At 59.9% G+C, this 228,835-nt stretch carries 213 protein-coding genes, 1 tRNA gene, 1 other RNA gene and 3 pseudogenes (2 of these 218 only partly in view); 120 read left to right on the forward strand and 98 right to left on the reverse strand.

What is annotated here, in order from left to right; genetic code table 11:
- Positions 1 to 1,292, reverse strand: partial view of an ATP-binding cassette domain-containing protein gene (locus tag MGMAQ_RS06145; protein ID WP_046020847.1) — the 5' portion only. The gene continues 394 nt to the left of window position 1, outside the view; the window shows 1,292 of its 1,686 coding nt (coding positions 1–1,292); it begins with the start codon at positions 1,290 to 1,292; the stop codon falls past the left edge of the window.
- The gene (locus MGMAQ_RS06150; protein WP_148560870.1) at positions 1,289 to 2,755 is read right to left on the reverse strand and encodes a TolC family protein; all 1,467 of its coding nucleotides are present in this window, start codon (positions 2,753 to 2,755) and stop codon (positions 1,289 to 1,291) included. The genes MGMAQ_RS06145 and MGMAQ_RS06150 overlap by 4 nt, the downstream gene beginning before the upstream one ends.
- Positions 2,756 to 2,988: 233 nt before the next feature.
- Here MGMAQ_RS06150 and MGMAQ_RS06155 point away from each other — a divergent pair, with 233 nt between their 5' ends.
- The 3 genes from MGMAQ_RS06155 (at position 2,989) to MGMAQ_RS06165 (ending at position 12,656) form a co-directional block, all read left to right on the forward strand.
- Positions 2,989 to 9,150, forward strand: a complete 6,162-nt coding sequence (locus MGMAQ_RS06155) for a LamG-like jellyroll fold domain-containing protein (RefSeq protein ID WP_158498798.1) — start codon at positions 2,989 to 2,991, stop codon at positions 9,148 to 9,150.
- 118 nt (positions 9,151 to 9,268) lie between these two features.
- On the forward strand, positions 9,269 to 12,214 hold the full coding sequence (locus MGMAQ_RS06160) for an ABC transporter substrate-binding protein (protein ID WP_046020850.1): 2,946 nt from the start codon (positions 9,269 to 9,271) through the stop codon (positions 12,212 to 12,214).
- 10 nt (positions 12,215 to 12,224) lie between these two features.
- A complete protein-coding gene (locus tag MGMAQ_RS06165) occupies positions 12,225 to 12,656 on the forward strand; it encodes a response regulator (protein ID WP_046020851.1) in 432 nt (143 codons plus the stop codon).
- A 9-nt stretch (positions 12,657 to 12,665) separates the two neighbouring features.
- Here MGMAQ_RS06165 and MGMAQ_RS06170 read toward each other — a convergent pair whose 3' ends face one another.
- Positions 12,666 to 12,854 carry a hypothetical protein gene (locus tag MGMAQ_RS06170; RefSeq protein WP_046020852.1) on the reverse strand — a complete coding sequence of 63 codons (189 nt, stop codon included), beginning with the start codon at positions 12,852 to 12,854 and terminating at the stop codon, positions 12,666 to 12,668.
- Between the two features lie 10 nt (positions 12,855 to 12,864).
- A complete protein-coding gene (locus MGMAQ_RS06175; RefSeq protein WP_046020853.1) occupies positions 12,865 to 13,212 on the reverse strand; it encodes a phenylpyruvate tautomerase MIF-related protein in 348 nt (115 codons plus the stop codon).
- A 123-nt stretch (positions 13,213 to 13,335) separates the two neighbouring features.
- On the opposite strand from MGMAQ_RS06175, the gene MGMAQ_RS06180 reads away from it, so the two are divergent.
- From MGMAQ_RS06180 to MGMAQ_RS06190, 3 genes are all read left to right on the forward strand, one after another.
- Complete coding sequence (locus tag MGMAQ_RS06180; RefSeq protein ID WP_046020854.1) at positions 13,336 to 13,632, forward strand: hypothetical protein; 297 nt, start codon at positions 13,336 to 13,338, stop codon at positions 13,630 to 13,632.
- 185 nt (positions 13,633 to 13,817) lie between these two features.
- Complete coding sequence (locus MGMAQ_RS06185) at positions 13,818 to 17,945, forward strand: hypothetical protein (RefSeq protein WP_046020855.1); 4,128 nt, start codon at positions 13,818 to 13,820, stop codon at positions 17,943 to 17,945.
- A gap of 71 nt (positions 17,946 to 18,016) precedes the next feature.
- Entirely contained in the window at positions 18,017 to 18,559 is a 543-nt protein-coding gene (locus tag MGMAQ_RS06190; RefSeq protein WP_198409163.1) for an acyloxyacyl hydrolase, read from the forward strand.
- Here MGMAQ_RS06190 and MGMAQ_RS06195 read toward each other — a convergent pair.
- Positions 18,556 to 19,488, reverse strand: a complete 933-nt coding sequence (locus tag MGMAQ_RS06195) for a DMT family transporter (protein ID WP_046020857.1) — start codon at positions 19,486 to 19,488, stop codon at positions 18,556 to 18,558. The genes MGMAQ_RS06190 and MGMAQ_RS06195 overlap by 4 nt on opposite strands.
- A gap of 116 nt (positions 19,489 to 19,604) precedes the next feature.
- Between MGMAQ_RS06195 and MGMAQ_RS06200 the strand changes: the two genes are divergently transcribed.
- Complete coding sequence (locus tag MGMAQ_RS06200; RefSeq protein WP_046020858.1) at positions 19,605 to 20,489, forward strand: LysR family transcriptional regulator; 885 nt, start codon at positions 19,605 to 19,607, stop codon at positions 20,487 to 20,489.
- Here the strand turns inward: MGMAQ_RS06200 and accC are convergent.
- The 4 genes from accC to MGMAQ_RS06220 all read right to left on the reverse strand — a co-directional run bounded on the left by accC (position 20,486) and on the right by MGMAQ_RS06220 (position 23,397).
- Positions 20,486 to 21,835, reverse strand: a complete 1,350-nt coding sequence (gene accC / locus MGMAQ_RS06205) for an acetyl-CoA carboxylase biotin carboxylase subunit (RefSeq protein WP_046020859.1) — start codon at positions 21,833 to 21,835, stop codon at positions 20,486 to 20,488. The genes MGMAQ_RS06200 and accC overlap by 4 nt on opposite strands.
- Positions 21,836 to 21,853: 18 nt before the next feature.
- Entirely contained in the window at positions 21,854 to 22,312 is a 459-nt protein-coding gene (locus MGMAQ_RS06210; RefSeq protein WP_046020860.1) for an acetyl-CoA carboxylase biotin carboxyl carrier protein subunit, read from the reverse strand.
- A gap of 7 nt (positions 22,313 to 22,319) precedes the next feature.
- Entirely contained in the window at positions 22,320 to 22,772 is a 453-nt protein-coding gene (aroQ, locus tag MGMAQ_RS06215; protein WP_046020861.1) for a type II 3-dehydroquinate dehydratase, read from the reverse strand.
- 85 nt (positions 22,773 to 22,857) lie between these two features.
- Complete coding sequence (locus tag MGMAQ_RS06220) at positions 22,858 to 23,397, reverse strand: transcriptional regulator (protein ID WP_046020862.1); 540 nt, start codon at positions 23,395 to 23,397, stop codon at positions 22,858 to 22,860.
- Positions 23,398 to 23,596: 199 nt separating this feature from the next.
- On the opposite strand from MGMAQ_RS06220, the gene MGMAQ_RS06225 reads away from it, so the two are divergent.
- Positions 23,597 to 25,231 carry an EAL domain-containing protein gene (locus tag MGMAQ_RS06225; RefSeq protein WP_082085310.1) on the forward strand — a complete coding sequence of 545 codons (1,635 nt, stop codon included), beginning with the start codon at positions 23,597 to 23,599 and terminating at the stop codon, positions 25,229 to 25,231.
- Between the two features lie 67 nt (positions 25,232 to 25,298).
- On the opposite strand, the gene hemA is transcribed toward MGMAQ_RS06225, so the two are convergent.
- Positions 25,299 to 26,516 carry a 5-aminolevulinate synthase gene (hemA, locus tag MGMAQ_RS06230; protein ID WP_046020864.1) on the reverse strand — a complete coding sequence of 406 codons (1,218 nt, stop codon included), beginning with the start codon at positions 26,514 to 26,516 and terminating at the stop codon, positions 25,299 to 25,301.
- A 401-nt stretch (positions 26,517 to 26,917) separates the two neighbouring features.
- Here hemA and MGMAQ_RS06235 point away from each other — a divergent pair, with 401 nt between their 5' ends.
- The 3 genes from MGMAQ_RS06235 to MGMAQ_RS06245 all read left to right on the forward strand — a co-directional run bounded on the left by MGMAQ_RS06235 (position 26,918) and on the right by MGMAQ_RS06245 (position 28,505).
- On the forward strand, positions 26,918 to 27,559 hold the full coding sequence (locus MGMAQ_RS06235; RefSeq protein ID WP_082085311.1) for a DsrE/DsrF/DrsH-like family protein: 642 nt from the start codon (positions 26,918 to 26,920) through the stop codon (positions 27,557 to 27,559).
- A gap of 23 nt (positions 27,560 to 27,582) precedes the next feature.
- A complete protein-coding gene (locus tag MGMAQ_RS06240; RefSeq protein ID WP_046020865.1) occupies positions 27,583 to 27,816 on the forward strand; it encodes a sulfurtransferase TusA family protein in 234 nt (77 codons plus the stop codon).
- Between the two features lie 113 nt (positions 27,817 to 27,929).
- Positions 27,930 to 28,505: a TetR/AcrR family transcriptional regulator gene (locus MGMAQ_RS06245; protein ID WP_052716179.1), complete on the forward strand. Its 576-nt coding sequence runs from the start codon at positions 27,930 to 27,932 to the stop codon at positions 28,503 to 28,505.
- On the opposite strand, the gene MGMAQ_RS06250 is transcribed toward MGMAQ_RS06245, so the two are convergent.
- Complete coding sequence (locus MGMAQ_RS06250; protein WP_046020867.1) at positions 28,487 to 29,872, reverse strand: aspartate aminotransferase family protein; 1,386 nt, start codon at positions 29,870 to 29,872, stop codon at positions 28,487 to 28,489. The two genes, MGMAQ_RS06245 and MGMAQ_RS06250, sit on opposite strands and share 19 nt — an antisense overlap.
- Before the next feature lie 180 nt (positions 29,873 to 30,052).
- Here MGMAQ_RS06250 and MGMAQ_RS06255 point away from each other — a divergent pair, with 180 nt between their 5' ends.
- The gene (locus MGMAQ_RS06255; RefSeq protein WP_046020868.1) at positions 30,053 to 30,889 is read left to right on the forward strand and encodes a universal stress protein; all 837 of its coding nucleotides are present in this window, start codon (positions 30,053 to 30,055) and stop codon (positions 30,887 to 30,889) included.
- On the opposite strand, the gene MGMAQ_RS06260 is transcribed toward MGMAQ_RS06255, so the two are convergent.
- The 8 genes from MGMAQ_RS06260 to MGMAQ_RS20075 all read right to left on the reverse strand — a co-directional run bounded on the left by MGMAQ_RS06260 (position 30,876) and on the right by MGMAQ_RS20075 (position 38,534).
- Positions 30,876 to 32,393, reverse strand: coding sequence for a GAF domain-containing protein (locus MGMAQ_RS06260; RefSeq protein WP_046020869.1), 1,518 nt, complete (start codon positions 32,391 to 32,393; stop codon positions 30,876 to 30,878). The two genes, MGMAQ_RS06255 and MGMAQ_RS06260, sit on opposite strands and share 14 nt — an antisense overlap.
- 36 nt (positions 32,394 to 32,429) lie before the next feature.
- The gene (locus tag MGMAQ_RS06265; protein ID WP_046020870.1) at positions 32,430 to 34,541 is read right to left on the reverse strand and encodes a glycosyl hydrolase family 57; all 2,112 of its coding nucleotides are present in this window, start codon (positions 34,539 to 34,541) and stop codon (positions 32,430 to 32,432) included.
- Entirely contained in the window at positions 34,541 to 34,777 is a 237-nt protein-coding gene (locus MGMAQ_RS06270) for a hypothetical protein (RefSeq protein WP_046020871.1), read from the reverse strand. Before MGMAQ_RS06270 ends, MGMAQ_RS06265 begins: the two co-directional genes overlap by 1 nt.
- Before the next feature lie 50 nt (positions 34,778 to 34,827).
- On the reverse strand, positions 34,828 to 35,556 hold the full coding sequence (locus tag MGMAQ_RS19405; RefSeq protein WP_158498799.1) for a response regulator: 729 nt from the start codon (positions 35,554 to 35,556) through the stop codon (positions 34,828 to 34,830).
- 68 nt (positions 35,557 to 35,624) lie between these two features.
- Positions 35,625 to 37,121, reverse strand: coding sequence for a response regulator (locus MGMAQ_RS06280; protein ID WP_046020872.1), 1,497 nt, complete (start codon positions 37,119 to 37,121; stop codon positions 35,625 to 35,627).
- A gap of 306 nt (positions 37,122 to 37,427) precedes the next feature.
- Positions 37,428 to 37,856: a cereblon family protein gene (locus MGMAQ_RS06285; RefSeq protein WP_052716181.1), complete on the reverse strand. Its 429-nt coding sequence runs from the start codon at positions 37,854 to 37,856 to the stop codon at positions 37,428 to 37,430.
- A gap of 213 nt (positions 37,857 to 38,069) precedes the next feature.
- Positions 38,070 to 38,291, reverse strand: coding sequence for a hypothetical protein (locus MGMAQ_RS06290; protein WP_046020873.1), 222 nt, complete (start codon positions 38,289 to 38,291; stop codon positions 38,070 to 38,072).
- 84 nt (positions 38,292 to 38,375) lie between these two features.
- The gene (locus MGMAQ_RS20075) at positions 38,376 to 38,534 is read right to left on the reverse strand and encodes a YqaE/Pmp3 family membrane protein (protein ID WP_046020874.1); all 159 of its coding nucleotides are present in this window, start codon (positions 38,532 to 38,534) and stop codon (positions 38,376 to 38,378) included.
- Positions 38,535 to 38,701: 167 nt separating this feature from the next.
- Here MGMAQ_RS20075 and MGMAQ_RS06300 point away from each other — a divergent pair, with 167 nt between their 5' ends.
- The 8 genes from MGMAQ_RS06300 to MGMAQ_RS06335 all read left to right on the forward strand — a co-directional run bounded on the left by MGMAQ_RS06300 (position 38,702) and on the right by MGMAQ_RS06335 (position 49,476).
- Positions 38,702 to 39,022: a peptidylprolyl isomerase gene (locus MGMAQ_RS06300; RefSeq protein ID WP_046020875.1), complete on the forward strand. Its 321-nt coding sequence runs from the start codon at positions 38,702 to 38,704 to the stop codon at positions 39,020 to 39,022.
- A gap of 13 nt (positions 39,023 to 39,035) precedes the next feature.
- On the forward strand, positions 39,036 to 39,374 hold the full coding sequence (locus tag MGMAQ_RS06305; RefSeq protein WP_046020876.1) for a DUF1491 family protein: 339 nt from the start codon (positions 39,036 to 39,038) through the stop codon (positions 39,372 to 39,374).
- Between the two features lie 123 nt (positions 39,375 to 39,497).
- On the forward strand, positions 39,498 to 41,765 hold the full coding sequence (locus MGMAQ_RS06310) for an alpha/beta fold hydrolase (protein WP_046020877.1): 2,268 nt from the start codon (positions 39,498 to 39,500) through the stop codon (positions 41,763 to 41,765).
- The gene (locus tag MGMAQ_RS06315) at positions 41,762 to 43,480 is read left to right on the forward strand and encodes a long-chain fatty acid--CoA ligase (RefSeq protein ID WP_252508688.1); all 1,719 of its coding nucleotides are present in this window, start codon (positions 41,762 to 41,764) and stop codon (positions 43,478 to 43,480) included. Before MGMAQ_RS06310 ends, MGMAQ_RS06315 begins: the two co-directional genes overlap by 4 nt.
- Positions 43,473 to 43,817, forward strand: coding sequence for a MerR family transcriptional regulator (locus MGMAQ_RS19410; RefSeq protein WP_052716182.1), 345 nt, complete (start codon positions 43,473 to 43,475; stop codon positions 43,815 to 43,817). Before MGMAQ_RS06315 ends, MGMAQ_RS19410 begins: the two co-directional genes overlap by 8 nt.
- Positions 43,814 to 44,956 (forward strand): thiolase family protein, encoded by a 1,143-nt coding sequence (locus MGMAQ_RS06325; protein WP_046020879.1) that lies wholly within the window; start codon positions 43,814 to 43,816, stop codon positions 44,954 to 44,956. The genes MGMAQ_RS19410 and MGMAQ_RS06325 overlap by 4 nt, the downstream gene beginning before the upstream one ends.
- Positions 44,953 to 47,133: a 3-hydroxyacyl-CoA dehydrogenase/enoyl-CoA hydratase family protein gene (locus tag MGMAQ_RS06330; RefSeq protein WP_046020880.1), complete on the forward strand. Its 2,181-nt coding sequence runs from the start codon at positions 44,953 to 44,955 to the stop codon at positions 47,131 to 47,133. The genes MGMAQ_RS06325 and MGMAQ_RS06330 overlap by 4 nt, the downstream gene beginning before the upstream one ends.
- Positions 47,134 to 47,157: 24 nt before the next feature.
- The gene (locus tag MGMAQ_RS06335) at positions 47,158 to 49,476 is read left to right on the forward strand and encodes an acyl-CoA dehydrogenase (RefSeq protein WP_082085563.1); all 2,319 of its coding nucleotides are present in this window, start codon (positions 47,158 to 47,160) and stop codon (positions 49,474 to 49,476) included.
- Here MGMAQ_RS06335 and glgC read toward each other — a convergent pair.
- The 5 genes from glgC to MGMAQ_RS06360 all read right to left on the reverse strand — a co-directional run bounded on the left by glgC (position 49,467) and on the right by MGMAQ_RS06360 (position 53,858).
- Complete coding sequence (gene glgC / locus MGMAQ_RS06340; protein ID WP_046020881.1) at positions 49,467 to 50,735, reverse strand: glucose-1-phosphate adenylyltransferase; 1,269 nt, start codon at positions 50,733 to 50,735, stop codon at positions 49,467 to 49,469. The two genes, MGMAQ_RS06335 and glgC, sit on opposite strands and share 10 nt — an antisense overlap.
- Positions 50,736 to 50,908: 173 nt before the next feature.
- Positions 50,909 to 51,454 carry a NapC/NirT family cytochrome c gene (locus tag MGMAQ_RS06345; protein ID WP_046023034.1) on the reverse strand — a complete coding sequence of 182 codons (546 nt, stop codon included), beginning with the start codon at positions 51,452 to 51,454 and terminating at the stop codon, positions 50,909 to 50,911.
- Positions 51,455 to 51,516: 62 nt separating this feature from the next.
- Positions 51,517 to 52,245, reverse strand: a complete 729-nt coding sequence (locus tag MGMAQ_RS06350; RefSeq protein WP_046020882.1) for a cytochrome c — start codon at positions 52,243 to 52,245, stop codon at positions 51,517 to 51,519.
- A gap of 252 nt (positions 52,246 to 52,497) precedes the next feature.
- Entirely contained in the window at positions 52,498 to 53,133 is a 636-nt protein-coding gene (gene msrA / locus MGMAQ_RS06355; protein WP_046020883.1) for a peptide-methionine (S)-S-oxide reductase MsrA, read from the reverse strand.
- 50 nt (positions 53,134 to 53,183) lie between these two features.
- Complete coding sequence (locus MGMAQ_RS06360) at positions 53,184 to 53,858, reverse strand: DUF4126 domain-containing protein (RefSeq protein WP_046020884.1); 675 nt, start codon at positions 53,856 to 53,858, stop codon at positions 53,184 to 53,186.
- Positions 53,859 to 54,010: 152 nt separating this feature from the next.
- On the opposite strand from MGMAQ_RS06360, the gene hspQ reads away from it, so the two are divergent.
- From hspQ to MGMAQ_RS06375, 3 genes are all read left to right on the forward strand, one after another.
- A complete protein-coding gene (gene hspQ, locus MGMAQ_RS06365; protein WP_046020885.1) occupies positions 54,011 to 54,328 on the forward strand; it encodes a heat shock protein HspQ in 318 nt (105 codons plus the stop codon).
- 60 nt (positions 54,329 to 54,388) lie between these two features.
- Positions 54,389 to 55,090: an orotate phosphoribosyltransferase gene (locus MGMAQ_RS06370; RefSeq protein WP_046020886.1), complete on the forward strand. Its 702-nt coding sequence runs from the start codon at positions 54,389 to 54,391 to the stop codon at positions 55,088 to 55,090.
- Positions 55,091 to 55,178: 88 nt separating this feature from the next.
- Positions 55,179 to 56,828, forward strand: coding sequence for a peptide ABC transporter substrate-binding protein (locus tag MGMAQ_RS06375; protein WP_046020887.1), 1,650 nt, complete (start codon positions 55,179 to 55,181; stop codon positions 56,826 to 56,828).
- 234 nt (positions 56,829 to 57,062) lie between these two features.
- On the opposite strand, the gene MGMAQ_RS06380 is transcribed toward MGMAQ_RS06375, so the two are convergent.
- The gene (locus MGMAQ_RS06380) at positions 57,063 to 57,863 is read right to left on the reverse strand and encodes a TMEM165/GDT1 family protein (RefSeq protein ID WP_371258392.1); all 801 of its coding nucleotides are present in this window, start codon (positions 57,861 to 57,863) and stop codon (positions 57,063 to 57,065) included.
- On the opposite strand from MGMAQ_RS06380, the pseudogene MGMAQ_RS20665 reads away from it, so the two are divergent.
- Positions 57,807 to 57,929 (forward strand): annotated as a pseudogene (locus MGMAQ_RS20665) (IS110 family transposase); the annotation flags it as partial. The gene MGMAQ_RS06380 and the pseudogene MGMAQ_RS20665 sit on opposite strands and share 57 nt — an antisense overlap.
- Before the next feature lie 88 nt (positions 57,930 to 58,017).
- Here MGMAQ_RS20665 and MGMAQ_RS06385 read toward each other — a convergent pair.
- From MGMAQ_RS06385 to MGMAQ_RS06410, 6 genes are all read right to left on the reverse strand, one after another.
- The gene (locus MGMAQ_RS06385; protein ID WP_046020889.1) at positions 58,018 to 58,590 is read right to left on the reverse strand and encodes a DUF1134 domain-containing protein; all 573 of its coding nucleotides are present in this window, start codon (positions 58,588 to 58,590) and stop codon (positions 58,018 to 58,020) included.
- Positions 58,591 to 58,665: 75 nt separating this feature from the next.
- Positions 58,666 to 60,024: a TRAP transporter large permease gene (locus MGMAQ_RS06390; protein ID WP_046020890.1), complete on the reverse strand. Its 1,359-nt coding sequence runs from the start codon at positions 60,022 to 60,024 to the stop codon at positions 58,666 to 58,668.
- A complete protein-coding gene (locus MGMAQ_RS06395) occupies positions 60,021 to 60,575 on the reverse strand; it encodes a TRAP transporter small permease (protein ID WP_046020891.1) in 555 nt (184 codons plus the stop codon). The genes MGMAQ_RS06390 and MGMAQ_RS06395 overlap by 4 nt, the downstream gene beginning before the upstream one ends.
- 55 nt (positions 60,576 to 60,630) lie before the next feature.
- Positions 60,631 to 61,632, reverse strand: coding sequence for a DctP family TRAP transporter solute-binding subunit (locus MGMAQ_RS06400; protein ID WP_046020892.1), 1,002 nt, complete (start codon positions 61,630 to 61,632; stop codon positions 60,631 to 60,633).
- Between the two features lie 278 nt (positions 61,633 to 61,910).
- A complete protein-coding gene (locus tag MGMAQ_RS06405) occupies positions 61,911 to 63,272 on the reverse strand; it encodes a sigma-54 dependent transcriptional regulator (RefSeq protein WP_046020893.1) in 1,362 nt (453 codons plus the stop codon).
- On the reverse strand, positions 63,269 to 65,215 hold the full coding sequence (locus MGMAQ_RS06410; protein ID WP_052716183.1) for an ATP-binding protein: 1,947 nt from the start codon (positions 65,213 to 65,215) through the stop codon (positions 63,269 to 63,271). The genes MGMAQ_RS06405 and MGMAQ_RS06410 overlap by 4 nt, the downstream gene beginning before the upstream one ends.
- Before the next feature lie 100 nt (positions 65,216 to 65,315).
- On the opposite strand from MGMAQ_RS06410, the gene MGMAQ_RS06415 reads away from it, so the two are divergent.
- From MGMAQ_RS06415 to MGMAQ_RS06430, 4 genes are all read left to right on the forward strand, one after another.
- Positions 65,316 to 66,287 (forward strand): mitochondrial fission ELM1 family protein, encoded by a 972-nt coding sequence (locus MGMAQ_RS06415; RefSeq protein ID WP_046020894.1) that lies wholly within the window; start codon positions 65,316 to 65,318, stop codon positions 66,285 to 66,287.
- A gap of 4 nt (positions 66,288 to 66,291) precedes the next feature.
- A complete protein-coding gene (locus MGMAQ_RS06420) occupies positions 66,292 to 67,074 on the forward strand; it encodes an FkbM family methyltransferase (protein ID WP_046020895.1) in 783 nt (260 codons plus the stop codon).
- Between the two features lie 305 nt (positions 67,075 to 67,379).
- The gene (locus tag MGMAQ_RS20315; protein WP_148560871.1) at positions 67,380 to 67,937 is read left to right on the forward strand and encodes a hypothetical protein; all 558 of its coding nucleotides are present in this window, start codon (positions 67,380 to 67,382) and stop codon (positions 67,935 to 67,937) included.
- Positions 67,938 to 67,991: 54 nt separating this feature from the next.
- Positions 67,992 to 69,779, forward strand: a complete 1,788-nt coding sequence (locus MGMAQ_RS06430; RefSeq protein ID WP_198409166.1) for a SulP family inorganic anion transporter — start codon at positions 67,992 to 67,994, stop codon at positions 69,777 to 69,779.
- A gap of 17 nt (positions 69,780 to 69,796) precedes the next feature.
- Here the strand turns inward: MGMAQ_RS06430 and MGMAQ_RS19420 are convergent, their stop codons facing one another.
- Positions 69,797 to 70,231, reverse strand: coding sequence for a hypothetical protein (locus MGMAQ_RS19420; protein WP_052716185.1), 435 nt, complete (start codon positions 70,229 to 70,231; stop codon positions 69,797 to 69,799).
- Positions 70,232 to 70,321: 90 nt separating this feature from the next.
- On the opposite strand from MGMAQ_RS19420, the gene MGMAQ_RS06440 reads away from it, so the two are divergent.
- The gene (locus tag MGMAQ_RS06440) at positions 70,322 to 70,531 is read left to right on the forward strand and encodes a hypothetical protein (protein ID WP_046020897.1); all 210 of its coding nucleotides are present in this window, start codon (positions 70,322 to 70,324) and stop codon (positions 70,529 to 70,531) included.
- Between the two features lie 166 nt (positions 70,532 to 70,697).
- On the opposite strand, the gene hemN is transcribed toward MGMAQ_RS06440, so the two are convergent.
- The 7 genes and pseudogenes from hemN to MGMAQ_RS06475 all read right to left on the reverse strand — a co-directional run bounded on the left by hemN (position 70,698) and on the right by MGMAQ_RS06475 (position 79,590).
- Positions 70,698 to 72,047, reverse strand: a complete 1,350-nt coding sequence (gene hemN / locus MGMAQ_RS06445; protein WP_046020898.1) for an oxygen-independent coproporphyrinogen III oxidase — start codon at positions 72,045 to 72,047, stop codon at positions 70,698 to 70,700.
- 101 nt (positions 72,048 to 72,148) lie between these two features.
- Positions 72,149 to 73,138: a glucosaminidase domain-containing protein gene (locus MGMAQ_RS19425; RefSeq protein ID WP_052716186.1), complete on the reverse strand. Its 990-nt coding sequence runs from the start codon at positions 73,136 to 73,138 to the stop codon at positions 72,149 to 72,151.
- A 149-nt stretch (positions 73,139 to 73,287) separates the two neighbouring features.
- The gene (locus MGMAQ_RS06455) at positions 73,288 to 73,677 is read right to left on the reverse strand and encodes a hypothetical protein (protein ID WP_046020899.1); all 390 of its coding nucleotides are present in this window, start codon (positions 73,675 to 73,677) and stop codon (positions 73,288 to 73,290) included.
- A 228-nt stretch (positions 73,678 to 73,905) separates the two neighbouring features.
- Positions 73,906 to 75,243 (reverse strand): annotated as a pseudogene (locus tag MGMAQ_RS06460) (IS1380 family transposase).
- A 223-nt stretch (positions 75,244 to 75,466) separates the two neighbouring features.
- The gene (locus MGMAQ_RS06465; RefSeq protein WP_198409167.1) at positions 75,467 to 76,315 is read right to left on the reverse strand and encodes a mechanosensitive ion channel family protein; all 849 of its coding nucleotides are present in this window, start codon (positions 76,313 to 76,315) and stop codon (positions 75,467 to 75,469) included.
- 87 nt (positions 76,316 to 76,402) lie between these two features.
- Positions 76,403 to 78,646, reverse strand: a complete 2,244-nt coding sequence (locus MGMAQ_RS06470; RefSeq protein ID WP_046020900.1) for a GAF domain-containing protein — start codon at positions 78,644 to 78,646, stop codon at positions 76,403 to 76,405.
- A 29-nt stretch (positions 78,647 to 78,675) separates the two neighbouring features.
- Positions 78,676 to 79,590, reverse strand: a complete 915-nt coding sequence (locus MGMAQ_RS06475; RefSeq protein ID WP_046020901.1) for a hypothetical protein — start codon at positions 79,588 to 79,590, stop codon at positions 78,676 to 78,678.
- 170 nt (positions 79,591 to 79,760) lie between these two features.
- Here MGMAQ_RS06475 and clpS point away from each other — a divergent pair, with 170 nt between their 5' ends.
- Both clpS and clpA read left to right on the forward strand, forming a co-directional pair.
- A complete protein-coding gene (gene clpS / locus MGMAQ_RS06480; RefSeq protein WP_046020902.1) occupies positions 79,761 to 80,096 on the forward strand; it encodes an ATP-dependent Clp protease adapter ClpS in 336 nt (111 codons plus the stop codon).
- Positions 80,097 to 80,103: 7 nt separating this feature from the next.
- A complete protein-coding gene (clpA, locus tag MGMAQ_RS06485; RefSeq protein WP_046020903.1) occupies positions 80,104 to 82,413 on the forward strand; it encodes an ATP-dependent Clp protease ATP-binding subunit ClpA in 2,310 nt (769 codons plus the stop codon).
- 85 nt (positions 82,414 to 82,498) lie between these two features.
- Here the strand turns inward: clpA and MGMAQ_RS06490 are convergent, their stop codons facing one another.
- The 7 genes from MGMAQ_RS06490 to MGMAQ_RS19430 all read right to left on the reverse strand — a co-directional run bounded on the left by MGMAQ_RS06490 (position 82,499) and on the right by MGMAQ_RS19430 (position 89,899).
- Positions 82,499 to 83,770, reverse strand: a complete 1,272-nt coding sequence (locus MGMAQ_RS06490; RefSeq protein ID WP_046020904.1) for an OmpP1/FadL family transporter — start codon at positions 83,768 to 83,770, stop codon at positions 82,499 to 82,501.
- A 264-nt stretch (positions 83,771 to 84,034) separates the two neighbouring features.
- Positions 84,035 to 85,243, reverse strand: a complete 1,209-nt coding sequence (locus tag MGMAQ_RS06495) for a glycine betaine/L-proline ABC transporter ATP-binding protein (RefSeq protein ID WP_046020905.1) — start codon at positions 85,241 to 85,243, stop codon at positions 84,035 to 84,037.
- Positions 85,236 to 86,099 carry a proline/glycine betaine ABC transporter permease gene (locus MGMAQ_RS06500; RefSeq protein WP_252508690.1) on the reverse strand — a complete coding sequence of 288 codons (864 nt, stop codon included), beginning with the start codon at positions 86,097 to 86,099 and terminating at the stop codon, positions 85,236 to 85,238. The genes MGMAQ_RS06495 and MGMAQ_RS06500 overlap by 8 nt, the downstream gene beginning before the upstream one ends.
- A 109-nt stretch (positions 86,100 to 86,208) precedes the next feature.
- Entirely contained in the window at positions 86,209 to 87,210 is a 1,002-nt protein-coding gene (locus MGMAQ_RS06505) for an ABC transporter substrate-binding protein (RefSeq protein WP_046020907.1), read from the reverse strand.
- 349 nt (positions 87,211 to 87,559) lie between these two features.
- Positions 87,560 to 88,033: a CopD family protein gene (locus MGMAQ_RS06510; RefSeq protein ID WP_046020908.1), complete on the reverse strand. Its 474-nt coding sequence runs from the start codon at positions 88,031 to 88,033 to the stop codon at positions 87,560 to 87,562.
- Between the two features lie 13 nt (positions 88,034 to 88,046).
- A complete protein-coding gene (gene parA, locus MGMAQ_RS06515) occupies positions 88,047 to 88,700 on the reverse strand; it encodes a ParA family partition ATPase (RefSeq protein WP_046020909.1) in 654 nt (217 codons plus the stop codon).
- Positions 88,700 to 89,899 (reverse strand): tetratricopeptide repeat protein, encoded by a 1,200-nt coding sequence (locus MGMAQ_RS19430; RefSeq protein WP_052716187.1) that lies wholly within the window; start codon positions 89,897 to 89,899, stop codon positions 88,700 to 88,702. The genes parA and MGMAQ_RS19430 overlap by 1 nt, the downstream gene beginning before the upstream one ends.
- A 136-nt stretch (positions 89,900 to 90,035) precedes the next feature.
- Between MGMAQ_RS19430 and MGMAQ_RS06525 the strand changes: the two genes are divergently transcribed.
- From MGMAQ_RS06525 to MGMAQ_RS06535, 4 genes are all read left to right on the forward strand, one after another.
- On the forward strand, positions 90,036 to 91,202 hold the full coding sequence (locus MGMAQ_RS06525) for a phosphoserine transaminase (protein WP_046020910.1): 1,167 nt from the start codon (positions 90,036 to 90,038) through the stop codon (positions 91,200 to 91,202).
- A 121-nt stretch (positions 91,203 to 91,323) separates the two neighbouring features.
- Positions 91,324 to 92,895, forward strand: a complete 1,572-nt coding sequence (gene serA, locus MGMAQ_RS06530) for a phosphoglycerate dehydrogenase (RefSeq protein WP_046020911.1) — start codon at positions 91,324 to 91,326, stop codon at positions 92,893 to 92,895.
- 162 nt (positions 92,896 to 93,057) lie between these two features.
- The gene (locus MGMAQ_RS21505; protein ID WP_256379964.1) at positions 93,058 to 93,189 is read left to right on the forward strand and encodes a hypothetical protein; all 132 of its coding nucleotides are present in this window, start codon (positions 93,058 to 93,060) and stop codon (positions 93,187 to 93,189) included.
- A gap of 73 nt (positions 93,190 to 93,262) precedes the next feature.
- Positions 93,263 to 93,664 (forward strand): hypothetical protein, encoded by a 402-nt coding sequence (locus MGMAQ_RS06535; protein WP_046020912.1) that lies wholly within the window; start codon positions 93,263 to 93,265, stop codon positions 93,662 to 93,664.
- A 45-nt stretch (positions 93,665 to 93,709) separates the two neighbouring features.
- Here MGMAQ_RS06535 and MGMAQ_RS06540 read toward each other — a convergent pair whose 3' ends face one another.
- The 5 genes from MGMAQ_RS06540 to efp all read right to left on the reverse strand — a co-directional run bounded on the left by MGMAQ_RS06540 (position 93,710) and on the right by efp (position 98,891).
- Entirely contained in the window at positions 93,710 to 95,011 is a 1,302-nt protein-coding gene (locus MGMAQ_RS06540) for a peptidoglycan -binding protein (protein ID WP_046020913.1), read from the reverse strand.
- 9 nt (positions 95,012 to 95,020) lie between these two features.
- On the reverse strand, positions 95,021 to 96,172 hold the full coding sequence (locus MGMAQ_RS06545) for a hypothetical protein (RefSeq protein WP_046020914.1): 1,152 nt from the start codon (positions 96,170 to 96,172) through the stop codon (positions 95,021 to 95,023).
- A gap of 32 nt (positions 96,173 to 96,204) precedes the next feature.
- The gene (locus MGMAQ_RS20670) at positions 96,205 to 97,413 is read right to left on the reverse strand and encodes an OmpA family protein (RefSeq protein WP_052716188.1); all 1,209 of its coding nucleotides are present in this window, start codon (positions 97,411 to 97,413) and stop codon (positions 96,205 to 96,207) included.
- An 84-nt stretch (positions 97,414 to 97,497) separates the two neighbouring features.
- Positions 97,498 to 98,301: an inositol monophosphatase family protein gene (locus MGMAQ_RS06555; RefSeq protein ID WP_046020915.1), complete on the reverse strand. Its 804-nt coding sequence runs from the start codon at positions 98,299 to 98,301 to the stop codon at positions 97,498 to 97,500.
- Positions 98,302 to 98,321: 20 nt separating this feature from the next.
- Entirely contained in the window at positions 98,322 to 98,891 is a 570-nt protein-coding gene (gene efp, locus MGMAQ_RS06560; protein WP_046020916.1) for an elongation factor P, read from the reverse strand.
- Between the two features lie 181 nt (positions 98,892 to 99,072).
- Between efp and MGMAQ_RS06565 the strand changes: the two genes are divergently transcribed.
- Both MGMAQ_RS06565 and MGMAQ_RS06570 read left to right on the forward strand, forming a co-directional pair.
- Positions 99,073 to 99,762, forward strand: a complete 690-nt coding sequence (locus MGMAQ_RS06565) for a hypothetical protein (RefSeq protein WP_158498800.1) — start codon at positions 99,073 to 99,075, stop codon at positions 99,760 to 99,762.
- Between the two features lie 286 nt (positions 99,763 to 100,048).
- On the forward strand, positions 100,049 to 101,080 hold the full coding sequence (locus MGMAQ_RS06570) for an IS110 family transposase (protein ID WP_046020119.1): 1,032 nt from the start codon (positions 100,049 to 100,051) through the stop codon (positions 101,078 to 101,080).
- A 323-nt stretch (positions 101,081 to 101,403) separates the two neighbouring features.
- Here MGMAQ_RS06570 and thiE read toward each other — a convergent pair whose 3' ends face one another.
- Positions 101,404 to 102,027, reverse strand: coding sequence for a thiamine phosphate synthase (gene thiE / locus MGMAQ_RS06575; protein ID WP_046020918.1), 624 nt, complete (start codon positions 102,025 to 102,027; stop codon positions 101,404 to 101,406).
- A gap of 10 nt (positions 102,028 to 102,037) precedes the next feature.
- Positions 102,038 to 102,454 (reverse strand): hypothetical protein, encoded by a 417-nt coding sequence (locus MGMAQ_RS06580; RefSeq protein WP_046020919.1) that lies wholly within the window; start codon positions 102,452 to 102,454, stop codon positions 102,038 to 102,040.
- 41 nt (positions 102,455 to 102,495) lie between these two features.
- On the opposite strand from MGMAQ_RS06580, the gene MGMAQ_RS06585 reads away from it, so the two are divergent.
- A complete protein-coding gene (locus MGMAQ_RS06585) occupies positions 102,496 to 102,870 on the forward strand; it encodes a hypothetical protein (protein WP_046020920.1) in 375 nt (124 codons plus the stop codon).
- Between the two features lie 37 nt (positions 102,871 to 102,907).
- The gene (locus MGMAQ_RS06590; protein ID WP_046020921.1) at positions 102,908 to 103,765 is read left to right on the forward strand and encodes an NHL repeat-containing protein; all 858 of its coding nucleotides are present in this window, start codon (positions 102,908 to 102,910) and stop codon (positions 103,763 to 103,765) included.
- A gap of 41 nt (positions 103,766 to 103,806) precedes the next feature.
- Here MGMAQ_RS06590 and MGMAQ_RS21595 read toward each other — a convergent pair whose 3' ends face one another.
- Both MGMAQ_RS21595 and gap read right to left on the reverse strand, forming a co-directional pair.
- The gene (locus MGMAQ_RS21595; RefSeq protein WP_082085564.1) at positions 103,807 to 103,911 is read right to left on the reverse strand and encodes a PEP-CTERM sorting domain-containing protein; all 105 of its coding nucleotides are present in this window, start codon (positions 103,909 to 103,911) and stop codon (positions 103,807 to 103,809) included.
- A 63-nt stretch (positions 103,912 to 103,974) separates the two neighbouring features.
- Positions 103,975 to 104,976 carry a type I glyceraldehyde-3-phosphate dehydrogenase gene (gene gap / locus MGMAQ_RS06595; RefSeq protein ID WP_046020922.1) on the reverse strand — a complete coding sequence of 334 codons (1,002 nt, stop codon included), beginning with the start codon at positions 104,974 to 104,976 and terminating at the stop codon, positions 103,975 to 103,977.
- 333 nt (positions 104,977 to 105,309) lie between these two features.
- Between gap and MGMAQ_RS06600 the strand changes: the two genes are divergently transcribed.
- From MGMAQ_RS06600 to MGMAQ_RS06615, 5 genes are all read left to right on the forward strand, one after another.
- A complete protein-coding gene (locus MGMAQ_RS06600) occupies positions 105,310 to 105,561 on the forward strand; it encodes a hypothetical protein (protein WP_148560873.1) in 252 nt (83 codons plus the stop codon).
- A 9-nt stretch (positions 105,562 to 105,570) separates the two neighbouring features.
- Positions 105,571 to 105,906 (forward strand): cell division protein ZapA, encoded by a 336-nt coding sequence (locus tag MGMAQ_RS06605; protein ID WP_046020924.1) that lies wholly within the window; start codon positions 105,571 to 105,573, stop codon positions 105,904 to 105,906.
- Positions 105,907 to 105,919: 13 nt separating this feature from the next.
- Positions 105,920 to 106,074, forward strand: a non-coding RNA gene (ssrS, locus tag MGMAQ_RS20085) — 6S RNA.
- Between the two features lie 41 nt (positions 106,075 to 106,115).
- Positions 106,116 to 106,724: a 5-formyltetrahydrofolate cyclo-ligase gene (locus tag MGMAQ_RS06610; RefSeq protein WP_046020925.1), complete on the forward strand. Its 609-nt coding sequence runs from the start codon at positions 106,116 to 106,118 to the stop codon at positions 106,722 to 106,724.
- A complete protein-coding gene (locus tag MGMAQ_RS06615) occupies positions 106,721 to 107,539 on the forward strand; it encodes a TIGR00282 family metallophosphoesterase (RefSeq protein WP_046020926.1) in 819 nt (272 codons plus the stop codon). The genes MGMAQ_RS06610 and MGMAQ_RS06615 overlap by 4 nt, the downstream gene beginning before the upstream one ends.
- A 262-nt stretch (positions 107,540 to 107,801) precedes the next feature.
- On the opposite strand, the gene MGMAQ_RS06620 is transcribed toward MGMAQ_RS06615, so the two are convergent.
- The 3 genes from MGMAQ_RS06620 to MGMAQ_RS19440 form a co-directional block, all read right to left on the reverse strand.
- Complete coding sequence (locus MGMAQ_RS06620; RefSeq protein ID WP_046020119.1) at positions 107,802 to 108,833, reverse strand: IS110 family transposase; 1,032 nt, start codon at positions 108,831 to 108,833, stop codon at positions 107,802 to 107,804.
- 264 nt (positions 108,834 to 109,097) lie between these two features.
- A complete protein-coding gene (locus MGMAQ_RS06625) occupies positions 109,098 to 110,975 on the reverse strand; it encodes a cyclic nucleotide-binding domain-containing protein (RefSeq protein WP_046020927.1) in 1,878 nt (625 codons plus the stop codon).
- A gap of 27 nt (positions 110,976 to 111,002) precedes the next feature.
- Positions 111,003 to 113,063, reverse strand: coding sequence for a methyl-accepting chemotaxis protein (locus MGMAQ_RS19440; RefSeq protein ID WP_052716189.1), 2,061 nt, complete (start codon positions 113,061 to 113,063; stop codon positions 111,003 to 111,005).
- Positions 113,064 to 113,267: 204 nt separating this feature from the next.
- Here MGMAQ_RS19440 and MGMAQ_RS06635 point away from each other — a divergent pair, with 204 nt between their 5' ends.
- The 16 genes from MGMAQ_RS06635 to thiD all read left to right on the forward strand — a co-directional run bounded on the left by MGMAQ_RS06635 (position 113,268) and on the right by thiD (position 128,574).
- Positions 113,268 to 114,020 (forward strand): YebC/PmpR family DNA-binding transcriptional regulator, encoded by a 753-nt coding sequence (locus MGMAQ_RS06635; protein ID WP_046020928.1) that lies wholly within the window; start codon positions 113,268 to 113,270, stop codon positions 114,018 to 114,020.
- A 15-nt stretch (positions 114,021 to 114,035) separates the two neighbouring features.
- The gene (gene ruvC, locus MGMAQ_RS06640) at positions 114,036 to 114,536 is read left to right on the forward strand and encodes a crossover junction endodeoxyribonuclease RuvC (protein ID WP_046020929.1); all 501 of its coding nucleotides are present in this window, start codon (positions 114,036 to 114,038) and stop codon (positions 114,534 to 114,536) included.
- Entirely contained in the window at positions 114,533 to 115,168 is a 636-nt protein-coding gene (ruvA, locus tag MGMAQ_RS06645; protein ID WP_046020930.1) for a Holliday junction branch migration protein RuvA, read from the forward strand. Before ruvC ends, ruvA begins: the two co-directional genes overlap by 4 nt.
- A 6-nt stretch (positions 115,169 to 115,174) precedes the next feature.
- Positions 115,175 to 116,221 carry a Holliday junction branch migration DNA helicase RuvB gene (gene ruvB, locus MGMAQ_RS06650; protein ID WP_046023043.1) on the forward strand — a complete coding sequence of 349 codons (1,047 nt, stop codon included), beginning with the start codon at positions 115,175 to 115,177 and terminating at the stop codon, positions 116,219 to 116,221.
- The gene (gene ybgC / locus MGMAQ_RS06655) at positions 116,214 to 116,660 is read left to right on the forward strand and encodes a tol-pal system-associated acyl-CoA thioesterase (protein WP_046020931.1); all 447 of its coding nucleotides are present in this window, start codon (positions 116,214 to 116,216) and stop codon (positions 116,658 to 116,660) included. The genes ruvB and ybgC overlap by 8 nt, the downstream gene beginning before the upstream one ends.
- Positions 116,661 to 116,669: 9 nt before the next feature.
- Positions 116,670 to 117,398 carry a protein TolQ gene (tolQ, locus tag MGMAQ_RS06660; protein WP_046020932.1) on the forward strand — a complete coding sequence of 243 codons (729 nt, stop codon included), beginning with the start codon at positions 116,670 to 116,672 and terminating at the stop codon, positions 117,396 to 117,398.
- Positions 117,399 to 117,403: 5 nt separating this feature from the next.
- Entirely contained in the window at positions 117,404 to 117,883 is a 480-nt protein-coding gene (gene tolR, locus MGMAQ_RS06665; RefSeq protein WP_046020933.1) for a protein TolR, read from the forward strand.
- 4 nt (positions 117,884 to 117,887) lie between these two features.
- A complete protein-coding gene (locus MGMAQ_RS21000) occupies positions 117,888 to 118,823 on the forward strand; it encodes a cell envelope integrity protein TolA (protein WP_046020934.1) in 936 nt (311 codons plus the stop codon).
- A 29-nt stretch (positions 118,824 to 118,852) separates the two neighbouring features.
- On the forward strand, positions 118,853 to 120,175 hold the full coding sequence (gene tolB / locus MGMAQ_RS06675) for a Tol-Pal system beta propeller repeat protein TolB (RefSeq protein ID WP_046020935.1): 1,323 nt from the start codon (positions 118,853 to 118,855) through the stop codon (positions 120,173 to 120,175).
- Positions 120,176 to 120,361: 186 nt separating this feature from the next.
- Complete coding sequence (gene pal, locus MGMAQ_RS06680) at positions 120,362 to 120,889, forward strand: peptidoglycan-associated lipoprotein Pal (RefSeq protein WP_046020936.1); 528 nt, start codon at positions 120,362 to 120,364, stop codon at positions 120,887 to 120,889.
- Between the two features lie 150 nt (positions 120,890 to 121,039).
- On the forward strand, positions 121,040 to 122,134 hold the full coding sequence (ybgF, locus tag MGMAQ_RS06685; RefSeq protein WP_052716190.1) for a tol-pal system protein YbgF: 1,095 nt from the start codon (positions 121,040 to 121,042) through the stop codon (positions 122,132 to 122,134).
- A 38-nt stretch (positions 122,135 to 122,172) separates the two neighbouring features.
- Positions 122,173 to 123,447, forward strand: coding sequence for a tRNA lysidine(34) synthetase TilS (gene tilS, locus MGMAQ_RS06690; protein WP_052716191.1), 1,275 nt, complete (start codon positions 122,173 to 122,175; stop codon positions 123,445 to 123,447).
- A gap of 77 nt (positions 123,448 to 123,524) precedes the next feature.
- The gene (gene ftsH, locus MGMAQ_RS06695) at positions 123,525 to 125,456 is read left to right on the forward strand and encodes an ATP-dependent zinc metalloprotease FtsH (RefSeq protein ID WP_046020937.1); all 1,932 of its coding nucleotides are present in this window, start codon (positions 123,525 to 123,527) and stop codon (positions 125,454 to 125,456) included.
- A 78-nt stretch (positions 125,457 to 125,534) separates the two neighbouring features.
- Positions 125,535 to 126,356: a dihydropteroate synthase gene (folP, locus tag MGMAQ_RS06700; RefSeq protein ID WP_052716192.1), complete on the forward strand. Its 822-nt coding sequence runs from the start codon at positions 125,535 to 125,537 to the stop codon at positions 126,354 to 126,356.
- A gap of 74 nt (positions 126,357 to 126,430) precedes the next feature.
- Positions 126,431 to 127,777, forward strand: coding sequence for a phosphoglucosamine mutase (gene glmM, locus MGMAQ_RS06705; RefSeq protein WP_046020939.1), 1,347 nt, complete (start codon positions 126,431 to 126,433; stop codon positions 127,775 to 127,777).
- On the forward strand, positions 127,774 to 128,574 hold the full coding sequence (gene thiD / locus MGMAQ_RS06710) for a bifunctional hydroxymethylpyrimidine kinase/phosphomethylpyrimidine kinase (RefSeq protein ID WP_046020940.1): 801 nt from the start codon (positions 127,774 to 127,776) through the stop codon (positions 128,572 to 128,574). The genes glmM and thiD overlap by 4 nt, the downstream gene beginning before the upstream one ends.
- 152 nt (positions 128,575 to 128,726) lie before the next feature.
- On the opposite strand, the gene MGMAQ_RS06715 is transcribed toward thiD, so the two are convergent.
- A complete protein-coding gene (locus MGMAQ_RS06715; RefSeq protein WP_046020941.1) occupies positions 128,727 to 130,124 on the reverse strand; it encodes a PLP-dependent aminotransferase family protein in 1,398 nt (465 codons plus the stop codon).
- A gap of 85 nt (positions 130,125 to 130,209) precedes the next feature.
- On the opposite strand from MGMAQ_RS06715, the gene MGMAQ_RS21275 reads away from it, so the two are divergent.
- The gene (locus MGMAQ_RS21275; RefSeq protein ID WP_046020942.1) at positions 130,210 to 130,470 is read left to right on the forward strand and encodes a DUF1127 domain-containing protein; all 261 of its coding nucleotides are present in this window, start codon (positions 130,210 to 130,212) and stop codon (positions 130,468 to 130,470) included.
- A gap of 67 nt (positions 130,471 to 130,537) precedes the next feature.
- Here the strand turns inward: MGMAQ_RS21275 and ada are convergent, their stop codons facing one another.
- On the reverse strand, positions 130,538 to 131,590 hold the full coding sequence (ada, locus tag MGMAQ_RS06725; protein WP_046020943.1) for a bifunctional DNA-binding transcriptional regulator/O6-methylguanine-DNA methyltransferase Ada: 1,053 nt from the start codon (positions 131,588 to 131,590) through the stop codon (positions 130,538 to 130,540).
- A gap of 357 nt (positions 131,591 to 131,947) precedes the next feature.
- Here ada and MGMAQ_RS19445 point away from each other — a divergent pair, with 357 nt between their 5' ends.
- The 5 genes from MGMAQ_RS19445 to MGMAQ_RS06750 are packed head-to-tail and all read left to right on the forward strand — an operon-like array spanning position 131,948 to position 136,714.
- Positions 131,948 to 133,708, forward strand: coding sequence for a hybrid sensor histidine kinase/response regulator (locus MGMAQ_RS19445; RefSeq protein WP_158498801.1), 1,761 nt, complete (start codon positions 131,948 to 131,950; stop codon positions 133,706 to 133,708).
- A 55-nt stretch (positions 133,709 to 133,763) separates the two neighbouring features.
- Positions 133,764 to 134,723 carry a threonine dehydratase gene (locus MGMAQ_RS06735; RefSeq protein WP_046020944.1) on the forward strand — a complete coding sequence of 320 codons (960 nt, stop codon included), beginning with the start codon at positions 133,764 to 133,766 and terminating at the stop codon, positions 134,721 to 134,723.
- Positions 134,724 to 134,726: 3 nt separating this feature from the next.
- Positions 134,727 to 135,542: a PhzF family phenazine biosynthesis protein gene (locus MGMAQ_RS06740; protein WP_198409168.1), complete on the forward strand. Its 816-nt coding sequence runs from the start codon at positions 134,727 to 134,729 to the stop codon at positions 135,540 to 135,542.
- A 1-nt stretch (position 135,543) separates the two neighbouring features.
- Positions 135,544 to 136,251: an alanyl-tRNA editing protein gene (locus tag MGMAQ_RS06745; protein WP_046020945.1), complete on the forward strand. Its 708-nt coding sequence runs from the start codon at positions 135,544 to 135,546 to the stop codon at positions 136,249 to 136,251.
- Positions 136,244 to 136,714: a GNAT family N-acetyltransferase gene (locus MGMAQ_RS06750; protein WP_046020946.1), complete on the forward strand. Its 471-nt coding sequence runs from the start codon at positions 136,244 to 136,246 to the stop codon at positions 136,712 to 136,714. The genes MGMAQ_RS06745 and MGMAQ_RS06750 overlap by 8 nt, the downstream gene beginning before the upstream one ends.
- Positions 136,715 to 136,816: 102 nt before the next feature.
- On the opposite strand, the gene MGMAQ_RS06755 is transcribed toward MGMAQ_RS06750, so the two are convergent.
- Complete coding sequence (locus MGMAQ_RS06755; RefSeq protein WP_046020947.1) at positions 136,817 to 137,173, reverse strand: hypothetical protein; 357 nt, start codon at positions 137,171 to 137,173, stop codon at positions 136,817 to 136,819.
- Positions 137,174 to 137,253: 80 nt separating this feature from the next.
- The gene (ppk2, locus tag MGMAQ_RS06760) at positions 137,254 to 138,312 is read right to left on the reverse strand and encodes a polyphosphate kinase 2 (protein ID WP_052716194.1); all 1,059 of its coding nucleotides are present in this window, start codon (positions 138,310 to 138,312) and stop codon (positions 137,254 to 137,256) included.
- Positions 138,313 to 138,481: 169 nt separating this feature from the next.
- Between ppk2 and MGMAQ_RS06765 the strand changes: the two genes are divergently transcribed.
- Together MGMAQ_RS06765 and serA (MGMAQ_RS06770) are read left to right on the forward strand one after the other, a co-directional pair.
- Entirely contained in the window at positions 138,482 to 140,344 is a 1,863-nt protein-coding gene (locus MGMAQ_RS06765) for an SLC13 family permease (protein WP_052716195.1), read from the forward strand.
- 63 nt (positions 140,345 to 140,407) lie between these two features.
- Positions 140,408 to 141,643, forward strand: a complete 1,236-nt coding sequence (serA, locus tag MGMAQ_RS06770) for a phosphoglycerate dehydrogenase (RefSeq protein WP_046020948.1) — start codon at positions 140,408 to 140,410, stop codon at positions 141,641 to 141,643.
- Between the two features lie 65 nt (positions 141,644 to 141,708).
- Here serA (MGMAQ_RS06770) and MGMAQ_RS06775 read toward each other — a convergent pair whose 3' ends face one another.
- Both MGMAQ_RS06775 and MGMAQ_RS06780 read right to left on the reverse strand, forming a co-directional pair.
- A complete protein-coding gene (locus MGMAQ_RS06775) occupies positions 141,709 to 142,401 on the reverse strand; it encodes a PEP-CTERM sorting domain-containing protein (RefSeq protein WP_052716196.1) in 693 nt (230 codons plus the stop codon).
- Positions 142,402 to 142,592: 191 nt separating this feature from the next.
- Entirely contained in the window at positions 142,593 to 143,372 is a 780-nt protein-coding gene (locus MGMAQ_RS06780) for a 3-hydroxybutyrate dehydrogenase (protein ID WP_173427166.1), read from the reverse strand.
- Between the two features lie 133 nt (positions 143,373 to 143,505).
- Between MGMAQ_RS06780 and MGMAQ_RS06785 the strand changes: the two genes are divergently transcribed.
- Together MGMAQ_RS06785 and MGMAQ_RS06790 are read left to right on the forward strand one after the other, a co-directional pair.
- A complete protein-coding gene (locus MGMAQ_RS06785) occupies positions 143,506 to 144,339 on the forward strand; it encodes a DUF547 domain-containing protein (protein WP_046020949.1) in 834 nt (277 codons plus the stop codon).
- 569 nt (positions 144,340 to 144,908) lie between these two features.
- On the forward strand, positions 144,909 to 146,048 hold the full coding sequence (locus MGMAQ_RS06790; RefSeq protein WP_148560876.1) for a Hint domain-containing protein: 1,140 nt from the start codon (positions 144,909 to 144,911) through the stop codon (positions 146,046 to 146,048).
- A gap of 92 nt (positions 146,049 to 146,140) precedes the next feature.
- Here the strand turns inward: MGMAQ_RS06790 and MGMAQ_RS06795 are convergent, their stop codons facing one another.
- The 4 genes from MGMAQ_RS06795 to MGMAQ_RS06810 form a co-directional block, all read right to left on the reverse strand.
- A complete protein-coding gene (locus MGMAQ_RS06795; protein ID WP_046020950.1) occupies positions 146,141 to 147,037 on the reverse strand; it encodes a hypothetical protein in 897 nt (298 codons plus the stop codon).
- 83 nt (positions 147,038 to 147,120) lie between these two features.
- Entirely contained in the window at positions 147,121 to 147,801 is a 681-nt protein-coding gene (locus MGMAQ_RS19450; RefSeq protein WP_052716198.1) for an RT0821/Lpp0805 family surface protein, read from the reverse strand.
- On the reverse strand, positions 147,798 to 148,316 hold the full coding sequence (locus MGMAQ_RS06805) for a sigma-70 family RNA polymerase sigma factor (protein WP_065814680.1): 519 nt from the start codon (positions 148,314 to 148,316) through the stop codon (positions 147,798 to 147,800). Before MGMAQ_RS06805 ends, MGMAQ_RS19450 begins: the two co-directional genes overlap by 4 nt.
- 144 nt (positions 148,317 to 148,460) lie before the next feature.
- Entirely contained in the window at positions 148,461 to 148,991 is a 531-nt protein-coding gene (locus MGMAQ_RS06810) for an A24 family peptidase (protein ID WP_052716199.1), read from the reverse strand.
- A gap of 29 nt (positions 148,992 to 149,020) precedes the next feature.
- Between MGMAQ_RS06810 and MGMAQ_RS06815 the strand changes: the two genes are divergently transcribed.
- From MGMAQ_RS06815 to MGMAQ_RS20340, 4 genes are read left to right on the forward strand one after another with little or no spacing between them, the layout of a single operon-like run.
- A complete protein-coding gene (locus MGMAQ_RS06815) occupies positions 149,021 to 150,700 on the forward strand; it encodes a GspE/PulE family protein (protein WP_046020952.1) in 1,680 nt (559 codons plus the stop codon).
- A 1-nt stretch (position 150,701) separates the two neighbouring features.
- Positions 150,702 to 151,889 (forward strand): type II secretion system F family protein, encoded by a 1,188-nt coding sequence (locus MGMAQ_RS06820; RefSeq protein ID WP_046020953.1) that lies wholly within the window; start codon positions 150,702 to 150,704, stop codon positions 151,887 to 151,889.
- A 9-nt stretch (positions 151,890 to 151,898) separates the two neighbouring features.
- Entirely contained in the window at positions 151,899 to 152,336 is a 438-nt protein-coding gene (gene gspG / locus MGMAQ_RS06825; protein WP_198409169.1) for a type II secretion system major pseudopilin GspG, read from the forward strand.
- Complete coding sequence (locus MGMAQ_RS20340; protein WP_158498802.1) at positions 152,326 to 152,820, forward strand: GspH/FimT family pseudopilin; 495 nt, start codon at positions 152,326 to 152,328, stop codon at positions 152,818 to 152,820. Before gspG ends, MGMAQ_RS20340 begins: the two co-directional genes overlap by 11 nt.
- Here the strand turns inward: MGMAQ_RS20340 and MGMAQ_RS06830 are convergent.
- From MGMAQ_RS06830 to MGMAQ_RS21010, 3 genes are read right to left on the reverse strand one after another with little or no spacing between them, the layout of a single operon-like run.
- Positions 152,702 to 153,517 (reverse strand): general secretion pathway protein GspK, encoded by an 816-nt coding sequence (locus MGMAQ_RS06830; protein WP_046020955.1) that lies wholly within the window; start codon positions 153,515 to 153,517, stop codon positions 152,702 to 152,704. The two genes, MGMAQ_RS20340 and MGMAQ_RS06830, sit on opposite strands and share 119 nt — an antisense overlap.
- Positions 153,514 to 154,068: a type II secretion system protein J gene (locus MGMAQ_RS06835; protein WP_046020956.1), complete on the reverse strand. Its 555-nt coding sequence runs from the start codon at positions 154,066 to 154,068 to the stop codon at positions 153,514 to 153,516. Before MGMAQ_RS06835 ends, MGMAQ_RS06830 begins: the two co-directional genes overlap by 4 nt.
- Entirely contained in the window at positions 154,065 to 154,460 is a 396-nt protein-coding gene (locus tag MGMAQ_RS21010) for a type II secretion system protein J (protein WP_158498803.1), read from the reverse strand. Before MGMAQ_RS21010 ends, MGMAQ_RS06835 begins: the two co-directional genes overlap by 4 nt.
- Positions 154,461 to 154,642: 182 nt before the next feature.
- Between MGMAQ_RS21010 and MGMAQ_RS06845 the strand changes: the two genes are divergently transcribed.
- The 5 genes from MGMAQ_RS06845 to gspD all read left to right on the forward strand — a co-directional run bounded on the left by MGMAQ_RS06845 (position 154,643) and on the right by gspD (position 161,427).
- Positions 154,643 to 157,231 carry a hypothetical protein gene (locus MGMAQ_RS06845; protein ID WP_198409170.1) on the forward strand — a complete coding sequence of 863 codons (2,589 nt, stop codon included), beginning with the start codon at positions 154,643 to 154,645 and terminating at the stop codon, positions 157,229 to 157,231.
- Between the two features lie 68 nt (positions 157,232 to 157,299).
- The gene (locus tag MGMAQ_RS06850; RefSeq protein WP_046020957.1) at positions 157,300 to 158,193 is read left to right on the forward strand and encodes a PilN domain-containing protein; all 894 of its coding nucleotides are present in this window, start codon (positions 157,300 to 157,302) and stop codon (positions 158,191 to 158,193) included.
- Positions 158,190 to 158,726, forward strand: coding sequence for a type II secretion system protein GspM (gene gspM, locus MGMAQ_RS06855; RefSeq protein WP_046020958.1), 537 nt, complete (start codon positions 158,190 to 158,192; stop codon positions 158,724 to 158,726). Before MGMAQ_RS06850 ends, gspM begins: the two co-directional genes overlap by 4 nt.
- The gene (locus MGMAQ_RS06860; protein ID WP_046020959.1) at positions 158,723 to 159,358 is read left to right on the forward strand and encodes a hypothetical protein; all 636 of its coding nucleotides are present in this window, start codon (positions 158,723 to 158,725) and stop codon (positions 159,356 to 159,358) included. Before gspM ends, MGMAQ_RS06860 begins: the two co-directional genes overlap by 4 nt.
- Positions 159,355 to 161,427: a type II secretion system secretin GspD gene (gspD, locus tag MGMAQ_RS06865; protein ID WP_052716201.1), complete on the forward strand. Its 2,073-nt coding sequence runs from the start codon at positions 159,355 to 159,357 to the stop codon at positions 161,425 to 161,427. The genes MGMAQ_RS06860 and gspD overlap by 4 nt, the downstream gene beginning before the upstream one ends.
- Positions 161,428 to 161,848: 421 nt before the next feature.
- Here the strand turns inward: gspD and MGMAQ_RS06870 are convergent.
- A tRNA-Ala gene (locus MGMAQ_RS06870) sits at positions 161,849 to 161,924 on the reverse strand.
- A gap of 124 nt (positions 161,925 to 162,048) precedes the next feature.
- On the opposite strand from MGMAQ_RS06870, the gene MGMAQ_RS06875 reads away from it, so the two are divergent.
- Genes MGMAQ_RS06875 through MGMAQ_RS19460 form a run of 6 tightly spaced genes read left to right on the forward strand, consistent with a single transcriptional unit; the run spans position 162,049 to position 165,987 of the window.
- Entirely contained in the window at positions 162,049 to 162,345 is a 297-nt protein-coding gene (locus tag MGMAQ_RS06875; protein WP_046020960.1) for a YggT family protein, read from the forward strand.
- 11 nt (positions 162,346 to 162,356) lie between these two features.
- Positions 162,357 to 162,680, forward strand: coding sequence for a DUF167 family protein (locus MGMAQ_RS06880; protein WP_252508691.1), 324 nt, complete (start codon positions 162,357 to 162,359; stop codon positions 162,678 to 162,680).
- On the forward strand, positions 162,680 to 163,579 hold the full coding sequence (gene folD / locus MGMAQ_RS06885) for a bifunctional methylenetetrahydrofolate dehydrogenase/methenyltetrahydrofolate cyclohydrolase FolD (RefSeq protein WP_046023058.1): 900 nt from the start codon (positions 162,680 to 162,682) through the stop codon (positions 163,577 to 163,579). Before MGMAQ_RS06880 ends, folD begins: the two co-directional genes overlap by 1 nt.
- A 5-nt stretch (positions 163,580 to 163,584) precedes the next feature.
- Entirely contained in the window at positions 163,585 to 164,289 is a 705-nt protein-coding gene (locus MGMAQ_RS06890; RefSeq protein WP_046020962.1) for a glutamine amidotransferase, read from the forward strand.
- A 5-nt stretch (positions 164,290 to 164,294) separates the two neighbouring features.
- A complete protein-coding gene (locus MGMAQ_RS06895) occupies positions 164,295 to 165,110 on the forward strand; it encodes a class II glutamine amidotransferase (RefSeq protein ID WP_046020963.1) in 816 nt (271 codons plus the stop codon).
- A gap of 55 nt (positions 165,111 to 165,165) precedes the next feature.
- A complete protein-coding gene (locus MGMAQ_RS19460) occupies positions 165,166 to 165,987 on the forward strand; it encodes a cyclic nucleotide-binding domain-containing protein (RefSeq protein WP_052716202.1) in 822 nt (273 codons plus the stop codon).
- Positions 165,988 to 166,402: 415 nt separating this feature from the next.
- Here the strand turns inward: MGMAQ_RS19460 and MGMAQ_RS06905 are convergent, their stop codons facing one another.
- Entirely contained in the window at positions 166,403 to 166,693 is a 291-nt protein-coding gene (locus MGMAQ_RS06905) for a TusE/DsrC/DsvC family sulfur relay protein (protein ID WP_046020964.1), read from the reverse strand.
- Positions 166,694 to 166,782: 89 nt separating this feature from the next.
- On the opposite strand from MGMAQ_RS06905, the gene MGMAQ_RS20680 reads away from it, so the two are divergent.
- Both MGMAQ_RS20680 and MGMAQ_RS06910 read left to right on the forward strand, forming a co-directional pair.
- Entirely contained in the window at positions 166,783 to 167,100 is a 318-nt protein-coding gene (locus tag MGMAQ_RS20680; RefSeq protein ID WP_148560877.1) for a hypothetical protein, read from the forward strand.
- Positions 167,101 to 167,250: 150 nt separating this feature from the next.
- Complete coding sequence (locus MGMAQ_RS06910; protein WP_046020965.1) at positions 167,251 to 167,955, forward strand: NnrU family protein; 705 nt, start codon at positions 167,251 to 167,253, stop codon at positions 167,953 to 167,955.
- Here the strand turns inward: MGMAQ_RS06910 and MGMAQ_RS06915 are convergent.
- Positions 167,952 to 168,428 (reverse strand): GyrI-like domain-containing protein, encoded by a 477-nt coding sequence (locus MGMAQ_RS06915; RefSeq protein ID WP_046020966.1) that lies wholly within the window; start codon positions 168,426 to 168,428, stop codon positions 167,952 to 167,954. The two genes, MGMAQ_RS06910 and MGMAQ_RS06915, sit on opposite strands and share 4 nt — an antisense overlap.
- Positions 168,429 to 168,517: 89 nt before the next feature.
- Here MGMAQ_RS06915 and uvrB point away from each other — a divergent pair, with 89 nt between their 5' ends.
- The 7 genes from uvrB (at position 168,518) to meaB (ending at position 177,500) form a co-directional block, all read left to right on the forward strand.
- The gene (gene uvrB, locus MGMAQ_RS06920; RefSeq protein WP_046020967.1) at positions 168,518 to 170,647 is read left to right on the forward strand and encodes an excinuclease ABC subunit UvrB; all 2,130 of its coding nucleotides are present in this window, start codon (positions 168,518 to 168,520) and stop codon (positions 170,645 to 170,647) included.
- Positions 170,648 to 170,749: 102 nt separating this feature from the next.
- Positions 170,750 to 171,118 carry a cyclic nucleotide-binding/CBS domain-containing protein gene (locus MGMAQ_RS06925; protein WP_046020968.1) on the forward strand — a complete coding sequence of 123 codons (369 nt, stop codon included), beginning with the start codon at positions 170,750 to 170,752 and terminating at the stop codon, positions 171,116 to 171,118.
- Positions 171,119 to 171,228: 110 nt separating this feature from the next.
- The gene (gene rpmB, locus MGMAQ_RS06930; RefSeq protein WP_046020969.1) at positions 171,229 to 171,531 is read left to right on the forward strand and encodes a 50S ribosomal protein L28; all 303 of its coding nucleotides are present in this window, start codon (positions 171,229 to 171,231) and stop codon (positions 171,529 to 171,531) included.
- Between the two features lie 275 nt (positions 171,532 to 171,806).
- Positions 171,807 to 172,226, forward strand: coding sequence for a DUF2141 domain-containing protein (locus tag MGMAQ_RS06935; RefSeq protein WP_198409171.1), 420 nt, complete (start codon positions 171,807 to 171,809; stop codon positions 172,224 to 172,226).
- 116 nt (positions 172,227 to 172,342) lie between these two features.
- Entirely contained in the window at positions 172,343 to 174,334 is a 1,992-nt protein-coding gene (locus MGMAQ_RS06940) for a methylmalonyl-CoA mutase family protein (RefSeq protein ID WP_046020971.1), read from the forward strand.
- Complete coding sequence (gene scpA, locus MGMAQ_RS06945; protein WP_148560878.1) at positions 174,331 to 176,469, forward strand: methylmalonyl-CoA mutase; 2,139 nt, start codon at positions 174,331 to 174,333, stop codon at positions 176,467 to 176,469. Before MGMAQ_RS06940 ends, scpA begins: the two co-directional genes overlap by 4 nt.
- An 8-nt stretch (positions 176,470 to 176,477) precedes the next feature.
- Positions 176,478 to 177,500 carry a methylmalonyl Co-A mutase-associated GTPase MeaB gene (gene meaB, locus MGMAQ_RS06950; protein ID WP_046020973.1) on the forward strand — a complete coding sequence of 341 codons (1,023 nt, stop codon included), beginning with the start codon at positions 176,478 to 176,480 and terminating at the stop codon, positions 177,498 to 177,500.
- A 6-nt stretch (positions 177,501 to 177,506) separates the two neighbouring features.
- Here meaB and MGMAQ_RS06955 read toward each other — a convergent pair whose 3' ends face one another.
- Positions 177,507 to 177,806, reverse strand: a complete 300-nt coding sequence (locus MGMAQ_RS06955) for a hypothetical protein (protein WP_046020974.1) — start codon at positions 177,804 to 177,806, stop codon at positions 177,507 to 177,509.
- A 120-nt stretch (positions 177,807 to 177,926) separates the two neighbouring features.
- Positions 177,927 to 178,427: a magnetic particle specific iron-binding protein gene (locus MGMAQ_RS06960; protein WP_252508692.1), complete on the reverse strand. Its 501-nt coding sequence runs from the start codon at positions 178,425 to 178,427 to the stop codon at positions 177,927 to 177,929.
- A 299-nt stretch (positions 178,428 to 178,726) separates the two neighbouring features.
- On the opposite strand from MGMAQ_RS06960, the gene MGMAQ_RS06965 reads away from it, so the two are divergent.
- The 6 genes from MGMAQ_RS06965 (at position 178,727) to MGMAQ_RS20345 (ending at position 183,398) form a co-directional block, all read left to right on the forward strand.
- Positions 178,727 to 179,566 (forward strand): hypothetical protein, encoded by an 840-nt coding sequence (locus tag MGMAQ_RS06965; RefSeq protein ID WP_046020975.1) that lies wholly within the window; start codon positions 178,727 to 178,729, stop codon positions 179,564 to 179,566.
- Entirely contained in the window at positions 179,566 to 179,931 is a 366-nt protein-coding gene (locus MGMAQ_RS06970) for a flagellar biosynthesis regulator FlaF (RefSeq protein ID WP_046020976.1), read from the forward strand. The genes MGMAQ_RS06965 and MGMAQ_RS06970 overlap by 1 nt, the downstream gene beginning before the upstream one ends.
- Before the next feature lie 99 nt (positions 179,932 to 180,030).
- Positions 180,031 to 180,687: a cytochrome c gene (locus MGMAQ_RS06975; protein WP_046020977.1), complete on the forward strand. Its 657-nt coding sequence runs from the start codon at positions 180,031 to 180,033 to the stop codon at positions 180,685 to 180,687.
- Between the two features lie 276 nt (positions 180,688 to 180,963).
- Positions 180,964 to 181,401 (forward strand): toxin-activating lysine-acyltransferase, encoded by a 438-nt coding sequence (locus MGMAQ_RS06980; protein ID WP_158498804.1) that lies wholly within the window; start codon positions 180,964 to 180,966, stop codon positions 181,399 to 181,401.
- Positions 181,402 to 181,491: 90 nt separating this feature from the next.
- Entirely contained in the window at positions 181,492 to 182,265 is a 774-nt protein-coding gene (locus MGMAQ_RS06985) for a hypothetical protein (protein ID WP_158498805.1), read from the forward strand.
- 372 nt (positions 182,266 to 182,637) lie between these two features.
- Positions 182,638 to 183,398 (forward strand): IS5 family transposase gene (locus MGMAQ_RS20345; protein WP_148560766.1). Its coding sequence is split into 2 segments (ribosomal slippage): positions 182,638 to 182,958 and positions 182,961 to 183,398, totalling 759 coding nucleotides; the frame shifts between segments, so codons are not numbered across the junction.
- Positions 183,399 to 183,440: 42 nt separating this feature from the next.
- Here MGMAQ_RS20345 and MGMAQ_RS07005 read toward each other — a convergent pair.
- Positions 183,441 to 183,695 (reverse strand): annotated as a pseudogene (locus MGMAQ_RS07005) (IS110 family transposase); the annotation flags it as partial.
- A gap of 323 nt (positions 183,696 to 184,018) precedes the next feature.
- Between MGMAQ_RS07005 and MGMAQ_RS07010 the strand changes: the two are divergent.
- Positions 184,019 to 184,771, forward strand: coding sequence for a tetratricopeptide repeat protein (locus tag MGMAQ_RS07010; RefSeq protein ID WP_148560880.1), 753 nt, complete (start codon positions 184,019 to 184,021; stop codon positions 184,769 to 184,771).
- 6 nt (positions 184,772 to 184,777) lie between these two features.
- Here the strand turns inward: MGMAQ_RS07010 and MGMAQ_RS07015 are convergent, their stop codons facing one another.
- From MGMAQ_RS07015 to MGMAQ_RS07080, 13 genes are all read right to left on the reverse strand, one after another.
- Positions 184,778 to 185,347 (reverse strand): hypothetical protein, encoded by a 570-nt coding sequence (locus MGMAQ_RS07015; protein ID WP_046020981.1) that lies wholly within the window; start codon positions 185,345 to 185,347, stop codon positions 184,778 to 184,780.
- Positions 185,348 to 185,682: 335 nt separating this feature from the next.
- Complete coding sequence (locus tag MGMAQ_RS07025) at positions 185,683 to 186,660, reverse strand: hypothetical protein (RefSeq protein WP_046020983.1); 978 nt, start codon at positions 186,658 to 186,660, stop codon at positions 185,683 to 185,685.
- 496 nt (positions 186,661 to 187,156) lie between these two features.
- A complete protein-coding gene (locus MGMAQ_RS07030; RefSeq protein ID WP_046020119.1) occupies positions 187,157 to 188,188 on the reverse strand; it encodes an IS110 family transposase in 1,032 nt (343 codons plus the stop codon).
- Between the two features lie 543 nt (positions 188,189 to 188,731).
- Positions 188,732 to 189,895: a glutathionylspermidine synthase family protein gene (locus MGMAQ_RS07035; protein WP_046020984.1), complete on the reverse strand. Its 1,164-nt coding sequence runs from the start codon at positions 189,893 to 189,895 to the stop codon at positions 188,732 to 188,734.
- A complete protein-coding gene (locus tag MGMAQ_RS07040) occupies positions 189,895 to 190,467 on the reverse strand; it encodes a DUF1190 domain-containing protein (RefSeq protein ID WP_052716205.1) in 573 nt (190 codons plus the stop codon). The genes MGMAQ_RS07035 and MGMAQ_RS07040 overlap by 1 nt, the downstream gene beginning before the upstream one ends.
- Positions 190,468 to 190,537: 70 nt before the next feature.
- Positions 190,538 to 191,230, reverse strand: coding sequence for a phosphate regulon transcriptional regulator PhoB (gene phoB, locus MGMAQ_RS07045; RefSeq protein WP_046020985.1), 693 nt, complete (start codon positions 191,228 to 191,230; stop codon positions 190,538 to 190,540).
- A 33-nt stretch (positions 191,231 to 191,263) separates the two neighbouring features.
- Positions 191,264 to 191,992 carry a phosphate signaling complex protein PhoU gene (gene phoU / locus MGMAQ_RS07050; protein WP_046020986.1) on the reverse strand — a complete coding sequence of 243 codons (729 nt, stop codon included), beginning with the start codon at positions 191,990 to 191,992 and terminating at the stop codon, positions 191,264 to 191,266.
- Positions 191,993 to 192,021: 29 nt separating this feature from the next.
- On the reverse strand, positions 192,022 to 192,789 hold the full coding sequence (gene pstB, locus MGMAQ_RS07055; RefSeq protein WP_046023064.1) for a phosphate ABC transporter ATP-binding protein PstB: 768 nt from the start codon (positions 192,787 to 192,789) through the stop codon (positions 192,022 to 192,024).
- 64 nt (positions 192,790 to 192,853) lie between these two features.
- Positions 192,854 to 194,149, reverse strand: coding sequence for a phosphate ABC transporter permease PstA (pstA, locus tag MGMAQ_RS07060; protein ID WP_046020987.1), 1,296 nt, complete (start codon positions 194,147 to 194,149; stop codon positions 192,854 to 192,856).
- Positions 194,150 to 194,156: 7 nt separating this feature from the next.
- The gene (pstC, locus tag MGMAQ_RS07065; RefSeq protein ID WP_046020988.1) at positions 194,157 to 195,539 is read right to left on the reverse strand and encodes a phosphate ABC transporter permease subunit PstC; all 1,383 of its coding nucleotides are present in this window, start codon (positions 195,537 to 195,539) and stop codon (positions 194,157 to 194,159) included.
- A 118-nt stretch (positions 195,540 to 195,657) separates the two neighbouring features.
- Complete coding sequence (locus MGMAQ_RS07070; protein WP_046020989.1) at positions 195,658 to 196,716, reverse strand: substrate-binding domain-containing protein; 1,059 nt, start codon at positions 196,714 to 196,716, stop codon at positions 195,658 to 195,660.
- 122 nt (positions 196,717 to 196,838) lie between these two features.
- Positions 196,839 to 197,915 carry a cell wall metabolism sensor histidine kinase WalK gene (locus MGMAQ_RS07075; RefSeq protein WP_148560881.1) on the reverse strand — a complete coding sequence of 359 codons (1,077 nt, stop codon included), beginning with the start codon at positions 197,913 to 197,915 and terminating at the stop codon, positions 196,839 to 196,841.
- A 105-nt stretch (positions 197,916 to 198,020) separates the two neighbouring features.
- A complete protein-coding gene (locus MGMAQ_RS07080; protein WP_046020990.1) occupies positions 198,021 to 198,998 on the reverse strand; it encodes a PAS domain-containing protein in 978 nt (325 codons plus the stop codon).
- Positions 198,999 to 199,305: 307 nt separating this feature from the next.
- Here MGMAQ_RS07080 and nadA point away from each other — a divergent pair, with 307 nt between their 5' ends.
- The 10 genes from nadA (at position 199,306) to MGMAQ_RS07130 (ending at position 210,438) form a co-directional block, all read left to right on the forward strand.
- Entirely contained in the window at positions 199,306 to 200,322 is a 1,017-nt protein-coding gene (gene nadA / locus MGMAQ_RS07085) for a quinolinate synthase NadA (RefSeq protein WP_082085325.1), read from the forward strand.
- 7 nt (positions 200,323 to 200,329) lie between these two features.
- Positions 200,330 to 201,169, forward strand: a complete 840-nt coding sequence (gene nadC / locus MGMAQ_RS07090; RefSeq protein WP_046020991.1) for a carboxylating nicotinate-nucleotide diphosphorylase — start codon at positions 200,330 to 200,332, stop codon at positions 201,167 to 201,169.
- 37 nt (positions 201,170 to 201,206) lie between these two features.
- Entirely contained in the window at positions 201,207 to 202,802 is a 1,596-nt protein-coding gene (nadB, locus tag MGMAQ_RS07095; protein ID WP_046020992.1) for an L-aspartate oxidase, read from the forward strand.
- Between the two features lie 11 nt (positions 202,803 to 202,813).
- The gene (locus tag MGMAQ_RS07100; RefSeq protein WP_046020993.1) at positions 202,814 to 203,635 is read left to right on the forward strand and encodes a protein kinase; all 822 of its coding nucleotides are present in this window, start codon (positions 202,814 to 202,816) and stop codon (positions 203,633 to 203,635) included.
- Positions 203,632 to 204,486 (forward strand): squalene synthase HpnC, encoded by an 855-nt coding sequence (gene hpnC, locus MGMAQ_RS07105; RefSeq protein WP_046020994.1) that lies wholly within the window; start codon positions 203,632 to 203,634, stop codon positions 204,484 to 204,486. Before MGMAQ_RS07100 ends, hpnC begins: the two co-directional genes overlap by 4 nt.
- Positions 204,483 to 205,625, forward strand: a complete 1,143-nt coding sequence (locus MGMAQ_RS21355; protein ID WP_046020995.1) for a glycosyltransferase — start codon at positions 204,483 to 204,485, stop codon at positions 205,623 to 205,625. The genes hpnC and MGMAQ_RS21355 overlap by 4 nt, the downstream gene beginning before the upstream one ends.
- A 33-nt stretch (positions 205,626 to 205,658) precedes the next feature.
- Positions 205,659 to 206,507 (forward strand): presqualene diphosphate synthase HpnD, encoded by an 849-nt coding sequence (gene hpnD / locus MGMAQ_RS21360; RefSeq protein ID WP_046020996.1) that lies wholly within the window; start codon positions 205,659 to 205,661, stop codon positions 206,505 to 206,507.
- Positions 206,504 to 207,757, forward strand: a complete 1,254-nt coding sequence (gene hpnE, locus MGMAQ_RS07120; protein WP_252508693.1) for a hydroxysqualene dehydroxylase HpnE — start codon at positions 206,504 to 206,506, stop codon at positions 207,755 to 207,757. The genes hpnD and hpnE overlap by 4 nt, the downstream gene beginning before the upstream one ends.
- Positions 207,758 to 207,822: 65 nt before the next feature.
- Positions 207,823 to 209,748 carry a squalene--hopene cyclase gene (shc, locus tag MGMAQ_RS07125; protein WP_052716207.1) on the forward strand — a complete coding sequence of 642 codons (1,926 nt, stop codon included), beginning with the start codon at positions 207,823 to 207,825 and terminating at the stop codon, positions 209,746 to 209,748.
- 6 nt (positions 209,749 to 209,754) lie between these two features.
- Positions 209,755 to 210,438, forward strand: coding sequence for a hypothetical protein (locus MGMAQ_RS07130; protein ID WP_052716208.1), 684 nt, complete (start codon positions 209,755 to 209,757; stop codon positions 210,436 to 210,438).
- Here the strand turns inward: MGMAQ_RS07130 and hpnH are convergent.
- Complete coding sequence (gene hpnH / locus MGMAQ_RS07135; RefSeq protein ID WP_046020998.1) at positions 210,388 to 211,473, reverse strand: adenosyl-hopene transferase HpnH; 1,086 nt, start codon at positions 211,471 to 211,473, stop codon at positions 210,388 to 210,390. The genes MGMAQ_RS07130 and hpnH overlap by 51 nt on opposite strands.
- Before the next feature lie 5 nt (positions 211,474 to 211,478).
- On the reverse strand, positions 211,479 to 212,429 hold the full coding sequence (ispH, locus tag MGMAQ_RS07140; RefSeq protein WP_046020999.1) for a 4-hydroxy-3-methylbut-2-enyl diphosphate reductase: 951 nt from the start codon (positions 212,427 to 212,429) through the stop codon (positions 211,479 to 211,481).
- A gap of 126 nt (positions 212,430 to 212,555) precedes the next feature.
- On the opposite strand from ispH, the gene hpnA reads away from it, so the two are divergent.
- The 5 genes from hpnA to MGMAQ_RS07165 are packed head-to-tail and all read left to right on the forward strand — an operon-like array spanning position 212,556 to position 219,068.
- Positions 212,556 to 213,551: a hopanoid-associated sugar epimerase gene (gene hpnA, locus MGMAQ_RS07145; RefSeq protein WP_046021000.1), complete on the forward strand. Its 996-nt coding sequence runs from the start codon at positions 212,556 to 212,558 to the stop codon at positions 213,549 to 213,551.
- A complete protein-coding gene (locus MGMAQ_RS07150) occupies positions 213,541 to 214,542 on the forward strand; it encodes a lysylphosphatidylglycerol synthase domain-containing protein (protein WP_065814681.1) in 1,002 nt (333 codons plus the stop codon). The genes hpnA and MGMAQ_RS07150 overlap by 11 nt, the downstream gene beginning before the upstream one ends.
- A complete protein-coding gene (locus MGMAQ_RS07155) occupies positions 214,539 to 215,789 on the forward strand; it encodes a glycosyltransferase (RefSeq protein ID WP_046021002.1) in 1,251 nt (416 codons plus the stop codon). The genes MGMAQ_RS07150 and MGMAQ_RS07155 overlap by 4 nt, the downstream gene beginning before the upstream one ends.
- A complete protein-coding gene (locus tag MGMAQ_RS07160; RefSeq protein ID WP_046021003.1) occupies positions 215,779 to 216,555 on the forward strand; it encodes a PIG-L deacetylase family protein in 777 nt (258 codons plus the stop codon). The genes MGMAQ_RS07155 and MGMAQ_RS07160 overlap by 11 nt, the downstream gene beginning before the upstream one ends.
- Complete coding sequence (locus MGMAQ_RS07165; protein WP_052716210.1) at positions 216,552 to 219,068, forward strand: MMPL family transporter; 2,517 nt, start codon at positions 216,552 to 216,554, stop codon at positions 219,066 to 219,068. Before MGMAQ_RS07160 ends, MGMAQ_RS07165 begins: the two co-directional genes overlap by 4 nt.
- Here the strand turns inward: MGMAQ_RS07165 and MGMAQ_RS07170 are convergent.
- Complete coding sequence (locus MGMAQ_RS07170; RefSeq protein ID WP_052716211.1) at positions 219,055 to 219,657, reverse strand: ABC transporter substrate-binding protein; 603 nt, start codon at positions 219,655 to 219,657, stop codon at positions 219,055 to 219,057. The genes MGMAQ_RS07165 and MGMAQ_RS07170 overlap by 14 nt on opposite strands.
- A gap of 58 nt (positions 219,658 to 219,715) precedes the next feature.
- Positions 219,716 to 220,333: an ABC transporter substrate-binding protein gene (locus MGMAQ_RS07175; protein ID WP_052716212.1), complete on the reverse strand. Its 618-nt coding sequence runs from the start codon at positions 220,331 to 220,333 to the stop codon at positions 219,716 to 219,718.
- Between the two features lie 260 nt (positions 220,334 to 220,593).
- On the opposite strand from MGMAQ_RS07175, the gene MGMAQ_RS07180 reads away from it, so the two are divergent.
- The 4 genes from MGMAQ_RS07180 to MGMAQ_RS07195 all read left to right on the forward strand — a co-directional run bounded on the left by MGMAQ_RS07180 (position 220,594) and on the right by MGMAQ_RS07195 (position 224,368).
- Positions 220,594 to 221,460, forward strand: a complete 867-nt coding sequence (locus tag MGMAQ_RS07180) for a VacJ family lipoprotein (RefSeq protein WP_052716213.1) — start codon at positions 220,594 to 220,596, stop codon at positions 221,458 to 221,460.
- Positions 221,461 to 222,183: 723 nt separating this feature from the next.
- Positions 222,184 to 222,792: a sigma-70 family RNA polymerase sigma factor gene (locus MGMAQ_RS07185; protein ID WP_148560884.1), complete on the forward strand. Its 609-nt coding sequence runs from the start codon at positions 222,184 to 222,186 to the stop codon at positions 222,790 to 222,792.
- Positions 222,793 to 222,801: 9 nt separating this feature from the next.
- Positions 222,802 to 223,527 carry an S-adenosyl-l-methionine hydroxide adenosyltransferase family protein gene (locus MGMAQ_RS07190; protein WP_046021004.1) on the forward strand — a complete coding sequence of 242 codons (726 nt, stop codon included), beginning with the start codon at positions 222,802 to 222,804 and terminating at the stop codon, positions 223,525 to 223,527.
- 19 nt (positions 223,528 to 223,546) lie between these two features.
- Entirely contained in the window at positions 223,547 to 224,368 is an 822-nt protein-coding gene (locus MGMAQ_RS07195; protein WP_046021005.1) for an MBL fold metallo-hydrolase, read from the forward strand.
- Between the two features lie 9 nt (positions 224,369 to 224,377).
- Here the strand turns inward: MGMAQ_RS07195 and MGMAQ_RS07200 are convergent, their stop codons facing one another.
- The 4 genes from MGMAQ_RS07200 to MGMAQ_RS07215 all read right to left on the reverse strand — a co-directional run.
- Entirely contained in the window at positions 224,378 to 225,139 is a 762-nt protein-coding gene (locus MGMAQ_RS07200) for a flagellar motor protein MotB (protein ID WP_065814682.1), read from the reverse strand.
- Between the two features lies 1 nt (position 225,140).
- Positions 225,141 to 225,935, reverse strand: coding sequence for a motility protein A (locus MGMAQ_RS07205; protein ID WP_046021006.1), 795 nt, complete (start codon positions 225,933 to 225,935; stop codon positions 225,141 to 225,143).
- Between the two features lie 112 nt (positions 225,936 to 226,047).
- The gene (locus tag MGMAQ_RS07210) at positions 226,048 to 227,340 is read right to left on the reverse strand and encodes an HlyD family type I secretion periplasmic adaptor subunit (protein WP_046021007.1); all 1,293 of its coding nucleotides are present in this window, start codon (positions 227,338 to 227,340) and stop codon (positions 226,048 to 226,050) included.
- A protein-coding gene (locus MGMAQ_RS07215) for a peptidase domain-containing ABC transporter (protein WP_046021008.1) crosses the window boundary here: on the reverse strand, positions 227,337 to 228,835 show its 3' portion. It continues 361 nt past the right edge of the window; 1,499 of the gene's 1,860 nt are visible here — the last part of the coding sequence; the start codon falls outside the window, past its right edge; it ends in the stop codon at positions 227,337 to 227,339. Before MGMAQ_RS07215 ends, MGMAQ_RS07210 begins: the two co-directional genes overlap by 4 nt.

Here is a 228,835-nt window from a genome sequence, read left to right on the forward strand (position 1 = left end):
TCCAGATCCGGATTGGCGGCTTTCAGATTGTCGAGCACGGTGCCATCCAGGAACCGGGGTTCTTGCGGCACATAGGAGATCTGCCGTCGCCACCAGACCGGGTCCAACTGACGGAGATCAACGCCGTCAGCCTGAATATGACCCCGTTGCGGTTCGATGAGGCCGACCAGCAAGCGGGCCAGGGTGCTCTTGCCCGCGCCGTTGCGGCCTCTCAAGAGCAGCACCGAGCCCGGCGCCAAATCTAGGTCCAGCTTTTCAAACAGCGGCGAAGCGGCACCGGGAAAGCCAAAGGAGATGTCTTTCAGTCCGAGACGTCCCGAATAGGGCGAAAGCTGCACGCCCTTTTCCGGTTCCACCGGCAACTGGGCCAAGTCGGCGATGCGGTTCAGGGCCTGTTCGGCACGGACCAGGGACTCCCCCAGTTGGGCCAGCCGGGCCACCGGACCCAGAGCCCGCGCGGCCAGGATATTGGCACCAATCAAGGCGCCCACGTCCAGTTCGCCCCCCACCACCAAGGTGGCGCCGGTGGCGATGATGGCGGCTCCCATGACGGCTTGTGCCGATTGAGTCAGGGCCTGGGAAACACCTTGGATGCTGCCGATCTTGCGGCGCAGGTTTGAAGCGGCTTCCAGATAGCGGCGCCATCCGGCCATCACATGGGCATGGCCGTTAAAAGCGCGGATACTGTCGGCCGTCAGGTCGGCGGCGGCAACCAGGGCCTGACCGGCGGCTTCCGTATCGGCCAGGCCCCGTTGCGGTCCCCGTTGCAAGCGCAGGCCGATGATCCCCAACAGGAGAACCCCGCCAACAAAACCCAAGGCGATCTGGCCGAGGAGCGGGCTGAGCACAAACAAGGCGCCAACGAAGATGAGCGCGAAGGGGATATCCATCAAGGTTGCCGTATTGGCAGGGGTGAAGGCGCTCTCCACCGCTTCCAAGCCACGCACCGCGTCCCGTCGCCGCTCCACCGGAATTTGGTCCAGAGCATCGCGGCGGGCGCTGACCAGCAGGCCGAAAGCGCCATGGGCCCGTTCCCGGTTGGCAGTGCCCAGCATGGCCTCGGCCAGGCGGTGACGGGCATGGCGGAATCCGAACTCCAGCATGATCGCCGCCAGCACCCCGGCGGTCAGGGTGGCCAGGGTGGAATCAACCCCATAGGACACATAGCGATTGAGTACCTGGATCACGAACAGCGGCGAGGCCAAGGCCAGCAGGTTGGCGAGTAATGAGGCGAGCAATAGTTCGGTGGCGATGCCGGGACGCGAGGCCAGGCGTCGGATCAACTCCTTCATGGCAGCTCCTCGAAGGGCCGATCCTCGTCCGGGTCGACCATCGGCGGCACGAATGTGTCATCCTGTTCGACCATCGGTTGGACCGCGTTGGGTCCATCGGCGTAGGGGTCCGGTTCAGGTAGGTTCAGGGGCTTGGCGACCTGTTCGACGAAAACCTCGGGAGTCAAGCGCCCGGTGGCTCGTAGCAGGGTGATTGCGGCGGCGACGGCGCCGGCCTCGGCATTGGCGGCATCGCTACGGGCATTGATCAAGGACGTTTCGCCAGAAAGGACATCGATCAAGGATCGTTGGCCGTAACTGCGTTCCTCGCGGGCCAATTCCAAAAAGGCGGCGGAGATTTCCGCTTGGGTATGGCGGGCGGCGGCGGTTTGACGCGCCTCATCAAGGGATTGCCAGGCGTTGCGGACTTCTTCTTCCACGTTGCGCCGTGTATCGCCCATGCGTCGGGACTGCGAGGTGATATCCGACTGAGCGGCGCGCAGGGTATTGACCGCGGTGAAGCCGAGATTGAAGGGGAAACTCAATTCCACCTTTGCCAGGGTCTCGCCCTTGAAATCCAAGGTACCGCCAACATTGTTCTTCCATTTCCGCTCGGCGATGGCCTCCAGTTTGGGAAAGAAGGCGTCTTGGCGGGTTTCCCGCAGATCCTGACGGGCGATGGCTTCGCTCAAGGAGGCCAGTTGCAAGTCGGTATTGTGGGCCGTCGCCAGATCGAGAGCGTCTTCGAGACTGATTGGAAGATGGCTGTCCGCGACGGTTAACTCAAACAGGGATTCCAAGTCACCGGGCAGCTGGTCAAAAACGGCCCTGTAGCGATTTTCCGCGCGTCTCATCGCACCTTCGGCGGCGATGCGGCGGGATTCCGCCTCGGCCAGCTGGGTCTTGGCCTGCAAAACATCGGTGGAAAGACCGCCTCCGGCCTCGACCCGGGCTTCCTCCAATCCGGTGGTATCAAGGATGTTGGCTTCGGAACGCTGGGCATAGAGCAACACCGTCGCCGATCGGCGCAGATCCACATAGGCGTTGGCCGCTTCCTCGATCAGATCCTGCCGGACCGATATGAGTGACACTTCCTGTTCCGAGATTTGCAGCCGCGTGCGTTCGATCCCGGCATAAGAGGCGCCGAAATCCCACAGTAATTGGGTCAGGCTGAGGTCGGCTTCCTGGAAGCTGGTGGAGGTCTTGGCCGCTTCGTGCTTGAGTTGGGTCTCCCAGCCGTAATTGGCGGTCACGTCCAAAGTGGGATAAAGCGGCGCAAAAGCGGCCTTGGCCCGTTCCTTGGCGGCGTCCAGGTCGGACCGCACCGCTTCGATCCGGTCATGGCGTTCAAGGACATCGCTCAGCAGATCGGAAAACGGTTCGGCGGCATCAACAGGGAAAGGGAGCACGATCAGCAGGCAGGCCACCAGCGCCAGTAGACGCGGATAGCGATAACCGTCCGAATATCGGTTCCGGCCTACCATCGGTTCAAACTTCCACCCATCTTTTTCCCGTATCAAGGTTGCCTTTTGGGGCAAACTCTGGTTTCCTTATAGTCCAAGCTCTTGAGAGGAAATAAGGCTTTTTATTCCCTGCCCTTAAAATAACCGGATAAATCATAATAATAAATGATCCGGTAAAGAGGGCCGGTTTTTGGCGCCTCATAGTTGGACGCGAGCGAGCTTGGACAATGGAAAAAGAACAAAATCAGGACTTTATGTCCGAAGGTACCACGGCTAGCGAAATCGAAGGCACTCAGGGAGAGACCTTGATGCCAACCGATTCGGGTGCCGATTCTATGAGTTCCCTGGAACTCTTGCTGAGCGGACTCGCCACGCAAGGGGGAATCGAGTCGGCCGTCGCCGATGTGGTGCAAGCCGCCTTGGCCGAGGCCCTGGCGAGCGGAATCCAACCCGAAGTGGCCCAACAGGCCTCCGATGCTTTCGTTGCGGCCCTTGTGGAAGCGCTCGGTGACGGTTTGTCTCCGCAAGCAGCCCTGGACCTTGCCAAAGGCATTTTCGTCCAGGCCCAGGCCCAAGCCGACCAGAATGCTCAAAACCTTGACGAAACCTGGCTAACAGAATTGTCCGGGCGCGACGCCGACGGCCGGACCGTGGATCAATTGAGTGAAATCGAGGTCGCGGATCTCCTGGAGGCCTCTCCCGATATGCTGGGCGAGGTGGCGGAAGTGTTCGCCCAGGTGCTGCGCGAGGCCTTGGCCCAGGGGAGCACGCTACAAGAAGCCTTGAGCGAAGCCCGCGGAGCCGCCGATGGCTTCTTGTTGAATGGTTTGGCCACAGCAGGCGGCGATAGTCTCCTGGCCGCGCTGGCCTCCGGCGAAGGCTTGGACAACGAATTCATGAATTCCGAGGCCTTCCGCGAAGCCCTCGGCGAGGCTTTGGCTTCTGGTGCCGACCTGGGGGTCGCTTTGGAATTGGCCGCCGCCGCACAGGCCCAATTGGCCCGGGCTGGCGAGGAAAGCGATCTTGAGCTGGATCCCGCCGCCGCCATGATCGCCGCGCTGGCCGAAGGCGAAGACGTGGACGCCACGCTGAACGACATGGTGCTGGCCGCGGGTGGCGATGGCGGTTATCTGGACGCCTTGGGCGATGCCCTGGCAAAAGGCCTGGGGGCCGCGTCCCTGGAAGAGGCCGGACAGACCATCAAGTCCATCGCGGAAGCCCGGGGCGATACGCAGTTGACCCTGTCGCAAGTGGATCAATTGTTGCAGACCCTGGCCACCGGTGGTGATGTGGCGTCGCTCATCCGCGACATGGGCGGCGATGTGGGTGCCTTTGAACAGGCTCTGGCCGAGGCTATGTCCAATGGCCAAAGCCTGGGCACCGCTTTGCCCAACGCCATTGCCGCTTCCCAGCAGGTGGTTGAATCAGAGGCTCTGGTTGATGAAGGGGGCAGCGATATCCTCAATGCCCTGGCCACCGGCAATGCTGATGGATTGAACGGCGGCGAGGATTTCGAGCTGGCATTGTCCACCGCTCTTGAGCAAGGGCAGGATCCGGATCAGGCGGTCACGGGGGCCAACGATGCGGCCCAGCAGATTGCCGATGCCCTGGATGGGGATACCGATACCCAGGTTGCCGCCAATGACACCGATGATGAGCTGGATACCTTTTTGGATGAGGGCACGGCCGCCGGAACCGAAGAGCCGGTTGTCGAGGAATTCGTCGACGACGGAACGGGAGATGACGAAGCGCTGCCCGATGAAGGGTTTGACGAGTTTGAAACAGCGGCGGGCGGGAACGATACACCCGAATCGAATGGCAACACATGGAACGGGCCAAGTTTCGGCGGCGACGGCCAGAACGGTGGTGGGCCTGGCAGCCTGATCGGCGGCTCGGGGAACGGAATCCCGACCACGACCGAATCAAGGGGTACGAATTCCGGCGATGACGGTGGCGACTCCGACCCGGGTGACACCACGACGCCCGACACGGCAACCACCCCCAATTTGTTGCCACTGGTCGCGGGACCCCTCGTGGTCAACAGCAATGAACAGAGCGGCGATCAGGACGTGGACTTGTTGGCGGGCGCTTCGGATCCGGATGGCGGCGGCGCGCTGGTCATCAGCAATCTGACGTTGGTCAGTGGGAATGGGGTCGGTGTAACAGTCACTGGCAGCGTCTTGACCATCGATACGGACGCCTATGTCTATCTCGCCGTCGGCGAGACCGAGGACTTGGTCTATACCTATGACATCACTGATGGCGATGGTGGCTCGGTGACCCAGACCGCGACCCTGTCGGTGGCGGGGGACAATGAGCAGCCGACGGTCAGCGGTGTAGTGACGGGCCCGAGCGGAGTGACCGAAGATGGCACGTCTTTCCAGATCGATTTGCTGCGCAATGCCTCCGATGAGGATCTTTCCGACGATTTGGATACGCAATCGGTTTCGGTAAACGCCGTGGGTGGGGTCCTCCCGTTGGCCCCCGTGGCTTTCACGGTTGACGATGGAACCGGAGAACTGGATCTGGATCCAGCTCAGTTCAACTACCTGGCGGTCGGCGAGAGCGTTGATCTCGAGGTGAGCTACAATGTTGTTGACGGCAATGGCGGCTCTGTGCCGACCACGGCCACGGTGACCGTCAACGGCGCCAATGACGGCCCGGCGGTCAGTGGTGTGGTGACGGGCCCGAGCGGAGTGACCGAAGATGGCGCGTCTTTCCAAATCGATTTGCTGGGCAATGCCTCCGATGAGGATCTTTCCGACGATTTGGATACGCAATCGGTTTCGGTAAATGCCGTGGGTGGGGTCCTCCCGCTGGCCCCCGTGGCTTTCACGGTTGACGATGGAACCGGAGAACTGGATCTGGATCCGGCTCAGTTCAACTACCTGGCGGTCGGCGAGAGCGTTGATCTCGAGGTGAGCTACAATGTTATTGACGGCAATGGCGGCTCTGTGCCGACCACGGCCACGGTGACCATCAACGGCGCCAATGACGCCCCAACGGTCAGTGGGGTCGTTGTGGGGCCTTCGGGAGTGACCGATGATGGGTCGGCGATCCAGATCGATCTGCTGGGCAACGCCTCCGATGATGATCTTTCCGACGATTTGGATACGGCTTCCGTTGCCGTCGCCGTGACCGGTGGGATTGCCCCGACCGACGCGGTCGTCTTCACCATCGACAATGATAGCGGCCAAGTGAGCCTTGATTCGACCCAGTTCGATTATCTGGCGGTCGGAGACAGCGTTGATCTTGAATTTTCCTATGACGTGATTGACGGCAATGGTGGATTTGTAGCGACCACGGCCACGGTGACCATCAACGGTGCCAACGATGCGCCGGTTGTCAGTGCTCCCGTCGTCGGTCCGACCGATGCGACGGAGCAATCCGCGGCCTATGAAATCGACCTGCTGAGCAATGCTTCGGATGTGGATCGGGGGGCGGATCTTGATACAAGCACCGTATCAATCTCGGTTTCCAGCGGTCCTTCGCCAAGCAACCCAGTCACCTTTGTTGTCGACAATTTGACCGGCGTCCTCACGCTTGACCCGTCGCAGTTCGCCTATCTTTCCGGCACCGAGTCGGTGACGTTGGAAATCAGCTATGACGTCATAGACAACGAAGGTGGGATTACGCCAACCACCGCGACAACGACCATTTCAGGCATCACAGCGGCCTACTATGCCTTTGCCGTCGCCGATGTGGGGACGGGGGCCGCCGATGAGATTCATGGTGGTTCAGCCAATGGGTTGACGGATTCCAACGTCCTGCGCATTGAATTTGATCCAGACAACATGCCCACCGCCGACCTATTGACGGTCCTGCAGGCCTACAATCAATCGGACACATCCGCCTACACGACGGATAGCCCCTATGCCATTGCCGACCTCAACATCAATATTTCCGGTTGGACCAGCATTGAGACCGTGATTGTGCGCGATGGGGTGGCCTATCCCATCGATACCGATCCGGCGGCCGTGTTCATTGGGACACCGGGCAACGACGACGGTGCGGGCGGGGGGCTGGATCTTGATCTTGCCAATATCCTGTACGGAGATCGGGGGTCCGACGAGTTCTCCGGTGGGAACGAATCCGATATCCTCGACGGCGGTGCCGGTCGCGATACCCTGTCAGGCGATGATGGAAACGACTTGCTGCAAGGCGGTGAGGACAACGACATACTCATCGGCGGCAGCGGAGATGACGTCTTTGGAATCACGGGCACCGATCAGGGCTTTGACGATTTTGACGGCGGCACGGGCTCGGATACCATTCTCGGCAGTCAAGGTGACGATACCATTGGTATTTTCGAGAGTTTTGGTCCCGCGGATTCGGTCGAAACCATTGACGGTGGTGACGGCTACAACGTGGTCGAAGGTAGCTATAAGAATAACCAGCTGGATTTCAGCGCCACCGAATTGCACAACATCGACCTGATAACCGGCGGGGCCGGAGTGGATGATATTATCGGATCCGATGGTGCGGATACCATCACCGGCGGAACATCCAATGATGTCCTGTCCGGCGGCGGCGGCGACGATGTTTTTCGCATTGACGGCAGCGCCGAGGGCTTCGATCTGTACGATGGTGGACAAGGCACCGACACCATCCTTGGCGGAGATGGCGATGATTCCATTGGCATCGACCAACTGTTTGATCCGACCCAATCCGTTGAAGTGATAGATGGCGGGGCCGGATACAACGTGATTCAGGGCAGCTTCAATACCGACGTGATGGATTTCAGTGCCACGGAATTGTTGAATATCGACCTGATCGACGGCGGTAGTCGCTCCGATACCATTATCGGATCGGATGGAGACGATACGATTTCCGGCGGTGTTTCCGATGACTCTCTTTCCGGCGGTGCCGGAAACGACGTGTTCTTGGTCAGTGGTTCGTCCGAGGGGTCGGATGCGTATTCCGGTGGCGCCGGTGTTGATACCATTCTCGGTAGTTCCGGTGATGACACCATCGGCTTATCTGGGACGTTCAACGCCACCAACGGCATCAATGTGATTGATGGCGGGGCCGGAACAGATGTTATTGCCGGATCTTCGAGCGCAAATATCCTGGACTTCAGTTCCACCGTTCTGACGAACATCGAGAGCATCGATGGCGGTGGTGGCAGTGACGTGATTACCGGAACGACCGGAGCGGACGTTATCGGCGGCGGCGCTGGCTCGGATCGAATCAATGGCGGCGGTGGGGACGACCAACTGTCGGGTGGCAATGGATCAGACACCTTTGTGTTTTCCAGCGCGGGCCATATCACCATCACTGACTATGCGACCGGGAACAACAAGCTGGATTTCGATGCGGTATTCGAAACCTTGGGAATCGACTCTGGTGGCCAAGTTGTCATGCTCGATGACGCGGGAGATGGACAAACGGTCCTCAGCGTCGCCGATGGGGCGGGAAACACCGCTGAGTCCTTGTTTACGGTAACCTTGGCGGATACCGATTGGACCCAAAGCCAAGCCGCGACCAAGATAGCGTCCAGCCGGGTTGTTGAAGATGCCACGGACACTGTCGCACAGGTGGATATGGGCCTGGAAGACAACCAAGCCCTGACTTTCGATGGCGTTGATGACATGGTGACCCTCGCCGATCCGGCGGCCCTGTCGCTGACCGGTGCGCTGACCGTCGAAGCCTGGATCCGACCCGACAGCCTGAGCGGCGATGCCCAGACCATCCTCGGCAATGATGAAATGGCTCTGCAATTGGATGGTGGCCTGTTGAACTTCACCCTGAATGCCGAGGGTCTGGATTATACCATTGCCTCCAACGGTGCGCTGAGCGAAGGCGAATGGATTCACATCGCCGGTGTCTATGATGGCACCAGTGGCGACATGTCGCTCTATATCAATGGCATTGCCCAAGATCAGACAGCCACGCCCGGGACTTCGGTCGATATTGGCGGACAGGCGCTGGAAGTGGGGGGGCTGGGCGGGGCATCCCTGTTCCAAGGCGCGGTGGAAGAAGTCCGGCTATGGAACGATGTGCGGAGCGAGTCCGAGATCCAAGACACCATGGGGCGTCAGCTCAATGGCGATGAAGCGGATCTGGCGGGCTACTGGAATTTCAACGAAGGCGGCGGGACAACCGTTGCCGACGGCACCGGCAATGGCCACGACGGCACCGTGACCGGCGGGGCTAAGTTCACCAACTTGTCGCAGCCCACCGTGGGACAGGGCGAGACCTACAAGGGCCTGTTGCTGGGTACCGATGCGGCGGGAGACTCGCTGACCTACGCCATGGCCGTGGATCCCGATCATGCCTCGGCCATGACTCTGAGTGGCAATACCTATACCTATGAAAACGACGGAAACAGTGCCGCCGACGATTCCTTTGCCGTCACCGTGACCGATTCCGCTGGGAATGAAACCACTGAAATCGTCCAGGTAGATATCACCTGATCGGGAGAAAAAGGGCGCCACCCAGGGGTCATGGACACTCATCGAAGCGTTTTCGTTGATTTTTCCGCGCCATGCGGGAGAATGGGGCCGAACGTCCGGTGAATTGAAGGGGCAAACGATGAGTGCGGGGTCGGCAGGCGGCGCGGGGCAATCCAAGCGACAGCGGTTTTTCTTGATCCTGCTGGCTCTCATAATATTGAGTCTGGTGGCGTCCCTGATTATTCGCGAGACGGTTCTCGAACAAGAAGCCGAGGTCTTTTCCAAGCTGGCGGTGGTCGGGCCCATGAGCGGCCCGGACTCCCGGATTGGGCAATCCCTCAGGCAGGGTACCGAAATCTATATTGATCAGATTAACGATAAAGGCGGATTGGACGGCCGTCGATTGGCGCTTGATGTCATTGATGACAGCGGTGCGACCGATGCCGTGGCTCAGCGAATTCGGGACATGGCCAAGGGGGATACCCTGGGTGCGGTGGGGCATTGGCGGGATGATCGGGTTCGGGCCTTGGCCCCGACCTATGCGGAAAGCGGCCTGCCCTTGATCGTTCCGGCGGCTCTATCCGAGCAGGTCCTGCCCGAGGGACCCATCTTCGGCACCATGTTCGGGCGCGAGCAAGAGGCGCGGTTTTTGGCCAACTACGCCCGCAACGTGCTGGGCCACAAGCTCATGTCCATCATTCAGGACGTGGATGAATACGGGACCTCTCTGGCCGAACCGTTCGAAGCCACTTACCGCCGTTTCGGAACGGCCATCCGCTATAACTGGCTGTTTGATTCCAGCGCCACCGATCCCATGCCGCAACTCAAGAGGATCGTCGAGGAATTGAGCGAACGCAAGGATGCCGGGGCGTTGTTCCTGGCTGTTCGGGGCGAACATGGCGCGGCCCTCGTGCGGATGATCCGCGATGCAAGGCTGAAAAACGTCATTGTCGCTCATTCGGCCCTGAGCACGCAGAATTTCATGGAAGCCGTATCGGCGGGCCTTCCCAGCGGGGCGGACAAGGCCCGCTATACGGACGGAATCATGGTCTCCACGCCGCTGCTCTTGGATACAGCCAATGAGCAGGCCCAGGCCTTTGCCACCCGGTACCGCGACCGCTATGGCGCGCCGCCCGATTGGGTGGCGGCCTATGCCTACGAGGCGGCGCACCTGTTGGTCAGCGGCCTGAAATCCGGAGGAGAAGAAGTGGCCTCCAAGGCGGTGAAGGATCTGCGTAAAACGGTTCTTTCATTCCTCGAAGACATGAAGATCGAAGGCAACGAAGTCGGCGGCATCGCCGGGTCCCGCGGCTTCGGCGAGGATCGCCGCAGTCGAACACCGGTTTTGATCGGGGCCTACAATGGTCTCGACATGGTCTCTGCCCTGACTCAGTTGCAGCCAATCACCTCATATGGCCGCACCAATTACATCGGCGAATTGCGCAAGGGCAAGGTGCTCTATGTGAATGACCGGTTCATGTACCGCACCAACGTGGTTTACACCGGCATCGACCTGAAAGACGTCTCCGAGATTTCCATCGAAGAGAACGCGGCACAGATGGAATTCGTCATCTGGTTTCGCTATCGGGGCAAGTTCGAACCCAACGATGTGGAATTCACCAATGCCGTTGAGCCCATTGAGCTCAAGGAACCCATCGACGAGCAACAGATCGGCGACATGACCTACCGGGCCTATCAGGTTTCCGGCAAGTTCTTGCTTAATTTTACCGAAACAGACCGTTTTTACGGCTCCCATGTGTTGGGTGTCAGCCTGTCCCACCGCAAGCTCAATCGCAACAATCTGCTTTATGTGGTCGACGTGCTGGGCATGAATTTACAGGGCGAGGATTCGGTGCTCGACCAGATCACCCGTCGCCAGGCCATCAACCCCAACATGGGTTGGGTGTCGGAGCGGGCCTGGCTGTCGCAGGATATCTCGCGGCGGGGTACGCTGGGCGATCCGGCCTATGTGGGTTACACCACCAACGCCCCGGAATTCTCGCGCATCGATCTGGGCGTGCTGATCAAGCGTGGCGAGGTGCAGGCGCGTGATTTTGTGCCCGCCGAATACTTCGTATATGTAGGCGTTTTTGGGCTGCTGGGCAGTGTGTTCGCTGTCTGGATGGACCGCAAAAGCAAGCGCCGTTTCTGGTTCGTGCAGTCCTGGTTCCTGCGTCTGATTTCCTGGCCTTTGCTGTTGACGGCGGCGGGAAATCTGGCGTTGCAGAATGCCTTTCATCGCCTTGATGGCTATTACATCGACATCATTGTGATGGCCTATGACATGCTTTGGTGGATCGTACCGGCACGCATCGCCGCGCTGGCCTTGGAGCGATTTATCTGGCTGCCTTTGGAAGAGCATACCGGGCGCACCATTCCCAACGTGGTTCGGGTCTTCGGCTCGGTGACCCTTTATTCCCTGGCCGTCTTCGGCATTATCGCCTTCGTATTCGATCAAAAAGTAACCTCTCTACTGGCTACTTCCGGTCTGTTGGCCATGATTGTCGGCTTGGCCATTCAAGCCAATATTTCCAATATTTTCTCGGGTATTGTGTTGAATATCGAGCGGCCCTTCGCTGTGGGGGACTGGGTCCAGATCGGCGAGATGGAAGAAGGCCGGATCATCGATATCACATGGCGGACCACCCGGGTGCAGACCCGCGCCGGCTATGTGATCAGTGTACCGAATGGACAGGTGTCGGAGGCGGGTGTTCATAATTTCGATTCCGGGCCCGTGGTCCGTCTGGAAATCGAAGTGGAGGTGGATGCCCGCTATAACCACGACGTCACCGACGATATCATGACCCGCACCGCTGAGAAGTTGCCCTATGTGGTCAAGGATCCGCAGCCGGAAGTACGCTTCACCGGCATGAAATGGAATCTGGGCTGGGTGGCGACCTACGAGGTGCAGATCTGGATCGAGGATTACGGCATCCGGGAAGAAGTGGTCGAGGGAGTCCATGTGACTGTCTGGGACGAGCTGATTGCCAATGGCATCTATCCGTCGCCGGACACTCTTGAAAAAGGTTTCCTGCCGAAGTTCGAAGATTTAAAGCCGGATAACAGACCGGTTGAAGAGCATTGAGGGGCTGACGATGAATGGCAAACAAGATCTGAGCAAGGTATCGGTGCTGCTGGTGGAGGATGAAGCCTTCATGAGGCGGCTCATTCAGCGCATGCTCGAAGACCTTGGGGTGGGCGAGATCGTGCTGGCTCAGGATGGCGGCGAGGCTGTTCAGTACATCCTTAACAATTCATACGCATTCACCCTCATCCTGCTGGACCTAGAAATGCCTCGGGTCAATGGATTTGAGGTGTTGAAGTATCTTCGCTCGGCGCCGGACGTGGGCAATCACGACCTGCCCGTGGTCATCCTCACTGGCCATGCGGAAAAGGAACGGGTGGTGCAGGCGGTGCAGTACGGCATTCATGGCTATCTGGTGAAGCCCGTATCCAAGGCCGACCTGATTTCGAAGATCAACCGGGCCATGACCAAGCCGCCCATCGATGCCAGTCATCTGAAATAGGGATTGAGGCTACCCTTCGCTGAAGGTCCCGCGCTTGGGGATTTGGCCCGTGGCGCCACAAATTATGCAATCCACCATCTGATCGGGGCGGTAGCGCTCCGGTTGCTGTCGCCAGTCGCCGCTGCGCTGTGCGGTCAATCGTCCGTCTCCATCGCAATTGGGGCAGGGCTCAAAGCCGTTGCTGACAGGGCGATTCATGGGTTTTTTCTCAGGCAAAGGTTTTTCCGTTCCAGCCCCAAAAGGCACGCTCGGGGGAAGAAAATTCGATGTAGGTACGATCCGCGGGAATGCCAAGGTTTGTTTCGACAAGGGCACTGAGCAATTCCGACAGGCCGTTGGTTTGATCGGTGCCGAGGCCCAGGCTCTTGAGCTGCAACAAGACCGTCGGAGACTCGGAGCCACCGAACATCATCGCGCGCCCGGCCTCGAGCGTGACCATCACATAGCTTTCCGGCTTGCCGAGAGCCGAGGCCATTTGGTGTGACAATTCCGCCATCAGAGCAATCTGGTCTGCCTCGGCAATGGGGACGTTGGTGCGCAAAGTTAACAGCGGCATTGGATGGATTCCCTTTCGGCGGTGGGCGAGGCGGAGAGTGTACGCAATTTTCCGGATGTCGCGTAGCTTGATCCTCCCGCCGTTTTCGGCTATGCCGACGCAACACCGGAGGAGACGACGATTATGAATTTCAGCGCCAACGATCAGGGCATCTTTGAAAGCTTTGGCGAAATGGTCGGCAATGTTATTGCCTGGTTGTCATCCATTGGTGGCGGGATTGGCGAGGCCTTCGATGATTTCTTCTCCGGCGTGGCCCGCGGCAGCGGCATGGAAAATGCCGGTTGGGGCACCTGGGCCCTGGTCATCATCGGGATTCTTCTTCTGGGCATGACCCTGCGGCGGGTGCTGGAAAAAGAGTTCGGCGGGGCCCTAATCACCGGCGTGATCGGTTTGGCGCTCATCGCTTGGGCCATGACTTGATCCATAGGACTGGGGCACCCAAGGGTGTCTTCCACAAGATCTGGTAGGTCTTCCGGATTTGAACCGATTTGTGCGTTAATTCCGCTAACACCCTGATTTTGTTTTCGGTTCATGGTTTTTTTATACTCGTGTAGTGTAATGGGCTGTCTTTTTGCGTAACAGAAGCCTTTCGAGGACGCTGAGCCATGGGCACGAACACGTCTGATTCCAACGGAACGGGAAACCGCAACATTTCGGTCGCCTATGATGCCGACCGTCCGCACGAGGCGGAAGAGTTGCCGCCCGAAGAGGGTTTCATCGTCGATGAACATCTGTCGCCCGACAGTTGGAACCTGCCACGCCATCTGCGCTATCGCTTGCCAGTGGTGATTGGGGCGCTCGTCAGCGTGATCTGGATCGCGCTTTGCGTCTATGTGGTGCATCGGCAATTGGGCTGGGAACAGGTGTTTATTCTGCTGCCCCATGAAGCAGGTGGCCTGGCGGCGGGTATCTTGACCCCGGTGGCGTTGCTCTGGGTCGGCGTGGCTTTCGTGGAGCGTGGGCGCATTCTCAAATACGAGGCGCGGGCTCTGCGCTGGTATTTGCAAAAGCTGACCTATCCGTCCGAAAATGCCAGCACCAGGGTGCGGGAGATATCCCGTTCTTTGCATGCCCAGTCACGCGGCCTGTCCGAGGCCAGTGAAGATGCCTTGAACCGGGCGCGGGCCATGGATGGTCTGATCCGCGATCGGTTGCACGAATTGTCACGCCTGTCGGAAACCAATGAAAAGTTTTCCAAGGAGACCGAGAAGGCCCTGCAACGCCAGACACGCGAGCTGAACACGGCGGCGACCCTGGTGGTTACCCGGGTACAAGAAGCGGCGGATCTGCTGTCGACGCAGATTTCTTCTTTGGAGGGTCGCAGCGAAAACGACGCGGCGAAACTGACCGGCGTGGCCAACCTGCTTGGTGCGCGCGGTGGTGAATTGCAGGAATCCACTCAGGTGGCGGTCACCATCGCCCGGGAAGTGGCAGACTTGCTGGACGGCAAGGCGGAAGCCCTGGCCGATGCTGGCGCCAAGGCGGCGCAACGGGGCGAGGATGTATCCAAGGTGCTGGGCGACAGCTCTCAAACCCTGATCAGCGCCATTGCCGAAGCGGCGGAAAAGGCCCGATCCACGGCGGAATTTGTCGATGAACAGGGACGGTTGCTGGAACAACGCACCGATCAGGCGGCGACGCGCGGTGAACTGATGCGCGAGACTCTGATGGGGCAGGCCAAGGACCTGGAAGCGGTGGGGCGTCGGGTTTCCACTCAGGCCTCGGCCATGGAGGCCTCCCTGGGTGCCCAATCGCGCACCTTGGACGAGACCTCCGACCGTGTGGCTTCGCGGATGATGGATGCCGGGGCCAACTTGGATTCCCGGACTCAGAACCTCAACGATGCCTCCGACCGCGCCTTGGGCAAAATCGAGGCGGTGGGTCTCGCTTACGACAATCATACTAAAACCATGGAATCTTCGGTCAATCGGGCCGAGGAACGGACCCGCGAACTGAGCGAGCGGGTCCATGGGCTATCCGGCGAACTGGGTAACCTTTCCACGCAGGGGTTGGCGGATGTGGCCAAGGTTGCCGAGGATCTTTCCCGGCGCGCCGAGGACTTCAAGGACATCACCCAACAATCGGTCGCACAGGTGGAGGCAGCCGAAGAAGGGCTGGCGCGTCAAGCCGGGCAGATGGTCCAGCACAGCGACGTGGCTTGCAAAAGTCTGGACCTGGCCGGCGAGGCCCTGAAAAAGCGCAGTAGCGACCTGTCCTATGTCGAGACTCAGGCACGCACGGAAATGGACCGGGTGTCCGAAACCTTGCGGGCCCGGACCTTGGAATTGGAAGCGGCTGGAGATACCGGTGTGACCGCTCTGGCCACCGTGACCCATGCCATGCAGACCGGCTTGCAGGAGATGCAGCAGACCGCCGACCGCACCGGAAACTGGAGCGATTCCTTTACCGAACGGGTGGCGCGCCTCTCGACCCTGGGCAGCGAAGTGGCCAATCGGCTCAAGAGTCTGGACTCGGATCTACAGATCCGGGTTCGGGACCTGGATAGCTCTACCGAGGCAGCCTCGACCCGCATGGTCAACCTGACCGAACTGATGGCCAACAATGCCCAGGATCTGGATCATTCGGTGCGCACCGCCGAAGGCCTGTTGAACCGTCTGGGCGAATTGCTGTCCGAACGATCCGGTCAGGCTATCGAAGGGGCGGGCAAGGCCAGTCTGGCCTTGAAGGCTTTGGGCGAATTGCTGGCCAACCGTCGCACAGATCTGCTGGCCGCCGCTGAAGAGGCAGAGGGCCGTCTGCGCACGGCTTCGGATACGCTCTCCAGCCAATCGGGGGCGCTGACCGGTATTGCCGACGCGGCTACCAGCAAATTCACCGAACTGCATGGGGCGGTGAAGACCGGTGCCCGCGATGTGGGCGAGGCAGCCAGCCGCACCGCCCGTCTGATGAACCTTTTGATGACGGCGCTGAAACAGCAGACCGATGAGTTGGACGTGACCTCCAACCGGGTCATGCGCGACATGGGCACGGCCGGTGAATCCTTCCAAAACCGATCCTTGGAATTGGATGCGGTGGCCGAGACCATCGTCGGACGCATGGATGAGGCGGGCGATGTGTTGCAAGGCATCACCGATTCCCTGTCCCGCGCCACCGAGGAAACCGCTGACTCCCTGACCCGGGCCACCGACGGTCTGCGGCATGCGACCGATGCGGTGGTTCTTGCCTCCGAGGATGGTGCCGAGCGCGTGGCTCTGGCCGGGGAAACCGTGGGGAGCAAGGCCGACGCCGCCACCGAGAAATCCGAACAGGTGGTGACCCGCTTGAATGATACGGCGCTGATTCTTGGCGCGAGGGCCCAGGAATTGGAAGATACCACCGAACAATCTCGCAAGATTCTCGGTGGCATGGGAGCCGCCATCAAGGCCCAGACCATCAATGTGGTCCAGTCCTCCGATCAGGTCGCGGCCTCCTTGTCCGCCACTGACGAAGTGCTGCGTCAACGGGTTGATGCTCTGAACGATTCCGCCGCCAACGCGGAAAAGGATCTCGATCGGGCCAGTCAGGCAATGGACAGCAAGGCTCGCCAAGTGGGCGACGTGGCCCAGAAAGCCGCCCGGATCATGTCCGTGGCCTCGGAAGCGTTGGGGCAGCAGGTGGGGCACCTGGATCAGGTCTCCAAGCGTTCCGCCGACCGTCTCGATGGAGCGGGCGCATCGCTGCTCACCCATTCCCAGGAACTGGGCGCGGTCACCGATCAGGCCATGGGGTATTTGGAAACAGCGGGCGAGGAACTGGAACGCCGGGCCGAAGATGTGAAGACCATCTCTACCCGCGCCGCCGGGCATGTGGGTGCGGCCGCCGAAGTGCTGCGCGATGGGGCGCAGAGCATGGCAACCGCCGGGGATTCAGCCGCCGAACGCCTGTCGAGCATGGGCCGCCTGCTGGATCAGAAAACCGCCCGTCTCGCCTCTGCCGCCGAAGCCAGCGCCCAGAATATTTCCATCGTCGCCCAACGTCTCCAAGAAGAATCCGATCATGCGGAACGGGCCTCCAAGCAGGGCTCGGGTAGCTTGGACAAGGCGGCCTCGGATCTACAACGACAATTGTTGGAGCTGCGCGCCGGGTATCAAGAAGCGGTCACGGCCATTGAGACCATTACCGACTCCCTGCACAAACGGGGCCGCGAGGTGCATACGGTTTCTGATCAGGCCCTGGCCAAGCTCAGTGTCTGGGATCATACCTTGGAGAAGCGGACCGCTCAGCTGTCGGATACGTCCGAAAAGGTTGCCAAACAGTCCCGCGAAGTGGCCAAGGCCATGGACAGCCAGTCCCGCGACATGCGCGAGACGGCGCGCGAAGCCGCATCGTTGCTGGAAGTGCTGAAAGTGGAAACCGACAAGGCATCCACCGACGACTTCCTGCGCCGCATGACCTTCATCTCCGAGACTCTGCAATCCTTGGCCGTGGATATCAATCGCTTGATGGAGACCCCGGTCACCGAGGACGATTGGCAACGTTATACCAAGGGCGACAAGGGTGTCTTTGTGCGCAAGATCCTCGGCTTTAGGGACAAGGCCAAGCTGGCTGCCATTCGTGATCGCTACAAAGCCGATGCGGAATTCCGTGAATTTGTCGATCGCTATCGTCAGCAGTTCGAGGAAGTGTTGGAAGGCTCGCGGGCCAATGATCGCAACAACGTGCTCGGCGCCACCTTCCTGACCGCCGACGTGGGCAAGGTTTATATGCTGCTGGCCAAGGCGCTGGAAGGGTAAGTTTGGCATCAATGCCCCGGGCCTGATATTCTGTTGGCGGAATAAGATGAAAGGTCGGATCGATGCGTTGGATGCTGTTGCCCATTGTGGCTGTTGTCGCCCTGGTTCATTCAGAGGCAAAGGCGGAGGAACCGGCGGATACCAACGGCTTTCTATACGAACTGAAGGGCGGCATTTTGGCCCATGATGTTCCGAACATGTGGAGCAGCTTTAGTCGCGAACGGGGAATCGACCTGAACCTGGAGGCGATATTTGCGCCAAAGGTCGATGTCCTGGGGGGCTCCATCCGCCCGGCTCTTGGCGGGTCATTCAATGTTCAAGGGGATACCAGCAAGATCTATCTGGATGCCCGCTACGAATATGTGTTCGAGAGCGAGGTCTATGCCGCGGTTGGTCTTGGCGGAGCCTGGCACAATGGCGAGACGAGCCTGGTTCGTAACGACCGCAAGGCGTTGGGCTCCAAATTGCTATTCCATATTCCGGTGGAGATCGGCTACCGATTTGATCCTCACCATGGTCTGTCGGTCTATTTTGACCATGTCTCGAACGCCTATACCCAGGACTCCAATGAAGGCATGGATACCCTTGGTATCCGATACGGCTATCGTTTTTAGGCGCGTTGCCGGGACTTTGAACGACGGTTGATGGCCCATATGGCAAAACCGATCATGAGCCCACCCAGGAGCTGCCGAGGCTCAATGGGCGTCTGTAGAATCAGTACCGATAGCAAGACGGCGAACAGCGGGACCAGGAACAGAAAGCCGCTGCTGCGGGCGGCGCCGCCCTTGCTCAGGGCCACGGCCCAAAGCCCGAAGGATCCGGTAGAGGAGGGGATGGCCAACCAAAGGAAGGTTGCCCAGTCCGCTCCTTGAAGACCGCCGATCCAGATATGGCCCGTGACGGCGGCTGCCAGCAATAGAGCCGACCCGCCGATGAGCATCTGCCAAAAGGCGAGTACAAAGGGCCGCACCCTGACTTGAAACTTTTTTTGGCCGAGGGTCGCGCAGGCAAAGGCCAGGCCCCCGCCCAAGCCCAGCACATAACCGGTCGGGTCATGGGACAAGTGACCGCCGCCAACGGCGAAGGCGACACCGATGACTCCGATGACCAGGCCGACTTTCGCAAGGACGGTCAGGCGCTCACCGAGCAAAAAAGGGGCCGCCAGACCCACCCATAAGGGATTGGTAAACAGCAGAATCGCCGAAGTGGAGGCACTCAAGGTCTGCATGGACAGAAACAACAGACCCATGACCAGCCCGGTCTGAACCAGCCCAACGAATAGAATCACTGGCCACTGATCCGGTGGGGGAAACAAGTGAGCGCGAAATCCCAGCCCCTTGGCGCGTAAATCCCAATAGACCAACGGCAGGGTGGCGACACCGGCCACAAGGAAACGCCAACCGGTCAGTGGAAACGGGTCTGCCCGGGCCAGCAAGGCCTTCCCGGCGATGAACGAGGCGCCCATGAGAAACGTGGAGCCGATCAAGGCCGCCAGAAATACCCGTTGATCCGGATCGGATAGGGAGTTTGGGAGGCGGGCCATGGGGATGTTCTGACCTGTTACAGCGACAGATTGACGTACCAAAAGGCTACCCTATTGCGATAGAGAATTCACTATGGCATTTTGAATATTATTTATGCGCCAATGGAATAAGTAGTATGGATCGTCTCCTCCAGATGCATCTTTTTGTCCGTCTGGTCGAGGCGCGGAGTTTTTCCGCCGTGGCCCAAGAACGGAACCTGTCCCAGTCGACGGTCTCCAAACAGATGGCGGCCCTGGAAGGCCATCTGGGGGCCCGGTTGCTCAATCGTTCGACCCGCCGTATTTCGCTCACGGAAGAGGGCGCGAGCTACTACGAGAAATGCCGGACTATTCTGGAATCCGTAGCCGAAGCCGAAGCGGGGGTTTCCGGGGCAGCGGCCTCACCGACGGGGACTCTCCGCCTGGCCTGTCCCTTGTCCTTTGGGGCACGCCGGATTGCGCCGTTGCTGCCATCCATCCTCAAAGACAGCCCAGATTTTTCCATCGAACTGGTGATGAGCGATCGGTCCATTGATCTGGTCGAGGAAGGGGTCGATCTGGCGATCCGCATCGGACCCCTGGCTGATAGCGCCCTGATGGTCCAGCGGATCGGTACAACCTGGCGCGAACTGGTGGCCAGTGCCGAGTACCTGCAACAGATGCGCGAGCCCAAGGATTTGAATGATCTCAGCGGCCATAACTGTCTGATCAACACCGGTTTTTCCAGTCCCGATCATTGGCATTTTATGGTGGGGGAAGATTTACGCTCTGTCCCGGTGCAGGGGACCGTCCGGGCCAACAATTCCGGCGCCCTGCGAGAATGCGCGCTGGCCGGCGTGGGGATCGGTCTGATTCCCATCTGGCAGGTCGAGGAGGATCTCAGGTTGGGGCGCCTGCAAAGAGTGCTGCCGAGCCTGAGTCCGGCACCGCTCCCCATTCACGCTCTCTATCCCCGGGGTGGCTTTGTTCCGGCAAAGGTCCGGCTCACCCTGGACCGGCTGAAAAAGGCGTTTAGACGCTAAAGGCTTTGATCCATCCCGACAAAATTTTCCAGCCAGTGGATATCGTAATCGCCATTGATGAATTCGGGATTGTCGACCAGACGTTGATGCAGGGGGATGGTGGTGCGAATACCGTCGATGACATATTCACCCAGACAGCGACGCAGACGCATCAGGCATTCATTGCGATTGGCGCCATGAACGATCAGCTTGCCGACCATGGAATCGTAATAGGGCGGAATGCGGTATCCGGAATAGATGGCTGAATCCACTCGAACGCCCAGGCCGCCCGGGGTGTGGTAGTCACCGACCACGCCCGGTGAGGGCAGAAAGGTTTCCGGGTCTTCCGCGTTGATCCGGCATTCGATGGCATGGCCGGAAAAGCGCAGGGATTCCTGGGTGTAGCCCAACGGCGCGCCGGAGGAGACACGAATCATTTCGCGGACCAGATCCAGTCCACAGATCATCTCCGTAACCGGGTGCTCCACCTGCAAACGGGTGTTCATTTCGATGAAAAAGAATTCGCCGTTTTCATACAGGAATTCGATGGTGCCAACGCTGCGATAGCCCAGCTTGCGCATGGCGTTACAGGCGATCTCGCCAATTTCGTTGCGTTGGCTCCAGTTCAGGGCCGGAGAGGGGGCCTCTTCCAAAAGCTTCTGGTGGCGGCGTTGCAAGGAGCAATCGCGCTCGCCCAGATGCACCACATTGCCATGCAGATCGGCGAGAATCTGAATCTCGATATGGCGGGGCTTTTGGAGGTACTTCTCCATATAGACTTCATCGTTGCCGAAGGCGGCCTTGGCCTCGGAGCGGGCAAACTGCCAGGCCTCCAAAAGTTCCTTCTCGTTCTGCGCCACTTTCATGCCGCGACCGCCGCCACCGGCAGACGCTTTGATCAGCACGGGATAGCCGATGTCTTTGGCGATTTTCAGGGCTTCATCATGGGAGACCACCGCGCCATCGGAACCTGGTACCACCGGAATGCCGGTTTCCATCGCCGCGTTCTTGGCCGCGATCTTGTCGCCCATCATGGTGATATGGTCGGGCGACGGGCCAATGAAAGTGAAGCCATGTTCTTCGACCATGGAGGCAAAATCGGCGTTTTCCGACAGAAAGCCGTATCCCGGGTGGATGGCGTCGGCCCCGGTGATATCGGCGGCCGAGAGAATTGCCGCGACATTCAAATAGGAGTCCTTGGCCTGAGCCGGTCCGATGCAGACGGCCTCGTCGGCCAAACGCGCATGCATGGCGTCAGCGTCCGCGGTGGAATGCACCGCCACGGTCCGAATTCCCATTTCCTTGCACGCCCGGTGGATACGGAGCGCGATTTCGCCTCGGTTGGCGATCAGGACCTTCTCGAACATGTCCGCGTTCGCCTTTGGTTATTCGATGATGAGTAAGGGCTCGTTGAATTCCACCGGAGCGCCACTGCTGACCAGGATGCGGCTGATCTTGCCGCTCTTGGGTGCCGGGATGGGGTTGAATACCTTCATGGCCTCGATCAGCAAGATGGTTTGGCCCTCGGTGACCGTGTCGCCGACCCGGATAAAGGCCTCCGCGCCCGGTTCGGGGGCCGTATAGACCACACCCACCATAGGGGAGCGCAAAGCTCCCGGGTGATCACCAGGGTCGTCTGCCACGGCAGCAGGGGCGGCGCCGCTGGCCTGCGCGGCGGCAACGGGCGCGGCCACCGTGGCGGCGGCGGTCACCTGACGCGCCACGCGTACCTGAATACTCTCGGTGCCGTACTCGATTTCAGTCAGGCCCGTTTCATCGAGAAGTTCAGCCAGCGCGCGAATCATCTCGGCTTCGATGACGGGTTTTTGGGTCTTGGTGCTCATCGGCTGTTTAGGCCTCCATGGTCTCGGTAGGGGAGAAACGGCGGAACAAAGCGTCCAAAGCCATCAGGTAGCCTTGCGGGCCAAAGCCGCAGATCACCCCCCAGGCCGCCTTCGATACATACGAATTGTGGCGAAAATCCTCTCGCCGGTGAATGTTGGACAAATGAACCTCGACGGTGGGCAGGTCCACCGATAACAGGGCGTCCAGAATGGCGATGGAAGTATGGGTATAGGCGCCGGGATTGATGATGATGGCGTTGTATTTGTCTCCGGCACCCTGAATCCACTCGACGAGCTTGCCTTCGTAATTGCTTTGGCGGCACAGGACGTCGAAGCCCAGTCCCTGTCCGTGCTCCACGCACAGTGATTCAAGTTCGGACAGGGTCTGGCGACCATAAATCTCCGGTTCTCGCCGTCCGAGCATGTTTAAATTGGGGCCGTTGAGCAATAAAACCCGCATGTCCGCTCCCGATTCACTCCACTTGAAACGGTTATACCATGGGCAGTCGCGGGTGCAACGCGCTTATGCGGCAAGGGTGATGGGCTTATAAGGATTCGAGGAAACCACGCAGCCATTGAGCCTGCTTATCATGCACTTCGATATCGTGATCGAGCCAGGCAATCAGGTATCCGCCATCTTCGGCATGATGGGCGCGAAGGTCTTCCAAGCGAACCATTTCCGTCTCGCAAAGGTCGATGAGCATTTCGGCTTGATTGCGGCGGTTCGGCACATCGAGCAAGTGCAAATAGCGGAACTTGAGCGCCGTGATCAGCTTGTTCAATTCGCTGGTGCCGGAGCGCAAGGGGGCGGTCAGCAGCGCCCGCAGTTCGGTATGGCCTTTTTCGGTGATGGAGAGAGTAGCGTTGTCTTCCAGTCCCGATCCATCCAGGGCCTCGATCAAGCCTTCGTACTTCAGGAGTTCGATGGACGATCCCATCAAATCCAGCGACGGGCCGGTGATGCGGCTGATGAAATGCCGAACGGAAGAGGCCAAGGCGGCGTAGCTCAGGTTCCCTTGGGCCAATGTCCCCAGCGCGCAAAGCCGGGTGGCTTCTTTCGGCGTGAGTGTCTGATCGGCATACATCTCGGGATATCCCTGTAACAACGAATTGGAGTTATTCTACACCGGATGACCTTGTCGGTCCAAATCATATTCCCTATCTCTGATGTAGGGTTTAAGACATTTCACGCAAGGGGCATTGCGGGAGGCTTGATTCCACTTTGGGAATCCATGATCCTGATAAAGAACGGACCACCCGGTCCGTTCCATCCAAACGGAGTCGATGATGGGCCAGCCGGTCGCCGAAACGGACAGACTGCAAAGCGAACGGTTTTTGGCCTTTGCCTTTGCCGCCGGTGATCTGCTCATGGAGGTGGATGGCGAGGGAGTGATTCGCTTCTGCCGGGGAACATCGGATCAGCTTTTAGGCTGCAAGCCCGCCCAACTGGAAGGACAACCGCTCGAAGATGCGGTTCCCGCCAATTACAAAGTCATTGCCCAAGAGATCCTGCGTCGCCTGAGGGAAACCGGGCGGGCCCGTCAGATTTCCATCGAAATCCAATGCGGCCACGGGGACTCTCGGCTGTTTTCGATATCGGGTATTTTGCTTCCTGATCGGGGAGGGACCTACAATCTCGTTTGTTCCCGCGAGCTGAAACCCAAAACCCCGCCCAAAGCGGAAATGGATACCGAGGAGTTCGGCGACGCGGTTCAGGAAAGTCTGAAAAAAGCCAAGGAACTTGGCCAGGACGTCAATCTCTCGCTATTGGATATTTCCCAAGCCACCCAGGCCGAGGGCATGGATCCGGAAAAGGCCAAGGAAGTGGAAGCCGCGGCGGTGGAAGCCTTGCGTGCCTGGGCGGTGCCCGATGGTCCGGTGGCCAAGCTGGAAGACGGCAAGATCGGTCTGGTCCATGATGCGGAAATCGGCGAGGAGAATATCGGGAAGCGGGTCAATGACCTGTTGAAGAACCTCACCGGGCGCCAGGACTTGGAAGTCCAGACGGCGACCATTGAAGCCGCCGCCGAAGGTTTGAGCGAAGGCGATGTCTCCAAGGCGCTGGCCCATACCATCAAGAAGTTCGTCGACGAGGGCACCGAGAACCTCAGCGGCATGAATCTGGCCGATGGGTACCAAAGCGCTGTGGCCGACAATCTGGCCCGGGTGCAGAATGTCCGGAGCATTATCGACAGCGCCGATTTCACTTTGCATTTCCAGCCCATCGTCGATCTGGAGAAATGGGGCGTGCACCATTTCGAAGCCTTGGCCCGCATTCGCGAAGGCAATGAGTTCGTCCCTCCAGGGCGCATTATCGCCTTTGCCGAGGAAGTGGGAATTATCACTGACTTCGATGAAAAGGTATGCCGCAAGGCCATCTCCATGGTCCGGGCAGGCAACAAGATCCCATCCGCGGCGCGCATTGCCATCAATCTGTCCGGTCGATCCGTGGCCAACATGGCGTTCATGGACGATTTGCTGGACCTGTTGAAAGCCAACTCGGATATCTGTAATCGGCTCATGGTCGAAGTGACGGAATATACCGAGATCAAGGACCTGGGGCTGGTCAACAACGTGCTCGACCAGCTGCGCAACATGAAGATTCAGGTCTGCATTGATGATTTCGGCGCCGGGGCGGCAACCTTCCAGTATCTGGCCGGATTGCAGGTGGATTTTGTCAAGATCGACGGCCAGTACATTCGCGAGGCCTTCACCAAGATCGAAGGTCGCCCGTTCTTGAAGGCCATCGCCGGGCTGTGCCGGGACCTGAAGATCCGCACCATTGGCGAAATGGTGGAAAATGAAAAGACCGTCTGGCTGTTGCACGATCTGGGAGTGAACTATGCCCAGGGACACTTCTTCGGGCGCGCCATGGCCAACGTCTCAAACTTTGATCTGGGTAAGACGCCGCGCAAATAGCTGAATCCAAACATGAAAAAGCCCCGGAACCGGTCCGGGGCTTTTGTTTTCATTGCGTTGTTTTCGCTCAGGCAGCCTTTTGGAACTTCAAGCCCAGCCGGTCCCACACGGTTTTCAGCGAGTCCACCAGATGGTCCATCATCTCGTCGCTATGCAGCGGCGTGGGGGTGAACCGCAGGCGCTCGGTGCCACGCGGCACGGTGGGAAAGTTGATGGGCTGCACATAGATGCCGAACTCGTCCATCAGCATGTCGCTGGCTTGCTTGCAAAGCACCGCGTCGCCCACTTGCACCGGCACGATATGGCTCGGATTGTCCATCACCGGCAATCCTTCGGCGATCAAGCGGGTCTTGAGGGTCTGGGAACGCTCTTGATGCCGTTCGCGGACCTCGTTGTGCTCCTTGAGGTAACGAATGGAAGCCAGGCAGCCGGCGGCGACGGTCGGCGGCATGGAGGTGGAGAAAATAAAGCCGGTGCCATAGGAGCGGACGAAATCACACATATCCTTGGATCCGGCAATATAGCCGCCAACCACGCCAAAGGCCTTGGCCATGGTGCCCTGAATGACGGTCAGGCGATCATTGAGGCCCTCGCGTTCACAGACACCGCCGCCGCGTTGGCCATACATGCCCACCGCGTGCACTTCGTCGATGAAGGTCATGGCGCCGTAGTTGTCGGCCAGGTCGCAGATCTCCTTGATCGGCGCAATATGGCCGTTCATGGAATAGACCGATTCAAACAACACCATTTTCGGCCGGGCCGGATCGACGCTTTTCAGCTTCTCTTCCAGGTCCTTCAGGTCGTTGTGGCGGAAGATCAGTTTCTGAGCGCGCGAATGGCGCATGCCCTCGATCATGGAATTGTGGTTCTTGGCGTCCGAGATCAGCACCATGTCCGGGACCATGGCGGCAATTGTGCTGATGGTCGTCAGGTTGGCAACCCAGGCGGAGCCGAAGACCAACGCGGCCTCCTTGCCATGCAGGTCGGCCAATTCCTGTTCCAAAAGGACGTGATAATGATTGGTACCCGAAATGTTTCGGGTGCCGCCAGCGCCAGCACCGCTCTTGTCGAGTGCCTCATGCATGGCGTTCAGCACTTCCGGGTTCTGGCCCTGTCCAAGGTAATCGTTGGAGCACCAGACGGTGATTTCGCGCTCACCACCATGGTAGTGATTGATGGCTTTCGGGAACTCGCCCATTTTCCGTTCCAGATCGGCAAAGACCCGATAGCGGCCTTCTTCTTTCAGCGCCTTGATCTGGTCCGTGAAAAATTGTTCGTAGTTCATTACCCCTCCTGTCTCGCGGTGGACCGGAACCTTACCCAACGGGGGTTCGGCCCATATTGATTAAGGTCAAACTTAGAGCAGCCGGGGGTTTGCCGCAACAAATAAGCCGGTAAGTCGGCGTCAGGAGCCGACGGCGGGGCACCGGTTTACCTACCCCTGGGGGATTATCCAATTGTATTGCCCATATATTGTGGGGAATGGAAGTGGGGATCGATCCCACCCCTTGGTCTGATCCAAAACGATCCAAAATTTTTCGTACTTTCGTACCGAATCGGCGGCGCCCTGAAGGTCGTTGAACAGCCTCTTGACAAAAAGTCAGTTGGCTGTCTAATATTGGACAACTGTCTGACTATGTGGCTGCGCGAGCCAGGCTCAGACCCCCCAAACGGAGGAGTGCCGTCATGAATGCCATATCCAAAAAAGCCGTGCCGCAGGCGTTGCGCGATGCCCCCGCGCTTGACGCCAATCTGCAAGCTTTGATCGACCGACGCGTTGAAGAGAGATTTCAGGAACTGATGCAACAGCGCGAGGCGGAACGGGTGCCGCGCCTGTCGATCATCGCCACCAAGGGGACGCTCGACATGGCTTATCCGCCATTCATCCTGGCCTCCACGGCGGCGGCCATTGGCTGGGACGTGTCGGTATTTTTCACCTTCTACGGACTGGAACTGCTGCGCAAGGACCTGGATTTACAAATCAGCCCGCTGGGCAATCCAGCCATGCCCATGAAGATGCCCATGGGCCCCGATTGGCTTCGCAAGATCGATATGAACATCCCCAATTCGGTCATGGCGGCGGTGCCAGGCTTTGATTCCATGGCCACGGCGATGATGAAAAAGACCTTGGGCGACAAGGGGGTGGCATCCATCGCTGATCTGCGTGAGGCCAGTTTGGAGGGTGAGGTGAAGCTCTGGGCCTGCCAGATGACTGTCGATCTGTTTGGCTACGATCCCGATGTGTTCATCCCCGAAGTGGCGGGCTGGATTGGCGCCACGAGCTTCTTGGAAATGACCAAGGGTGCCGATGCCACCCTTTTTGTTTGATCATCTGCGAAAGGATAGATCCCATGACTGCCCATCCACAAATCGTTGATGCTACCGGCCTGAACTGTCCGCTGCCCATTCTGCGACTGAAAAAGGCCTCCAAGGACCTAGCCCCAGGGGGCACTTTGCGGCTGCTTTCCACCGATACCGGCTCGGTCAAGGATGTGGAGGCTTTTTGCCGCCAGACAGGTTGTGAATTGCTGTCGGCGGAGAATGACAACGGCATCCATGCCTTTACCATACGAAAGGGCGCCTAGCCCAAGGACGGCGGGGGTGTCTCCCCCGCCGGTCCCAACGTTGAAGGGGTGTCACAAAACCGCGAAATGGTTATATTAGAGGGACCGAGGACCGAAACAGAATGGTAGCCCCCATGCCGCGCAAGGGAGAGGAAACCAGGACCCGAATTGTCGATACCGCGAACGACCTGTTCTACAAACAGGGGTTCCATCAGACCTCCTTTGCCCATATCGCGGAGGCCACGGGCATTCCCAAGGGCAACTTCTATTTCTATTTCCGGTCCAAGGATGATCTGTTGAAGTCGGTCTTGGTCGCGCGCACGGATCGGCTGCGGAATTTGTTGGAAAGCTGGGCCGACGAATATCCCGACCCCCTGACCCGGCTTGATCGCATGGCCAATATCCTGCCCGAGGAAATGGGTGATGTGTCGCGCTATGGGTGCCCTGTGGGGTCTCTGGTGGCGGAACTGGGCAAGGCCGAACCGGATTTGAAGGAACCGGCCAATGCCATGTTCAAGCTGTTGATCGATTGGGCGACAGCCCAGTTCTCCGAATTGGTGGGGGCGGAACAAGCACCCGTGCTGGCCCGTCGTCTGGTGGCGCGCATGCAGGGCATGGCCATGCTCAGTCACAGTTTCGGGGATGATTCATGGATTGAGGACGAGACTGCCGATATCCGCGCCTGGTTGCGTCAGGTGACGAGCCCCTGAGCCCGCGCCCAATGATGGGTCTCGTCCAGAGCAATTTTGAACATTCCGACCATTTCGTCGATCTCTGCTTCCGAGATAATCAGCGGCGGTGAAAAGGCGAGGCTGTCCCCCATGGCCCGATGGATCAGGCCGTGGGCCAGGGAGCGGTTGGCACAAAAGGCGCCGACGCCGTCGGAGGGCTCGAAACCAGTGCGGGTGGCTTTGTCCTTCATCAGTTCCACCGCGCCCAACAGCCCGACACCTCGCACCTGACCCACCAGCGGGTGATCGGCCAGTTCCTCCAGGCGCGCGTGCAGGTGCGGTCCGGTGCGGCGGACCTGCCCGACAATGTCCCGCTCCTCGTAGATGCGCAGGGTTTCCAGCGCCACCGCCGCCGGAACCGGATGGCCGCCATAGGTATAGCCATGACCGAACACGCCGATCTTTTCGCTTTCGCCGACCATGGCCTGATAGATTTCTTCGGAAACCATCAGCGCCGAGATGGGCAGGTATCCCGAAGACAAACCCTTGGCCAAGGTGATCATGTCCGGTTTGATGTCATAGGTTTGGCAGCCGAACATGTTGCCGGTGCGTCCGAAACCGCAAATGACTTCGTCGGCCACCAGCAGCACATCGTACTTCGTCAGCACCGCCTGAATTTTCTCGAAATAGGTGGCGGGCGGGGTCAGGACCCCCCCGGCCCCCATCACCGGCTCGGCGAAAAAGGCCGCGACGGTATCCGGACCTTCGTCGAGAATGAGGGTTTCCAGGTTGTCGGCCAGACGGGAGGCGAAATCCTCCTCGCTCTCGCCATCCTCGGCGAAGCGGTAATGGTGCGGACAGTCCGTATGCAGGATGCGATCGATGGGTAGGTCGAAATCCATCTGCACCGGCGGCAGCCCGGTCAGGCTGCCGGATGCCACGGTGACCCCGTGATAGCCTTTATGCCGGGCGATGATCTTCTTCTTCTCCGGACGGCCACGGGCATTATTGAAGTACCAGATTAATTTGATTGCCGTGTCATTGGACTCCGAGCCCGAATTGGCGAACAGCACCTTGGACAAGGGGACGGGGGCCAGGGACAGGAGCTTTTCCGCCAGATCGATGGTGGCCGGGGAGCTCTTGTGACCGAAGCCGTGGTAAAAGGGCAGCGTCTGCATGGCCTTGGTCGCGGCCTCCACCAAGCGCGGCTCGCTGAATCCCAGCGACGTGCACCAAAGCCCGCCCAGGCCTTCGATATAGGCGCGCCCCTCGTCGTCGAAGACTCGCACGCCTTGTCCCCGCTCAATGATCAAGGGGCCGGTCTCTTGATGGGTTTTCAAGTTGGTATAGGGGTGCAGGTAACAAGCCTGATCACGGGCGGCGGCGGAATTGACGATAGGGGACATGCTGAGCCTCGAATGGAGCGGATATGTTCCGGGTCTAGGGCAGGGACGCGGACGGATCAACGCAAAAACGCATTCCTGCCTTGCCCCTCCTGCGTTGGTATCCTGCTCCTTTTGGATTAAACTGCTAGGACAAAAACAAAAATAGGCCGGGGAGGCCCACCGGAACAAAAGGATCCGATCATGGCTATCAAGGACATTTTGGTTCACGTCGACTCATCGGTGCATGCGGAAGCCCGCGTCACGGCGGCGGTTGAACTTGCCAAAACCCAAGGCGCTCATTTGAGCGGGCTCTATGTCATCAGTCCGCCACATCTGCCGGGGTATATCGAAGCCCACCTGGGCGAAAACATCGTCGCCGAAAGGGTGACGGCTCTTTCCGAAATGGCCAAGCGGGCCGAAATAGCTTTTACCAAGGCCTGTGCCGACAGCGCAATCGAGTTCCAATGGAACCAGACTCAAGGAGACCTTGCCGAAAACCTGATCAGGCATGTGCGCTACTATGATATGGCCATCGTTGGTCAGCGCGATGCCAGCGAAGACCCGCAGGTGGGATCGGATCAATTGCCCGACCGCCTGGTGCTTTCCGCCGGTCGGCCGGTCATGGTCATGCCCAAGGAAGGCGCCAGCAAACCCCTGGGCCGCAAAATTCTGATTTGCTGGGATGCCAGCCGCCTGGCCACGCGCGCGGTCAATGACACGCTGCCGTTGCTCGAAGAGGCCGACAAGGTGTTCGTGCTGGTCGTGGATACCAAGGAATCAGCCGAAAACATGCGCAATGTCACGGGCGCCAACATCGCCAAGCACCTGGCACGCCATGGCATCAGCGTCGAGGCCCGCAAGGTAACGGCCAAGGAACATGCCATCGGCGATACGATTTTGTCCAAGGCCGTGGAAACCGGCTGCGACTGCATAGTCATGGGCGGCTGGGGCCATCAGCGCTGGCGCGAAATGGTACTCGGCGGCGTCACCAAGCATATGCTCAAACACATGAGCATTCCGGTGATCATGAGTCATTGATACTCACTTGGCGCACCATGGATCGGAGCACCATGGCTCTGAACTTTATGGCGACGGTTTCTTCCGCATGGGTCCAGGGCTTGCTTCGCGCCTGCGTTGTCTCTGTCCATTTCTCGAAGGATTGACGGGGCGAGATGGGGAGGGCGCCCGACGGGTCGGTGACCGGCTTGTCCGGGTTTCCGGCCCATTGGATGACCTGCGGCAATTCCGGTCGGAACCAGTAGAGGCGAAGCATTCTCGCACCCCGTCCTGACGGACTCTGCACGGCCAATACGCCGCTGACCTGATCGGCGTGGTCGAGGGTCCTTGGCAGGTGTTCGGATAGGCAATCGGTAGAGATTGGCAACTCGGCTGGGCTGTTGAGGGCCCAGGTATCAATGACATTGATGATGTCTCGGTTCGGGGCCGGGCCGATGGGATAGATGGCATCTTCGATCACCAAAGCACCGCTTTCCGCGCCAACCAGACCGAGGAGCGCGGTCTCCACCGAACGCAGGCCCTCTTGGACATCGGCGTGCAGATCCATGCCCTTGACGATCTCGGCGATCTTGCTATCCATGTTTTCGAGATGGGCCATCCGCTCGGTCACGAGCAAAGAGCGCAAGGTCAGGGTGAAGGCATTGACCGCGTCCAGGCATTGATGGCGCGCATCAATGGAGACATACCGCTTTTCCGGGTGATGGAGGGCGACCAAAGCCCAGAGTTGGTCATTGATGATCACCGGTATGGACAAAGATGCGCCGACGTTCATATTTTTCAAGTAGGCCAGATGGACCGGCGAGACGCTTCGCAGATCCGCATAGGTCAGATCAAGAGGCGGGGCGTGGTCATTGGAGCCAACGACGGACGCGGGCGGGGCCGCCACGTCGGGGATCAATCGATAGGGGGTATTGAGATACAGATCGCGGGCAATCTTGGGGATGTCCGAAGCGGGAAAACGCAGTCCCATATAGCGGTCAAAAAACTGGTCGCCACCGGTTTCGGCAACGACTTCGCCGGACCAGTCTTCGTGAAACTGGTAAATCATGGCTTTTTCGAAGCCGCTCAACTCCCGTACCAGCGAGACCACCTGGGCCATCAATTCCGGCAGGCCCTCTCGGGCGGCGGGAAGGCGCAGGATTTGCGAAAGCCGGGCGCCTTGAAATCCGACCTCCGGCGGGGCTGACTGGATCTCGATCAGAAAACCCTGATCCACGTCGGTGACGAGGAGTTGAAAGGAATCGGCTTCGGGCGACTTCCGCCAACGTTGCAAGCGTCGGCGTTTGAGGGCGGTCGGTGCCCCTCCGCGGGGATCGAAGTTCGGGCCGAGGGCCTCGGTGATCGGGCTGTCCAATAGATCCGCCGGTTCCCGGTCCAGCCATTGGGCAACGTTGGTGCTCACATGGGTCACCGTCAGGTCGGTATCAACGGCCAGCAACAGGCCGAAATTCTGGACAGCATTGGAAAGATGCAGCTGCTCTCGTTCGCATACAGCCAGCAGGTCAGGAGAGGTTTCATCGGTCATGGGACGGTGTTTCCTTCGGTGCGGAAGCGACAGACCCTATCCGAGGAAAATGCGTTCCAGGGAGGAGCGGGAAACATTGCCCCGCGCGTCTTGGGCCTCGATGAAGTAACGAATGTCTCCCAATTCCCGGGGTAGAGCGCAGGTCAGGTAGTGGGCCGACACATGGGCGCCAGTCCGGCAAGGGTAGGGGCCGTGGTCGGTCATGTCCAGGCGTTGTTCCGTTCCGCCTGTGCGCAGTACCAAGGTGGCGCGCTTGAGGCCTGATATATCGTGGATAAAGCTGTGCAGTGTGCCTTGCTTGTCGGCGTCGCGCAGACAGCCTTGACCCCAGGTCTGGCCGCCGGGATTTTCCGGTGTCACCCAGGCGGGAAAGATCGTCGGTCCGCTGCGGTCGTCGAGGGTGGTCAGAGCGCTTGCCAGAATACCCATGCCTTTATTGGCGGCGTTGGTGACCTGTTGGTCCCAAACGTCCTGGCCGGTCCAATACCAATAGCAGCTGGTCTCGGCGGTCAGCATCAGCCGTCGCGCTTCCGCCAGGGCCGGATGGTCGGGCATGGCATCTTCAATGCTATGGACGGCATTTTGCAAGGCGGTGAGTACGGCCCAGGAATTGAGGTCGGGGGAATAGGGCTGATCATAGCGGCTGAACCACTTGATGAACTGCGGGTCACCATTGTCGGCTCCGGCCCAGGAGCCGGGCTCGATATGAAAGGCGTTGGCCGGGTCGGGCGGGAAACGGTCCAGGTAGTCCTCGACGCCGGTCAGTTCGAAGCGCGGCTCTTCGTGCAGCCACTGCACCAGCGCACCGGTGTTGTGGTGATAATAGCTATCGGCGCCGCCGCCGTGATTGTCGCCATCCGAATGCAACAAGAAAAAGGGCGGATGCTTGGGATCATAGCCGCCGGTTTCCAACAACCGGTCATGCACCTGACCCAACACACTGCCATATTGCAGCGCGCCAAAACCGCCTCGGGCATCTTCGTTGCCGATATAGCGTTCGGCGGGTACGGCGATGATTTTGTATTCACCCCCGTCCGGGTCCTCGTATTTGACATACTCCGGGCGCAGCAGGGATGGAGAGATTTTTGATCCGGCCCAGATATTTTGCAGTTGTGTCCAATCATCCACCGGCGGGTTGACCTGCTCGGCGGGATTGGGCGGTAGCATGCCTTCCTGAATTCCGGCGTAGGGATAGTCCTGGCAGGCGCGGAAGCGATGGATGGAATCATAGATCACCGCCTCGATCCCGGCTTCCAAGAGGGCCGGGATCATGCGCACATGAAAGGCGGTTTCCGGCGGAAAGAGAATGTTGGTGGCCGCGGTGCCGAAAGCGCGGCGGATGACCTCCCGGTGGTCGCGGATCTGTCGGACAATATTGCGGTGGGGGATCAGCGGCATCAAGGGGTGGAAAAAGCCGAAGCCGCTGAAGGCTAGGCGCGGATGTCCAAGGGCTGTCTTGGATCCAGCCATGGCCCGCAGGCTGTCGTTCCAGCCGCCGAAGCGTCCGCCGCAGAGGCCATCGCGGGCGCAGCGGTCGAGCTGTTCGATCAGGGTGCCCGACCAGCTTGTGGAGAGGCCCGCATGGGGCAGGCCGCCTGCTTCGTACTGACGCACGGCGGCGGGTACGAAATCGGTATAGTTGCCGCCCCGGGAGCCGAAAATCCCGTCTTTTTCACCGTCCCAGTATTGCGGGTCGGTGGTGTTGTAGTAGGGCTGATGCATATGCTTGTGGATACCGAAATACAGCACCGGTTGATCGGCCCCCGCCTGGATCCGGACCTTGGGGCGTGGCGCTGCATGCAGGTCCATTTCGGCGAAAGCCTTGATCCAGTCGCTGCCGTCGGCCTGGGTGATGTCGGCCTGGGTGCAGCCTTCCACCTGGATGCGCAGCCTTCCGGCTTGTAGCAATCCCGCGGGGATCTGAGCCTCATAGGGTTGTCCGGCCTTGGTCTTGCGCTTCTTGTGGACCGCCGGACCATTGATCAGATGTTGGCCGTTGTTGGCATGCAGGATCACTTGCGGGAAAGGGATCGGACCGTCAGCGGTGAAAGTGATGGCGAAGGCCGGGTTCTTGCCGGTGGCGTCGCAGGGAAGCGAGCCGGGCGTGTTGATTCCCAGGATCGAAGAGAAAGATGGCAAGGGGCGCATCAGGCTTCTTTGCAGAGACCGGCCATGGTTTCCAGCTTGAGCCAGAACTTGGTGCCGTTGGGGGCCTCGCCAGATTGGCCGCCCCCTTTGTATTTGACCAGCACCTTTTCAACACCGCCCTTATCCATGGGGGAGGTCAGCGTGTTCAAAACACCGCCCTTTTTGACCGATCCTTTTTTCTCGCTGATTCGCACGTCGCGCAGAACCACATAGTTCTTATTGGCATTAACGAGCATGGGAGCAGTCTCCTCCGTACACGGATCTGGCTATGGGAACAGGGTCAACCCTAACCGCCCTTTTTGTTTTTACCGAGCATGTTGGCCAGTTCTTCCTGCGACATGGCAGAAGGATCGATGACGGGCTCCGGCTCGGCGGCTGGTTTGGGGGCCGGTTTAGGAGGCGGCGGCGGCGGCGGTGCCGGTTTGGGCTTTGGCGCCGGGGCGGCTTGCGGTTTGACCTTGGGGGGCGTGGGCTTTTGTTCAGCTTGGCGGGCCGTTTGGGCCTGGGCCATGGAGCCCAACCGCGAGGCCAGTGCAGCTTCGGCGGCTTCCTTTTCCTTATCCTCTTGGCGCCGCTTTGGTCCCATGTAATCCTGATCAGCCTTGCGGCGGCGGTCGGGACCGTTATAGGACGCCGACGCCACGAACTCGCGGGGCCGGTCGACGATCTCCATGATCCGGCCGAACAGCTGCTTGGTGCTGAAGGGTTTGACGATGTACTCGTTGACTCCCGCGTCGCGGGCTTCCAAGACCCGGCGGCGTTCCGCCGAAGAGGTCACCATGATGATCGGCGTGTAGCGGTGGGGACTGCGCTCGTCATTCCTCAGTGCCTTGACCAGATCAAGTCCGGACATGGCTGCGAGGTCAAATTCAGTGATGATGACGTCGGGTTTGACCTTTTGCAGCTGGCCCAGGGCATTCTGACCGTCGGTGGCCTCCCAAAAGGTCGTGACGCCCATGGTGCGCAGGGCGTCCTTGAGCAGAACCCGGACATAGCGGCTGGGCTCGACGACCATGAATGACATCCGGGCAATATTCGCCCGTGCCTTTGTGTTGACGTGATTCGAAGGCTGCTTCCAAGCCTTCATGGCGCGGTGCTCCGTTTTGTCAGCGTTGCCAGGAGATCCTGCTGCGAGATGGTGGGTCGCTTGCCGGGGTCCCGATGCTCCGCCTCGGTCTGTTGATTCTGGCCCTTACTATCTCCATTGAGGAGGGCGTTGAGAAGATCTTTTTGCGATATCGGGGCCTCATGGGCAATGTTTTCTCCCCCGGCGCCGGGTTCTTGGGAAAAATCGCCGTTCTGCGGCCCTGGTGAGCCCGATGGAGCGCCTCCTCCCACCGATCCGGACGGGCCGGGTGCCGAATGGGGAGGGGCTGCGGGATTCGCCGGTTGGTCGTCGTGCCATTGTTCCGAATCCGTGGGCTCAAAAGAACCCGAATCGTCCAACGGCTCTTCATCGTCAGCGGTTGGCTCTCCCCCCCTTGTTGGTCCTTTGGTCGATGGCCCCGCGGAAGGTGGCGCGAATCCGTCAGCAAACTGGACGTTTTGGACAGGCGGACCGCTATCATAGACCACGGTGGATTGGGCGGCGGCCATGGGATCGGTCGGCGGCGCGACTTCGGGCGGTGGTGCCAGGTCAGGGCGTTCCAATCCCGCCCAGGGCGAGGCAGAGGGTTTCGGTGGTGGCGGGGGGGCAACGGTTGGCATGGGCGGCGGTGGCGCGGGCTGTTCGTTGCCGAGCAAGGATTTGGCTTCGTCTTCCAAAGCCTGTGTCGCGGCGGCCACGTCCGCCGGGCTGATCTCCGGCTCTTCGGGTGTCGGCCCCGGTTCTTCCGCGACCGGTTGTGGTGGCGGAGGCGCCTTCGCCGCCATGTCGGTCCACTCCATGGCTTCGGCGGGCTTGTTGGCTGAAGGCGGTAGGGAAGGGGGCGGGCGTCTCAGGCGGGGTGGGCGAGGAAGCGGCGTGTCCTCGATGGTTTCCGCAGGGGTGTCTTCCTGGGGCGGCGGCGATGGCTTGTTCACCGGCTTGACTGCCGCCTTTTTTTCGGCGCGAAGCAAGGCCGCCTTCCAAGGGGCCTCAAGCAAGGGCTTTTGATCCCGTCGAAAGTCTTCTCCTTGATGATCGACCGGGGAAGGGCGCCGGCGATCAGGACCAAAGAAGGTCTTGGTTTCCACATAGGGCCGCAGTTCACGAATAATCTGATTGATGCGGCCCATGGCCTTGGCGCCGGATACGGGCTTGATCAGAAAGCCGTGAATACCGGCGTCGCGGGCCTGGTGTACAAGGTCAATATCCACGTCCCGGCTGATGCCAATGATAATGGCGAAGCGGTTGGGAGAATTCCAGTTGCTGCGGACTTTCTTGGCGAATTCCACCGTATTCAGCTTTGGGGTGTCCATGTCGTAGATGACGAACACAATCTGATCGACCCGAGTCGCTTCCAACTCGCGCAGGGCGGCACGGTCATCGGAGACAAAGGTGATCTTGTTGGCACCCGCGGCTTGCAGGATATGCTTGAAGGCCTGTCGGTCGTTGGCATTGCTGTCGGCAATGATGAATATGGATTCTTTGAAACTCACGTTCGATCTATTCCGGATCCATCATGGCAGGTCGAGGAAGGCCTTGGCCGAGCATCAAGGGACGGTGGGGGACCCCCATCGTCATTCTGTAATATCACACTGGGCTACATGGGCAAACAACATTGTCAGCGGTTAATACAAAAGCATGCTTTGATTTCAATGGTCTATGTTGAAATCATTCCAATATGGTATCGAATTACCTTCCGCGGTGGATAAAAAAGACCCGGTCCGATTGGACCGGGTAAAGGTACTCTTGAGGGACGGTTATAGACTAACAAAAGCCTTCTGATATCGCTGTGAGCCTCATCACTGCGTCGGGGAATTTTCCGGCGGGCGAGTCCGGATCCGGTCCTGGATCAGGCCGAAAAAGGTAGCGGGCGCGCCGTCCCCCGCATAGTGCCAGCCCAAATGCCAGCCACAATCACTGCACAAAGCCATGCGCCAGACATATCCGGAAAACCAGGAGAATTGGCAGCTTGGCGGGCCCATGGGCAGGCAGCCTTCCGCCTGTTCGAAGCAGCCGATGCGAAATACCACGCCGGCTGGATTGAAGACCACATGATCATGATCGCCGCGCAAAGAGATCCGCCAGGCCTCCCGGGTAACCGGATGATCGCAGTGCGCGCAAAAGAGGCGGTCGTCTGATAGGCCTTCGGTGCCAAGTCCATGGGTCGCATCGTCACCGGGCGATGGAGCGTCGGCGGGACGGTCGACGTCGAGCAGGATTGGGTTCAAGTGTTGGACCTCCTGCTATCAGTCTAACCCGGAAAGACTTTAGATCACGTCGTGTTTGATTCCAATGGGGTCGCGTGTGTCCAACGGGTCCGATTGGACACACGCGAGGCAAAAAGAAACCCGGCTGCTTCGCCGGGCGGAGTTGCTCTTGAGGGATGAACAACATAGCACGAGGTGCCTTGCTCATCCGTGATGGCGATCACAGTGCGGACTTTAAATCTTGTTCTTCCGAACAGCCTGTTTAAACGTCTCGCGGTCTTTTTCCAGCTCGAACATCATCATGAGCTTGTACTGACGGGCCCCGGTTGCATGAGTGACCAACCCATTGAACTGATAGGAATGGCTCCCTCGGCAATAGGCATGCAGCCAGGAGTCCAAATCGTCCATCTTACCGTTGTAGGTAAAATCCACCTGAAAACGCTGGTTTGTAGCCATAGTGCGCAACTCCTCTCTTGGAGAGATCGGGGACTTCCGAAGACCGGAAGTCCCACCAACGCACTATGGCATATGGGGAGTTACCTATTTCTTTACCACCAGCCACAGGGCATGGATCACGCCGGGCAGGAAGCCCAAGAGGGTCAGCAAGATATTGAGCCAGAAGTGCAGGCCGATGCCGACGGTCAGAAACGCGGCCAGCGGCGGCAGGAACAGGGCGAGAATAATGCGGATGATATCCATGGGATGCTCTTTCGAAAAATGGAATGTTGAACCTTGCCTAGTCTTCTCTTATTTCAAGATCAAGGGCCAAGCGGAAAAAAGACCGCGTGAGTCCGTTGCCCATGGGGCGTCTACAGAGTAAGTTGGCCGCTCTTTTTCTTCGATTCTACCCTATTCAGGAGGTTTTTATGGCCGATCAAGTGCGCGCCTCGCATATTCTTCTCATGTACGCCGGTTCGGCGCGTTCCACCGCCAGCCGGAGCAAGGAAGAGGCGTTGACGGAAATCGAGGCCCTGAAGACCAAGCTGGCCGAAGGCACCGATTTTGCCGAGTTGGCGCGTAATCATTCCGACTGCCCGTCCGGTCAGCAAGGCGGGGACCTGGGCGAGTTCGGTCGCGGATCCATGGTCAAGCCCTTCGAGGAAGCCGCCTTCGGCCTTGAAGTGGATGCCGTCAGCGATGTGGTGGAAACCGATTTCGGTTATCACCTGATCCAGCGCACCTCTTAAAATAACAGGGCCCATGTCGGACCCGAAACTGACCGCCAAGCTCTGGGTACAAGCCTGTATCCGGCGCTGTGGCGTGCAGGCCATTCCGGCCATGGTGGTGCGGTCGGGAGATACCGATGCGGGCGCCATCCTGTTGCGGCTCAATATGTTGAATGGCACATCCGTGGTGCTATCCCAGACGCGCACAGCCGAAGGGCAACGCGCCTGGATGCGCGGCACCGGTCCGGACCCGGTACCCGACGCCGATGCCGATTCCTATATCGAGCGCCAACTGCGCTACGACCCGGATATCTGGGTGGTGGAGGTCGAGGACCGACAGGGGCGTCACCCGTTCGACGACCCGGTGATCTGAACGTCGCGTTGGCGACGCGCACGACACTTTCTTCCCGACCCTGTTAAAAAAATGACGTAATAGGCCCAAGGCATCCCCATGTGTTAAAATACTTGGGGGGACACTCGAACGGAGGGTCCCGCAATGGCCGACGAACGAGCGTTCCGGATTAAAGAGAGCACCTACGGCTGGTGCGTGAAGCTGTTCGGCGCATTGGAAAAGCGCCTGGGCCTCAACATCAAGGTGCACCCGAACGAAGACCTGCTGTCTGACGGACAGATCTTTTTGTTCAACCATTTTGCTCGCTTCGAGACCATCATCCCCCCCTATATCCTGCTGCGCGCCAGCGGCACCCACTGCCGGACCATCGCCGACCGGCGGCTGTTCGAGCTGAACGACCGGTTTTCCGCTTTTTTGCGCGGGGTCGGCGCGGTGCCCAATGATCTGCCGGGGCTGCTGCCCTTCCTTGCGGCCGAGGTGCTGCGCGGACGCAAGGTGGTTGTGTTTCCCGAAGGCCGCATGGTCAAGGACCGCTTTATCGGCGACGATGGCGAAGGGCTGCACCATCACCGGGGCGCCGCCGTCCTGGCCATGACCCTGGACCTGTTCAAGCGACGTATTTTGCAATTGCATCAAATGGGCGATGACCGCCGCATTGCCCACTGGGTATCGGCCCTGGGCCTGAAAGATACAGCGGAACTATTTGCCCGGGCTCTGGAGCCCACCTTGCTGGTCCCGGCCAATATCACCTTCTATCCCATCCGGGTGCGGGAGAATTTCCTCAGCCGTACCATGGAGCGATTCAAAGGCGACCTGCCGCGCAATCTATCGGAAGAACTGCTGATCGAAGGCAATCTTCTGTTCAAAAACACCGACATGGATATCCGCTTGGCCGAACCCATGCGGCCGCGCGGCCTCCGCCATTGGTGGGAGCGCTTCCTGCTCAGCCGTCAATTCGAAAAGATCGCCTCGTTGGAAGACCTGTTCGGACTGCGCGAACAGGCGCTGGGTCCGGCGGAACGGCTGTTGAACCGCTGCCTGGACAAAGAAATGCTGCGGCTGCGCGATGGGGCCATGACCGCCATGTATGCGCAGACTACGGTCAATCTGAGCCACTTGGCGTCCTGCATGACCCTGCATCTGCTGGGCCAAGGCAAGCGGCATGTGAATCGTCTGGCCTTTCATCGGGCGCTCTATATCGCCTTGAAGAATTTGCAGGCGGCCCGTGGGGTGAGCCTGCACCGCAGCCTGCATTGGCCCGACCGCTATCGTGGCCTGCCCGATGGCAAGAGTCCCGAATTGGACCGTTTCCTGGCCACCTGTCGCGATGCCGGACTGATCGCGGTCACCCCCAGTTCCTATACGTTTCTGGACAAGCTGGCGCGGGAGCATCGCTTCCATGATGTGCGAATGGAAAACCCGGTGGCGGTCTATGCCAACGAAGTGGCCGCCCTGCCCATGGTGCGCGAGGCGGTGGAGGATGCCCTGCGAACGGCGGACAGGGTGACCGAGGCCGATCTGGCATCCTTGTTGTTTGACGATGAACTGCGGGCCCGGACCTGGAATACCCGGTATTTTCATAAACCGCGTTTCGCCGAAATCAACGACAAGGAGACCGCCACCGCATCTGCCGATCCATACTTGCTGACTCCGCCCGGAGCGCGGAGCACGGGTGTGCTACTGATCCACGGTCTCAGCGGGTCGCCGGCGGAAATGCGGCCTCTGGCCGATAAACTGAAAGCCGCGGGATATCCGGTGCTGGGGCTGCGCCTGGCCGGCCATGGGACCTCCCCCCATGATCTTGAAGGACGCGTCTGGGAAGACTGGGCCCATTCCGTAGGGCGGGGGTACCGGATTATCGCAGCGCTCACGGACCGGGTGGTGGCGGTGGGATTCGGCACCGGTGGCCTGCTGGCCTTGACCTTGGCCGGAGAGCAGCATTGCCGATTGGCCGGTGTGGCCTCCATTTCAGCGCCGGTGGTGGTGCGTCAGCGACAATTCGCCCTGATGCCCTGGATGCATCGCCTCAACCGCCTGGCCAGCTGGGTTCCGACCCTGGACGGAATCAAGACCTTTACCGACAACGAAACCAGCCAACCGGATATCGATTACCGTTCCATGCCGGTGAGCGCGCTCCGCGAGTTGCAGGGGCTGATCGACGCCACCCTGGCGCGGCTGGACTACATCCATATTCCCGTCACCCTGATTCAGGGCGAAGACGACCCGGTGGCCGATCCCACCGGCGCCCGGCGTCTGTATGAGCGGCTGCCGGGAGAAGCCAAGGACCTGTACCGCCTGAGCGCGGCCATACATGGCATCCACCAACCCGAGGCCGAAGAAGCTCGGGAACGGGTGAGCCAATTCATCAGTTGGATCGACAGCGGCACCCCCCGCCTGAAGGAGACCGGATGATGACTATTCCCTTCAAGACCATGACTCCCTGGACCCCAGCCTACCCGGACGGATTGGATCCTGACCTGGACCCGGTGGTGGCGCCGGTTCATGACCTGCTGGACCAGGCCGTGACGGATTTCGGCGATCGGCCTTGTCTGAACTTCCTCGGGCGTCGCACCAGCTACGCCGAAGTGGGTGACCTCGTGACCCGGGCAACCAAAGGGTTCCGGCAGTTGGGGCTGCGCCCGGGGGATCGGGTGGGGCTTTGTCTGCCCAACTGCCCTTATTTCGTCATCAGCTACTTCGCGGTGCTGAAAGCCGGGGCGTCGGTGGTCAACTTCAATCCTCTGCTGACACCGAATGAGATCCTCGACCAGGTGGTGGATTCCGGCATCACCATGATGGTCACCCTGGATTTGAAGGCGCTTTATCCCAAGGTGGCGGCAACCCTGCGGAAATCGGCCCTGCGCCATGTGATCGTTTGCTCGTTGTCCGAGGCCCTGCCTCCGGCCAAGGGTATGCTGTTCCAGTTGTTCAAGCGCTCGGAGATCGCACCGGTCCCCAGGGACCTGTTCAATGTGCCGTTCGATCTTCTGGTGGCCAACGGTGATGATCCCCGGTCGGTTGAGATTGATCCCCTGAACGATCCGGCGGTGATCCAGTATACCGGCGGCACCACCGGGCAGCCCAAGGGCGCGGTGCTCACCCATGCCAATCTTCGCAGCAATACCGAACAGGTACGATTGTGGATGGCGCAAGCCGCTCCGGGGCCGCAGAAGATCCTCGCGGTGCTGCCGTTCTTCCATGTGTTTGCCATGACGGTGATTCAGAACATGGGCGTCGCCACCGGGTCGGAACTGGTCTTGCTGCCCCGGTTCGATCTGATCACGGTGCTGAAAACCATCGACGCGGAGAAACCGACCATCTTCCCGGCCGTGCCGACGATCTATAACGCCATCAACGGCCATGGAAAACTGGACCGCTACGATCTGTCGTCGATCAGGTTCTGTATTTCCGGTGGCGCGGCCTTGCCCGATGAAGTGCGCCGGAAATTCGAGGATTTGACCGGCTGTGTGCTGGTAGAGGGCTATGGCTTGACCGAGGCGGCGCCGGTGGTGACCTGTAACCCCTCCTGGGGCGGCGGTCGGGCCGGGTCCATCGGCATACCACTGCCGGGTACCGAGATCGAGGTGCGCAGCCTGGACCATCCGAGCCAGCCGGTGGACCCAGGCGAGAAAGGCGAGGTCATGGTGCGTGGGCCGCAGGTCATGGCCGGGTATTGGAACCGCGAGGCGGAAACCGAAGCGGTTTTAAAGGACGGTTGGCTGCGTACCGGCGACGTGGGCCACATGGATGCAGATGGCTTCGTGTTTCTCACCGATCGGTTGAAAGACGTGATCATCTGTTCCGGGTACAACGTCTATCCACGAATCATCGAGGAGGCACTGTACCGTCACCCAGCGGTGGACGAAGTGGTGGTCATCGGCATTCCCGACGACTATCGCGGCGAAGTGCCCAAGGCCTTTGTCCGGCTGCATGACAAGGTGGTGGTCAGCGAACGCGACCTGCTGACCTTCGTCGAGCAACATCTCAATCCCATCGAGCGGCCGGTGGCGGTGGCCTTCCGCGACGAACTGCCAAAGACCCTGATTGGCAAGCTGTCGAAAAAGGAATTGGTGGCCGAAGAGGCGGCGAAAAGGGAGGCCCTGGGAAAGGATCAGAGCTATGGATGAGTTCTATTCCGTCGAAAGCCTGGCCGAGACCTGTGGCACCACCCCCCGGGCCATTCGCCTTTATGTGGAAAAAGGCCTGCTGACCCCGCCTCGGGCCGGGCGGACCTATGTCTTCACCGCCTCTTCGGCGCACCGGGTGGCGGCCATTCAACGTATTCAGCGCCTCGGGTTCTCCCTGGGCGAGATCCATGACCGCTTTGCCCGGGCCACGCCTCGGTTGCTGGAATCCATGATCGAACGCATCGAAGCTCTGCGCCGCGACGCGGAACGGGAGCTGAAAGACCTGCATCACGACCGGGACGGTCTGCAAAATCTTAGACGGGAGGCATCCTCATGATTCCCATCGTCATCGCCGGATACCTGCGAACGCCGTTTACCGTCGCCAACCGGGGTGCCTTGGCCCGTGTTCGGCCGGACGACATGGCGGCGCAAGTGATTGAATCTCTGGTTCGACAGACTGCCATCGACCCGGAAGAGATTGAGGATCTGATTCTCGGCTGTGCTTTCCCCGAAGGAGAGCAGGGACTGAATCTGGCCCGCATGGTTGGCTTTCTTGCTGGACTGCCGCCCACCATTGCCGGGGTCACCGTCAATCGTTTTTGCGGCTCTTCCATGCAGGCGGTCCACATGGCCGCCGGGGCCATGCAGTTGGGAGCCGGGGAAGCCTATGTCTGTGCCGGCGTGGAGTCCATGACCCGGGTACCCATCGGCGGCTTCAACCCCATGCCTCATCCGGGCCTGCATGCCCGCATGCCCCAGGCCTATATCTCCATGGGCGAAACGGCGGAGAATTTGGCCCGCTCCCACCATATCGCCCGCGCCGATCAGGAGTCCTTTGCCCTGAGCAGTCAGGCCAAGGCCGCCGCTGCTTTGGCGGCGGGGAATTTCGACGGCGAGATTGTTCCCATCAAGACCCCGGACGGTTCCATGGTCACGGCGGACGGCTGTCCACGTCCCGAGGGCACGGCGGAGGATCTGGCCAAGTTGGACCCGGCTTTTGCTTCGGATGGCACGGTGACCGCTGGAACATCCTCGCCCTTGACCGACGGGGCGGCGGCCTTGCTGGTGACCACCTTGGACTATGCCGAACGGCGGGGCCTCACCCCTTTGGCCAAGCTGCGGGCCATTGCGGTGAGTGGCTGCGCGCCGGAGATCATGGGCATCGGACCGGTGGGCGCGACCCGCAAGGCCTTGGGGCGGAGTCAACTGAATTTGGGTGATATTGGAGTGATCGAACTCAACGAGGCCTTTGCCAGCCAGTCCCTGGCCTGCATTCGGGACCTGGGTTTGACGGAGTCTCGGATCAACCTGGATGGTGGCGCCCTTGCCCTGGGACATCCATTGGGCGCCACGGGGGCCCGGATCGTCGGCAAGGCGGCGCAACTGCTGCACCGGGGCGAAGGCAGCCATGCCCTGGCCACCCAATGCATCGGCGGTGGACAAGGAATCGCGACCATTTTGGAGGCTGTTCCATGAGAGGCGACGGTATCCATCGGGTCTGCGTCATCGGTGCCGGGGTGATGGGCGCCGGAATCGCAGCCCAGGCCGCCAACGGTGGAGCCCAGGTACTGCTGCTGGATCGCGACGACATTGCCCGCGAGGCCCTGACCCGGTTGCGTAAAAGCAAGCCAGCCGCGCTGATGCACAAGAATCTGCTCGGTCAAATCGTTCCCGGCAATGTGGAACGAGATCTGAAACAGGCCGCCGATTGCGATTGGTTTGTCGAGGCCATCATCGAAGACATGGGCATCAAGGCCGCCCTATATGAGCGGTTGGACGCGGTGCGGCGCCCGGGAACACCCGTTTCGTCCAATACCTCGACCCTGACCCGGGCGACGTTGATCCGGGATATGCCCGCCTCCCTGGCGCGGGATTTTCTGATCACCCACTTCTTCAATCCACCACGCTATATGCGGCTGGTGGAGTGGGTTGCCGACCCGGACCAGAAATTTGGCTCACTAAAGGATTTCATTGATCGCCGCATGGGCAAGAGGATCATCCGTTGCAAGGATTCCCCGGGCTTCATTGCCAATCGCATTGGCACCTTCTGGCTGCACGCGGCGGTGACCGAGGCCATCAAGCGTTCTATTGATGTGGAAACCGCCGATGCCTTGTTGGGGCGACCGGCAGGCGTTCCCAAGACCGGTGTTTTCGGACTGTTGGATCTGGTCGGGCTGGACCTGATGCCCCATGTTCTGGAGGCCATGCGCGAGGCCCTGGCGGTGGATGATCCGTTGCTGGATTTGGGGCCGATCCCTTCCTTGGTCACGGAAATGATCGCCGACGGCTATACGGGCCGCAAGGGGAAGGGCGGGTTTTACCGCCTGAACAACGGAGTCAAGGAAGTTCGGAGCCTGATCGACGGCAGCTATGCCCCGGCGCGGCGACCAAAACCAAAGGCGGCGCGCGGTGGCGGGCTGCGGGCCCTGATCAATCATGACAGCCCGGAAGGCGCCTATGCCCGGGCCGTGGTCACCCGCACGCTGGCCTATGCGGCGCGCTGTTTGCCGGAGATCGCCGAACGGCCCATTGATGTGGACGCGGCCATGCGGCTGGGCTATGCGTGGAAAAAAGGGCCGTTCGAGCTAAACGAAACCTTGGGGGCGGAGAAGATCTCGCTGCCCAAGCTACCGAAACCGGCGCTTCTGGACAGCGACCCCTGGGGGCTGGCGGATGTGAAGGCACAAGGCGCCCCGCTGGCCTCCAACCGTTCTGCCAGCCTGTGGGACCTGGGCCAGGGGGTGGCCGGGCTGGAATTCCATTCCAAGCTGAACGCCTTGGACCCGTTCTCCCTGGCCATGATGAACAAGGCCGTCACCCTTATCCCGCGTCGGGGGATGAGCGCCTTGGTGATCGCCAACGATGGCACAAACTTTTCCGTCGGGGCCAATATCGCCATGTTGCTTGTGACCGGCAAGCTGCGGCTCTGGCCGCTGATCAACTGGATCCTGTCCCATGGTCAGAAAACCTTCGCTCGGCTCAAGTATGCGCCGTTCCCGGTGGTCGGCGCGCCTTCTGGCATGGCCCTGGGCGGTGGCTGTGAAGTGCTTCTTCATTGCGACGCGCTGGTGGCCCATGGCGAGACCTACATGGGATTGGTGGAAGCGGGGGTGGGGATCGTCCCGGGCTGGGGCGGCTGTAAGGAAATGCTGGGTCGCCTGAGCGAAATGCCCGCCATTGGTCGGGGGCCCATGCCCGCGGTGTTGAAAGCCTTTGAAATCATCGCCACGGCACAAGTGGCGACCTCGGCCATGGAGGCGCGCGATCTGGGGTTCCTGCGTTCGGACGATGCCATCGTCATGAACCGAGACCGGTTGTGGCTGCAAGCGCGGGATCGGGCCTTGGATATGGCTCCAGGGTACCAACCGCCGAAGCCGAGAACGCTGCATTTGCCGGGATCATCCGGGCGCGCGGCGCTGCTTATGGCCATTGGTGATTTTGAACGTAAAGGCCTGACCACCCCCCACGACGTTACCGTGGCTCGTGCCTTGGCCAGAGTGATGACCGGGGCCGATACCGATCCCACTGACCCGGTGGGTGAAGACCATCTGCTGGCCCTGGAACGACAGGCGATCTTGAGTCTGATCCGCACCCCGCAAACACGGGCACGGGTCGACCATATGTTGAGAAAAGGAAAGCCGTTGCGCAATTGAACGAAGGAGGCCGCCGTGACCATCATGTTGATCCTTTCCGCCCTCGCGGTTTTCCTGATCCTGGCCTATCGAGGACAAGGCTATTGGGCTTGGGTGCTCGGCGGCTTGGCCTTGATCGCCGCCGGTGGGCTCCCGTCCTCGGTGCCTATGGCCGTGGCAGGCCTGGTCCTGGCTATGCTGGTATTGGTGTTTGGTCTGCCTTTCTTGCGGCGGCGGCTGGTTTCAGGTCCTCTGATGCCGCTGCTGTCCCGGTTGCTGCCGCGCATGGGCGAGACCGAACGCATCGCTCTGGATGCCGGGACGGTAGGCTGGGAAGGAGAGATGTTCTCCGGTTCCCCCGATTGGCAACGGCTGCACGAGATGAAGATCTGCCCCCTGTCCGATGAAGAGCAAGCCTTTCTGGAGGGACCGGTCGCGACGCTGTGCCATCTTCTCGATGATCATGATATTCATCGGCGCGGCGATCTGCCGCCGGAAATCTGGGACTTCATTAAGCGTGAGCGGTTCTTCGGACTGATCATTCCAAAACAATATGGAGGTCTGGGATTTTCCGCCGCTGCCCATTCGGCGGTGATCATGCGCCTGTCCGGGTGCAGTGTCCCGACGGCGGTAACGGTGATGGTGCCCAACTCCCTCGGCCCGGCGGAATTGTTGTTGGCCTATGGGACAGAAGAACAAAAAGACCGATACCTGATGCGTCTGGCCACCGGCGAGGATGTGCCTTGCTTCGCGCTGACGGAGGCCCATGCGGGCAGCGATGCGGCCAATGGACGCAGCCAGGGGGTTGTTTGTCGGGGGATCTGGGAAGGCAAGGAGGTCGTCGGTATCCGCTTGAGTTTTGCCAAGCGCTATATCACCCTGGCACCGATTGCGACGGTGGTCGGCCTGGCCTTCAAGCTTTCCGACCCCGATGGATTGATTGGCGAGGACCCGGAGCCGGGAATCACCTGTGCCCTTTTACCGCGCGAAACACCGGGCATGCGTATTGGCGGGCGCCATGATCCCATGGGCGTCCCGTTTCTCAATGGGCCGGTGGAAGGCGAGGATGTGTTTATCCCGGCTTCTTTCATCATCGGCGGTCCGGAACAGGCCGGGCAAGGCTGGCGCATGCTGATGGAAACCCTGGCCGCCGGGCGGGGGATTTCATTGCCGTCGCTGGCCGTGGGTGCGGCGCAGCTGTCGACTCGGACCAGCGCCAGCTATGCCCAGGTGCGCGAACAGTTTGGCCTACCCATCGGCAAATTCGAGGGCATTCGCGAGCGATTGGAACGCATCGGTGGCTTGACCTATGCCATGGAGGCCACAAGACGACTGACCGTCGGCGCGGTGGACAGCGGCGAAAAACCGTCGGTGGCCTCGGCCATCGCCAAGGCCTCCCTGACCGAAGCCATGCGCGTGACCCTCAACGATGCCATGGATATCCAGGGCGGCGCCGCCATCTGCCGGGGACCGCGCAATATCCTGGCCCGCGCCTATGCCTCCATTCCCATTGGTATCACCGTGGAAGGGGCCAATATCCTGACCCGCTCGCTGATCGTGTTCGGGCAGGGTGCCATGCGTTGTCACCCTTACTTGCGGGCCGAGTTGGAGGCGTTGCAGTCAAGGGACACCCAGGCCTTTGACCGGGCCCTGTTCGGCCATCTCAATCACATGGTCCGCAATGGCACGCGTGCCTTTATGCTGGCGCTTGCACCAGGGCGCGGCGGGGAACGCAGCCTGTCTCGGCTGTCGGCTGCCTTCGCCCTGATCGCCGATGCGGCATTGATTTCCCTGGGCGGCGCCATGAAGCGCAAGGAGCGGTTGTCCGGTCGTTTAGCCGATGCTTTTGCCTGGCTCTATATGGGGTCGGCGGTGCTCAAGCGCTTCAATGACGCCGGGCGCCCCAAGGCCGAGATGCCATTTGTCCATTGGACGCTTAACCGGGCGCGGATGGAAATCACCGCGGCATTGGCCGGAACCCTGGCCAATCTCCCCAACCGACCGCTGGCCTGGGCGGTGCGATGGATAACCTTCCCCACCGGATATGGTTCGGCGCCCTTGACGGACAAGCTGGCCGACAAACTGGTGGAAGCTTTGCTGAACGATCCCGATGTTTTAGATCGACTGACGGGGGATATTCTTCATCCGGCCCCGGACAAGCCGGGTCTGGGGGCCTTGGAACAAGCGTTGCGGCAGATCGATGTGGCGGCACCCGCCAGGGAAAAGATGGCGGCGATCCGAAAGGGGACTCTTGCTTCAGACGCCTTGACCGACGCCGACCGCAAAGCAATCGACGCCGCGGACAAAGCCCGCGACGCCGTAATTCAAGTGGATGTTTTCGACCCGGAAGATCTCTATTTGTAGATCCCCGAGACGGTAACCTTGCCGACCGGGATAGAGGATCGACCGCCGTCGACCACCACCAACCCGCTGGGGGTCACGTGATGCTTTTTGGCGTCGGCCTCCAGGTCATAGCCGATGGTATCGCCCGGGGCGACGCGGACATTCTTGGCCAGGATGGCATTGCGTACCTTGGCGCCGCGACCGATCTCGCAATTGTCCAGAATAACGCTGTCATGGACTTCCGCGCCGGAATGGACCCGTACGTAGCGGCTGAGAACCGAATTCTGAATCAGGCCGCCTGACAGGATACAGCCCCCTGACAAGATGGAATCGATGGCCTGTCCGCGCCGTCCTTCATCGTTGAACACCAGCTTGGCGGGCGGGTCGGCGTAGCCCGCCGTCCGCAGCGGCCATTCCTGATTGTACAGGTTCAGCGCCGGATCGATGGAGCGCAGGTCCATCTGCGCCTCGTAGTAGGCGTCCAGAGTTCCCACATCACGCCAATAGTTTTCCTTGCCTTCTGGTTCGCCCGGGATGGTGTTGCGACTGAAGTCGTAGGCATAAACGCCATCGTCCTTGAGTAGCTTAGGCAGTACGTCGTGGCCGAAATCATGGCTGCTATCCGGGTTTTCCGTGTCTTCACGCAGGGCTTTCATTAACGCATCGGCGCTGAAGACGTAGTTGCCCATGGAGGCATAAATATGATCCGGACGGCCTGGAATGGTCGGTGCGTTGGGGTCTTTTTCGTGGAACGCAACGACTTTGCCGTCTTCCTCCGCCTCGATAACGCCAAACTCGCCGGCCCATTTCTTTTCTGTCGGCAGGGCGGCGATGGTCGCCACAGCGCCTTTGGCGGCATGGAAATTGATCATCTCGCGAATGTTCATGCGATAAATATGATCGGCCCCGAAGACCACCACCACGTCCGGCTGCGCTTGTTCCAGCAGGTTGAGGTTCTGGGCGATGGCGTCGGCGGTACCGCGATACCAGCTTTCACCCGCCGAGCGCATCTGCGCCGGTACCGGGATGACGAACTGATGCCCCAGCGCGCCGCCCAATGACCAGCCATCGGTCAGATGCTGCAACAAAGACTGGCTGCGGAATTGGATCAGCACATAGATGGAATGGATGCCAGAGTTGATCAGGTTGCTGAGAACGAAATCAACGATGCGGTATTTCCCGCCAAAAGGCACGGCCGGTTTGGCGCGATCTTTGGTCAAGGGGAAAAGACGGGTACCTTTGCCGCCCGCGAGGACGATGGCGAGAACTTTCAGCTGCATGAGTCTATACGGCTCCGAAAAAAGGCGGCCGGGAGGGGTGTTGCTCTTGGGGAGATCAGGAGTCCCCCGTGAAGTGGGGCGAATTGTAGCATTTCCGTTTGCGTCGCGGTAGACGCATAGGGGGATATACCCATGAAAAAATTATGGCAGTCGGGAAGGGCGGGGCCGCAGCCTCAGTCGTCGTCGGTCATCGGTTTTTTGTGGGCGATTCCCTTGTGACACTCGATACAGGGTTCGCCCTTTTCCATGGCCGGTTTCATTTTGTCGCGGGAGCGCTGGCGTTGCTTGTCAAAATCCATGTCGTGATAGGAATGACACGATAGACAAGGGGCCGAATGATTGGCTTCCATGCGAGCCCAAACCCGCTCGGCCATTTCCAGGCGGTGGGCCTCGTATTTCTCGGGCGTGTCGATGGTGCCCAACAGGTGGTGGTAGATATCCCGGACCGCTTCGATCTTGCGCCAAAGCTTCGGCCCCCAGGCCTTCGGGACATGGCAGTCGGCGCAGGTGGCTTGCACTCCCGACGGATTCTTGAAGTGGATGGACCGGGAATACTCGGCATAGGCATTCTGCATTTCGTGACAAGAAATGCAGAATGCTGTTTCGTTGGTACGGTCCATGGCATAGTTAAAGCCGCCCAGAGCCAAGGCGCCGAATAGGCCTCCGAGCAGAAACAAGAAAATCCAGGCTCTGCTGGATCGAAAGGTTGGTTTGGCCATCGGGGATCCGTTGAAAGAGTCCCGCCGCCGGATCAAACCCGGCGGCGGGATGTCTCATGGACTTACTTCTTAGGCATTTTCTGGACCATGTAGGCCAGGATGTCGAGGCTTACATCCATGGGCAGGGCGCGCAAGGCGGGCATGGCCTCGGCGGGTTGACCGTTCTGGATCTTGTGCAGGGTCTCCCAGGGATTGCTGGCGGCAATGGCGCCCAACGGCTTGGGCAGGTCTTTCGGCATGCTGCCGTCCACGGCGTGGCACCCGGCGCAGAGGGTGTTGTAGTAGGCGGCGCCCTTCATAGCATCGCCCTTCACCGATTTGTCGGCGCCAATGTAGGATTCCATCTTCAATTGCCCCTTGGTGACGAACAGGGCGATGTCTGCCTTGTCGGCGTCGGCGATCAGGTCGCCCAGACCATGGGTGGCATCGCCAATGGCCGCGACCACCTTGGCCGGGTCACCGCCCAGATGAGCGCGCAGGCCACCGATACCGGTCTTGTACGAGCCGCTGGCATAGGCCCCGTCCTTGCCGCGCAGGTCCCAGCCGTGGCAGGACTTGCAGCGCCAAGTGGCATTCCCCTTTTTCTTGGTATTGGAAGCGGGCCAGGCTTTATGGGTGTCCTTGGGCTTCTCCGCGCCGGTGACGGCGAACCACTTGTCATAGAGCTGACCACCGCGGGCAATGCGTGAGTCTTCCTCTGCAGAAGCGGAAATCGGGGTGATGGCGATGGCGCCGAATGCCAGAGCGATCGCCACGGCAACAGCGCGGCCAAGGGGAAAAGTCGGTCTCATTAAGAGTTCTCCAATCAGGATATTGTTATGCGAATGATTGTCATTATCAAGATGACGGCGCGACGTTATCAAAAAGGGCACAAAAAAGATAGGGCTTTTTTTAAACCAGCCCTAATATTTTGTGATGGTTCGGTAAAAATTGTTTTTTTCTAACGCGTTTCGGGTCCGATCGGGCCCGTTGAATAGGTGCCACCCTATCGGAATCGATCACGTTTTTCGTGATTGATCGATTCCGGTCATACCCGATGTGATCTAGGAGTAGGCCACGTCGGTACCACCAAGTCCGCAATAGCCCAACGGGTTTTTGGCCAGATATTGCTGGTGATAGTCCTCGGCATAAAAGAACGCCGGAGCGTCGAGAATCTCCGTGGTGATGGCCGGGTGCCCGGCCTTGGTCAGCAGGGTTTGATAGCGCTCCCGGCTTTCCTCGGCCAGCCGCTTTTGCGTCTCGTCCAGGCAATAGATTCCGGAGCGGTACTGGGTGCCTCGATCATTGCCTTGGGCCATGCCCTGGGTCGGGTTGTGGGACTCCCAAAACAGCTTGAGTAAGTCTCCGTAGGTCACCGCCATGGGATCGAAGACCACCCGCACCACTTCGTTGTGGCCGGTCAACCCCGTGCAGACTTCTTCATAGGTCGGATTGGGAGTGAGGCCCGCCGCATATCCTACCGCCGTTGAATAGACACCGCCTGTTTGCCAGAATTTCCGCTCAGCGCCCCAAAAACAGCCCAGTCCGAACAGGGCCAGCCGGGTGCCTTCGGGGAACGGCGGCAGAATGACATGACCGGAGACCGCGTGTTGGTTCGTGACCGGCATGGCCTGCGTCCGTCCGGGCAGGGCATCGGCAGGAGCGGGTATTTCCGACTTATGGGAATTGAGAAACCACATGATGGACTCCTTGTGCGGCGCTTTCCATCATATGGGAAGCCTGGACCGGGTCACAAGGAGGCGTCGGGGCCGGTTGGGAACAGCGAGACGGGCTTCATCTTATCCTCGGGTGCCGCCAGTTTGTTTTTCTCCCCGCTGGGCTTAAGCAGCCATATCAGGCCTTTCCACATGCGTGGCAGCAGGAAAATGGCGCTGGCCAAGGTCATGGCAATGATCACCAGGAACACCACCGGCAGCATGACCATCAGCACCAGACCGATCACCAAGGCAATATCTTCCAACATGGATAGGCCCCAATTGCTGAAAGGCTCCGGCGACATATTGGCAAAGGCTCGGGTGCCTGCCTTGAGGAAATGGGACAAGGAAGCAACCAATGCGCCGCCAAAGAAGGCACTGCCAATACCCAAAGCACCCCCCAGGCTGCCATCATCGAGGCCCTGGATCGCGCCAGCGGCCAGCAACGCGCCTGCCGGGATGCGGATAAAGGTATGGACGATATCCCAAAGACTATCGAGCCCGGGTACCTTGTCGGCGACGAACTCGATCAGATACAAGGTCAAGGCCAAGCCGAGCACGGTCGGGTCGGATAAAACCTCCAAGGCCACGGGCAGGGAAATCAGGCCGAAATGATCCAAACCACCGAGAATAAGGGCGGTACCATAGAGGTTGATACCGCTACCCCAGGCCGCGCCCAATGCCAACAAGATGGTTTCCAAAATACCCATATTCCCTGCGAATCCTTCTCAAGTACCTATAGCCAAGGATGCGCTGACGGACCGTTGCCCGCAAACGGAATGAAAGCGGGTAATTCCGCCTGCTTCGGGGCGCCGGGTTGATCCTTCATGTCTCGACGCCTTGACCGTGCTATACTCATGAAATGTCGAGTACTCGTGCCAGGTTCCGGGTTGGTCAGGTGGTTCATCACAAGATGTTCGGCTATCGCGGCGTGATCGTCGATGTGGATCCGCATTTCCTTGGCAGCGAGGAATGGTACGCCCAAGTGGCCCGGTCCCGCCCCCCCAAGGATAGTCCCTGGTACCATGTGTTGGTGGATGGACAAGGGCACAGCACCTATGTGGCGGAACGCAATCTGGAGCCGGACGCCAAAGGGGGCCCCATCGATCACCCGGAGTTGTCCCGCCATTTCCAGCGGCTGGGGCAGGACGGGTATGAAACACGGAGAATGATTCACTAGCTTTTCCCCTTGGCCGGGACCTGTTAAACAGGGTCGGAACCACAGCAGGAAAGCCCAGCCATGCAGCATGTCGACCGCAGCCCGGCACAAAAGGCCGCCGGGGCCACCGCCGCCAAGATCCTCATTGAAATCGCCGCGGTTAATTTCCGCCCGGAAGAACCCTATACCCTGACCGCCGGATGGGCTTCGCCGGTCTATGTGGACTGCCGCAAGCTGATTTCCTATCCCCGCGCCCGGCGCAAGGTCATCGACCTGGCGGTGGAAGCCGTGGAAAGCGAGATCGGCCATGCCTCCATCGATGCGGTGGCGGGCGGCGAGACAGCGGGCATTCCCTACGCCGCCTGGATGGCCGAGTCCATGGATATCCCCATGCAGTACGTGCGCAAGAAGCCCAAGGGTTTCGGTCGCAACGCGCAGATCGAAGGCGACCTGAGCGAGGGGCAGCGCATTCTGCTGGTCGAGGATCTGGCCACCGACGGCGGCAGCAAGATCAATTTCGTCAACGCCCTGCGTACCGCCGGGGCGACGGTCACCGATACCTTCGTGGTGTTTTTCTATGGCGTCTTCCCCGGGGCTCTAAAGACCCTCAACGACGCCGGGGTGAACCTGCACTATCTGGCCAATTGGTGGGACGTGCTGCATGTGGCCGAAGAAGGTGAATACTTCTCCAAAAAATCCATCGCCGGGGTGAAATCCTTCCTCGAAGATCCCATCGCCTGGTCGGCGGCGCACGGTGGACGCGGCGCGGAAGGTGAGGGATGACCCAACGCACGCTGATCACGCTGATCGTCGTCAAGGTGGCGGTGCTGGCCGGGATCGGGTTCGCCGTTGCGGCTTCGGTGCTGTGACCATGCGGGTCCTGCTCTTGGCCGCGCTCTTAGTGCTGTCCTCCATGGCGGCCCAGGCCCGGGACAGCCTGACCATCGGTCTGACCCAGTTTCCGTCCACCTTCCATCCCAGTATCGATTCCATGGCTGCCAAGTCCTATATCCTGGGACTGGCCAGACGCCCCCTGACCACCCACGATGCCGATTGGAACGTGGTCTGTATGCTCTGCGTGGACCTGCCGACCTTGGAAAACGGCGGTGCGATCCGCGAGACCACCGCCGACGGCAAGCCGGGCATCGCCGTGACCTATCGCCTGCATCCCAAGGCCACCTGGGGCGATGGCCAGCCTGTCCGTGCCGAGGACGTGGTCTTTACCTGGGAGGTGGGGCGTCACCCGAAGGTCGGGGTCGGCAATCTGGAGCTTTATCGGAGCATCACCGCCATTGATGTCATCGATGCCAAAACCGTGACCATCCACTTCGATAAGATCAGCTTCGATTACAACGCCTTGAACGATTTCGAGGTGCTGCCGGCGCATCTGGACCAAGCCGCTTTCGAGGCCGATCCGGAGAGCTACCGTAAGACCACCGTCTACGATACCGATACCACCAACCCCGGGCTCTATTTCGGGCCCTATCGCATCGCCGAGGTGGTCACCGGCTCCCATGTGGTGTTGATCCCCAATCCCACCTGGTACGGCAAGCCGCCCGCCTTCAAGCGCATTGTGGTGCGGGTGATCGGCAATACGGCGGCCCTGGAGGCCAACCTTCTGTCCGGCGGTCTGGACATGATCGCGGGCGAGCTGGGGGTCACCTTGGACCAGGCCCTGGCCTTCGAGAAGCGCCATGGCAAGAAGGTCCAGATCCTCTACGAACCGGGACTGGTCTATGAGCACCTGGACCTGAACCTGTCCAATCCGATCCTCGCCGACAAGCGGGTGCGCAAGGCAATGCTGATGGCCATCGACCGCCAGGCCATGAGCGAAAAGCTGTTTGCCGGCAAGCAGCCGGTGGCCCAGACCTCGGTCAGCCCCCTGGACTGGGTCCATGCGCCCGAGGTTGTTTCGGCAACCTATGACCTAAAGGCCGCCGGGGTTCTGTTGGACCAAGCGGGCTGGCGCATGGGCACCCGGGGCCTGCGCCGCAATGCCGAGGGCGATCTGCTTAGCCTGGAAATCATGACCACGGCGGGCAACCGTACCCGCGAGTTGGTGGAGCAGGTGATTCAGGCGCAGCTCAAGCAGGTCGGGATCGAATTGAAGATCCGCAACCAGCCGGCCCGGGTATTCTTTGGCGAGACCGTGACCCGGCGCCAATTCACCGGCCTGGCTCTGTTCGCCTGGATCTCCTCGCCGGAAAACGTGCCGCGCACCACCTTGCATTCGGGCCATATTCCCACCGCTGAAAACAATTGGGCGGGCCAGAATTACACCGGCTATAGCAACCCGGACATGGACCGATTGCTGGAAACCATCGATATCGAACTGGACCGGGACAAACGCCGTGCCCTGTGGCGACGCTTGCAGGAAATCTACGCCGAGGACCTGCCCGTCCTGCCCCTGTACTTCCGCGCCAACGCCCATATCCTGCCGAAATGGCTCACCGGCCTGAAACCCACCGGCCATATGGCGCCAAGCACCTATTGGGTGGAGGAGTGGGGCGAGACTCCCTGACCGGGTCGCCGAACGGGCGAGGGACATGGCATGGTCCGTACTGAGTCCTTCTCGCCATGGCAGGAGGTGTGGTGGGCGATAATTAGTGGAGTGTCACCGTAACCTAATTAGTGGACTGTCACCGTAACCTGTCGTCACCGTAACCTGTCACCGTAACCCCAACTGTCACCGTAACCCCAACTTAAGGGCTTTTGCCAATTTAGCCGTTGTGTGGATGTAAAGCATGTTGGTGACCTATACGTAATTCAGTGCAGATAATAGCGACCACGCTGCAAACGCAGACATGCCAAGGAACAGGACACCTGCAAATCTGTGTAACCAGACGATTGGAAGTTTACCCAATACGGTCTTCCCTGCAACAGCACCGATCACGGACGTAATTGCCAAAGCAACCGTGGCACCGATCCAGACAAACAATATTGGATATATACCAGCAAGCCCCGCTACTGCGATCTGTGTTTTGTCACCAAGTTCAGCGAGAAAGATCATCAAGAAGGTTGTGATAAATAGACTACCGAACTTACGTTCTTCTGTATCATCGTCTTCATCCTCATCGGCATGAAGTAGTGAATGGATGCCAAACCCTGCAAACAGTACCGCGACACCGCCCAAAATCCATTCCTGCGGTAGCCATTGAGCCAAGGCACCGCCGAATATAACGGCTAAACCATTCAATAGGGCAAACGCCAATACAGCACCAAACAGGATGGGTCTTACACGACCATGTTTTGCTGCCAGTGCCATGCAGACCAATTGGCTCTTATCTCCAATTTCAGCCAGTCCAATAATTGCCAGCGTTGTTCCTGCTGTTTGCCACCACATGTTATTCCCCCGAGTAGTATTGGGTTCTAATACATGATTTTCAGATATGCGGCTACTGGGGTTACGGTGGGTTACGGTAATGGCATGGACGCCCCCTTCGGTTTCGTGATGAGCCATACTGGAGGTGTTGAAACTATCCAATAGCGGGAGCGTCCAATGAGCAATGTTACCATGATCGGCCTTGATCTGGCCAAGAACCTGTTCCAAGTCCATGGCGCCGACGAGGCGGGTCGTCCGGTTCTGCGTAAGAGGCTGCGGCGGAGCCAGCTATTCGAATACGGTGACAGTCCACAAATTGGTGGGATTACGGTAACACTCCACAAATTAAAGCCAAATCAACCTCTTCTCCAACTTCCTTCCCCCCCCCTCAAAACGGATTCAGACTCTTTTCCTTGGTGTAATGCAGATAGCCCACGTTGGCCCCGGCGCGCAGGCCGACGCCGGTACGGATGGGGGCGAGGATGATGCCGCTGGATTCCTGGTAGTTCAGGCCGATGCCGCCGACCACATAGAGGCTGCCATCGACGCCGGGAAAGCGTTGGAAGATCTCTTCGGGGTTGTCCAGGTGGTAGATCAGGGTGAAGACCTTCGATGCGTTGCCCCCCCAATCAAAGCCCACCGAAGGGCCTTGCCAATAGAGCTTCCGGTTGATGCCGTCATAGGTCTGGAGTTCCCCCTCGCCGTAGCGGGCACCGACGAAAAAGGCCCCCGAGGCTTCCTCGCCGACGATGATGGCATTGGGCTTGCCATGATCGGAAAAGGCTTTTTGAATGACGCTGGCCAAGCCCTCGCTGGTTTCGCCAAAGAAATTCTTGGCGGCGTCGAGGATCTGGCTCTCGTCATAGCCGTCGTCTTTGGCCGGTGCTTGGTCTTGAGCAAGGGCGGGGGTCGCAACGAGCAGCATCAACAGCGGCAGGATCTGGAACAACCGGAATTTCATCGGAGAATCTCCACAAAAAAATAGCCTGACGGGAGTTTACTCCGTCAGGCCAGGTTGTGCCATAAGGCAGGAGGATCAGTCCGTGATGATTTCTGGTCCCATCAACTGCGTCGGCAGCCAGGTGGAAATTGCTGGTATGTAGGTCACCATGACCAGGAAGACCAACAGGATCATCAGCCAGGGCAGGGCGGCTTTCACCACCCAGAGTATGGATTGGTTTGTTATCCCCGCGGTGACGAACAGGTTGAGTCCCACCGGTGGCGTGATCATGCCGATTTCCATGTTGACCACCATGATGATGCCCAGATGGATCGGGTCGATGCCCAATTCCATGGCGATGGGGAACAAGATCGGCGCCATGATCAGCAGGATGGCCGAGGGCTCCATGAAGTTGCCCGCCGCCAACAGCAGCAGATTGACGATGATCAGGAACGACCACCATTCAAAGCCCGCGGCGATGATCATCTCGGTGATTTCATGCGGAATGCGTTCCGTGGTCAGCACGAAGGCGAACAGCATGGCGTTGGAGATGATGAACAGCAGCATGATGGTGATCTTGGCCGCGTCCAGGATGGTATGGGTGATCTCCTTGTGGGTGAAAACCTGGATCAACAGGGAAATGGCCGACGGCCGGGGCTCGCCCTTTTTCAGCGGTCCCAGATCCCGATAGACGAAGATCGCGATGATATAGGCGTAGACCGCCGCCACCGCCGCTGCTTCCGTCGGGGTAAAGATGCCGCCATAGATGCCGCCCAGGATGACGACGATCAGCATCAGCCCCCAAATGGCGTCCTTGAAGGAATCCCAGAATTCTTCGAATGAAGGCACCGGCTGTTTGGGCAGCCCGGTGACTCGGGCCCGGATGTAAATGGCGATCATCAGCATGACACCGGCCAACAGGCCCGGGAACACACCGGCCAGGAACATGCGTCCCACCGAGACTTCCGTCGCGGCGGCATAAACCACCATGACGATGGACGGCGGGATCAAGATACCGAGCGTGCCCGCGTTGGCGATCACACCGGCGGCGAAGGGCTTGGGATAGCCCGACTTGATCATGCCCGCGATGACAATGGAGCCGATGGCTGCCACAGTGGCCGGAGACGACCCGGAAACCGCCGCGAACAGCATACAGGCCAGCACCGAGGACATGGCCAGGCCGCCGCGCATGTGTCCCACCACGTTAATGGCGAAGCGGATCAGGCGTCGCGCGACGCCACCGGTGGAGAGGAACGCCGAGGACAACACGAAGAACGGAATGGCCATCAGCGTGTAATGGTGCATGGTGTCGAAGATCCGCCCCGACAGGGTGCCCAGGTCGTCATTGCCGAAGAACAGCAAGGTCAGCACGCTGGACAGGCCCAGCGCAAAGGCGATGGGCGTGCCGATGAGGATTAGGCCGAATAGCGTTATGAACAGGAAGCCAATGGTCATTTTCCGGTCTCCTGGTCATCGTCTTGTTTTTGGGCGAACTGTTTCAAGGCGTCCTCGCCCTCGTCCCCAAGAAGTGTGGTGTCGTCGGAGGTGAGGATCGTCCAACCCGCCACCAACAAACGGATGATGGCCATGCCGAAGCCGACCACCACGACGCTTAAGGGAAACCACATGGGCCACTTGAGATCGGCGGTTTCCACATTGATCTCCCAGACCAAAACCACCTCTTCCCAACCACCGATCACCATCATGGTGCTGTAGGTGATTCCGGCGGCGATGGCGATGAGGCCAAGAATTCTTTGAATGGCCGAAGGAAACAGCTTCACGAAAGCATCGACGCCGATATGGCTGTGGATGCGGATACCGTACGAGACCCCGAAGATCACCAACCAGGCGAACAGAAATGTGGTCAGTTCCAAAGCCCAAATGAAGCCGGAATTGAACGCATACCGTAGCACCACCTGAATAAAGGTGAGCAGGGTCATGGCGGCAAGCAGGAAGGCAAGGAAGCCTTCTTCGGCCCTATGCAGGGATTCTATGACCTTTTGCATGGCACATGTTTCGACCCGCCCCCCGGATGGGGACGGGTCGACCTTTCCCTCAAGGTTACTTGTTGAAGCCGTCGGCGGCCTTCAGCAGGTCCGGGCCGATTTCATCGGCGAAGCGGTCCCATACCGGCTTCATGGCGGCTTTCCAGGCGGCGCGCTGTTCCGCGGTCAGGGTCCGCACGACGCCCTTGTTGTCGAGGATCTTCTGGCGGTTGTTGAGGTTCAACTCACGGGCCAGGTTGTTGCGCTCGGCCGTGACTTCCATGAGGATGCTGTTGAGCTCGGTGCGGATATCATCCGGCAGGCCCATCCAGAAACGCTTGGACACGATCACCGCGTAGTCGAGGATGCCGTGATCGGTTTCGGTCACGCCGTCCTGCACTTCGAAGAACTTCTTGGTGAAGATGTTGGACCAGGTGTTTTCCTGACCGTCCACGACGCCGGTCTGCAAGGCACCATAGACTTCCTTAAAGGCCATCTTCTGCGGCACCGCGCCGAGCTGCTGGAACTGAGCCACCAGCACATCGGACTGCTGCACGCGGAACTTCAACCCCTTGGCGTCTTCGGGCTTGACCAACGGCTTGTTGGCCGACATCTGCTTCATGCCATTGTGCCAGAAAGTCAGGCCCAGAATGCCTTTCTTTTCCATGGACCTAAGAATGCCTTGGCCATGTTCGGACTGTTGGAACGCGTTCACGGCGTTGATATCGTCGAACAGGAACGGCAGATCGAAGATGCGGAATTTCTTGGTAAAGGTCTCGAACTTGGACAGCGACGGCGAGCCCATCTGTACCGACTTGCCCTTGGCCAGTTCAATCAGCAGCTTGTCGTCGTTGAACAGCTGGCCGGACGGATAAACTTCGACCTTGACCTTGCCTTTCATGCGCTCATTGACGCGTTCGGCGAACAGGTTGGCGGCCAGGACCTTCGGATGGGTTTTACCCCCGGTCACGTGGCTGAACTTTATGATAATTTCCTTGGCGCTGACGGTCGCCGGGGCGGCGGTCAACATGAAGGCGGTGGCTGCAACGGCGGCAATTCCTGTAGTAAACAGGCGCATAGTTTCTACTCCCTAATCTATCCCAATACGGTTCACCCACCGGGCGCCAGTCCATTTTCTTGGATCATGGTGGCTTGGTCCGGTGGATCACACGTGGCGTTTTATTCGCAAGGGGTATGCCAATCAGGGTTTTTCTTCCAAAGGCATATTATGGTCATCTAATCTTCACAGCGATTCAGCGTTCTGGCCAAGTCCCCGGAATCATTCCGGAAATCTCGCTGCAGTGCACATAGATGGGGAGTCACCCATGGGGAGGAGGGGGATGGGTGGATTTCCGCCTATTCAGTGAAAGCGCGGCGGTCCAGATCGTACTTACGCATCTTGTCATAGAGGGTCTTGCGCGGCAGACCGAGGCGTTCAAGAGTCGCCTTGATATTACCCTTCTGGCGTTGCAATTCCTGCACGATGACGCTGCGCTCGAAGGATTCCACCTGTTCCGGAAGGGACTGTGCGCCCGCCATACTGTCTGTTTCATCGAACGGGTGGGAGTCATCAAAAGTGATGCCATAGCCAAGTACGAACCGTTCGGCGGCATTCTTCAGTTCCCGCACGTTGCCGGGCCAAGAATGTCCCATCAGCTCGCTCAGTTGGGCGGCGCTGGGGGCCTCGGCCGGCCGGTTATAGCGCGCCGCGGCGGCTTCGACGAAATGATGAAACAACAGCGGGATATCTTCACGGCGTTGGCGCATGGTCGGCAGCGGCAGCACCATCACATTAAGCCGATAATAGAGGTCCTCGCGGAACAAATTTTTCTCGCTGGCCTTGCGCAGATCGGTCTTGGTGGCCGCGACCACCCTCAGGTTCACCGGGATCAGTTGGTTGGAACCCAACCGTTCCACCACCCGCTCCTGCAAAACCCTTAACAACTTGACCTGAAGGCCTAGGGGCATGCTCTCGATTTCGTCAAGAAACAAGGTGCCCCCCGCCGCGTGCTCGATCTTGCCGATCCGCTGGGTCTGGGCACCGGTGAAAGCGCCTTGTTCATGTCCGAACAACTCGCTTTCGAAGATGGTTTCCGGCATGGCGCCGCAATTCACGGCAACAAAATGGCCGTCCCGGCGGGTGCTTTGCTCATGCAGGCAGCGGGCGACCAGTTCCTTGCCCGTCCCGGTCTCGCCGAAAATCAGAACGTCGGCCCCGGTGTCGGCGATGTTGGCGATGATATCGCGGGTGCGGTTCATGGCCGGAGACTTGCCGACCAGCAGGGCGCCGCCTTGGCGAGAGCCCAATTCCCGCCGCAGGGTCTGGACTTCCAGCACCAAATTGCGTTTTTCCATAGCCCGGTTGACTGCATCCACCAGCAAATCGGCAGGAAACGGTTTTTCGATGAAATCATAGGCCCCGTCTCGGATCGCCTGCACGGCCATGGCGATATCCCCGTGGCCGGTGATCAGGACCACCGGTAGATCTTGGGCGATTTCCTGGGCCTTGCTCATCAAGGTCAGGCCGTCCATGTCGGGCATCTTGATATCGCTGACGATGATCCCCGGCCATTGGGCGCTCAGCCGAGGCAAAACCTTGGACGGCGAGGAAAAGCATTCCACCTGATACCCGGCCAACTCCAGGGTCTGGCGCCCGGAGATGCGGATATGCTCCTCATCATCGACAAAAAAGACGATTCCCTTGTCCGGTTCGCTCATGCGGTCTGTGCCATCTGGTTGCCGTGGTCTCGCTGTAGGGCGACAGTGAACAGCGCGCCGCCATCGGGATGATTGGAAACTCGCAGGCTGCCGCCGAAATCATTGATGATCCGATCGGAAATCGACAGTCCCAAGCCAAGCCCCTTGCCCATCGCTTTGGTGGTATAGAAGGGATCAAAGACCTTTTCCAGATCTTCCTCGGTGAGGCCGGGGCCGCTGTCGTGAATCAGCACCAGAATCTGTTCGTCGGTGATTTCCGCATCAATGCCGAGGCGGCGGGGCTGATCCTTCTCCATGCCGTCCATGGCATCCAAGGCATTCCGGAACAGGTTGAGGAAAACCTGTTCAAGTCGCAGTTCCTCGCCAACGACCATGGGACAGCCCGATGGGACCTTGTCGGTGATTTCCAGGCCGTCGGTTTTGGTTACCTTGGTCAGCAAGGACAGGGCGCCATGCAGGGCGATCCGCAGATCCACCGGGCCAACCTCGTCCGGTGGTTTGCGGGCGAATGTTTTCAGATCGCCGGTGATGGTCGCCATGCGGTTGGTCAGATCGGATATTTGACTAAGATTGCCGCGCACGTCGTCCAGGCGGTCGCGGTCGAGAAGCACATGGGCATTGTCCGCATAGGTGCGGATGGCGGTCAGCGGCTGATTGAGTTCATGGGTGATGCCTGCCGACATCTGTCCCAGGGCGGCCAGCTTGCAGGCATGGACCATTTCCGCCTGGGTGGTGCGCAGGGTGGACTCGGTCTTGCGGCGTTCCTGGATTTCCCGATGCAGGGCCTGATTGCTGTGGCGCAGGTCGGCGGTGCGGGCTTCGATGCGTTTCTCCAACTGATCATAGGCCTGTTGCAAGGCGGCACGGGCCTTGCGCTGATAATGCACGCGCTCCCACAGACGCAGACGGCGTTGGAACAAGGTGTAGGCGAAGAAAGCAAAGACCACCAAGGTAAAGGCCGCGGCCGCCAGCGCGCCATAGACAATCCGATCAACCGCCTTGACGTCCGACATCAGGTGCAATGTCCAGCCGGTCTCCGGATAAAGCAGCGACTGTACAAAGAACCGGGCTTTGCCAGAACGGGTCTCTTCGGTCCGGATGGTCATGATTTCACCACTTTCGCCGGCTGGAACCCGTTGCTCGATTTGCAATGGCGTAAGGGCATTGGTGCCATACTGCTGCGAAATGCGAATATGATCCGCCAACCCCGGGGGCAGGGTTTCCAGGGTCTTGAAACGCCAGTCCGGGCGGCTGGAGATGAAAGCAATACCATGTTTGTCGGTGACCAGAACCTGGCTTTCAGAAGCCGCCCAGGCGGTTTCCAACCGTTCCATGCCAATCTTGACGACAACGACACCGAGAATGCGCGTCTCGTCCTTGACCGGATAAGAAAGATAGTAGCCCGGCTTGTTCGACGTGGTGCCCAAGGCAAAATAGCGCCCCGTCTCACCTCGAAGGGCGTCTTGGAAATAGGGGCGGAAGTTGAAGTTCTTGCCGACAAAGGGACGATCACTGTTCCAGTTGCTGGCGGCAATGGTCAGGCCATCACCATTCATCAAATAAACCGCCGAGGTGGCGGCAATGCGGTTAATGCTTTCCAGCGCCCGGTTGACGTGGTCCACCCCGTCCAGGTCCTCGGGCGCCAGCAACAGCTCTGTCAGGTCCTGATTGCGCGATAGCACAACCGGCAGATAGGCGTATTTGTCCAACTCGCTTCGCAGGTTCTCGACAAAGGTGGCCAAGCGTTCGTGTCCCTTGGCTTCCATGTCCTTTAGCGCCGTGGCCCGGATCCATACGGACACCAGCATCATGACCACCGCCGCCGTCACCACGGTGGCGAAAATAAAGGTCAGCTTGGCCCGCACCGAGCCCTGGGGCGCCGAGACGAATTTCGGTACCTCCGGCCAGTCGAATTCCTGATCCTGCTTGGTTGGCTCGCTCATGAGCGCAGTATAAACCACTTGGCGCCTGGTCGCGAACCTTGCGCTGAAGGCCTGCCAGCGGGTACACCAAAAGTCTCTTGATCACGAAAGAAAATCTTCCATGGCACGATCATTGACCATCTGGGCCCTGTGCGACGACCGGGCGGGCAACGTCAATCAGGTGCGCGGCGTCGCCGAGGCCCTGGGGCTGCCGTTCCTGATCCAGGACCTGACCTATACCGCCGCCGCCGCCTTGCCCAATTACATGGTCGGGGCGACCTTTTCCGGCCTGACCCGCGATGCGCGGATCAACCTGGCCCCCCCCTGGCCGGACCTGGTCATCGCCGCCGGACGCCGCACCGCCCCGGTGGCCCGGGCGATCAAGGAAAAGACCGACGGCCAGTGTTTCTTGTTACAGGTCATGTATCCGGGAGAGGCGGGGATCGACGAGTTCGATCTGGTCGCCGTGCCGCACCACGACAAGATGCCCAAGCGGGATAATTTCTTCGAGGTGCTGGGCGCGCCGCACCGGCTGAACAAGGGTAATCTGGCCGCCGCCGCCAAGGCTTGGGAGGGTCGGTTCGATCATCTCCCCGGTCCGCGCATCGCCCTGATCGTCGGGGGCTCCACCAAGCGCAAGGTTTTCACCTCGGAAATGGGGGCCGAACTGGGTCGCCTGGCCTCGAAGCTGGCCAATAGCAAGAACGGCTCGTTGATGGTCACCACCTCGCGGCGCACGGGCGAGGCCGCGGATGCGCTGATCGAGGCCATCGACGCGCCGTCCCATCTGTTCAAGTGGGGGGACGAGGGGGACAACCCCTACCTGGGTTACATGGCCGTGGCCGACGCGGTGATCGTCACCGGCGATTCCGTCTCCATGTGTTCAGAGAGTTGCGCCGTTTCCCGGCCCACCTATATCTATGCACCCAAGAAGGTCACCGTGCGCAAACATGCCATGCTACATCAGGAACTTTATGCCCAGGGTTTTGCCCGACCGTTGGAAGGGGAGTTGAGCCTGGACTGGACTCACCCGGAACTGAATGTGGCCGACCAGATCGCCGACGAACTACTGCTCCGACTGAAACGGGAGTAGCCCCATGCTGCCCGACGACAGCCTTTATCGCCTGAAGACCTGTCGCAACGGCACTTTCCTATATAATCCTAATGACCGGTATATTGGCCGCTCTCTGGATTTGTTCGGCGAGTTTTCGCAAGGGGAGGCGAATCTATTTGCAGAAATCCTCAAGCCCGGCGACGTGGCCTTGGATATCGGGGCCAACATCGGCTGTCATACGGTGGTCATGGCCAAGGCAGTGGCGCCGGGTGGCTTTGTCATTGGCTTCGAGCCGCAGAGGTTGGTGCATCAACTTCTATGCTCTAACGTCGCACTCAACGGCCTGATCAATGTGGTCTGCCGACAGAACGCGGTGGGCAGGGAGGCGGGCAAGATCACTGTGCCGGTGCTCGATCCCAGCAAGATGGCCAACTTCGGTGGCCTGGATCTGCGCCGGGACTGGCCGGGCGAACCGGTGGATGTTCTGGTTGTCGATAACGTGGCTCTGCCCCAATGCAGGCTGATCAAGATCGACGTGGAAGGCATGGAGACCGAGGTCATTGAAGGCGCCCGCCAGACCATCGAACGTTTGCGCCCCATCCTCTATGTGGAAAACGACCGCCAGGATAACGCCGAGGCCCTGGTCCGCCTGATCCATGCCATGGATTATCGCCTCTACTGGCACTGCCCCCCGCTGTTCAACCCCGATAATTTCGATTGCAACCAAGAAAATCCGTTCGGCAATATCGTGTCGAAGAACCTGTTTTGCGTGCCGAAGGAGGCCAAGACGGAGATCAAGGGGGCGCGGGAGATCGTGGTGGTGTGACGGCCTGCTCGACCCCATTGATACCGATGAAAGGCGGCGTGATCGAAAGAACCGAGCGCCAAACCTTCATGGTCCAGCACGATGTCCACATAGCCTTTGAAGTGTGCTCCTAATATTCCTGATGGGAATATTAGGAGAAAACAATTCATTGGAGCAAGGTCCGCTTTCCCTGTAGTGAATACCTCTGAATAGCAATCTAGAAATCTTGCACAAAACATAATGCGTTGCCTTGAGAGGCTGGCGTTCGAATTTGGATTGATCAACAGAGGCGGCGGTTCAATTCCATTCAGGAATACTGTTCCTCGTTGGTCGCGGGTTCGTTACCACTGGCCTACCGATCGCATTGCGAAAAGGAGACTCCTTTGGAAAACCTAATGAAGCAGGCGTTCGATGCCTTGCACACCCTGCCGGAGGCGGACCAGCAGCGGATCGCTTATGAAATCATTGAGCGGGTGGAGGACAAAAGCGAGTGGGATGGTCTTGTGGCTTCGCCCGAGGCCCAGGATTGGCTGGAATGGGGCGCTCGAAAAGTGCTCAAGATATATGCCAAGGCGACGAAAAAAATGGCGATGCAGTTCGTCACCATTCCGTTGGACGGCATGCAACGCTCCGGGGCATATTGGGACAGCTTCGAGGAACTCCCCGGAGAAATCCGCAAACTGGCGGAAAAGAATTTCAAGACCTGGAAAACCAATCCCAACGCGCCGGGCCTGCGATTCAAGCAGATTCATAAGGATCTTCCCGTCTATTCGTTTCGCGTCGGCATGAAACATCGCACGGTCGGCGTCGAGGCCGAAGACGGTGCGCTCATCTGGTTCTGGGTTGGTTCGTTTGAAACTTTTGCTGCTGCTTCCGTAGCGTAATCATGGGCCCCGTCGCCTGGGGCGAACCGGTATTGAGATATGAAAACAAAAAGAGTGTTGGTGAAACTACGGCGTAGCGGTTACCTCGCCAATTTTACCCCCTTTACCAAATGGCTGCCCAAGGTCGAACGTCGGGATGCGAAAGCCGACCTCATCGCCGGATTGGCCGGTGCCTTTGTGGTTCTGCCGCAGGGCGTGGCCTTTGCCACCATTGCCGGGATGCCGCCGGAGTACGGGCTGTATGCGGGAATGATACCCGCCATCATCGCCGCTCTGTTTGGCTCATCGCGGCATCTCGTGTCGGGGCCTACCACGGCAGCATCCATCGTCTTGTTCTCGGCCTTGTCTATTCATGCCGTGCCGGGAAGCATGGAATATGTGGCGCTGGCGCTGACCCTGACCTTCATGGTCGGCCTGTTCGAATTGGCTCTCGGTCTGGCCCGCATGGGGGTTCTCGTCAACTTTATTTCCCATTCCGTCGTCGTCGGGTTCACCGCTGGTGCGGCTTTGCTCATTGCGGCCAAGCAACTCAAGCACTTCTTCGGTGTCGAACTGCCGAGTGGCGGCCATTTTCATGATATTGTGATCGCCTTCATGCATCATCTGGGACAGATCAATCCCTATGCCACGGCGGTTGCCGCGACGACGCTGATCATCGGCATCTTGTTCAAGCGCTTTATGCCGAGAATTCCCTATCTGATCGCGGCCATGGTCTTTGGCACCTTGGTTGGGGTGGGGTTGGACGCCCAGTTCGGTAACGAGGTGACCCATCTGGCGACCATCGGAGCTCTGCCAGCTAGTTTTCCACCGCTTTCGGCTCCCGATTTGTCACTGGATCACATCAAGGCCCTGGTGCCGACCGCCTTGGCGGTGACCCTGTTCGCATTGACGGAGGCGGTGTCCATTGGGCGGTCGCTGGCTGATCGCGGCGGCTATCGAATCAACGGAAACCAGGAGTTCATTGGCCAGGGCCTGTCGAACATCGCGGGCAGCTTCTTTTCGGGATATGTGGCGACCGGTTCGTTCAACCGCTCTGGGCTGAATTTCGAGGCCGGTGCAAGGACGCCCCTGGCGGCCATTTTCGCGGGTGGCATACTCATGCTCCTGGTTCCCCTCATCGCTCCCTATGCGATCTTTCTGCCAAAAGCGACCATGGCGGGGGTCCTTTTCATCGTTGCCTGGGGCCTGATTGACTTCAAGAAGATCCGCCATATCCTGAAAGGCTCGCGGCGAGAAGGGGCGGTGCTTTTGGTGACTTTCCTGAGTGCGCTGTTTCTGGAACTGGAGTTCGCTATCTTTGCCGGTGTGCTGCTATCGTTGGTCCTCTATCTCGAACGGACTTCGAAGCCGACCATCCGGCGCCATGTACCTGATCCCAATTCGCCGAAGCGCGCGATGGTCGCGAATCCGAGGCTTCCCGACTGCCCGCAGTTTCTGATGCTGCGTATCGACGGATCGATCTTCTTCGGCTCCGTGGCACGGATTCAGGATGCCTTCGATATGTACTGGTCGGCGCGTCCGAGTCAAAAGCACCTTGCCGTGGTCGCCGACGCCATCCGCTTTGTTGACATGGAAGGGGGCGAGGCTTTTGTCGCCGAGGCACGGCGCCGCCAGGAGGCCGGAGGCGGGTTCTATATGATCCATGTTCAGCCTCAGCTATGGGACGCAATGGAAAGCTGCGGTTGCATGGACAAAGTGGGTGATCGAAGAATCTTTCAAAGCAAGACAGACGCCATCCACGGCATCTATCAGAAACTGGACAAATCTGTCTGCGCCACCTGCACCAAGCGGGTGTTCCGCGAGTGCCAAAAGGAATTCGGTCCGGCTGCGGCGAGTAAGTGAGGGGCGTGGCGGAAAATCTATCCCTTCTCATCTTCCTCCCGGCCCGGCAAATTTTGCCCGGTAAACAGGGTCGGATCGAGGATCAAGCCGCCGGTGGGTTTCATCCCGGAAGGAGCGGCGGCAGCGAGATTTTGCGCCGAGACGGGGCTTTTATCTGAGTCGTTGAGTATTGATCCCCCTTGCATGCGGGCCTGGATTTCCTGGGCGATGAGTTTTTCGATTTCGGCCCGTTGCGAGGCGGGCATCTTGTCGAGCATATCCTCCGTAAGCCCCATGGATTGGAGGATTTTCGCCCGCAGTTCTTCCTTTTTCTTTGCTTCCAGATCTTCCACGTAGCCGCTGAATCCGCGCTCGGCGATGGCCTTGGCATCCTCCGCATCGAGGCCGCCGTGGCGTTGACGCTCGGTTTCCGGATCGGTGTATCTCGGGCCGTTGATCAAGGGGGTCTCCATGCCGCATGCTCCCGCTGGCTTTGACAGATGCCTGGATATCAAGCAAAAAACACGCCAGGATGGGGTGCTCGACCCTGACCCGGAGACCCCATGCGCCGGACGCTGGAATACCTGATCGGATTTGCCCTGGTGGCCCTGGTGGGGGCGGTGCTGGTGGTGCTGTTCGGCGGGGTGATCCTGGCGGCTTTGAGCGCGGCCCTTGCCATACCTTTGGCGTTTCCGCTGACCACCATCGGTGTGATCGCCGTGCTGGCGGGACTCTGGGCCTGGACGGCGTTTCGCCGGTCGCGGAAAGAGTAGCCTTAGAGTCGGATTCAAAAGTATTCCTTTGATCTCCAGGGCGTATATTTCCGCTCTGGCGGCGTCAAGACCTCCTAACGGGGGCCCGCCCCGTGTCGTCGGCCTTTCCTGGCCAGATCAAAAGTCTACTGCCTTGATATCTAAAGGATACTTTTAAATCCGCCTCTTACACCGCCTTGGAATGCCGCTTCTGTCCCGCATCGAGATACTGATCGAAGGCGGCGGCAACCAGACGCAGGAACGGCGCGCCGTCCTCGGTAACGGCAACCGTGGCGCCGTCGATGGTGCAGATGCCATCCTCGGCCAGCGGGACCAGCTTTTCCATCTCCTGTGCGAAGTGGTCGCGTGGGACGTTGTGGCGGTCGCAGACCCCGTCGATATCCACCTTCATGTCGCACATCAACCGCTCGATCAGGTCGGCGCGCAAGTTGTCCTCGTCGGAGAGGGCCAAGCCCTTGCCGGTAGCGAAACGGCCCGCGGCCACGGCGGTGCGGTAGTCCTTCAAGGGCAGCAGGTTCTGCACATAGCCCTGCGGTAGCTGACCGATGGCCGAGGCGCCCATGCCGATCATCGCCGGGGCCTTGTCGGTGGTATAGCCCTGGAAGTTGCGTTGCAGGCTGCCGTCTTCCAACGAGGTGGCCATGGAATCATCGGGATGGGCGAAATGGTCCAGGCCAACCTTCACATAGCCCAATTCCATCAGCCGGTCGGTGGCTTTCGTGAACTGCTCCCAGCGTTCCTCGGTGCCCGGTAGGGCCTCTTCGGGGATCATCTTCTGGTGACTTTTCATCCAAGGCACATGGGCATAACCGAACAAGGCGATGCGGCGCGGCTGCATGGCAGCGCCCCGGTCGACCATGTCCAGCACCTTCTCGGTGGTCTGGAACGGCAGGCCGTACATCAGATCCATGTTGAATGAGGTGATGCCGTATTTGGCCATCCATTCCACAACCTGCCTGGTCATCTCATAGGGCTGAATGCGGTGGATGGCCTCTTGGACCTGAGGGTCGAAGTCCTGCACGCCGATGCTGGTGCGGTTGACCCCGGCCTCGGCCATTTGGCGCACATAGTCCTCGCTGGCGGTGCGCGGGTCCAATTCCACGGCGATTTCGACGTCGTCACAGAAATCGAATCTCTGCCGCAGTTTCTCGATGATCCGCCGCCAATCGTTGCCTTGCAGCATGGTGGGGCTGCCGCCGCCCCAATGCAGGTGGCGGGCCTGGAACTTGCCGGGCAGGGTATCGGCCACCAGATCGATCTCCATCAGCAGGTGGTCGAGATACTCCGACACCGGCTCATAGCGTTTGACGATCTTGGTATAGCAGCCGCAGAACCAGCACATCTCATCGCAAAAGGGAATGTGGTGATAGAGCGATAGCGGCACCGACGGGTCCAGGGCTTTCAGCCAACGTGCATACATATCCGGCGTCACCGCATCGGAGAAGTGCGGCGCGGTGGGATAGCTGGTGTAGCGGGGGACCCGGAGGTCATACTTTTGGACGAGGTCGGCGCGCATGGGCGTTGGTTCCTTGGGTGGAGACGAACAGGGCGGCCAGACTAACGGTTCCCGGCGCGCGCGTCTATGGACGGGGGAGGGAAGGGCTTGCGCAAAGTCGCTCACCGGTGTCCGGACGGCGACCACCAGGGCCAAGGGGGCAGGTAGCGGCGCCAGCCCGTCCGCAAGGGGGGCGCTGGGGCCGCGGCCGGGGCCTCAGCGGTCGCGGGCGCCGCCGCCTCGGGCACATGGCGATAGATGTAGCGAGGGCCCTCAATGAGCACGGCGGTGTCGGCGGGACGCAGATTTTCGCGCTCGATCATGCCGCGGATCTGGGCCACGTATTCCTTACCCGTCTCCGCGTAGGGCTCCAGATGTTCGGCCAGGGCATAGCCGTCCAGGGGCTGGCCCGCCTGCCGCAGCGCCGCCCGCGCTGCCCGGAAATCCGCGTAGGCCGGGAAGGTGTTCAAATTCCGCATATAGGCTTTCAAAGAGTCATGGGGACTGTCGAAGGCCGCCAGCCGCGCGTCGCTTTCCTTGGCCTCTATGGCGCGTTCGCCCTCGGTCCATTGGCCGAACACCGCCTGTCCCTCGCGGGCGAAACGGGATTGCAGCCAGCCGCTTTCGATGGCCGCCTGCACCACGGCCAGGGAAACCGGGATGGCATCGACGCGGACTTTCAAGGTCGCCAGCGCCTCTGACCCCGGCTCGCCGGAGACTTCATATTGGGTCATGAGGGTTTCCAGCCAGCCCCGGTCGGCCCGGGACAAACGGCCCAAATCCAGCCCCAGCAGCCGCTTGCGGTCGGCCACCAGGGCTTCGTTGGCTTGCAGGGCCGCCGAAATTCCCAACCGGATGAACACCGACTTGCGTAGCTGCACGTCGTTGCTCCAATCCTCCACCCGGGTTTCCGGTACCTTGGGTACGCGGAACCGAGGCACGGCCTTCAACAGATCGGGGTGCTTGCGTACATCTAGAAAGCCGAGGCCTTCCATATGCTTGGCCACGTCGGTGCCATTGCGCGCCTCGATCAGCACGTCCGACGCCGCCGCCACCGGCTTGCAGGCCAGCAGCACCATAACTCCCAGACAGAGCGGCAGTTTCCGCAGCATGAGTTCTCCCTTGGGGGAGTGTAGCGGAAATTTGGGAGTTGGGGGAAGGGGTGGGGAGGGGGCATCCTCGAGCGGTGGAAACGAAGCGCCTATCCTTGGATGGGACAGGCCCCGAAAGGAGCCTTGAGTCCTTGATCAAGACGGATACTTTAGAGGATCTGGTATCCCTTCAAGCTGAGGAAGAGCCCCAAGACCAGGATGAGCAACCCGTGCGCGGCGAGCAGAATGGGACGGCTTTCATAGAACCTTGCCCATCCGCCGACCCAGCGGGGGAACACCAACAAAAGGATACCTTTGAGGATGCCTGCCCAGCCCAGCAGAGTCAGCAGCACCGTCCATTCCGTGGTCCATGTGGCCTGCCATTGTAGAATAAGCAGGCCAAACAACAGAGCCAGCAAACCAGCCAGATAGGTCCAGATTCGGAAGTCGGCCAATTCGCCGACCATCTCCATATAGAACGCGCGATTGAACAGCAGTCCCATGGAAAGGACAACGAGCAGGGGACCGATGACTTGGGCGAGAAGGAAGGATGAAGACATTCGGCACCTCCTTTTGCAAGTGGACCGATTTATCCCTCTATTCTACGCCCTGAGTCATCGCTTGTGCAGCGGAAAGATAGAGATCTAGCCCGAATTATTCATGAGTCTCCCTGGCATCGCAACGGCCACGGGTCCTCGGCCGGGTTGACGGCCTAATTTTGGTTTTGATTTTTCAGGCGTTTGGGGGTTGATCATCGGGGACTGAGGGGCGGCTCGCTGCCGCGGTTTTCACGGGCCCTGGGAGGCGACTTTCCCGGCCATGGCGATCAGGGGTGTTTTGTATGGATATGCCGTCGGCAAGGCGACGGTTATGCGGGATTTGAGTTCCTCGATGCGTACGGCGATTTTGAGGAAAGACCGTCGCAGCGTCTCGAAGGTGGCGTTTTTCCAGATTGATTTCCGGGGCGCGGCGTTTCGCAGTTTAAGCAACAGCCAATAGGCTCCGGTATGGAGGAACAGTCGGAACTGGTTGGCCTCCCAGCGGTGACACGAGGTGCGGTCGGACTTGGTGTAGAGTTTGTGCTCCTTGATCATGTTCTCCATTTTGCCCCGCGCGCAGTAGACCTTTTCATAGAGGGTTTTGGCCCGGCCTGCCAGATTGGTGACGATGAAACGGATGTCGGAACCTTTTGCGGTGGCCTCGACCCGGGCGATAACGGTTCGTTCCCGCTTCCAGCTCTTGGCCGCGTAGGCCGTTTGAAAGAACCGGCGTATCTTTTCCTTGCCTGATGTTGCCCGGCGCACGGCCACGTCCTCGCCCCAGGGTTGGCCGATTTCCTTGAGCCGCCCATTGGAGGACAGGCCGAAGATATAACCGCAGCCTCGGCTTTCCAGCCAGTCCATGACCTCGGGCGTGCCGTAATGGCCGTCCCCGCGCACGGTGATATGAACCCGGGGCCAGTTGTTCAGGATGCGGGTAACGACATGGCGCAAGACCGTCGCGGCCTCCGCCCCGAAGCCGCTTGCCGGGCCGCAACAGGGACAGGATCGGCTTTCCGGTGGCGGCGTCATAGATATGGATCGGCTGGAAGCAGTAATCATCGTAATGGCTGTTGAACAAGGCCAACTGTTGGCCGCCGTGAACCGCATCGCCGGTGTCGTCGATGTCGAGCGTGATGTGTTCGGGAACGCGGGCGAAGTTTCGCAAAACAGATCGATCATCGACAAACCCATGCGGGCCAGTTGCCGCCAGGTCGGCGCGTTCTCCAACCGCGACAGGGTCGGCTGGCTCATCAAGTCCCGGCCCGTCTCCGACAGCCGCCCGCAGGCCAGCTTGAAGGCCGGATCGACGCGCAGGGCGTCCAGATCGTCGCAATCCTCATAGCCGCAGGCAATGGCGAACATCCGCGCCCGGATCATATCGTCGAAACCATGGATCACACTCCCCGGATCGCGGGTGTCGGGAAGATGCGAGGCCAAAAGATCGGCCAAACCGAGGTCACGTTCGATCTCGCGCAGAACCAGAACGCCGCCGTCGGATGACAAACGGCCGCCGTCGAAACGGGCGTGGATTTCCTTGCCGCCGACGGGTGACAAACCGGGCAGATATGGGCTAAATTCCTTCATGGCGACCGTAGGTGAAAATGGTGTCGTGGTTTTGGCTTGGACACCATAAACTCTACGATAATTCAACCATTTAAGCTACGTTCGCCACCCTTTTCGGCCACGGATCGTGAATAATTCGGGCTAGATCACGTCGTGTTTGATCGGATTCGATCAAACATGAAAAACGTGATCGATTCCAATAAGGTCGCGCGTGTCTAGCGGGTCCGATTGGACCCGACACGCGCTAGTCCGGCTGGACCATATGCACGACCCGCTGCGGGAACGGAATATCGATGCCCTCGGCGTCGAGCTTTTCCTTGAATGCCTTGGTCAGGTCGAACTTGACGCCCCAGTAGTCGCTGGACCGGACCCAGACCCGCACGGTGATATCTACCGAACTATCCCCCAGGTTGGAGACCACTACTTGGTGAGCGGGATCTTTCAAGGAGCGGGAATCGGCGGTGATGACGCTTTCGATGGCGGATATGGCCTGATCCATGTTGGCGCCATAGCCAATGCCGACGAGAAAATCCACCCGGCGGGTGTTGTGGTAGCTGTAATTGGTCACCGAGCCGCCCCAGATTTGCCCGTTGGGCATAACGATATGGACGTTGTCCGGGGTCGCCAGATCGGTGGTAAACAAATTCAGCGCCTTGACCGTTCCGGCATGGCCGCCGGCGTCGATGTAGTCGCCGACCTTGAACGGGCGGAAGATCAACAGCATGACGCCCGCCGCCACGTTGGACAGGGTCCCCTGCAACGCCAGGCCGATGGCTAGGCCGACCGCACCCAAGGCCGCGATGATCGAGGCGGTCTGTATGCCGAACTGACCGAGGACGGCGACGAGCGTGAACGTCAGCACCAGATACTTGACGATGCTGGAGAAGAAGCCGCGCAAGGTGCTGTCGAAACGCTCGAACTTGCTCAGGCCCTTGTTGACCGCGCCCCGGGCCCAACCGGAGACGATCCAGCCGATAATGAGAATGCCAATGGCGCCAATCACGTCGAGCCCGTAGGAAGTCACCATGGTGACAACTTCCTCGATCACGGCCTGGATGGTTTCCTGCATTTGTTCCATATCCATGTTATCCATGGGGCATTCTCCTTGTTGGCATGACAATAGGCGCCGAAAGACAGGGTTGTAGCGGTCTTCAAGTCGTTTGGCTGGCGGAAAATAACGTTATTTTGTCGTCATCACCCAAACACCGTTCCATTCCCCTGCTGGGGGGGCTTCCTTGAGGTGTTCGCAGCGCTCAATATACATTTTGGAGCAGGCATCATTGGGATTGGCTTTCAGGGCCTCGTTGAACTTGGTGATCGCCCGGTCCCATTCCGCGGCGCGGAAATGGTTGATGCCTTCTTGGAAGTGCCCCATCACATCCATCATGTTGGGGAACTCGTTGTCTTTGTAATAATCCAATACTTCAAAAACGGGCACCGGTTGGGTCTTGCCCTTGACCACCAACAAATCCACCTCGCGCATGCGGTAGGTGCCACGCAGGGCGGACCGGGTATTCTCGCTGATCAGGATATGGGCGCCGTACTGTTTGCAGGCGGCTTCCAGCCGCGAGGCCAGATTCACGCCGTCGCCAATGACCGTGTAGTCCATGCGCTTGGGCGAGCCGATGTTGCCGGATACGACCACGTCCGTATTGATACCGACCCGCATGCCCACTTCCGGCTGTCCATGAGCCCGTCTGTTGGCATTCCAATCCCCCAACTGGGATTGCATGGCGATGCCGGTGCGCAGGGCACGGTCTTCGTCATCGTCATGGGGCAGCGGAATGCCGAACTCGGCCATGATGGCATCGCCGATATACTTGTCGAGCATGCCACCTTCCTGAGAGACACATTCCACCATGATGGTGAAATACTCATTGAGCAGCGACACCGTGGCTTGCGGGCCCAGTTCCTCGGACAGGGTGGTGAAGCTCTTGATGTCGGTAAACAGCATGGTGGCCTTGGAATTCTGGCCACCCAACAGGTCTTCGCCGCTTTCCAATAGCTTGTCGGCGAGACCCGGGTCCATGTAGCGGGACATGGTGGATTTGACCCGCTTTTCGGCGGAAATGTCTTCGAGCATGATCAGCGTGCCCAGGGCCTTGTTCTCGCCGGTGACCAGGGGCAGGGCGGTGAAATTGGTCGAGACCTTCTGGCCGCGCCATTCCATTTCCGCGTCCATGGAGATATCGGTTTCCTGCGTCTCGCTGACCCGTTCGACCTTTTCCATGATCCAGCGGTTGGGGCCGGTGAAAATCTCCGGGCCCTTGAAGCCGATGATCTCCTCGGCCCGGTGCTTGAGAATACGCAGACCGGCGGCGTTACAGGTGACGATGCCGCCATTTTCGTCCAGGGTCAAAACACCGTTGGACATGGATTGCAGCATGCTCTCGTTATAGTTCTTGATGCTTTGCACATCATCAAAGAGCTTGGCGTTTTCCAAGGCGATGGCGACTTGAGAGTTAAAGGCCTTGAGCCTTTGTTCGTCTTCCTCGGTGAAGGGACCGCCGCGTTTGTTCAGCACCTGTGTCACACCAATGTTCTTGCCGCGCTTGTTCATCACCGGCACGCAGAGAATGGAGCGGGTGAAAAAGCCGGTTTTCTTGTCGAAGGCCGGGTTGAAGCGCAGGTCCGCATAGGCGTGCGGAATATTGACTGATTCCTGAGAAGTGAAGACCGCACCGGCAATGCCCAGGTGATTGGGCAGGCGGATTTCGCCCACATCGTCGCCCTGGGCCACGCGGGAAAACAGTTCGTTGGTCTTGTCGTCGTTGAGGAACAAGGTCGAGCGTTCGGCATTGAGCATGGAGGTCGCTTCGGACATGACCTTCTGCAACAGCACGTTCAAATCGATTTCGGCGGTCAGTTCGGCCACCACATCAAGAAATTCTCGCTCTTGTTCACGGGCCTTTTGGACCCGTTCGATCGTTTGGGCATTGCGCAGGGCGATGGCTACCTGCTGCATCATGGCTTCGAGGATTTCCTGGTCCAGCTTGCTGAACTTGCCTTTGCGTTTGTTGAGCACCTGAGCGACGCCGATGACGTGGCCTTTCACCGTGCGGATGGGCGCGGCCATGATGGAGCGGGTGACGAACCCGGTTTGTTCGTCGACCGCCGAATTAAACCGTTCGTCGGCCTGGGCATCATCGACCACCAGCGGCTGCTTCATGGTGAAGACACTGCCCGCGATGCCTGAGTTATTGAGGATGCGGATTTCCCGTCGCATGGACCCTTGGGCGACCCGGGCGATCAGCTCGCTGGTTTCTTCGTCATTGAGGAAAATGGTGCCGCGTTCGGCTTCCAGGTGCAAGGTGGTCACATCGACCAATTGCTCCAATACCTCGTCGAGAGTTTCCACCACGGAAACCCGCCGCAGGATATCCTCCAGGGCCTTCGCTTTTCGCGTATCTTTGCTAACTGGCACCGTTCAACCCTTCCCTCAATGATCCGGCCTTACGCATCCGCTGTGCCGCGTTCGGCTGTGACGGCATCCAGTCGGTCCCTCAGGACGCCAATGGTTTCCTTTAGATGCCGCTGTTCATCTTGTGCGATCCGCGCGTCCGATTGCAACTTTTCATGCTGACGATTTTTCTGTTCTTCCAATTCATCGCGCAGAAAAGAGGCCATATCCTTAAGCTGTTGGATCTCCCCTTGGGCGGCAGCGGTGATTTCCCGACCGATCTGCGTCTTTTCGTCTTCCAACTGCTCCATCTGGTCGCGCAGAGCCTGGATAGTTTCGTTGAGTCGACCAATCTCGCCCTGGGCCTCTGCGTGGGCGGCGGCGACGGCTCGATCCTTGTCGGCGGATTCCTCTTCCAATTGATCGCGCAGGGCGGCCACGAGTTGATTGAGCATGGAGATCTCGTTGGCGCTCAATTCGCGGGTAGACTGGACCGCCTTGTCGCATTCCTCGGCCATGTTCTGGATACGATGGCGTAAGGCCGCCACGGTATCGCGCAGTTGGGTGATTTCGCCTCGAGACTCGGTAATCGCGACCTCAACGGCCTTTTCCCGTGATGTATCGGCTTTCTCAAGCAGGACTCGCAACTCGGCGATGGTTTCCCGGTGGCGCTCATTTTCCGACTGCAAATTCGTCGCCACGGCCCGGACCGCCGATTCTTTATCCAAGTCGGCGGATTCGAGGCGTTCCCGCAATGATGAGATCGAATCCTTGAGGGTCGTCGTTTCCTTATTGAATTCCGACGTGGCGTTCTCGAGGGCCTCTTGGGTATGAAGATTGGCCAAATCCAACTCGTCGCGCATGACGGCAATGGTCTCGCGAAGATAGCGATTCTCATCGGCCACGGACCCGCCAGCATTGGCGGTCGCGCGTTTGGTGGATTTCTTTTTCGGTGTTTCGTCCGTCATCGTTCCCCGTGCCGGTCGCTTTTGGCTCCCTCAAGCTGCTGACATGATACCCTAATTTTTACCAAGACGCATGAAAACGGGAAGCCAAAAATATCGAGGGGGGCTTTTCCGTCGGCCAAAGCCCCATATATTATGAAGACAGACCCGAACTTAAGGCGATAATCCAGATTATGAGCGATCACGACCATAACGACGATGATGACCAACAGGGGGGAGATCCCGGCCTGGCGGTCAAGGCTCGCCCCAAGACCAAAAAGCCATCCATGTACAAGGTGTTGATGCTCAACGATGATTACACGCCGATGGAGTTCGTCGTGCATGTGCTGGAGCGCTTCTTCAACAAAAATCAGGATGAAGCGACTCGAATCATGCTCCATGTGCACCAGCGGGGCGTTGGGATCTGTGGCGTCTTCACCTATGAAGTGGCCGAAGCCAAGGCCACCCAGGTAATGGATCTGGCCCGCGAACATCAGCACCCGCTCCAATGCACCATTGAAAAGGACTGACAGGCCCATGCTTTCCCGCAACCTGGAACAGACTCTCCATCGCGCCCTGGCCCTGGCCGGCGAACGGCTGCACGAACTGGTGACCCTGGAACACTTGCTGTTGGCGCTGGTCGACGACCCGGACGCCACGGCGGTGATGCGGGCCTGCGGTGTCGATCCTGAGAATCTGCGGAGCGATCTGACCACCTTTATCGATGAAGAGCTGGAAAGCCTGATTACCGGTGTGGCCGGAGAGGACGCCAAGCCCACCGCCGGTTTCCAACGGGTCGTGCAGCGCGCAGCCATCCATGTGCAATCCTCCGGGCGCGAGGAAGTCACCGGGGCCAATGTGTTGGTCGCCTTGTTCTCCGAACGCGAATCCCATGCGGTCTATTTCCTGCAATTGCATGAAATGTCCCGTTTTGACGCCGTCCAATATATTTCTCACGGTATCGCCAAGGTCCCCGGAGCCGCTGAACCCCGCCCAGTGCGCGGCGCCGACGAAGGGGAAGAGGGTGAAGAAGAGGCCGTGCGGCAGGGCAAGGAGGCGCTGGATGCCTATTGCGTCAACCTCAACGAAAAGGCCGACGCGGGTAAGATCGATCCGCTGATCGGGCGCGAGGCGGAAATCGAGCGCACCATTCAAATTCTCTGTCGCCGCTCCAAGAATAACCCGCTTTATGTGGGCGATCCCGGTGTCGGCAAGACCGCCATCGCCGAAGGGTTGGCACGACGCATTACCGAGAAGAAAGTGCCCGACGTGCTGAACGACGCGATTATATTCGCCTTGGATATGGGATCGCTATTGGCCGGAACCCGCTACCGTGGCGACTTCGAAGAACGCCTGAAGGCGGTGATGAAGGAACTGGAAGAAACCGAGGGCGCCATCTTGTTCATCGATGAAATCCATACGGTGATCGGCGCCGGAGCGACGTCGGGCGGCTCCATGGATGCCTCTAACATTCTCAAACCGTCGTTGGCGGCGGGGACCCTGCGCTGCATCGGGTCGACCACCTACAAGGAATTCCGCAATCACTTCGAAAAGGACCGGGCGCTGGTTCGCCGTTTCCAGAAGATCGACGTCAACGAGCCGTCGGTGGAAGACACCATTAAAATCCTGCGCGGCCTGAAGCCCTATTACGAAGAGCATCACAAGGTCCGATATACCGCCGAGTCCCTGCGCACGGCGGTGGAGCTCTCGACCAAGTATATCAGTGACCGTAAGCTGCCCGACAAGGCCATCGACGTGATTGATGAAGTCGGAGCCTCGCGCATGCTGCTGCCGGAGAGCAAGCGGCGGAAAACGGTGACGGTCCGCGACGTGGAAGAAATCGTCGCCAAGATCGCCCGCATACCGCCGAAGAGTGTCTCGCGCGATGATACCAAGGCCCTGAAGACCCTGGAACGGGACCTCAAGACCATGGTGTTCGGCCAGGACAAGGCCATCAGCGCCCTGGGATCGGCCATCAAGCTGGCCCGGGCCGGGCTACGCGAGCCGGAGAAGCCCATCGGCAGCTATTTGTTCAGCGGTCCCACCGGTGTCGGCAAGACCGAGGTGGCCCGCCAACTGTCCAAGACTCTGGGCATCGAATTGGTGCGCTTCGATATGTCGGAATACATGGAGCGCCATACGGTCTCGCGGCTGATCGGCGCGCCGCCGGGCTACGTGGGCTTCGACCAGGGCGGCCTGCTCACCGATGCGGTGGATCAGCACCCCCATGTGGTGCTGCTGCTCGACGAGATCGAGAAAGCCCATCCGGATCTGTTCAATATCCTGTTGCAGGTCATGGACCATGGCAAACTGACAGACCACAACGGCAAATCGGTGGATTTCCGCAATGTCATCTTGATCATGACCACCAATGCCGGAGCCGCCGATCTGGCCAAACCGGCCATGGGCTTTGGTCGCGAGGACCGGGTGGGCGAGGATCAAGAAGCCATCGAGAAGATGTTCACCCCGGAATTTCGCAACCGGCTGGATGCCATTATTCCATTCGCCGCCCTGTCGCCCGAGGTGGTGGCCAAGGTGGTGGACAAGTTCATCATGGAACTGGAAGCCCAGTTGGATGACCGCAATGTGCTGATCGATCTGACCGAAGAGGCGCGGAATTGGCTGGCCAAGAAGGGCTTCGACCCGCTCTATGGGGCCCGCCCCCTGTCGCGGATCATTCAGGAGCATGTCAAGAAGCCGCTGGCCGAGGAGCTGTTGTTCGGCAAGCTGGCCAAGGGCGGCACGGTGGTGGTGTCGGTGGAGGGCAACAAGCTGGCTTTCAGCTACCCCGATTCACCGCAGCCCCCGGCCACCCGCGAGGACAAGGTCCCCGCGCTGGTCGAATAGGGCCGCGTCTGTTTTTCAATTCACTGACAAGAAAAGGGCCGGATAAATTGTCCGGCCCTTTGTTCGTCGTGATCAATTCAGAAGATCAGAACTTGTAGGTGATACCCACCTGAGCACCCATCTGCCACATGCCGATGGAGGTTCCGCCGCCCAGGAAGCTGAAGCTATCGCCATTCCCGGTATCGGTAATCTCATTCTCAAGGGCATAGAAGAAGCTGCCGCCCAATTCCCAGTTATCGCCGAAGTTCATCGAGCTACCAACTGAAAGGTGATGCTCGACCACGGCTGGGAACATGGCATTCGCAAAGACCACGTCATCGGGGATCGGTGTCGGCGAGTAATTGTAGCCCGCCCGAAGCTTCAGGCCCATGTCGAGGCGATGCTCGACGCCGACGGCAAAGACGGGGATGCTTTGCCAGCCAAAACCACCACGGACCGCCCCAATCGCGCCACCGGCGCCGCCACCAGCCGGTGCATCGGCCAGGGTCTCTTCAAGGCCGTATCCGAGCCATTTCAGGTCAACGGCAATGTCGGTTTTGGGAGAGTAATGGTGGACAACACCGGCCCCGAAAGTCATGGGTGTGTTGATGGAGCCCTTCAGCAGATCGTTATAGGTCTCGAAAGACTGGAACCAAACCGGCGTGGAGGCGGTCAATCCCAAAGTCCATTCCTTGTTGGCCTCGTACAGGCCACCGACACGGAAACCGTAGCCGAATGCCCGATCTACGGGATTTCCGGCCCAACCGGGCGTTTCCTGGAAGGCGCTGTTGGCGAAGTTGGTCATGAAATCCGAATAGCCCAGGATCAGGCTGACACCCAAGGTGTGCCGTTCCGTGGGTTTGTAGGTGACCGTAGGAGCCAGGTGAGCCAGACGATAGCGGACTTCGGAGTCGCCAGCCTGGAAGAGACCGCCACCGGCTGTATTGATCAGGCGCGGAGAATCATACTTGGTATGCATGCCGCCGCTGCCATACATGGATACGCCGACAGACCAGACACCATCGATCTTGGTATTGAAGCCCATGGACCCTTCGACGAAATCCTCAACCTGACTCCATTCCTTGGCGTCTTTATTGACAAAGCCACTGTTGGTCTTCGACAGGTCGCGATAGCGTTCCGGGTGGAACCAACCGGGTGAAAAGATAACCTGATCGGGGATGTTTCCCATCAGGGCCGGGTTGACACCGGCGCCGGTGGCGTCTTGGGGCATCGCGATGCCCGCACCACCCATGCCGCAGTTATTGACACCGACACAATGGCTCAGAAAGCCGTTGGTCGCCTGAGCGCTTTGGCCGGAAAGACCGACCGAGGCGGCGATCAGGGCCGTGGTCGCAATAAGATGACGAAGTGCACGCATTTCTCGTGTTCCCCCTGTTATCTGGGCTTGTTTGTTTCTCTCTGCTCATTGTTTAAGCTCGCTACCCCAATGAGGTGGAGCTAAATTGATATACATTCTATTTACACGATGGGTCTCATTTATGCAACAAATTACGAATATAAGGAATATCTAATAAGCAAAGCACAGAAGAATGAGGTTAAATGAAAAAAATGAGGAATCCCTAAGAGGTAAGGATTGTGAAGTAAAAGACAACAGACGAAGGGGGGGGAGATGCTGTGGCATTTATGCCGCAGGGCGGTCTTCTTTTTCGGGAGGAGCTTCCGAGAAGACCTCCGCCATTGATTCCCGAGAGACCAAACCATGGAAGTCACCACTGTCGTTGAGGACCGGGACCGGGTAAGGCGATTCCAAGGTTGCCGGAAGGGCCTCTTGGATAACCATGTCTGCTTGGACACTGAGGGAATCCTCGACCATCTCGTGCAGCGCCGGGACCGGGGTCTGGCCGCAGGCATCTTCGAGCGCTTCTTGGGTCACGACGCCCTTGTACTCATCTTCATGGAAGACATAGCCATAATCTTCGGACCAGCCGCGCATCTGTTTGAGGGCTTCATCGATATTGGCTGTGGTCAGGCGGCAGGCCACCGGCTTCATCACCACATCGACACTGAGCACCCGCGCGCGGTTGACGTCGCGCACAAAGGCCTCCACGTAATCATCGGCCGGGTGCAACAGAATTTCTTCGGGACGTCCCACCTGCGACAGCATCCCGTCCTTGAGAATGGCGATTTTGTCGCCCAGGCGTAACGCTTCGTCCAGATCATGGGTAATGAAGACGATGGTCTTATGCAGTTTCTCTTGCAGTTCGATCAGTTGATCTTGCATGCCCGAGCGGATCAACGGGTCCAAGGCGCTGAAGGCCTCATCCATAAGCAACACTTCGGGGTCGGTGCAAAGGGCCCGGGCCAAGCCGACCCGTTGCTGTTGGCCGCCGGAAAGCTGCGACGGGTATTGGTCTTCGTAGCCTTCCAGCCCCACCGTTTTCAACCATTCCCGAGCCTTGGTCAGGCGTTCGTCCTTGCCAACTCCCTGCACGGAAAGACCATAGGCGACATTTTCCACCACCGTTCGGTGGGGCAGCAGGCCGAAGCGTTGGAACACCATGGACATTTTGTGTCGCCGGAAATTCTCCAGTTGAGTCTGGCCCAGACTCATCACGTCGGTGCCATCCACCACAATGGCGCCTTCGGTGGGATCGATCAGCCGGTTGAAGTGCCGGATCAAGGTGGATTTGCCCGAGCCGGACAGCCCCATGATGACGAAGATCTCGCCCTTGGCGATTTCCAGGTTGATATCCTTCAGGCCCACCGTATGGCCGGTTTCGGCGAGAATATCGTCTTTGCTCTTGCCTTGACGAACCAGCGGCATGACGGATTTGGGATCGGTCCCAAAGACCTTGGAAAGGTTTTCGACGCGAATGAGGATCTCAGGCACCGTGCATGCCCTCCAGGTGTTTTTGGGTCCGCTTGGCATAGGCCTGGGACACGCGGTCGAACATGATGGCGATGACCACGATGGCCAAGCCATTGAACAGGCCGAGGGTGAAATACTGATTGGTAATGGATTTGAGCACCGGTTGGCCCAATCCCTTGACGCCGATCATCGACGCGATCACCACCATGGCCAGCGCCATCATGATGGTCTGATTGATTCCGGCCATGATGGTCGGCAGGGCCAAGGGCAATTGGACCTGGAACAGCCTTTGCCGCTTGTTGGCGCCGAAGGCCGTTGCCGCTTCCAGCACTTCGCGGTCCACCAGCCGGATACCCAGGTTGGTCAATCGGATCACCGGCGGAATGGCATAGATGACCACGGCGATAACTCCCGGGACCTTGCCGATGCCCAGCAGCATGACCACCGGGATCAGGTATACGAAGGCAGGCATGGTCTGCATGATATCGAGCACCGGCGTGACGACGGCCTGAGTGCGGTCGGAGCGGGCCATCATGATGCCCGTGGGGACGCCGATGGCAATGGACAGCAAGGTGGCCACGGTGATGATGGCCAAGGTCCGCATGGTGTTGTCCCACATGCCGAAATAGCCGATAAGCGCAAAGGCCGCGCAGACCCCAATGGTGAGTTTGATCGAGCGGCTGGCCAAATAGGTCAGGCCCACCAGGACCGCCAGAACCACCGGCCAAGGCGTGGTGAGCAACAGCTTCTCAAAGCCGATCAGGAAGTGGAGCAGTGGATCGAAAAAGCCCTCGATGGCCTCGCCATAGCTGCGGGAGAAATCCCGATAAGCCCCATCCAGGGCCTTGCGGATAGCCACCAGGGAGGAACGCTCCATGGCGGGGAATTCCATTAACCAGTTCGATTCAGCCATTGGTCCGCTCGATTGTCGTTAACAGAATGCCGCGCGCCTTTGGCCCGTTGCGGGACCAAAGGCGCGGCGGGTCTTAAAGGTTGTCCAAGGCCTTTCTGATCTTGGCCGCCACGTCGGCGGGAACCCAGGCCTTCCAGGTGTCGGGATCGGACTTGAGGAAGTGCTCGGCGGCCACGTCGCCGTCGGCCTGTTCGTCCTCCATCCAGGCCAGCAAGGTATTCATCTTCACGTTGGTGAAGGCGCGTTTGCCCAGATAGGCGAAAGCCTCAGGAGACTTCGCCGCGAAACCGGTCACGGTCACGGTCACCACCGGCGAGGGCGGCCACATGGTTGTCTTGGGGTTTTCGCATTCGGCCTGGGCCAGGCAATCCTTGAAATAGGCCGGATCGTCTTTGGCTTCAAAATCGACCTTGACCATCGGGTACTTGCCGAGGATCGGGGTCGGGGCCCAGTAGTAACCGAACCAAGGCTCCTTGCGCTCATAGGCCTTGGCGATAGATCCGGCGAGGCCGGCGGCAGAACCCGGATCGACGATCTCGAAACCCGCATCGGCCAGTTTCATGGCAACAAACAGGTTGCCATTGGTGATCTGGCAGCCCCAACCGGCGGGGCAGCTATAGAAGGCGGACTTGTTCGGGTCTTCCGGGTGCTTGAACAGCTTGGCGTTGGCTTTGATACCGGAAATGGTGGCCAAGGACGGCTCCTTGTCGACCATGTATTGCGGCATCCAGAAGCCTTCTTCGCCGCCATCGGAGAGCGACGCGCCCGCAACCTTCAAACGGCCATCCGCGACACCGCGTTTGAGCTGCGAGGCAAAGGAATTGCTCCACAGTTCCGGCGCGATATCCGGTTCGCCTTTTTCGATCATCGAGGTGCCGGTGGGCATGGTGTCGCCCGGCACCAGTTCGGCATCACAGCCATAACCGTGCTGGAGGATGAACTTGTCCACATTGGCCATCAAGGCGGCCGATTTCCAGTTCATGTCGGCAATGGTGACTTTGCCACAGGCGGCATCGGCCTGTGTGGCAGTGGCGACGGCGGCGATCACGGCGACCGCACCCAAAATATGTTTCATGAAATCCTCTTAGCTGCTGTCCATCAAGGGCTTGGGAAGAGAGGTGGTGATCCTGTGGGGAGCTTTGGCTGCCGACCTTTACCGAATGAATCGGCATGGTTCTTAAAATAAAATCCTTACACCACTCAATTGCTGCAGAGTCTTGCACAGACATGCAGGGGAGTTCAACAGGTAATGGGGTGTCCAAGATCAGGCAAATATAATATATAGTGTCTACTTGTCAGGATACATTTTCTTCAAAGAAACGAAATGGTGCCAAGTTATTCTATCTGTGACCTGCGTGTATTCTGTTGGTATATCTTGGTCGTTGCCATGTATACAAGGTGTGAGGAGCCGGGTTTTGTATGATCTAACCTAAAAACCGCCCCGACGCACCAATGGCCGAGGTCAGCAAACCCAGAATCAGGTTGATTCCCACCAGCCTGCGTATGACCGCCATGGCGGCTCCGGCCACCGGCCAATTCTCCGCCGCGACCGCGCGACGAAAGCGATTGAACGGTACGGTATAGATATAGGCGTAGATACAGGCCATGAGCCCGCCCACCGCCGTCATGGTCCAAACCGCGTGGCTGGCATTGGCGAAACCATCGTAGTCCACCAAGATGATGGCCGTACCGGTGCCTAGCAAGGTTATCACGGCGACCCAGACCCAGATGAAAAAGCGCGGGAAGACCTGGTCGAGCAGCTTCAGCCGCACCGGTGGTTCCAAGGTGAGCACGGCGGGCCGCAGGGCCATATGGGCGAAAAACATGCCGCCGACCCAAATAATGGCCCCCAGAGCATGTAGTGCCGTGAGCAGCGCCGAAAAATGGCCGTATTCCATGATCAGGTCCTTGTCAGGCGGCCTTCTCGGCCTTTTGCAGGCGTCGGCCAATATCGATGGTGAGGGCGAGAATTTCGTCGGAGGCCGTCTTGTTGCCGCCACGTTCGGCGACACCCAGGCCTTCCATCATGGTGGCGGCGAAGGCGGTCCGATTGCCCAGGCCGGTTGCCAACACGGGCAGGTTCTGCTCGGCCAGGTCGGCGCGGATTTTGGCCACCAGTTTGCCGCGCGGCGGCACCCGATTGAGCAAACAGATCATGTCGCGGCCTTCGCCGAGCGCCAGATCAATGGTTGGTTGGGTGGCCCACAGATCCATGGGGCTGGGCTGCAAAGGCACCAGCACCAGATCGGCGGCGCGAATGGCCGCCTTGGCCTCGGTCTCCGCATGGGGCGGGCTGTCGATGAGGACCAGATCATAGTCGGCGCGCAGGCGGTTCAACTCGTTGCCCAATCGCCAGCCCGAGACATCGGACAGTTGCAACAGGTTGGCATCGCCCAGGCGCTCTTGGCGCACGGCGAACCAGCCGCCCAGGCTACCCTGGGGGTCGATGTCCACCAACGCCACCCGATGTCCCTGGCGGGAAAAGGCAACGGCCAGTTGGGCGGTGATGGTGGTCTTTCCCGCGCCGCCTTTCTGTTGTGCAATGGTCAGGATCCGTGCGCTCATCATCGGTCTCCTTGAGAGGAAAAAGTCTCAGTCAGGGCTGCCGCCACCCGGTTGAGAACCGGTGGCCAGCCTTCGCCCGGCATTTGGCGAAACAGTCGCAACGAGGGATACCAGGGTGTGTCGTCGCGGTCCATGCCCCAGCGCCAATCTGACATCACTGGCAACAAGACGAAGCAGGGCCGCCCCAGCGCTCCGGCCAAATGGGCAGCGGCCGTATCCACACTGATGATCAGGTCCAGCCGTTGCATGGCAGCGGCCGTCTCGGCGAAATCGGTGAGCTTGGGCGACAGGTCCTCCAGCGAGGAGGGGCAGTCGCCGAAATCCACCTGTAGGCTGACCCAATCCGCATCACCAAAGTCGGTCAAGGAGGTGAGGAGATCATCGGAAATAGATCGGTTGCGGTCATTGCCATGACTGGGATTGCCGCGCCAGACGAGACCGATCCGGGGGCGGTCCTGATCCGGGAGGGTCTCGGCCCAACGGGCGCGGGCCGCCTCGGAAGGCGAGAGATAGGGTTCGGTCATGCCGATCCCGGGCTCTTCCACGCCGAACAATAATGGCAAGCTCAACAGGGGGCCCTGGAAACCCGCCGGGGGCAGGGGCTCGCCCCAGGGAATCACCTGATCGACTCCCTCGGCGGTGGCCAGCAGGGGCGCCAGCTCCGGCGGACAGCCCAGCGCCAACCGGCCGACCCGTTCCCGCGCTTGCTTGGCGAATCGAATGAACTGGATGGCGTCGCCCGCGCCTTGCTCCGTATAGAGCAGCAAGGTGCCATGGGGCGAGGGGGTGCCGTTCCAGCGAATCATGGCGGGAGGCTTGTGCTCGCGGTATTCCTGGGTGCCAAAGCGCAGTTCGAAATTGAGCCAGCCCCGTTCCCAATGGCCCGCCCGGAGCAACGCCATTCCCAGAGACTTGCGGATTTCCGCGTTGCCCGGCTCCCGCTCGGCGGCCTGCTCAAAGGAGTCCAGGGCCTCGTCGAAGCGCCCCAGGTTTTGCAATACCAGTCCCAGGTTATAGCGCACCGGTCCCGACTCGGGGACCTGTGCCACCGCCTGCTCACAAAGGGGCAGGGCGGCCTCGAAATTGCCATTGGTCACATGCCGTCCGGCGAGATTGATCAGCGCCTCGATATTGTCCGGATCGGTGGCCAGTACCAGCTCCAGGGCAGCTATGTTCGTATTGTCATGCGAGTCGGTCATGGCGACAGCATGGCCGACATGGGGCCTGTGAATCCACAATTTCTTGACGACTTTATAACCCTGCCCTACAAGGCCGGTGGGCCGCGCCCTCCCAACGGGGCGAGACCCTTCTTTTTGTGGAAGGGAGATATTTCCAATGAATACCGTCGCCAAGCCGGACCTGCGTCCGGACAATCCCAATTTTTCTTCTGGTCCCTGCTCGAAACGTCCCGGATGGACGATCGAAGCCCTGTCCGGCGCCCTGGTGGGCCGGTCGCACCGGGCCAAACCCGCCAAAGCGCGGATCAAGCAGGTCATCGACCAATCCAAAGCGATCCTCGGCGTCCCCGACGACTATGTGCTGGGCATCGTTCCCGCCTCTGATACAGGGGCCGTGGAAATGGCGCTCTGGTCCATGCTTGGTGAGCGTGGGGTCGATATGCTGGTCTGGGAAAGCTTCGGCAAGGGCTGGGCGACCGATGTCACCAAGCAGCTTAAGCTCGACGACGTGCGGGTGATGGAAGCCGGTTACGGCGAATTGCCGGATCTGGGCGCGGTGGATTTCGCCCGCGACGTGGTGTTCACATGGAATGGCACCACCTCGGGGGTCAAGGTGCCCAACGGGGATTGGATTCCTTCTGACCGCGAGGGCCTGACCTTCTGCGACGCCACCTCGGCGGCCTTTGCCATGGACCTGCCCTGGGACAAGCTCGACGTGACCACCTACTCTTGGCAGAAGGTGCTGGGTGGCGAAGCACAGCACGGCATCCTGGTGCTGTCCCCGCGGGCCGTGGCCCGGCTGGAAAGCTACAGCCCCGATCGCCCGCTGCCAAAGATCTTCCGCATGACCAAGGGCGACAAGCTGATCGGCGGCATCTTCCAAGGCGCCACCATCAACACGGTCTCCATGATTGCCATCGAGGACGCCGTGGACGGCCTGACCTGGGCCGAAAGCGTCGGCGGATTGAAGGGGATGATTGGCCGTTCCACCGCCAACTTGAAGGTGATCGAGGATTTCGTCACCGCATCGGGCAATTTCGGTTTCCTGGCCAAGGACGCGGCGACCCGCTCCAACACCTCGGTCTGCCTGAACATCACCGCCCCCTGGTTCACCGCCCTGAGCGATGACGATCAGGCGGCGGCGGCCAAGAAGCTGGTTGGTTTGCTGGACGAAGAAGGTGCCGCCTACGATATCGGCGCTTACCGGGATGCTCCGGCGGGGCTGCGTATTTGGGCCGGAGGCACCATCGAAGCCGCCGATCTGGAAGCGCTCTGCCCATGGCTCGAATGGGGCCTGGCCGAAATTCAGAAAGACTTTTCATAATTAACGCGACTCCCTTTCTTCGTCCTTCCACAAGCTCTGGATGAAGAAAGGGGGGCCGCAATGACAACCTCATCCTGAACCTGTCGAAGGACCAAGGATGGAGGCGAGGGAGAGATTTATCATGGTTAAAGTCCTGATTTCCGACAAGATGGCCCCCGAAGCGGCGGAGATATTCCAAAGCCGCGGCATCGAGGTGGATGTCATCACCGGCATGACCCCTGACGAACTGAAGGCCTGCATCGGCCAGTACGATGGCCTGGCCATCCGTTCGGCCACCAAGGCCACCGCCGAGATCATCGAAGCCGCCGAGAACATGAAGGTCATTGGTCGCGCGGGTATCGGTACCGACAATATCGACAAGCCCGCCGCCACGGCAAAAGGCATCGTGGTGATGAACACCCCGTTCGGCAATTCCATCACCACCGCCGAACATGCCATCGCCATGATGATGGCCAGCGCGCGTATGTTGCCGCAGGCCAATTCATCCACGCATGGCGGTCTGTGGGAGAAGTCCAAGTTCATGGGTGTCGAGCTGATGGGCAAGACCCTGGGCGTCATCGGTACCGGCAACATCGGTTCCGCCGTTTGCGAGCGGGCCATCGGTCTGAAGATGAAAGTGGTCGCCTATGATCCGTTCTTGTCCGAGGAACGGGCCACCGAAATCGGCGTGGAAAAGGTGGATCTGGACGAATTGTTCGCCCGTGCCGACTTCATCACATTGCATACGCCGCTGACCGACGCCACCCGCGCCATCATCGACACCAAGGCCATGCTGAAGATGAAGAAGGGCGTGCGCATCATCAACTGTGCTCGCGGCGGGCTGGTGGTCGAAGCCGATCTGAAGCAGGCCATCGAGTCCGGCCATGTGGCGGGGGCGGCGCTGGATGTGTACGAGAACGAACCGGCCAAGGAAAACGCGTTGTTCGGTATGGACCAAGTGGTCTGTACCCCGCATTTGGGCGCTTCCACCACCGAAGCGCAGGAAAAGGTCGCCCTGCAAGTGGCCGAGCAGATGGCCGACTATCTGCTGACCGGTGCGGTGACCAATGCCTTGAATATGCCGTCGGTCTCCGCCGAGGATGCGCCGAAGCTCAAGCCCTATATGCAACTGGCGGATCAGATGGGGTCCTTTGCCGGGCAGATTATTGAGTCCGCCCTGTTGAAGGTCAACATCGAGTATTCCGGTGCCGCCATCGATCTCAACACCAAACCCCTGACAGCGATCATCCTGCGCGGCATCTTGGCGCCGTTGATGGATGATTCGGTCAATATGGTAAATGCACCGGTGCTGGCCAAGGAGCGGGATATCGCCGTCAGCGAAACCCGCAACGAAGGGGCTTGCGAGTATCACACCTTGATCCGCCTGGAAGTCACTACCGAAAAGCGCACGCGCAGTGTCTCGGGCACTCTGTTTGCCGGATCACCTCGGATCATCGAGATGGAAGGGGTGCCGGTGGATGCGGAGCTGTCCGCCCATATGCTCTATATCCATAACGAGGATAAGCCGGGCTTCATCGGTTCCTTGGGCACCCTGTTGGGCAACGAAGGCCTGAACATCGGCACGTTCCACCTGGGTCGCGATGATGCCGGGGCCCTGGCTCTGGTCGCCGTGGACCAGGAAGTGGGCGAGGATCTGGTGGAAAAGGTGGTGGCATTGCCCCATGTGACCAAAGGAAAAGCCTTGAAGTTCTAAAGGCTTATTGTCCCCCAAATGAGAAAGGCCGGACAGGGATCCGGCCTTTTTTTTGCGGTCGTGATGGCGGTCACAGATTTGTTAACCATTCAGCGCTACTCTAACCTTAGCGAAATAGCCGACAAAATCATGGCACTGATTTCTTGAAGAGGGATGTGCGTTATGACCAGCGGAATTATCGTTACTCAGGCAGCCCAGCAGAACCCGTTTTACGGCCATCTGCGTCCGACCCGTCAACGGCGGTTGATGAAGATCCTCGTCGAGACCTGGTCGGCGCTTATAAGCAAATCCTAATCTTGACTTCCTGGCAGTGGACGGCCACTTTCCGGCCAACCTTTTTGATCCGCTGAACGGGAAAGTTCTCTCCATGAAAATCGTGATCGCTCTCATCTTGGCCGGGACCATGGCCGCCTTGCCGGTAGCCGCACAGCAACCCGGGACGTCCGAGTCCTTTCCTCCATTGAACCTCAATGCGGGCGGGCCGCAGGACTATACCGGCCCCATGGCGCCCATGGACCTGCCATTTCCCATGCCTTTCGAACCGGGGCAGGGCGCAGAGCGGCCATCCATCGATCCGGGATACCAAGACCCACCCTATGAGACAATGGCACCGCAGGATTTTCGGATCCAACCGTCGGCCAAGGATACCAACCCCTGGCTCGATCCGCGCTTTACCAAATGCATCTTGGACAATCTCGACCGGCCCAAGGTCGATGCGGCGGTGCAGGCCTTGTACATGGCCTGCCGAGGGCTTTCGGCCCGGCGCTAACGCCTGTCGTGTTTGATCGAACCCGATCAAACGCGAAAGGATACTTTAACGCTGGGTTAGCTTGAATTCGATGCGGCGGTTGCGGCGCAGAGCCTCTTCGCCTTTACCCGCATCCAAGGCGTGCTGGTCGGCAAAGCCGGTCGCCGCCAGATGATTCGCGGGGATTCCTTCCGCGACCAAGAAACGCACAACCGAGATGGACCGGGCGGTGGACAGTTCCCAGTTGGAGGGATAGCGCCAGTTATTGATGGGCGTGCGGTCCGTGTGGCCATCCACGCGCAGGATCCAGTCCAGGTCGGAGGGAATCCGGTCGACCACGCTGCGCAGGGTGGTGGCCAAATCCTTCAGCTTGGCCTTGCCGCCCTCGCCCAGATCCGCGGAACCAGATCCGAATAACACTTCGGACTGCAAAACAAAGCGGTCACCGACAATGCGCACATCCTTCTCGTCGCCCAGAATGTCTCGCAGCCGTCCAAAGAATTCCGAGCGGTATCGAGCCAGTTCCTGTACTTTGGTGGCCAGGGCGGCGTTGAGACGCTTGCCCAGATCCATGATCTGTACATTCTGCTCGGTGTTCTTCTTTTCCGCCGCTTCCAAGGCTTCGTTCAAGGCGGCCATCTGGTCGCGGACGGCCTGAAGCTGCTGGTTGAGCAGGGCTGCCTGAGCGCGGGCGGTGGCCGAGAGTTCCTTTTCATCCGCAAGGGACGTATCTCTTGCCAGCAGCTTTTCTTCCAGCTCCTTTTTCAAGGCTACCAGAGCGGCCACCTGGTGATCCAATTGGGCTAGGCGGCTGTTCATGTCGGCCAGTTCCTGCAATTTCATCTGCAGGGTTTCGGTGCTGACGGTAATGGTCTTGTTGGCCTCGTCCAGTTCCGCCTTGGCCTTGGCCAGGGCGGCGGCATTGCGCAACATCTCCTTTTCCAGTTCGGAAAGCTTCTGGCGGTCCTTCTGAAGGCTGGTGAAGGCTTCGTCCATGTCTTGGTTGAGACGCGCATTCTCGGCTGTGAGACCGGCGTTGGCCACGTTGAGCAGGCGGACTTTCTCGGACAGGTCGTCACGGGATTTAACCGAGGCCTGCAATTCCTCCGACATCACCGCCGCATTGAGCCGCAAATCGGCGTTGGCGCGGCGCTCCAAGGCCAACAGGTCGGTCAATTCGGTGAGCTCGGATTGGATTCGAAGCAGAGCTTCGTCGCGACCCGACAGGGCATGGCTGAGCACGAACTGGGCGAGCACGAAAATCATCAATAGAAAGATGATGACCATCAACAAGGTGGCCAGGGCATCGACGAATCCCGGCCAAATGTCGGTTGTTTGGCGGTTTCTGCGGCGGATGGCGCCGGGCATCGGGGCGTCCTAGACCTGCGGATCCCCGCCCTGACCCAGGGCGGCGATGGTCCGTGCCAAGAGTTTGATCTCGCTACGCAATTGGCGCACGGTCTCATCTCGGCCGGTGGACATTTCTTCCATGATCCGGGCGGCGTAGACATCCAGGTTGCGCAGATGCCCGCGCGAAGTCTCGTCCAGGCCGCCCGAGCTGACCGAGGCATCGGCCAGCTTGTCGAGGATGGGGCGCATTTCGATTTGGGTTTCGGAGAGCTTTTTCAGCAAATGCTGTTCCGTGCGCATTTGGTCGGTCAGAATGCTGACCCGATCCACCAAGCTATTGATTCCGGCAAAGGTGTCTTGCCTGTTTTCCTCGCCCTTGGACAGGGTATGTTGCAAATTCTCCAGGCTTTCCGCCGTTTGTTCGAGCAGAGCCTGCACATAGGCCGGTACCGAATGATCGCCGCCGCCTTCGCCAAGTACGCCGCTCGACAACCGGGTTTGTCCGGACAGCCATTCTTCCAGATCATTATAAAAACGGTTCTGCGACTGCGAAGCCTGCAAATCCAGAAAGCCCAGCACCAACGATCCAGCGAGCCCGAACAGCGAAGAACTGAAGGCCGTGCCCATACCGCTGAGGGGGGCTTCCAGTCCCGCTTTCAATTCGCCGAACACGGCCCCCATGTTGCCCACGTCTTCGGGCAGGCTGCCAATGACATCGGCGATGGCACTGACCGTTTCCAGCAGCCCCCAAAAGGTGCCCAGCAGGCCGAGAAAGATCAGCAAGCCGATCATGTAGCGGGAGATATCCCGGGATTCATCCAGCCGCGAGGCAATACCGTCCAGCATGGTCTTGGTGGACAGGGTCGAAAGGCTCAGCGCATGGCCCCGCCGCTCTCCCATCATCGCCGCCATGGGGGCGAGCAGGGTCGGTTGGCGGGTATCGGAGAGGACGATGTCCTCGCGACGGAAATTCTCGATCCAGGTGACTTCGGGGTAAAGCATCAGCACTTGGCGGAAATTATAGATAATTCCCAAGAGCAAAACGCCAAGGATCAAGCCATTGAGCGGCGCGTTGGCCACGAAGGCGTCCTTGAGCGGCGGAAACAGCACAAAACAGCCGCCGCCGACCACCGCGAGAAACAGGAACATACGCGTCAGGAACCGTTGCGGCCGATTCATGGGGTCGGGGCTCCTTCGCCTATCCTATGGAACTATCGGACCACCGGGAGGATATCCACCCGGTTTACCGGTTCCTGATCGGTCTTATCACCGAGGGCGCGCACGTCTATGCGGTTGCTGGCGATGCCATTGTCCATCAGGAATGAGCGTACGGCCAGGGCCCGGGACAGGGAGACCCGCCGGGCGCGGCTGGCGGACAGGTCGCCACCGCCCGCATAAGCGCGGAGTTGCAGCCGCGAGGCGGGGGAATCGGTCAGGGTCTTGGCGGCGCTGGCCAGGGTGGTCCGGGCGTCGGCGGAGAGCCGGGTTTCCTCGCCCTTGAAAGTGACCATGGCCTTGGGTAACACGGCAGCCGCCTTGGCCATCGCGGCGGCAGGGGCCTCGGTCAGGGCAGCGACTTTCTGTTCGGCCTTTTCGGCCACCTCGGGCGCCGTGGGAACCTTGACCGCCTTGGGCGGTGCAGGGGGCGGGGTCAGACCCGGAGACTTGACGGGGGCCTTGGCGACCGGTGGCGCCGGGGGCGCGGGTGGGGCTTTGGGGGCCTGCGGGGGCGTCCCGGGTTTCGCGGCCACCACGGGCGCGGCCTTGACCGGTTCCGGCTTGGGCTGGGCTTTGGGCGGCGCGGGCGGCATGGGGGCCTTGGCCTTCACCGCTGGTGCGGCCGGCGGGGCTGGAGGCGCCGCGGGCGTTTTGACAATGGGAGTCGGGGCCGTGGTCGGCTGCTTGATCACCGGAGAGGCGACAGGCGTCTTGGCGGGCATGGCCTTGGGGGCGGGCATGGCCTTGGGAGCTGGCATGGCCTTGGGAGCTGGCATGGCCTTGGGAGCTGGCATGGATTGTGGCGGCGCCACTTCCAACCGCGAGACCGGTTCGGCGTCACGGCTCGGGGTGACCGGTCCGGTTGTCGGCATGGTTCCGCTGCGGGGCATGCTGCGCGCCGCCATGGCCGATCCATTGGATAGGTGCGGCGCTGGAAGATGCAGGGTGGAGCGGGGATAGCGGCTATTGGGCATCAACAGACCGTCACGACCATAGGACTGCGGACCGACCGAGGCGCCATAGCCCGTCGATGAGGAGCCGCTCCCCAGGCCAATGGCGCTCAGATCCACCACCACATTGGGATTGTAGCCGCTTTGGGCATGGGCAGAGCCAGCCACGGCCAAGAGCGCCACCAGGGCAAAACCGCCCGAGGCGACCGAAGTCCCCGTTTCCTTCAACCAAGCCGATTTTTTGCGTGTCATTTGCCGCCCCGTTCGGACATGCCGCTGATATCTCGGCCACCATAGCCCAGAGGGTCAACGAATCTCAACAGGTTATCTTATAGTTTAGGCTTTGATCGCCCGTTGCAGCATACGGGTGAAGGGGCCATGCATGCGGTCATTGGCGGCGATCACCGAGCCTTGCTCGAACATCTTCTGTCCGCCCTTCATGTCCGATACGTACCCGCCCGCTTCACGAACCAGCAAAATACCGGCGGCCATGTCCCAGGTTTGGATACCCTGTTCCCAATAACCGTCATAGCGTCCGGCGGCCACATAGGCCAGATCCAGGGCAGCGGAGCCCATGCGGCGAATGCCCGACGAGACTTCCATCACCGCTTCGGCGGTTTTGAGGAACGTATCGTGCCCCGGGCGCCCCTTGTAAGGAATACCGGTGGCGAACAGGGCCTGGCTCATATCGGTGCGGCCCGAGACCCGCAGACGGCGGTCATTGAGGTGCGCCCCTTCGCCTTTGACCGCCCAGAAGGTTTCGTCATAGACCGGGTTATAAACCAATCCTTCGAGCAGTTCCCCATTGCGCTCGTGAGCGATGCAAATGGCGAAATGAGGAATACCGTGCAGGAAATTGGTGGTGCCGTCGATGGGATCGATGATCCAACGATCGCCACTATCGTCGCCCGCCACTTCGCCCTGTTCTTCCATCAGAAATCCCCAGCCGGGCCGAGCCTTGCTCAGTTCCTCGAACAGGATTTTTTCGGTCCGCAAGTCGGCGGCGGTGACGAAATCCGCCGGACCCTTCTTGGAAACCTGGAGGTTCTCCAACTCGCCAAAGTCACGGATCAGCTTGCGGGAGGCCTTGGAGGCGGCAGCCATCATCACATTGATGACAGGATTGCGGACGGTACGCATGGGAGTTCTTGTTCCTTAAATCAGTCCTTGGCCCGTTCCACATAGGTGGAATCGACCGTGGCCACCACCACGCGGGTGCCGGTGGTGATATGCGGCGGCACCATGATGCGCACGCCGTTGTCGAGCACTGCGGGCTTATAGGAAGAAGACGCGGTCTGGCCCTTGATCACCGCATCGGCCTCGACCACTTCGCAGGTCACCTTTTCCGGCAATTGTACGCCGATGGGGCTGCTTTCATGGCTTTCGATGATCACCTGCATGCCTTCTTGCAGGTAAGCCACCATATCCTCGCCGATCATCTCTTCGGCCAGGGCAACTTGATCGTAGGTTTCGTTGTCCATGAAGGTATGCATATCGCCATCGGAAAACAGGAACTGGAAGTTCCGCTGTTCCAAGGTGGCGCGCTCAACGGTCTCGGATGAACGGAAACGCTCGTTGAGTTTGGTTCCGTCACGAATGTCCTTCAGTTCGGCCTGGGTATAGGCCCCGCCTTTACCCGGCTGGGTATGGGAGATCTTCACACAGCGCCAAAGGCGCCCCTGATGCTCAATGACCATGCCCGGGCGGACGGCGTTCCCGTTGATCTTCATAATAAGCTCACCTGTCGAGAATGGGTTTGGGGTCCGAAACAGGCGCGGAACCTACCAGCTTGGGCGCGGTCATGCAATGGGGCTGGTCCCGCCCGGCGGCTATTGACCAAAGTCAAGGGTCTCACGCCTGGGTCTTGGCATGCTTGCCATCAATTCCCAAGGGCATATGAGTGAGGTCGGTATGGATATCCGGACCGGAGGATGGGTGCTGGTTGGCGGCATGGTGATGGCCATGGCCGCCGTGGCCGTCGTGTTGCTTGGCGGACCTGTCTCCGACATGGGGCGTACAGACAGCCTGGAGCCGGTCGATCTGACCCTCAAGGGCCATGAGTTCCAGGTGCCTAAGGCCTATCTCTGGTACAAACCGCAATGGGATGGGGCGGTGGAAAATGCCGTGCTGATGGCGGCCGTCTGGGGCACCGACCAGGCGGGCCTGCGTCCGTTCAGCGAAGAAACCAAGGCCTTTTTCAAAGGCGGTATGGGATTACCCTACAAGGTCTCCTTCGACCTGTTTGCCATGGTTCCCGGGGAGCAACTGGAAGATCTCTATTTCAAGCCGGGGTATCAAGAAACCTGCCAATGGGAGCGCGAGGGCTTCAAGGTCTGCCCGCATCCAGAGACCCCCCATTTTTACGAGGTGCTGGTCAACTCAAACGGCGAGCGTCCCTTGGCGCTCACCTGCCGCAAACAGGCGGTGGACCGCTCGCCGTTCTGCACGGTTGATCTGCCCTATGCCCTGGGCCTCAAGCTAACGGTCGGGTTTCACGCCAAACGGCTGGCCGAGGTGGGCGATATCATTGATGCGGTCTTGGATCGGGTCTGTGGATTCCGACGATCAGGAACACCGCAAGTGGCGCAATGCCAATCCTAAAGTCTATGGCAGGCTGCTAAAAAAGTGTTGTCCTACGGTCCGCCGCGCCCTTCGTCCCTCGACAAGCTCGGGATGAGGAAGCTCAGGGTGAGGCTAACATATTGAAATTCAAAGGCCCTCATGCTGGGCTTGTCGAAGCATGTGTCGGCACAGGCTCGAAATCGGACTTTTTCAGATGGCGGTAATCGAGCAGTCAGGGATTGCCTAAACAGTCAGCTGGTCTCCACACTCGGTCTTGATCAAGTATCCGGGTCAATTCCTGGACATGGAACAGAGGAGACCAGCTATGGAGTATTTTGTTGGAATGGACGTATCGATGGCAAGCATTTCGATCTGTGAGATTGATGCAAAGGGAACCGTCATTCGCGAAGGCAAGGTGTCAAGCACACCCGAGGCGGTCGCCACTTGGCTCGAGGAAAGCGGGCGTGGCTTTGCGCGAATTGGGTTGGAAGCTGGCCCTCTGGCGCCTTGGCTGTACGCAGGACTGTCCAGTCGGGGCCTCCCTGTGATTTGTATCGAGACCCGGCAAATGAAGGCCTTTGCCAGCGCCAGCCCAGTCAAGACGGACCGTCGCGACGCCCGCTTGATCAGCCAGGCGATGCGGACCGGTTTGTACCGCGCGACCCACGTCAAGACCGCGCGCAGTCAGGAGCTCCGGATGGTGCTGACCCATCGGGAGACCCTGGTTCATCAGGTCCGTCAGTTGTCCAATACGGTACGAGGAACATTGAAAGCTTTCGGCCTCAAGGTCGGTATGGCGCGCGGACGCCTTTTCGCGGCGCGGGTTCGGGAATTGACGGCTGATAACCCGCACCTCAGCGCAGCCGCCGAGCCGCTCTTGCTTGCGCGCCAAGCCTTGCTCGAACAACTCGACAAGCTCGACCGGCAGGTTCATGCCGCTGCGCGCGATGATAGCGTTTGCCGGCGCCTGATGACCGTTCCCGGCGTCGGCCCAGTTACCGCCCTCGCTTTCAGGACAGGACTCGACGTGCCGGAACGGTTTCAAAAGTCGGTCATGGTCGGCGCCCACTTCGGGCTTGTCCCACGCAGATACGCCTCGGGAGAGCAGGACCGAAGCGGCCCCATCAGCAAGTGCGGAGATGCCATGGTTCGTTGGCTTTTGTTCGAGGCCGCCAATGCACTTCTCACTCGAACCCGCCGTTGGTCCTGGCTCAAACACTGGGGGCTCGCGGTCGCCAAAAGGCGCGGGATGAAACGCGCCAAGGTCGCCGTTGCCCGGCGTCTCGCCGTAATCATGCATCGCATGTGGATCGACGGCACGGACTTCCAGTACCGCAAGGAGGAGACCGCCATCTAAACACAACGAAAACCGAGATCGCCTGAAGGGCGGCCAGGACGCGTGGCGACGCGCGGGGCTCGGATGACAGCGCGCAGGCTGCAGTGGCGTAAGACCACGCTTTTCAGATTGCTGCACCCGATCCCCCTTGATCCCCATCATGCGGCGACGACGTCGACCGCGGACAGAAGCAAAGGGCGCCACATACCCCAGGTTCAAACCGACGGCTTGGAAATCAGCTTGACTCAAATGACTCGATTACAGAAGCAGCCTGTTAGATCACGACGGAATCGGATCCAATGAAGTCGTGCCTGTCCAACGGGACCGGTCGGACGGGACAGCGGCTAGACAAGCGCGTTGAAGGCTTTGATCGCCGCCGCTGGACCTTCAGGATGATCCCAAACGCCTGACGAAACGGCCAGAAAATCGGCCCCGGCTTCGATCAGCGGGCGGGCGTTGTCGGTGGTGATGCCGCCGATGGCGACGCAAGGCACGGTCATCAGTTCCATCCACCAGGTGATCAGGTCCGGTTCCGCGCGCGCCTTGGGATCTTTTGTTGTCGTCGGGTAAAACGCGCCGAAGGCCACATAGTCGGCGCCGGCATCGGCGGCTTCCATGGCCAGATGGCGGGAATCGTGACAGGTCACCCCGACAATGGCCTTGTCGCCGACCTCGGTCCGGGCCTTTTTATAGGACCAATCATCCTGACCCACATGGACCCCGTCACAGCCGCATTCGGCGGCCAAATCCGGTCGGTCATTTAGAATGAAGGCCACATCGCGGGACTGGGTCAGGGGGCGCAGGATGTCACAGGCCCGACGGATTTCATCGTCGACCAAGTCTTTCAGCCGCAGTTGCAGACAGGCCACGTCGCCGGCGTCCAGGGTCTCGATCAGCAACGGCGCAAAGGCCTCCGGTTCGAGCCGGGGCGGCGTGATGAGATATAGACGGCAGGAAGAATCGGTCATGATGGCCGGATCATAGCGAAAAATCGGCGGCGGTACGAAACCATTCCCGGCAATCCCGTTCCGGATATCCCGCTTCGCCCAGATCCAAGGCATCGGGATAGGTCCCGATCAGGTGGGCCCCTTGTTTTTGCGCCATGTCACGGATTTTGCTCAGGACCTCCTCCGGGGCGTCGAGAGTGATCCATCGGGCGCCCCGCCTCAGCGCATTGAGCGCCATGCCGGGCTGATCGCCGCAGTGGAGCAGGGCGGCCGTTTCCAGACCCGAATACTCATGAGCAATCTGCTTTGTCATCGCGACGAAGATCCCCGCCCCCAGGACCTCCGCCCCATAGGGGGGCGAGCAAAGCAACAGGCCGCGCTTGGCCGCGTTGGCTTGCGCCGACGCCAACCGACAATGCGCCAAGCAATGGACGATGACCGGAACCATGGGGTAAGACTCTGCACCGTCGTGGCCAAGGAGATCAAGCCGTGGAATTTTTTGCCCAAGCCAAGGGAATCTGGACCGAGGAGGATTTGCGCTCTCGCCTGACCATCGGCAGCCTGGTGGAACATTGTGCCTCAATCACCGAAATTATCGATACGGGGGATGGTGTTTCGGGGGAAATCTATTCGGTCTGGGGGCAATTCAAACTGGAGCGGAGTTTGGTGCGCGGCGGTGTCCGGTTCGCCATGCCCACCTGTCCCAACGCCATGGCCTGGACCGTGACCACCGGCTTCCCTCCCGATCCCGACGCGGCCTTGATCCATTGCACCATCAACCGTCCGGATCACGACCCGGATTTCATCGAGTCCTTGGAGGAATTTGTCGAGGATTGGCGGGTGGGTCTGGAAAAGGCGGCATAGGGTACCCATCTAGATTCCCGGTAACCGGGAGGCTCCGATGCGGTACGTATTTCTCATGCTGGCGGCGCTATGGATGAGGCCGACCGAGGCGTCAGAATGGCGCTTCGAGTTTCTCCGGGCCAGCGACGCGGTCCTGGGCGACCCCCATGATCTGCATCTCTCGCCCGACGGGCGGTATCTCTACGTGTCGGATGTGGATAACGATCGGGTGGCGGTGCTCGATCCGGAAAGCCTCGAACTGGTTGGCTCTTTCGGCGCGGGGGAGCAATCGGGAACGCACGACATCGATTTGGATGAAGCCGGAAAGGCCTATGTGGCCGATACCAATTCCGGCCGCGTACTCATTTACGAGGTTAGCGGAAGCCAGGGGAAACTGGTCGGCGATCTCAGCGGGCGGCTGCGGGGCCCGGAAGGGGTGCTGGCCCATCCCAATGGACGGATCTATGCCGCCGGGGCCTGGTCGGGGAACGTCGTGGCCTATGAACGGGGCAAGGTCGTGGCGGAATTGACCGGTCTGTGGTCGCCCCATGATTTGGAGCTGGCGGCGGATGGCGATATTTGGCTGGCCGAGGCCGGTAGCGACCGGTTGCTGTTGTTGTCGCCGGAGCTGAAAATTCTGCGTGAACTGTCCGGTGCGCCTTATCATTTCAACGGCGTGCGCTATCTGGACCGGATGACCGACGGCACCCTCATCGCCGCCGACAAGGATAGCCACCGTGTCCTCGTGATCGGGGCCGACGGGGCGCTGCTCTCGGTCCTCGGCAGCGGCGAGGCGGGGCGGGGCCCGAATCAATTCACCACCCCCGAAGGGGTGGCGATCAAAGGAGACCGGGTTTGGTTGTCGGATTCCGGGAACGACCGGGTGGTGCTGTACCGGATCAGGCGCGACGGTTAGCGCGTGTCGGGTCCGATCTGACCCGTTAAACACGCGCGACCTTATTGGAAGCGATCACGACGTGATCTAGACCGCCTGCGAACCCAGCCCAGGCCCGCCAGTCCGGCGCCGAAAAGAGCCAGGGAGGCCGGTTCCGGAACCCGGATCCACGAAAAAAAGCGGGACCCGAGGGTCCCGCTCCTTAAATCGCGATGACGTGCGAGGCTGGCTTAGTTGGCCGCCACATGCTCGACGAAGCGCAGCATGTTGCAGGTGTAGCCATACTCGTTGTCGTACCAGGAAACGACCTTGACGAAGGTGCCGTCCAGCTGAATGCCGGCTTCGGCGTCGAAGATCGAAGAAGCGGTGTAGCCCCGGAAGTCGGTGGAGACCACCTTCTCGTCGGTGTAGGCCAGAGTGCCCTTCATTTCGCCTTCGGCGGCGGACTTCATGGCAGCACAGATGTCGTCATAGGACGCATCCTTGTCCAGTTCCACGGTCAGATCGACCACCGACACGTCGGAAGTCGGCACGCGGAAGGCCATGCCGGTCAGCTTGCCGTTCAGTTCCGGCAGCACCACGCCGACAGCCTTGGCGGCGCCGGTGGAGGACGGGATGATGTTCTCCAGGATGCCACGACCACCGCGCCAATCCTTCATGGACGGGCCGTCAACGGTCTTCTGAGTGGCGGTGGCGGCGTGAACGGTGGTCATCAGGCCGCGCTTGAGGCCCCACTTGTCGTTCAGCACTTTGGCGATCGGCGCCAGGCAGTTGGTGGTGCAGGACGCGGCCGAAACGATGGCCTGACCGGCGTAATCGTTGTGGTTCACGCCGTACACGAACATCGGGGTGCCGTCCTTGGACGGGGCGGATTGAACCACCTTCGGGGCGCCAGCCGCGACGTGCTTCTGGCAGCTTTCCTCGGTGAGGAAGAAACCGGTGCACTCGACCACCAGGTCCACGTTCACGTCGCCCCACTTGAGGTCGGCGGGATCGCGCTCGGCGGTCAGGCGGATGGTCTTGCCGTCCACCACCAGGTTGTTGCCGGACACGGAAACGTCGCCGCCGAAGCGACCGTGCACCGAGTCATACTTGAGCATGTAAGCCAGGTAGTCAGCGTCCAACAGATCGTTGATCGCGACAACCTCGATGCCCGGGAAATCCTTCGCCACGGCACGGAAAACCATCCGTCCGATGCGACCGAAACCATTAATACCAATGCGAATTGCCATTACTATCCTCCGTACCGCTTGGGTTTTTTTGTTCAATGTGCTTTGGAACACGAATTGAACAGGAACATACACACGGATCCGGCCCGCCTGAACACCCGTTAGGCGAACCGCCCCCTACCCGTGAGGGTGGCTTGTTAGTCTGTTGAGTCGATTTTGCTACGCCCCACGCGGCGTACATTCGCGCGAACGGCCTTCCGGGTCAACCGGATTCCCCGGAAACTTCGTTGTTGCGGCGCACCGCTCCAGTTGACGGCGGGTGGGTGGTGGACCTATCTTGGCCCGACACCACTCGGATTTCTTACCGACGTGGCCAAACCCGAGGAGCCCACCCCCTTGACTGTCGGCGATATGGATACCACCACGCGGCTGGACCGGGCGCAGGAGCGTTTGGACAAGGCCCTGGCACGCCTGGACGCCGCCTTGCAAAAGGGCGGGGAGATCGCGGCCTCGACTCCGAGTCAGGAAGTGGCCGAGGAAATTTCCCGGCTCAATGAGGAAAACGCCAGACTGCGCGAAGCGACCCACTCGGTGTCGCGGCGCCTGGATTCGACCATTAGCCGCCTGAAGGCGGTCCTCGAAGGGTAGGAGGCCCCCATGGCTCAAGTGACCGTGGAGATCAACGGCCGCAGGTATCAAATCGCCTGCGATGACGGCCAGGAAGCCCATCTGACTCGATTGGCGGCCTATATCGACAAGCAGGTCGGCGAACTGGTTGGCACCGTCGGGCAGATCGGCGATGCCCGTTTGCTGGTCATGGCCAGCTTGATGATTTCCGATGAACTGTCCGATGCCTACTCCGAACTGGAGATCTTGCGGGGGGGCACCGATGCCGTCACGGCACGTCGCAAAGCCGATGACAAGATGGCCGAACGCATCGAGGCCCTGGCCCAGCGGGTGGAATCATTTGCCCTGAAGCTCGAGGAAGCTTAGTATCGAAGCAAGACGGGCGCTGCGCGGCGCGTCAGGTAGCAATTCCCTGGGGCCGTAAATATCTTCTAGGGAGCTGTCCCTGCCTAACCCCTGGGTTTGGTATATGGCGCCCACCTGCACCTGCAGGTCACAGAGGACTTCAAAGCCAACGGTCGAGGCGGCCCCGTCCCATTTTCCTTTGCATCTCCCACCCTATGAAGTAAATCCCCATGGCCAAAGACAATGCCTCCACCGGTTTGGAATTGGCGGCGGCCAAGGACCACCTGCGCGCCAAAGCACGGGATCGGCGTCGGGGTCTGGCGGCGGCGGATCCCCTGGCGAAAAAGAAGATTGCGCGCATCACCCTTGACCTGGAACCCGACCGAATTCTGGCCGGCTATTGGGCCATTGGCGACGAACTGGATCCCAGCGGTGTTCTAATCCACCATATGTCCTTGGGGCACAGGACGGCCTTGCCGGCGGTCGTCGATCGGGACGCGCCCTTGGTGTTTCGGGAATGGATGCCGGGGACTCCGTTGGTGGGCGGCTTGTTCGGAACCCGCGAGCCCGATCACCAATCCGCGGTGATGCGTCCGACCGTATTGCTGGTGCCTCTTCTGGCTTTCGATAGGCGCGGTTATCGCCTTGGTTGGGGCGGCGGCTATTACGACCGCACCATCGAGATGCTGAAACAGGACGGGGACGTAAAGACCATCGGGATCGCCTATGCGGGGCAAGAGGTGGCCCAGGTTCCCCACGATGACCGGGATCAGCCTTTGGACTGGATCTTGACCCAAGAGGGGCTTATCCAGGGCACGACCGAAACGGGGGACTCATGAGGCTATTGTATTGCGGAGATGTAGTGGGCAAGGCCGGACGGCGGGCGGTTGAAACCCATCTGCCGCCGTTGCGCGAGCGCCTGAAACTGGATTGTATCGTGGTCAATGGCGAGAATGCCGCCCACGGATTTGGCATTACCAAGGGAATCTGCGAGTCGTTCTTCGACTTGGGGGTCGATGTGATTGTCACCGGCAATCATGTCTGGGATCAGCGCGAGACCATCGGATATATCGGCAGCGAGTCGCGTCTTTTACGTCCTTTGAACGTCCAAGCGGGAACTCCGGGCATGGGCGCCATTCAGATCACCACAGGCAGTGGTCGCAAGGTGTTGGTGATTCAGGTCATGGGGCGGCTGTTTATGAGCCCGGTCGATGACCCCTTTGCCGCTGTGGAGCGCGAGTTGACCAAATACCGGCTGGGCGCCAGCGTCGATGCGATCATTGTCGATGTCCATGCCGAGGCCACCAGCGAGAAAATGGGCATGGGCCAGCATCTGGACGGCCGGGTATCCTTGGTGGTTGGCAGTCATACCCATGTTCCATCCGCCGATGCCCAGGTGTTGCCAAAGGGCACGGCCTATCAGACCGATGCGGGCATGTGTGGCGACTACGATTCCGTGATCGGCATGGTCAAGGAAGGGGCCATCGCCCGGTTCCTCAAGCATACCCCCAGTGGACGCCTGGAACCGGCGGGAGGAGAGGCAACCCTTTGCGCCATTTTTGCTGAAACCGACGACCGCACGGGTTTAGCCACGCGGGTCGAGCCGGTCCGCGTAGGGGGGCGGCTGATGCAATGGGTGCCGACTCTCGATTAGCGCGCCTAACAGGCTGCTTCTGTAATCGAGTCATTTGAGTCAAGCTGATTTCCAAGCCGTCGGTTTGAACCTGGGTTATGTGGCGCCCTTTGCTTCTGTCCGCGGTCGACGTCGTCGCCGCATGATGGGGATCAAGGGGGATCGGGTGCAGCAATCTGAAAAGCGTGGTCTTACGCCACTGCAGCCTGCGCGCTGTCATCCGAGCCCCGCGCGTCGCCACGCGTCCTGGCCGCCCTTCAGGCGATCTCGGTTTTCGTTGTGTTTAGATGGCGGTCTCCTCCTTGCGGTACTGGAAGTCCGTGCCGTCGATCCACATGCGATGCATGATTACGGCGAGACGCCGGGCAACGGCTACCTTGGCGCGTTTCATCCCGCGCCTTTTGGCGACCGCGAGCCCCCAGTGTTTGAGCCAGGACCAACGGCGGGTTCGAGTGAGAAGTGCATTGGCGGCCTCGAACAAAAGCCAACGAACCATGGCATCTCCGCACTTGCTGATGGGGCCGCTTCGGTCCTGCTCTCCCGAGGCGTATCTGCGTGGGACAAGCCCGAAGTGGGCGCCGACCATGACCGACTTTTGAAACCGTTCCGGCACGTCGAGTCCTGTCCTGAAAGCGAGGGCGGTAACTGGGCCGACGCCGGGAACGGTCATCAGGCGCCGGCAAACGCTATCATCGCGCGCAGCGGCATGAACCTGCCGGTCGAGCTTGTCGAGTTGTTCGAGCAAGGCTTGGCGCGCAAGCAAGAGCGGCTCGGCGGCTGCGCTGAGGTGCGGGTTATCAGCCGTCAATTCCCGAACCCGCGCCGCGAAAAGGCGTCCGCGCGCCATACCGACCTTGAGGCCGAAAGCTTTCAATGTTCCTCGTACCGTATTGGACAACTGACGGACCTGATGAACCAGGGTCTCCCGATGGGTCAGCACCATCCGGAGCTCCTGACTGCGCGCGGTCTTGACGTGGGTCGCGCGGTACAAACCGGTCCGCATCGCCTGGCTGATCAAGCGGGCGTCGCGACGGTCCGTCTTGACTGGGCTGGCGCTGGCAAAGGCCTTCATTTGCCGGGTCTCGATACAAATCACAGGGAGGCCCCGACTGGACAGTCCTGCGTACAGCCAAGGCGCCAGAGGGCCAGCTTCCAACCCAATTCGCGCAAAGCCACGCCCGCTTTCCTCGAGCCAAGTGGCGACCGCCTCGGGTGTGCTTGACACCTTGCCTTCGCGAATGACGGTTCCCTTTGCATCAATCTCACAGATCGAAATGCTTGCCATCGATACGTCCATTCCAACAAAATACTCCATAGCTGGTCTCCTCTGTTCCATGTCCAGGAATTGACCCGGATACTTGATCAAGACCGAGTGTGGAGACCAGCTGACTGTTTAGGCAATCCCTGACTGCTCGATTACCGCCATCTGAAAAAGCGTTGTCCTACGGCCCGCCTCGCCCTTTGACAAGCTCAGGGTGAGGCTAACATGTTGAAAATTCAAAGGCCCTCATGCTGAGCTTGTCGAAGCATGTGTCGCCACACGCTCGAAATCGGTTTTTTTCAGCAGCCTGCTAAGCCTTTAGGCCTTGCCCAGCGCTTCCAGAACAAAATGGGTCAGGGGGTCTTGCGTGGCCAGGCTGGCAACGCGTGATTCCAGCAGCGTGCGAGGGACGGCAAAGGCCTCCACGTCCGTCAGGGCTTGCAAGGTATCCCGATAGGACCGGCGTCCGGTGAGGATCTCGGCACCCACCAGGTTTTCCGGATTAACCGTTTCCACATAGCGATCCTTGGGATCCTTGCCATGGACGCGGACCGCCAGGCCGTTGGTGATGAAGTAGGCCACATCACCCGATGAACCTTCGTCATAAATGGTCTGGCCCTGTTCAAAGGTGAAATACTCCAGTCCGTGATCTTGCAAGACCTCGGGGAGCACTTCCTTTTCGTCCGGCGGTGGCAGATCGTCCTTTAGGGTTTTGCCCGTGGCTTCGGCCAGAACCTGTTCCGGGTCTTTTTGTTCCGCAGCCTTTTGAACCACCAGGTTGCGCAGGGTATTGGCGGCGAGCTGACAGAGGTCTTCGTCCAGATCCACGCGGGCGGCTCGATCGGCCAGTTCCTCGATGGCGGCTTTGAGCGGCGGATTGAGCTTGGCGCCCGGGAGGGCCATGGCGAGCGACCCCATACCTTTCAGAGTCTTGGCCAAGCATTGTTCGATGACCGGTTGGGCTTTTTCCCGCAACCCCGTGGACGCGACGGAGAGCAAAAATCCTACCTTGGAAAGGGGGATGGGGATGGTATCGGTGATTCGCTGCACCGCGCCGCCGGGGGTGCCTTGTCCCGAGGACTGGAACACTAACCGGCCCCGTTGCACCATGGCCTCGGCCATGCCCGATCCGCCTCGCAGGCCCAGCGGCACGATCAGACCCCGCAGCAGGGTGATGAATGCATCATCCTGGCGATCCTCGTCCCGGGTCAGCCGCTTGATGCCGCCCAGTTCCCGGCGCATGCGTTCCAAAAGAACCTGGCGGCTGGCGGTTAGCCGATATTTGCCCAACGCGGTGTTGAGGCGTCCCACGTACTCAGGAGAGACCTTCGGCACTTCGTATTTGCCCCTGGATAAATCGCTCAAGGTGCGCAGGGCGGAGGCAAGGTCTTCTTGGTGGCCGAGGATTTCCTTGGTGGCCTCGGCGCCATCCAGGATCTCGGCCAAAATTTCGTCGATGAAGGGGATGGCGGCCTTTTCAACATTGGGTCCGAGGAAGTCCAACATGACTTCGGCCTTGCCGCTCCAGCCCGCGGCCTGACCCAGGGAATGGGCGAGGGCGGTGCGAATGATGAAGTCGCGCTGACCGGTTTCCTTGCCGCCCTTGGCGGCCACGGCGGCAAAGCCCTTCTCGTTGAGCAGGGCTCCCAGCTTTTCCACTTCCGTTGGCTTCATCAGCCGCTCGCGCATTTCCTGAAGCCTGCGATCGAGGAAATCGCGGCATTCCATTTGCGGCTTGTCGGCGGCGCTGGCATGCAGGGTAGAGACCCGCGACAGGGCCTGATTGACCAGGGTATCGTTCATCCGGATCAAAGTTTTGGCATGGCGCTCGATATGCAGGATCTCGACCATGGAAAGCACTTCGCGGTCCAGGTACCGGCGGAGCAGTTGGCCCATGGTGCGTCTTGCCGGGAAGCGGTAGAAGTCTTCCAGGTCCTTACACAGGGGTGCTGTTTCGATGGCCGAAACGGTAATCGGTTTTTCGCCGCGCCCCTCACATTTTTGCTGCCAGAGTTCTTTTTCGAAGCCCTTACCGCTTTCCTCAATGACCTTGACAGCGTCGTAATTGCGGCTGCCCAGGGCTTCCTCGGCCGCATTCATGGCCTGGCGCTCGGTTTTATAGACGTTGTTAGCCGTCCACCGCCCTTCGTTCTGGGTGTAGACGATGTAGCTATATTTCTTGCGACCTAAAACCACGGTTCCTTGATCCCCTTTGCCGTGTATTTAGCCCGACCTGACTTGTGCCAGGAAGTTGGAAACTTCGTGTCGGAGCTTCTCGGCCTGCTGCGACAATTGTGCGGCGCCTTCCGAAACATCGGCGGCGGCCCTGCCGGTGTCTTCGACAATATGCCGTACATCGCCAATGTTGGTCGAGACTTCTGTGGTTCGGTCCGACGCCTCGTCCACATTTCGGGCGATTTCCTGGGTTGCCACGCCTTGTTGTTCGACCGCGGCGGCAATATTGGTCGAAATCTCGGCAATATCCGCGATGACACGGGCAATGGTTTCGATGGCTTCCACCGATTCGCGGGTCGAGGCCTGGATGGCGCCGACCTGTTCGGCGATATCCTCGGTGGCGTGAGCGGTTTGATTGGCCAGGTTCTTTACCTCCGAGGCGACCACGGCAAAGCCTTTGCCCGCGACTCCGGCCCGCGCGGCTTCGATGGTCGCGTTCAAGGCCAACAGATTGGTCTGTTCGGCGATGTCGGTGATCAGGCCAACCACTTCATCAATGCTCTGAGCCGATTGGGCCAGGCCATGAATCTTGTCGGTGGTAAGCCGGGCTTCCTCCACGGCACTATTGGCGATGGCCGCCGATTGGGCAACCTGACTGGAAATCTCCGTGATGGCCCCGGTCAGCTGATCGGCGGCGGCGGCCACGGTCTCGACGTTGCTGTCGGCGTCCTGGGCTGCGATGGTGGCCTGTTCCGTTTGTTGCAAGGCTGTCTCCGCCGCCTGGCGCATGGAGAGCGCCGAGTCGCGCATGTCTTGGGATGCCGCGGCGACCACTTCCACCACGCTACCGACGCTGGCTTCGAAGTCGTCGGCCACTTCCTTCATCATCTCGCGCTGTTCGGCCTCGGCGGCGGCCCGGGTGGTGGCCTGTTCTTCTTCCATATCCCGCACGCGCTGGGCATTTTGCTTGAATACCTCCACGGCCCCGGCCATGGCGCCGATTTCATCGGAACGACCGGAACCGGGAATAAGGATATGCAGTTTGCCTTCCGCCAGCCGCCCCATTGCAGCGGTCATGCCGCGCAGGGGCGTGGTCAGCTCCCGACGTAGCATCAATATAATCAAAGAGAGCACGCTCAATGTGGCAACCAGATTGACCACCGACTGAACGGTCGTGGACTGGTTTTGGGTGTCATCCACATGGGCCAACTTCGCTTCGATGACCTCGGTATAGCCCTTTGACGCCTGATGGGCCGCGGCTTCTTGTTGCCGGGTATCGGCAATGAGTGCGGCTTCTTCCTTTTCCTGTTCCAGCTTCAAAGCCTCCAGGAAGACCCGGCTTTCATCAATCAGGCGAATTAATTCTGAACGGGATATGGCAACTTCCAACACGCCGCGCGGTTCTTTTCCGTCACCGTGACAGGCGTGGCATTCCTCTTCGTTGGGCAGCAGGAAATAGGAATAGAGAACGTCATGACTCTGTCCCTGCTCATCCGTGACCTTTCCTTCTGCCACCACGTTGTTGCTGGCAGTGTGGAACGCGTTGGTCAGCGAAACCCTTCGTTGCCCCGGAATGCGCTCCGGGCGTTCCGTGGATCGCCGGTCGAATCCGTCCGATCCGGTGTAGATGTTGACAGCGTCGATGGTCTGATTGTCGCTGAAGGCTCGAATTCCGTCCGGGCGCCATAGATTGATGGCAAGGATTTCGCGATTGCTGACCAGGACCTCCATGATTTCCTCGGCCTCGGAGGCTTCTCCGGTCATCATGGCCGACCGGATCATGGTGGCGGTCGAAGAAGCGATCCCCGCATGCTTGCCCGCGACAAAATGCTGTTCGCCATAGGTATCCAGCTGAACCGAGGCGGCGGCGGCCTGGTGAGTGGCGTCCAGGCGTTCCTTTTGTGCGGTGATGCTGCGTTCCACCAAGGTCTCTATGGCGCGATCCTTGGTGGCGATGATCTCTTTGACTTCCTTGCCCAGATCAGCGGTGTCTTGCCGTACTTCACCGGAGAGGGCATAGACCAGCGCCACGTTGACCAAGGCAATAATCGCAACGAGGCCCACCACGGCGGTGGTGATCTTGGTGGTCAGAGATTTGATCTGAATCATGCGGCTGCCGGTCGCTTTGGGGAATCAGGGACTTATGTTTGAAATAATGGACAAAAACCGGCCATCTGTCCATCCGGACCGACAATCCAGTGCGTTTGTTGTGCAATGGGTCTCTTTCCTGCCATATTGCGTTGTGAGCCGAACGGCGCTAACCCTGCGTCACCAATCCGCAGTCATTCCAAGTTTAAGAGGACCCAGCGACCCATGGCCGGCCATTCCAAATTCAAGAACATCATGTACCGCAAAGGCGCTCAGGATAAAAAGCGCGCCCGCGAATTCGCCAAATTGTCGCGCGAGATCATGGTCGCTGCGAAGCTCGGTACGCCGGATCCGGACATGAACCCGCGCCTGCGCACGGCCATTGCCGCCGCGCGCTCCCAGTCCATGCCTAAAGATAACATCGAACGGGCCGTCAAAAAGGGTTCGGGGGATATGGATGGCGCCGATTACGTTGAGATGCGCTACGAAGGCTACGGCCCGGCTGGCGTTGCCGTGATCGTCGAGGCGCTGACCGACAACAAGAATCGCACCGCGTCGGACGTGCGGGCCATTTTCAACAAGCAAGGCGGGTCCTTGGGCGAAACCGGCAGCGTGTCGTTTAATTTCGAGCGTCGCGGGCTGATCACTTATGCTCTTGAAAAAGCCGACCACGAGGAGCTGTTCGAGGTGGCCTTGGAGGCCGGGGCATCGGATGTGGAAAGCAGTGAGGAATTGCACGAGGTTTCCTGCGAGCCTGACGAGCTTCATGTGGTGCTCGACGCCATGATGGCCAAGTTCGGCGATCCGTCCGGCTCCGGCCTGGACTGGAAGCCGCTGAACACCACCGAACTGGATGAGGACAAGGCGCGCAGCCTGCTCAAGCTGGTGGATTCCCTGGAGGACAATGACGACGTGCAGAACGTCTTCACCAACATGGACGTGCCAGACGAGATCATGGAGAAATTGAGCGCCGAATAGCGGAAGGGCGGGGTGATGCGGATACTCGGCCTGGATCCGGGACTGCGGCATACGGGCTGGGGGGTGGTCGACAAGACCGGCCACCGGCTTACTTTCGTCGCCGCCGGGTCGGTGGATACGGATGCCGCGCGCTCCCTGGCCGAGCGATTGGTACAACTGCACGATGGCATTGAGCGGGTGATCGCCGATTTCGGTCCCGACGAGGCGGCAGTGGAGGAAACCTTCGTCAATCGCAACCCGACCTCGACCTTGAAATTGGGGCAGGCCCGGGGGATCGCCTTGCTGGTTCCGGCCCAGGCCGGGCTGCCGGTCGCCGAATACACCCCCAATCAGGTCAAGAAGACAGTGGTCGGCAGTGGCCACGCGGCCAAGGAGCAGATTCAGATGATGGTACGGACCCTGTTGCCCGGCGCTCGGATCCCGGGGGCCGATGCGGCCGATGCCCTGGCGGTGGCCATCTGCCATGCTCACCAAAGGCCGGTGGCTTCGGTCTTGGCGGCGGGAGGCAGGCGATGATCGCCAAGCTCAAAGGTCTGTTGGATTCCACCGGTGACGACTGGGCGATCATCGACGTCAACGGGGTGGGCTACATCCTGTTCTGTTCGGCGCGGACCCTGGCCCGGCTGCCCGCCGCCGGGGGCGAGGTCAGCCTGTACGTGGAGACCCATGTGCGCGAGGACCATATCCACCTCTACGGATTCTCCAGCGCCGGGGAGCGGGAATGGTTCCGCTTGCTGCTCACCGTTCAGGGGGTGGGGACCAAGGTCGCCTTGGCCATTCTCGGTATTCTCGATGCCGACCAACTGCCGCAGGTCATTGCGGCGCAGGACAAGGCGGCGCTGACCCGGGCGCCCGGGGTGGGGCCGAAGGTGGCCTCGCGCCTGCTGTCGGAACTCAAGGACAAGGCCGGGGCCCTGGCTTTGGGCGCGGGCGCATCGCTTTCCGGTGCCAAGACCTCGGTGTCGCCGCCGGTCGGCAACCTTTCCGCCACGCATGAGGCGGCCTCGGCCTTGGTCAATTTGGGCTATGGTCGCACCGAGGCCCTGGGCGCCATCTCGCGAGCCGCGGCGGAACTGGGCGACAACGCCGACGTGGCGGGGCTGATTCGGGGCGGATTGGCCGCTCTGGCCAAGGACGGGGGCGCCTAACCGATGATGAGCGATGACCGTTTCGTGACCCCCAGGCCGACCGAAGAAGACCATGGCGAGGCCACCTTGCGGCCTCAGACCCTGGACGATTTCACCGGCCAGAAACAGGCCTGCGAAAACCTGCGGGTCTTTGTTGAGGCGGCGCGGTCGCGGGGCGAGCCGTTGGATCATGTTTTGCTATACGGTCCGCCCGGACTGGGCAAGACGACCCTGGCGCAGATCGTCGCCCGCGAGATGGGGGTGGGCTTCCGCGCCACGTCGGGACCGGTGATTGCCAAGCCCGGCGACCTGGCGGCGATCCTGACCAATCTGGAACCCAACGACGTTCTTTTTATCGACGAGATCCATCGCCTCAGTCCGGTGGTCGAAGAGATCCTCTATCCGGCCATGGAAGACTTTCAGCTTGATCTGATCATCGGCGAAGGCCCGGCCGCGCGCTCCATTCGTATCGATTTACAGCCTTTCACATTGGTTGGTGCAACAACTCGTTCCGGATTGATCACGAACCCGTTGCGGGACCGATTCGGTATCCCGCTGCGTTTGCAGTTTTATACCCCGGAAGAGCTGCGGGGCATTGTATCCCGGGGGGCCGGGGTGTTGGGCATGGACCTGACCGACGACGGGGCCGAGGAGATCGCCCGCCGGTCGCGGGGCACCCCGCGTATCGCCGGTCGATTGTTGCGCCGGGTGCGCGACTTCGCCACCGTGGCCGGTCGCTCGCCGGTGGATCGGGTGGCCGCCGATGGCGCCCTGAAGCGCCTGGATGTGGACGAGCGCGGCCTGGACGCCATGGACCGACGCTATCTGCGCTGCATCACCGACAATTACGGCGGCGGGCCGGTGGGGGTCGAGACCCTGGCGGCCGCCCTGTCGGAACAGCGTGATACCCTGGAAGAAGTCATCGAGCCCTATCTGATTCAACAAGGATTGCTGATGCGCACGCCGCGTGGCCGGGCCCTATCGGAATCCGCCTATCGTCACCTGGGGCTTTCCGTGCCCACCGGGCTGACCCAAATGGAAATGCTCATGGAGGCGGAAGACGAGGATGATTGACCCTCCCTCCAGCGGCCAGTTGGACGGCCCGATGCATCGCTTTGCCGTTCGGGTCTATTTCGAAGACACCGATGCGGGCGGCATTGTCTATAACGCCAGCTACCTGCGATTCGCCGAACGGGCCCGCACCGAGATGCTGCGCCTGTGCGGTTTCGATCATCAGCAAATGATCGGCGACCGAGGAATCGCCTTGGCGGTGCGCCACCTGGAAGTGGATTTTCGCCGTGCCGCCAAACTGGATGACAGCCTGAAGGTTGAAACCCATGTGACCCATGTGGGCGGCGCTTCCATGAAGCTGGATCAATTGATTGGCCGAGGCGACGAAGAGATTTGCCATCTCTTGGTCACATTGGTCTGTATAACTCTCGACAACGGGCACGCCACACGCATACCGGCGGACGTACGCGAGGCATTTAAAATTTACCTGGACAAGGAATAGGAACGGACGATGGAAGGCAATGCCATGGAAATGGCCGCGATGGGGGCGGCCGCCGGATACGACTTCTCCATGTGGGGCTTATTCGTGAAGGCCGATCTGGTGGTCAAAGGAGTGATGGTCCTGTTGGTGTTTGCCTCGGTCTGGTGCTGGGCAATCATTGTCGAAAAGATCTTGCGCCTGCGCCGTCTGAACAAGATGGCCGGACAGTTCGAGGACAAATTCTGGTCCGGCGGTTCCCTGGATGATCTGTATGATCGTGTCGGGTCGCAGCCGCAGGATCCCATGACCGCCGTGTTCGCTGCCGCCATGCGCGAATGGCGCCGCGCGGCGTCCAAGAACGGTGCCCGCGTCGGTGCCAGCCGCGAGAATCTGCAAGATCGTATCGACCGGGTGATGCAGGTGACGGTGACCCGCGAGACTGATCGCACGGAGAAATACATGACCTTTTTGGCCTCCACAGGATCCACGGCGCCGTTCATCGGGCTGTTCGGCACCGTCTGGGGGATTATGAACAGCTTTCAGGCCATCGCCATGACCCGCAACACCAGTTTGGCCGTGGTGGCGCCGGGTATCGCCGAAGCGCTATTTGCCACCGCGCTGGGGCTTGTTGCCGCCATTCCGGCGGTGGTGGCCTACAACAAGCTGTCGCGGGAACTGGATCGCTATACCAGCCGCCTGGACAGCTTTGCCGGTGAGTTTTCCGCCATCTTGTCGCGGCAGATGGAAGAACGGGAGTAAGGGCCATGGCCGTTCGTCTCAGTGATCGCACCAACCGTTTGGGCCGTACCGCCCGCCATCGCATGGTCAGTGACATCAATGTCACGCCCATGGTCGATGTGATGCTTGTGTTGCTCGTTGTGTTCATGGTCACCGCGCCGTTGTTGACCGTGGGTGTCAAGGTCGACTTGCCCGAAGCCCAGGCCAAGGTGATTGAGGGCGACGACGAACCCCTGACCCTGACCGTCAAGGCCGACGGTTCCGTGTTTTTGCAAGAAGCGCCCATTGATCTGGCCAATCTGGCCCCGCGGCTGATCGCCATCACCGGCGCCAATCCGGATGCTCGGATTTTCGTGCGCGGCGATAAAACCATTCCCTATGGCCGGGTGATGGAGGTCATGGGCGCCATCAACGAGGCCGGATTCCGCCGTGCCGCGCTGGTCACCGATCTACCGCGCAAAAAGCAGCGGGCCAACAACGCCAAGACCGGCGGGGGAGCAGGCTGACCCCATGCGCGTCGGGTTTTTCGTCTCTGTGCTGTTTCATGCAGTCGTGATCGCCGTGGCCTGGGTCGGGTTGCCGGCCTTGCGCCCCGATCCTTTGGACGTGGACGAAGGCGTATTGGTGGACATCATGTCCTTGGAAGAATTCGAAGTATCCGAAGTCACGAACATTCCACCGCCCGAGCCCGAGCCTGAACCAGAGCCCAAACCTGAACCAAAACCTGAACCAAAACCCGAGCCAAAACCCGAGCCAAAACCCGAGCCGGAACCGGAACCCAAACCGGAACCCAAACCGGAACCAGTTCCCGAACCCGCGCCGGAACCCGAACCCGTGCCTGTTCCCGAACCGGAGCCCGTCCCGGCACCCGAACCAAAACCCGAGCCCGAACCGAAGCCAAAGCCTCAGGCACCCAAGGCTTTGATGAAGCATAAGCCGCGCCGCAAACCCAAACCGCCGGACATGTTCGCGTCATTGGGGTCGGTGCTGAAGGATTTGGAGAAAAAGGAAGCCAAGGCCCCATCGAAACCCAAGGCAGACAAGCCAAAGGATGACAAGGCCGACTTCCAAAAACAGATCTCAGAGGCTCTGAACATCAAGAGCAGCCGTCCGAGTCGCTTTGATGGGGCGGCGAAAATGACCCTGAGCGAAGTGGATATCGTGCGCTCGCAGATTGCCCAGTGCTGGAACGTGCCCGCCGGAGCGAAAAACGCCGAGAACTTGATCATCGAGATCGAGGTGAAGATGAATCCGGATGGCACCGTGCGCACGGCCGACGTTGTTGACCGGGCCCGCATGGGCACCGACGCTTTCTATCGCGCGGCGGCGGAAAGCGCGCTGCGGGCGAGCCTGAATCCCCGCTGTCAGCCCTTCAAGCTGCCCACCGAGAAGTATGGTCATTGGAAAGACATGATTCTAAGCTTCAACCCCAAGGATATGCTGTAGGCTCTTCGCCGAATCACCGGAGGACTTCCATGCTCGTGCGTTCGCTCTTTCTGTTTGTGCTATTGGCGATGACCCTGGTACAGGCGTCTTCCGCCTTGGCGGAATTACGCATCGACATCACCCGGGGCAAAGTGGAGCCCCTGCCGCTCGCGGTGACAGACTTTGTCGGCGACCGCAGCGAAGGCGACAGCTACGGCCAGCAGATCGCCGAGGTGATTGCCGCCGACCTGGAACGCTCCGGACTGTTTTCGCCCATCGACAAAAAAGCCTTCATCGATCCCCGTCCGTCCATGGAGACTCTGCCCAACTTTGCCAATTGGCGGGTCCTTAACGCCCAGGCGCTCATTCAAGGCCGCGCCGTGATGATGGGGGATGGGCGCTTGCGGGTGGAATTCCGGCTGTGGGATGTGTTCGCCCAACAGCAGATGACCGGTCTGGCCTATTTCGCCGAGCCTTCCGCCTGGCGCCGCATCGCCCATATCATTTCCGATTCGATCTACAAGCGGATCACCGGCGAGGACGGCTATTTCGATACCCGTATCGTCTATATCGCTCAGAGCGGCCCACCCACCAAGCTGGTGAAAAGGCTGGCGGTGATGGATCAGGACGGGGCCAACCAGAGCTACCTGACCAATGGCGAGACGCTTGTCCTGACACCGCGTTATTCCCCGGATCAGCAGGAAATCACCTATCTGGCCTACTACAACGATATTCCCAGGGTCTATATCTTCAATATCGATACCGGTCGCCAGGAAGTGCTCGGCGATTTCCCCAATATGACCTTCGCCCCGCGCTTTTCTCCCGATGGCAAGCGGGTCATCATGAGCATGGCCGATGGCGGCAATTCCGACGTCTATGTGATGGATTTGAGCACCCGTGCGGTGCGGCGACTCACGCGGCATTCGGCCATTGATACCGCGCCGTCTTTCTCGCCCGATGCCAAGGCCATCACCTTCGAATCCGATCGGGGCGGCACCCAGCAGATCTATGTGATGGATTCCAATGGCGCCAATGTGCGCAGGATCAGCTTCGGCAAGGGCCGCTATGCCACGCCAGTCTGGTCGCCGCGCGGGGATCTGATCGCTTTCACCAAGATCCTCAAGGGGCGGTTCTATATTGGCATCATGCGGCCGGATGGCAGCGGCGAACGGTTGCTGGCCGAGGGCTATTTGGTGGAATCGCCGACCTGGGCCCCCAACGGCCGGGTCCTGATGTTCTACCGCGAGCAACCCGTCGATAACGGTGGCACCATTGCCAAGATCTTCTCCGTGGACCTGACTGGCCACAACGAACGGGAGATCATCACCCCCACCGGGGCGTCCGATCCCGCTTGGTCGCCCTTGATTCCATGAGTTGCCGTGATATAGTCCGCACAACAAGTTGTGTGTGCTCGCGCCGGGGATGGCGTGGTTCGGCGGAGCCCGGACCAAGACTCCGGACGAAACATTTTAGGTTCGGATGACCGTACAGGGGGGATATTCCTTCAGTCAGGCGGTCGTATTGATGGGACAATTTCACTCCGCAAGGGAGATATGGTTATGCGTTTGAAGGTTCTTAGCGTCGTTTCGGCATTGATGCTGGTTGCCGCCTGTTCGTCCACTCCGGAAGAATCCGCCAAAATGGAAGGCACCGGTGGTCAGTCCGGGGCTGGCAATTCCGGCTCCACCATGGAAACCAAGCCCATGGGACCAATGATGGGCAGCGCCGATGAATTCGTCGTTTCCGTTGGAGATACCGTGCGTTTCGGCTATGACCGCTACGACCTGGACGCTGCTGCTCAGACCACTTTGGAAGCCCAAGCCGCTTGGCTGAAGCGCTATCCGGGCGTGACCGTCACCATCGAAGGTCACTGCGATGAGCGGGGCACTCGCGAGTACAATATCGCCCTGGGCGATCGCCGCGCCAGCGCCGCCAAGGATTATCTGGTGGCCTTGGGTGTGAATGGCAATCGGGTCAAGACCGTGTCTTATGGTAAAGAGCGTCCGGTGGCGCTGGGCCATAATGAGCAAGCCTGGGGCCAGAATCGCCGCAGCGTGTCCGTGGTCACCGGCGGCGCCAACTCTTAATACAGGGTCGGCGTATCGAGAAATTGGGCAACGCCCGTCTTCCGCATGCCGGGGGCGGGCGTTGCTGTATTGGGATCACTCGTCACGGGATTGCCCTATTTTGGGCCTAAGTCTGGAAGACGAACTCGAGACTCTATAAGGGGATGCGGCATGGTCGGCATCAAGCTTGGCGGATTCGGATCGGTTGCGGCGGTCCTGGTATCTTTGATCGCGGTTACGCCCTCATGGGCGCAGGACGGACAGGCTCTGGCCGACCGTCTCGACCGGCTGGAACGGGATATCCAGGCCGTGACCCGCATGGTGGCCCGTGGTGGCACACCGACAGCCTCGGCGGATGGCGCTCCGGCGCCGACCTTGGAGGCCGGACCGGTCGCCGCCCGCCTTTCCGTGCGCGTTCAAGCGGTGGAACGGGATATGCAGGCCCTCACCGGCCGCGCCGAGGAAATCAATTTCCGCCTGGATCAATTGGATAAACGGTTGGAGAAGCTGGTCTCGGACATGGAATTCCGGCTGACCGCCCTTGAGCAGCGAGGGGGCGTGGCCGGTCAGGTCCCCAGGTCAGGCCACCCGTCGTTGCCCGCCCCCATGGCGGCCGGCGCGGAAAACATGGGAACCCTGACCCCCGCCGACCGTTTGCCGCCGCCCGTGGCATCGACGTCGCCCTCCTCCATGGGGGCCAAGCCGGGCACGCTGGGCACCATCGGCCAATCCGATCTGGCTTCGGTGCGCAACCAAGCCCGCAACCCGCAACAACAATTGCCGCCCCCCACACAGCCGAGTCCGGCTGGGGGACAGGCCATCGATCCCGCCACGCCGTCTCCGGCGGAGACCGCCAAGATCACGCTGCCAGAAGGCTCGGCGCGCGATCAATACAGCTATGCCTTTGGCTTGCTGCGCAAGACCGAGTACGCTCAAGCGGAAACCGCCCTGAAAGCCTTCATCGACAAATATGACGACAGTAGCGAACCGCTGGTCGGAAATGCCCGCTATTGGCTGGGCGAGACCTACTATGTGCGCAGCGATTTCGTGTCGGCGGCGAAGACCTTTTTTGAGGGCTATAACAAACATCCCAAGGGCAACAAGGCCCCGGATACGTTGTTGAAGTTGGGCATGGCCCTGGCCAATCTGGGCAAACCGAAGGAAGCCTGTGGGACCTTTGGTAAACTCCTGGAAGATCACACCAAGGCCCCGGCTACCCTGCGCAAGCGGGCCCAGTCTGAAATGCGCCGTACCGGGTGCGAGTGACCTCCGGCGGAGCGATCACCGATTCTGAGTTCGCTCGGATGATGGCGGCCTTTGGGCCGTTTGAATCTCATCCCCGCCTGGCCGTGGCCGTTTCCGGTGGAGCTGATAGTCTCGCGCTTTGCCTGTTGGCGGACCGTTGGGCGCGGGACAAGGGGGGCCAGATCCTGGCCTTGACCGTCGATCATGGACTGCGGCCCGGATCCGATGCCGAAGCGCACCAGGTGGCCGCATGGTTGGCGGACCGGGCCATTGCCCATCGCATTCTGACCTGGCACGGCGCCAAGCCTGCCACCGGACTCCAGGATGCAGCCCGCAACGCCCGCTACGACCTGTTGGGCGATGAATGCCGGTCTGAAGGCATTCTCCATCTGCTGGTGGCTCACCATCGGGATGATCAGGCGGAAACCATGGCCCTGCGACAGGATCAAGGCAGCGGGCCCGATGGTCTGGCGGGCATGACATCCCTGCGCGAAACGTCTTGGGGGCGGATTCTTCGTCCTTTGTTGGCGGAGCCCGCCGGGCGAATGCGCGAAACCTTGCGTGTCCAGGGGATGGACTGGATTGAGGACCCCTCCAACCGGGATCATCGCTTTGCCCGGGCCAGGATACGGCAGGCCCTGACCACCGAGGTCAAGGCAGCCCTGCTCCTAGAGCGGAAAGGCCAGGCCCAGACCCGTCTTCTTGCGGAGCGGCGGACCGACGACCTTTTGGCGGCGTCCTGCCGACTGTACCCCGAAGGTTATGCCCGGTGCTCCCAGGCGGCTTGGCGTGAAACGGATGAGGGAATCAGAAGCCGTGCTCTGTCTCGGCTCATCATGACCATCGGTGGCTTGCCCTATCCGCCTTCGCCGCGGAAACTTGGGAACCTGTGGAAAAAGGGGGGCACCCTCGGCGGCTGCCGCCTGGTTTTCAAAGGATCAGAGTTATTCTCGCTGTTTCGGGAAGTGGGGCGGGGGAGTCCCGAAAGCCGGTTGGTCCGATCCGGTGAGATCGTCTGGGACCGACGGTTCCGGCTGCAAATGGCCGGGCAAATTCCCGATGAACATGAATGGTTGATTGCCCCCCTGGGACATGCCGGATGGTCCGCTTTGGAATCCGATCAAAGGCCTGTTGAAATCCCTCACAAGGCGGCGATAGCCTTGCCGTCTTTGTGGCGAAAAAATAGGCTTGTTCAGGTGCCGGTGCTCGGTTTTCACGATTCCCAGTGGAGGGGCAAGGGGTTGCGGGTCGAATGGTGTCGATTCGAGCCATCAATGATCCTGTCTCGCGTAGGGTTTTTCCTTGCGTCGGAGGACATTCGTACTATTTCTTAAGCCAAGAGTTTTCTGCGTCTGATGATCTGGGGAGTGTCAGGCGTACCAACGCTTTTAGCGAACCAAAGGATACGGACGTGAATTTCAGCCGAAACCTGGCGCTCTGGATCATTATCGGGGTGTTGCTTTTTGCCCTGTTCCAGATCTTTCAAAGCGCGTCGCAGCAACCGACCCATACCAGCCAATCCTATTCCGAATTCCTGGGCGCCGTCGAAACAGGCGAGGTGACCAACGTCACCATACAAGGACGGAATATCCAAGGCAGCTATCGGGATGGTCGACCCTTTACCACCTATGCGCCCGACGATCCCAAGCTGATCGACCGGTTGACCGAAAAGGGCGTCGCCGTGACCGCCAAGCCGGTGGAAGAGGGCAGCTTGCTGGTCAGTATTCTGGTCAGCTGGTTCCCGTTCCTGCTGCTCATCGGCGTGTGGATTTTCCTGATGCGTCAAATGCAGTCCGGTGGCGGCAAGGCCATGGGATTCGGCAAATCAAAGGCCAAACTGCTGACCGAGAAATCCGGTCGCGTGACCTTTGACGAAGTGGCGGGCATCGACGAAGCCAAGCAGGAGCTTGAGGAAATCGTCGACTTTCTGCGCGATCCGCATCGCTTCCAACGGTTAGGTGGTCAGATCCCCAAGGGTTGCTTGCTGGTCGGTCCTCCGGGAACGGGTAAGACTCTGCTGGCCCGCGCCATCGCCGGTGAAGCCAACGTGCCGTTTTTCACCATCTCCGGTTCGGACTTCGTCGAAATGTTCGTCGGCGTCGGCGCCTCCCGGGTGCGCGATATGTTCGAACAGGGCAAGAAGAACGCGCCCTGCCTGATCTTCATTGATGAAATCGACGCCGTCGGTCGCCATCGTGGTGCCGGTCTTGGCGGCGGCAACGATGAACGGGAACAGACCCTCAACCAGTTGCTGGTGGAGATGGACGGCTTCGAATCCAACGAAGGCGTGATCCTGATCGCCGCAACCAACCGACCCGACGTGCTGGACCCGGCTTTGCTGCGTCCCGGACGTTTCGACCGGCAGGTCGTGGTTCCCAATCCGGATATCATCGGTCGCGAAAAGATCCTCAAGGTGCATATGCGCAAGGTGACCCTGGGTCCCGATGTGGAAGCCCGCACCATTGCCCGTGGCACCCCCGGTTTCTCCGGCGCTGATCTGGCCAATCTGGTCAACGAGGCGGCGCTTCTGGCCGCCCGGGCAGGTAAGCGGATGGTCACCATGACTGACTTCGAGGCCGCCAAGGACAAGGTCATGATGGGCGCCGAGCGGCGTTCTATGGTCATGAGCGAGGACGAAAAGAAGCTGACCGCCTATCACGAAGCCGGGCACGCTCTGGTCGGCCTGCATATGCCCAAGACCGATCCTTTGCACAAGGTAACCATTATCCCGCGCGGTCGTGCTTTGGGGCTGACCATGCAACTGCCGGAGCGGGACAAGCTCAGTCAGTCGCGGTTGGAACTGGAATCTCTGCTGGCCATTCTCTATGGCGGACGCATCGCCGAGGAACTGATCTTTGGGGCCGACAACGTTACAACCGGTGCCGGCAGCGATATCATGCGGGCCACCGATCTGGCGCGGAAGATGGTCACCGAGTTCGGCTTCTCAGACAAGCTCGGTCCGTTGCGCTACAGCGATAATCAAGAAGAGGTCTTCCTGGGGCATTCGGTCACTCAGCACAAGAATGTCTCCGATGCCACGGCTCAGATCATTGATTCGGAAATCCGTACCTTCATCGAGACCGCCGAGGTCAATGCCCGCAAGATTCTTAGCGAGCATATGGACGAGTTGGAAGCCATTACCCAGGCCCTGTTGGAATACGAAACCCTGTCCGGCGACGATGTCCGGGCTCTATTGGCGGGTGAAGGGATCCATCGGGAAGAGGAAGACGACTCCAAGCCTTCGGGCGGTCGGCGCACCTCGGTCCCGACCACCGACGACGCCGGAGCCGAAAGCAAGGACGGCTCCACCCCCTGGGGCGGCAAGCCAGCGCCGGAGACCTGATCGGCCCATGGCTCCAGGCTAAGAGATATACGAAACCCCGTTCCGGCGGGGTTTCGTTTGTTACAAGAGAGATCCCCAATGATCCGCGAATTTGCAGGCTTTCAGCTCGACGAACCCGTCATCATGGGGATCGTCAATGTGACCCCCGACAGCTTTTCAGATGGCGGTGACCATCCCACGCCCGAGACGGCCATTGCCCACGGGCGCAGATTGCGCGCCGAAGGGGCCCATATCCTTGATATCGGCGGTGAATCCACCCGTCCCGGATCGGCACCGGTGCCCGAGGAAGAGGAGTTGCGGCGAGTCATTCCGGTGATCGAGGCGCTGATGGAAGACGGTGCGGTAATCTCCATCGACACCCGCCACGCCCGGGTGATGGAAGAAGCGGTCAAGGCCGGGGCCGAGATCATCAACGATGTGACCGCCCTGACCGGCGATCCGGACTCCCTGGCCACGGCGGCGCGGCTGGAAGTGCCGGTGGTGCTGATGCACATGCAAGGCGAGCCGCAGACCATGCAGGCCCATCCCCATTACGACGACGTGGTGGCCGAGGTCGGGCGCTATCTGGCGGAGCGCGTGGCGGCTTGTCGATCCGTTGGCATTCTGCCGTCCAATATCTGTATCGATCCTGGCATTGGCTTTGGCAAGACAGTGGACCATAACTTGGCCCTGATCCGTCATCTGGAGCAGTTGCGGGTGGATGATTGCGCCTTGATGCTGGGGCTGTCGCGCAAGAGCTTCATCGGCGCCTTGAGCCGCAACGAGACCCCCAAGGACCGTCTGCCTGGGTCTCTTGCCGGAGCCTTGGCCGGGCTGGACAACGGAGCCGAGATCCTGCGGGTCCATGATGTGGTGGAAACCCGTCAGGCCTTGGCCGTGTGGCATGCCCTGCACGGATGAACGATTGTCGCTGGGCGCCGAATTTGCTACCTCTTGAAGATAAATTTTGATCGCCTATTCAAAGGGACGGCGCCATGACACGTAAGCTTTTCGGGACCGACGGCATTCGCGGAACCGCCAACACATTCCCCATGACGGCGGAAATCGCCCTGAAAGTGGGCATGGCGGCGGGCGCTCAATTCCATCGCGGCAATTATCGCCACCGGGTGGTGATCGGCAAGGATACCCGTCTTTCCGGCTACATGATTGAACCGGCTCTGACCGCCGGGTTCGTCGCCATGGGCATGGACGCGGTTCTGGTTGGCCCCATGCCGACCCCGGCCATCGCAATGCTGACCCGTAGCCTGCGCGCCGACCTGGGGGTGATGATCTCGGCCTCTCACAATGCTTTTCAGGATAACGGCATCAAGCTGTTTGGTCCGGATGGCTATAAACTCTCTGACGAAGTGGAAGCGCAGATCGAAGCGCGGATCAATGGTGATCCCAGCGAAGGCCTGACGGAAGCCGGGCGCCTGGGACGGGCCCGGCGGCTGGATGACGTGCCGGGGCGCTATACCGAACATGTCAAACGCACCTTTCCGCGCGGCATGACCCTCGAAGGACTCAAAGTGGTCATCGATTGCGCCAACGGGGCAGCTTACAAAGTAGCGCCGGAAGTGCTCTGGGAACTGGGCGCAGAAGTCATTCCCCTGGGGGTGAATCCGAACGGCACCAACATCAATGACGGCTGCGGCTCTACCGCCACCGAAGCCATGCGGGTGCAGGTCATCACCCATGGCGCCGATATCGGTATCGCTTTGGATGGCGATGCCGACCGGGTGCTGATTGCCGATGAAAAAGGCACCTTGGTGGATGGCGACCAGATCATGGGTCTGATCGCATCCCACTGGGCCACGGATGGCCTGTTGCACGGCGATGGTCTGGTGGCGACGGTGATGTCCAACCTGGGACTGGAGCGTTTTCTGGAAAGTCAGGGGCTCTCCCTGCACCGCACCCAAGTAGGTGATCGCTATGTGGTCGAGTACATGCGCGAACATGGCCTGAACGTGGGCGGTGAGCAGTCCGGCCATATTGTGCTTGGGGACCATGCCACCACCGGTGACGGCCTGCTGGCGGCGCTCCAGGTTCTGGCGGTGCTCAAGCAGAAGAATATGCCGGCCAGTACCGCCTGCCGCCTGTTCGATCCCTTGCCGCAGTTATTGCGCAACGTCCGGTTCGCTGGCGGCCAGCCGCTCGAAGAGGACACGGTCAAGGAGGCCATTGCCGAAGGCGAGGCCCGGCTCGACGGCAGCGGGCGTCTGCTGATCCGCAAGTCCGGCACCGAACCGCTGATTCGAGTCATGGCCGAGGGCGAGGACAACGGCCTGATCGACTCGGTGGTCAGCGATATTTGTACCGCCATCGAAGGTGTCGCGGCGTGACTGGCCGGGTCCTCATTGTCGCCGGGTCCGATTCCGGCGGTGGCGCCGGGATCCAGGCTGACTTGAAAACGGTAACCTGTCTGGGAGGCTATGCCGCCACGGCGATTACCGCCCTAACGGCCCAAAATACCCTGGGTGTTACCGGAATCTTTGATGTTCCCCCTGATTTCATTGCCCGGCAGATGATTGCCGTGCTTGATGATATCGGTGCCGACTGCATCAAAATCGGCATGTTGCATCGCCCGGAAGTCATCGAGACCGTGGTATCCGTTCTCGACAGCCATGCGCCGGATGCGCCCATTGTTGTGGATCCGGTGATGATTGCCAAAGGCGGCGCCTCCTTGTTGGAGGACTCGGCGGTCTCGTCCTTGAAGGCCATGTTGGTATCCCGAGCCACGGTGCTGACCCCGAACGTTCCCGAAGCCGAAGTGTTGACTGATTCTTCCATTGTCGATGCCGACAGCGCCGAGCATGCCGGTAAGCTGCTCTGTGCCATGGGCGCCCAGGCAGTGCTGATGAAGGGCGGGCACATGACCGGGGAAACCGTGGTGGATCGTCTGATCGAGCAGGGTGAAATGACCAGGACCTTCAGCGGCCCCCGGGTGGAAACCCGCCATACCCATGGCACGGGCTGCACCATGGCCTCGGCCATTGCCACCGGTCTGGCCCAGGGGCTATCGGTGGAGGATGCGGTGTCCCGTGCCCGCATCTATGTGCAACGGGCCATCGAGACCGCGCCGGGGCTGGGTCAGGGGCATGGTCCGCTCAATCACGGCTATACGGTCACCCCGGGTTAACAGGCTGCTGAAAAAGTATTGTCCAACGGCCCGCCTCGCCCTTCGACAAGCTCAGGGTGCGGCTAACATGTTGAAAGTTCAAAGGCCCTCATGCTGAGCTTGTCGAAGCATGTGTCGCCACAGGCTCGAAATCGGACTTTCTCAGCAGCCTGTTAGACCACCGTCACCGGCTGTCTTTGCGGTCGCCGGAGCAGTCTGGACAGTTCGCGGAGTCCCCGATCAAAGTCCTGCGGTTGGGGCCGCGAGAGGGAGAGCCGTAGCGCCCGGGGCGTGGGACCCCGGCCAATATTGAATACGTCGGTAGGCGGCAGCAGCAAGTCCCGCTCCCGTGCTTCCCCTTGAAGAACGACAGGATCAAACCCTTCCGGCAACGGCAGCCAGGCATGGAGCGAGCCAGGAGGGACTTTCAGTGAGAATTCAGGGAGTGACTCCAATAGAAGTTTCCGGCGACGCTCAAATTCTTCGCGCCGGGCTTGAATGAGTTTTTCCAGGCGACCATCCTCGATCCAGCACCGGGCCAATTCCGTTTCAAGGGGAGCGGCCATCCAACAGGTGGCGCTGATCGCGGTGATGATGCGCTCGCTCAAAGACTCCGGCATGACCATGTATCCAGTGCGAATACCGGCCGCCAGACATTTTGAAACGGACGTCAAAAATACCGAGCGATGGGGAATCAACTGACTGAGCGGGGGCGAGGGCACGGGGCGGTGGTAGCCGTAAAGATCATCCTCGACCAAGGTTAGGTCCAGGCGTTCGGCCACTTCGGCGATGGCAGCCCGACGTTCCTGGCCCATGGTGGCTGTGGTGGGGTTGTGCAAAGTCGGTTGCAGGCAGACCACCCGCGCGCCGCTGCCGCGGGCTGATTCCTCCAAGGACTCGGGGATCATTCCCTGGTCATCCAAGGCCACCGGCAGCAAGCGCAGCCCCAGGAGTTCGGCAAGGCTAGGGATGCCGGGGTAGGTCACTTCTTCGGTCAGGATCGCGTCTCCGGCTCGGCACAGGGCCATGAAGGCGACGGTCAAGCCATGTTGGGCGCCATGGGTGACGGCAATGCGGTCAGGCTCGGGCGTCCAGCCCAGCAATCCGATCAGACGGGCTCCTGCTTCGCGATGGACCCTGGCGCCCTGTCCGGGATTGAAGGCCAGAATCTCATTCAGGTCGCCGCTGTCGGCCATTTGCTTCAGGGTTGTCCTGATTTCCGTATCGCCGATGTGGTAGGGGCAATTGAGACTCAGATTGACCGCCTGTGGACTGACCGTCCCGACACCGCCGAAATGGACCGCCGCCGTGGCCAGAGTGGGGCTTTTGGGTGGTTTAACGAATGTGCCGCGGCCCACTTCGCCACTGACCAGGCCGCGTTTCTCCGCTTCCGCATAGGCGCGACTGACCGTGCCCACGGTAACGCCGAGGCGATAGGCCAGGTCTCGATGGGTGGGCAAGCGGCAGTCGGCGGGCAGGGTGCCGTCGGCGACCGCTTCGGCGATGGCGTCGGCGATGGCGCGATAGCGCGGGCCGATCCGGTGGGTAAGCGTTGGGGTCCATATTGTCATGGTGACAATGTTATCATTGACTCGTTGAGGGAGTCAATGACACCCTTATTTTAGGATTATTGATGGAATTCGGGAGGCGATTGTCATGGAAATGCAAAATTGTATGCATGATGGGTTGAGGGAAAATGCCGTCTCCCTGGAAATGTCCTGGCGCGAATGGGGGCTCATGGGGGGGCAATTGTTGCGCCGTGAGTTTTCCCATTGGCGATCCCAGGTCCGAATCTGGCGGCGTCGCAGGGCAGACCGTCGGCAGTTGCGGGCCCTCGGCCAACGGGACATGAAGGATATCGGCCTGGACCGTTGGCAGATCGAAGTGGAAATTCGCAAGCCATTTTGGCGCCCATAACGCGAGCACCGATTGATAACGACGCCGTTTCTTGCGTTGTCATGGGTCCGGTCTAACACGAGGCGATCTAGGACTTTTCGCGATCCAGCAACTGTCTCTTCCGCTGCAAACCCCAGCGATATCCGGTAAGCGATCCATCGGCCGCCACTACCCGGTGACATGGCACGGCCACGCCCAGCTTGTTGGCCGCACAGGCGCCCGCGACCGCTCGCACGGCCAGAGGCTGGCCCAATTGTGTCGCCAGTTGTCCGTAGGTGGTGGTCTGACCTTTGGGAATGGCGCGCAAGGCCTGCCAAACCCGCTGCTGGAATGCAGTGCCTTGAATATGCAGGGGAAGATCCAAATCGCTTCCAGGACGGTCAATGGCTGTGGCAATCTCCACCAAGGTTTCTCCAAGGTCGTCTGGATCGGCTTGCAGGACGGCCTGAGGAAAATGCTCCCTCAACCGCTGGATCAGCGCCCTGTCCGTATCCGCCAATTCGATGGCGCAGATTCCCCAATCCGTCACCCCCGCCAAAACTCGCCCGAGGAAGCAAGGGGCCGAGGCATGGCGGATGGTCAGCCCCCGTCCGCCCTGGCGATAGCGGGTCGGCGTCATGCCCAGGTGGTTGGTCAGGTTCTCATAGGCCCGGCTGCTTGACCCATATCCGGCGCCATGAATGGCTTCGGTGACACTTTTCGCTTGGTCCAGTGCCAATCGGAACCGGTCGCGCCGTTGGGCCAGGGCATATTGCTTGGGCGTCACCCCCACGTATTTTTTGAACAATCGATGAAAATGCCAGGGGCTGAGGTCCGCTTGTTCGGCCAATTGGGCCAGGGACGGGGGTGTTTCGTCCCGGCTCAGACGGCGACAGGCGCGCAGCATGGATCGATGAAGCGATTGATCTGATGTCGGGCATTCTGAATCCGGATGGCAGCGGTTGCAGGCCCTGAAACCCGCCGCGCGGGCCAGTTCCGGATTGTCAAAGAAGCGCACGTTTTCACGCTTCGGACGCCGGGAGGGACAGCCTGGGCGACAGTAGATTCCGGTGCTGGTGACGGCATAAAGGAATAGGCCACGAGCCGAGATATTCCGGTCTCGCACGGCTATCCAGCGGTCCTCGTCGAATGCATCGGTCATGACGCTATGCTACCTGCCGCAAGTGCCGCAAGCGGGCCAGGACGCGCCCATCCATGAGAGCCAGGCCCAATCCGATCAAATCCAATTCCCCACTGGGTAGCGCTCATTGTTTGTATGGCATTGGACCGGGGCGTCATGAATCAATCCTTTGGTGGTTTGTTTCTCGACTCAAGTCTAAAAGCGCGATGGTGCCACCGCACTCCGGTTCTTGCGGTGCAATTCGTCCGATATTGATTCACCCGTATGGCCGCGAGGTGATAAACTGCCGCGTCAAACGGACCGGGGAAAAAAAACAAAAGCGTCATGCCGGAATTGCAGCTTACCAAAATTTCCGGGGCAACCCTTAAAGCACGGACCATGGTCGTTTTCGTCATGGTGATTCTGATGCTGTGGAGCGTCTTTGCCTATCAGATCTTGCGCTCGCGCCAAGAGGTTCTTGATCGTTCTCAAGACCAATCCGAAAACTTCGTTGCCGCCATTGCCGCTTACACCCGTACCGTTTTTTCTTCCATCGACGGCAATCTTGGGCATTTGGCCGGGCATTTTCACGACGGAGATGGAGAAGGGCCTTTCGATCCGGATGTTGTTGAAATGCTCGGAAATATGGCCCGCCAGATGCCGGGTATCGGCTCTTTCGACGTGGTAGACAAGAATGGATTGCTTTTCCAGTCGGCCTATTTGGCATCCGACGGCTCCTATGTCTCGCAAACAAAGCAATGGGATTTGTCTGACCGTCCGTATTTCAAAATTTTCAAAGACGGCTTTCGCAATCAACCCACCAATAGGGCGCTGTATGTGGGAGAGCCACTACAGCGAAAGGGCGATAATCAATGGTTCGTGCCCCTGTCTCGGATGCGCATGGCCCGCGGCGGGGGATTCGAAGGCGTCGTTGTGGCAACGCTGGATTTGAAAAATCTGTTCGGGTTTTCCAAATCCTTCAATCTCAAAGAAGGGGAGGCCATTGCCCTTGCTCGAACAGATGGCGTGCTCTTGGGAAGGATCCCGGCTTCATGGGATTTGGTCGGTAAATCCTTTCGCCATGGCCCGCTTTTTGAAAAGCATCTCCCGCGATCGCCCACAGGCTTCTTCCGGGCTCGGGTGGTTACCGATGGGAAAGACCGCTTGGTCGCCTACAAGGCCTTGGGCGATATTCCTGTTGTGGTGACCTTTGCCAAGGACCGAAACCTTGTCCTGGCGCCTTGGTACGAGGAAAGTATCACCCTTGTGGCCATCGGTATGGTGTTGACGCTGGTAATCACTTTTGCCGCGGCGGTGATTGTTCGCCAGGCGCGGAAACTGGAGGCCAATGAATGGACCTTACGTCAGCGGGTCATTGAACGAACAAGCGAGTTGCAAACCGCCATGGATGACGCCCATGAGGCTTCAAAGGCAAAAAGCCAATTCTTGGCGCTGATGAGTCATGAATTGAGAACGCCATTGAATTCGATTATCGGCTTTTCGGAAGCCATGACCGTGGGGGCGTTTGGAACCCTTTCCAACCGATACAAGGAATATGCGGGCGATATTCACCGGGCCGGATCCCATCTGCTGACCCTGATTGATGACATTCTGGATATCTCGCGCATTGAGGTCGGCAAGCTAAGCCTCTACGAGGAGTGGTGTCCGCTTGGCCTCTTGTTGGAAGATGTCCAGCGATTGATGGTCGGCCCAGCTCAAAAGAAGAACCTGATACTGCTAATTCATAATAAGCCGACCGCCCTGGAGATCCGGGCGGATGAGCGGAGATTGAAACAGATTTTGGTCAATCTCGTTGGCAATGCCATCAAGTTCACCCCGGAGGAAGGCCGAATTGAAGTGGATCTGGCACGTACCGAGAGCGGGAATCTTCGAATCGTGGTGGCCGATACTGGGGTGGGCATAGACCGGGATGACCAGGACCGAATTCTAGAACCCTTCATTCAGGTGGACGGGGTATCGGCACGCACGCAACAGGGGGCTGGGTTGGGGCTGCCGTTAACCAAACGGCTGGTGGAGATGCATGGCGGTACGTTAGCCATCGAGAGTGTGGTTGGCGAAGGCACCCGCGTGGTATTGACGTTCCCATTCGGCCGCCTGCGGGAGGCCAGGGCTCAAGCCGCCACGTCTCGAGACACTTGATTGCCATCAATGGCTTGTCAATACTGGCCCCCCATTCCCATATGGAATCAGTTTTATGACCATCGTTGCCAAGCAAGACCTGATCGCCGCCTCTCATATTGTCTATGAGCATATGAACCCGACGCCGCAAATTCATTGGCCGTTGTTGTCGCAACGATGCGGTTGTGACGTCTGGGTTAAACACGAAAACCACACGCCCATCGGGGCGTTCAAGGTTCGGGGTGGACTGAATTACATGACCAAGCTTCGCGCCGGGCAGCCCTGTATCACCGGGGTGATCAGCGCCACGCGGGGCAATCATGGTCAAAGCCTGGCCTTGGCGGCGAGCAAGGTGGGATTGAAGGCGGTGGTGGTGGTCCCAAAAGGCAATAACCCGGAAAAGAACGCCGCCATGCGCGCCTTCGGGGCCGAATTGATCGAGCATGGCGAGGACTTCCAGGAATCCTACGACCACGCCATCAATCTGGCCTTTACCGAGGGTCTGCATCCCATTCGGGCTTTCCATGCCGATCTGGTGGCAGGGGTGGGGACCTATGGCATGGAGCTTTTCGAGGCCGTACCCGAACTGGACGAAGTTTATGTGGCGGTCGGGCAGGGGTCGGGGATTTGCGGCCTGATGTCGGCACGCAAGGCCTTGGGGGCGAAGACTCGGATTGTCGGTGTGGTCTCGGAAGCAGCGGATTGCTACGCCCGGTCGTTCGAAGCCGGCGAAATGATTTCCACGGACAGCGCCAATACCATTGCCGATGGCGTGGCCTGCCGTATCCCCGATGAAGCGGCATTGGAAAGCATCTTGGATGGCGTGGCGCGCATGGTTCGGGTCTCCGACGATGAGATCATGGCCGCCATGGCGCATTTGTTTACCGATACTCATAACCTGGCCGAAGGCGCGGGAGCCGCACCACTGGCGGCGTTGCTGAAGGAAAAAGACCAGATGACGGGGAAGAAGGTCGGGTTGATCCTGTCCGGCGGCAATGTGGACCGGATGCTGATGGCCAAAGTCTTGAACGGATAAACGATGGCATTGGAAATCCCACTCTACCAAGTCGATGCCTTTGTGACGGACAAGCCGTTTTCCGGCAATCCGGCTGCGGTCTGTCCCTTGCAGGATTGGATTGATGACGATCTGCTCCAGGGGATCGCCCTGGAAAACAATCTTTCGGAAACCGCCTATGTGGTGCCTGAGGGCGGCGAGGGCCGTTACAGGCTGCGATGGTTTACGCCCGGGGCCGAGGTCGATCTATGCGGCCATGCGACACTAGCGACGGCACGGGTGGTCTTTTCGGTTCTAAATCCCGGTCTGGACCAGGTCCGTTTCGAGACGAGAAGCGGCCCTTTGACCGTGACCCGCGGCGACGGAGACCAACTATCCATGGATTTTCCGGCCCTGCATGGCGAAACCTGCCCGCCGGACCCACTTCTATCGGAAGCATTGGGGCGGGCGCCTGAACAGGTTTTGGGCGGGATGGATTGCATGGCCGTCTATTCGGACCCCGCGTTCGTGGCCACCTTAAACCCGGATATGGCGCTTCTGCAAAAGCTGGATCGACGTGGCGTGATTGTTTCCGCGCCCAGCGATGGTCGTGATGGTGGTGGCGATTTCGTTTCACGGTTTTTTGCCCCTCGGGTCGGCGTGCCCGAGGATCCCGTGACCGGTTCGGCCCATTGCTTGTTGGCCCCGTACTGGGCGGCGCGATTGGGGAAGAATGAGCTCGACGCCCGACAACTGTCCCCAAGAGGCGGAAGGGTGATTTGTCGGGTCAAGGGGCAGCGGGTTGAACTGATTGGACGGGTCCGGCCCTTTTTGACCGGCACCATCACACTGGAAGGATGACATGACCGAGGAACTGTTTCGCGAGGACGCCTACCTCCAGGTCTGCGAGGCGCAAGTCACGGCGCACCAGGACAATGCCGTGATTATGGACCGAACGGTTTTCTACCCCACTGGCGGTGGACAGCCTGGGGATCGTGGGTATTTGATGACGGCGGCGGGAGACCGGATCGAGATTGTTGACTGCCGCAAGGATCGGGAAAGCGGCACGCATTTGCATATTTGTTCGGAAGATACGGCCCTTCCCCCGGTCGGCGAGTCCGTCACTCTGCACTTGGATTGGGAGCGCCGATACCGCCATATGCGCATGCATAGCGGCCTGCACCTGCTGTGCTCGTTGGTGGATGCACCGGTTACCGGCGGACAGGTCAGCGCCGAAAAAGGCCGCTTGGATTTCGATCTGGACCACGTGCCCGATAAAGAGGCGCTGACAGCGGCTTTGAATGATTTGGTGACTGAGAATCATCCCATCGCGTCATCTTGGATCACCGACGAAGAACTGGATGCCAATCCAGATCTGGTGCGGACCATGTCGGTACAGCCGCCACGCGGCGGCGGGCGGGTTCGTGTGATCCAGGTGACGGGCGTGGACCTTCAGCCTTGCGGCGGCACTCACGTGAAATCCACCGGCGAGATCGGCGCCTTACGCATCGGTAAGATCGAGAAAAAAGGCCGACAAAACCGCCGGATCAATATCCTGTTCGATGACTGAGCGGGTCATTGCACCAGCGGTGGATCAGGACGATCTGGGGCAGGTTCAAACGCTGTTTCGCGAATATCAGCAATGGCTGGACGTGGACTTATGTTTTCAGGGGTTCGAAGCGGAATTGCGGGGTCTGCCTGGCAAATATGCCCCGCCCGCTGGGCTGATCCTGTTAGCCCGCGTCGATGCGCTGGTGGCCGGGTGTGTGGCCTTCTGGCCCTTGGATGATCAAACCTGCGAAATGAAACGCCTTTATGTGCGTCCGCCCTGGCGGGGCAAGGGCTTGGGGCGTGAAATGGCTGTTCGCATTGTTGACGCGGCGCGGGAGGCCGGATATGAGCGCATGGTGCTGGATACGCTGGAGCGACTGACCGAGGCGCGGATGCTCTATCGTTCCCTCGGATTTCGGTCGGTTGAGGCCTATTATGACAACCCGCTGGATGGGGTCGTCTATATGGAGCGCAGGTTGTGACCTGGATCACGTCGTGTTGAATCGGGTTCGATCAAACAAGAAAAACAATTGAATACAATTGGTTATCGCCTGTCCGTCAGGGGCGATAGAACCCGACAGGTGCTATGGCGCCGCGCAGGGAAAGGACCGGGCATAAGCCATGATCATGCTTTTGATGAAAGGCAGATCCTGTGATCGGTAGCCGGTTTCCTCCATGTGCTCTTCATAGATCCGCTGCAGCATGTCCGAATTGGCATTTTCGGGCAGACAGATGCGGGGCTTGCCATTCTCCTTGGCCGCCATGATCTGGGCACCCCAGATCACACTCTCGTAGATGATGCGGCAGGTGTTGCGATCCGCCAGTTCGGAACTGTCACAAACTTCGAGGATATCCAGTCCGCTGATTGTCTCGTCGTCGGCGTTCTGGGCCAAGGCAGGGGAGGCAATCAGCAAGATCCATAGAGCAAGGAAACGAAACATAGGGGCAGCCTCTGACATTGAAAAACCGGCGGGCCGCAATCATACGACCCGCCGGAGAAAAAAGGGAGATGGGATCGAGATCAGTCCTCGACGCCCAGTTCCTCTTGAACCGTTCGGATGATCCGATGGTCATAACGCACCAGTTCTTTATTTTTATCCGGATAGTTAATATTGCTCAGGAAGAAGCGGATGGTGTTGATGCGAGCCCGCTTCTTGTCATCCGATTTGATGATGGTCCAAGGCGCATCGGCGGTGGAGGTATAGAAGAACATGTCTTCCTTGGCTTTGGTATATTCGTCCCAAAGCCCCTGGGATTCCCGGTCGACGGGACTCAGTTTCCACTGCTTCAATGGATCATGGGTCCGATTGTTGAACCGGCGTCCCTGCTCTTGCTTGCTGACCGAGAAATAGAACTTGAACATTTTCATGTCAGAGCGGATGAGGGTCCTCTCGAATTCCGGCACGGAGCGCAGGAACTCCTTGATCTGTTCCTTGGTGGCGAAATCCATCACTCGCTCGACCATGGCCCGATTGTACCAGGAGCGGTCAAATAGAACGATTTCGCCGCCAGCCGGAAGATTGGCCACATACCGTTGGAAATACCATTGGGTACGTTCGCGCTCGGTGGGTTTTTCCAACGCCACCACATGGGCGCCACGAGGATTGAGATGCTCCAAGAAGCGCTTGATCGTACCGCCCTTACCCGCCGCGTCGCGGCCTTCGAAAATGGCCAAGACACGCTCGCCATTTTCCTTCACGAAGTTCTGCATTTTCAGCAGTTCGATCTGCAACGGAGTCATGACACCAAGATAGGCGTCGATTTTCATTTTGCTCAGATCGTCCTCGCGGTCATCGACAAAAGGAATATTCTTACCCTTGTTCTTCTTCTGGGCTTTCTTGAACTTGCCGATTTCCTTGTCCGTGCCCTTTACCTTCACCTTGAATGTCTTGGCCATCTTCCCCGCCTTTTCAACTGCCGCCGCCTCGATTTCCATGAGCTCGCCTTTATTGTTGGTGGCCGCCGGTTTTTTCTTTGCGGTAGATGTGCGCCGACGCGGCTTGGGTGGGTTCAATTCGGTTTTTAAGGCGGCCTCAGCCGCATCCTCTATCATCTGAGGAATATCTTTCTTATCGCTCATCGCGTGATCCCCTGGCTGATGTCTCGATGAATCCTACTCAAGTCCTTGTCTCGAAATCGAAACATTGTTGCATGGCAACATGGATTCTTCAAGGAAAAGACTGGAAATTTCCTAGGCTTGCGGACAAGTGATTCCTGGGCGACCATAGGGTTCCACCCTCGGAGGTTCCATGGACGGCAACCTGCTTCCCATCCTGACACCGGACTTTCGCATGTGGGCCGTTATGGCCCTGGTGGTTGGAGTGTTGGTGCTCTATGTCACCGAGCGCCTGCCCATGGAGATCACCTCCATTGGTGCCATCTGTCTGTTGATGATTTTGTTTCATTTCATGCCCGTGGAGGACGGCTACGGGCGCAATAGGCTGGACGTGGCCCGACTCCTTTCCGGGTTTGCCAATCCGGCCTTGATGACCGTGCTGGGATTGCTGGTGGTGGGGCAAGCCTTGGTACGCACCGGGGTCTTGGAGTTGGGGGCGCAGATGCTGCTCAAGGCGGCCGGCGGCAATCCCTGGCTGTCTGTCGCCCTGGCCATGATCGCGGTAACTCTGATTTCTGGCGTCATGAACAATGTGCCGGTGGTGGTGATCTTCATTCCCATCCTGCAATCCATTTCCGAACGCATGAAAACGCCGCCAGGTAAGATCATGATGGGCCTGAGTTTCACGGCCGCCTTGGGCGGGTCCATGACTCTTATCGGCTCGGCGTCGAACTTATTGGTGTCCGGGGAATTGGTGGCGCTGGGCGAGGAGCCTCTCGGCTTTTTCGAGTTTGTGCTGCCCGGTGCCATGCTGGCGGCTGTGGGGTTGGTCTACGTGGTTACGGTCATGCCCTGGTTGTTGTCCGAGCGTGGGTCCCTGGCCGATCGCATCCTAGCCCATTCCAGCAAATACTTTCTGGCGCAGATTCCGGTGGGGCCAGGCAGTCTGTTGGACGGCGGCGAGGCGGTGGGGGCTGTTCTCAAGGATCTGCCGCAAGTCCGATTGCGCATGGTGATCCGCGACGATCAGGTCTATCGCCCCCCGTACCATGGCCTGACCTTAAGGCCGGGAGATTTGGTGGTGGTGGCCGGATCACGCCAGGCCTTGACGGCGGTGCAGTCCAAGGAGCCGGGGTTGTTGCGGCCACCGGGATTTCATGATCATGAGCCGCCGGAAAGCATTGAAGAAGTGTTGCACGACGCGGATCGGGCGTTGGCCGAGATTATGGTTCCGCCAGGATCGAGTCTGCTTCGCCGTCGCATCGGGCGGGCCGGGTTTCAAGTGCGCAGCCGTTGCGCGGTGTTGGGAATCCGGCGACGGGATGTGGTGTTTCGCAGCCGTTTGTCCGAAATTCCCATGGAAGTGGGGGATGTCCTGCTGGTTCAGGGGCGAGCCGAGGATGTGGAAAACCTCCGGGATGATCCCGATGTGGTGCTGATGTCGGGTTCCCGCGAGCGATTGCCCAATCAAACCGGGGCGCGGCGGACGTTGATGATCTTTCTGGCCGTGGTCTTGTCGGCGGCGACAGGACTTGTGCCGGTGGCTGTAGCTGCCCTGTGCGGCGCGGCGGCGGTGGTGGTGATGGAAGTTCTGAATGTGCAGCAGGCCTCCCGTGCCCTGGACGCGCGGATCATCACCGTGATCCCAGCCACTCTGGCTCTTGGCGTGGCCTTACAGGAAACCGGCGCGGCGGCGCTGATGGCTCATACGTTGATCGACATGGTACGCGGCGCGGGGCCGCTGGTCGTGCTGTCGGGGTTCTTCATCGTCATGGCCTTGTTGGCCAACATCATCGGCTCCAATGCCTCGGCGGTGCTTTTCACGCCCATCGCCATTGGTTTGGCCAAGGAAATGGGTGGCGACGTGCATCTTTATGCCATTGCCGTTGTGATGGCCGCCAACTGCGCCTTTGCCACCCCCACCGGCTATCAGACCAGCCTTTTGGTCATGGGGCCGGGGCACTATCGATACATGGATTTTCCTCGGGCGGGACTTCCGTTGATCTTGTTGCTGTGGTTGACCTTTACAGGGTATGTGGCCTTCGCAATTTCTTGACGTCCGGGCTGCAAACGGGGAGACTGCGCGCTTTCTCGCCGCCGCGCAAAACGGAGCCTCTCCATGAGCAATCTCTCCCTGGCCAAAGACAAGATCCGCATTCTTCTGTTGGAAGGGATTCATCAAAACGCGGTGACGTTGTTCAAATCCCATGGCTATCGCAACGTGGAATTGCTGCCCGGCGCTTTGGACGGAGAGGAACTGAAGGCCAAAATCGCCGACGCCCATATGATCGGCATCCGCTCGCGCACCAAGCTGACCGCCGAGATGCTGGAGGCCGCGGACAAGCTCATGGCCATCGGCTGTTTCTGTATCGGCACCAATCAGGTGGCGTTGGAAGCGGCACGGGACAAAGGCGTGCCGGTATTCAATGCGCCCTATTCCAATACCCGCTCGGTGGCCGAGCTGGTGATCGCCGAGATCATCATGCTGGCCCGGGGCATCCCCCACAAGGATCGTCTGTGCCACCAGGGCGGCTGGCTGAAGACCGCCGACGGATCCTATGAGGTGCGCGGCAAGGTGCTGGGCATCATCGGCTACGGCCATATCGGTAGCCAGGTCTCGGTGCTGGCCGAGTCCATGGGTATGAAGGTGCGCTATTTCGATATCATCGACAAACTGCCCCTGGGTAACGCCGCGCCCTGCGACAGCATGGAAGAGCTGTTGGAGATTTCCGACTATGTGACGTTGCAGGTGCCGGCCACGCCGCAGACCAAGAACATGTTCCGACGCGAACAGATCCGCGCCATGAAGCCGGGCTCCATTCTGCTCAATCTGGCGCGCGGCAATGTGGTCGATATCGATGCCCTGACCGAGGCGCTCGAAGACGGCCATCTGCGCGGCGCCGCCATCGACGTGTTCCCCAAGGAACCGGCGTCGAAAGACGAGGAGTTCATCTCCCCCTTGCGCGGTCAGCCCAATGTGATTCTGACGCCCCATGTGGGGGGCTCGACCCAGGAAGCCCAGGCCAACATCGGCAACGAAGTGGCCGACAAATTGGTGCGCTACTCCGACAACGGTTCGACCCTGGGCGCGGTGAATTTCGTCGAGGTGTCCCTGCCGGTGCAGGAAGGCGTAACACGGTTCTTGCATATCCACCGCAACGTGCCGGGCGTGTTGGCCCACATCAACGAAGTCTTCTCGTCGCGGGGCCTGAACATCGCCGGTCAGTACTTGATGACCGACGGCGAGGTCGGGTACGTGGTGGTGGATATCAGCGGCGATATCGAAGCCGGCATGGGGGTCCGAAAAGGCCTGGAAGCCATCGAGGGTACGATCCGTACGCGGTTCTTGAAGTAAGGCGTTCCCCAAACGAAAACGACGGCCTTTTCGGGCCGCCGCTCTGTTTAAGATCGTCGATCGCCTCAGGCGGTCTTGTTCCGCCGACGCACCCAGGCCAGACCGGCCAGACCGGCGCCGAACAGGCCCAGCGAGGCGGGCTCGGGAACCACATTCTGTTCGCCGTGAATGACAAAGCTCAGATTGTCGGAATAGCCATCGTTGTCGGACCCGGAGTAACGCCGGGCGGTAAACAGGATATCGACGGAGCGGGTGAGTTCCGGAATGTAGTTGAACACTGATTCGAACACCATGCCGGTACGGTATCCACGTTGACCCGCCAGTACCGACCCGACGTTCCACTGACCCAATAAACTACCCGCTTCATCACGGAAGCTTGCATACAAGGTCGTGTTGTCATTTTGGCTGCCATATCCACCGAAGTAACCCGACAGGTCGGCGCCGGTCGTACCCATGTCAATGGCATCGGACCAGGCGGAAACATCGATGCTCTGGGCGGCGGTCGCGGAGCCGCTGTAACCGCCCCAGAAGAAAACGTTGCCCGCGTCCGGCGTGGGACGTCCAACGCCCCAATTGCCGTAACCGCTCACGCTCATGCCGCTGACGGTCCAACCGTCCATCCAGCCTGAAGGCCCATATATTTCACCGCTACCGTTGTAGATCAGGTTGTCGGAGACGATGGCGGTGGCCTTGGATTCGTTGCCATAGGCCAACACGGCGGCGGCCATCAGGGCGATCTTTCCAATTTTTTTCAGCATGTGTTTTTCCCCAGGAAGGTTGGATTTCTTCATTGGGGGAATAAAAAGCAATCAATGTGCCAATTACGTTATTTCAATGAGTTATGGTGGTTACCCCTAATTATAATGGGGGTAAATGTTAAGGATTTCGACATACCCAAAAGTGTAAATGTGGCCAACCATTCTGTGGATGGGGCGCTTGAAGACAAGGCTTATTGAGCCACCCAGCCGCCATCCACGTTGAGGGTCGTGCCGGTGATCTGTTCGGCACCGGGGCTACAGAGGAACAGGGCTGTCTCGCCAATCTGTTCTGGGGTGACGAACTGCTTGGAAGGCTGCTTTTCGGTTAGCAGTTCGGTGGCGGCCTGTTCAAAGCTTTTGCCTTCGTTGGCGGCCCGCACTTCGATTTGCTGCCGGACCAAGGGGGTCAGCACCCAACCGGGGCAGATGGCATTGCAGGTGATGGAGGTTTCCGCCGTCTCCAGACCCACCACTTTGGTCAATCCGATGAGCCCGTGTTTTGCGGCCACGTACCCCGCCTTGTTGGCCGAGGCCACCTGGCCATGGGCCGAGGCGATATTGATGATGCGGCCCCAATGGCGCGATCTCATGCCGGGCATGGCGGCCTTGATGGCGTGAAACGCCGCCGACAGATTGATCGCCAGGACCGCATCCCATTTCTCATCGGGAAAGTCCTGCACCGGCGAGACAAACTGGATACCCGCATTGTTGACCAGAATATCGACGGCACCGAACGCGTCTTCCGCCTCATGCACCATGGCCCGGATCTCGTCCGGACGACTCATATCCGCCGGGGAGTATCGACATTGGATGCCATGATGATCGGCCAGGCGGGCCCGCAGCGCTTCGATGTCCGACGCCTCGCCGAAGCCGTTGAGCATGACATTGACACCTGCCGCGGCCAGACATTCGGCGACTCCTTGGCCGATACCGCTGGTGGATCCGGTAACGATGGCTGATTTTCCGCGCATGACGTTTATCTCCCAGTCTGGTCGGTCCCATACGACAAGAGTTAGGATATCAGGTGCGGAACCTGGGGGGCTAAGGGAAATTGGGTGTACAATGAAACTGTTTTTGACTGTGGTTCGATCCCATGGAGCCGAGATGTCGCGGCGAAGTTTCCTTCTGGTCCTGGTCATCCTATGGGGCCTCATTCCGCGCCAAGCCCACGGCGCGCCCGCCGCCGATCTTTGGCCTCGTTGGCAGGCCTTCGACCCGGACGCCCATGGGACCGTCGACCATGCGCCTTGGGGCCGGTTTCTTGAACGCTATCTTCGGCCCGGCGCGGATGGCATCACCCGCGTGGCCTATGCCCAGGTGACCGCCCCGGACAAAGAGCGGCTCAGTCGATATGTGGCAGGGATGGCATCCATACCGGTAAGCCGCCTTCATCGAGACGAACAACAGGCATTCTGGATCAACTTGTACAACGCCCTGACCATCAAGGTGGTGCTGGACCATTTCCCGGTGGAAAGCATCCTCGATATCGATATCTCACCGGGCTTTTTCACAAACGGGCCTTGGGGGAAAAAACTGCTGGAGATCGAAGGGGAGGCGCTGTCCCTTGACGACATGGAGCATCGAATTCTGCGCCCCATCTGGCGCGATCCCAGACTTCATTATGCCTTGAACTGCGCGTCGGTGGGATGCCCGAATTTGCAAGCGACCCCCTATAGCGCGATCCATATGGAGGCCATGCTGGATGACGCCGCGCGCCAGTTCATCAATCACCCGCGGGGCGCCCGGGTTGATCAGGGGCGCCTGACAGTGTCAAGCATCTACGTATGGTTCAAAAGCGATTTCGGCGGTGCGGACGAGGGTGTTCTGGCCCATCTGCGACGCTATGCCGCACCGGGCCTGAAAGCGAATCTCTCCTCCATCAAGGCGATCGCCGACGATGACTATGATTGGTCGCTCAATGGCGCGGACCGGCCATAAGAGTCGGATTCAAAAGTATTCCTTTGATCTTGAGGGCGTATATTTCCGCTCTGGCGGCGTCAAGACCTCCTAACGGGGCGCCGCCCCGTGTCGTCGGCCTTTCCTGGCCAGATCAAAAATCTACTGCCTTGATATCTAAAGGATACTTTTAAAACCGCCTCTAAGAGAAACGGAAAGGAGATTTGGTGGAGCCGAGGTCCCCTGCCAAGCATCAATATCAGTGGATAATTTAGGGGTCACGGCGGTTGATCGGGCTCAATCGGACCGGATCAAGGCCACCCGTGCTCCCGGTCGACGTTGTTTGATTTCTTGGGGCAGGGTTTTTCCGACCCTCGATTTGCCCCCTAAAGAGCGCCTGACCATACGGCAAAATACATTTCCTTTCCGCGCGAGCCGGCCCCGGGAAAACGCCAGTGGCAGCGATAGCCTTGCCAAGTCGGCGGGTCGCGTTTCGCTTGTCTCCCCCCTATCGATTAGATTTAAGCCAAATAGGAAAGATTTGGGGAATATATTGATGGATCAGGCGTTGTCACGATAGACTGAACCGAAACAACTTGTGCCAAAACATCATGGTCAAGACAAACAGCAGATTTTCCAATGCGTCCCGCCATCCGAAGCATATGACCCGCAAGGGCATATTGTTGGCCACGGCCAGTATCCTGGTCATGGGATTAGCCGGAGCGCCAATCGGCATCAGCGATGATGGTGATTTATCATGGTCGGTGGCCATGGCCGAGGAAGCCTCATGCTTCGTGGCCGGAACGATGATTCTCCTGAGTGACGGGACGACAAAGCCAATTGAAAAGATTGTCAAAGGGGATCTGGTCCAGGGTGTGGGCGGTAGCGTCAACACCGTGATCGGTATCGAACGGCGCCCCCTAGGCTCCCGATCCTTATTCGCGATCAATAGCAGTCCCCCATTTGTCACGGCGGAACACCCCTTCCTGACGCCGGCCGGATGGAAATCCATTGATCCAATTGCGACCCGACGCGAAAACCCGGCTTTGTCGGTTAAAACCTTGCGCCCCGGAGATCTGCTGGTGGTCAGCGAAGTGGGCTCCAATACAGTCGTGGAAGAAGGCAATTTGGCCTTGGTTGCGAATGCGGCGGTGGAACGATTGCACTTGATTGTCGCGATCACCGAAATCGAATCCCCGTGGTCGGAGATGCCCGTCTTCAACTTACTTCTGGATGGCGATCATACCTATATTGCCGACGGATTTGTCGTCCACAACAAGGAGAACGAAGACAGCGAAGATAGTAGCGATGACGATGATAGCGATGACGGCGGCGATGACGGCGGCGATGACGGCGGCGATGACGGTGGCGATGACGGCGGCGATGACGGTGGCGATGACGGTGGCGATGACGACGGCGGCGATGATGGTGGCGATGACGACGGCGGCGATGATGGCCGCGATGAAGGCGAGGGAGATGGGCCTGACGAAACCGATGAAGTCGACGAAACCGATGAAACCGATGAAACCGACGGGGATAACGCGGAAGATGCGCCGGATGCCCCCGATGCTCCAGATTCCCCCGATACGCCGGATGCCGACGGTACCGCTCCCGCAGATACGGGCGAAGGAGCCGCGGATACCGGGAATGACACGGGACCGGAAACTATCGGCGATCTCGTCGGCTCGCCAACCGGGGAAAGCCTATCCGCTGGCGAGGAGGCGGATGCCATCAGCAGTGGGTGGCAGTAACCCCGGGAAAGGCCATCGCGCCGTAAATTCATAAATAATGACCGGTTACGCACCCGTGCGGCACAAGAAATCGGGCGACCGAGGATTTCGTATTATTTCGGCGATTTCACGGCCTCTCCGACATCCCGCCAGTCTTTGCGGCCCAAGCGGCAGGCCGTCTTTCTCAATATCGCCGTCTGTCCGTCGATATCTCGGCGAAGCAGGTATTTCCGGCAGTAAAATCCTTTGGCTGTCCGATAAGTGCGCAAGGGAACAACCGTTTGAGAGGCATGCTTTCCAAGGCCTTGCCATCGACCAGGAGCCTCGCTCCCATTGTTTTCCAAGACCTCCCCAATGTGCAAGGCCATCGCCGTTTCCTCCATGGGGTCGAGGCGGGGTAAAGACCGTTCCGCGGCCAATAGACGCAAGGTGCTGTCACCCTTGTTGCTACGATGGAAGTCGCGCTTCATCACGAAATGGCCCACAGAGGGGGCATAGTACCAAGCCCTGCTCCCGTAGAATCGACCAGTTTTGGAGCTATGACGGTGGCAGAGCAATTCAATGGCCTCGACCGGTCCCCAGATCATCTCGAGCTCCATCGAATCGCCGACGGAACAGACCCAATTGCCGGTGAATTCCCGTTCGTTTCCCGTCTCACTGTCGAAAAGGGTCCCCGAATAGGAAAAACGGTCCCATTTTCCAGGTATCAATGGCCAAATCGCGTCATGTTCGACCGATATATGCTTTAGCGCCGCTCGGCGTTTGTTGTAGGTCCAGGAGAGATAAGGCGCGGCGGGGCTGGCATGGGAGACGAAGCGAAATCCGTTCGACCGCCGCCAGGTGATCTTGGCCCCATCAACGGCCTTGACGGTTTCGCTCTTACCGTTGTCATAGATGAACTTGTCGCCAACGCGATAGTCCGGCAGGGGCACCGGATCAAATGTCGGATCAGGGGTGCGAAAGGTCTGGCAAGCCGACAGACTCAGGAGAAAGACCAGGCCCAGGCCCATGGTTGTTGATCGCGTTCCGACGCGCCTGTTTACCGCTTTGTCCCCCATGGCTCCCGCTAACATACTTCTTCTTTGGACCGATCTCAGGCGTCCGGTTGGCCTCGCACCAACGGTCGAACCTCCATGATGGGAGTCCAACCGCTTTCCTTTTCCCGACAGGCAACGCCGAACAACGTTTCCCGCCTGCCATCAACGTCTAATTGCTCGCGGAACTCCCGGCAATAGCGATCCTTCTTATCCTTGTAAGTACGGACCGGCGAGATGGTGCCCCGGTTGCCGGAGTCCGGATTATACCATTCCCCGGATTGCCCACTGACCATGGTTTCAAGAATTTGCAATCGGGCCTGCTCTCGAAGCCTGGCGTCCTGGTGTTCCAAGGCGGCCAAGCGGGCAGCCATGCTCTCGTCTCGCAGATCGGCGGCATACCATCCAGAGCCAAGGCCGACAAACAACAGCAAAGCCATGGCGGCCACCGCGGAAGGTATCCGCCAGTTGTCGTTGGCGGAACGCAGGGCTGGAGGGGTCCCGGTGGGCATGATGGGCGCGGCATGAGGTTGCTCGAGAGCCACGAGCAGACGATCAGGAACGGCTTCGTGCAGAGGGTCGTTCATTGCCGCTTGCAACATGGAGGCCGATTCGCGTAGCGCCCTTACCATTTGCCGGGCTTCCGGATCGGTGGCCAGGGCGGCTTCCACTTCACGGATCGTGTTGGAATCCAGTTCGCCATCCACATAGGCGACAAGAAGTGAATCATCCAATTTCATGAAAAAGTACCCTTCTCCATTGTGGCCGTTGGCCTGGCGGGGGAGAGCAGATCCCGGGCCAACGCCGTCCGGGCGCGGGCCAGGCGGCTCATCACCGTGCCCATGGGGATGCCCAGGGTATCGGAGGCCTCGCGGTAGGATTGCCCTTCTACCGTGGTCAGCAGCAGAACCGCCCGTTGATCCTCCGGCAGGGTCATGATCCGCTCGCGCACCTGGTTGAGGGTCATATGCACCTCCGTGGCGTCCCAGGCGCTGACTTGGCCGGTCAGTGCCGGAGCTGCTTTTTCGCGATGGATTTGACGAACTTTTTCCTTGCGAATGCCATCAATGTGTATGGTTTGAATCATGCGATACATCCAACTGTCCAAGCGTGTTCCCTGGCGCCATTGATCGGCCTTGACGATCGCCCGTTCGCAGGCAGCCTGCACCAGGTCGTCCGCCGCATCCGGCGTTCCCGCGAGGCCCCGGGCAAAGCGGCGCAGGCGGGGCAGCAAAGCCACCATTTCCCGTCGCATGCCCGAGTCCAACTGTCCCCTCCCTGGTCTATCCTTCATGAGCACAACGTCTCACGAGCGGGACTATTCCATCAAGGATCGGTTTTTTTATTTGGTCGGGAATAGTTGCGCCGGGAGGGTCGTTGTCTGCGGGTAAGGATCGGTTCACGACGAGAGCAAGGGGCCATGCAGCCAAACCACCCAGATAGCCAGACAGAGGTAGGGGCCGAAGGCAATACGCCGATCGGGTGCCTTTTTGCGGTCGAGCATCGCTCCCGCCAGCCCCGCCACCGCCGCGAGCAGCAAAACGCTCGGCAGCCCTTGCGGCCCGACCCAGCATCCGGCGGCAGCGAACAGCATGATATCCCCGCCCCCCAGGCCGTCGCGGTGGCGGATATACCGATACAGTCGGGCCATGCCCCACAACAGCCCCAGGCCAATCAGGGCGGCGATGGCGTGATGGAGCCAGGGACCATCCACCACCAGGGCAATGGTGCACAGGCCGAGCACGCCCAGGGGAATCGTCAATCCATGGGGCAAGCGCCGGATGTGTCCATCGATGATTGCCAAGGCCAGCAGGATCTGGCTCAACGCCAGGCTGGCCAAGAATACCAAGCCATCGGTCACCATCCAGGCCCACAGCACCAAAGGCGGCGTGGCCAGGAAGTGGACAATATAAGGCTTCGGAAATCTCATGGCGGGCAGTGTATCACGGAGCGAGAGCGATGAATCGGATCATCCGCTCCGACGACCTGCTTGATCTCCTGGCGGCCGATGGACTGGTCAGCCGCGAGGATGGCGACCGAGCCGCTCGTTTGGCGCGGGAGACCGGACGAGGCCTGCGTCGTGCCTTGGCGGATCTGGCGGTAATTTCCGACGACGATTGGGCGCGCGTCGTTGCCACGGAGGGCAGCCTGCCAATACTCGGCGAAAACGAATACCCGGCCTTGCCGATCGACCTGCCCCCCCTGTCGGACCGGTTCCTGAGCGATGTCCTGGTTTTGCCTCTTTGGATGGAGGGCGAAATTCTTGTGCTGGCCATGGCCGATCCCCGTGACGAGGATGCCCGCGCCGCGCTGGAAGCAGTGACCGGGTTCGAATGCCGCCCCATGGTCGGCCTCGCCCGTGACATAGAGGCCGCCATCCAGCGTCTTTATGGCGAAGGCCGCACCCTTGTGGAGGACATTCTCGGCGGTGCTCCCTCTCCCGCAGACACCGTGGAAGATGGGGAAGTGGCGCGACTGATGAATATGGCCAGCGAGGCGCCGGTGGTGCGGCTGGTCAATCTTCTGCTGTCCCGGGCCCAGGAGGCGCATGCCTCGGATGTGCATATCGAACCCTATGACCGACGACTGAGCATCCGTTTCCGGGTCGACGGCGTTTTGCACGAGGTGGAAACCCTGGCGCCGAATATGGCGGCGGCGGTGGTGTCGCGGATCAAGATCATGGCTGACCTGGACATCGCCGAGCGGCGGTTGCCCCAAGACGGGCGAACCCGGGTGAAAGTCAACGGACGGCCATTGGATCTCCGGGTCTCGGTGCTGCCGACCCTGCATGGGGAAAGCGTGGTTCTGCGCCTGTTGGAACGGGATGGCATGGCACTGGATTTCGATGCCTTGGGGTTTTCGGAAGCGGATCGCGACCGGTTGCTTACCTGCCTGACATCCCGGCAGGGCCTATGTCTGGTCACCGGTCCCACCGGCAGCGGCAAGACCACCACTCTCTATGCCGCGCTCAGCTATCTGAACCAGCCCGACAGCAAGCTGATCTCCATCGAGGACCCGGTGGAATATCGCATTGGCGGGGTGACCCAGGTGCAAGCCAACCCGCGTATCGGTCTGAATTTCGCTCAGGTGCTGCGGACCGTGGTGCGGCAGGATCCGGACGTGATAATGGTTGGCGAGACCCGCGACCGGGAGACGGCGGAAATTGCCGTGCAATCGTCGCTGACCGGGCACCTGGTGCTGTCGACCCTGCACACCAACGACGCGCCATCGGCGGTGGCGCGGTTGCTGGACATGGGCACCGAGCCGTATTTGCTGACCGCCACGCTCACCGTCGTGGTGGGACAGCGGCTGATGCGCAAGCTCTGTCCCCACTGCCGGGAGTCATACGCGCTCGATGCGGTGGACCGTGAATTCTGGGGCGGACGGCGGGAGCTGTATCGATCCAATGGCTGCGATAAATGCGGCGGCACCGGCTATGCCGGTCGGGTGGCGGTGACCGAGGTCATGGCCCTGGACGACGATCTGCGGCGGTTGGTGCTGACCGGTGCCGATACGGCGGCTTTACGGGACATGGCTCAAGCCAAGGGCATGACCACCCTGGCGGAGAACGGACGGGCCAAGGTGTTGGCCGGGATCAGTTCGGTGGCCGAGTTCCATCGTGCCGTGCGGAGTCGCTGACATGCCGACCTTTAGTTACCGAGCCTGGACCGCCGACGGCGGCCAAGTGCGGGGTACCTTGGAGGCGCCGGATAGGAAAGCCGCCTTGGCCGCCCTTGAGGCGCGCGGAGAGAGTCCGGTCCGTCTCGGTCAAAAAGGGCATCCGGGGAAACGGACTGGCGGCACAGGCTTGCGCGATGCCTTTGTCCGCGACATGGCTCGGCTGGTTGGGGCCGGAGTCCCGGTGGAGCGGGCCTTGGCCTTCATGGAAAAGAACGGGGTCGAAAAAGGGCTGCGGCCCCTGGCCGGGCGTTTGCGTCAGAAGTTGCATGGCGGACGCCCCTTGTCCGAAGCCCTGGCGGAGGCCGGCGCTCCCTTTGATCGCATGACCGTCGGCTTGATCCGCGCCGGCGAGGCAAGCGGCGCCTTGGACCGGGTGCTGGCCGATCTGGACAATACTCTGCGGCAGCGGCGGGATACCCAAGGCCAGCTATTGACCGCCTTGATCTACCCGGCGCTATTGGCCGTGGTTTCGGTGGTGTCGGTGGGATTGCTGATGGTCTTCGTGGTGCCGCAGTTTCAAACCTTGTTCCGAGGCGCCGAGGCGGAGCTGCCAGCCTTGACCCGGGCTGTCTTCGCGACCTCCGAGTTCCTGCGCGAGCAGGCCAGAGTCCTCTTGGGTGGGCTCATGATTGCGCTGGTGGGCGCCTTGGCCGCGGGGCGAACGCCGCGCCTGCGACAGAAACTTGACCGCTGGCTGCTGGCCCTGCCGCTGGCTGGAGCGCTGGTCCGCGATCAAATCAGCGCCCGGGTGCTGGGCACCATGTCGATCCTGTTGGAGCACGGCCTGACCCTGCCCGAAGCCCTCGCCATCGTGCGCCGGGGACAGATCAATCGTGCCTTCGAGGCGGCCCTGGCGCGGGCGGAAGCCGACATCGGCGCCGGGCAGCGCCTGGCAGACAGCCTGGGTCGTTCGGGGTTGTTGTCGCCCTTGGCTCTCGAAGCCATCCGCACCGGCGAGGAAAGCGGCACCTTGATCAAACTCACCGCTGAAACGGCACGGGTACTGGAACGCGATGCCCTGCAATCCGCCAAGCGGGTGGTGGCACTGATCGAGCCGGTTTTGATTCTCGGTGCCGGCATCGGCATGGGCTGTGTGATCGTGGCGGTGCTGTTGGCGGTGCTGTCTTTGAATGAATTGGCTATTTGATGGGGATGGATGATGCGCAAACTAGAGACACGAAAAAAGACCCGCTTGAATGACGACGGGTTCACCTTGATGGAATTACTGGTGGTCCTGGTCATTCTCGGCCTTTTGGCCGGGTTGGCAGGGCCCCGGGTGTTGAACTACCTAGCCTCGGCCAAGTCCGATACGGCAGCGGTTCAGATCGCCCGGCTGTCCTCGGCGGTGGATCTGTTCCTTCTCGACGTGGGCCGTCCCCCCAATGGGGAGGAGGGGTTGCAGGCATTGGTCAAACAACCCGCTGGTCTGGGGCGTTGGAACGGCCCCTACCTGGCCAAGGCAGCTCTACCCGCCGATCCCTGGGGCAATGCCTACCGCTATCGCCTGGAGGAGGGGGGGCGCTATGTCATCGTCAGTCTGGGAGCCGACAATGCCGAAGGCGGCGAGGACGAGAACCGCGATATTGCCAACTGACTCGGGCTTCACGCTGCTCGAAATGCTGGTGGTACTGGCTCTGACCGCGCTGGTCGCCGGGCTGGCCGGGCCTGCCATGGTTTCGCGTGGCACCGATCGGTCTCCGGACCAGGTGGCGGCCTCCCTGGCCGCGACCCTGCGCCTGGCCCGGAGCGAAGCCCTGCGCGGCGGGCAGACCATGGATGTAGTTTTTAATCCATCAGATAAAAATTGGGCCCTGGAGAATGGCCGGAACAAAGGTGTCCTGCCCGACTCCCAGACCTTTCGCCTGATTGTACCCGAAGAATGGAACCGCATCCGCTTCCATCCCGATGGCTCGTCCAGCGGCGGGGAAATCAAAATCTTCTCCGCCCGCGACCGGGCCGTCATCCAGGTGGATTGGCTGACCGGTCGGGTGCGGCTGCAAGACCAGCCTGCCGCCAGCGGAGAATTCGATAGCGTCGGTTCCCCGAGGCCGGAAGCCACACCACCGCCTCGCGGCTGAATCGGGTTCCGGTGGGGTCTTCCACGGTGGCCGTGACCGACCAGACACGACCTTGCCGCGCGTCCCGCCAGCGCCCTGGAATAGCCGCCGATTCAAGGGCTTCGGCGAGAGCCGGCGCGGCCCGTTCGGCGACCACGCCTCGCGCCCCCGAATGGACGGTGGCCAGGGGAGTCAGGCGACCAATCAACAGATCATTGTAACCCGGAATGCGATCCAGTTCCGACAGGTCGAGCAGCGGTCCGTTGCGCGGGGCGTGAGATAATCCCAGGTGCCGATAGTCCTCGGTCTCCAGGCCGTTTAGGCGGCGCAGATCGTCCGCATCGCGATAGTCCGCCAATCGCTGCGCCAACGACAGGGCGCGGCCCGGGGATAGATCCAGGGTCTCCAGGACAAAAGCAATCAGGTCCACCGGCGCGGCGTTCAAATCCACCCGTCCGGCCAAATCTTCCAAGGAAACCCGCAGGTGGTCGTCGGCGAATACCAGATTTTGCCGGTGTCCGGCTTCACCGGCGAGGAGGACGGCAATGGCACGGTGAACGCCACCATCGGCAATGCTCCGGATCCGGGCCTGCTGCCATTCGTTGGCGCCTGCGGTCATTTCCAGCCGCGTGGTCTGGGAAAAACCCAGGGCCGACAGAGAGAGCAGCGCCATCATCCAGACCACCGTCACCAACGCATATCCGTCATCATGTTTCATTTGAGGGTTTCTCCGGCCAATCGGCACAAGGCGCCATCGGGAGGCGGGCGGCGCAGGCAGGCCGCGTCGGCATCGGTGCCCGGCGTGACGATGATTTCCGGCCAACCATCGGCCCACAGGCGCACTTGACGCGGCAACCGGGTTGAGGAAGGCCATTGGGGTTGCCAACCTTCGGCGCCAAGGTAGGCAAAGCGCGCACCAACAACGGAGAGGGCTAATTGGGACTTCTGGAGGCCTTTCTCGACCCAGATCTCTTCCCCGGTCAGGCGGAATCCCCAATCATTGACTTCCAGGGCGTTGGGCGTACCGGAAAAAGCGAATGTCAGTCCCTTGTCGCCCGGTATCACCTCCGGCGCGGTTTCGGTCACCATCCGCCGCAGCACCCGATGCACGGCGCGCAGATCCGCATCCCGATCCAGGACCATCCGGCCCTTCTCCCAGGCCCGGGCGCCAAAGTGCAGGCTCCCTGACAGCAAGGTCATGATTAATGCCAATACGCTCAGGCTGACCAGCATTTCCATCAAGGTGAATCCGGTATCGGCGCGTATCATGGCGTGATCTCGTTTCGCAGGCGGTGGGTCACCCTTTCCACCCGACCGGTTCGGTTGCCCGCCCGCCAGTCAACCTGAACGACGATGCGGAATAGGTCCTCGTAGCCCGGTTCCTCGGTTACCTGGATGGCCCAGCCTTCGCCTTGTATCCTCTCTTCGCTCAACGACCATGCGCTGTCGACGGTGGCAATCAGGGATTCCGCCTGGATATGGGCTCGGGTATGGGCGTCTTGTGCCGTTGTCATGCTCACGCCCGAGGCATAGGCCTCGTAGATTAAGCCAAGGGTAAGACCGACGATAGCCAGTGAAACCAGCACTTCGAGCAATGAGAAGCCATCGTCGGTGTATCGGGGATTCTTTTTTTTCCGCCCAGGAAAAATATAAAAAATCATAAATTTCAACACGTTATCAATTCCGCCGTCCTGTTTGTCGGGAGCATTCATGAAAACAACGTGCGAGAGGAGCGGAATAAGCCCGAGAGATGTTCCGTTGTGGGGGTGTTGAGGTTCACATCCGGGGGGAGGCGGCCACGCGCTGATGCTTCCTACTCGTCCAAACGAAGGGAGACCAACTCTTGCAACGCATCCATCAACCTTGGCCCATATCATGGCGAAAAAATGCCACTCTGGCAGCCCTGCTCATGGGAACGGCCCTTAGCGGGTTCTCCGCTTTCGCCGGAGACGGCGAGGTCCAAATCGGTAAATCGATCTGGAAGGCCTCCGACGAGAAGCTGATCGTGCGCGGCGAAGTAGAAGGTTCGCGCACGGAAATTCGGGTGTTCAATCCGGACTCCGGGGAGACCCTGGGCGAAGTGCGATCCAATCGCAAAGGTAAATGGCTCCTGCGGCTCGGCGATCTTTCGGGGAGCCAGGTACCCTGCCGCGTGCAGGCAGCCGGTCCCGAGGATCAAAGTGAAATCCGCAAGGTCGAGAAGGCTCCCGAGACCTGTGACGACGGCAGCGTCGGCGACGGAGATGATACCGGAAATGGGGGCGGCGACATGACCAGCGGCACCTATGCTCTGGTGGCCGCCAACGATCTGGGTATGCATTGCGCCGACCTGGACTACCGGGTGTTCAGCATCCTGCCGCCGTTCAACGTGGTCCATGCGCAGGTGATCGAGAAAGGCGGGCCGGGCAACAAGCCGCGGATTCTCACCGATGCGGAAATGGACGTGGTCTATTCTGCCACATCGAATCCCAATGACCCGGCGGGCGCGGGATCGATCACTGCCTCGAGCCGAAATATCAACAGTTTCAGATCCAATTACTGGCAGCAGTTCCTAGACACGACCCAGGGCGGCACCTCAATCACCCGAACCATCGGTGGCGCCGCCTATGGCACCTTGTATCCCAACGTCCTGGCCGCCGACCCCAACAGCACCGGCCTATGCGACCCGGGAACCGGAGCCTGCGAGAGTGCCTTGTCGCTGTTCGAGCCCATGCTTGACGAGGTGGGGCTGCCAGTGCCCGACGCCAACCATCTCCATCCGGAATCGGGTAGTCCCGCTCTGGTGGTGGGGCAGCAGGCCATGCCGGGGATCGGCAATACGCCCCAGCATTTCGACCGGTTCGACAAGGATTTGGCATTTTTCGTTGACTTCCCGTTTGGCAAGCGGGTGCGCGACGTCAACTGGTTTGCCGCCGACGGCATCCCCATCTTGCCGGTGGATGATGGCGGCCAGGTCAATTCCTATCCGCTGATGCAGGTGGCGGCCCTGGCCAAGGGCGGCGACGGCACCCCGGTGGCCAGCCTTGACGTGGTGCTGCCAGTGGCCTCCGAAGCCGATTGCCAGAACTGCCATGTGGACCCCATCGACTGTGCCGACCCGAGCCTGCCACAGAACGTACAAAGCACCGTCTGTAACGGCGTCGCGGTATCCCTGGACGGCCCGACAGCGGCCAGCGGCAAGACCTTCGAGGTGATGAGCATGGAGGACGCCCCGGGCGAGACACCGGAGCAGCGACTGCTCAACGCCGCCAAGACCAATATCCTGCGCCTGCACGACGTCAAGCACGGCACGCGCTACGTTACCTTCGCCGATGCCCAGGGCACCCTGGCCTCAGCCGTCTGCGACGATCCGGATAGCCCCAACTGCCTGCAAAACCGCACGCCCGTGCAATGCAGCCAGTGCCACTATTCCCCGGCCCTTGATCTGGCCCAGGTGGGCCCGGTGGATGAGCCGCAACAAGGCGACAACGGGCGCCAGCAGACCAAGCACATTTCCATGTCGCGGGCCATGCATGGCCATCATGGGGCTTTGGACGTGACCAATCCGGTCACCGGCGGGCCGTTGTTTCCGGCTATGCCGCAAGCCGGTCCGGGCCGTGATTTCGAGACCGCCGAGGCGGTGTTGCAAGAGACCTGCTACCAGTGTCACCCGGGTAAGCGGACCCAGTGCCTGCGCGGAGCCATGTTCTCGGGCGGCGTGGTCTGCCAGGACTGCCACGGCGACATGGCGCAGGTGGGCGACGACTTCACCCATGCCTTCCCCGATGGCGGCGGGGCTGACCTGAGTAAGCGCGTGCCTTGGGCCAGCGAACCGGCCTGCGGCTCCTGCCATACCGGCGACGCCATGGACAACATGGCCGACGAGCCGACTGTGGTCGCCGCTGCAGACGGGATCCGCTTGGCCCAGGCCTTCCGCACGGACGATCCGGCGGCCATGCCCATCAAAGCGATCAACGGGGTTTTCGCCGAGAACGAGAGCCTGTATCGGCTCAGCAAGGGACACGGCGGAGTAATGTGCGAGGGCTGCCACGGCTCGACCCACGCCATCTGGCCCAATGCCAATCCCAACGCCAACGACAATCTGGCCGCCAAGCAGTTGCAGGGCCATTCCGGTACCCTGATCGACTGCAAGGCCTGTCACGGCGAGGGGGCGTTCGAATTAGCCCAGTTCATGCCGGCTAACTTCGACGCCAACGGCGCCATGAAGGGACCGCACGGCATGCATCCCGTCAACGATCCCCTGTGGACCGACAAGCATGAGGAGGTCTATGAGAAAGCCAAGGATAGCTGCAAGGCCTGTCACGGCACCGATCTAAACGGCACGGTATTATCGGCCATGTCGGTGACCCGGACTTTCCGGGTGGAGGACAAAACCGTCACCCTTGATAAGGGTGACAAGGTAGGCTGCACGGCCTGCCACGAGAAGCCATGACCAGGACGGTCACATCAAGCACCATCCGGGCGGGGGTCCTCCGGGCCCTCGCATGGTGGAGGCACGGCTTGCAACAAGCCGTGCCTTTAGTCTTGCTCGATCGGGAAGATGAAGCGCCATTGCGGTTTGATGCCAATGGTCGCCCGCTGTTCGATACCAACGACAAGGCATGGGCCACCATCACTATCGAAGGCCTGCGTCCGGTGCGACGCCGTGTTGTCTATCCCCTGGCGGCCGTGGGGGATCTTCGTGCCATGGTCGGTCATCGTATCGCGGAACTGACCCCCTTTGCCGCCGAGGTCGCCTTGTTCGACGTTCAGGTGGTCGAGTGTCATGCCGAGAGCGGCAAGGTGACCGCCGACGTGGTCGCCGTTGACCGTAGGCGTGTTCAACCGGCGCTTGACCAGGCCCGAGATATGAAAATCAGAGTGAAGGCCCTGCATCTGGATGGCCGGGTATTGCGGCTGGCGCGGGAATGGCGGCCCCGCATCGGTATCCTGACTCCGACCGCTGCCCTGGTACTCGTAAACCTGCTGTTGATTGGTGCCGCCATCGCCCTGCCCCTTACTCAAAAGCAATTGCGGATCGAACGTCTGGAATCGCGCCTGGCTGATCTGCGCCTCGTGGCCAAGGAGACTCTTGCTCTATCGACCCGGCTGGACGAGCGCAAGGCCGCCGCGGGATATGTCACCCGATTCCGCCGCGCCACCGCCAATCCGGCGCGGGCGCTCGACGAATTGTCCCGCGTTCTGCCCGATCACACCTGGGCGACCGGCCTGACCCTGAAGGACGGTGAACTGTCGGTGACCGGCCAGTCGGGGCATGCCGCCGCATTGATCGCTCAGGTGGAGGACTCATCATTGTTCCACCAGACCCGCTTCACGTCGCCTGTAACCTTGGCCCGGGACGGCGAGCGAGAACGCTTTTCATTGATGACCACCTGGGCCGGGAAAAAGAGATGATCAAGCAATTGCACGGACCATCGGGAGCGGTTCTTCTCGGGATACTGATGATCGCCTTGGCAGGGTTCGGAGTCTCTCGAGGTCTGAGCGCCTGGCATACGGATCTGGACCGCAAAATAAGCCATCTGGAAACGTCCGTGGCCAAGGTCGCCGCCGTGGCGGATCGGCGGGATGGGTTGCGGCGGGACCTCGCCGAACTGAAACAGGGCCAACAGAATCACTCCCTGTTACCCGGCGCCGGGGCCGATCTGGCAGCGGCGGCTTTGCAGGACCTTGTACGCCAGCGGTTGAAAGACAGCCCGGCGACCCTGGAAAGCCTGCAAGTGCTCCCCGCCGGTCCGGTGGAAAATTTCCAGCGTATTACCTTGCGCCTGCGGTTGACCGCCCCAGTCGAGGCTCTGCCATTGTTGTTGCAACAACTTCAGTTCGGGCAGCCAGTGGTGACCATTCTATCCCTGAACGCCCGGATCAGCCATGACAAGCTGCGCGTCAGCCTCGATCTGGCCGGTTTCCGCCAGGGGGCAAGGGCATGAGTCTCAATCCCCTTGGAAGGAGCTTGTTGAACGGGGGCTTGGTTGTATCGGCATTGGTGGTCGGCGGATGGCTGCTACAAGGATTTCCCGACAAGCCATTGATGTCGCCATCACCGCAATCTCACGCCGTTACCTTTAAGACGCTGCCTGAACTTTCGCCCGAGGCACGGATTTCCGTGAACGAGGCCCTGGCCCGCCCCCTGTTTCGCCCGTCTCGCCGTCCGTCCGAAGTGGCCCTGAAACAGGAACAGGAATCGCGGCCCGCTGTGCGGTTGATGGGTATCCTTGCCCTGCCCGGCAAACAACTGGCACTGATGACCGGCGCGGACGGGGGAAAGCTCCAGCGCCTGTCCTTGGGCGACGCCATAGAAGGCTGGCAGTTGATCGCGGTGGCGGAGCGTTCCGTGATCCTGAGACAGAAGGATCGCGAGACACGGGTGCGCTTGCATGAGGCCAGGCTCGAAAATACGGCGAGGCAGGGAGTCGCCACGGGCGAATCTGCAGATCCGAGCCATCGGTCGCCGCAGCGACCGGCACCGGCCAAACGGCGGACGCGGACTTTTCCCGCCGCCGATTTATCCATGGTCCTGGGCATGAACCGCCCGGAATCGGGACGAGGGGAACGACCATGATATCCAAGACCACACTCACCGCCATGGGCCTGATTCTCGGCCTGTCGGGATGCGCCGACCTGGCTGCCTTGATGGACCGACCGGGGCGGGTGTTGCGCGCCGAACGCCCCGTTTCCACTTTCATGACCAGCCGTCGGGAGACTCCCACCCCGACAGGGACGGAAGCGCCATCGACCGATCGGTCGTCGTCGGCGATAGAAGCACCCGCACCGACCGCCGCCCCCGTGCCGGTGGTTGAACGGGGTACGGGCCAATTCGCCGGGGCACCCTCCCCTAGGTCTATTGCGACAGCAAAACCCGCCGAACAGGTCAGCTTGGCCTTCGAGGACATGCCCCTTGACGAAGTGGTACGCGCTATTCTCGGAGATGCCTTGGACGCCAATTACGTGATCGATCCGTCCGTGTCCGGTTCGGTTACCCTGGAAACCGACATCGCCGACAATGAACAGGCCCTGTTGCATCTTCTGGAACGCATCCTGGCCATGCACAAGGCGACCCTGGTCGATGACGGGGATTTGTACCGCATCCTGCCCGCCGGGGCAGCGGTCCGGTCAGTGCCGTCTCAAGGTGGGGCGGACCTTGCCGCCGGTGAGGTCGTGCGGGTGGTGCCCCTACGCCATGTTTCGGCCTCGCGCATGGCCAAGCTGCTTGATCCGTTCACCGAGGACAAGAACAGGGTGCGGGCCGACGACGACCGCAATCTGGTTATCCTCAGCGGCCCCAGTGGCGAGGTCGGACGGTTGATGGAAACCCTGCGCATCTTCGACGTGGATTGGCTGGCCGGGCGGTCGGTGGCGCTCTATCCCCTGACCCATGTGGGGGCCAAGGGCCTGGTGCCGGAACTGCAAACCGTGTTCGGCGGCGAAGGCGGGCCGCTGGCCGGAATGCTGCGTTTCGAGCCCATCACCCGGCTCAATGCCATTCTGGTGGTCGCCAACCAGCCCCACCACCTGGACCGGGCCGCCGAGTGGATCCACCGGCTCGACAAAGGCTCCAGAGCCGGTCGCGACCTGTTCGTCCATCCGTTGGAGAACGGCAAGGCCACCGAGATGGCGTCCATCCTGTCGGAGGTCTTTGCGGCGGAAAAAGGTGGCGCGGGCTCGAACGGCGGCGTGAGCCTGGCCTCGGCGACCGACGGTCCGGACCCCACTTCCCTGCCGATCAGGACTTCGGATGACATCCGCATCATCGCCGACGAAGGCAACAACGCTCTTCTCGTATTGGCCTCGGCGGAGGACTACAAGATGGTCGAGGCGGCGATCAACAAGCTCGACCGGGTGCCCGTGCAGGTGCTGGTGGAGGCAACCATCGCCGAGGTCACCCTGACTAACGAGTTGCGTTACGGCGTGCAATGGTATTTCACCCATGGCACCGGGCTGAAAGGCACAAGGGGAAATGGCATTTTCAGCACCGGTACCTCTTCGACGTTGGCCAGCACTTTCCCCGGTTTTTCCTATGTGCTCTCCAATGCCATGGGCCAGACCCGCATGGTGGTCGATGCCCTGGACGACGTGACGGACGTGGACATCATTTCCTCGCCGCACCTGATGATCCGCAACAATCAGACCGCCGAATTGCAGGTCGGCGACGAAGTCCCGGTGACCATCCAGCAGCAGCAATCCACCTCGGGCGAGGCCAATCTGGTCAACACCATCCAGTACCGCAATACCGGGGTCATCCTGCGGGTCACTCCACGGGTCAATGCCAACGGCTCCATTAGCATGGACGTGGAGCAGGAAATGAGCACCGTGCCCAGCACCTCGGCCAGCAGCCTGACCCCGACCATCTCGCAACGGCGGATCAAGAGTTCCATCGTTATCCAATCGGGGGAAACCGTGGTCCTCGGCGGCTTGATCTCGGATGAGGAAACCCAGGCAAAGTCCGGCGTGCCGGTGCTTTCGGACCTACCCTTGGTGGGCTCGCTGTTCGGCAGCAACTCGCACGCTCTGGACCGTACCGAGTTATTGATCTTCATCCACCCTCGGGTGGTGCGCGATCCCGGCGAGGCCCGGCGGCTGACCCAGGAGGTTCGGAGCCGGGTCAATCGGCTCAAAGAGTTGGGCCGATAGCGAGGGGGGGGGAGAGGAGCGACCCTTGACCGTAGCCCCGCTACGCCCTGCGCGCCACTCCTGCCCCTAAGAGTGGGATTCAAGAGTATTCCTTTGATCTTGAGGGCGTATATTTCCGCTCTGGCGGCGTCAAGACCTCCGAACGGGGCGCCGCCCCGTGTCGTCGGCCTTTCCTGGCCAGATCAAAAATCTACTGCCTTGATATCTAAAGGATACTTTTAAATCCGCCTCTTAGGCAAAATGATTCGGTCACAATGGGTCATATGAAACGCGAAAGACTTTAGATCCGGGCGGCGCTAAACGATCCCCCGCATTGGGAATATGCGTCCACCTCGGACCACCTCAGTTTAACGCCCAAAGGCATGTGAGTAGGTGGTTAGATGATTGCTTTTGGCAATATCTTATTGAACTTGAGGAGATTTGGTGGAGCCGAGGGGAATCGAACCCCTGACCTTCGCATTGCGAACGCGACGCTCTCCCATCTGAGCTACGGCCCCACGAGGTGCGGGATAATGGTTCGGCTGCGGCGGCCTGTCAAGCAAAAGGGCAGCCTTTTCGACCCCTTGCGCGGGGGCGGTGCCGGAGGTAGGCTGTGCGCCGTTTCGATGGGAGCAAAAGAGCATGGGAGTTATCCTCCAACCGCTGATCGGCGTGATCATGATCGCCATCAATCTTTATATCTATGTGCTGATCGCCAGCGTGATCCTGAGCTGGCTGGTCGCTTTCAACGTGGTCAATACGTCCAACCAGTTCGTCCATACCATCGGTACCTTTCTGTATAAGGCGACGGATCCGCCTTTAAGAGCCATTCGGCGCTATGTACCCGACCTGGGTGGCATTGATATTTCGCCGATCATCTTGATCTTGGCGCTGTATCTGGTTCAAGGCATTCTTCAACAATTGGCAATGCGTATGTGACGGGAACGCCTGTGAGCGGGCCCTTCACACCGGTCTCGAATGGGTTGCGGGTGGCGGTGCGTCTGACGCCGAAGGCGTCGCGCAATGGGATCGAAGGGCTGGCGCCGGACGCCAACGGGGATCTCTGGCTCAAGGTCTCGGTGACGGCGGTGCCGGAAAAGAACAAGGCCAATGGGGCGTTGCTTAAGCTTCTGGCCAAGGCTTGGCGCTGTCGCAAGTCGGATTTGAGCATCGTCGCGGGGGCCACCGACCGCTACAAAACCATACTTATCGCCGGTGATCCCGCAACATTGACGGGGCAACTGGAGCAATGGATGAAAGAGGGGGGCTCATGATGGCCGAGGCACAAATCATCGACGGCAAACAGTTTTCCGCCGACCTGCGGGCCCGTATCGGCGCCGAGGTGACGCGGCTGAAGGACGAACATGGTCTCAAGCCCGGCTTGGCGGTGGTGCTGGTGGGCGAAGACCCGGCCAGCCAGGTCTATGTGCGCAACAAGGGGCTTCAGACCCTCGAGGCGGGTATGGAGTCCTTCGAATTCAAGCGGGATGCCGACATCAGTCAAGACGACCTGCTGACCCTGATCGCCGGGCTTAATGCTCGCGAAGACGTGCATGGGATATTGGTGCAATTGCCGTTGCCCGACCATATCGACTCGCACGCGGTCCTTGATGCCATCGAACCGGCCAAGGATGTGGATGGCTTCCATGTGATCAATACCGGGCGCTTGGCCACCGGTATGGACAGCCTCGTGCCCTGCACCCCGGCGGGTTGCCTGATGATGCTCAAGGATGTGCTGGGCGATAATCTGTCGGGCCAGCGGGCTCTGGTGCTCGGGCGTTCCAATATCGTCGGCAAGCCCATGGCACAGTTGCTGCTGGCCGAAAGCTGCACGGTGACCATCGCCCATAGCCGCACCCGCGATCTGGCCGAGGAATGCCGCCGCGCCGATATCCTGGTGGCCGCCGTGGGGCGCCCGAAGATGGTTCCCGGCGACTGGATCAAGCCCGGGGCGACGGTCATCGACGTGGGGATCAACCGCATCGACGCGCCGGAAAAGGGCGAGGGCAAGACCCGGCTGGTTGGTGATGTGGATTTCGATGAAGCGGTCAAGGTTGCCGGGGCTATTACGCCGGTGCCCGGCGGCGTCGGTCCCATGACCATCGCCTGTTTACTGCGTAATACGGTCATTGCCGCCTGCCGTCAGGCGGGACTGGATGATCCGGAGATCTGAGCCCCGTGAAGTCCGCCATCGCTCTTCGCCATGTGACTTTCGAGGATCTGGACCTGCTCGGGCCATTGCTCACCGAGCAGGGCTTCGCGGTGAGTTATATGGATGCCTGGCAGGCGCCGCTGCTTGACCCCTTGGCCGCCGACCTGCTGGTGGTGCTGGGTGGGCCCATTGGGGTGTACGAGGAAGATCACTATCCCTACCTCGGCGATGAATTGAAGCTGATCGAGGCGCGCCTGAAGGCCAACAGGCCGGTGCTAGGCATCTGTCTCGGCTGCCAACTGATGGCCCGGGCCCTGGGTTCCCGGGTCTATGCCTCGGGGCTGAAGGAGATCGGCTGGGCGCCCATTGAGCTGAACGAAGAAGGCAGGCATTCCGTGCTGGCCCCGCTGGGCGAGGGGTCGGCTCACGTTCTGCATTGGCATGGCGATACGTTTGACCTGCCCGAAGGAGCGCGGCACCTGGCCCGCTCCGCGCGGATCGAAAACCAGGCCTTTTCCTGGGGGGATCATGCCCTGGCACTACAGTTTCATGTGGAGGCCACGGCCTTGGGGCTGGAACGCTGGTACGTGGGGCATGCCCTGGAGATCGCCACTACCGAGGGCATTGATCCCAATGGTCTGCGCGCCGATGCCGCCGCTCACGGTCCCCGATGCAATGCCCGGGGGGAGCGGTTCATGAGGGATTGGCTTGATTCCCTGGATCTGGACTGAGTGTCATGTGTGAACTCTTTGCCATGTCCAGTTCCCATCCCGCGACGGTGACTCTGTCGTTGACCGAACTGGCGCGCCATGGGGGGCTGACCGGCCCGCACAAGGACGGTTTTGGCATCGCCTATTATGAAGAGGGTGACGCGCGGGTCATCCGCGATGTGGGGGCGGCCTATGACAGCCCCTGGATCCGGTTCGTCGCCGATACCCAATTGCAATCGGATTTGGTCATCAGTCATATCCGCAAGGCCACCCATGGCGATGTGACCCTGCGCAATACCCATCCATTTCGCCGTGAATTGGGCGGGCATCTGCATATCTTTGCCCACAACGGTGATTTGCTGGATCTGGAAAAATACTTTCCCCTGACCGGCAAGCGATTCCGGCCTATCGGAGAAAGCGATTCCGAGCATGCTTTCTGTTTGCTCCTGGAAGCGCTGGCGCCCCTGTGGGATACGGGCGTGCCGAGCCTGGAGGCCCGCCTGGAGGTTGTCACCGCCTTTGCCGCCAGACTGCGGGATCTGGGGTCGGCCAATTTTCTCTATGCCGACGGGCAGGTGCTGTTCGCCCATGGCCACAAGCGCACCCAGGTGGAAGGGCAAGACCCCCGGCCGCCGGGATTGCAGGTACTCTGCCGCCACTGCACCCGTCAACGCGGTCAGGATGATAAGGCGGTGGACGGTGTCACCATCGGTGGTGGGCGGCAGGACGTGGTGCTGCTGGCCAGTGTGCCGCTCAGCGATGAAAGCTGGCGTCCTTTGGTGGGGGGCGAAGTGTTGGCCGTGACCAAGGGGCGGATCGCGGCGCGGCGCACCGTTGATTGACGGATTGCAGGGACTTGGGACAGAATATCATCATAAAAAAAGGGGGGCCCATGCATTGACCAATTTTTCTGCGGAAACCGTCAAGCTATTCGAATCGGTGCTCGATGAGATCGCAGAGACACTGGAGACTCGTGTTTTCAACACCGGAGAATCCATCTTCAAAGAAGGCGACAAGGGGGACCGGGCTTATTTCGTCCGTATCGGAGGCGTGGAAATCTCCAAAACCGCCAGCGATGGTCAGTTGATCCACCTGGGAACCATTCATCCTGGCGATATTTTCGGCGAGATGGCGCTGATCGACGGGGCGCCGCGCATGGCCAACGCCATGGCCATCAAGGACACGGAATGCGTTATCTTGCCGCGTGTCCTGTTTTTCCAGGAGCTGACCAAGGCCGAGCCTTTCACCCGATTCCTCATCAACACCTTGCTGGTGCATGTGCGCAACATGGGCATTCGCATTGTTTCACAGGCCGAGTTGGCGCAAGTGCCCTTCGTCGAGCGCTTCGTCAATGCCTACATCGCTCATGGGCGCGGGGTTAGCGATGTGACCTATTTCTTCTGTGATGCCGATGGGGAAAAACGCGAAATCGCCGTGCAAGGGATCAATGACGATGACCTCTGCCGCCTTTGGGGCACGATCTCTGCCAAGCTGGGGTTCGTGGATGACTTGAACGTGCTCGACGATCTGGAACGTCAAGCTCTCTATGACATGTTCGGGCAGGATACGGTGGAAGAGTTGCAGGCCGGGGTGATTGAACTGATATACGATTCCCTGACCCAGCGGGCGCATCTGGTGGACAATGCCCAAGGCCTCTATCAGGCGTTGTTCGGGAGCTATGAAAACCCCCATCACCTGGAAAACGCGGTCCTTTCTTGAGGTTTAAATCATTCAAATAAATGGGGTAAGGGGCGCTATACGTTTACGGAATAGCGGCCTTTTATGATTTTAATATATTAGTAATAAATAATATGTTATAGTATCCATATCGGACACAGTAGGGGGGATTCGTGGACGAACCAGATATGAAAGGAGAATCATTATGACCAGACTGTTATCGTATAGCCTCTTAGCCCTTGTGATGCTCGGTGGATTGGCTTTTGCGTTCCTGGCAAACCCAGCATTGGTCTGATTCCGCCTTCAGGCGTCCCGACCCTTTGAGGCATTTGCTATCGGCAAAAAAATGCCGCGTTCGGAGGACGAGCGCGGCATTCGTTTGGCGTAAATCACGTTATTCGCGTTTGATCGGATCGGATTCGGCGCGAATACCGTGGTCGGTTTTTGGGTTCGATATTCAGACGCAGCCCGTCGGTTTCGGCAGACCACCCCATTTGCATATCATTTTCATCGGCCCGGTGGGGAAGTGCCCATAGAGCTCCTTCACATCCATGCCCATGGACTTGGAAAACTTCCGCAGGGCAGGGACCGTGCCGTTTTCGTCATACATGCGGCGGGCTTCCTGAATGAATTTCAGCTTGTCCTCGTCCAGCTCGTAGCCGTCGGTCTCGGCCAGTTGGGCGCCGACCGCCTCGGTCCATTCCGATCGGTCCACCAGGTAGCCTTCGCCATCCACATTGAGGGTCATCGTCGTCTCCAAATTAATTAATAGCGTTTTGCAACTTCTGGGCAGATGGGGAGGGATTCCAAGGATACAAGGGGCTGAAAGGGGGGGATATGCAAAAAAACGAATGTGACAACGACATTATTTCGAAAAAAAAACGATTATGTGTGATGGCCGTCACGGCAGACGAGGGGCAAAGGCGCGATGATGATGTTGACGCGATGGGGCGGCCCATCCTCCCCGCTTTCCCCCAAGCACCACGCTTCATCGCGTCACCCCAAATTCTTCTCTCTCTCTCCCATCCTTTCCCGGCTCTCCCCCAGAGCCGGGCTTCTTTTCGGTTGAGTTCCCGCTATCGAAAACAAAATGATCAAAAAAGACGCCCTGTGATGGCCGTCACCGCGCGCCGGATGAAAAGGGTGCATTGTTAAGTCATAGCGACGGGGCGGCCCATCCTCCCCGCTTTCCCCCAAGCACCTCGTCCCGTCGCCCCTCGAAACTAGTAAACTTAAAGCAAACCCGGCTCTTTCCTCCCTGGAGCCGGGCTTTTCTTATGCGGGCCTTCGTGATTAACTGATTCCATGATTGGGAGCCTTTCGGATCTGGTTTTTGCCATGGTTGCCTTTGTTGGCGGCCATTTCCTGCTGTCTTGGCACCCCATCCGGGTTCAAATCATCGGATTGATCGGCGAATGGCCATTCCGCGGCCTCTATTCCATAATGGCGGCGCTGTCGTTGATTTGGGCCGTCCTGGCTTACCAGGTGGCTCCGGAGGTAATCCTCTGGGACCCTCACATGGCTTTCCAGCATATGCCCATGTCCATGATGGTGCCGGTCTGTCTGCTGCTGGTGGCCGGGTACACGGCGATCAATCCTACCGCCATCGGCATGGAATCGGCGGCGGCGCGGCAGCCCCTGGCCGGGATTTTTGCGATTACCCGCCATCCGGTCATGTGGGCCGTGGGCCTGTGGGGCGTGACCCATGCCCTGTCCCGGGGCGATGCGGCCTCGCTGATATTTTTTGGCGGCATGGCGGTGCTGGCTTTGGGGGGCAGCCTCGCCATCGACCGCCGCAAGGCCAAGGAGGGCGGGCTATTGTGGGAGCGCTTGCGGCAAGAGACTTCCAACGTGCCTTTTGTCGCCATCATTCAAGGACGGGCAAGGACCTCGCCGTCGGATATCGGCTGGTGGCGATTGGCGGGTGGGACGCTGTTGTTCGTGGTTCTGCTGTTCTGGCACGACCGGATTTTGGGGGTGCCGCCTTTGCCCGGTGTTCCGCTTTTCTAGCCCTGCAACGGCACACAGAGGTCGGTGATGATTTCCGATTCCGGCACGGTCTTGGAATCGTTGACATAGATCTCCAAAAACGGCCGTTCCCAATCCGCGGCATAGGCCGAGGCGGGGAGCCATTCATCGCGCAGTTTGGGGAACAGGTCTTTCATCTGGGTATAGGGGCCCTTCATGCGCAACATGCCATAGCGACCACCGGGAATGACCATGGTGAACATTTCGGGTGTGTCCTTGAAAGAAGGCATGTTCAGCAGGCTGACCGACGCCACATAGCGGCACAGGGCCGGCGGATTTTTCGCCGGATGATCCATGCCGAAGCCATAGGCGCCCAGGACCTTGTCGGCCAGATCCCGTTCTCGCAGCCAGGCCCAAAGATCATGCCACAAAGCCGGGGCGGTTTGCTGATAGACCCCCAACCGGGCCATGGCCAGCACCGGGATATCGGGTAGAAATTCCATGCGGACGTCCATGGGGGCCTCCTGAGCATTAATGACGCGGGTATTGTACCTGATTTGTTTCCTTGCTGGAACCCGGCGAGAATCAGCGCTATATCCGTCCTATGAATACGGTCGTGCCCTTCATCCCGCAAAAGCGACAGCCGGTCGGCGACGGCCCGGCCTTTCGGCTGGAGTCCGACTACAGTCCGTCGGGGGATCAGCCCCAGGCGATCACCGAATTGGTTGCCGGTATCACTGCCCAAGAGACCGATCAGGTGCTGCTGGGCGTAACCGGTTCGGGCAAGACGTTTACCGTCGCCAAGGTCATCGAGCAGGTCCAGCGCCCGGCACTGGTGCTGGCCCCCAACAAGACCCTGGCGGCGCAGCTCTATGCGGAGATGAAGGAGTTTTTTCCCCATAACGCGGTGGAGTACTTCGTTTCCTACTATGACTATTACCAGCCCGAAGCCTATGTGCCGCGCACCGATACCTATATCGAGAAAGACTCCGCCATCAACGAACAGATCGACCGCATGCGCCACGCGGCGACCCGCGCGTTATTCGAACGCGATGACGTGATCATCGTCGCCTCGGTGTCTTGTATTTACGGCATCGGCGCGCCGGAGACCTATGCCGAGATGGTGGCGAAAGTGACCGTGGGCGAAGAGGTGGCGCGGAATGCCTTGATGAAGCGGTTGGTGGAGCTGCAATACCAACGCAACGACGCCTCCTTCCATCGCGGCACCTTCCGGGTGCGCGGCGATGTGGTGGAGATCTTCCCCAGTCACTACGAAGACCGCGCCTGGCGGGTATCGTTCTTCGGCGATGAGGTGGAGGAAATCCGCGAGATCGATTCCCTGACCGGCGAAAAGACCGGATCGTTGGAGCAGATCACCGTTTATCCGGCCAGCCATTATGTCACCCCGCGCCCGACCATCCAGCAGGCGATGATCAAGATCAAAACCGAACTGAAGGCGCGGCTGGAAATCTTGCACGCCGAGGGCAAGCTGCTGGAGGCCCAGAGGCTGGAGGAGCGCACCACTTTCGATCTGGAAATGATGGAGACCACCGGCCATTGCTCTGGCATCGAGAACTATTCCCGCTATTTGACCGGCCGCGAGCCGGGGCAGCCACCGCCGACCCTGTTCGAATACCTGCCGGAAAACGCCTTGTTATTCGTCGATGAAAGCCATGTCACCGTGTCCCAGCTGGGCGGCATGTACCGGGGCGACTTCAACCGCAAAAGCACCCTAGCCGACTTCGGGTTCCGGTTGCCGTCCTGTGTCGACAACCGGCCGCTCAAGTTCGAGGAGTGGGAAACCATGCGCCCGCAGACGGTCTATGTGTCGGCCACCCCGGGCGATTGGGAGATGGAGCGCACCGAAGGGGTGTTCGTGGAACAGGTGATCCGGCCCACCGGGTTGATCGATCCGGTCTGTCTGGTGCGCCCGGTGGAGCATCAGGTGGATGACCTGATGGCCGAGTGCAAGGCCTGCGCGGGCAAGGGGGAGCGCGTGCTGGTCACCGTGCTGACCAAGCGCATGGCCGAGGATCTGACCGAGTACCTGCACGAACAGGGCATCCGGGTGCGCTATATGCATTCGGACATCGACACCATCGAGCGAATCGAGATCATCCGGGATCTGCGTCTGGGAGCCTTTGACGTATTGGTTGGCATCAACTTGTTGCGCGAGGGGCTGGATATTCCCGAATGCGCCCTGGTGGCCATCTTGGATGCGGACAAGGAAGGCTTCCTGCGCTCCAAGCGGTCGTTGGTGCAGACCATCGGCCGAGCGGCGCGCAACGTGGATGGCCGGGTTATCCTCTATGCCGACAAGATGACCGATAGCCTGGAGTACGCTATTTCCGAGACCAACCGTCGCCGCGAGAAGCAACAAGCTTTTAATGTCGCCAACGGCATCACCCCGGAAAGCGTCAAAAAGAAGGTCGCCGATATTCTCGAGGGTGTGGAGCAGAAGGACTATGTCACGGTGCGTCTCTCCGATACCGGCGGGCCGACGGAGGTGGTCGGCAAGGACCTGACGCAGGTCAAGGCAGACATGGAAAAGCGCATGCGCGCCGCTGCCGCCGATCTGGAGTTCGAGGAGGCGGCCCGCCTGCGCGACGAAATTCGGCGGCTGGAGGCTCACGAATTGGGCCTCGATGGGGCAGGGGTGGCACCGCGCGCCGCCTCGCGGGCTGGGGTGGGCGGCAAGGGTCCGGGCAAAAAGGGACGCGGTCGCAGGGGGTGATTTTCTTTCCCTGCAGTGCAAACGCCCCTTGCCTCTTTTTGTTTGCGGCGCAACAATAGTCGTCAATCAAATCGGACGACAAGAAAGAGGGAGACAGCCGGGATGACGAATCGGGTAGGCGATCTACTGGGCGACCAAACACCAGTGCAAGTGGAAGGCAACGCCACCGTGCGCGAGGCGGGACGAATGATGACCGACCGCAACGTGGGCTCGGTGGTCGTGGTCGAGGACGGCAAACTGCTTGGGATTTTCACCGAGCGGGATGCCCTGCGTATCTTTGTGGCGACCCGCCGCAACGCGGATTTGACCGAGGTGCGCGACGTGATGACCCGGGAACCCAAATGTATCGGGCCGGATACCCTGGCTTCCGACGCTCTGGCGATGATGAACGAAGGGGGCTACCGGCACCTGCCGGTGATGGATGGAGATACGCTTCTGGGCGTTGTATCCCGCCGGGTGTTGATCACGTAAGGATAATGGCCAACCAAGCCCTTGACCTTTGTCGCGGGTTCCACTAGAACAACCGCTCTTCGGGGCCGGATGACGGTCCCGCGCGTGCTTTATATTGAGGATTTCCGATTATGGCCCGACGCTGCGCCCTCACCGGCAAAGGCGTGCTGACCGGTAACAACGTCAGCCACGCCCACAACAAGACCCGCCGCCGCTTCCTGCCCAATCTGCAGGTGGCCTCGGTGATGAGTGACGCCCTTGGCCAGTCGGTGCGTATGCGGTTGAGCGCTAAGGCGATCCGCACCATCGAGCACAAGGGTGGCCTGGACAGCTTTCTGCTGAATACGGCGGATTCGCAGTTGCCCGACGAGGCCCGCCGTCTGAAGCGCCGCGTCAAGAAGGCCCTGGCGACCAAGGAAGCCCAGGCTGCCTGACACAGGTAATCATGCGACGATCAAAGGAGCCCGCCCCATCGGCGGGCTTTTTTGCGGGCTATTTTTGGAAAATATCAGTTTCTGCCCTTTTTTTGCCACAACATTACGGGAAAGTCCTGTAAAACAAAGGCTCCTGAAATTGGGAAGTCTAGCCGGAGGATTCCTGTGATTTATGGAGCGATTATAAGCTTAAGGTTCACTTGACAGAATCGTTCTAAACTGGGTCTATAGGGTTATAAAATACTATCGAGGTGTCTATGAATCGCCTTAATCGGGTGTGTGCCACTGTTGCCCTTGTGGCGGGTATGGTGGGAGTTTCAGTAGAAAGCCGGGCTGCCGACCTGGAAGTGGTCATCAATGGCTTGCGGGACCATGGCGGGACCGTGCGCGCTTTCATATGGAAGGGGGAAGAGGATTTCCGTGACTATGCCAAGGCAACGCATAGCACGCGCTTCAATTCTCGTCCCGGACGGGCCGTATTGGCGTTTTCCGGTCTGGAACCTGGGCAATATGCCATCATGGTCTACCATGATGAGGACAATGACCAAGAGCTCGACCGTTTTCTAGGCATGATCCCGACCGAAGGATGGGCCTTGAGCAATAATCCGAAGATCACCGGTCGACCCGCTTTCGAAGACGCGGCGGTGACAATTGAAGATCCAGGTGCCCAAATCGTGGTCCGTATGGTCTATTAGCGCCGCTTTTGGAGCAAATATGTGCTGCGTCGCAACGTAAATCTTGACCAACTTGCCCCGATGTCCGAATACTGACCCGCTTGGCTGCGTACGAACGGCCTTCTGGGAGACATCAAATGGCAAATACGGACACGACGGAATGGGCTTCCGACTTTCCGGAAGTCGGCTATGACCAGTGGCGGGGATTGGCCGAGAAGGCGCTGAAAGGGGCGGATTTCGCCAAGCGTCTGGTGACCCGCACCTACGAAGGCATCGATATTCAGCCGCTTTATGGACAGGCGGATGCGACCGACGGATTGGCGCGCATCCTGCCCGATCGCCATGGCGGTTGGGAAATCCGCCAAACTCACCGGCATCCGGATCTGGCAGTCTGTAATAAGGCACTCCATGTGGATCTGGAAAACGGCGTGGACGGCATTCTGCTGTCGCTGAATCCGGACGGTATTGGCGGTTGTCTGATCCGTGGACTGGATGATCTGGACCGCCTGTTGGACGGGATCGACCTGACGAAGGTTCCCCTGGCCCTGTCCGGTGGCCCCGACTTTGGGCATTACGCGGCGCTGATGATCGGTCTTGCGGCGCGCCGGGGCAATGACCTGGGGGCGGCCACTTTGTCCTTCGGTGCCGACCCGCTCGGGATCTTGGCGGGGTCCGGGCAATTGTCTCAGGGGCTGGACATCGCCTATGCGCAGATGGCTGATCTAGCGACCTATTGTCTGGGCGAAGCGCCCGAAGCCAAAGTCATGCGCCTGAACATGGCGCCCTATCATGAAGCCGGCGCTTCCGGCGTTCAGACCCTGGCCTGTCTGCTGGCGACCGCCGCCGAGTATGCGCGCCAACTGGACGCGCGAGAGGACATGGCACCCACCGATTCGTTACGGTTGATGGAAGCCTCCCTGCCGGTGGATGGAGACCTGTTCCTCACCATCGCCCAATTGCGAGCCGCCCGTCGGCTCTGGGCCCGGTTCGGCGAGGCCTGCGGGCTAAGCGAAGACCAGCGCGGCCTGGCCCTGCATGCGGTCACCGCCCGGCGATTGCTGACCCGCCGCGATCCTTGGGTCAACATCCTGCGGGCCACGGCCACCACCTTTGGTGCCGCCGTGGGCGGGGCCGACAGCATTACTGCATTGCCCATGGACGAAGACTTCGGTCAGCCCGGTGAATTCAGCCTGCGGGTGGCGCGGAACCTTCAATCGGTGCTGCGTGAGGAATCGTCTCTGGGGCGAGTGGCCGATCCGGCGGCCGGATCCTGGTATGTGGAAGATCTGACAAGCCATCTGGCCGAAAAGGCCTGGGCTCAGTTCCAGGACATTGAAAGTCGCGGTGGATTGCTGGCGGTGCTTGAAAATGGCTCCCTGGCCGGCGAGTTGGCCGAGACCCGCGCCGCCCGGCGGCGCAATCTGGCCAAGCGCAAGGATCCGCTGACCGGTGTGTCGGAGTTCCCCAACATCACCGAGAAAGAGGTGGAGACCGAAACAGTGGATCTGGCGGCCCTGCGCACCGCCGCCACTGATCATGGAACGGATGTAACCGATTCCGTCGAGCCCGGGGGCGGCGCCATGACCGTGACCTTGGCCGTGGCCGCCGGCGAGGGGGCAAGCATTGCCACCATGCGAGGCGCCGTTTCCGCTGCTGCCACGTCGATAGAGCCCTTGCCGTCCCACCGCTTGTCGGAAGATTTCGAGGCCCTGCGCGATGCCGCCGAGGCGGCCGATCCCAAGCCGAGTATCTTCCTCGCCAACCTGGGCCGGGTGGCCCAGCACACCGCACGGGCTTCCTTCGCCAAGAACTATTTCGAGGCAGGCGGCATCGTTGCTTTAACCAATGAAGGCTTTGGTGACCCCGACAGCATGGCCCAGGCCTTTAAGGAAAGCGGCGCCAAGATCGCCATTCTCTGCGGCGGCGATCCGCAATATGCCGACCTGGTGCCGACCCATGCTCCGGCCCTCAAGCAGGCGGGTTGTACCCGGCTGTTCGTGGCCGGACGCCCCGGGGAGCGCGAAGAGGCGGACCGGGCGGCGGGCGTTGATGCCTTCATTGCTCTGGGCGACGACCTGCCCAAGATTCTTGGTGAAACACTGACCTTCTTGGGGGTGATCCGATCATGAGCACCATACCCGATTTCACATCCGTTTCCTGGGCCAACGCGTCGGTCGCCAACCACACCTCGGGCGAAACCTGGGAAACCCCCGAAGGTATTCCGGTCAAGCCCGTCTACGATGCCCAGGACCGCGACGGCCTGGATTTCCTCAGCACCTGGCCGGGGCTGCCGCCGTTTTTGCGCGGGCCTTATCCGACCATGTATACCCAAAGGCCCTGGACCGTGCGGCAATATGCCGGGTTCTCCACAGCCGAGGACTCCAACGCCTTTTATCGCCGTAATCTGGCGGCGGGGCAAAAGGGCCTGTCGGTAGCCTTCGATCTGGCCACGCACCGGGGCTACGATTCCGATCACCCCCGGGTATTCGGCGACGTGGGCATGGCCGGGGTGGCCATCGATTCCATCTATGACATGCGCATTCTGTTCGGCGGTATTCCGCTCGACCAAATGAGCGTCTCCATGACCATGAATGGGGCCGTTCTGCCGGTATTGGCCCTTTACATGGTCGCCGCCGAGGAGCAGGGAGTCTCGCAGGACAAGCTCAGCGGCACCATCCAGAACGACATTCTCAAGGAGTTCATGGTCCGCAACACCTACATCTATCCGCCGACGCCGAGCATGCGGATTATCTCCGACATCTTTGCCCATACGTCGAGGAATATGCCGCGCTACAATTCCATCTCCATTTCCGGCTATCACATGCAAGAAGCCGGAGCGACAGCGGACCTGGAACTGGCCTATACCTTGGCGGATGGCGTGGAGTATATCCGCGCCGGGCGGGCCGCCGGGCTCGACGTGGATGCTTTTGCGCCGCGGTTATCGTTCTTCTGGGCCATCGGCATGAACTTCTACATGGAAGTGGCCAAGCTGCGGGCCGCGCGGCTGCTGTGGGCCAAATTGGTCAAGCAGTTCGATCCCAAGAATGACAAGTCCCTGTCCCTGCGCACCCATTCGCAGACTTCTGGCTGGTCGCTGACCGCCCAGGACGTGTTCAATAACGTTACCCGGACAGCGATCGAGGCCATGGCGGCGACCCAGGGCCATACCCAATCGCTGCATACCAACGCCCTGGATGAGGCCCTGGCGCTGCCCACCGATTTCTCGGCCCGCATCGCCCGCAACACGCAGCTTTACCTGCAACAGGAATCCGGCACCTGCCGGGTCATCGATCCCTGGGGCGGTTCCTATTTCATGGAGAAGCTGACCGCCGATCTGGCGGCCCGGGCCTGGGAGCATATTTCCGAGGTGGAAGAAACCGGTGGCATGGCCAAGGCCATCGAGGCGGGGATTCCCAAGCTGCGCATCGAGGAGGCCTCGGCCCGCACCCAGGCGCGTATCGACTCCGGGCGTCAGGCAGTGATCGGGGTCAACCGCTACCGGCCCGACCACGAGGACGCCATTGATGTGTTGAAGGTGGATAACTCCGCCGTCCGCCATGCCCAGTTGGACAAGCTCGAACGGCTACGGGCCGAACGGGATGCCACGGAAGTGGAATCCAAACTCACGGCCCTGACCAATGCCGCCGACGGCGATGGCAATCTTTTGGAACTGGCCGTGGACGCGGCCCGGGCGAAATGTACCGTCGGAGAGATTTCCGAAGCGCTGGAAAAGGTCTATGGTCGCCACAAAGCGGTGATCAAGGCGATCTCCGGTGTCTATGGCGGTGAAGTGGGCGAGGGCGGCAACGTGTCCCAGGTTAAGCAGATGGTCGAAGGTTTCGAGGCCCGCGAGGGGCGTCGTCCGCGCATTCTCATCGCCAAGATGGGCCAGGATGGTCACGACCGGGGCCAAAAGGTGATTGCTTCGGCCTTTGCCGATCTGGGCTTCGACGTGGATATCGGTCCGCTGTTCCAGACTCCGGAAGAAGCCGCCCGCCAGGCGGTGGAAAACGACGTGCATGTGATTGCCGCGTCGTCGTTGGCCGCCGGGCATCTGACCCTGGTACCGGAGCTGCGTGGACAGTTGGAAGCCCAAGGCCGCGATGACATCATGATTGTCGTCGGTGGGGTCATTCCGCCGCAGGACTTCGAGGCCCTCTATGAAGCGGGGGCTCAGGCCATCTACCCGCCGGGCACGGTGATCGCCGATGCCGCCGTGGAACTGCTGACCAAGCTGAATGCGGTTCTCGGGGACGAGGGCTAGATCGACCCATGGATGGACCCGCGCCTGCTCGACCGCGTCGGCGGCCCAGTGTCGCCGATCTGGCGGCGGGGCTGGCGGCGGGGGATCGGGCCTCTCTGGCCCGCGCCATTACCCTGATCGAAAGCACCAATCCCAAGCACCGTGCCGACGCCCACGGGTTGTTGCAACAAGCCATGCCCCATTCCGGCAAGGCCCATCGCATTGGCGTGACCGGCGTGCCCGGGGTAGGCAAGAGCACGACCATCGAGGCCTTTGGCTGTTATCTCACCGGGCTCGGCCATCGCGTGGCGGTGCTGGCGGTGGATCCTTCCTCGTCGCGCTCCGGCGGCTCCATTCTCGGCGACAAGACCCGCATGGAAAAGCTCGGCGCCGATCCCAATGCCTTCATCCGACCCTCGCCCTCCGCAGGGACCCTGGGCGGCGTCGCCCGGGCCACGCGCGAGACCATGCTGTTGTGCGAGGCGGCGGGCTACGACGTGATCCTGGTTGAAACCGTTGGTGTCGGCCAATCGGAAACCGTGGTCGCCGAGATGGTCGATGTGTTCCTGGTGCTCATGCTGCCCGGCGCCGGGGACGAACTGCAGGGAATCAAAAAAGGTATTCTGGAGTTGGCCGACGTGATTGCCGTGAACAAGGCCGACGGCGACAATGTGCAACGGGCCGAATCCGCCGCCCAATCCTATCGCGGCGCCCTGCATATCATGACCCCGACGGAATCGAAGTGGCAGCCGCAGGTGCTCTGCATGAGCGGCGCCACCGGCGCGGGCCTGGACAAACTCTGGGAGACCCTTCGGGCCCACCATGACACCCTGCATCAAAGCGGCGAACTGGCCGAAAAACGACGCCACCAGCGGTCTCGCTGGATGTGGTCCATGGTCGATGACCGCCTGCGCGAAGAGCTGCGTGGCCATCCCCGAGTTCAATCCCTGATGACCGATTTGGAAAAGGCCGTCTATGACGGCGACCTCAATCCCAGCGCCGCCAGCGAACGCATCATCGGCGCGTTCTTGGGGGAGAAGGACTGGGAGTAGGGAGTGTTACTCCCCAGCAGCCGTCACGTATTTAGCCACCAGATCGGTAAAGGCATCCCATTTCATCTTGCCGAAGTGGGCATGGACCACCACGCCGCCTTCACGGGCCTGCATGCGCAGGTTCGGAAAGCGTTTCCCCGTCGACGTGCCGAGTTCCACGGCATTTGGATCGAGAGTCTTGAAAAGCGGCAGTTCCACGTCCGCTTTGCGGCACCCCAGGCCATGGCCCCAAATGAATGTGACCCGCTCAAGGCCATCATAGCCAGCATGGGCCGGGACCGGGTCGATCAGCCACGCGAAGGTCACTGCGATGCAGATGATTTTTCATGAATAAAGGGGCGGCTGTCATGGGATTCTCCGTTCAAATGGAAAACCCGGCCCTTTTCCAAAGGCCGGGTTTCCGGAAGCGCGATAGCGTCCCGCCGATCAGGCGCGGCGGAAGGCGCTGAAGGGGTTGGCGGCCTTGCGGGCCTTGGCGGCCAGTTCCTTGGCCTGCTTGCTCAGCTTGTGGGCTTTATAGCCGCGATACATGGCGTAGCCGCCAATGCCTCCGGCAACCAAAATGACCGGGCCCCAGGCGCCCAGGCCCATGCCCAGCCCAAGGCTCCAGCCGGTGCCGTTCCAGATGGTACCGGCGGCGGCGGCGGTTTTGGTGGCTCCGGCGGTTCCAGCGGCGGCCCCGGCTCCGGCGATGCCAGTTTTGGCCGTGCCCACGGTCGCGGTGGCTGTTCCGGCGATCTTGGTCCCACCAATCTTGGCGGCGCCCATCTTGGCGGCTCCGGCCTTTGCGGCTCCGGCCTTTGCGGCGGCGGCCTTGCCCGGGGCGGCGGCCACGGCCTTGCCCGGTACGACGGACACGTCCGCCGGACCCTTGATAACGACGCTTTCGCCTTGCAGAAGCTTCAATCCGGCTTCGGTGATACGCATGATTCGAGACCCCTCTCTCTCAAAAAAAACTGCCTCGAACGGATAAGAGGCAGGCTGAATACTTGAAAGCCATAGTACGGAATTGAATTCGTTCGGAAAACCCTTTTTTTCTAGATCACGTTGTATTTGATCGATTCCTATAAGGTCGCGCCTGTCCATCGGGTCCGATTGGACCCGACACGCGCTAGAGGTCGATACTTCGACGGCTGCGGCCTCGCGAAACTGTGACGACCGTCGTTTTTCATCGCGGCGAAGATTTGCTATACTCCGGGGAGTATCGATGATTCCGCAGAGGTTCCATGGCCGAGCCCGTCGCCACCGTTGCCGCCATTCAGAACGCCCAGTTTGAGCGTGTCACCTTGGATCGTGCCCGCGACCGGGCGACCCGGGACCTGCTGCGCAGCGAACGGGACCAGCGGTTCCGCGACGATATCGAAGATCAAATTGCCGCCGATGCCTTGAATGCGCAGGCCGCGGCCCTGCTCGAGGCTCGCGACGATACGGAACAGGCCATTCAATCCCTGGAAGCCACCCAGGCCGGTCTGGATGCCGCCGGGCGGCTGACCGATCAGCTCGAAGGCATTGCCTTGGCGGCACAGAACGCCAGCACGGCCGTGGAGCGGGAAGAACTGGCGCGGCAATTCGATCAGGTGGCCTCGCAGTTGGATAATCTGGTCGGCGATACCTCCTATCAGGGCACCAATCTGCTGGATGTGCCCGCCGATAGCCTGCGGGTCTCCACCAGCGATACCCCCGGCACTGAATTCACCGTCGAGGGCCGGGCCAGCGATGCGGCCAGTCTGGGGCTGGGCAGTGCGGCCACCGACTACAACAACTTCGCCACCCAGGCCGATATCGACGCCGCGCTGAGTGCCGTGCAGAGCGCGGGCAGCACCTTGCAGGCCAGTGCCCAATCCATCGGTATCAATGCCTCGATCCTGGAAGTGCGGGCCGATTTCAACGAAGATCTGGCCAGCGTGGCGCAGACCGGCGCGGCCCGGCTGACCGACAGCGACCCCTATGAAAGCGGTGCCACCCTTCAGGCGGTGGAGGTGCGCGACGCTCTCAATATCGAAAGCCAGCGCATCGCCGCCCGCTCCCAGTCGCTGATCGTCGATCTGGTTTCCAATAGCTTCTGATGATCCGCTCGTCCCACGCCTTGCAGGCTGCCCGCGCCGCCTACGCCAAGGCCGCCAAGGGGCCGCAGATCATCGCCCGGGCAGAAACCGAGGCCCTGGTCAAGGCCGCCCGGCTCTTGGACCAGGCCCGGCATGGTCGCGGCGACCTGGCCGGGGCCCTGCGTTTCAACCATCGACTCTGGTCGATCTTTCAGTCAGACCTGGAAACAGAAGGCAGCCCGCTTTCCGACGACTTGCGCCGAAACCTGCTGGATCTGTGCGATTTCATGGCTCAGGAGATCAATCTGGCGGCCCGCGATCCGAGCACGGCACGCCTGGACGAGATGATTGCCGTCAACCGTACCCTGGCCCAGCGGGATCCCTGATCAACCGGACTTTTGCCCTTGTTTGTGGTATAATTCCAGCGTCTCCCGGGCTCGGGGATGGGGCCGGGGAGCTTGGACCTCACAGCATGGGGGAATGTCATGAAAATTCATCAACATTGGATGGCGGCAACAGCCTTGTGCCTGGGTATGGCCCTGGGTGGAACCGCCGTGGCGCAATACTGGGGCGCGCCCTGGTCCGGTCCGGGCCCGCGCGTGGGCCCCGGTGGTCCGCAGAGTGGCGAGGCTTCGCGCATGACCCATGAACGGCAGAACCTGATGCGTGACCATGGTCAGGAAATGCTGCAACTCAAACAGATCTTCGAGGGCCGACGCCATATTGATCGCCGGGAAGCGGCCCGCATGGCCCGGGAAATCGAATCCGGCGCCGGGGAGAACCTGTGGCGGCTCTATAGGCCGGGCACCCGGACCCGCCATTCCCGCAGCCTGCCTTTGATCTGGGAGAAGTTCGACATCTTCAAGGGCTATGCCGAGGAACTGAAGAACCGCGCAGGGATCCTGGCCGACGAACTGGCCATGCGCCCGACCAAGGAAGACGCCAAGGAAGGCAATGTCTATCGGCCTTCCGGCCAACGCTATGCCGGGCCACCCTGGCGGACGCGCATGCCCAACCGAAGCGGGCGTTCCGGTGGTTGGCGCGAGGAGACCTTCACCCAGGACACGGTCAAGGCCTTCTCCGACCTGATCCAGTCCTGCCACCAATGCCACGATACCTTCCGCATTCCCAAGTGGTGGTAAGCAGAGCGGTGCGGTCATCGGATCGGGGGGCCGTCTCCAGCGGCCCCTTTGGTCTGTTTATCTTGGCCCTCATCGTCCGATCCCCATCGGTGGCGGTCCAGAGATGCTGGGGCGTGGTGGGGAGGCCGGTGTGTTTCAATGGAATTAGTGGACTGTCACCGTAACTTATAGGCGAATATATGAGTAATTCAAAATCTCACCATAACTTTCTGATATTCCAATGCTCAGCACCTTATGAGAAATCTTTCTTGCATAATCACACCAAAAAGTAAGAGCATGATCGCGGTTGAGGGCCGCTGCTGTCAAGCGCTGGGGAGCGCGAAGCGGTCTGATAGATGGGATTGGGGTGAGCGTATGGTCAATGATGATCCAGGTGGTATTGTCCAGCCCGAAAGGGATCTGGACGCCGATGATGCGACAGTTGAGAGCCGAAGCGTTGCTTCCTCGCAAGCGAGTGGTGGTCTGAATTCAGATCTGACAACGGAAATGAATGTCGGGGCCCGAAGCGTGGCGGAAGTCCTGGGGCAGGTGGTTCTGCTGGCGATGCGGTCGACCAACATGCGGCATTTATTCATTGCCGATCTTGAATGGACGCTGCTGCCGCCGATCCTGCTCAAACAATTCCGCCTGTACCGCTCGAATGGGGACGTCGTCGGCTTCGCCAGTTGGGCGCCATCAGAATGGCGAAGTAGAAACATATTGTGTTGTTGTTGATTTGGTTTCCACTGAAACAGGGGGAAGCGATATTTACACCAATTTACAAGATAAGATTCCGTATATCTTCGAATAGTTTTTGTATTATAGGTGAATATTATGATTAAATTTATATATATATTAAAACTAAGCTGGGAATCCATGTTGGTTTCTATGTCATTTATATATATATACGTTTATCTGAATGACTATAAATTATCTCTATATGCAGGTTTTTTTGTTCTTCTATTATATGTACTTATATTTCAGAAAAAATATAGGGTTGATAAATACTATGGTTTTGAGTTAAAAAGAAATACATACTTCGGATTAGAATCGTTTTATGTGGATGTTATTATAATTGTTTTCAATGTTTCTATGATATATATTTCATACTATATTGTGGCTGTGTACAGTGATGAATTATTGTCTGTAATATTGGCGAAAAAAAAATATATAGACTTATACCACATCGATATAGTTATGCATTTAACTAGTAATGACTCGGCGAGCGAGTGGCCAAAATTTATAAATGTATGTGTCTTTTCGTCAATTATATCTACTTTATTGGTATTTGTTTTCGTATTTATTGAGATTTTATATAATAATAATATAAAGGAGTTATCTAATAGAGAGATTGACCGTAACTTTTTGTATGCAACTTATTATATAAGTGGATATATGTATGTTTTTTTATCGTCGTATAAAATAATAATGCATCAGTATTTTGGTGGATATTTGTACGATAATGAAAGCTACGAAATGTTTGCCTTGCTGATGGCTTCTTTTGGGTTTCCAATTGGTTTTGGTGGATTGTTGTTTTGGTTATATTGGACTATTCGGTTTTTGAATATGCTGTCGCAGCGCGAGCTTGGTGATTCATGAGGGGGTGAGGAATGGACCAATGGGGTCAGAGTAAATTGATAACCGGGCCCCCCTGTTACGACGCCCTTGGCCATTCTGGCGGGCAAAGACGAAAGGCGTATCAGGGACTTTATAAGGAAGGCATTCCGGATCGAGCTCTGGAGGAGATCCGGTTGAACACCAACAAAGGCTGGGTACTCGGCGGGGGTCGCTTCAAGGGTGAAATCAAAAAAATGACGGACAGGCGTATAGAGCCAATTCCCAGAGGTGGGGATCTGAGGTCAAAAAAATATCGGGAGGTGGCAAATGCCTAGGCTCAGGACCCATAAAAGGGATTCCCAATAGTCGGTGGACATGATTCCCTTCCCTGGAATTTTAGGGAGGGGAAAGCCGATGCAGAGCCATCATTTCTGGTTGTCCGACAAACAATTCGAACGCCTTCAACCGTTGCTGCCGAACAAAACAAGAGGCGTCCCGCGCGTCGATGACCGGCGGGTGATCAGCGGCATCATCCATGTTCTTCGCCACGGCTTGATGTGGCGTGACGCGCCCGTCGCCTATGGACCGCACAAGACCCTGTACAACCGCTTCGTCCGTTGGAGCGAGGCCGGAGTGTTCGACCGGATCTTCGCCACCCTGGCCGCCGAAAGCACGGCCACCCATACGGTGATGATCGACGCCACCCATCTCAAGGCCCACAGGACGGCGGCGAGCCTGCTCAAAAAGGGGCTGTTCCCCGCCGTATCGGGCGCACCAAGGGCGGCCTGAATTCGAAACTGCATGCCGCCTGCGATGCCGATGGAAAGCCCCTGATCCTGCTGCTGACCGAAGGACAAGTCAGCGACTATCGCGGCGCCGACACCATGCTCCCTGCATTCCCTGATGCCGACGACCTGATCGCCGACAGGGGATACGACAGCGACCGTTTCCGCCAGGCCCTGCTTGATCTCGGCATCGAGCCCTGCATTCCAGGTCGCTCGAACCGCAAAGAGGAAATCCTTTACGATAAAGCCCTCTACAAGCAGCGAAACTTGATCGAGCGCATGTTCGGTCGGCTCAAGGACTGGCGGCGTATCGCCACCCGCTACGACCGTTGCGCCCATACCTTCATGAGCGCAATCTGCATCGCCGCAACCGTCATCTTCTGGTTATGAGTCCTGAGCCTAGATCGATTTACTCTGACCCCTTTGATTGGTCTTCACGAAGGGCTTGACGTATTGCGGTGGGTTCAGCCGGACCTTGTGTCCAAGGTCCTGGATCTCGCGGGCGAAATGATGCGCGCCCGAGCAGGCCTCCATCGCCACCAGGCAGGGAGCAAGTCCGCCAAAAAACGGCAAAAGCTGGCTCCGCCGCAGCCTCTTACGCAGAACCGGACGACCCGCCTCGTCGGCCCCATGGACTTGGAACAGGTTCTTGGCCAGATCAAGGCCGATCATGGTAACATTGCTCATTGGACGCTCCCGCTATTGGAAAGTTTCAACACCTCCAGTATGGCTCATCACGAAGCCGATAGGGGGCGTCCATGCCATTACCGTAACCTGTCACCGTAACCCCGATCTTTCAATTCCTTATCGCCCATAAGACCAATGGGGTCAGAGTAAAATGATAACCGGGCCCCCCTGTTACGACGCCCTTGGCCATGCTGGCGGGCAAAGACGAAAGGCGTATCAGGGACTTTTTAAGGAAGGCATTCTCATCCAGCACCCGCTGCCATTGCCCGTCCGGCATGAGTTCCCAGACTGCGCCGAGGGCGTCTTTCTAGGTTCGATAAAAATTGCAGTCCCTTGATAACAGTAGTAAAGTAGTAGTTTATGCACTTAACAACCTTTTGCGGGAAGAAATGCTTCAAAAGCGATACAAGAGAATTTATCAAATAATATTTCTTCTATGGTTGGGGCCCAATTTCGTGTTAACGGCCTATGCTGGACTGTTCTATCTTGGATTGATCCCGATGAATAACCTGCTCGGAGAAAGGGACCCAAGAAAACCTGACCAACAATTTGCCATCCCAATCCTGGAAATGGGAAAGGCTGCATACGACGCCGATAATTTTACGAAAGCCTATGAAATTCTGTTGCCATTTGCCAAGGCAGGGCATGCGGAAGGACAGTATTATCTTGGAAAGATGTTGGACCAGGGACTGGGCGCTAAACAGGATCGATGCTTAGCCACGGAGTGGTTCGACTTGGCCGCTCGAAGCGGTTTTGCTCCTGCCCAATACGAGTTGGCATTGGCATATAGGGAGACTCACGATGGGCTGATCGACAGTGCCTCACAAAGCTATTTGTGGATGCTTGAGGCTGCTCGAAATGGCCATGGGCTGGCTATTGACGATCTTAGTAAAGGCCATGGTTTCGGTTCGTTTATGCGCGCACGCACCGCTCACGACATCAAGATTAGGCATGCGAACTGGCGCCCCAAAATGGAGCCGCCTGTCCGCATTGTCCGATTGCTCTACATTCCATCATTCACAATGCTACAACACCATTTAGGTGCGGGAACTTGTCGAGAAGAATGGTTCTCGTAATTTACATTAGTCGTCATGGGATTTTGCTCTCCGATCAATTTCTTCTTGAAGCCCCGGATGTTCTACATTTTGCCTGTAGAGATTTGATAACTCAGCAGCAAGAGCGACAAATCCAACCAATGCCCCAATGAATGGGTTGGCTAGACCGATAGGTGAGGTATAAGTCGCTACCTTCCCAGTAGCCGTCGCAATTTTATCAGACGTCTTGTCTTCCACCCGATCTTTCAATTCCTTATCGCCCATCAGAGTCATGTCCCAGGTGGGATTAGTGAGGTTGTCGACAACTTTTTCCTGTAGGTCGCGGGCAAGATCTGGGGCGGTCTTCGACAAGCCCTGGATAGATTCCAAAACTCCCGACCGAGCCGCGTTGCGCGCGACCGGAGTATTGGCGTTGCGCAATCCCACCAGGGCTTCCAGAGCAGCTAAACCCGGTTTTCCCGCCGCGAGCACTTGGTCTTCGGGCACCTTGTAGTCCCTGGCAAGTGCGGTTGCCCGCGCCTGGGCCAGGGCGGCCTGTTCAGCCTTCTCCCTGGCCTCGGCCTCCTTGCGGGCCTGGTCGGCGCGTTCGGCTTCCAAGGATATGTTTCCCTTGGGGGTGGTCTTTTATTCGTGCTTTAGGTGTGATATGATAGGTACATGCAACTCGCCCCTATCATCCTGGCCATGTTTCTGATGGCTGACCCGCCGACGGGAACGGACAGGCCGTCCTCGTTCGAGGAAGGGACCGTGGTTCCGTATCCCATCCCGCCGGATATTTGTGTTGAAGCTCACCTCAATGATGAATTGAGCGTAAAACGTGGCTACCGGTTGACTGTGCACAGACCACCGGTTTCCCATAGAGTTCTGCGGGCATTAGAGTACGCGAGGCAGCGAGGACTCGTTCATTTGCGCCGCTGCGCCATGTCCAAAGCCTAGTAGCGTGGTCCTTCTTCCTCCAGAATCTCCAACGTATTCTCATCCAGCACCCGCTGCCATTGCCCGTCCGGCATGAGTTCCCAGACTGCGCCGAGTTCGTCTTCGATCCTATCGCCCGGACGCTGGCCCAGGATTTCGGAGGGCGAGGGTTTTTTGTCTTCCAAGGATATGTGGCCCTTGGGGTTGGTGCCGATATGGCCACGGGGATTCGCTGATTTCAGGTGGCCGGATGGGTCTTTCGTTCCAATCCAATTTTTATCCGGTCCCTTCTCCGGTGTTTGGGCGATTTGCGCGCCGCCGTCGAGGGAGGCGGTGTTGTCGATCGCCGAGCCGTTGTAATCGCCATCATTGCGACCGCCGGGGTTGGTGTCATCATGCCAGCTTCCAACACCACTGTTGTTCCAGCCGCCGCTATCGGACCAGGTGTCGCCATCATCGGAAACCGATGCCCCCGCCGACTGGCCGGAGGTGCCGCCCAAGGTATCGTTGTCGTCCCGGTCTTCCCAGAACTCCAGCAGCCCGGTCATGGGATTGATGGAGCCGCCGTCGGTGGCCAGGTGCAGCAGCATGGCTTCCTGCTCGGTAATATGAGCCAGCAAGGTATCGCCGTAGCGGCCATGGTCCTGCAACAGTTGGCCCGCCGCCCGCCGGGCCAGGGTCTCGTCCAGCTCCCGGCGGGACTCGGGGAATGCGAAGGCCTGGCCCACGGCCCGGGCACCGCCGGACAGATCCACCTTGCCCGGATAGGTCTGTTTGAACCAGGCGGTAACCCGGTCGCGGGCGCCCAAGGGGTCCGCGCGTCCGCCGTCCATATAAGCCCGGCTCATCATCGCCCGGTTCACGTCGGTGGCGGTCCAAAGAGCCAGAGGCTTGGCGAGGATGCGGGCCAGGGCCTCGGAGGTGGTATCCCGGTCCAGGCGGTCTGCGTAGTCGCTTTCCGGCGCGAAGGTTCGAACGAGTCTGTCACGTTTCATTGGTTTGGGTCCTTTATCAGCTCATCGGATAATGCTCCGATATGTGGGATTCTATAGCCTATAAAGGCCTATTATACGTTGTTGTTCCCATGATCATTCGACTTCCCCGGCAGCTTATCAAGAACAAAAAAGGGGTATTACCGCCCATGGACCCAAAAAAATAGGCCCCCATGCATTCATGTGGGCCAATATCGGAAAAATTACCTAGAAAATTATGCGAAGGGGGCAGCGCGGAGGGCTTAACAGGCTGCTTCTGTAATCGAGTCATTTGAGTCAAGCTGATTTCCAAGCCGTCGGTTTGAACCTGGGTTATGTGGCGCCCTTTGCTTCTGTCCGCGGTCGACGTCGTCGCCGCATGATGGGGATCAAGGGGGATCGGGTGCAGCAATCTGAAAAGCGTGGTCTTACGCCACTGCAGCCTGCGCGCTGTCATCCGAGCCCCGCGCGTCGCCACGCGTCCTGGCCGCCCTTCAGGCGATCTCGGTTTTCGTTGTGTTTAGATGGCGGTCTCCTCCTTGCGGTACTGGAAGTCCGTGCCGTCGATCCACATGCGATGCATGATTACGGCGAGACGCCGGGCAACGGCGACCTTGGCGCGTTTCATCCCGCGCCTTTTGGCGACCGCGAGCCCCCAGTGTTTGAGCCAGGACCAACGGCGGGTTCGAGTGAGAAGTGCATTGGCGGCCTCGAACAAAAGCCAACGAACCATGGCATCTCCGCACTTGCTGATGGGGCCGCTTCGGTCCTGCTCTCCCGAGGCGTATCTGCGTGGGACAAGCCCGAAGTGGGCGCCGACCATGACCGACTTTTGAAACCGTTCCGGCACGTCGAGTCCTGTCCTGAAAGCGAGGGCGGTAACCGGGCCGACGCCGGGAACGGTCATCAGGCGCCGGCAAACGCTATCATCGCGCGCAGCGGCATGAACCTGCCGGTCGAGCTTGTCGAGTTGTTCGAGCAAGGCTTGGCGCGCAAGCAAGAGCGGCTCGGCGGCTGCGCTGAGGTGCGGGTTATCAGCCGTCAATTCCCGAACCCGCGCCGCGAAAAGGCGTCCGCGCGCCATACCGACCTTGAGGCCGAAAGCTTTCAATGTTCCTCGTACCGTATTGGACAACTGACGGACCTGATGAACCAGGGTCTCCCGATGGGTCAGCACCATCCGGAGCTCCTGACTGCGCGCGGTCTTGACGTGGGTCGCGCGGTACAAACCGGTCCGCATCGCCTGGCTGATCAAGCGGGCGTCGCGACGGTCCGTCTTGACTGGGCTGGCGCTGGCAAAGGCCTTCATTTGCCGGGTCTCGATACAAATCACAGGGAGGCCCCGACTGGACAGTCCTGCGTACAGCCAAGGCGCCAGAGGGCCAGCTTCCAACCCAATTCGCGCAAAGCCACGCCCGCTTTCCTCGAGCCAAGTGGCGACCGCCTCGGGTGTGCTTGACACCTTGCCTTCGCGAATGACGGTTCCCTTTGCATCAATCTCACAGATCGAAATGCTTGCCATCGATACGTCCATTCCAACAAAATACTCCATAGCTGGTCTCCTCTGTTCCATGTCCAGGAATTGACCCGGATACTTGATCAAGACCGAGTGTGGAGACCAGCTGACTGTTTAGGCAATCCCTGACTGCTCGATTACCGCCATCTGAAAAAGTGTTGTTCTACGGCCCGCGTTACCCTTCGTCCCTCGACAAGCTCGGGATGAGGAAGCTCAGGGTGAGGCTAAGAGGCGGATTTAAAAGTATCCTTTAGATATCAAGGCAGTAGATTTTTGATTTGGCCAGGAAAGGCCGACGACACGGGGCGGCGCCCCGTTAGGAGGTCTTGACGCCGCCAGAGCGGAAATATACGCCCTCGAGATCAAAGGAATACTTTTGAATCCGTCTCTAACATGTTGAAAATTCAAAGACCCTCATGCTGAGCTTGTCGAAGCATGTGTCGCCACAGGCTCGAAATCGGACTTTTTCCGCAGCCTGCTAGAGCTGCCTCTTGATGTTCAGCGCCTTGCCCCGGTAGGCGACCCACCGGGGGGAATGGTGAGCCGACCGACGAGCGAATCCGGTCGTTCGGCGGGAGATCAGTCGGCGATCACATGGGGCACGAAGCGGGCGTCGTCGCTGGTGACCCAATTGTTGTCCTCGCGCATGCCCATGCCCGCCGCCTGGGAGGCCACCAGCCAGACGCCGCAGACCGGGCGGAAGCCGTCGAAATCGGGCAGGGGGTGGTAGGCCTGAAGAACAAAGCCCTCCTCGCCATAGGGGCCCACCTTGGGGGTATGTGGCACGGCGCCGTCTTCCACCAGGGTGATGTCCCAGCCCTCGCGGGAGAACAGCGGTTTCTTGACAAAGGTCCCGCCCAGGTCGGCCGCGCGCGGGTCGCCTTCGAAGTAGGCCGGTAGCAGGTTGGGGTGGCCCTCGTACATCTCCCACAGCAGGGGCAGCAGGCCTTTGTTGGAGAGCAGGGACTTCCACAGGGGCTCGATGAAGGTACAGCCGCTGTCGGGGATCTGGGCGCCGAAATCCTCGGCCATCATCCATTCCCAGGGATAGAGCTTGAACAAGGTGGTGACGGCCTCATCCTCGGTATCTGTAAAGCGACGGTCGGGAGAGAGCCCCAGGTCTTCCATATAGAGGAACCGGGTCTCCAGTCCCGCCTGAGTGGCCACGTCTTCCAGGTAGGCCACCGTCGCGCGGTCCTCGGTGCTGTCCTTGGCGCAGGCGAAATGCAAGCGACCCGGGATGCCCATGTTGGACAGGGATTCCTGCAATCGCTCATGCAGGGAATTGAACTGATCGCAGCCCGGCGGGATGATGCCGCGCTCCATGGCCTGTTCCAGCCAGACCCATTGAAAGATCGAGGCCTCGAACAGGGATGTGGGCGTATCGGCGTTGTATTCCAAAAGCTTGGCCGGGCTTTGGCCGTCATAGACAAAGTCCATGCGGCCATAGAGATTGCGTTCCCGGTCGGCCCAGCTATCGGCGATGGGTTGCCAGAACAACTCCGGCACCGCCAGCTTCTTGAGCACTTCCTCGTCGTTGACGGCCCGCTCGACCACCTCGAAGCAGAATTGTTCCAGCTCCTCCACCGGGTCTTCCAGGTCGTCTTCGATCTGGCGCAAGGAGAACTTGTAGCACAGGCTCTCATCCCAATAGGGATCGCCGTCGAGGGAATGGAAGCTAAAGCCGTTTTGCTCGGCGGTGGCTTTCCAGTCCTCGCGCTCGGGAATGGCAATGCGGTCCATCAGCCGCCAAAACTGCGGTAGCCGGTGCGCGTCGACCCGGTGGGCATGCGCGCCGTCTGTCCAAGGCTGGAAGCCCGGCTGCCGAAACCACCCCGGCGCATGGTAGAGGTCTTGACGCTGGGGGTCTTGGTCAGTGATTGCGGCACCTTGGTCATGCCGGTTTTGGAGGCCACGGTCTTGTTGTCGGCGGTGCGATAGGACTTGGCGTCGTCGGAGGAGCGATACAGGGGTTGGCTGCGCCCGGCCATCATCTGGCCCATCATGAAGCCCATCATCATGGGCATGAAGACCGAGCCGCCCGATTGGGTCTGATAGGGGGAATCTTCGCATTGCCCGGCGCCGAAATCGGCTTCGCAGTCGCCCTTGGAAGTATACTTGGGCGCCACCTTGGCATGCTGTTCCTGGGAAGCAGCCAGGGATTCCGTGCAGAGTTCCTTGGTCATGCCCGGGGTGATCATGCATTGATCAACGCTCTCGAAAACCCCCACGTCCACTTGACTTTCCTCGCAGGCGGTCAGGGCGAGGGCAGAGGCCCCCATCATGACCAGGGCAACGTGACGCGAACGCTTCATGACAAACTCCTTCAACTCCGGATACGGGTTGTTCCGAATATGGGCAGATTAACCAAGGAATGAAAGGGTGTCAGGCCTTTTCCGCATCCAGGGAATATCCGGCGCCGCGCACCGTGCGGATCAGGTCGGGCATTTTCTCGCCATTCAACGCCTTGCGCAGGCGGCGGATATGCACATCAACGGTGCGCTCTTCCACATGGATATTGCGGCCCCAGACCAGATCCAGCAACTGTTCGCGGGAGAACACCCGGCCCGGCCGTTCGATCAAGGTGGTGAGCAGGCGGAACTCGGTCGGGCCCAAATGCACCGACGTGCCGTTGCGGGTTACCTTGTGTTCCAGCAGATCGATGGAGATATCGCCGTAATCCAGCTTGTCTTCGCTCAGGGCCGGGCGGGCCCGACGCAGCACGGCCCGTACCCGTGCGACCATCTCGCTGGGCAGGAACGGCTTGACCACATAGTCGTCGGCGCCGTTATCGAGGCCCCGGATGCGGTCGCCTTCCTCGCCCCGGGCGGTGAGCATGATCACCGGCAGGCCTCGGGTTTCCTTTTTGGAGCGCAGGCGTCGGCAGACTTCCAGCCCGGAGAGTTCCGGCAGCATCCAATCCAGGATTACCAGATCCGGCTGTTCCTCTTCCACTTTGACGAGGGCGTCTTCGCCGGTCCCGGCGATGGATGTGCGGAAATCAGCCTTCGAGAGGTTATAGTGCAAGACCTCCGCCTGGGGGGCTTCGTCCTCTACAATCAGGATCAGCGGCTTCATGAGTCCTCCGTATTGCCTCTTTGCGTCCGGTAATTAAGCGTCGATCTCGACCACAGTGGTCGAGGTGCTATCGTCCTTGGGGCGTTCCTGGTCGGGAATTTCCCCTTCGACAAGGAAGTGGACCTGTTCGGCGATAAAGGTCGCGTGGTCGCCGATACGCTCCAGGTTCTTGGCAATGAACAGTAAGTGCGTGCAAGCCGTGATGTTCCGGTGGTCTTCCATCATGTAGGTCAAAAGCTCGCGAAACAAGCTGGTATGGAGCTGATCAACCTCTTCATCGCGGTTCCAGACATCGGTGGCCATCTCGGTATCGCGGCTGAGATAGGCATCCAGCACATTCTTGACCATTTCCTGGACCAGGGTGCCCATGCGGGAAATGGTGGTGATGGCGCCACTGAAAGCCGGTGCCTTGGCCAGGGCCAGATTGCGCTTGGCGACATTCTTGGCGTAGTCGCCCATGCGTTCCAGCGTGCTGGCCACTTTCAAGGCCGCGATCACGGCGCGCAGGTCGTCGGCATGAGGGTGTCGCAGAGCCAGGATGCGCAGGGTCATTTGGTCTATTTCCCGCTCCATTTCGTCAATGCGTTCGTCATGGGCCATGACTTCCGTGGACAGCTTGGTGTTGCCGCGCACCAAAGCGAGAATGGCGTCTGAGAACTGCGCTTCGACCAGACCACCCATTTTGGCGACGGTATTTTCCAGCGTCTTGAGCTCTTGCTCGAAGGCGCGGTTCGTATGTTCGTGCTCGGTATCCTGCGGCATGGATCGGATCCTCATAGCGTCCGGGGATGTCAGCCGAAGCGGCCAGTAACGTAATCCTGGGTGCGTTGTTCCTGCGGATTGGTGAAGATTACCTCGGTATCATCCAGTTCCACCAGGTCGCCCAGGTGGAAGAAGGCGGTCTTTTGCGACACCCGCGCCGCCTGGGACATGGAATGGGTGACGATGATGATGGTGAAGCTGGCCCGAAGCTCATCGATCAGGTCTTCGATCTTGGATGTGGCGATGGGATCCAGGGCCGAGCAGGGCTCATCCATCAAGATAACTTCCGGCTGCACGGCGATGGCGCGGGCGATGCATAGCCGTTGCTGCTGTCCACCCGACAGGCCGGTACCCGGTTGATCCAGGCGGTCTTTGACCTCGCCCCACAGCCCGGCTTTTTCCAGGCTCATCTGTACCAGGCCATCCATTTCGTCCTTGTGGTCGATCAGACCGTGGATGCGCGGGCCGTAGGAAACATTTTCATAGATCGACTTGGGGAAGGGGTTGGGTTTTTGGAACACCATGCCGACCCGGGCCCGAAGCTCGACCACGTCGAGCCGACGGTCATAGATATCTCCGCCGTCAAGCAGAATATCCCCGGTGACGCGGCAGATGTCGATGGTATCGTTCATCCTGTTGAGGCAGCGCAGGAAGGTAGATTTTCCGCAGCCCGACGGGCCAATGAAAGCCGTTACTTCCTTTTCGCCAATGTCCATGCTCACATCGCGGATGGCTTGCTTGTCCGCATAGTAGACGTCCACATTGCGGACGGCCACCTTGGGGGTTCCCTCAGTCATCAGAGGCTGACCCGCGGTTGGAGTGGGTATATCGAGATGTACGTTGCTCACGGTTTTTTATCTCCTACCAGCGGCGTTCGAATTTCTTGCGCATCCAGACCGCGGCGCCATTCATCAGCACCAGGAAGGCCAGAAGCACCATGATGGCTGCCGAGGTTCGCTCGACAAAGGCGCGTTCGGGGCTATCGGCCCACAAATATACCTGAACCGGCAGAGCCGTGGCCGGGTCGAAGGGGCCCTTGGGAATATCGACGATAAAGGCGACCATACCAATCATCAGCAATGGGGCCGACTCCCCCAAGGCCCGGGCCATGCCGATGATGGTGCCGGTCAGCATGCCGGGTAATGCCAAAGGCACCACATGGTGAAACACAGCCTGCATCTTTGAGGCTCCGACGCCCAGAGCGGCTTCCCGGATCCACGGCGGAACGGCGGTGAGAGCGGCGCGAGAGGCAATGATGATCGTCGGGAGAGTCATCAAGGTTAGCACCAGGCCACCAACGATCGGTGCTGATCGGGGCAGGCCGAAAACACTGAGGAACATGGCCAGACCCAGCAGCCCGAAGACAATGGAGGGAACCGCGGCCAGGTTGTTGATGTTGACCTCAATGGCGTCGGTGAACTTGTTCTTCGGAGCGAACTCCTCCAGATAGATGGCGGCCGCGACACCGATCGGAAAGGATAGCAGCAGGGTGACCACCAGGGTAATACCCGATCCCACCACCGCTCCGAGAATGCCCGCCAATTCCGGTTCCCGGGAGTCACCGGAAGTGAAGAACAAGGTGTTGAATTCCGACCGGATCAGGCCTTGGTCTTGGAGCGTTTTGACCCAGGCCAGTTCCTTGTCGGAAATACGGCGATCGCTCTCAGGCACATCAGCACGGATATACCCCTTGATGTATTGATCGACGTCATCGGATAGGGGCACCGTAATGGTGATCCGCTGACCGATGATGCTGGGATCCTCCATGGCCATTTCGCGCGCGAAGAACGTCGCCCCGTCACTGACCAAGCCATAGAGTTTGCGTTTGTCCCGTCGACCGGTGACGTCCGGAAACAGGTCGCGCATGGCCTTCTTGACCAAGATCCGATAGTCGGCCGAAGAAAGAGTGTCCGGCTTGCGCTCGCCCTGTGGATCGATGACTTGTTCGTCCATGTATATTTCCAATGGCATCACGGTCTGCCAAAACGCCGAGTAGCCATTCCCGAAAATGGTTCCAAACAGCACGATCAGCATGATCAGCGCGGCGCCGATGGCGGCTATGCCGTAGGCGCGAAACCGAAATTCCGCCGAGTATCGCTGTTTGAGACTCGCTCGGACTTTTTCCGCGGTCTGAAGGGAGCTGAGATTGACGGACATGGCGGCCTCACTCGTATTGTTCGCGGTACTTGCGTACCACATAGAGGGCGATCATATTGAGCACCAGCGTGACGCAGAAAAGCACCAAGCCCAGGGCGAAGGCCGCCAGGGTCTTGGGGCTGTCAAACTCCTGATCTCCGACCAGCAACGTGACAATCTGCACAGTCACCGTGGTCACTGCCTGGAATGGGTTCGCGGTCAGATTCGCGGCTAAACCGGCGGCCATCACAACGATCATGGTTTCGCCAATGGCCCTGGAAACGGCCAGCAGGATTCCGCCAACGATACCCGGAAGGGCGGAAGGCAGGACCACGCGGCGAATGGTTTCGGATCTGGTCCCCCCCAGCGCATAGGAACCGTCTCGTTGCGCCTGCGGGACGGCGGTGATCGCATCGTCCGAAAGGGAAGAGACCAGCGGGATAATCATAATGCCCATGACCGCGCCCGCCGCCAGCGCGCTTTCCGATGAAATATCCAGACCCATCAGACTGCCGCTGTCACGGAAAAAGGGCGCCACGGTAAGAGCCGCGAAAAAGCCGTAAACGACCGTCGGGATACCAGCCAGGATTTCGAGGACCGGCTTGATCATGTCGCGGGCCTTGCGGTTGGCGTATTCGGACATATAAATGGCCGAGAGCAGGCCGATGGGCACCGCCACCACCATGGCAATCAGCGTGATCAGCAAGGTTCCGGCGAACAGCGGAAGGGCGCCGAACGCGCCGGAGGAACCAACCTGATCCGCGCGCAAGGATGTCTGCGGGCTCCATTCCGTGCCAAACAGGAATTCCGCGACGGGGACGCTCTCGAAAAAGCGGATTGATTCGAAAACCAGCGATAACACGATGCCGATGGTGATGAAAATCGCCAGGGTCGAGCAGGCCACCATGAAAAAGGTCACGGTTTTCTCGACCGCGTTGCGGGCCCGAAGAGCCGGGGCAATGAATTTCCGGCCGAAGGCAAGGCCAGCGGCGGCAAGACCCAAAACCAGCGTTATCCGCGCCATCAGGCTGTAAAACAGGAGGTCTGCATAGCGGGCCGCGGCCGCGCGGTTCACCTCATTGGTATCGGAGGCAATGTTTCCCGCCGCAATATTGCGGATATCGTTGATCAGGAGAGCCAGTTCCGCTTTCGACGATGCTTCCATCACATCTTGCGGCAAGGTGCTCACCAGGAGCAGCTCGAGAATCGGCCCTTCGAGGGAAACCCATAGGATCAGAAGGCTCAACGCGGGCAAAGCGCACCACAGGGCAATGTAGTACCCGTGATAAGAGGGCAACGAATGCAGTCGGCTGGCCTGACCTCCGACGGTCAAAAGCGCGCGGGCGCGACCGGTCCAAAAGGCCATGAGGGCGAGACCGAGAATGGCGAGAATAAGGGCGAAGGTTTGCATGGTTATGAGCGCCGATTGGGTAAAAGAGTACGGAACAGCTCTTTCTATGGTTCTTGCGGGTCGCGAAGGGGGTGTTCGGTGGCCGATCGAAATCGGCCACCGGGAATGTTGGTAATGGTTATTTGACGTCTTCGTTGACGTTGTTGGCCATTTCTGAGGTCGCGTTGCGGAACTTGGCCCGCTCGGCGGTGGGCATCGGAATCAGACCCTTGTCACTCAGGTATCCTTCTTCGCCCCAAGCCTTGTCGCTAGTGAACTCGGCCAGGTATTCCTTGATGCCGGGGATCTTTCCGACATGGGCCTGCTTCACGTAGAACCACAACGGGCGGGACACCGGATACTCGGAAGCGGCGATGTTTTCGAATGTCGGGTCCACGCCATCAATGTTGGAGCCCTGGATCTTGTCGGCATTCTGATCAAGGAAGGAGAAGCCGAACACGCCGAAGGCCATCGGATTGGCATCCAGCTTCTGAACGATCAGGTTGTCGTTCTCGCCGGCTTCCACATAAGCACCATCTTCACGCACGCCGTGGCAAACAGCCTTGTACTTCTTTTTGTCGGACTTCTTCATGGCCTTGATCCAGCCAAACTTTTTGCAGCCGCCTTCCATGGCCAACTCGGCGAAGGCATCGCGGGTGCCGGAGGTCGGCGGCGGGCCGAGGACTTCAATCTTGGAGTCCGGCAGGGACTTGTCGATGTCGGACCACTTCTTGTAGGGATTTTCGACCAGAGTCTCGGAGCCGTCCGGGTTCGGTACGTGAGCGGCCGTGGCCAGGAAGATCTGCTTGCGGGTGATCTTCATCTGCGGGGCCTTTTTGGAGCTGGCCATCACGATGCCGTCGTAACCGATCTTCACCGCGGTGATTTCGGTGACGCCGTTCTTCATGCAATCTGCAACCTGGGACTTCTTGATGCCCGAGGAGGAGTTGGTGACGTCAGGGTGCTCGACGCCGACACCGGCACAGAACAGCTTCAAACCACCGCCGGATCCGGTGGATTCGATAACCGGGGTCTTGAACTTGGTGGTCTTGCCGAACTGTTCGGCCACGGTGGTGGCAAAAGGGTAAACGGTAGAGGAGCCGACGATGCGGATCTGGTCACGGGCTTCGGCGGTGCCGGTAAAACCAGCTGCCGCAGCAGACACGACCGCCGCCAGGGCGATTCTCTTTGTGAACATGGAATATCTCTCTGTTTGCTAAAAGTGAACACGCCGTCGCCCCTTGGGGCCGACACCATGATCATATTTTTAACCAGAGGCACTATTATTACCGGGGCGTGACAGGAATATGACACCAACACCTAAACGGCGGGGTCGTCCAGGCTGCAAGGCAGGGTAACGGTGACCGATGTTCCATGGTCCGGCTTGCTGCGGATGGAGAGGCGGCCCCGATGGCGGCTGACAATATGCTTAACGATGGCGAGGCCCAGTCCGGTTCCACCGAGATCCCGTGATCGCCCTTTGTCGACGCGGTAGAAACGCTCGGTCAAACGGGGGATCTGCTCCGCGGGAATCGCATCCCCTTGATTGGCGATCACGACAGAGACTCCTTCACTTCGGTGAAAGGGGACCCGGTCGACTTTTTTCAAGGTAACCGTCACCGGATGGCCTTCCTCGCCATATTTCAAGGCGTTATCGAACAGGTTGGTGAATACCTCCGAAAGTTCATCATGATCACCGGATATCCGCGGAAGGTTCTCGCAAGGTTGAATGCTCAGTTCCATGTTGCGCTTCTTGGCCCGCAATATGAAAGAAACGGCGATCTCATCGATCAGGTTACCCAGGTCCACCGCGCCGCGCGGTGGCACATGCTCGCGCACCTCGACCTTGGACAAGGACAACAGATCATCGATCAGCCGCTTCATGCGGTGAGCCTCGGTGTCCATGATGGCAAGGAACCGCTTGCGGGCCTCGTCATCGTTCCAGCCCACACCCCGCAGGGTCTCGATAAAACCGATCAGGGTCGAGAGAGGGGAGCGCAATTCGTGCGACACGTTGGCGACGAAATCCGCATGCATCTGTTCCGTGGCGCGGATGCTGGTGATGTCGTTGAGCATGATCAGCGCTCGGGCGAAACCGGTATGCTTTTTCTCTTTCAAGGCCGTCACGGTGAATTGAAAGGTCTGGGCCACCGGTGCGGCAATGACGAATTCCCCGTCGCTCAACGGTGCACCATCGAGCACCTTGTCCACCCCGTCAAGCAGGCGGGGATGGCGCAGGGACAAGGCGAGATCGTGATCGCGGGGAGTCTCGCTGAGCAGCGGTTCGGCGGCCCCGTTGAAATCAATAACCTGCCGTTCGCGATTGAGCAAAATCACCGGCACCGGCAGGCTCTGCATGATTGCGGCGTCGATGCGCCTCACGCCTTTCTTATTCATGGTTTTTGTCGCATTCAGAACCTCGGCGTTCACCGTTCCGGACCCTCTTGGGTCCTGAATAGGGGATCTCAATGACGCTATTATGACGAATTGGAAAGGCGGTGGTTAACTTTTGTCGTCTTTAGGCGGGCGGGGGGCCAGAACTTGTTCGTGGTCCGTGGCCCGGCCCAGGGCCTCCAGCAGCGATATGTCGCCTTGCGAGGCCTGAGTATGACCCACCGCCACGCGCAGGCGGAAAGGGCCGTTGAGGCCGCGCAGTGTCTGAGCGGAAAGAGATTTCAAGAGGCTATTGCGCAGGTTTTCAGCCTGCTTGCCGTCGATTCCCGGTAGCACGATGCCGAACCGGTGGTCGTTGAGGTGGCCGAAGTAATCCACCTGGCGCAGGGATTTCTGGCAGGCCCCGGCCACGGTCTTGACCGCATCCTCGCTGGCCGCCAGCCCCTGAAATTCACAGATAGGCTCAAAATCCAGCAAGGTAACGGTCAGGACCGCCACATGTTCCCGGTAGCGTCGCGCACCAATCAATTCCAATTCACCCAATTCGATGAAACGTTCACGCACCAGGGCACCAGTCAGCGGATCTTCGGCGGTCATGCGGCCCAGGTCCATGTCCAAAGATTCGAGCCGTTGCAGCAGCTTGTGTTCCTTGATCAAGCTGGCGCCGAGCCGTTGCTCCAAACGCCGCATTTCTTCTTCGTCTTCAATCCACCACAGCACCACCATGCCTTCGCTTGTGGCGACGGGTTCCAGGGTCAAGGTGGTCCAGCGGTGCGCCTGATCCCGGCTGCGTAGCCGGGTGGAGAGCGGGCCAACACCGTCGCCACGACCAATATGATCCAGAATTTTCGCCGCATCTTCTTTCGATAAAACCCTGTCCACCAGCCGTTCTCCGGCCAATAGGGCGGGTTCCAGGCTCAAGATCCGCCCCAGGGCGGCGTTGGCGAACAAAATGTGCAGGTCTTCCGGCGCGGTAACGGCCACCGCCACCGGACTGGTATCGAGCATGGCTTCGAGTAGGCGCATCTGCGCCGGTTCGCAGGGGCTCTCCGGACGATCCCGTTCCGGCCTGGTCGCTGTCATCATCCGTCGTTTTCCCCTGCTCGTGGGATTGTGCCGTGACTCCCAAGCATCGAAAGGGAATCGGGGCTATTTCAGGCGTTGAACCGAGGCATATTTCGCACATATAATATTTAATATTGCGGTAACAGGCAGAACCGGATTGCAGGCACGGCAAAGAAGGACGCTCATGAGAGCCGCGTGATCGCGCAATGAAGCCGCGAAGACGTACCGTCCGAATTTCACAAATAACCAATGTTGGCGAAACCCGTCGTTGGACGGGACCAAACAGGGGGCACCCGGCGGGGGCCTTCGAAGCGGAGACACAAAACCGATGACCGAGACCATCCAGCTTCCCGACGCCACGGCCCGCAAAGAGGCCGACCTGGATCCGACCTTGGATCTGGAAGCGGAAATCAATCGCCTGCGCAAGGAGCGAAACGCCATCATCCTGGCCCACTATTATCAGGATGATGAAATTCAGGATCTGGCTGATTTCGTCGGCGATTCCCTGGATCTGTCGCGCAAGGCCGCGGCCACCGACGCCGATGTCATCGTCTTCTGCGGCGTGCGGTTCATGGGCGAGGTGGCCAAAATCCTCAGCCCGCAAAAGACCGTGCTGATTCCCGATGCCGAGGCCGGATGCTCTTTGGAGGATTCCTGTCCGCCGGACCAGTTCAAGGCCTATCGGGAAAAGTATCCCGATCATCTGGCGCTGACCTATATCAATTGCTCGGCGGACGTGAAGGCACTGTCCGATATCATTGTGACCTCATCCAATGCCGAGGCCATCGTCAATCAATTGCCCAAGGATCAACCAATCTTGTTTGCGCCGGATCGCCACCTGGGCGCCTATATCAAGCGCAAGACCGGGCGCGACAACATGGAGCTTTGGCCCGGAAGCTGCATCATTCACGAACAGTTTTCCGAGCGGGAACTGATCAAGCTCAAGGTGCGCCACCCCAATGCCCGGGTCGCGGCCCATCCCGAATGCCCGGAGCAGATCCTGCAACAGGCCGACCATGTTGGCTCCACCCGCATGCTCCTGGACTATGTGACCAACGATCCGGCGCAAGAGTTCATTATCGCCACCGAGCCCCATATCATTCATCAAATGCAATTGGATGCACCGGGAAAGACCTTCATTCCGGCGCCGGGGGCCGATGGCCAATGCGACTGCGCCAATTGCCCCTTCATGGCCAAGAACACCTTGGAGAAGCTGTACCTTTGCATGGTCAATGACGCGCCTGCGGTGACCATCCCGGAAACCCTCCGCGTGGATGCCCTGAAGCCGTTGGAACGGATGCTTGATATGTCCGGCCCGGCGCCCGCCAAGACCGAGGCGGCATAGAGTTTTTATGAGCCTGGATCCTGAAATTGTCGCCCAGGTGATCGACTTCGCGCTCGGAGAAGACGTGGGCGGCGGCGACGTGACGTCCGCCGCCGTCATTCCCAAAGGGGCTCGATTTGCCGGCACCATGACTGCCCGGCACGATATGGTGATTGCGGGGCTGGGCGTTGCCAAGGCCGTGGTGCATCGACTATCACCAGACGCCCATTTCGAGACCGAGGTGCAAGACGGCGACCGGGTGGCTGCGGGACAGGTCCTCGCCCGCATGGCCGGTCCGGCTCACCAATTGCTGGCCGCGGAACGTTCGGCCTTGAACCTTTTGCAGTTCATGTCAGGTATCGCCACCCAGACCCGCTCGTATGTGGATCGCATCGAGGGAACCGGGGCCACCTTGCTCGATACCCGCAAGACCGTGCCGGGGCTGCGTGATCTTTCCAAATACGCCACCCGCATGGGCGGCGCCCAAAATCACCGCATGCGGCTGGACGATGGAATCCTGATCAAGGACAACCACATCGCTGTTGCCGGAGGCGTCACCGAATGCGTCCGCCGGGCCAAGGCCGCCGACAGCGGTCTGACCATCGAAGTGGAATGCGATACCCTGGATCAGGTGCGCGAGGCAGTGGAGGCGGGCGCTCATATGCTGCTGCTGGACAATATGCCTCCCGAAGTTCTGCGGCAGGCTTTGCAAATCGTCGATGGTCGAGCCAAGACCGAGGCTTCGGGCGGGGTAACCCTGGACAGCATCCGCGCCATCGCCGAAACTGGCGTCGACTACATTTCCGTCGGGCGAATTACGCAATCGGCCCCGGCGGTGGACATCGGCCTGGATTGGAGCGCGGCTTAAGGCAAAGCGGCGCTTTTTTGGGGGAGAACTCAAAGGCATGGCGCCCGACGAATCCATATATGACGTGTTGGTCATCGGCAGCGGGGCGGCTGGATTGAGCCTGACCCTGCATCTTGCCGGGCGGACGCGAATCGCCTTGCTCTGCAAGGGTGAATTGAAAGAGACCAGCACCTATTACGCCCAAGGTGGCGTGGCGGCGGTGCTGGATGACAAAGATTCAACCGAAAGCCATCTGCAAGACACCTTGGAAGCCGGAGCCGGTCTATGCCGCGAGGATGTGGTTCGGCATGTGGTGGAAAACGCCAAACCGGCCGTGCAGAAGCTGATCGATTATGGCGTGGACTTTTCCCGGCGCGAGCGTTCCGATGGGACTTTGGAATTTCACCTGACCCGCGAGGGCGGGCACAGCCATCGTCGGGTGCTTCATGTGTCCGATGCCACCGGCGAGGCCATCGAATCCACCTTGGAAGAACAGGTGAAGGCAGCACCCGATGTGTCTGTCTTCACCCATCATACGGCCATCGATGTGGTCATGGACCGGTCCGGGTCCAAGCCCCGCTGTGTGGGCGCCTACGCCTTGGACAACGAAGCCGGGCGGGTGCGCCTGTTTCGCGCCCGCTATGTGGTCTTGGCCACCGGCGGATCCAGCAAGGTTTACCTCTATACCAGCAACCCCGATGGCACCACCGGCGACGGCGTGGCCATGGCCTGGCGTGCCGGATGCCGGGTGGAGAACATGGAATTCCTGCAATTCCATCCCACCTGTCTCTATCACCCTTTGGCCAAGTCCTTCTTGATCACCGAGGCGGTGCGCGGCGAGGGGGGGCACCTTTTGTTGCCCGACGGCAGCCGGTTTATGGACCGATTCCATCCCATGGCCGAACTGGCGCCCCGCGACGTGGTCGCTCGGGCCATCGACTTCGAGATGAAGCGATTGGGTGTTGATTGCCTGCACCTGGATATTTCCCATCAGCCCGAGGATTTCGTTATCGGGCATTTTCCGACCATCTATCGGCGTTGTCTGCAATTTGGCATCGATATCACCAAGCAGCCGATTCCGGTGGTGCCCGCCGCCCATTACACCTGCGGCGGGGTCAAGGTGGACATGCACGGACGCACCGATGTGGATGGCTTGTATGCTATCGGAGAGGTCTCCAGCACCGGACTGCATGGCGCCAATCGCATGGCCAGCAATTCATTGCTTGAATGCTTGGTTTTTGCCGATGCGGCGGCGCGGGATATTGCCGTTCGTCTGCCCGATGCCCCCATCCCGCCGGACATGCCCCGGTGGGATGAAAGTCGGGTCACCGATTCCGACGAGGAAGTGGTCATCTCCCATAACTGGGAAGAGCTGCGCCGATTCATGTGGGATTACGTGGGCATTGTGCGCACCACCAAGCGGTTGGAACGGGCCAAGCGCCGGGTCGATATGCTGCTGACCGAAATTGATGAGTATTATGGCAACTTCCGGGTCACCCGGGATCTGTTGGAGCTACGCGATCTGGCCACGGTGGCTGATCTGATTATCCGCAGTGCCATGGCTCGCAAGGAAAGCCGGGGACTGCATTATTCCCTCGACCATCCAGAGGCCGATACATCCACGCCGCCCCGTGATACCATTTTGGCTCGTTGACCGGGGGACCCATGGACCAGACGACTGCCTACCGACCGATTGCCACCATCGCCCGACAGCCTTTCCATACGCGCTATATCGCCTCGGGCGAAGGGGGGCGACCGCTGGTGGTGATCAAGCGATTCGAGGCGGGCATGATCCCGACGGAAGACGGCCCAAGGCCACCGACCATTGAGCGCTTGGACCTCATGCGGCAGGCCTTCATTGCCGAACTCAAGCTTCTGCGCGACATTAGCCACGAAAACATCATGCCGCTGATGGGCGCCAACGAGGCAGGCGACTCACCTTTCATGGTCCTGCCCTTGCTCCCTATGACCCTGCGTGATCTGATCTGGGCTCCGGCCAAGGAAGGTCGAGGCCGGGAAGCCGCGCGCATGCCTCTGGACAGTGCCCTGGCCATATTGCGCCAGTTGTTGGATGCGTTGGAAGAATTGCATGGCCGAGCCGTTGTGCACCGGCAACTGGCCCCCGCGGCCATTTGGCTGGCCCCCGACGGTCGGCTGGTTCTCGATGGATTTGGGCTGGCCAAAACACCAGATTGGGACTTGTTCAGCGATGGCGGGGGCAGTGGGCCGGTGGGGTTTGCCAGCCCGGAACAATTGGTGGACGCGTCATCGGTCGATGCGCGCTCCGACATATGCTCCTTCGGTCGTATCGCCTATCGGCTGATCTGTGGGCGGGTGGCCGAAGCCAAGCCGCTGCCGCCCACCGATATTGATCCAACCATCGACAGGGCGCTCGGCGAGTGGATGATGAGTTGCATGGCCGAGGACCCCAAGGACCGCCCGGCGGATGTGGCCGCTGTTCGCGAGGTGATGGAGACTCTGGCGTGACAGCGGCTGTTCCCGGTGCCGTGCCCGTGGAGACTCCCTCGGGCAAGGATGCCGAGTATGAAAACTTCCCGGTTGGCTCGTTCCTGCTCCCCGCCCATGCGCGGCCTCATGTGGCGGTGTTCTACCGCTTTGCCCGGGCCATCGACGACATTGCCGACAATCCGACGCTGACGGCGGGCGAAAAGATCCGTCGCCTGGACGGTTTCGCCGCTTCCCTTGAGGGGACGGGGGGGGATGGCTATGAGACCGGACGGGCCATGGGGCGCAGTCTCGCCGAGACGCATATTGCTCCTGACCATTGCCTGGACCTGATTGCCGCCTTTAAGCAGGACGCGGTGAAGAACCGCTATGACCACTGGGACGATCTGATGGCCTATTGCCTGAAATCGGCAGCGCCGGTGGGCCGCTATTTGCTCGACTTGCATGGCGGTTCGCGCAACGGCTACGGCCCTTCGGACGCCTTGTGCAATGCCTTGCAGGTGATCAACCATTTGCAGGATTGCCAAGAAGACTATGAGGTGATGGACCGGGTCTATTTGCCACTGGACTGGATGGCCGAGGCCGGAGCGGATCCGTCGGACCTGAAGGCTCATCGCGCCAGCCCTGCCCTGCGCCAGGTCATCGACCGATGCCTGGACGGAACGCGGGAGTTGTTGCGTCAGGCGGCCGCCTTGCCCGGCGGCCTGCACAGCCGTCGATTGGCCATGGAATCCGGGGCCATTCTGGATATTGCCCATGTCTTGACCCAGCGATTGGCGCGACAAGATCCGGTTGCCGGACGCGTGGCCCTGAGCAAGCCCGGCACCCTGGTTTGCTGCCTGCGCGGAGCCTTGCAGGGGCTGGTGGCATGATTATTCTCGGACTGGCACTGATTTCTTTGACCATCTGGATCTATCTGGTGGCTTTCCGGGGGCGGTTTTGGGCCTGCGACCAGATGTTGCCCCTGGTCATCGGCGAACTCTCCGACTGGCCCGCGGTGACCGCGGTCATTCCGGCCCGGGACGAAGCGGAAACCATTGGTGAATCCCTCAAATCCCTTTTGGAGCAGGACTACCCCGGTGATCTGACGGTGATCCTCATTGACGACAACAGCCGCGATGAGACCGGCAAAGTGGCCCGAGCCGCGGCGGGGGATGATCCGCGTCTGCATATCCTTTCCGGCCAGCCCCTACCGGTGGGCTGGGTGGGCAAGATGTGGGCCATGTTCCAAGGCGTCGAGGCCGCCGGGCGCATTTCTCCGGGGGCAGAATACTTGTTGCTCACCGACGCCGATATACGTCATGGGCAAGGGGGGGTGCGGCGGCTGGTGGTCAAGGCGGAAACCGAAAAACGCGATCTGGTATCGCTGATGGTTCGGCTCCGTTGCGAGAGTTTTTGGGAGAAGCTTCTGGTCCCGGCTTTCGTCTATTTTTTTCAGAAGCTCTATCCCTTTCCCTGGGTCAATAACCCCGGCCGGGCCGAGGCGGGAGCGGCGGGGGGCTGTATGCTGGTTCGCACCGAGGCCCTGGCCGCCAGCGGCGGTATTGTCGCCATCCGAGATCGGGTGATTGACGACGTGGCCTTGGGAAAGCGGCTGAAGGCCGAGGGATCGATTTGGCTGGGCTTGACTAAATCCGTGGATAGCCTGCGGCCTTATGACGGCCTGAGCCAAATCTGGCGCATGGTCGCCCGCACCGCCTTCGTGCAGCTGGAACACTCAGGTCTGATGCTGATCGGGACGGTGATGGGGATGGCCCTGATCTATCTGTTACCGCCGTTGGGATTTCTGTTCGGCGACTTATGGGTCGCTGCTCCGGCGGGAGCCGCCTGGCTGCTGATGACTTTTTCCTATGGACCGACACTGCGGCTTTATGGACTGTCGCCCCTGCGTGGGCTGCTGTTGCCGGTGGCGGCGCTGTTTTATACCTTGATGACCCTGGATTCCGCCCGTCGCCATTGGATGGGCCGGGGCGGGGCCTGGAAGGGGCGTCATTACCCTGAGTTGGGGTGACGGAGACCCTCGGCAAATGCTATCCATGAGGTCATGACCGAGTCTACGCCGCAAGATGTTGCCTATGTGCAGTCCCTGGTGGAAAAATCAGGGTCGTCGTTCTATTGGGCCATGCGCCTGCTGCCCGAGGAACGGCGCAACGGCATGTTCGCCGTTTATGGATTTTGCCGCGAAGTGGACGATGTGGCCGATGAACCAGCGCCTCTGGATGATAAGATCCGCCGTCTGGCTGCCTGGCGGGACGAGATCGAATCCCTTTATGCGGGGGCACCGGAAACCCCGGTCGGGCGGGTGCTGAAACCCCATGTGGCCCGGGTCGGATTGCTCAAGGAGGACTTCCTGGCGATCATCGACGGTATGGAGATGGATGCCGTCGAGCCGCTTCGCCTGCAAACCATGGAAGAACTGAAACTCTATTGCCACCGTGTGGCGGTGGCGGTGGGGCGGCTGTCCAACCGGGTGTTCGGCATTGACGATGAAAAAGGCGATGTGGTGGCGGCTCATCTGGGGCTGGCGTTGCAGTTGACCAACATCTTGCGTGATCTCAAGGAGGATGCGGAGCGGGACCGTTTGTACCTGCCTCGCGAATTGCTGCAACGACATGCGATCGAGGCCACCGAACCGGGCGAGGTCCTGGCGCATCCCCATCTGCCCAAGGTCTGTATGGAACTGGCTGTTTTGGCCGAACAGTCCTACCGATCCGCCGAGAAGGCGCTGAAGCACTGCGAGGCGGATCGCATGAAACCGGCCATCGTCATGAAAGAGGTCTATCACAAGGTCCTCGAAAGGTTGCGCAAACGCGGCTGGAAACGGCTGGACGAACGGGTGCGTCTGAGCAAGGCCGAGAAAATGTGGATCGGCCTGCGGCACGGCCTGCTGTGACCATCCATATCATTGGCGCTGGTTTGGCCGGACTCTCCACCGCCGTCCGCCTGTCGCGCATTGGACGCCGGGTGGCGGTCTGGGAAAGTGCCGGTCAGGCCGGCGGACGCTGCCGGTCCTATCACGATGCGATCCTCGATCGGTTGATTGATAACGGCAATCACCTGCTACTCAGCGGCAACAACGATACCTACGAATACCTCTTGATGCTGGGCGTGGTGGATCATCTGGTGGGACCGCCCAAGGCGGCGTTCCCGTTTCTCGATTTGGAGACCGATGAACGTTGGTGCCTGGAGCCGGGGGCGGGAAGGATACCTTGGTGGATCTTCAACCGCCATCGGCGGGTGCCGGGGACCGGGGTCTGGTCTTACCTGCGGGGGATCCGCCTCGCTTTTGCGGGGCCGGATCTGACCGTGGCCCGCTGCCTGGGCGAGGGGAGCAGGCTCTATCGCCGGTTCTGGGAGCCTTTGGCGGTGGCGGCGCTGAATGCATCGGGGGAGGAAGGCGCGGCCCAACTGCTCTGGCCGGTGCTCAAAGAGACTTTCGGACGCGGCGAGGCGGCTTGTCGCCCACGCATGGCGCGCGATGGATTGGGGCCGGCGTTCATCGACCCAGCGGTGTCTTTCCTGCGCAAATGCGATATCGAAGTGGAGTTTGGGCATCGCTGCAAGGCCATCGACGAAGATGGCGAACGGATCACGGCTCTCGACCTGGGAAGCCTGCATTTGGATCTGGGACCGGAGGACGTGGTGGTCCTGGCCGTGCCCCCGGCGCAGGCGAGTTCCCTGATTAAGAAAATCAATGTTCCAGTAGGCAATAGGTCAATCCTAAATCTTCACTTTAAGTTGGAGGAGGCGGTCGGAGATCTACAGGTCATCGGTCTGGTGGGGGGATTGAGCCAATGGGTTTTTGCCCGTGGTGACGTTGCATCGGTCACCGTGAGTGCCGCCGATGCATGGATGGACGCGGACTCCGAAGATCTGGCCAAGCGGGCCTGGCCGGAGGTTTGCCGGGCCCTGGGGCGGCCCGAAACGCCCTTGCCGCTTCACAGGGTGGTGAAGGAAAAGCGCGCCACATTTGCTCAGACCCCGGACAATCTGGCGCGGCGACCGGGCACCCGCACGGCCTGGCGCAATCTGGTTTTGGCCGGGGATTGGACCGACACGGGGCTGCCCGCGACCATTGAGGGGGCCATACGGTCCGGCCGCCATGCGGCGGAAGCGGTACAGAAATACGTGTCCCATTCTTGACAAATGGCGCCCGGGCGCACAGAAATCCCGCTTTGCGTATTACCCCTGTTTGGAGCGGAACCTCCGTGAATCACACGTCGGACACGTCCGAGGATCTGAAGGCCGTTGACCGCTTGGTCGGCGAGGCCGCTGATTGGCTTGTCGACCTCCAGGAGGCGGACGGGCATCTTGTCTTCGAGTTGGAGGCCGATGCGACGATCCCGGCAGAGTATATACTTCTCAATCACTTCCTGGGTGAACCTAATGATAAACTAGAGAGGAAGATCGCTGTTTACCTGCGCCGCATTCAAAATGACGAGGGCGGCTGGCCGCTGTTTCACGAAGGCGATACGGATATCAGTGCCTCGGTGAAGGCCTACTTTGCGCTGAAGATCGTCGGCGATGATCCGGAAGCCCCGCACATGGTCAAGGCCCGCCAATTGATTCTCGGCATGGGCGGCGCGGCCAAATCCAATGTGTTTACCCGCATCATGCTGGCGCAGTTTGAGCAAATCCCCTGGCGCGGCATCCCGTTTATTCCCATCGAGGTGATTCTCCTGCCCGAGTGGTTTCCCTTCCACATGGACAAGGTCTCTTACTGGTCGCGCACGGTGATGATGCCGCTGCTGGTGCTTTATGCCCTGCACGCCAAGGCCCGGCACCCGCGCAAGGTCCATATCCGCGAGCTGTTCGTCACGCCACCGGAAAAGGAAAAGCGCTACAACGTCAATCCGACGGGTCATTGGGTGGGCGAGGCCTTGCTGGTGGCTGACAAGTATGCTCGGCGCATGAGCTTCCTGATCCCCAAGTCCTGGAAGCGCAAGGCCATCGACAAGGCCATGACGTTTATCCGCGAGCGTATCAATGGCGAGAACGGCCTCGGGGCCATTTTTCCGGCCATGGCCAACTCAGTGATGGCCATGGATGCCCTGGGCTATCAGCGGGACCATCCGGATTACGTTGTTGCACGAAAATCAATCGATAACCTATTGGTGTGCAAAGAAACAGAGACCTATTGTCAGCCCTGTGTATCGCCGGTCTGGGATACCAGCCTCGCCGCCCATGCCTTGATGGAAGCGGGTAGAGATGAGGCCGCTCATGCGGCGTTGGATTGGCTGCAGGGGCGTCAGGTATTGCATGTGAACGGCGACTGGACGGCCCGGCGCCCGGACGTGCGCCCCGGTGGCTGGGCTTTCCAATACTGGAATGACTACTACCCCGACGTGGACGATACGGCGGTGGTCGGCATGGCCCTGGACCGTCAGGGGGACCCCAAGTACATCGAGAACATCGATCGGGCGGTGGAATGGATTGTCGGCATGCAAAGCAGCAACGGTGGCTGGGGCGCCTTCGATGCCGAGAACGAGCACTATTTCCTCAACCATATTCCCTTTGCCGATCATGGCGCCTTGCTCGATCCGCCGACCGAGGATGTGACCGCCCGCTGTCTCGGGTTCCTGGCCCAGGTGGGCTATGGCAAGGATCATCCAGCGGTGCAGGCAGCCTTGGACTATCTGTATCGGGAACAGTTGGACGACGGGTCCTGGTTCGGACGGTGGGGTTCCAATTATATCTATGGGACCTGGTCGGTGCTCAACGCTCTCAACGGCGTCGGCGAGGATATGGATTCCGAGGCGGTCCGCCGGGCGGTGGATTGGCTGAAATCCCGCCAGCAAGCGGACGGTGGCTGGGGCGAGAGCTGTTCGAGCTACTATGATGCCCGCGAGGCGGAGGACTCGGTCCCGACACCGTCTCATACCTCCTGGGCCCTGCTCGGGTTGATGGCGGCGGGGGAGGTGAATAGCGAAGCGGTGCGGCGCGGAATACGCTGGCTCAGTCAGGCACCGCGCGACGGCGGTAAATGGCACGAGGAGCTCTATAACGCGCCGGGCTTTCCCCGGGTGTTCTATCTGCACTATCATGGTTACTCGGCTTATTTCCCCCTGTGGGCTTTGGCCCGCTACCGCAACCTGGTGAGTGGAAACGCCCATCGGCCTCTCTACGGGATGTGATGGAATATGCATATTGGCATCGTCACCGCCTTGGATGACGAAACCATCGCCCTGGCGGGGTTGTGGAACGAGGAAGGCGTGACGGTTCGGCAGGCCGGGATCGGCGCGGAACGAGCTGCTGTCACCGCCCGTGATCTGCTGGACGAGGGCTGTACGGCTCTGGTGAGTGCCGGGATCTGTGGCGGATTAGATAAATCCCTGCCACCCGGGGCGTTGGTGCTGGCCGAGGCGGTGCGTCACCCCAACGGGGAAAAGACCTTGACCGATTTGCGCTGGCGACTGGCCCTGACCGATTTACTATGGGAAGAGATCCCGCTGGCCTCGGGCATTCAGTGGGGCAGTGATCGGGTGGTCAGGCGGGTTGAGCACAAGGCCGAACTGGCCGCCTTGGGCCATGTGGCCGTGGATATGGAAAGCCATGGCGTGGCGCGGGTGGCCAAGGCAGCCGGGGTCCCCTTTTTGGTGTTGCGAGCGGTCTCCGATCCGGCGGATACCAAGCTGCCCCGGGCTGCCCTGGGGGGTGTGAGCCCGGAAGGCCATCGTCGGCCGTGGGGCGTGGTCTGGGGATTGCTCAAACGGCCCAATGATCTGGGCGGCGTTCTACGACTGGCCATGGATAGCAAGAAAGCTTTGGGAACCCTAAGCCGCGTCGCGGCGGCCGCCGGTTCCCGCGGACTCGGATTGCTCTAACACGTCCGGGGCCATGGGACCTTCGGTGCGCGGACCGAACAGGGCCACGCGCAAGGCCTTCCAGGGTCGGGTTACCGTATCGTCCACCGCAGTCGGCTCATAGCCCGAATGAACCATGCAATTGGCGCAGCGGTCATCATTGCCCGGACCGTAGTTGTCCCAGGCCGTCTCTTCCATCAATTCCTTGAACGTGGCCGCATGGCCTTCGTCCACCAGGTAGCAAGGTCGCTGCCAGCCGAAAATATTGCGGGTCGGATTGCCCCAGGGAGTGCAGCGGTAGGACTGGTTGCCGGCCAGGAAATCCAGATAAAGGGACGACTGATTGAACCGCCAGGCGCGCCCTTTGCCCAGGCGCAAAATGGTGCGGAACAACTCCTTGGTCCGCTCGCGACGCAGGAACTGGGCCTGCACCGGTGCCTTCTCATAGGCATAACCCGGGGCGAGAGTCACTCCTTCAACGCCCAGGTCATCGCAGGCAAAATCAAAGAATTCGGCAAACGCTTCCGGATCGGCGTCATCGAACAAGGTGGAATTGACGGTCACACGGAACCCTCGTGACCGGGCCTCGCGGATGGCTTCCACCGCCTTGTCGAATACGCCGTCGCGGCAGACCGCCTTGTCGTGGTGACCTCGGTCGCCATCGAGGTGAACGGACAAGGTCAGGTAGGGGGTTGGCTTGAACAGGTCCAGCTTGCGTCGTAGCAGCAGGGCGTTGGTGCAGAGGTAGACAAATTTTTTCCGCGCCACCAGACCTTCGACGATTTCCTTGATGCCATCATGGATCAGCGGCTCGCCGCCCGGGATCGAAACAATGGGCGCGCCGCATTCATCGGCGGCGGCGAGGCATTCCTCGACACTCAGGCGCTTTTCCAGGATATCTTTGGGATAGGCGATCTTACCACAACCGGCGCATTCCAAATTGCACTGAAAAAGCGGTTCGAGCATCAATACCAGCGGATAGCGTTTTTTGCCGCTCAGCTTCTGCTTGAGGATATAGCCGCCAACCCGCAGGCCCTGAATAAGGGGAACGCCCATGTGCGCTACTCCGCCGCGTCACGAAGTTGATCGGGCAGTTTGAAATGCATGTCTTCTTGGATGCCCTCCATCAAGATGACTTCCGTTGAAACCATTTCACCCAAGCGACCGATAATTTCATTGACTAAGTCTTCCGGCGCCGAGGCGCCCGCGGTTACGCCGATGCGCTTGACTCCCTCAAGCCAGTTTTTTTGCAGCTCGTCTGGATGGTCAAGCAGGTAGGCGACCACGCCATGTTCGCTGGCAAGTTCGCGCAATCGGTTGGAATTGGAACTATTGCTGGAACCGACGACCAGCACCAGATCGGCCCGGTCGGCCAAGTCGCGCACGGCACTCTGACGGTTCTGTGTCGCATAACAGATATCTTTGACATCGGGCCCCTGAATGGTGGGGAAGTGCTCTTTCAGGGCTTCGATGACGTCGCGGGTGTCGTCCACCGACAGGGTCGTCTGGGTGACATAGGCCAGTTGCTCCGGGTCTTCGACTTCCAGTCGGGCCACATCCTCGGGCTTGGAGACCAAAAGCACCCCACCGGGGATTTGACCGGCGGTGCCTTCCACTTCCGGGTGGCCGGCATGACCGATCAAGACCACCTGGCGACCCTTTGCTTCATGATATCGGCCTTCCTTGTGCACCTTGGAAACCAACGGACAGGTGGCGTCCAAGACAGGCAGATCCCGGCTGGCGGCTTCATCGACGACTGATTGGGCGACCCCATGGGCGCTGAACACCGTGACGGCCCCCTCTGGAATTTCGTCCAATTCATCGACGAAAACAGCGCCCCGTTTTTTCAAACAGTCGACCACCCGGCGGTTATGGACGATTTCATGGCGCACATAGACCGGCGGACCGTACTTGTCGATGGCCCGTTGGACGATCTCGATGGCCCGTTCCACACCGGCACAGAATCCGCGCGGTTGGGCGAGAATGACCTGAACAGTATGGGCGTCGGACATGAGGGTCGAAGGCTCCTTTGGGGGCAGCGGCGCAGTGTGCCCCAAATGAGGCCTGAAAAAAACCATTAATCTCTTGGGGGCAGGTGCGCTATGCAGGGGACAGAAATCAAAAGGAACCGACCTCTCATGACCACGTTGATCACCGGAGCGACGGGTTTTGTCGGCGCCGCCGTGGCCCGGCGGCTGTTGGCGGCCGGGCATGATCTGCGCGCGCTGGCCCGGCCGGGCAGTGATCGGCGGAACCTACGTGGTCTGGAACTGAAGGTCATCGAGGGTGACCTGGGGGACCGCGACTCCCTGAATCGGGCGATCGAAGGCTGTGACGTTTTGTTCCATGTGGCTGCCGACTATCGGCTTTGGGCGCGGGATACGGAGTCTCTGCGGACCGGAAACCTGGTGGGGACCCGCAATATGATGGGTGCGGCCCAGGAAGCCGGGGTGGGACGCATCGTTTATACCAGTTCCGTCGCCGTGCTGGGCATTCCTGAGGACGGCGGCCCCGGTACAGAGGACACTCCCGTCACCTATGCCCACATGATTGGCGCCTATAAGCAGTCCAAGTTTCTGGCCGAGCGGGAAGTCCGGCGGATGATTGCCGAAGAAGGATTGCCGGCGGTAATCGTCAATCCCTCGACCCCCGTGGGGCCGCGCGATATCAAACCAACGCCGACCGGGCGGCTGATCGTCGAGGCGGCCAGTGGGCGGGTCCCGGCTTTCGTGGATACGGGGCTGAACCTGGTGAATGTGGACGATGTGGCCGAAGGTCATCTGCTGGCCTTGGAGAAGGGTGTGGTGGGCGAGCGCTACGTGCTGGGCGGCGAGGACTGGACCCTGCGCGAAATCCTGGCCGAAATCGCCCGGATCTGTGGTCGTAAGCCGCCGACCATCGCCTTGCCCCACGGGCTGGTCATGCCCATTGCCCATTTGGCCGAAGCCTGGGCCAAGGTGACCGGTTCCCACAAGGAACCCTTCGCCACCGTCGACGGCATTCGCATGGCCCGCAAGAAGATGTTCTTCTCCTCCGACAAGGCTCGCGCCCGGCTTGGCTATGCACCGCGACCGGCCGTCGAGGGTCTGCGTGATGCCATCGACTGGTTTCGCGCCAACAGGTATGTGGGGTAGGGCGGTGCGGGTATTAACCATTATCGGATTAATGGCCGGAATTGGTTTATTGATCTGGCTGCTTGCCAGCAGCGACCTGGATCAACTGAGTGCCGCATTGGTGGCCGGTGGCTGGGGGGTGGTGGCCATTGCCCTGTTCAAGATTGTGACTTTGGGCATGGATGCCTTGGCTTGGCGGTCGGTGGTTCTTGGTGATCATCGACCGGGCTTGGGCCGTACCTTGTGGATCCGCTGGATCGGCGAGGGAGTCAACACGCTGCTACCGGTGGCTCAGGTGGGTGGTGACGTGGTGCGCGGTCGTTTGTTGGCCTTGCGCGGGGTGCCGGGGCCGGTGGCGGGGGCCTCGGTCGCCGCCGATTTCACCATGGGGGTGATAACTCAGGCGCTGTTTACCCTGTTGGCGGTGGCGCTGCTGGTGGTCCACGGGCTGCCGGAGCCCTTGATTGCGCCGGTCTCGGTGGGATTGGGCGTTATCGGGCTGGGCGGACTGGCCTTGTTGCTGATCCAGCGAGCCGGGCTATTCGGGTTGTTGGGCAAACTGCTGGATCGATTGGTGAAAGACGGTCCTTGGGCGAGTCTTTCCGGCGGTATGGCGGCGCTGGAAATGGCCGTGCGGCGGGTCTATGGCGACCGGCGCGCGCTGCTGACCTGCGGCGGCTGGCGCTTTGTGGGCTGGGTTGCCCATCTGGGCGAGACCTGGCTCGCTTTATGGTTCCTGGGGGTGCCGGTGACCCTGGCCGAGGCCCTGGTCATCGAGGCACTGAGCAATGCGGTGCGGTCCGCCGCTTTCATGATTCCCGGTGCCATCGGCGTGCAGGAAGGCGGCTTGCTGGCGGTGGGCTTGATCTATGGTTTGACGCCGGAAACGGCCCTGGCCCTGGCCATGATGAAGCGGGGCCGGGAACTGTTGGTCAGTCTACCGGCTCTGGCTGCCTGGATGCACGGCGAACGGCGGGGGCTCGGTCGGCTGTTGAAAGGGAAGGGCGCATGATCCGGGTGGCGGTCCTAGTGGATCTGGAATGGCGCCCCACGGCGGGCGGGCATGTGAAATGCTGGGAACGTCTGGCGGCGGCGGCGGTGCGCCGCGACGATATTGATCTGACCGTGCATTTTTCCGGCAAAGAGGAACAGGTGCATCAATTGGCGCCCCATGTGCGCTACATCGTGCATAAACCGGTATTCAGTACCGCCCGACTGCCGTTTCTGTCCCATGTGCCGGATCACACGGATCTGGCGCCCTATCATTGGGGCCTGGCCGGGCTGCTGCGCGGCGCCCAGGTCATTCATACCACTGACGGCTTTTTCAATTTCGCCAAGACAGCCCTGACCGTTTCACGACGGGCCGGAATTCCGCTGACCAATTCCATCCATACGGACACCCCGGCTTATACGGAGGTGTTCACCGCCCGCACCATCGAACGGTTGTTCGGAACCGGATGGCTGACCCGGCTGTTGCTGGACCGCTTCAAGATCCATGAGCGGGCCCGTGACAAGGCCGCTCGCAATCTGGCGCGACATCAGGCAGGCTGTTGCCATATATTGGTGTCGCGCTCCGATGAATATCAACGGGCGCGGGCGGTGCAGCCGCAAGAGCGCATTGGCATGCTGCGTCGGGGCATTGAGACCGAGGTATTCGATCCGGCCCGCCGCGACAGAAAATGGTTGGCGACGGTCTATGGCGTGCCGGAAAATCGAACGGTTGTGATGTATGCTGGACGAATGAACAGGGGCAAAAGCGTCATGGGACTGGCCGAATCCGTACGCACCCGCTTGGAAGCCGGCGACGACTTGCATCTGCTCTGTGCCGGAGAGGGCGAGGAACGTCAGGCCGTGGCCGGTCTTTTGGCAGATCGAGCCAGCTGTCCCGGTGCGGTACCTGCTGATGAGGTGGCGCGCATGATGGCTTCAGCCGACCTGTTCGCCTTTCCCTCGGAGATTGAAGTCAATGCCAACGTGCCCATGGAGGCCCAGGCCTCCGGGCTGGCGACACTCGTTGCGGAGCGGGGGGCCTCCGCCAAGGCCGTATTGGATGGGGAAACCGGCCTGGTGCTGCCTGGCTCGGCGGTGATCTGGGCCGAGGCCCTGCATGAATTGATCGCTGATCCAAAGCGTCGAGCGGCCATGGGCCAGGCGGCGCGGGCCCATGCCCTGGCCGATTTTCCCAGTTGGGACCATGTGCTGGCCGAGGATCTGATGCCCGTTTGGCGGGCCGCGGTGGGAGACGAACGTGGATCTTGAACGGCAACATATTCTGATCCTGGCGCCGCACCCGGACGACGAGGTGGTCATGTGCGCCGCCGCCGTGGGCCGGGCGCGGGAAGCCGGAGCGGCGCTTTCGGTCTTCTACCTGACCACCGGGGTTCCGGCACGCAAGCAGCTTTGGCCCTGGGACCGGGGCAGTCACGGGGACCGGGTGGCACGCCGCCGCGACGAGGCCCGTCGGGCCGCCGGGTTGCTGGGCGTCACCATTGCCGCCGAGAGCGACGTGCCGACCCGGGGCCTGCGCAACAGTCTCATGCAGGCGCGGGTGCGGCTGGCCCGCATGATCGAGGATCAGGGCATCACCCAGCTTTGGGTTCCGGCCTTCGAGGGCGGGCACCAGGACCACGATGCCGCCAATTGCCTGGCCGCCACTTTTGCCGACCGGCTGCTGGTGGTGGAGTACGCGGCCTACAACTTCCTCGGCGGACAGCCCCAATCCCAGACCTTCCCGGACCCGCGCGGCACCGAAGATCTGATGGTCCTGAGCGATGTGGAGCAGGTGGTGAAAAAGCAACTGTTGTCGCTTTATGCTTCCGAAGCGGGAAATCTGGACTATGTGGGCCTGGACCGGGAATGCCGCCGGCCCTTGGCGCAGCATGATTATGGTCGCCCGCCCCATGCCGGAACCTTGTGGTACGCCCGCCATCAGTGGGTCCCATTTCCTCATCCGCGAGTCGATGGCACCAAGCCCGAGCAGATCTATCGGGATCTGGCGGTATTTCTGGCCGGGCATCGCAAATGATCGATCCGTCGGGAGATTTCTGGGGGCGCTGGGTCGTCGCCGTGAGCCGCCATGCCCGGCTGGTGGTGCTGGCCTGCCTGCTATTGACCATTGGCGCGGCGGCGCATGTGGTCGAGAGTTTCGATATCAGCACCGATAATACGGACATGCTGTCGCCGGATCTGCCGTTCCGCCAGCGCATGATCGAGACCAAACGGCTGTTTCCCAATTCGGGAGATACCTTGCTGGTGGTGGTGGAAGCCGACAACGCCGACCGGGTGGCCGATGGCACAACCGACCTGGTGGCTCGTATGAACGCCCGCCCGGACCTGTTCCGCGACGTGTTCGAGCCGGGCAGCGATCCTTTTTTCCGCCGCAACGGACTGCTGTACCTGGAAACTCAAGAGCTCGAAGATCTCGGTGCCCGGCTCGCCGCAGCGCAACCGTTTTTGGGGACCCTGTGGCGGGACCCCTCCCTGGCCGCCTTGCTGGGCTTGCTGGATCAGGCCTTGGCGGCAGAAAATGTGCCTTTGGACCTGGCGCCGGTACTGAATGCCATTGCCATGGTGGCGGAAGATCAGGTCGCCGGGGGGCAGGCAAGTCTCTCATGGACCGATTTGATGGGCGGCGGTGGCCCGGGCAACGGCGACAAGCGGCGCATGATCCTTGCCCGTCCGCAACTGGACTATGGCTCCCTGGCACCCGCCGGACCGCCCATGCGGTTTGTACGCGAGGCGGGCAAGGCGTTGGACCTGGAGGTGCATTTGACCGGTAGCGTCGCCCTGGATCACGAGGAACTGGGCAGCGTCGAGGAAGGCATGGGCTGGGCGGGCATCGTGTCATTGGTTCTCGTGCTGGTGTTGCTCGGCGGGGCCTTGAAATCGGCACGGCTGGTGTCGGCCTTGCTGATCACCTTGGTGGCCGGGCTGATCTGGACCGCTTCCTTTGCCTTTCTGGCGGTAGGGCAATTGAACCTCATCTCGGTGGCGTTCGCGGTGCTGTTCATTGGCTTGTCTGTGGATTTCGGCATCCATTTCAGTTTGCGGTTCTTGGAGGCCTTCAGGGGCGATGTCTCCGAGGCCCTGAATGCCGCCGCCCGCGCCACCGGCGGGCCGCTGGCCCTGTGTGCCATCGCCGCCGCCATCGCCTTTTATGCCTTTCTGCCCACCGACTATGTCGGCTTGGCGCAATTGGGATTGATCGCGGGAAGCGGCATGTTCATCGCCCTGTTCGCCAATCTCACCTTGCTGCCCGCCTTGATGACGCTGATGCCGGTGAAAGCCGCGCGCTCCGCAGGTCCGTCCTTGCTGGCCCGCACGCCCAAAGCCCGATGGGTGGTCGTCGGCGCGGTTCTGTTGGCGTTTGTCGCGGCTCCCCTGGCGGCCAAAGTGCAGTTCGATTTCGATCCATTGCACTTGAAAGACCCCGCCACCGATTCCGTTGCCACCCTTGAACGGTTGATGGCGGAAGGCGAAATCAATCCCTATCGCTTGACCATCTTGCAACCTGATCTGGAAAGCGCCACCGCCTTGGCCGAGACTTTGCGCGGCGTTGAAGGCCTAGGGGAGGTGCGGACCCTGGCCGACTACCTGCCAAGGGATCAGGACGAAAAACTGGCCCTCATCGATGGTTTGGTCTGGACCATTGGGCCGTCGTTGACCGGCGAACGCGCGGTTTCCTCCGATGACCAAACCCTGGTCAGGGCTCGCGATCCTTTGATCACCCGCCTGAAAAATCATCAAGGAGAGGCCGAAACCCGCTTGGCCCAGGCCCTCGATGCCTTGGGGCGCTCGTTGGAATCCTGGCGAGTCCTGGAACAACGGCTGCTGGCCGGTCTGGATGGGCGTTTGGAAAGCCTCAGGCAATCCTTGACCGCCGAACCGGTGACCTTGGAAGACTTGCCAACGGCCCTCATCCAGCGCGAACGAGCCATCGATGGCCAGGTCCGGGTGCAGGTTTCCCTGCCCCCCGGACCCACCGACCGGGAGACCTTGCGCGCCTTCGTCGAGCGGGTCCGTGCCCTGGCGCCAAATGCAACGGGCACGCCGGTGACCATCATCGAGGCGGGCAACGCGGTGATCGGATCTTTTCAAATGGCCGGACTATTGACCGTGGCAGGCGTGGCGGTGTTGTTGTGGCTGGTGCTGCGGCGAGCCAGGGACCTGTTGCTGGTCGCAGTACCGTTGCTGTTGGCGGCCGAACTCACCGCGGCGGGATCGGTCCTGTTCGATCTGCCGTTCAATTTTGCCAATGTCATTGTCTTGCCGTTGCTGATCGGTCTCGGGGTGGCCAGTGGTATTCATTTGGTGACCCGGGCCCGCGAACGGGCCGCCGGTGTCGCCATGATGGCCACCAGCACGCCGCGTGCGGTCCTGTTCAGCGCCCTGACCACCATCGGCTCGTTCGGCTCCATTGCCTTGTCCAGCCATCCGGGCACGGCCAGCATGGGCCTGTTGCTGACCTTGGCCATTGCCTTGACCCTGGCCTGCACCATGACGGTGTTGCCTGCCATGTTATCGCTTATTGAGGAATGAGCAGAGTATCGGCTTTGTCGGTCAGCACTTTGACCAATGCATCGGCGCCACCTTGCTTCAATACCGCTGCGTATTCGGACCGGTGAACCGCCAACTGGCTGACGCCCTTTTCCAGTATCACGTTGGCAATGCGCCATCCGCTATTGGTGTGGTGCATCACATAGGCTATGTCCGTGCGCCCGCCATCGGGGCTGACAATGCGGGTATCCACGATCCGGGTGCCCTTGGGGCCGTCGCGGGTTTCCACCGTTTCGAATTTCTCGCCGCTGTAGCCGTTGAAATGATGGGCATAGGTGGCCGTGCTCATGCGCCCGAAGGCCTCGGTGAGAGCCTGCTTTTGCGCGGCGCTTGTCTGGGACCAGTGGCTGCCCACCGCGATGCGCACCATGAATGGAAAGTCGTAAGCGGCCCCGACGGCAGGGACCAATCGGTCGTAGCGCTCGGTGACGTCCTCGGCAAAGGCATTTTCCATGGCTTCCAGAAGCTGTTCATGGAAATGGCCGATGGTCTGATCCGGTGTCGCGTTTTCGGCCTGGGTGGTCGGTGCCAGGAGCATCAGCGCGACAATGACGGAGAGTATACGGAACATGGTCTGGCAATCCTTGAGGGCAATAGAGAGAATGCAATGCTGTCGTTGTGAGTGACGTCTATTGACCCAGGAGTTTCGTCGCCTTGTTCTCAAGCAGCGTGATCAGGCCATTAATGCCGTCTTTTTCCAGGGTCCGGTGATACTCGGAGCGGCGAACGGAAAGCTCACTGATTTTACCATCGACCACCACGTCGACCATTCGCCAGCCATCCGGAAAACTCTTGACCACATAAGAGATCCGGTGATCGTCTCCTGTCGGTGATTCAAGGACCGTATCCACCAAGATGGTGCCGCCGGGGCCATTCTTTTCGCCGGAAATGCGGAAAGTCTCGTTGGAATAGCCATCGAACAATGTGGCGACCGTGGCGGCGCTCATCTTGTGGAAGGCGGCGACCAGGCGGCGGCGTTGATCGCCAGACGCTTGGGACCAATGATCGCCAGTCGCCACCTGGATCATCAATGGCAAGTGATAGGCCTCGGCCAATGCCGGAGCGAGCTTGTCGAACCGCTCCCGAACGTCCAAAGTATGGGATTCCCGCATCACGTCGAGCAAAGTGGCCTGAAAGATCGAAACGGTCTGCCTCGGATCGGCCCCCGCCGCATGGGTGGACGGCGAAGGAAGGGTAGTGGAGGCCACAATCAGCAGGATACCGAGAAAGTCTTTGATTCGTAGCATTGACGGTGATCCTTTGAGTGGTTTTTGGGGGCGGTGGCGGCGAGAGAAGGCTGGCGCAATCAAGGTCCGCCGTCAACTGGTGCCATAAATGCAACAAGAGGAGTGTCCTCTGTGCAACGCCTGTCCGGCGAATGGGCCTTCCAAGGTGGTTCCCCCTTGCCTCCATAGTGGGTTTCACTTACTAAAGTATTGTAAACAAGAAGTGCACAGATTCTGTGTGTTCTTATAAGTGTTTGGAACAAAAGAAAATCGGAGTTTCCATGAGCCTGCGCGGACGAATCAGCAAATTGACTGTCACAGGAATCGTGGCGCTGACTCTTCTTTTCCAAGGTGTGGTTCCGAGCTTGGCAGCCGAACCGGCGTCGGCTGTGGTGCCGCAAATGGCCATGGTCGAGGATTCCGGAGAGCCCTGGGACCCCTTGGAGCCGTTTAACCGGACCATGTTCGGGATCAACGAGTACCTGATGCTCATGCTGGTGACCCCATTCGCGGCGCCCTATCGGGGCGTGGCTCCCAAAGAGGTGCAGGAAGCCGTCGGGAACTTCTTTGACAACCTGCGTGAACCGGTGAATCTGGCCAATAATTTGCTTCAAGGCGATTTGGATCAGGCTTGGGTGACTCTCATGCGCTTCATCATCAATTCCACCGTTGGTGTTGGTGGCTTGATGGACCAAGCGGTGGATATGGGTTTTGAAGGACGCAAGGAAGACTTTGGTCAGACCTTGGCGGTCTGGGGCGTGCCGGAGACTTTTTATCTGGTGTTGCCTGGTTTGGGCCCGCTTTATCCGCGTGATGGCATTGGTCGTTTTGCCGATGGCTATATGTCGCCTTGGCGCTACGTGGCTCCGGATGATTTCAATACGGCGACCATGGTCGGCGGGGGTGTGCGAGCCTATGCGGACGTCAAGCCGGAATTGGAGAAGGTGCAGAAAACATCGGTGGATTACTATGCCGCCATCCGCTCCATGTATACCCAGAAGCGCCGTGCCGAGGTGAAGAATGGCGAGGCCGACAGCATGCCCACCATTCCGGACTTCTCTTCCTATGACGGAGGCGAAGCGCCGGTTGCCGGTAATCCGCCGGTGAGCCAGGAACTGCTCGTGCCGCTGCTTGGCAACGACGGCTAATCCATACCGTTCACATGCGAGCAAGACGTGACGCGTAAGTCCGTTGGGGTTGCATAGAGACCCTTGACAATGGTTGGGTATTGAGTCAATATACCAACTAAGTTCGGTGCCCTATTGGGGCCGAATGAATCGCTCGGCCGAAAGGCGGGTGCCATTGAATGTCATATTGCTTCCGAGGAGGATGTGACCATGAAGAAGACCTTCGAAAAACTCCCATAGCTCCGGGATCTCTTGGGCGCATTCGCGCTTGTACAAGGGAATTGGTGCGTCGGCCCCCCTGGGCTGACACCCTGGACTGATTCCATGCTGAGATACTCAGGCCATTACAAACACCGACCGATTCCCGCCTGAATTAGGGATTACGACTTTCATCGTTCCATCCCGCCCAGAGATCAAACATACGACTTGAATAGAATTGAATCAGGAACATGCAAACCTTACCCATCTGCAAGAATTAAAGACGCTTCAACCGATATCTTCCCGAAGCCTGGAAATTACCGATGCTTCAACCGCTATATTAATACATGCTCGAACCTCCCGATGACGACCACGGAAGACGAGTATGCCCTCCATCGGCTGGTCACCAACCACCTGCACCTGGAGGCCAACCATCTCCATGGAAGACAAAGCGCACGGCCTGGCTGTCGCTGATCTGCGTGTCAAAACGATCGCTGGGCCTGATCAACGCTGATCTCATATTCGATCCGCTAACGGGGCTTCCATATGGCTCCGTATACCATCGATCCGGAACGGGGCTTCCGTCTGGCTACCTATGCCATGTGGTGGATCCGTGCCTCGGTAACGGAATACGTTCTGCATTCCTGGTCCTTGGTGCGCACGGGTACCCTGGCGGCACAGAAGAAGCTGTTTTTCAGCCTGCGCCGGATGAAGAACCAACTGGGCATTTTCGACAATGGCGAACTAACACCCGAGGCCGCGGCGGAGTTGTCCGAGGCCTTGAACGTGTCCGAGCGGGATGTGATCCACATGAACCGCCGCCTGTCCGCGCGGGACAGCTCGTTGAACGTACGTGTTGGCGAGGATGGCGATGCGGAATACCAAGATATTCTGCCCGACGAGGGCCCCACTCCGGAAACCCTGGTCGCTGATCAAGAGGAAAGCCAGACCCGCCATACATTGCTGCTTTCGGCCTTGGCCACTCTGCCCGATCGCGAGCGGCATATTCTTTCGGAGCGACGCCTGAGCGAGGAACCCGTGACCCTGGAAGAGCTGGGGAACCATTATGGCATCAGCCGCGAGCGGGTGCGTCAGTTGGAGAACCGGGCTTTCGACAAGCTGCAAAAGGCGATGTTGGAAGCCGCGCCCGCCTGACGGCACATCGTGATTGTCCTGTTCACCGACTTCGGCCTGACCGGTCCCTATACGGGGCAGGTCAAGGCCGTTTTGGCGCGTCTGGCACCCGGGATCCCGGTGATTGATCTGTTTGCCGATGCTCCCACCTGCGACCCCCGTCGATCCGCCTATCTGCTGGCCGCCTATGCCGGGGAATTGCCTTTGGGCACGACCTTTGTCTGTGTGGTCGATCCGGGTGTCGGCGGTGCCCGAAAGCCGGTGATCCTGCGGGCCGAAGGGCGGACGTTTGTCGGTCCGGACAATGGGTTGATGGAAATTGTCGCGCGCCGGGCCGGAGCAGAGGCTGTTTGGTCAGAGATTCTCTGGCGTCCTGAGTCCTTGTCTTGCTCCTTTCATGGCCGCGATCTGTTTGCGCCGGTGGCCGCATCCCTGGCCCTTGGCAAAAGCGTGAATACAAGAGACCAGATGCCGACCCCTTGCGATTCCTGGCCCGATGATCTTGCCGAAGTGATCTATGTGGATGTCTATGGCAATGCCATGACCGGTTTGCGGGGAGAGGCGCTCGCCGGCGGGGCGCGATTGTTGGTTTCCGGAAGGATACTGGATGGGGCCTATACTTTCTCGGACCTTCCGCCCGGAGGTGCATTCTGGTATGTAAATTCTAATGGGTTGGTGGAGATTGCCGTCAACCAGGGGCGTGCCGACCGGGAACTGGGGATTGCCGTCGGATCACAGATTGAAATATCGGGCTAGCACATGAGGCCGAAATAGAATGCGGATCAAATTTTGGGGCACCAGAGGCAGCATCGCTTGCCCATCACCTCACCACGTACGCTATGGCGGCAATACCAGTTGTCTGGAAGTGGATACCGGTGAGCATTTGGTCATACTGGATGCCGGAACCGGCATTCGTCCGCTTGGTACCGACCTGCTGGGGCGTGGCGTGGGGGCGGCCCAAATTCTGCTGACCCATACCCATTGGGACCATATCAACGGGTTTCCGTTTTTTGCGCCTGCCTATATCCCCACCGGCGACTTCCATGTGCTGGCCGGGCATCTGACCGCGCAGGGCGGAATCGAGCATGTGTTTGATCGGCAGATGGCGGATCCGACCTTTCCGGTACCCCTGGCGGCCATGCAGTCCAATCCCAAGTTCGAGGATTTCACTGCAGGGGACAGCCTGGATTTGGTGCCGGGCGTAAAAGTCCGCACCTGTCCGCTGAATCACCCAAACGGTGCCACGGCCTATCGAATCGACTGTGGCGGACAATCCCTGTGCTACATCACCGACACGGAACATGTACCAGGCACCCATGACCAGCATATCCTGTCATTGATCGAAGGGGCGGACCTGGTGGTCTATGACAGCACCTACACCGAGGAGGAATTCCCCAGCAAGGTCGGTTGGGGGCATTCCACCTGGAACGAAGGCATGGCGTTGTGCAAGTTGGCCGGAGCGAAAAAACTCGGCATCTTCCATCACGATCCAGGCCATGAAGATGATTTCATGGACAAGCTTGGCGCCGAGGCCGAGGCCCAATGGCCGGGCCATGTCGCGGTTTGCCGGGATTTCATGGAAATCGTACTGGATTGACACCGTCGATTATTGTGGTGCGGTCTTCAGGTCCATGCGCTCGCCGCCCGGATCGATGAAGTCCTTTGTTTCCATGCGATCTTGCAGATTCTTCCGCTGCTCCAGCGAAGCCGGGAAAATGCGCGCCAGAACGCGGCGGTTCTGGGCCATGTTTTCTGGGATTGGGGCGCCATCGGCGGTGCGATTGGGGACTTTCGGGCGGGTCTCGCCAAAGCCGGCCACTTTCAATCGCTGCGGATCCAGTCCCAGCTTGATGAACAGCCGAACCACCCCGGCGGCGCGCGCGGTGGAAAGCTCCCAGTTGGAAGGATATTTGGCGGTGCTGATGGGGTCGTCGTCGGTGTAGCCTTCCATCTCGACGATGTAGGTCGCGTAACGGGGCTCGGCCAGTTTCTCGGCGACTTTGGCCAGCAGGGGAATGGCTTGTTTGCGGATCTCCGCCGAGCCGGGCTTGTAGAAGGCCGAACTGGCGAATTCCAGCACGATGCCCTTGTCGTCCTCGCCAATCTCGACGGCTTCTTCAGCGCTTTGTTGATAGACGATGTCGCTCATGTCCATCTTGAGAATTTTGGTCGAGCTCTGGGCGTCGGCCTTGCCCATGCCGATCTCGTTTTTGATCCCGGCAGCCACTTTCTCGAAGGTCGGAATATCAATCTTGGAGAACGATACCAGCATGACGAAAAAAGCCATCAGCAAGGTGATGGCATCGGCATAAGTCGCCAACCAGGCCTCGTCTTCCGGCTCTTCTTGCTTTGGCGGCGGGATCGGCATATTAGCGCTTCATCTTGTCGATGTTGAAGTGGATCGAAGGATCCAGGAAGCTGTTCATACGGTCTTGAATGGCGCGCGGGCTCTTCCGATCCGCCAGCATGACCAAACCTTCGGCAATCAGATAATTGCGGAAGCGGACAATTTCTTCACGCTGTTTGACCTTGATGCCCGCAGGGATGAAAATCAGTCGCGCGAACAGCACGCCGTATAGGGTGGTGATCAAGGCCACTGACAGGCCCGGGCCAAGGGCCGAAGGATCCGAGCCCATCTTGCCCAGCATGATGATCAGCCCGACCAAGGTCCCGATCATGCCGCAGGCCGGTGCGGTGCCGCCCATGCTTTTCAGAATGTCGGCGGGAACCGTGTTGCGGATAAAGGTGGATTCAATGGCATTGGTCATGACCTCGCGCACTTCGGCGCCCGTATAGCCGCTGATGACCATTTCCACCCCATAGGCCAGAAGCTTGTCGCTACGCTTGAGCTTGGGGATCTCCTTTTCCACCGCGCCGAGGCCGTTTTTCTGTACTTCGTAGCCCCACTTGATGACCCGGCCCACTTCAGACTTCAGGATGTTGCGGCCGATGCGCGGCGCAAACACAATGCGGTAGAGGAGTTTAAGGGACAGAGTGACGTATCGGGCTTCAAAGGAAATGAAGGTGGCGGCGAGGGTGAGGCCGACCACCATGACAAAGCTGGCCAGATCCATAAAGACCGTTGGGTCGTCGGTGCTGACGGCGATGGCGCCAATGAAAAGGCCAAAGCCGAAAAGTACCCCGAGGATCGTTCCGATCGACATGCTGTGATCCCGCTGCTCGTTGCCGCCACCCCGAAGGGAGGCCCTCCCAATCCAACTTAAGCTTTAGTCTACAGTAATTTATTTTCAGTTAAAGGGGGGAACTGACAAGCATTTAGCGCTCGCGGAAGGCTTCGTGGCGCAGTTTTAGGACCGGCTTGACCAGATAGTCGAGCACCGACTTTTCGCCGGTATGGATATCCACCGTGGCTTCCATGCCCGGTGTAATGGGCAACTGGCCCTCCATCTCGCCAAGCCAGGTTTTGTCAGTCTTGACCACCACCTGGAAATAGGTTTCGCCGGTATTTTGGTCGGTGCTGGAATCGGGTGCCACTTGAACGACCGACCCGTCCAGGCCGCCGTAGCGGACGAAGTCATAGGTGGAGATCTTCACCACCGCCTTTTGGCCGACCTGCACATAGCCGACGTCCGTGGGTTGCATGCGCGCGTCCACCAGAAGCTTGTTGCCCGAGGGAACGATTTCCATGATCGCCTCGCCCGGTTTCACCACGCCGCCGATGGTGTGGTAGCGCATGTTCTTGACGATCCCATTGATGGGGCTCTTGATCTCGGCGCGGGTATTCTGGTCGGTGGCCTGGATCAAGACTTCCCGGATACGGGCGATATTCTGTTCCTCGGCCCCCAAGGATTCCTCGGCCTCGCGCAGAAAGCTGTTGCGGACTTCCTGCATGCGGTCTTCGGCTTCCTGGACCGCTGCCCGGGCGCGGGGGATGGCCGGTTTGAGGCTCATCAACTCGCCTTCGAGGCTTTCCACTTCCGCTTCCAGCTCCAGATGTTCCATACGGGCGGTGAGCTTCTTGGCCAACAGGTTCGTGGACATTTGAAAACGTTCCCGGGCCAGCCGCAGGTTGTGGGCGGTGGCGCGTTGTTTGGCTTCCAGTTCCTCCACTTCCAACGCACGCTGCTTCTTTTGCTGGCCCAAGACCCGCATGGAAGAGCCCAGTTCCACCTGACGAGCGGTATAGGCGCGTCGTTCCTGGGCCACCAGGGTCGGGCGTCGTTCGGCGACGGCCAGGGGGAAATCCAATTCTTTCTGATTGACCTCGGCGATGAGCCGGGCTCGGGCCAGAAAATGGCCGTCCAGGCGGACCTGCAATTCTTCGCGGTTCACGCCGGAGGTGGCCAGATCCAGCTGTACCAGCGGATCGCCTTCCTTGACATGGGCACCTTCAGTGACGTGGATGGCTTGCACGATGCCGCCTTCCAAATGCTGGATAACCTTGACCTTGCCCTGTGGCACCACTTCACCCATGGCTACGGCCACTTCGTCCAGTTGGGCAAAATTGGACCATACAACGCCGCCGCCAAGGAAGATCATTACCATCCAGGCAATCGGGCGCCAGGTGGGGATAGGGCGGGCCTTGGCCAGATGATCCAGGCGGCTCATGACGGGGCTCCCTTGGTGGGAGTGGACGGTTGAGTCGGAGCCGCCGGTTTTGCGGCTGGCTTGGGTGTTGCCGTCGGTTGGGCGGGAGCAGTCTTCAAGGCTGCCGGGGCGGGGCCACTGGGCGCGGCGGCGCGGCCTTGCCCCCCGAACAGACGCGGCAGAATTTCCTTGGCCGGACCGGCAATGGCCACGCGTCCTTTGTCCAGGGCGATCAAATTGTCGCATGCGGACAACAGCACCGGGCTGTGGGTCACCAAAATAATGGTGTGATCCTTGGACAGTCTCTTGAGGGTGGATTTCAGTTCCTCTTCCGCCTGCCGATCAAGGCTGCCGGATGGTTCATCAAACAACAATACCGCCGGATCACCGATCAAGGCGCGGGCGATGGCCATGCGCTGCCGCATGCCGCCGGATAGACGCCGACCGGCCTCGCCGATCTGGCTGGCATAACCATCGGGCAGATCAACGATGACATCATGTACCCCGGCGGCCTGCGCGGCGGAGACAATCTCTTCGTCCGTGGCATCGGGATAGCGATGGATGATGTTGTCTCGCACGGTTCCGGCGAACAGCACCAATTCCTGCGGCACATAGCCGACCCAGGAGGCGATCTCGCTACGGCTAAACTGGGCAATATCCGCATCGTCTAGCAGCACTCGGCCTTCCGCGGGTTTGTACAGCCCCTGCGCCATCTTGATCAGCGTTGTCTTACCCGATCCGTTGCGGCCCACCAGGGCATGCATGCCATTGGCGGTGATGGTCAGATTGACCTTGTCGAGTACCGCCGCCGAATCCTGTCCATAGCGGAAGGTGACATTCTCGAATTGGACCTTGCCGTTGGGGCGACCCATGGAAACTTCGCTCTCCTGGCGGTCGCTCTCGCTCGCAAAAACCTTCCCCAGGCGCTCCACCGATTGCTTGAACGTGGCATAGCCGCGCCAGGTATTCACCAACTGGTTCAGCGGGCCGATGATGCGGCTGGACAGCATGTTGGTGGCGATCAGCGAGCCAATGGTCAGTTCCTGATCGATGATGGCGATGGCGCCGACAGTAGTCATCATCACCGTGGTGCCCATGGTCAAAGTCGTGGCGAGCGAGGTAAAGGAATCGGTCTTGTGTCCGCGTTCGATGGAGCGCTCGATGTTGTCCGCATGGGCGTCTTCCCACACCGGCTTCATGGCCCGCTCCAAGGCCAGGGCCTTGACCGTGGTTCGTCCGGCGATGATCTCGGCGATCAGTCCATCGCGGTTCAGGCTGGTCTTGCGTTCCTCTGTGTTGGCCGCGTTGAGGACCGCGCCCGAACGCCAAGCCACCAGTAGAAAGACCGGCAAAATCATCAACAAAACCCAGGCGATGGGCCAGGCGATGACGCAAATCAGCCCTAAAAACAGCACAACGAATGGCAAATCGGTCAGCAATACCGCCGATGCGCCGGACAGAGTGTTGCGCACCACATCCACGTCTCGGAACAGCGATTGCCAGAATGATCCCGGCT

The sequence above is a fragment of the Magnetospira sp. QH-2 genome (assembly GCF_000968135.1).
GTDB lineage: Bacteria > Pseudomonadota > Alphaproteobacteria > Rhodospirillales > Magnetospiraceae > Magnetospira.

Coding starts and splice junctions, on each gene's coding strand:
- MGMAQ_RS06490 (WP_046020904.1), bottom strand. CDS start 83,770: ATGCGTGCACTTCGTCATCTTATTGCGACCACGGCCCTGATCGCCGCC.
- MGMAQ_RS06220 (WP_046020862.1), bottom strand. CDS start 23,397: ATGTATGCCGATCAGACACTCACGCCGAAAGAAGCCACCCGGCTTTGC.
- tolQ (WP_046020932.1), top strand. CDS start 116,670: ATGGAAGGCAATGCCATGGAAATGGCCGCGATGGGGGCGGCCGCCGGA.
- MGMAQ_RS07170 (WP_052716211.1), bottom strand. CDS start 219,657: ATGTTCCGTATACTCTCCGTCATTGTCGCGCTGATGCTCCTGGCACCG.
- MGMAQ_RS06350 (WP_046020882.1), bottom strand. CDS start 52,245: ATGAGACCGACTTTTCCCCTTGGCCGCGCTGTTGCCGTGGCGATCGCT.
- MGMAQ_RS06620 (WP_046020119.1), bottom strand. CDS start 108,833: ATGGAGTATTTTGTTGGAATGGACGTATCGATGGCAAGCATTTCGATC.
- MGMAQ_RS06750 (WP_046020946.1), top strand. CDS start 136,244: ATGACTGAGCGGGTCATTGCACCAGCGGTGGATCAGGACGATCTGGGG.
- MGMAQ_RS06440 (WP_046020897.1), top strand. CDS start 70,322: ATGCGCCGGACGCTGGAATACCTGATCGGATTTGCCCTGGTGGCCCTG.
- MGMAQ_RS06965 (WP_046020975.1), top strand. CDS start 178,727: ATGGCCGAGCCCGTCGCCACCGTTGCCGCCATTCAGAACGCCCAGTTT.
- clpS (WP_046020902.1), top strand. CDS start 79,761: ATGAGCGATCACGACCATAACGACGATGATGACCAACAGGGGGGAGAT.
- MGMAQ_RS06910 (WP_046020965.1), top strand. CDS start 167,251: ATGATTGGGAGCCTTTCGGATCTGGTTTTTGCCATGGTTGCCTTTGTT.
- glgC (WP_046020881.1), bottom strand. CDS start 50,735: ATGCAGCTGAAAGTTCTCGCCATCGTCCTCGCGGGCGGCAAAGGTACC.
- tolB (WP_046020935.1), top strand. CDS start 118,853: ATGCTCGTGCGTTCGCTCTTTCTGTTTGTGCTATTGGCGATGACCCTG.
- MGMAQ_RS07175 (WP_052716212.1), bottom strand. CDS start 220,333: ATGCTACGAATCAAAGACTTTCTCGGTATCCTGCTGATTGTGGCCTCC.
- MGMAQ_RS19450 (WP_052716198.1), bottom strand. CDS start 147,801: ATGAAATTGGATGATTCACTTCTTGTCGCCTATGTGGATGGCGAACTG.
- MGMAQ_RS19425 (WP_052716186.1), bottom strand. CDS start 73,138: ATGCTGCGGAAACTGCCGCTCTGTCTGGGAGTTATGGTGCTGCTGGCC.
- MGMAQ_RS07180 (WP_052716213.1), top strand. CDS start 220,594: ATGAGCCTGCGCGGACGAATCAGCAAATTGACTGTCACAGGAATCGTG.
- ispH (WP_046020999.1), bottom strand. CDS start 212,429: ATGTCCGACGCCCATACTGTTCAGGTCATTCTCGCCCAACCGCGCGGA.
- MGMAQ_RS06190 (WP_198409163.1), top strand. CDS start 18,017: ATGCTGTTGCCCATTGTGGCTGTTGTCGCCCTGGTTCATTCAGAGGCA.
- folD (WP_046023058.1), top strand. CDS start 162,680: ATGGCCGAGGCACAAATCATCGACGGCAAACAGTTTTCCGCCGACCTG.
- uvrB (WP_046020967.1), top strand. CDS start 168,518: ATGAATACGGTCGTGCCCTTCATCCCGCAAAAGCGACAGCCGGTCGGC.
- MGMAQ_RS06400 (WP_046020892.1), bottom strand. CDS start 61,632: ATGCGCCTGTTTACTACAGGAATTGCCGCCGTTGCAGCCACCGCCTTC.
- MGMAQ_RS06405 (WP_046020893.1), bottom strand. CDS start 63,272: ATGAGCGAACCGGACAAGGGAATCGTCTTTTTTGTCGATGATGAGGAG.
- MGMAQ_RS06395 (WP_046020891.1), bottom strand. CDS start 60,575: ATGCAAAAGGTCATAGAATCCCTGCATAGGGCCGAAGAAGGCTTCCTT.
- MGMAQ_RS07075 (WP_148560881.1), bottom strand. CDS start 197,915: ATGAATAAGAAAGGCGTGAGGCGCATCGACGCCGCAATCATGCAGAGC.
- MGMAQ_RS06830 (WP_046020955.1), bottom strand. CDS start 153,517: ATGAAACATGATGACGGATATGCGTTGGTGACGGTGGTCTGGATGATG.
- MGMAQ_RS06195 (WP_046020857.1), bottom strand. CDS start 19,488: ATGGCCCGCCTCCCAAACTCCCTATCCGATCCGGATCAACGGGTATTT.
- thiE (WP_046020918.1), bottom strand. CDS start 102,027: ATGACCGATTCTTCCTGCCGTCTATATCTCATCACGCCGCCCCGGCTC.
- MGMAQ_RS06380 (WP_371258392.1), bottom strand. CDS start 57,863: ATGGACTTGGAACAGGTTCTTGGCCAGATCAAGGCCGATCATGGTAAC.
- MGMAQ_RS07205 (WP_046021006.1), bottom strand. CDS start 225,935: ATGTCGATCGGAACGATCCTCGGGGTACTTTTCGGCTTTGGCCTTTTC.
- MGMAQ_RS06385 (WP_046020889.1), bottom strand. CDS start 58,590: ATGAAATTCCGGTTGTTCCAGATCCTGCCGCTGTTGATGCTGCTCGTT.
- gspD (WP_052716201.1), top strand. CDS start 159,355: ATGATATCCAAGACCACACTCACCGCCATGGGCCTGATTCTCGGCCTG.
- MGMAQ_RS06175 (WP_046020853.1), bottom strand. CDS start 13,212: ATGCCGCTGTTAACTTTGCGCACCAACGTCCCCATTGCCGAGGCAGAC.
- MGMAQ_RS20670 (WP_052716188.1), bottom strand. CDS start 97,413: ATGACACGCAAAAAATCGGCTTGGTTGAAGGAAACGGGGACTTCGGTC.
- MGMAQ_RS06200 (WP_046020858.1), top strand. CDS start 19,605: ATGGATCGTCTCCTCCAGATGCATCTTTTTGTCCGTCTGGTCGAGGCG.
- efp (WP_046020916.1), bottom strand. CDS start 98,891: ATGAAGATCAACGGGAACGCCGTCCGCCCGGGCATGGTCATTGAGCAT.
- MGMAQ_RS06970 (WP_046020976.1), top strand. CDS start 179,566: ATGATCCGCTCGTCCCACGCCTTGCAGGCTGCCCGCGCCGCCTACGCC.
- MGMAQ_RS06795 (WP_046020950.1), bottom strand. CDS start 147,037: ATGGGCCTGGGCCTGGTCTTTCTCCTGAGTCTGTCGGCTTGCCAGACC.
- MGMAQ_RS19405 (WP_158498799.1), bottom strand. CDS start 35,556: ATGGTCGTCGAGCCCAGCCGCTATGTCCGGGTTCTGCTCAAGGACGCC.
- MGMAQ_RS06255 (WP_046020868.1), top strand. CDS start 30,053: ATGGCTATCAAGGACATTTTGGTTCACGTCGACTCATCGGTGCATGCG.
- MGMAQ_RS06590 (WP_046020921.1), top strand. CDS start 102,908: ATGCGGTACGTATTTCTCATGCTGGCGGCGCTATGGATGAGGCCGACC.
- MGMAQ_RS06150 (WP_148560870.1), bottom strand. CDS start 2,755: ATGGTAGGCCGGAACCGATATTCGGACGGTTATCGCTATCCGCGTCTA.
- ruvA (WP_046020930.1), top strand. CDS start 114,533: ATGATCGCCAAGCTCAAAGGTCTGTTGGATTCCACCGGTGACGACTGG.
- MGMAQ_RS06345 (WP_046023034.1), bottom strand. CDS start 51,454: ATGGCCAAACCAACCTTTCGATCCAGCAGAGCCTGGATTTTCTTGTTT.
- MGMAQ_RS06960 (WP_252508692.1), bottom strand. CDS start 178,427: ATGCGTATCACCGAAGCCGGATTGAAGCTTCTGCAAGGCGAAAGCGTC.
- MGMAQ_RS06835 (WP_046020956.1), bottom strand. CDS start 154,068: ATGATACGCGCCGATACCGGATTCACCTTGATGGAAATGCTGGTCAGC.
- MGMAQ_RS06745 (WP_046020945.1), top strand. CDS start 135,544: ATGACCGAGGAACTGTTTCGCGAGGACGCCTACCTCCAGGTCTGCGAG.
- tolR (WP_046020933.1), top strand. CDS start 117,404: ATGGCCGTTCGTCTCAGTGATCGCACCAACCGTTTGGGCCGTACCGCC.
- MGMAQ_RS06410 (WP_052716183.1), bottom strand. CDS start 65,215: ATGAGCGAGCCAACCAAGCAGGATCAGGAATTCGACTGGCCGGAGGTA.
- MGMAQ_RS07080 (WP_046020990.1), bottom strand. CDS start 198,998: ATGATGACAGCGACCAGGCCGGAACGGGATCGTCCGGAGAGCCCCTGC.
- pstA (WP_046020987.1), bottom strand. CDS start 194,149: ATGTCCGTCAATCTCAGCTCCCTTCAGACCGCGGAAAAAGTCCGAGCG.
- MGMAQ_RS06860 (WP_046020959.1), top strand. CDS start 158,723: ATGAGTCTCAATCCCCTTGGAAGGAGCTTGTTGAACGGGGGCTTGGTT.
- msrA (WP_046020883.1), bottom strand. CDS start 53,133: ATGTGGTTTCTCAATTCCCATAAGTCGGAAATACCCGCTCCTGCCGAT.
- MGMAQ_RS06455 (WP_046020899.1), bottom strand. CDS start 73,677: ATGTCTTCATCCTTCCTTCTCGCCCAAGTCATCGGTCCCCTGCTCGTT.
- MGMAQ_RS06210 (WP_046020860.1), bottom strand. CDS start 22,312: ATGAGCACCAAGACCCAAAAACCCGTCATCGAAGCCGAGATGATTCGC.
- MGMAQ_RS21010 (WP_158498803.1), bottom strand. CDS start 154,460: ATGATTTTTTATATTTTTCCTGGGCGGAAAAAAAAGAATCCCCGATAC.
- hpnH (WP_046020998.1), bottom strand. CDS start 211,473: ATGGGCGTTCCCCTTATTCAGGGCCTGCGGGTTGGCGGCTATATCCTC.
- meaB (WP_046020973.1), top strand. CDS start 176,478: ATGGATGGACCCGCGCCTGCTCGACCGCGTCGGCGGCCCAGTGTCGCC.
- nadA (WP_082085325.1), top strand. CDS start 199,306: ATGACCGAGACCATCCAGCTTCCCGACGCCACGGCCCGCAAAGAGGCC.
- MGMAQ_RS06610 (WP_046020925.1), top strand. CDS start 106,116: ATGGCCAAAGACAATGCCTCCACCGGTTTGGAATTGGCGGCGGCCAAG.
- MGMAQ_RS07200 (WP_065814682.1), bottom strand. CDS start 225,139: ATGCCGATCCCGCCGCCAAAGCAAGAAGAGCCGGAAGACGAGGCCTGG.
- MGMAQ_RS06160 (WP_046020850.1), top strand. CDS start 9,269: ATGAGTGCGGGGTCGGCAGGCGGCGCGGGGCAATCCAAGCGACAGCGG.
- nadC (WP_046020991.1), top strand. CDS start 200,330: ATGAGCCTGGATCCTGAAATTGTCGCCCAGGTGATCGACTTCGCGCTC.
- MGMAQ_RS06820 (WP_046020953.1), top strand. CDS start 150,702: ATGCCGACCTTTAGTTACCGAGCCTGGACCGCCGACGGCGGCCAAGTG.
- MGMAQ_RS06390 (WP_046020890.1), bottom strand. CDS start 60,024: ATGACCATTGGCTTCCTGTTCATAACGCTATTCGGCCTAATCCTCATC.
- MGMAQ_RS06605 (WP_046020924.1), top strand. CDS start 105,571: ATGGCTCAAGTGACCGTGGAGATCAACGGCCGCAGGTATCAAATCGCC.
- MGMAQ_RS06310 (WP_046020877.1), top strand. CDS start 39,498: ATGGCCGACGAACGAGCGTTCCGGATTAAAGAGAGCACCTACGGCTGG.
- MGMAQ_RS06980 (WP_158498804.1), top strand. CDS start 180,964: ATGATCGCGGTTGAGGGCCGCTGCTGTCAAGCGCTGGGGAGCGCGAAG.
- MGMAQ_RS06740 (WP_198409168.1), top strand. CDS start 134,727: ATGGCATTGGAAATCCCACTCTACCAAGTCGATGCCTTTGTGACGGAC.
- rpmB (WP_046020969.1), top strand. CDS start 171,229: ATGGCCCGACGCTGCGCCCTCACCGGCAAAGGCGTGCTGACCGGTAAC.
- hemA (WP_046020864.1), bottom strand. CDS start 26,516: ATGAACTACGAACAATTTTTCACGGACCAGATCAAGGCGCTGAAAGAA.
- MGMAQ_RS06290 (WP_046020873.1), bottom strand. CDS start 38,291: ATGGCTACAAACCAGCGTTTTCAGGTGGATTTTACCTACAACGGTAAG.
- MGMAQ_RS06775 (WP_052716196.1), bottom strand. CDS start 142,401: ATGCTGAAAAAAATTGGAAAGATCGCCCTGATGGCCGCCGCCGTGTTG.
- MGMAQ_RS06500 (WP_252508690.1), bottom strand. CDS start 86,099: ATGGAGCGTTCCTCCCTGGTGGCTATCCGCAAGGCCCTGGATGGGGCT.
- MGMAQ_RS06565 (WP_158498800.1), top strand. CDS start 99,073: ATGGATATCCGGACCGGAGGATGGGTGCTGGTTGGCGGCATGGTGATG.
- MGMAQ_RS21355 (WP_046020995.1), top strand. CDS start 204,483: ATGATTATTCTCGGACTGGCACTGATTTCTTTGACCATCTGGATCTAT.
- MGMAQ_RS06555 (WP_046020915.1), bottom strand. CDS start 98,301: ATGCGTACCGTCCGCAATCCTGTCATCAATGTGATGATGGCTGCCGCC.
- MGMAQ_RS06765 (WP_052716195.1), top strand. CDS start 138,482: ATGGACGGCAACCTGCTTCCCATCCTGACACCGGACTTTCGCATGTGG.
- gspG (WP_198409169.1), top strand. CDS start 151,899: ATGATGCGCAAACTAGAGACACGAAAAAAGACCCGCTTGAATGACGAC.
- MGMAQ_RS06250 (WP_046020867.1), bottom strand. CDS start 29,872: ATGTCCCCTATCGTCAATTCCGCCGCCGCCCGTGATCAGGCTTGTTAC.
- MGMAQ_RS06545 (WP_046020914.1), bottom strand. CDS start 96,172: ATGAATCGGCCGCAACGGTTCCTGACGCGTATGTTCCTGTTTCTCGCG.
- MGMAQ_RS06155 (WP_158498798.1), top strand. CDS start 2,989: ATGTCCGAAGGTACCACGGCTAGCGAAATCGAAGGCACTCAGGGAGAG.
- ybgF (WP_052716190.1), top strand. CDS start 121,040: ATGGTCGGCATCAAGCTTGGCGGATTCGGATCGGTTGCGGCGGTCCTG.
- MGMAQ_RS06420 (WP_046020895.1), top strand. CDS start 66,292: ATGCTGCCCGACGACAGCCTTTATCGCCTGAAGACCTGTCGCAACGGC.
- ada (WP_046020943.1), bottom strand. CDS start 131,590: ATGACCGATGCATTCGACGAGGACCGCTGGATAGCCGTGCGAGACCGG.
- MGMAQ_RS06360 (WP_046020884.1), bottom strand. CDS start 53,858: ATGGGTATTTTGGAAACCATCTTGTTGGCATTGGGCGCGGCCTGGGGT.
- MGMAQ_RS06895 (WP_046020963.1), top strand. CDS start 164,295: ATGTGTGAACTCTTTGCCATGTCCAGTTCCCATCCCGCGACGGTGACT.
- MGMAQ_RS07165 (WP_052716210.1), top strand. CDS start 216,552: ATGATCGATCCGTCGGGAGATTTCTGGGGGCGCTGGGTCGTCGCCGTG.
- parA (WP_046020909.1), bottom strand. CDS start 88,700: ATGAGCGCACGGATCCTGACCATTGCACAACAGAAAGGCGGCGCGGGA.
- MGMAQ_RS20680 (WP_148560877.1), top strand. CDS start 166,783: ATGCAAAAAAACGAATGTGACAACGACATTATTTCGAAAAAAAAACGA.
- MGMAQ_RS06925 (WP_046020968.1), top strand. CDS start 170,750: ATGACGAATCGGGTAGGCGATCTACTGGGCGACCAAACACCAGTGCAA.
- MGMAQ_RS06615 (WP_046020926.1), top strand. CDS start 106,721: ATGAGGCTATTGTATTGCGGAGATGTAGTGGGCAAGGCCGGACGGCGG.
- gspM (WP_046020958.1), top strand. CDS start 158,190: ATGATCAAGCAATTGCACGGACCATCGGGAGCGGTTCTTCTCGGGATA.
- serA (WP_046020911.1), top strand. CDS start 91,324: ATGGTTAAAGTCCTGATTTCCGACAAGATGGCCCCCGAAGCGGCGGAG.
- MGMAQ_RS06225 (WP_082085310.1), top strand. CDS start 23,597: ATGATGGGCCAGCCGGTCGCCGAAACGGACAGACTGCAAAGCGAACGG.
- nadB (WP_046020992.1), top strand. CDS start 201,207: ATGGCGCCCGACGAATCCATATATGACGTGTTGGTCATCGGCAGCGGG.
- MGMAQ_RS06535 (WP_046020912.1), top strand. CDS start 93,263: ATGAAAATCGTGATCGCTCTCATCTTGGCCGGGACCATGGCCGCCTTG.
- MGMAQ_RS19430 (WP_052716187.1), bottom strand. CDS start 89,899: ATGACCGACTCGCATGACAATACGAACATAGCTGCCCTGGAGCTGGTA.
- MGMAQ_RS06815 (WP_046020952.1), top strand. CDS start 149,021: ATGAATCGGATCATCCGCTCCGACGACCTGCTTGATCTCCTGGCGGCC.
- MGMAQ_RS06170 (WP_046020852.1), bottom strand. CDS start 12,854: ATGAATCGCCCTGTCAGCAACGGCTTTGAGCCCTGCCCCAATTGCGAT.
- MGMAQ_RS07100 (WP_046020993.1), top strand. CDS start 202,814: ATGGACCAGACGACTGCCTACCGACCGATTGCCACCATCGCCCGACAG.
- MGMAQ_RS06335 (WP_082085563.1), top strand. CDS start 47,158: ATGTTGATCCTTTCCGCCCTCGCGGTTTTCCTGATCCTGGCCTATCGA.
- MGMAQ_RS06245 (WP_052716179.1), top strand. CDS start 27,930: ATGCCGCGCAAGGGAGAGGAAACCAGGACCCGAATTGTCGATACCGCG.
- MGMAQ_RS06240 (WP_046020865.1), top strand. CDS start 27,583: ATGACTGCCCATCCACAAATCGTTGATGCTACCGGCCTGAACTGTCCG.
- MGMAQ_RS06635 (WP_046020928.1), top strand. CDS start 113,268: ATGGCCGGCCATTCCAAATTCAAGAACATCATGTACCGCAAAGGCGCT.
- MGMAQ_RS06810 (WP_052716199.1), bottom strand. CDS start 148,991: ATGAGATTTCCGAAGCCTTATATTGTCCACTTCCTGGCCACGCCGCCT.
- MGMAQ_RS20075 (WP_046020874.1), bottom strand. CDS start 38,534: ATGGATATCATCCGCATTATTCTCGCCCTGTTCCTGCCGCCGCTGGCC.
- MGMAQ_RS06330 (WP_046020880.1), top strand. CDS start 44,953: ATGAGAGGCGACGGTATCCATCGGGTCTGCGTCATCGGTGCCGGGGTG.
- MGMAQ_RS06735 (WP_046020944.1), top strand. CDS start 133,764: ATGACCATCGTTGCCAAGCAAGACCTGATCGCCGCCTCTCATATTGTC.
- MGMAQ_RS07130 (WP_052716208.1), top strand. CDS start 209,755: ATGCATATTGGCATCGTCACCGCCTTGGATGACGAAACCATCGCCCTG.
- MGMAQ_RS19440 (WP_052716189.1), bottom strand. CDS start 113,063: ATGATTCAGATCAAATCTCTGACCACCAAGATCACCACCGCCGTGGTG.
- scpA (WP_148560878.1), top strand. CDS start 174,331: ATGAGCACCATACCCGATTTCACATCCGTTTCCTGGGCCAACGCGTCG.
- MGMAQ_RS07030 (WP_046020119.1), bottom strand. CDS start 188,188: ATGGAGTATTTTGTTGGAATGGACGTATCGATGGCAAGCATTTCGATC.
- MGMAQ_RS21505 (WP_256379964.1), top strand. CDS start 93,058: ATGACCAGCGGAATTATCGTTACTCAGGCAGCCCAGCAGAACCCGTTT.
- MGMAQ_RS07150 (WP_065814681.1), top strand. CDS start 213,541: ATGTGGGGTAGGGCGGTGCGGGTATTAACCATTATCGGATTAATGGCC.
- MGMAQ_RS06875 (WP_046020960.1), top strand. CDS start 162,049: ATGGGAGTTATCCTCCAACCGCTGATCGGCGTGATCATGATCGCCATC.
- MGMAQ_RS06465 (WP_198409167.1), bottom strand. CDS start 76,315: ATGGATAACATGGATATGGAACAAATGCAGGAAACCATCCAGGCCGTG.
- ruvB (WP_046023043.1), top strand. CDS start 115,175: ATGAGCGATGACCGTTTCGTGACCCCCAGGCCGACCGAAGAAGACCAT.
- MGMAQ_RS06270 (WP_046020871.1), bottom strand. CDS start 34,777: ATGCTCGTTAATGCCAATAAGAACTATGTGGTTCTGCGCGACGTGCGA.
- MGMAQ_RS06805 (WP_065814680.1), bottom strand. CDS start 148,316: ATGCGACGGGAAATGGTGGCTTTGCTGCCCCGCCTGCGCCGCTTTGCC.
- clpA (WP_046020903.1), top strand. CDS start 80,104: ATGCTTTCCCGCAACCTGGAACAGACTCTCCATCGCGCCCTGGCCCTG.
- MGMAQ_RS06780 (WP_173427166.1), bottom strand. CDS start 143,372: ATGCGCGGAAAATCAGCCATCGTTACCGGATCCACCAGCGGTATCGGC.
- folP (WP_052716192.1), top strand. CDS start 125,535: ATGATCCGCGAATTTGCAGGCTTTCAGCTCGACGAACCCGTCATCATG.
- hspQ (WP_046020885.1), top strand. CDS start 54,011: ATGTCGAGTACTCGTGCCAGGTTCCGGGTTGGTCAGGTGGTTCATCAC.
- MGMAQ_RS06305 (WP_046020876.1), top strand. CDS start 39,036: ATGTCGGACCCGAAACTGACCGCCAAGCTCTGGGTACAAGCCTGTATC.
- tilS (WP_052716191.1), top strand. CDS start 122,173: ATGATGGCGGCCTTTGGGCCGTTTGAATCTCATCCCCGCCTGGCCGTG.
- pstC (WP_046020988.1), bottom strand. CDS start 195,539: ATGCAAACCTTCGCCCTTATTCTCGCCATTCTCGGTCTCGCCCTCATG.
- MGMAQ_RS06185 (WP_046020855.1), top strand. CDS start 13,818: ATGGGCACGAACACGTCTGATTCCAACGGAACGGGAAACCGCAACATT.
- MGMAQ_RS07025 (WP_046020983.1), bottom strand. CDS start 186,660: ATGAAACGTGACAGACTCGTTCGAACCTTCGCGCCGGAAAGCGACTAC.
- MGMAQ_RS21275 (WP_046020942.1), top strand. CDS start 130,210: ATGGAAATGCAAAATTGTATGCATGATGGGTTGAGGGAAAATGCCGTC.
- MGMAQ_RS07035 (WP_046020984.1), bottom strand. CDS start 189,895: ATGGACCGCATTGCCATTCCCGAGCGCGAGGACTGGAAAGCCACCGCC.
- MGMAQ_RS19410 (WP_052716182.1), top strand. CDS start 43,473: ATGGATGAGTTCTATTCCGTCGAAAGCCTGGCCGAGACCTGTGGCACC.
- MGMAQ_RS06370 (WP_046020886.1), top strand. CDS start 54,389: ATGCAGCATGTCGACCGCAGCCCGGCACAAAAGGCCGCCGGGGCCACC.
- MGMAQ_RS06755 (WP_046020947.1), bottom strand. CDS start 137,173: ATGTTTCGTTTCCTTGCTCTATGGATCTTGCTGATTGCCTCCCCTGCC.
- MGMAQ_RS06325 (WP_046020879.1), top strand. CDS start 43,814: ATGATTCCCATCGTCATCGCCGGATACCTGCGAACGCCGTTTACCGTC.
- ruvC (WP_046020929.1), top strand. CDS start 114,036: ATGCGGATACTCGGCCTGGATCCGGGACTGCGGCATACGGGCTGGGGG.
- hemN (WP_046020898.1), bottom strand. CDS start 72,047: ATGCGCGCCGACCTCGTCCAAAAGTATGACCTCCGGGTCCCCCGCTAC.
- MGMAQ_RS06580 (WP_046020919.1), bottom strand. CDS start 102,454: ATGGTTCCGGTCATCGTCCATTGCTTGGCGCATTGTCGGTTGGCGTCG.
- MGMAQ_RS06785 (WP_046020949.1), top strand. CDS start 143,506: ATGTCGCGGCGAAGTTTCCTTCTGGTCCTGGTCATCCTATGGGGCCTC.
- MGMAQ_RS06415 (WP_046020894.1), top strand. CDS start 65,316: ATGGCACGATCATTGACCATCTGGGCCCTGTGCGACGACCGGGCGGGC.
- MGMAQ_RS06975 (WP_046020977.1), top strand. CDS start 180,031: ATGAAAATTCATCAACATTGGATGGCGGCAACAGCCTTGTGCCTGGGT.
- MGMAQ_RS06715 (WP_046020941.1), bottom strand. CDS start 130,124: ATGACAATATGGACCCCAACGCTTACCCACCGGATCGGCCCGCGCTAT.
- MGMAQ_RS06790 (WP_148560876.1), top strand. CDS start 144,909: ATGGTCAAGACAAACAGCAGATTTTCCAATGCGTCCCGCCATCCGAAG.
- MGMAQ_RS06300 (WP_046020875.1), top strand. CDS start 38,702: ATGGCCGATCAAGTGCGCGCCTCGCATATTCTTCTCATGTACGCCGGT.
- MGMAQ_RS07195 (WP_046021005.1), top strand. CDS start 223,547: ATGCGGATCAAATTTTGGGGCACCAGAGGCAGCATCGCTTGCCCATCA.
- MGMAQ_RS07185 (WP_148560884.1), top strand. CDS start 222,184: ATGGCTCCGTATACCATCGATCCGGAACGGGGCTTCCGTCTGGCTACC.
- hpnD (WP_046020996.1), top strand. CDS start 205,659: ATGACCGAGTCTACGCCGCAAGATGTTGCCTATGTGCAGTCCCTGGTG.
- MGMAQ_RS06165 (WP_046020851.1), top strand. CDS start 12,225: ATGAATGGCAAACAAGATCTGAGCAAGGTATCGGTGCTGCTGGTGGAG.
- MGMAQ_RS06510 (WP_046020908.1), bottom strand. CDS start 88,033: ATGGAATACGGCCATTTTTCGGCGCTGCTCACGGCACTACATGCTCTG.
- MGMAQ_RS06315 (WP_252508688.1), top strand. CDS start 41,762: ATGATGACTATTCCCTTCAAGACCATGACTCCCTGGACCCCAGCCTAC.
- MGMAQ_RS06525 (WP_046020910.1), top strand. CDS start 90,036: ATGAATACCGTCGCCAAGCCGGACCTGCGTCCGGACAATCCCAATTTT.
- ybgC (WP_046020931.1), top strand. CDS start 116,214: ATGATTGACCCTCCCTCCAGCGGCCAGTTGGACGGCCCGATGCATCGC.
- MGMAQ_RS06540 (WP_046020913.1), bottom strand. CDS start 95,011: ATGCCCGGCGCCATCCGCCGCAGAAACCGCCAAACAACCGACATTTGG.
- MGMAQ_RS07210 (WP_046021007.1), bottom strand. CDS start 227,340: ATGAGCCGCCTGGATCATCTGGCCAAGGCCCGCCCTATCCCCACCTGG.
- MGMAQ_RS06235 (WP_082085311.1), top strand. CDS start 26,918: ATGAATGCCATATCCAAAAAAGCCGTGCCGCAGGCGTTGCGCGATGCC.
- MGMAQ_RS06265 (WP_046020870.1), bottom strand. CDS start 34,541: ATGCGCCCCTTGCCATCTTTCTCTTCGATCCTGGGAATCAACACGCCC.
- MGMAQ_RS21000 (WP_046020934.1), top strand. CDS start 117,888: ATGCGCGTCGGGTTTTTCGTCTCTGTGCTGTTTCATGCAGTCGTGATC.
- accC (WP_046020859.1), bottom strand. CDS start 21,835: ATGTTCGAGAAGGTCCTGATCGCCAACCGAGGCGAAATCGCGCTCCGT.
- MGMAQ_RS06475 (WP_046020901.1), bottom strand. CDS start 79,590: ATGACGGACGAAACACCGAAAAAGAAATCCACCAAACGCGCGACCGCC.
- glmM (WP_046020939.1), top strand. CDS start 126,431: ATGACACGTAAGCTTTTCGGGACCGACGGCATTCGCGGAACCGCCAAC.
- MGMAQ_RS07155 (WP_046021002.1), top strand. CDS start 214,539: ATGATCCGGGTGGCGGTCCTAGTGGATCTGGAATGGCGCCCCACGGCG.
- MGMAQ_RS19445 (WP_158498801.1), top strand. CDS start 131,948: ATGGTCGTTTTCGTCATGGTGATTCTGATGCTGTGGAGCGTCTTTGCC.
- pal (WP_046020936.1), top strand. CDS start 120,362: ATGCGTTTGAAGGTTCTTAGCGTCGTTTCGGCATTGATGCTGGTTGCC.
- aroQ (WP_046020861.1), bottom strand. CDS start 22,772: ATGCGGGTTTTATTGCTCAACGGCCCCAATTTAAACATGCTCGGACGG.
- MGMAQ_RS19420 (WP_052716185.1), bottom strand. CDS start 70,231: ATGGAGACCCCCTTGATCAACGGCCCGAGATACACCGATCCGGAAACC.
- hpnA (WP_046021000.1), top strand. CDS start 212,556: ATGACCACGTTGATCACCGGAGCGACGGGTTTTGTCGGCGCCGCCGTG.
- MGMAQ_RS06905 (WP_046020964.1), bottom strand. CDS start 166,693: ATGACCCTCAATGTGGATGGCGAAGGCTACCTGGTGGACCGATCGGAA.
- serA (WP_046020948.1), top strand. CDS start 140,408: ATGAGCAATCTCTCCCTGGCCAAAGACAAGATCCGCATTCTTCTGTTG.
- MGMAQ_RS06940 (WP_046020971.1), top strand. CDS start 172,343: ATGGCAAATACGGACACGACGGAATGGGCTTCCGACTTTCCGGAAGTC.
- gap (WP_046020922.1), bottom strand. CDS start 104,976: ATGGCAATTCGCATTGGTATTAATGGTTTCGGTCGCATCGGACGGATG.
- MGMAQ_RS06915 (WP_046020966.1), bottom strand. CDS start 168,428: ATGGACGTCCGCATGGAATTTCTACCCGATATCCCGGTGCTGGCCATG.
- MGMAQ_RS07070 (WP_046020989.1), bottom strand. CDS start 196,716: ATGTTCACAAAGAGAATCGCCCTGGCGGCGGTCGTGTCTGCTGCGGCA.
- MGMAQ_RS06570 (WP_046020119.1), top strand. CDS start 100,049: ATGGAGTATTTTGTTGGAATGGACGTATCGATGGCAAGCATTTCGATC.
- MGMAQ_RS06375 (WP_046020887.1), top strand. CDS start 55,179: ATGCGGGTCCTGCTCTTGGCCGCGCTCTTAGTGCTGTCCTCCATGGCG.
- phoB (WP_046020985.1), bottom strand. CDS start 191,230: ATGAAGCCGCTGATCCTGATTGTAGAGGACGAAGCCCCCCAGGCGGAG.
- MGMAQ_RS06180 (WP_046020854.1), top strand. CDS start 13,336: ATGAATTTCAGCGCCAACGATCAGGGCATCTTTGAAAGCTTTGGCGAA.
- MGMAQ_RS06505 (WP_046020907.1), bottom strand. CDS start 87,210: ATGAAACATATTTTGGGTGCGGTCGCCGTGATCGCCGCCGTCGCCACT.
- phoU (WP_046020986.1), bottom strand. CDS start 191,992: ATGCCGCAGGATACCGAGCACGAACATACGAACCGCGCCTTCGAGCAA.
- MGMAQ_RS07040 (WP_052716205.1), bottom strand. CDS start 190,467: ATGAAGCGTTCGCGTCACGTTGCCCTGGTCATGATGGGGGCCTCTGCC.
- pstB (WP_046023064.1), bottom strand. CDS start 192,789: ATGACTGAGGGAACCCCCAAGGTGGCCGTCCGCAATGTGGACGTCTAC.
- MGMAQ_RS06260 (WP_046020869.1), bottom strand. CDS start 32,393: ATGACCGATGAAACCTCTCCTGACCTGCTGGCTGTATGCGAACGAGAG.
- ppk2 (WP_052716194.1), bottom strand. CDS start 138,312: ATGAGCGATAAGAAAGATATTCCTCAGATGATAGAGGATGCGGCTGAG.